The sequence below is a fragment of the Sphingopyxis sp. DBS4 genome (genome assembly GCF_024628865.1).
Lineage (GTDB): Bacteria > Pseudomonadota > Alphaproteobacteria > Sphingomonadales > Sphingomonadaceae > Sphingopyxis.
Genome location: NZ_CP102384.1, coordinates 4,081,709 through 4,312,394, shown reverse-complemented (window position 1 = coordinate 4,312,394; position 230,686 = coordinate 4,081,709). Strand labels below are relative to the sequence as shown.

At 62.6% G+C, this 230,686-nt stretch carries 199 protein-coding genes, 2 tRNA genes and 1 pseudogene (2 of these 202 cut by a window edge); 116 read left to right on the top strand and 86 right to left on the bottom strand.

Features of this window, described 5'->3' with window-relative positions; translation table 11 throughout:
• The 3 genes from NP825_RS20625 to NP825_RS20615 form a co-directional block, all read left to right on the top strand.
• Positions 1-455, top strand: partial view of an efflux RND transporter periplasmic adaptor subunit gene (locus NP825_RS20625; protein ID WP_257547235.1) — the 3' end only. It extends 823 nt beyond the left edge of the window; only the last 455 of its 1,278 coding nucleotides appear in the window; its start codon lies beyond the left edge, outside the window; the stop codon is at positions 453-455.
• Between the two features lie 163 nt (positions 456-618).
• Complete coding sequence (locus NP825_RS20620) at positions 619-3,801, top strand: efflux RND transporter permease subunit (RefSeq protein ID WP_257547233.1); 3,183 nt, start codon at positions 619-621, stop codon at positions 3,799-3,801.
• Positions 3,802-3,939: 138 nt separating this feature from the next.
• Entirely contained in the window at positions 3,940-5,346 is a 1,407-nt protein-coding gene (locus tag NP825_RS20615; RefSeq protein ID WP_257547231.1) for an efflux transporter outer membrane subunit, read from the top strand.
• Between the two features lie 11 nt (positions 5,347-5,357).
• Here the strand turns inward: NP825_RS20615 and NP825_RS20610 are convergent, their stop codons facing one another.
• Positions 5,358-6,227, bottom strand: a complete 870-nt coding sequence (locus NP825_RS20610) for a LysR substrate-binding domain-containing protein (RefSeq protein ID WP_257551577.1) — start codon at positions 6,225-6,227, stop codon at positions 5,358-5,360.
• A 250-nt stretch (positions 6,228-6,477) separates the two neighbouring features.
• Here NP825_RS20610 and NP825_RS20605 point away from each other — a divergent pair, with 250 nt between their 5' ends.
• The gene (locus NP825_RS20605) at positions 6,478-7,572 is read left to right on the top strand and encodes a YeiH family protein (protein ID WP_257547229.1); all 1,095 of its coding nucleotides are present in this window, start codon (positions 6,478-6,480) and stop codon (positions 7,570-7,572) included.
• A 713-nt stretch (positions 7,573-8,285) separates the two neighbouring features.
• The gene (locus NP825_RS20600; RefSeq protein WP_058455934.1) at positions 8,286-8,621 is read left to right on the top strand and encodes a hypothetical protein; all 336 of its coding nucleotides are present in this window, start codon (positions 8,286-8,288) and stop codon (positions 8,619-8,621) included.
• A 22-nt stretch (positions 8,622-8,643) separates the two neighbouring features.
• Here the strand turns inward: NP825_RS20600 and NP825_RS20595 are convergent, their stop codons facing one another.
• The gene (locus NP825_RS20595; RefSeq protein ID WP_252171210.1) at positions 8,644-9,003 is read right to left on the bottom strand and encodes a hypothetical protein; all 360 of its coding nucleotides are present in this window, start codon (positions 9,001-9,003) and stop codon (positions 8,644-8,646) included.
• Positions 9,004-9,154: 151 nt separating this feature from the next.
• Here NP825_RS20595 and NP825_RS20590 point away from each other — a divergent pair.
• A pseudogene (locus NP825_RS20590) lies at positions 9,155-9,565 on the top strand (recombinase family protein); the annotation flags it as partial.
• Positions 9,566-9,790: 225 nt separating this feature from the next.
• Here the strand turns inward: NP825_RS20590 and NP825_RS20585 are convergent.
• The 5 genes from NP825_RS20585 to NP825_RS20565 form a co-directional block, all read right to left on the bottom strand.
• Positions 9,791-10,339: a hypothetical protein gene (locus NP825_RS20585; protein WP_257547224.1), complete on the bottom strand. Its 549-nt coding sequence runs from the start codon at positions 10,337-10,339 to the stop codon at positions 9,791-9,793.
• A 66-nt stretch (positions 10,340-10,405) separates the two neighbouring features.
• Positions 10,406-10,573 (bottom strand): helix-turn-helix domain-containing protein, encoded by a 168-nt coding sequence (locus NP825_RS20580; RefSeq protein WP_058455958.1) that lies wholly within the window; start codon positions 10,571-10,573, stop codon positions 10,406-10,408.
• 177 nt (positions 10,574-10,750) lie between these two features.
• Positions 10,751-11,602, bottom strand: a complete 852-nt coding sequence (locus NP825_RS20575) for a hypothetical protein (RefSeq protein WP_257547218.1) — start codon at positions 11,600-11,602, stop codon at positions 10,751-10,753.
• Positions 11,603-11,611: 9 nt separating this feature from the next.
• Positions 11,612-12,820, bottom strand: coding sequence for an integrase arm-type DNA-binding domain-containing protein (locus NP825_RS20570; RefSeq protein WP_257547216.1), 1,209 nt, complete (start codon positions 12,818-12,820; stop codon positions 11,612-11,614).
• Positions 12,821-12,985: 165 nt separating this feature from the next.
• Positions 12,986-13,059, bottom strand: a tRNA-Gly gene (locus tag NP825_RS20565).
• Positions 13,060-13,192: 133 nt separating this feature from the next.
• On the opposite strand from NP825_RS20565, the gene NP825_RS20560 reads away from it, so the two are divergent.
• Entirely contained in the window at positions 13,193-14,347 is a 1,155-nt protein-coding gene (locus NP825_RS20560) for an acyl-CoA dehydrogenase family protein (RefSeq protein WP_257547214.1), read from the top strand.
• Complete coding sequence (locus NP825_RS20555; RefSeq protein WP_257547212.1) at positions 14,347-15,294, top strand: acyl-CoA dehydrogenase; 948 nt, start codon at positions 14,347-14,349, stop codon at positions 15,292-15,294. Before NP825_RS20560 ends, NP825_RS20555 begins: the two co-directional genes overlap by 1 nt.
• 112 nt (positions 15,295-15,406) lie before the next feature.
• Here NP825_RS20555 and NP825_RS20550 read toward each other — a convergent pair whose 3' ends face one another.
• Positions 15,407-15,877, bottom strand: coding sequence for an Lrp/AsnC family transcriptional regulator (locus NP825_RS20550; protein ID WP_257547210.1), 471 nt, complete (start codon positions 15,875-15,877; stop codon positions 15,407-15,409).
• A gap of 98 nt (positions 15,878-15,975) precedes the next feature.
• On the opposite strand from NP825_RS20550, the gene putA reads away from it, so the two are divergent.
• Entirely contained in the window at positions 15,976-19,068 is a 3,093-nt protein-coding gene (gene putA / locus NP825_RS20545) for a bifunctional proline dehydrogenase/L-glutamate gamma-semialdehyde dehydrogenase PutA (RefSeq protein WP_257547207.1), read from the top strand.
• Between the two features lie 330 nt (positions 19,069-19,398).
• Here putA and NP825_RS20540 read toward each other — a convergent pair whose 3' ends face one another.
• The gene (locus NP825_RS20540; RefSeq protein WP_257547205.1) at positions 19,399-20,337 is read right to left on the bottom strand and encodes a tetratricopeptide repeat protein; all 939 of its coding nucleotides are present in this window, start codon (positions 20,335-20,337) and stop codon (positions 19,399-19,401) included.
• Between the two features lie 170 nt (positions 20,338-20,507).
• Here NP825_RS20540 and gdhA point away from each other — a divergent pair, with 170 nt between their 5' ends.
• The 5 genes from gdhA to NP825_RS20515 are packed head-to-tail and all read left to right on the top strand — an operon-like array spanning position 20,508 to position 31,592.
• The gene (gene gdhA / locus NP825_RS20535) at positions 20,508-21,863 is read left to right on the top strand and encodes an NADP-specific glutamate dehydrogenase (RefSeq protein ID WP_257547203.1); all 1,356 of its coding nucleotides are present in this window, start codon (positions 20,508-20,510) and stop codon (positions 21,861-21,863) included.
• A 48-nt stretch (positions 21,864-21,911) separates the two neighbouring features.
• Entirely contained in the window at positions 21,912-23,348 is a 1,437-nt protein-coding gene (locus NP825_RS20530; RefSeq protein WP_257547201.1) for a cytochrome c family protein, read from the top strand.
• Between the two features lie 6 nt (positions 23,349-23,354).
• Positions 23,355-25,343, top strand: a complete 1,989-nt coding sequence (locus NP825_RS20525; RefSeq protein WP_257547199.1) for a heme-binding protein — start codon at positions 23,355-23,357, stop codon at positions 25,341-25,343.
• Positions 25,344-27,284: a hypothetical protein gene (locus tag NP825_RS20520; protein WP_257547197.1), complete on the top strand. Its 1,941-nt coding sequence runs from the start codon at positions 25,344-25,346 to the stop codon at positions 27,282-27,284. It abuts the gene before it with no gap.
• A 3-nt stretch (positions 27,285-27,287) separates the two neighbouring features.
• Positions 27,288-31,592 (top strand): hypothetical protein, encoded by a 4,305-nt coding sequence (locus NP825_RS20515; RefSeq protein WP_257547195.1) that lies wholly within the window; start codon positions 27,288-27,290, stop codon positions 31,590-31,592.
• Positions 31,593-31,835: 243 nt separating this feature from the next.
• On the opposite strand, the gene NP825_RS20510 is transcribed toward NP825_RS20515, so the two are convergent.
• Both NP825_RS20510 and NP825_RS20505 read right to left on the bottom strand, forming a co-directional pair.
• The gene (locus tag NP825_RS20510; protein ID WP_257547193.1) at positions 31,836-33,929 is read right to left on the bottom strand and encodes a bifunctional (p)ppGpp synthetase/guanosine-3',5'-bis(diphosphate) 3'-pyrophosphohydrolase; all 2,094 of its coding nucleotides are present in this window, start codon (positions 33,927-33,929) and stop codon (positions 31,836-31,838) included.
• A gap of 201 nt (positions 33,930-34,130) precedes the next feature.
• Positions 34,131-34,439 carry a hypothetical protein gene (locus NP825_RS20505; protein ID WP_257547191.1) on the bottom strand — a complete coding sequence of 103 codons (309 nt, stop codon included), beginning with the start codon at positions 34,437-34,439 and terminating at the stop codon, positions 34,131-34,133.
• 128 nt (positions 34,440-34,567) lie between these two features.
• Between NP825_RS20505 and NP825_RS20500 the strand changes: the two genes are divergently transcribed.
• The 3 genes from NP825_RS20500 to NP825_RS20490 all read left to right on the top strand — a co-directional run bounded on the left by NP825_RS20500 (position 34,568) and on the right by NP825_RS20490 (position 37,087).
• Positions 34,568-35,077: a helix-turn-helix domain-containing protein gene (locus tag NP825_RS20500; protein ID WP_257547189.1), complete on the top strand. Its 510-nt coding sequence runs from the start codon at positions 34,568-34,570 to the stop codon at positions 35,075-35,077.
• Between the two features lie 82 nt (positions 35,078-35,159).
• Positions 35,160-36,284, top strand: a complete 1,125-nt coding sequence (locus NP825_RS20495) for a sensor histidine kinase (protein WP_257551575.1) — start codon at positions 35,160-35,162, stop codon at positions 36,282-36,284.
• Entirely contained in the window at positions 36,281-37,087 is an 807-nt protein-coding gene (locus NP825_RS20490) for a LytTR family DNA-binding domain-containing protein (RefSeq protein ID WP_257547186.1), read from the top strand. Before NP825_RS20495 ends, NP825_RS20490 begins: the two co-directional genes overlap by 4 nt.
• A 187-nt stretch (positions 37,088-37,274) precedes the next feature.
• On the opposite strand, the gene ribA is transcribed toward NP825_RS20490, so the two are convergent.
• The 4 genes from ribA to NP825_RS20470 all read right to left on the bottom strand — a co-directional run bounded on the left by ribA (position 37,275) and on the right by NP825_RS20470 (position 42,784).
• Positions 37,275-38,321 carry a GTP cyclohydrolase II gene (ribA, locus tag NP825_RS20485; protein WP_257551573.1) on the bottom strand — a complete coding sequence of 349 codons (1,047 nt, stop codon included), beginning with the start codon at positions 38,319-38,321 and terminating at the stop codon, positions 37,275-37,277.
• 17 nt (positions 38,322-38,338) lie between these two features.
• Positions 38,339-39,127: an exodeoxyribonuclease III gene (locus NP825_RS20480; RefSeq protein ID WP_257547184.1), complete on the bottom strand. Its 789-nt coding sequence runs from the start codon at positions 39,125-39,127 to the stop codon at positions 38,339-38,341.
• Positions 39,128-39,646: 519 nt separating this feature from the next.
• The gene (locus NP825_RS20475) at positions 39,647-40,288 is read right to left on the bottom strand and encodes an outer membrane lipoprotein carrier protein LolA (RefSeq protein WP_257547182.1); all 642 of its coding nucleotides are present in this window, start codon (positions 40,286-40,288) and stop codon (positions 39,647-39,649) included.
• A 183-nt stretch (positions 40,289-40,471) separates the two neighbouring features.
• A complete protein-coding gene (locus NP825_RS20470; RefSeq protein ID WP_257547180.1) occupies positions 40,472-42,784 on the bottom strand; it encodes a DNA translocase FtsK 4TM domain-containing protein in 2,313 nt (770 codons plus the stop codon).
• A gap of 543 nt (positions 42,785-43,327) precedes the next feature.
• Between NP825_RS20470 and NP825_RS20465 the strand changes: the two genes are divergently transcribed.
• Positions 43,328-44,557 (top strand): UbiH/UbiF/VisC/COQ6 family ubiquinone biosynthesis hydroxylase, encoded by a 1,230-nt coding sequence (locus tag NP825_RS20465; RefSeq protein ID WP_257547178.1) that lies wholly within the window; start codon positions 43,328-43,330, stop codon positions 44,555-44,557.
• Positions 44,558-44,692: 135 nt separating this feature from the next.
• Positions 44,693-45,400 carry a sigma factor gene (locus NP825_RS20460; RefSeq protein ID WP_257547176.1) on the top strand — a complete coding sequence of 236 codons (708 nt, stop codon included), beginning with the start codon at positions 44,693-44,695 and terminating at the stop codon, positions 45,398-45,400.
• Positions 45,401-45,414: 14 nt separating this feature from the next.
• Here NP825_RS20460 and NP825_RS20455 read toward each other — a convergent pair whose 3' ends face one another.
• The gene (locus NP825_RS20455; protein WP_257547174.1) at positions 45,415-46,065 is read right to left on the bottom strand and encodes an LON peptidase substrate-binding domain-containing protein; all 651 of its coding nucleotides are present in this window, start codon (positions 46,063-46,065) and stop codon (positions 45,415-45,417) included.
• A 6-nt stretch (positions 46,066-46,071) separates the two neighbouring features.
• Positions 46,072-46,983, bottom strand: a complete 912-nt coding sequence (locus NP825_RS20450) for a tetratricopeptide repeat protein (protein WP_257547172.1) — start codon at positions 46,981-46,983, stop codon at positions 46,072-46,074.
• Between the two features lie 202 nt (positions 46,984-47,185).
• Between NP825_RS20450 and NP825_RS20445 the strand changes: the two genes are divergently transcribed.
• The 11 genes from NP825_RS20445 to NP825_RS20395 all read left to right on the top strand — a co-directional run bounded on the left by NP825_RS20445 (position 47,186) and on the right by NP825_RS20395 (position 60,611).
• Positions 47,186-47,260, top strand: a tRNA-Gly gene (locus tag NP825_RS20445).
• Positions 47,261-47,436: 176 nt separating this feature from the next.
• Positions 47,437-48,312, top strand: a complete 876-nt coding sequence (locus NP825_RS20440) for a hypothetical protein (protein ID WP_257547170.1) — start codon at positions 47,437-47,439, stop codon at positions 48,310-48,312.
• Between the two features lie 170 nt (positions 48,313-48,482).
• On the top strand, positions 48,483-48,650 hold the full coding sequence (locus NP825_RS20435; protein WP_257547168.1) for a helix-turn-helix domain-containing protein: 168 nt from the start codon (positions 48,483-48,485) through the stop codon (positions 48,648-48,650).
• 73 nt (positions 48,651-48,723) lie between these two features.
• Positions 48,724-49,272 carry a hypothetical protein gene (locus tag NP825_RS20430; protein ID WP_257547166.1) on the top strand — a complete coding sequence of 183 codons (549 nt, stop codon included), beginning with the start codon at positions 48,724-48,726 and terminating at the stop codon, positions 49,270-49,272.
• 207 nt (positions 49,273-49,479) lie between these two features.
• Complete coding sequence (locus NP825_RS20425) at positions 49,480-49,848, top strand: hypothetical protein (RefSeq protein ID WP_257547164.1); 369 nt, start codon at positions 49,480-49,482, stop codon at positions 49,846-49,848.
• A complete protein-coding gene (locus NP825_RS20420) occupies positions 49,845-51,728 on the top strand; it encodes a type IV secretion system DNA-binding domain-containing protein (protein WP_257547162.1) in 1,884 nt (627 codons plus the stop codon). Before NP825_RS20425 ends, NP825_RS20420 begins: the two co-directional genes overlap by 4 nt.
• The gene (gene mobF, locus NP825_RS20415; RefSeq protein ID WP_257547160.1) at positions 51,728-54,511 is read left to right on the top strand and encodes a MobF family relaxase; all 2,784 of its coding nucleotides are present in this window, start codon (positions 51,728-51,730) and stop codon (positions 54,509-54,511) included. Before NP825_RS20420 ends, mobF begins: the two co-directional genes overlap by 1 nt.
• A 41-nt stretch (positions 54,512-54,552) precedes the next feature.
• Positions 54,553-55,473, top strand: coding sequence for a nucleotidyltransferase and HEPN domain-containing protein (locus NP825_RS20410; RefSeq protein WP_257547158.1), 921 nt, complete (start codon positions 54,553-54,555; stop codon positions 55,471-55,473).
• 262 nt (positions 55,474-55,735) lie between these two features.
• Complete coding sequence (locus NP825_RS20405; protein WP_257547156.1) at positions 55,736-56,185, top strand: hypothetical protein; 450 nt, start codon at positions 55,736-55,738, stop codon at positions 56,183-56,185.
• Entirely contained in the window at positions 56,182-56,691 is a 510-nt protein-coding gene (locus NP825_RS20400) for an RNA polymerase sigma factor (RefSeq protein WP_257547154.1), read from the top strand. The genes NP825_RS20405 and NP825_RS20400 overlap by 4 nt, the downstream gene beginning before the upstream one ends.
• 194 nt (positions 56,692-56,885) lie before the next feature.
• Positions 56,886-60,611: an SIR2 family protein gene (locus NP825_RS20395; protein WP_257547152.1), complete on the top strand. Its 3,726-nt coding sequence runs from the start codon at positions 56,886-56,888 to the stop codon at positions 60,609-60,611.
• 186 nt (positions 60,612-60,797) lie between these two features.
• Here NP825_RS20395 and NP825_RS20390 read toward each other — a convergent pair whose 3' ends face one another.
• The 5 genes from NP825_RS20390 to NP825_RS20370 form a co-directional block, all read right to left on the bottom strand.
• Positions 60,798-61,409: a plasmid pRiA4b ORF-3 family protein gene (locus tag NP825_RS20390; protein ID WP_037513771.1), complete on the bottom strand. Its 612-nt coding sequence runs from the start codon at positions 61,407-61,409 to the stop codon at positions 60,798-60,800.
• Positions 61,406-62,947: an IS66 family transposase gene (locus tag NP825_RS20385; protein WP_257547146.1), complete on the bottom strand. Its 1,542-nt coding sequence runs from the start codon at positions 62,945-62,947 to the stop codon at positions 61,406-61,408. Before NP825_RS20385 ends, NP825_RS20390 begins: the two co-directional genes overlap by 4 nt.
• A gap of 53 nt (positions 62,948-63,000) precedes the next feature.
• Positions 63,001-63,348: an IS66 family insertion sequence element accessory protein TnpB gene (gene tnpB / locus NP825_RS20380; RefSeq protein ID WP_006963110.1), complete on the bottom strand. Its 348-nt coding sequence runs from the start codon at positions 63,346-63,348 to the stop codon at positions 63,001-63,003.
• Entirely contained in the window at positions 63,345-63,764 is a 420-nt protein-coding gene (locus tag NP825_RS20375) for a transposase (protein ID WP_037555256.1), read from the bottom strand. Before NP825_RS20375 ends, tnpB begins: the two co-directional genes overlap by 4 nt.
• Before the next feature lie 123 nt (positions 63,765-63,887).
• Positions 63,888-64,661: a hypothetical protein gene (locus tag NP825_RS20370; RefSeq protein WP_257547137.1), complete on the bottom strand. Its 774-nt coding sequence runs from the start codon at positions 64,659-64,661 to the stop codon at positions 63,888-63,890.
• Positions 64,662-64,997: 336 nt separating this feature from the next.
• Here NP825_RS20370 and NP825_RS20365 point away from each other — a divergent pair, with 336 nt between their 5' ends.
• The 3 genes from NP825_RS20365 to mauJ all read left to right on the top strand — a co-directional run bounded on the left by NP825_RS20365 (position 64,998) and on the right by mauJ (position 69,821).
• Positions 64,998-65,870 carry a hypothetical protein gene (locus NP825_RS20365; RefSeq protein WP_257547135.1) on the top strand — a complete coding sequence of 291 codons (873 nt, stop codon included), beginning with the start codon at positions 64,998-65,000 and terminating at the stop codon, positions 65,868-65,870.
• Positions 65,867-68,305: a hypothetical protein gene (locus tag NP825_RS20360; protein ID WP_257547133.1), complete on the top strand. Its 2,439-nt coding sequence runs from the start codon at positions 65,867-65,869 to the stop codon at positions 68,303-68,305. Before NP825_RS20365 ends, NP825_RS20360 begins: the two co-directional genes overlap by 4 nt.
• 202 nt (positions 68,306-68,507) lie before the next feature.
• Complete coding sequence (gene mauJ, locus NP825_RS20355; protein ID WP_257547131.1) at positions 68,508-69,821, top strand: methylamine utilization protein MauJ; 1,314 nt, start codon at positions 68,508-68,510, stop codon at positions 69,819-69,821.
• Between the two features lie 57 nt (positions 69,822-69,878).
• Here the strand turns inward: mauJ and NP825_RS20350 are convergent, their stop codons facing one another.
• The gene (locus NP825_RS20350) at positions 69,879-70,313 is read right to left on the bottom strand and encodes a hypothetical protein (RefSeq protein WP_257547129.1); all 435 of its coding nucleotides are present in this window, start codon (positions 70,311-70,313) and stop codon (positions 69,879-69,881) included.
• A gap of 21 nt (positions 70,314-70,334) precedes the next feature.
• Here NP825_RS20350 and NP825_RS20345 point away from each other — a divergent pair, with 21 nt between their 5' ends.
• Positions 70,335-70,886, top strand: a complete 552-nt coding sequence (locus NP825_RS20345) for a hypothetical protein (RefSeq protein WP_257547126.1) — start codon at positions 70,335-70,337, stop codon at positions 70,884-70,886.
• 297 nt (positions 70,887-71,183) lie between these two features.
• On the opposite strand, the gene NP825_RS20340 is transcribed toward NP825_RS20345, so the two are convergent.
• From NP825_RS20340 to NP825_RS20320, 5 genes are all read right to left on the bottom strand, one after another.
• Positions 71,184-72,473, bottom strand: a complete 1,290-nt coding sequence (locus tag NP825_RS20340) for an acyl-CoA dehydrogenase family protein (RefSeq protein ID WP_257547124.1) — start codon at positions 72,471-72,473, stop codon at positions 71,184-71,186.
• 214 nt (positions 72,474-72,687) lie between these two features.
• Complete coding sequence (locus NP825_RS20335; RefSeq protein ID WP_257547122.1) at positions 72,688-73,821, bottom strand: hypothetical protein; 1,134 nt, start codon at positions 73,819-73,821, stop codon at positions 72,688-72,690.
• Between the two features lie 15 nt (positions 73,822-73,836).
• Positions 73,837-74,817 carry a phosphotransferase family protein gene (locus NP825_RS20330; protein ID WP_257547120.1) on the bottom strand — a complete coding sequence of 327 codons (981 nt, stop codon included), beginning with the start codon at positions 74,815-74,817 and terminating at the stop codon, positions 73,837-73,839.
• A 19-nt stretch (positions 74,818-74,836) separates the two neighbouring features.
• Positions 74,837-77,029 (bottom strand): FAD-dependent oxidoreductase, encoded by a 2,193-nt coding sequence (locus NP825_RS20325; RefSeq protein WP_257547118.1) that lies wholly within the window; start codon positions 77,027-77,029, stop codon positions 74,837-74,839.
• A gap of 106 nt (positions 77,030-77,135) precedes the next feature.
• Positions 77,136-77,768: a TetR/AcrR family transcriptional regulator gene (locus NP825_RS20320; protein WP_257547115.1), complete on the bottom strand. Its 633-nt coding sequence runs from the start codon at positions 77,766-77,768 to the stop codon at positions 77,136-77,138.
• 137 nt (positions 77,769-77,905) lie between these two features.
• Here NP825_RS20320 and NP825_RS20315 point away from each other — a divergent pair, with 137 nt between their 5' ends.
• The 8 genes from NP825_RS20315 to NP825_RS20280 all read left to right on the top strand — a co-directional run bounded on the left by NP825_RS20315 (position 77,906) and on the right by NP825_RS20280 (position 87,276).
• Positions 77,906-79,486, top strand: coding sequence for an AMP-binding protein (locus NP825_RS20315; protein ID WP_257547113.1), 1,581 nt, complete (start codon positions 77,906-77,908; stop codon positions 79,484-79,486).
• The gene (locus NP825_RS20310; protein WP_257547111.1) at positions 79,483-79,929 is read left to right on the top strand and encodes a Zn-ribbon domain-containing OB-fold protein; all 447 of its coding nucleotides are present in this window, start codon (positions 79,483-79,485) and stop codon (positions 79,927-79,929) included. The genes NP825_RS20315 and NP825_RS20310 overlap by 4 nt, the downstream gene beginning before the upstream one ends.
• Complete coding sequence (locus NP825_RS20305; RefSeq protein ID WP_257547109.1) at positions 79,926-81,086, top strand: thiolase family protein; 1,161 nt, start codon at positions 79,926-79,928, stop codon at positions 81,084-81,086. Before NP825_RS20310 ends, NP825_RS20305 begins: the two co-directional genes overlap by 4 nt.
• Before the next feature lie 19 nt (positions 81,087-81,105).
• On the top strand, positions 81,106-82,275 hold the full coding sequence (locus tag NP825_RS20300) for an acyl-CoA dehydrogenase family protein (protein WP_257547107.1): 1,170 nt from the start codon (positions 81,106-81,108) through the stop codon (positions 82,273-82,275).
• Positions 82,276-82,388: 113 nt separating this feature from the next.
• The gene (locus tag NP825_RS20295; protein ID WP_257547105.1) at positions 82,389-84,710 is read left to right on the top strand and encodes a TonB-dependent receptor; all 2,322 of its coding nucleotides are present in this window, start codon (positions 82,389-82,391) and stop codon (positions 84,708-84,710) included.
• Positions 84,711-84,890: 180 nt separating this feature from the next.
• The gene (locus tag NP825_RS20290) at positions 84,891-85,727 is read left to right on the top strand and encodes an enoyl-CoA hydratase-related protein (RefSeq protein WP_257547103.1); all 837 of its coding nucleotides are present in this window, start codon (positions 84,891-84,893) and stop codon (positions 85,725-85,727) included.
• A gap of 73 nt (positions 85,728-85,800) precedes the next feature.
• A complete protein-coding gene (locus tag NP825_RS20285; protein WP_257547101.1) occupies positions 85,801-86,190 on the top strand; it encodes a nuclear transport factor 2 family protein in 390 nt (129 codons plus the stop codon).
• Positions 86,191-86,223: 33 nt separating this feature from the next.
• Entirely contained in the window at positions 86,224-87,276 is a 1,053-nt protein-coding gene (locus tag NP825_RS20280; protein WP_257547099.1) for a phosphotransferase family protein, read from the top strand.
• A gap of 621 nt (positions 87,277-87,897) precedes the next feature.
• Here the strand turns inward: NP825_RS20280 and NP825_RS20275 are convergent.
• Positions 87,898-88,950 (bottom strand): zinc-binding dehydrogenase, encoded by a 1,053-nt coding sequence (locus NP825_RS20275; protein ID WP_257547096.1) that lies wholly within the window; start codon positions 88,948-88,950, stop codon positions 87,898-87,900.
• Between the two features lie 233 nt (positions 88,951-89,183).
• Between NP825_RS20275 and NP825_RS20270 the strand changes: the two genes are divergently transcribed.
• Positions 89,184-89,978: a GntR family transcriptional regulator gene (locus NP825_RS20270; RefSeq protein ID WP_257547094.1), complete on the top strand. Its 795-nt coding sequence runs from the start codon at positions 89,184-89,186 to the stop codon at positions 89,976-89,978.
• 16 nt (positions 89,979-89,994) lie between these two features.
• Here the strand turns inward: NP825_RS20270 and NP825_RS20265 are convergent, their stop codons facing one another.
• Positions 89,995-91,305 carry an acyl-CoA dehydrogenase family protein gene (locus tag NP825_RS20265; RefSeq protein WP_257547091.1) on the bottom strand — a complete coding sequence of 437 codons (1,311 nt, stop codon included), beginning with the start codon at positions 91,303-91,305 and terminating at the stop codon, positions 89,995-89,997.
• Between the two features lie 21 nt (positions 91,306-91,326).
• On the bottom strand, positions 91,327-92,127 hold the full coding sequence (locus tag NP825_RS20260; protein ID WP_257547089.1) for an SDR family NAD(P)-dependent oxidoreductase: 801 nt from the start codon (positions 92,125-92,127) through the stop codon (positions 91,327-91,329).
• A gap of 544 nt (positions 92,128-92,671) precedes the next feature.
• On the opposite strand from NP825_RS20260, the gene NP825_RS20255 reads away from it, so the two are divergent.
• The 3 genes from NP825_RS20255 (at position 92,672) to NP825_RS20245 (ending at position 96,026) form a co-directional block, all read left to right on the top strand.
• On the top strand, positions 92,672-95,068 hold the full coding sequence (locus NP825_RS20255) for a TonB-dependent receptor (protein ID WP_257547087.1): 2,397 nt from the start codon (positions 92,672-92,674) through the stop codon (positions 95,066-95,068).
• A gap of 95 nt (positions 95,069-95,163) precedes the next feature.
• The gene (locus NP825_RS20250) at positions 95,164-95,559 is read left to right on the top strand and encodes a limonene-1,2-epoxide hydrolase family protein (protein ID WP_257547085.1); all 396 of its coding nucleotides are present in this window, start codon (positions 95,164-95,166) and stop codon (positions 95,557-95,559) included.
• A gap of 74 nt (positions 95,560-95,633) precedes the next feature.
• Entirely contained in the window at positions 95,634-96,026 is a 393-nt protein-coding gene (locus NP825_RS20245; RefSeq protein WP_257547083.1) for a limonene-1,2-epoxide hydrolase family protein, read from the top strand.
• Between the two features lie 244 nt (positions 96,027-96,270).
• On the opposite strand, the gene bioB is transcribed toward NP825_RS20245, so the two are convergent.
• The 11 genes from bioB to NP825_RS20190 form a co-directional block, all read right to left on the bottom strand.
• Entirely contained in the window at positions 96,271-97,272 is a 1,002-nt protein-coding gene (gene bioB / locus NP825_RS20240; RefSeq protein WP_257547081.1) for a biotin synthase BioB, read from the bottom strand.
• A 19-nt stretch (positions 97,273-97,291) separates the two neighbouring features.
• A complete protein-coding gene (locus NP825_RS20235; protein ID WP_257547079.1) occupies positions 97,292-98,488 on the bottom strand; it encodes a thiolase family protein in 1,197 nt (398 codons plus the stop codon).
• Positions 98,485-99,939 carry a pyruvate carboxylase gene (locus tag NP825_RS20230; protein WP_257547077.1) on the bottom strand — a complete coding sequence of 485 codons (1,455 nt, stop codon included), beginning with the start codon at positions 99,937-99,939 and terminating at the stop codon, positions 98,485-98,487. The genes NP825_RS20235 and NP825_RS20230 overlap by 4 nt, the downstream gene beginning before the upstream one ends.
• A gap of 2 nt (positions 99,940-99,941) precedes the next feature.
• Positions 99,942-101,327, bottom strand: coding sequence for an acetyl/propionyl/methylcrotonyl-CoA carboxylase subunit alpha (locus tag NP825_RS20225; protein ID WP_257547075.1), 1,386 nt, complete (start codon positions 101,325-101,327; stop codon positions 99,942-99,944).
• Positions 101,320-101,838 (bottom strand): biotin/lipoyl-containing protein, encoded by a 519-nt coding sequence (locus NP825_RS20220; RefSeq protein ID WP_257547073.1) that lies wholly within the window; start codon positions 101,836-101,838, stop codon positions 101,320-101,322. The genes NP825_RS20225 and NP825_RS20220 overlap by 8 nt, the downstream gene beginning before the upstream one ends.
• A gap of 3 nt (positions 101,839-101,841) precedes the next feature.
• On the bottom strand, positions 101,842-103,686 hold the full coding sequence (locus NP825_RS20215; RefSeq protein WP_257547071.1) for a pyruvate, phosphate dikinase: 1,845 nt from the start codon (positions 103,684-103,686) through the stop codon (positions 101,842-101,844).
• Positions 103,590-104,189: a hypothetical protein gene (locus NP825_RS20210; protein WP_257547069.1), complete on the bottom strand. Its 600-nt coding sequence runs from the start codon at positions 104,187-104,189 to the stop codon at positions 103,590-103,592. Before NP825_RS20210 ends, NP825_RS20215 begins: the two co-directional genes overlap by 97 nt.
• The gene (locus NP825_RS20205; protein WP_257547066.1) at positions 104,186-105,664 is read right to left on the bottom strand and encodes an AMP-binding protein; all 1,479 of its coding nucleotides are present in this window, start codon (positions 105,662-105,664) and stop codon (positions 104,186-104,188) included. Before NP825_RS20205 ends, NP825_RS20210 begins: the two co-directional genes overlap by 4 nt.
• Positions 105,664-107,199: a hypothetical protein gene (locus tag NP825_RS20200; RefSeq protein ID WP_257547064.1), complete on the bottom strand. Its 1,536-nt coding sequence runs from the start codon at positions 107,197-107,199 to the stop codon at positions 105,664-105,666. The genes NP825_RS20205 and NP825_RS20200 overlap by 1 nt, the downstream gene beginning before the upstream one ends.
• On the bottom strand, positions 107,196-107,930 hold the full coding sequence (locus NP825_RS20195) for a PEP-utilizing enzyme (protein WP_257547062.1): 735 nt from the start codon (positions 107,928-107,930) through the stop codon (positions 107,196-107,198). The genes NP825_RS20200 and NP825_RS20195 overlap by 4 nt, the downstream gene beginning before the upstream one ends.
• Positions 107,931-108,053: 123 nt before the next feature.
• The gene (locus tag NP825_RS20190) at positions 108,054-108,911 is read right to left on the bottom strand and encodes a 3-hydroxyacyl-CoA dehydrogenase family protein (RefSeq protein ID WP_257547060.1); all 858 of its coding nucleotides are present in this window, start codon (positions 108,909-108,911) and stop codon (positions 108,054-108,056) included.
• A gap of 88 nt (positions 108,912-108,999) precedes the next feature.
• Here NP825_RS20190 and NP825_RS20185 point away from each other — a divergent pair, with 88 nt between their 5' ends.
• Positions 109,000-109,788: an enoyl-CoA hydratase-related protein gene (locus NP825_RS20185; protein WP_257547057.1), complete on the top strand. Its 789-nt coding sequence runs from the start codon at positions 109,000-109,002 to the stop codon at positions 109,786-109,788.
• Between the two features lie 144 nt (positions 109,789-109,932).
• Here NP825_RS20185 and NP825_RS20180 read toward each other — a convergent pair whose 3' ends face one another.
• From NP825_RS20180 to NP825_RS20160, 5 genes are all read right to left on the bottom strand, one after another.
• Positions 109,933-111,105, bottom strand: coding sequence for an acetyl-CoA C-acyltransferase (locus tag NP825_RS20180; RefSeq protein WP_257547055.1), 1,173 nt, complete (start codon positions 111,103-111,105; stop codon positions 109,933-109,935).
• A 51-nt stretch (positions 111,106-111,156) separates the two neighbouring features.
• Entirely contained in the window at positions 111,157-112,155 is a 999-nt protein-coding gene (locus tag NP825_RS20175; RefSeq protein WP_257547053.1) for an alpha/beta hydrolase, read from the bottom strand.
• A 115-nt stretch (positions 112,156-112,270) separates the two neighbouring features.
• Entirely contained in the window at positions 112,271-112,651 is a 381-nt protein-coding gene (locus tag NP825_RS20170) for a nuclear transport factor 2 family protein (protein WP_257547051.1), read from the bottom strand.
• Positions 112,652-112,703: 52 nt separating this feature from the next.
• Complete coding sequence (locus tag NP825_RS20165) at positions 112,704-114,371, bottom strand: class I adenylate-forming enzyme family protein (protein ID WP_257547049.1); 1,668 nt, start codon at positions 114,369-114,371, stop codon at positions 112,704-112,706.
• 280 nt (positions 114,372-114,651) lie between these two features.
• On the bottom strand, positions 114,652-115,329 hold the full coding sequence (locus NP825_RS20160; protein WP_257547047.1) for a TetR/AcrR family transcriptional regulator: 678 nt from the start codon (positions 115,327-115,329) through the stop codon (positions 114,652-114,654).
• 403 nt (positions 115,330-115,732) lie between these two features.
• Between NP825_RS20160 and NP825_RS20155 the strand changes: the two genes are divergently transcribed.
• The 9 genes from NP825_RS20155 (at position 115,733) to NP825_RS20115 (ending at position 128,922) form a co-directional block, all read left to right on the top strand.
• Positions 115,733-117,556: an NAD(P)/FAD-dependent oxidoreductase gene (locus tag NP825_RS20155; protein ID WP_257547044.1), complete on the top strand. Its 1,824-nt coding sequence runs from the start codon at positions 115,733-115,735 to the stop codon at positions 117,554-117,556.
• Positions 117,557-117,836: 280 nt separating this feature from the next.
• The gene (locus tag NP825_RS20150; protein ID WP_257547042.1) at positions 117,837-118,829 is read left to right on the top strand and encodes a phytanoyl-CoA dioxygenase family protein; all 993 of its coding nucleotides are present in this window, start codon (positions 117,837-117,839) and stop codon (positions 118,827-118,829) included.
• 377 nt (positions 118,830-119,206) lie between these two features.
• Entirely contained in the window at positions 119,207-121,615 is a 2,409-nt protein-coding gene (locus tag NP825_RS20145) for a TonB-dependent receptor (protein ID WP_257547040.1), read from the top strand.
• A gap of 291 nt (positions 121,616-121,906) precedes the next feature.
• On the top strand, positions 121,907-123,100 hold the full coding sequence (locus NP825_RS20140; RefSeq protein WP_257547038.1) for an acyl-CoA dehydrogenase family protein: 1,194 nt from the start codon (positions 121,907-121,909) through the stop codon (positions 123,098-123,100).
• Positions 123,097-124,167, top strand: a complete 1,071-nt coding sequence (locus tag NP825_RS20135) for a phosphotransferase (protein WP_257547036.1) — start codon at positions 123,097-123,099, stop codon at positions 124,165-124,167. Before NP825_RS20140 ends, NP825_RS20135 begins: the two co-directional genes overlap by 4 nt.
• A 621-nt stretch (positions 124,168-124,788) precedes the next feature.
• A complete protein-coding gene (locus tag NP825_RS20130) occupies positions 124,789-125,751 on the top strand; it encodes an ArdC family protein (RefSeq protein WP_257547034.1) in 963 nt (320 codons plus the stop codon).
• Between the two features lie 125 nt (positions 125,752-125,876).
• On the top strand, positions 125,877-127,610 hold the full coding sequence (locus NP825_RS20125) for a ParB/RepB/Spo0J family partition protein (RefSeq protein WP_257547031.1): 1,734 nt from the start codon (positions 125,877-125,879) through the stop codon (positions 127,608-127,610).
• A 157-nt stretch (positions 127,611-127,767) separates the two neighbouring features.
• On the top strand, positions 127,768-128,232 hold the full coding sequence (locus tag NP825_RS20120; protein ID WP_257547029.1) for a MucR family transcriptional regulator: 465 nt from the start codon (positions 127,768-127,770) through the stop codon (positions 128,230-128,232).
• Positions 128,233-128,595: 363 nt separating this feature from the next.
• Positions 128,596-128,922 (top strand): DUF736 domain-containing protein, encoded by a 327-nt coding sequence (locus NP825_RS20115; RefSeq protein WP_257551571.1) that lies wholly within the window; start codon positions 128,596-128,598, stop codon positions 128,920-128,922.
• Between the two features lie 49 nt (positions 128,923-128,971).
• Here the strand turns inward: NP825_RS20115 and NP825_RS20110 are convergent, their stop codons facing one another.
• Positions 128,972-130,282, bottom strand: coding sequence for a tyrosine-type recombinase/integrase (locus tag NP825_RS20110; RefSeq protein ID WP_257547027.1), 1,311 nt, complete (start codon positions 130,280-130,282; stop codon positions 128,972-128,974).
• 551 nt (positions 130,283-130,833) lie between these two features.
• On the opposite strand from NP825_RS20110, the gene NP825_RS20105 reads away from it, so the two are divergent.
• The gene (locus NP825_RS20105; RefSeq protein WP_257547025.1) at positions 130,834-132,591 is read left to right on the top strand and encodes a competence protein CoiA; all 1,758 of its coding nucleotides are present in this window, start codon (positions 130,834-130,836) and stop codon (positions 132,589-132,591) included.
• A gap of 9 nt (positions 132,592-132,600) precedes the next feature.
• Here the strand turns inward: NP825_RS20105 and NP825_RS20100 are convergent, their stop codons facing one another.
• Complete coding sequence (locus NP825_RS20100) at positions 132,601-132,912, bottom strand: hypothetical protein (RefSeq protein ID WP_257547023.1); 312 nt, start codon at positions 132,910-132,912, stop codon at positions 132,601-132,603.
• A gap of 436 nt (positions 132,913-133,348) precedes the next feature.
• Between NP825_RS20100 and NP825_RS20095 the strand changes: the two genes are divergently transcribed.
• The 13 genes from NP825_RS20095 (at position 133,349) to NP825_RS20035 (ending at position 147,752) form a co-directional block, all read left to right on the top strand.
• Positions 133,349-134,506: a DUF932 domain-containing protein gene (locus NP825_RS20095; protein WP_257551569.1), complete on the top strand. Its 1,158-nt coding sequence runs from the start codon at positions 133,349-133,351 to the stop codon at positions 134,504-134,506.
• A 121-nt stretch (positions 134,507-134,627) separates the two neighbouring features.
• Positions 134,628-136,739, top strand: a complete 2,112-nt coding sequence (locus NP825_RS20090) for a ParB/RepB/Spo0J family partition protein (RefSeq protein ID WP_257547020.1) — start codon at positions 134,628-134,630, stop codon at positions 136,737-136,739.
• 191 nt (positions 136,740-136,930) lie between these two features.
• Positions 136,931-137,965: a toprim domain-containing protein gene (locus tag NP825_RS20085; protein WP_257547018.1), complete on the top strand. Its 1,035-nt coding sequence runs from the start codon at positions 136,931-136,933 to the stop codon at positions 137,963-137,965.
• A gap of 314 nt (positions 137,966-138,279) precedes the next feature.
• A complete protein-coding gene (locus tag NP825_RS20080; protein ID WP_257547016.1) occupies positions 138,280-139,212 on the top strand; it encodes a DUF2493 domain-containing protein in 933 nt (310 codons plus the stop codon).
• Positions 139,213-139,390: 178 nt separating this feature from the next.
• On the top strand, positions 139,391-141,694 hold the full coding sequence (locus tag NP825_RS20075) for a hypothetical protein (RefSeq protein WP_257547014.1): 2,304 nt from the start codon (positions 139,391-139,393) through the stop codon (positions 141,692-141,694).
• A 319-nt stretch (positions 141,695-142,013) separates the two neighbouring features.
• Positions 142,014-142,700, top strand: a complete 687-nt coding sequence (locus NP825_RS20070) for a LuxR family transcriptional regulator (RefSeq protein ID WP_257547012.1) — start codon at positions 142,014-142,016, stop codon at positions 142,698-142,700.
• 90 nt (positions 142,701-142,790) lie between these two features.
• The gene (locus tag NP825_RS20065) at positions 142,791-143,405 is read left to right on the top strand and encodes an acyl-homoserine-lactone synthase (RefSeq protein ID WP_257547010.1); all 615 of its coding nucleotides are present in this window, start codon (positions 142,791-142,793) and stop codon (positions 143,403-143,405) included.
• A 13-nt stretch (positions 143,406-143,418) separates the two neighbouring features.
• Positions 143,419-144,324 carry a phytanoyl-CoA dioxygenase family protein gene (locus NP825_RS20060; RefSeq protein ID WP_257551567.1) on the top strand — a complete coding sequence of 302 codons (906 nt, stop codon included), beginning with the start codon at positions 143,419-143,421 and terminating at the stop codon, positions 144,322-144,324.
• A gap of 14 nt (positions 144,325-144,338) precedes the next feature.
• Positions 144,339-144,944 (top strand): GntR family transcriptional regulator, encoded by a 606-nt coding sequence (locus NP825_RS20055; RefSeq protein ID WP_257547008.1) that lies wholly within the window; start codon positions 144,339-144,341, stop codon positions 144,942-144,944.
• Positions 144,945-145,042: 98 nt separating this feature from the next.
• On the top strand, positions 145,043-145,162 hold the full coding sequence (locus NP825_RS20050; RefSeq protein WP_257547006.1) for a benenodin family lasso peptide: 120 nt from the start codon (positions 145,043-145,045) through the stop codon (positions 145,160-145,162).
• Positions 145,163-145,239: 77 nt separating this feature from the next.
• On the top strand, positions 145,240-145,362 hold the full coding sequence (locus NP825_RS20045; protein WP_257547004.1) for a hypothetical protein: 123 nt from the start codon (positions 145,240-145,242) through the stop codon (positions 145,360-145,362).
• Positions 145,363-145,413: 51 nt separating this feature from the next.
• Entirely contained in the window at positions 145,414-146,064 is a 651-nt protein-coding gene (locus NP825_RS20040; protein ID WP_257547002.1) for a lasso peptide biosynthesis B2 protein, read from the top strand.
• Positions 146,061-147,752, top strand: coding sequence for an asparagine synthetase B family protein (locus NP825_RS20035; RefSeq protein WP_257546999.1), 1,692 nt, complete (start codon positions 146,061-146,063; stop codon positions 147,750-147,752). Before NP825_RS20040 ends, NP825_RS20035 begins: the two co-directional genes overlap by 4 nt.
• On the opposite strand, the gene NP825_RS20030 is transcribed toward NP825_RS20035, so the two are convergent.
• From NP825_RS20030 to NP825_RS20010, 5 genes are all read right to left on the bottom strand, one after another.
• Entirely contained in the window at positions 147,659-149,632 is a 1,974-nt protein-coding gene (locus NP825_RS20030; RefSeq protein ID WP_257546997.1) for an Atxe2 family lasso peptide isopeptidase, read from the bottom strand. The genes NP825_RS20035 and NP825_RS20030 overlap by 94 nt on opposite strands.
• Entirely contained in the window at positions 149,626-152,577 is a 2,952-nt protein-coding gene (locus NP825_RS20025) for a TonB-dependent receptor (RefSeq protein ID WP_257546995.1), read from the bottom strand. Before NP825_RS20025 ends, NP825_RS20030 begins: the two co-directional genes overlap by 7 nt.
• A gap of 63 nt (positions 152,578-152,640) precedes the next feature.
• Positions 152,641-153,597, bottom strand: coding sequence for a FecR domain-containing protein (locus tag NP825_RS20020; protein ID WP_257546993.1), 957 nt, complete (start codon positions 153,595-153,597; stop codon positions 152,641-152,643).
• Positions 153,594-154,175 carry an RNA polymerase sigma factor gene (locus tag NP825_RS20015; RefSeq protein WP_257546991.1) on the bottom strand — a complete coding sequence of 194 codons (582 nt, stop codon included), beginning with the start codon at positions 154,173-154,175 and terminating at the stop codon, positions 153,594-153,596. Before NP825_RS20015 ends, NP825_RS20020 begins: the two co-directional genes overlap by 4 nt.
• Positions 154,176-154,455: 280 nt before the next feature.
• A complete protein-coding gene (locus tag NP825_RS20010) occupies positions 154,456-155,223 on the bottom strand; it encodes a hypothetical protein (RefSeq protein ID WP_257546989.1) in 768 nt (255 codons plus the stop codon).
• A 357-nt stretch (positions 155,224-155,580) separates the two neighbouring features.
• Between NP825_RS20010 and NP825_RS20005 the strand changes: the two genes are divergently transcribed.
• The 4 genes from NP825_RS20005 (at position 155,581) to NP825_RS19990 (ending at position 160,849) form a co-directional block, all read left to right on the top strand.
• Entirely contained in the window at positions 155,581-155,904 is a 324-nt protein-coding gene (locus tag NP825_RS20005) for a DUF736 family protein (RefSeq protein WP_257546987.1), read from the top strand.
• Positions 155,905-155,981: 77 nt separating this feature from the next.
• Positions 155,982-156,911, top strand: a complete 930-nt coding sequence (locus NP825_RS20000) for a HEPN domain-containing protein (protein WP_257546985.1) — start codon at positions 155,982-155,984, stop codon at positions 156,909-156,911.
• A gap of 2 nt (positions 156,912-156,913) precedes the next feature.
• Positions 156,914-157,453 (top strand): hypothetical protein, encoded by a 540-nt coding sequence (locus tag NP825_RS19995; RefSeq protein ID WP_257546983.1) that lies wholly within the window; start codon positions 156,914-156,916, stop codon positions 157,451-157,453.
• A gap of 39 nt (positions 157,454-157,492) precedes the next feature.
• Positions 157,493-160,849: a nuclease-related domain-containing protein gene (locus NP825_RS19990; RefSeq protein WP_257546981.1), complete on the top strand. Its 3,357-nt coding sequence runs from the start codon at positions 157,493-157,495 to the stop codon at positions 160,847-160,849.
• 2 nt (positions 160,850-160,851) lie between these two features.
• Here the strand turns inward: NP825_RS19990 and NP825_RS19985 are convergent, their stop codons facing one another.
• Complete coding sequence (locus NP825_RS19985; protein WP_257546979.1) at positions 160,852-161,118, bottom strand: type II toxin-antitoxin system RelB/DinJ family antitoxin; 267 nt, start codon at positions 161,116-161,118, stop codon at positions 160,852-160,854.
• Positions 161,119-161,493: 375 nt separating this feature from the next.
• Here NP825_RS19985 and NP825_RS19980 point away from each other — a divergent pair, with 375 nt between their 5' ends.
• Together NP825_RS19980 and NP825_RS19975 are read left to right on the top strand one after the other, a co-directional pair.
• A complete protein-coding gene (locus NP825_RS19980; RefSeq protein WP_257546977.1) occupies positions 161,494-162,102 on the top strand; it encodes a hypothetical protein in 609 nt (202 codons plus the stop codon).
• A complete protein-coding gene (locus NP825_RS19975) occupies positions 162,102-162,371 on the top strand; it encodes a type II toxin-antitoxin system YafQ family toxin (RefSeq protein ID WP_257546975.1) in 270 nt (89 codons plus the stop codon). Before NP825_RS19980 ends, NP825_RS19975 begins: the two co-directional genes overlap by 1 nt.
• A gap of 17 nt (positions 162,372-162,388) precedes the next feature.
• Here the strand turns inward: NP825_RS19975 and NP825_RS19970 are convergent, their stop codons facing one another.
• The 3 genes from NP825_RS19970 to NP825_RS19960 all read right to left on the bottom strand — a co-directional run bounded on the left by NP825_RS19970 (position 162,389) and on the right by NP825_RS19960 (position 164,749).
• Complete coding sequence (locus tag NP825_RS19970; RefSeq protein ID WP_257546973.1) at positions 162,389-163,267, bottom strand: hypothetical protein; 879 nt, start codon at positions 163,265-163,267, stop codon at positions 162,389-162,391.
• Between the two features lie 413 nt (positions 163,268-163,680).
• Positions 163,681-164,364 (bottom strand): RES family NAD+ phosphorylase, encoded by a 684-nt coding sequence (locus NP825_RS19965; protein WP_257546971.1) that lies wholly within the window; start codon positions 164,362-164,364, stop codon positions 163,681-163,683.
• Positions 164,365-164,368: 4 nt separating this feature from the next.
• Entirely contained in the window at positions 164,369-164,749 is a 381-nt protein-coding gene (locus NP825_RS19960; protein ID WP_257546969.1) for an MbcA/ParS/Xre antitoxin family protein, read from the bottom strand.
• An 86-nt stretch (positions 164,750-164,835) separates the two neighbouring features.
• On the opposite strand from NP825_RS19960, the gene NP825_RS19955 reads away from it, so the two are divergent.
• Positions 164,836-165,285: a hypothetical protein gene (locus NP825_RS19955; protein WP_257546967.1), complete on the top strand. Its 450-nt coding sequence runs from the start codon at positions 164,836-164,838 to the stop codon at positions 165,283-165,285.
• A 20-nt stretch (positions 165,286-165,305) separates the two neighbouring features.
• Here the strand turns inward: NP825_RS19955 and NP825_RS19950 are convergent, their stop codons facing one another.
• The 3 genes from NP825_RS19950 to NP825_RS19940 all read right to left on the bottom strand — a co-directional run bounded on the left by NP825_RS19950 (position 165,306) and on the right by NP825_RS19940 (position 167,381).
• Positions 165,306-166,199 carry an endonuclease gene (locus NP825_RS19950; protein WP_257546965.1) on the bottom strand — a complete coding sequence of 298 codons (894 nt, stop codon included), beginning with the start codon at positions 166,197-166,199 and terminating at the stop codon, positions 165,306-165,308.
• A 79-nt stretch (positions 166,200-166,278) separates the two neighbouring features.
• Positions 166,279-166,872, bottom strand: coding sequence for an alpha-ketoglutarate-dependent dioxygenase AlkB (locus NP825_RS19945; protein ID WP_257546963.1), 594 nt, complete (start codon positions 166,870-166,872; stop codon positions 166,279-166,281).
• Entirely contained in the window at positions 166,869-167,381 is a 513-nt protein-coding gene (locus NP825_RS19940; protein WP_257546960.1) for an SOS response-associated peptidase family protein, read from the bottom strand. Before NP825_RS19940 ends, NP825_RS19945 begins: the two co-directional genes overlap by 4 nt.
• 55 nt (positions 167,382-167,436) lie before the next feature.
• On the opposite strand from NP825_RS19940, the gene NP825_RS19935 reads away from it, so the two are divergent.
• Together NP825_RS19935 and NP825_RS19930 are read left to right on the top strand one after the other, a co-directional pair.
• Complete coding sequence (locus tag NP825_RS19935; RefSeq protein ID WP_257546958.1) at positions 167,437-168,054, top strand: SOS response-associated peptidase family protein; 618 nt, start codon at positions 167,437-167,439, stop codon at positions 168,052-168,054.
• Entirely contained in the window at positions 168,051-168,470 is a 420-nt protein-coding gene (locus NP825_RS19930; protein WP_257546956.1) for a DUF1810 domain-containing protein, read from the top strand. Before NP825_RS19935 ends, NP825_RS19930 begins: the two co-directional genes overlap by 4 nt.
• A gap of 51 nt (positions 168,471-168,521) precedes the next feature.
• On the opposite strand, the gene NP825_RS23605 is transcribed toward NP825_RS19930, so the two are convergent.
• Complete coding sequence (locus NP825_RS23605) at positions 168,522-168,938, bottom strand: hypothetical protein (protein WP_306997846.1); 417 nt, start codon at positions 168,936-168,938, stop codon at positions 168,522-168,524.
• A gap of 22 nt (positions 168,939-168,960) precedes the next feature.
• On the opposite strand from NP825_RS23605, the gene NP825_RS19920 reads away from it, so the two are divergent.
• The 3 genes from NP825_RS19920 (at position 168,961) to NP825_RS19910 (ending at position 172,057) form a co-directional block, all read left to right on the top strand.
• Entirely contained in the window at positions 168,961-170,775 is a 1,815-nt protein-coding gene (locus NP825_RS19920) for an OB-fold nucleic acid binding domain-containing protein (protein ID WP_257546954.1), read from the top strand.
• 40 nt (positions 170,776-170,815) lie between these two features.
• Complete coding sequence (locus NP825_RS19915; protein ID WP_257546951.1) at positions 170,816-171,505, top strand: hypothetical protein; 690 nt, start codon at positions 170,816-170,818, stop codon at positions 171,503-171,505.
• A gap of 234 nt (positions 171,506-171,739) precedes the next feature.
• Positions 171,740-172,057, top strand: coding sequence for a DUF736 family protein (locus NP825_RS19910; protein WP_257546949.1), 318 nt, complete (start codon positions 171,740-171,742; stop codon positions 172,055-172,057).
• Between the two features lie 51 nt (positions 172,058-172,108).
• On the opposite strand, the gene NP825_RS19905 is transcribed toward NP825_RS19910, so the two are convergent.
• A complete protein-coding gene (locus NP825_RS19905; protein ID WP_257546947.1) occupies positions 172,109-172,846 on the bottom strand; it encodes a hypothetical protein in 738 nt (245 codons plus the stop codon).
• Positions 172,847-173,025: 179 nt separating this feature from the next.
• On the opposite strand from NP825_RS19905, the gene NP825_RS19900 reads away from it, so the two are divergent.
• The 15 genes from NP825_RS19900 (at position 173,026) to NP825_RS19835 (ending at position 184,822) form a co-directional block, all read left to right on the top strand.
• Positions 173,026-174,312 carry an LOG family protein gene (locus NP825_RS19900; RefSeq protein WP_257546945.1) on the top strand — a complete coding sequence of 429 codons (1,287 nt, stop codon included), beginning with the start codon at positions 173,026-173,028 and terminating at the stop codon, positions 174,310-174,312.
• The gene (locus NP825_RS19895; RefSeq protein WP_257546943.1) at positions 174,309-175,331 is read left to right on the top strand and encodes a hypothetical protein; all 1,023 of its coding nucleotides are present in this window, start codon (positions 174,309-174,311) and stop codon (positions 175,329-175,331) included. Before NP825_RS19900 ends, NP825_RS19895 begins: the two co-directional genes overlap by 4 nt.
• Before the next feature lie 233 nt (positions 175,332-175,564).
• Positions 175,565-175,729 (top strand): hypothetical protein, encoded by a 165-nt coding sequence (locus NP825_RS19890; protein WP_257546941.1) that lies wholly within the window; start codon positions 175,565-175,567, stop codon positions 175,727-175,729.
• A gap of 126 nt (positions 175,730-175,855) precedes the next feature.
• Positions 175,856-176,293, top strand: coding sequence for a hypothetical protein (locus tag NP825_RS19885; RefSeq protein ID WP_257546939.1), 438 nt, complete (start codon positions 175,856-175,858; stop codon positions 176,291-176,293).
• 322 nt (positions 176,294-176,615) lie between these two features.
• On the top strand, positions 176,616-176,933 hold the full coding sequence (locus tag NP825_RS19880; RefSeq protein ID WP_257546937.1) for a DUF736 domain-containing protein: 318 nt from the start codon (positions 176,616-176,618) through the stop codon (positions 176,931-176,933).
• Positions 176,934-177,119: 186 nt separating this feature from the next.
• Positions 177,120-177,323 carry a transcriptional regulator domain-containing protein gene (locus NP825_RS23680; RefSeq protein ID WP_374046512.1) on the top strand — a complete coding sequence of 68 codons (204 nt, stop codon included), beginning with the start codon at positions 177,120-177,122 and terminating at the stop codon, positions 177,321-177,323.
• A gap of 7 nt (positions 177,324-177,330) precedes the next feature.
• Positions 177,331-177,897 carry a DUF2285 domain-containing protein gene (locus NP825_RS19875; RefSeq protein ID WP_257546934.1) on the top strand — a complete coding sequence of 189 codons (567 nt, stop codon included), beginning with the start codon at positions 177,331-177,333 and terminating at the stop codon, positions 177,895-177,897.
• A 118-nt stretch (positions 177,898-178,015) separates the two neighbouring features.
• Positions 178,016-178,267, top strand: a complete 252-nt coding sequence (locus tag NP825_RS19870) for an AlpA family transcriptional regulator (protein ID WP_257546932.1) — start codon at positions 178,016-178,018, stop codon at positions 178,265-178,267.
• Positions 178,267-178,809, top strand: coding sequence for a DUF2840 domain-containing protein (locus tag NP825_RS19865; protein ID WP_257546930.1), 543 nt, complete (start codon positions 178,267-178,269; stop codon positions 178,807-178,809). The genes NP825_RS19870 and NP825_RS19865 overlap by 1 nt, the downstream gene beginning before the upstream one ends.
• On the top strand, positions 178,806-179,396 hold the full coding sequence (locus tag NP825_RS19860; protein WP_257546928.1) for a S26 family signal peptidase: 591 nt from the start codon (positions 178,806-178,808) through the stop codon (positions 179,394-179,396). Before NP825_RS19865 ends, NP825_RS19860 begins: the two co-directional genes overlap by 4 nt.
• Entirely contained in the window at positions 179,393-179,725 is a 333-nt protein-coding gene (locus NP825_RS19855) for a DUF736 domain-containing protein (RefSeq protein ID WP_257546926.1), read from the top strand. The genes NP825_RS19860 and NP825_RS19855 overlap by 4 nt, the downstream gene beginning before the upstream one ends.
• 84 nt (positions 179,726-179,809) lie before the next feature.
• Positions 179,810-180,454, top strand: coding sequence for a lytic transglycosylase domain-containing protein (locus tag NP825_RS19850; RefSeq protein WP_257551565.1), 645 nt, complete (start codon positions 179,810-179,812; stop codon positions 180,452-180,454).
• Between the two features lie 223 nt (positions 180,455-180,677).
• On the top strand, positions 180,678-182,420 hold the full coding sequence (locus tag NP825_RS19845) for a DUF3363 domain-containing protein (RefSeq protein ID WP_257546924.1): 1,743 nt from the start codon (positions 180,678-180,680) through the stop codon (positions 182,418-182,420).
• A 15-nt stretch (positions 182,421-182,435) separates the two neighbouring features.
• Positions 182,436-184,409, top strand: coding sequence for a conjugal transfer protein TraG (locus NP825_RS19840; protein WP_257546922.1), 1,974 nt, complete (start codon positions 182,436-182,438; stop codon positions 184,407-184,409).
• A complete protein-coding gene (locus tag NP825_RS19835) occupies positions 184,406-184,822 on the top strand; it encodes a ribbon-helix-helix protein, CopG family (RefSeq protein WP_257546920.1) in 417 nt (138 codons plus the stop codon). The genes NP825_RS19840 and NP825_RS19835 overlap by 4 nt, the downstream gene beginning before the upstream one ends.
• Here NP825_RS19835 and NP825_RS19830 read toward each other — a convergent pair whose 3' ends face one another.
• The 5 genes from NP825_RS19830 to NP825_RS19810 all read right to left on the bottom strand — a co-directional run bounded on the left by NP825_RS19830 (position 184,823) and on the right by NP825_RS19810 (position 188,540).
• Positions 184,823-186,100 (bottom strand): hypothetical protein, encoded by a 1,278-nt coding sequence (locus NP825_RS19830; RefSeq protein WP_257546889.1) that lies wholly within the window; start codon positions 186,098-186,100, stop codon positions 184,823-184,825.
• 76 nt (positions 186,101-186,176) lie between these two features.
• Positions 186,177-187,163, bottom strand: a complete 987-nt coding sequence (locus tag NP825_RS19825; protein WP_257546887.1) for a RadC family protein — start codon at positions 187,161-187,163, stop codon at positions 186,177-186,179.
• Entirely contained in the window at positions 187,115-187,588 is a 474-nt protein-coding gene (locus NP825_RS19820) for a hypothetical protein (protein ID WP_257546885.1), read from the bottom strand. The genes NP825_RS19825 and NP825_RS19820 overlap by 49 nt, the downstream gene beginning before the upstream one ends.
• Positions 187,589-187,629: 41 nt before the next feature.
• Positions 187,630-187,962 (bottom strand): hypothetical protein, encoded by a 333-nt coding sequence (locus tag NP825_RS19815; protein WP_257546882.1) that lies wholly within the window; start codon positions 187,960-187,962, stop codon positions 187,630-187,632.
• Positions 187,963-188,021: 59 nt separating this feature from the next.
• The gene (locus NP825_RS19810) at positions 188,022-188,540 is read right to left on the bottom strand and encodes a helix-turn-helix transcriptional regulator (protein WP_257546880.1); all 519 of its coding nucleotides are present in this window, start codon (positions 188,538-188,540) and stop codon (positions 188,022-188,024) included.
• 220 nt (positions 188,541-188,760) lie between these two features.
• On the opposite strand from NP825_RS19810, the gene trbB reads away from it, so the two are divergent.
• The 12 genes from trbB (at position 188,761) to NP825_RS19750 (ending at position 200,651) form a co-directional block, all read left to right on the top strand.
• Positions 188,761-189,744 (top strand): P-type conjugative transfer ATPase TrbB, encoded by a 984-nt coding sequence (gene trbB / locus NP825_RS19805; RefSeq protein WP_257546877.1) that lies wholly within the window; start codon positions 188,761-188,763, stop codon positions 189,742-189,744.
• Positions 189,741-190,073 (top strand): TrbC/VirB2 family protein, encoded by a 333-nt coding sequence (locus tag NP825_RS19800; RefSeq protein ID WP_257546875.1) that lies wholly within the window; start codon positions 189,741-189,743, stop codon positions 190,071-190,073. Before trbB ends, NP825_RS19800 begins: the two co-directional genes overlap by 4 nt.
• Entirely contained in the window at positions 190,073-190,333 is a 261-nt protein-coding gene (locus NP825_RS19795; RefSeq protein ID WP_257546873.1) for a VirB3 family type IV secretion system protein, read from the top strand. The genes NP825_RS19800 and NP825_RS19795 overlap by 1 nt, the downstream gene beginning before the upstream one ends.
• Positions 190,330-192,771 (top strand): conjugal transfer protein TrbE, encoded by a 2,442-nt coding sequence (gene trbE / locus NP825_RS19790; RefSeq protein ID WP_257546870.1) that lies wholly within the window; start codon positions 190,330-190,332, stop codon positions 192,769-192,771. Before NP825_RS19795 ends, trbE begins: the two co-directional genes overlap by 4 nt.
• Complete coding sequence (gene trbJ / locus NP825_RS19785) at positions 192,768-193,484, top strand: P-type conjugative transfer protein TrbJ (protein WP_257546868.1); 717 nt, start codon at positions 192,768-192,770, stop codon at positions 193,482-193,484. The genes trbE and trbJ overlap by 4 nt, the downstream gene beginning before the upstream one ends.
• Before the next feature lie 25 nt (positions 193,485-193,509).
• Complete coding sequence (trbK-alt, locus tag NP825_RS19780; protein ID WP_257546866.1) at positions 193,510-193,737, top strand: putative entry exclusion protein TrbK-alt; 228 nt, start codon at positions 193,510-193,512, stop codon at positions 193,735-193,737.
• Positions 193,734-195,011, top strand: a complete 1,278-nt coding sequence (gene trbL, locus NP825_RS19775) for a P-type conjugative transfer protein TrbL (RefSeq protein WP_257546864.1) — start codon at positions 193,734-193,736, stop codon at positions 195,009-195,011. The genes trbK-alt and trbL overlap by 4 nt, the downstream gene beginning before the upstream one ends.
• Before the next feature lie 4 nt (positions 195,012-195,015).
• Positions 195,016-195,699, top strand: a complete 684-nt coding sequence (gene trbF, locus NP825_RS19770) for a conjugal transfer protein TrbF (protein ID WP_257546862.1) — start codon at positions 195,016-195,018, stop codon at positions 195,697-195,699.
• Between the two features lie 35 nt (positions 195,700-195,734).
• The gene (gene trbG, locus NP825_RS19765) at positions 195,735-196,550 is read left to right on the top strand and encodes a P-type conjugative transfer protein TrbG (protein ID WP_257551563.1); all 816 of its coding nucleotides are present in this window, start codon (positions 195,735-195,737) and stop codon (positions 196,548-196,550) included.
• The gene (locus NP825_RS19760) at positions 196,547-197,764 is read left to right on the top strand and encodes a TrbI/VirB10 family protein (RefSeq protein ID WP_257546860.1); all 1,218 of its coding nucleotides are present in this window, start codon (positions 196,547-196,549) and stop codon (positions 197,762-197,764) included. Before trbG ends, NP825_RS19760 begins: the two co-directional genes overlap by 4 nt.
• Positions 197,761-197,982 carry a DUF2274 domain-containing protein gene (locus tag NP825_RS19755; protein WP_257546858.1) on the top strand — a complete coding sequence of 74 codons (222 nt, stop codon included), beginning with the start codon at positions 197,761-197,763 and terminating at the stop codon, positions 197,980-197,982. Before NP825_RS19760 ends, NP825_RS19755 begins: the two co-directional genes overlap by 4 nt.
• Positions 197,983-198,182: 200 nt before the next feature.
• The gene (locus tag NP825_RS19750) at positions 198,183-200,651 is read left to right on the top strand and encodes a CoA transferase (RefSeq protein WP_257546856.1); all 2,469 of its coding nucleotides are present in this window, start codon (positions 198,183-198,185) and stop codon (positions 200,649-200,651) included.
• A gap of 129 nt (positions 200,652-200,780) precedes the next feature.
• On the opposite strand, the gene NP825_RS19745 is transcribed toward NP825_RS19750, so the two are convergent.
• From NP825_RS19745 to NP825_RS19685, 13 genes are all read right to left on the bottom strand, one after another.
• Positions 200,781-201,551: an SDR family NAD(P)-dependent oxidoreductase gene (locus tag NP825_RS19745; protein ID WP_257546853.1), complete on the bottom strand. Its 771-nt coding sequence runs from the start codon at positions 201,549-201,551 to the stop codon at positions 200,781-200,783.
• A gap of 16 nt (positions 201,552-201,567) precedes the next feature.
• Positions 201,568-202,536 carry a methylmalonyl Co-A mutase-associated GTPase MeaB gene (gene meaB / locus NP825_RS19740; RefSeq protein WP_257546851.1) on the bottom strand — a complete coding sequence of 323 codons (969 nt, stop codon included), beginning with the start codon at positions 202,534-202,536 and terminating at the stop codon, positions 201,568-201,570.
• Positions 202,533-202,949: a cobalamin-dependent protein gene (locus NP825_RS19735; RefSeq protein ID WP_257546849.1), complete on the bottom strand. Its 417-nt coding sequence runs from the start codon at positions 202,947-202,949 to the stop codon at positions 202,533-202,535. Before NP825_RS19735 ends, meaB begins: the two co-directional genes overlap by 4 nt.
• A 12-nt stretch (positions 202,950-202,961) precedes the next feature.
• The gene (locus NP825_RS19730; protein ID WP_257546847.1) at positions 202,962-204,638 is read right to left on the bottom strand and encodes an acyl-CoA mutase large subunit family protein; all 1,677 of its coding nucleotides are present in this window, start codon (positions 204,636-204,638) and stop codon (positions 202,962-202,964) included.
• Between the two features lie 63 nt (positions 204,639-204,701).
• Complete coding sequence (locus tag NP825_RS19725; RefSeq protein WP_257546845.1) at positions 204,702-205,103, bottom strand: nuclear transport factor 2 family protein; 402 nt, start codon at positions 205,101-205,103, stop codon at positions 204,702-204,704.
• A gap of 38 nt (positions 205,104-205,141) precedes the next feature.
• Positions 205,142-206,926: an acyclic terpene utilization AtuA family protein gene (locus NP825_RS19720; RefSeq protein WP_257546843.1), complete on the bottom strand. Its 1,785-nt coding sequence runs from the start codon at positions 206,924-206,926 to the stop codon at positions 205,142-205,144.
• Positions 206,923-208,866 (bottom strand): biotin carboxylase N-terminal domain-containing protein, encoded by a 1,944-nt coding sequence (locus NP825_RS19715; RefSeq protein ID WP_257546841.1) that lies wholly within the window; start codon positions 208,864-208,866, stop codon positions 206,923-206,925. Before NP825_RS19715 ends, NP825_RS19720 begins: the two co-directional genes overlap by 4 nt.
• Positions 208,863-209,666, bottom strand: a complete 804-nt coding sequence (locus tag NP825_RS19710) for an enoyl-CoA hydratase/isomerase family protein (RefSeq protein ID WP_257546839.1) — start codon at positions 209,664-209,666, stop codon at positions 208,863-208,865. Before NP825_RS19710 ends, NP825_RS19715 begins: the two co-directional genes overlap by 4 nt.
• Positions 209,667-209,674: 8 nt before the next feature.
• Positions 209,675-211,291 carry an acyl-CoA carboxylase subunit beta gene (locus NP825_RS19705; RefSeq protein WP_374046511.1) on the bottom strand — a complete coding sequence of 539 codons (1,617 nt, stop codon included), beginning with the start codon at positions 211,289-211,291 and terminating at the stop codon, positions 209,675-209,677.
• Positions 211,288-212,808, bottom strand: a complete 1,521-nt coding sequence (locus tag NP825_RS19700) for a class I adenylate-forming enzyme family protein (RefSeq protein ID WP_257546834.1) — start codon at positions 212,806-212,808, stop codon at positions 211,288-211,290. The genes NP825_RS19705 and NP825_RS19700 overlap by 4 nt, the downstream gene beginning before the upstream one ends.
• 497 nt (positions 212,809-213,305) lie before the next feature.
• Positions 213,306-214,457 carry an acyl-CoA dehydrogenase family protein gene (locus NP825_RS19695; protein WP_257546832.1) on the bottom strand — a complete coding sequence of 384 codons (1,152 nt, stop codon included), beginning with the start codon at positions 214,455-214,457 and terminating at the stop codon, positions 213,306-213,308.
• 57 nt (positions 214,458-214,514) lie between these two features.
• A complete protein-coding gene (locus NP825_RS19690) occupies positions 214,515-215,861 on the bottom strand; it encodes an acyl-CoA dehydrogenase family protein (protein ID WP_257546830.1) in 1,347 nt (448 codons plus the stop codon).
• A gap of 12 nt (positions 215,862-215,873) precedes the next feature.
• Positions 215,874-216,947 (bottom strand): phosphotransferase, encoded by a 1,074-nt coding sequence (locus tag NP825_RS19685; RefSeq protein WP_374046572.1) that lies wholly within the window; start codon positions 216,945-216,947, stop codon positions 215,874-215,876.
• Between the two features lie 398 nt (positions 216,948-217,345).
• Here NP825_RS19685 and NP825_RS19680 point away from each other — a divergent pair, with 398 nt between their 5' ends.
• On the top strand, positions 217,346-218,056 hold the full coding sequence (locus NP825_RS19680) for a TetR/AcrR family transcriptional regulator (RefSeq protein WP_257546828.1): 711 nt from the start codon (positions 217,346-217,348) through the stop codon (positions 218,054-218,056).
• 10 nt (positions 218,057-218,066) lie between these two features.
• Here the strand turns inward: NP825_RS19680 and NP825_RS19675 are convergent, their stop codons facing one another.
• Positions 218,067-219,569 (bottom strand): NAD(P)/FAD-dependent oxidoreductase, encoded by a 1,503-nt coding sequence (locus NP825_RS19675; RefSeq protein WP_257546826.1) that lies wholly within the window; start codon positions 219,567-219,569, stop codon positions 218,067-218,069.
• A 77-nt stretch (positions 219,570-219,646) separates the two neighbouring features.
• On the opposite strand from NP825_RS19675, the gene NP825_RS19670 reads away from it, so the two are divergent.
• The 5 genes from NP825_RS19670 to NP825_RS19650 all read left to right on the top strand — a co-directional run bounded on the left by NP825_RS19670 (position 219,647) and on the right by NP825_RS19650 (position 225,747).
• Positions 219,647-220,420: an SDR family oxidoreductase gene (locus tag NP825_RS19670; RefSeq protein ID WP_257546824.1), complete on the top strand. Its 774-nt coding sequence runs from the start codon at positions 219,647-219,649 to the stop codon at positions 220,418-220,420.
• 279 nt (positions 220,421-220,699) lie between these two features.
• Positions 220,700-223,102, top strand: coding sequence for a TonB-dependent receptor (locus tag NP825_RS19665; protein WP_257546821.1), 2,403 nt, complete (start codon positions 220,700-220,702; stop codon positions 223,100-223,102).
• A gap of 156 nt (positions 223,103-223,258) precedes the next feature.
• Complete coding sequence (locus tag NP825_RS19660; RefSeq protein ID WP_257546819.1) at positions 223,259-224,026, top strand: SDR family NAD(P)-dependent oxidoreductase; 768 nt, start codon at positions 223,259-223,261, stop codon at positions 224,024-224,026.
• 54 nt (positions 224,027-224,080) lie between these two features.
• The gene (locus NP825_RS19655) at positions 224,081-224,440 is read left to right on the top strand and encodes an EthD domain-containing protein (RefSeq protein WP_257546817.1); all 360 of its coding nucleotides are present in this window, start codon (positions 224,081-224,083) and stop codon (positions 224,438-224,440) included.
• A gap of 135 nt (positions 224,441-224,575) precedes the next feature.
• Positions 224,576-225,747 (top strand): IS3 family transposase gene (locus NP825_RS19650; protein ID WP_257543877.1). Its coding sequence is split into 2 segments (ribosomal slippage): positions 224,576-224,828 and positions 224,828-225,747, totalling 1,173 coding nucleotides; the frame shifts between segments, so codons are not numbered across the junction.
• A gap of 147 nt (positions 225,748-225,894) precedes the next feature.
• Here the strand turns inward: NP825_RS19650 and NP825_RS19645 are convergent.
• The 3 genes from NP825_RS19645 to NP825_RS19635 form a co-directional block, all read right to left on the bottom strand.
• Positions 225,895-226,683, bottom strand: a complete 789-nt coding sequence (locus NP825_RS19645) for an EthD domain-containing protein (protein ID WP_257551559.1) — start codon at positions 226,681-226,683, stop codon at positions 225,895-225,897.
• A gap of 45 nt (positions 226,684-226,728) precedes the next feature.
• On the bottom strand, positions 226,729-227,622 hold the full coding sequence (locus tag NP825_RS19640; protein WP_257551557.1) for an alpha/beta hydrolase: 894 nt from the start codon (positions 227,620-227,622) through the stop codon (positions 226,729-226,731).
• Between the two features lie 339 nt (positions 227,623-227,961).
• On the bottom strand, positions 227,962-229,230 hold the full coding sequence (locus NP825_RS19635) for a site-specific integrase (protein WP_257546815.1): 1,269 nt from the start codon (positions 229,228-229,230) through the stop codon (positions 227,962-227,964).
• A gap of 405 nt (positions 229,231-229,635) precedes the next feature.
• Between NP825_RS19635 and NP825_RS19630 the strand changes: the two genes are divergently transcribed.
• Positions 229,636-230,379, top strand: coding sequence for a hypothetical protein (locus NP825_RS19630; protein ID WP_257546813.1), 744 nt, complete (start codon positions 229,636-229,638; stop codon positions 230,377-230,379).
• A 23-nt stretch (positions 230,380-230,402) separates the two neighbouring features.
• Here the strand turns inward: NP825_RS19630 and NP825_RS19625 are convergent, their stop codons facing one another.
• Positions 230,403-230,686, bottom strand: the final stretch of a protein-coding gene (locus NP825_RS19625; RefSeq protein ID WP_257546811.1) for a DMP19 family protein. The gene runs 373 nt beyond the window's last position; the window shows 284 of its 657 coding nt (coding positions 374-657); the start codon falls outside the window, past its right edge; its stop codon occupies positions 230,403-230,405.

The window sequence follows — 230,686 nt, the reverse complement described above, 5'->3', positions numbered from 1 at the left end:
AGGCCGACTACAGCCGCACCGGAAAGCTCGACTTCACCGATAACGGCATCGACCCGCGATCGGGGACGATCCGCGGCCGCGCGGTGATCGCCAATCCCGACCTGTTCCTGTCGCCGGGGATGTTCGGCAACATGCGGCTGGCGAGCGGCGCCAGCGAGCGCGCGCTGCTCGTCCCCGACGCGGCCGTGCAGACCGACCAGGCGCGCAAGACTTTGCTGGTGGTCGGCAAGGACGGTCAGGTCGCGACGCGCGAGGTCCGGCTCGGTCCGGTCGTCGATGGCCTCCGCGTCGTGCGCGGCGGCATCGCACCGACCGACCGCATCGTGATCACCGGCACCCAGCTCGCGCAACCAGGCACGAAGGTGCAGACGCGCGCGGGCAAGATTTCGCCGGTTGCCGAAACCGCCCCGCCGCCGAGTGAGGCGCTGGTCGGCGAAGCCACCTTCGCACGGTAACGCCTTGAAGCCCCTCCCTTCGGGGAGGGGTTTGGGGAGGGCCTGTCACCGCCCTCCCCGCTGCGAGTAGCGAACAAGTTCGCAACTCTCGCTGCCCCTCCCGCAAGCGGGAGGGGATGAAACAAGATCAAATTTTTCGATCCTCCAGTCCGGGGAGCCGGTCATGCGTCTTTCGCGCTTCTTCATCATCCGCCCGATCTTCGCCGCGGTCATCGCGGTGATCATCACTCTCGTCGGCGCGATCGCTTACTGGTCGCTGCCCGTCTCGCAATATCCCGACATCGTCCCGCCGACGGTCACGGTCACCGCCAGCTATCCCGGCGCGTCGGCCGAGACCGTCGCCGAGACGGTGGCGACGCCGATCGAGCAGGAGATCAACGGCGTCGACAACATGCTCTATCAGTCGAGCCAGTCGACCGGCGACGGCAATGTGACGATCACCGTCACCTTCAAGATCGGCACCGACCTCGACGCCGCGCAGGTGCTGGTGCAGAACCGCGTCGCGATCGCGGTGCCGCGCCTGCCCGAAGCGGTGCAGCGGCTCGGCGTCGTGACGCGCAAGACCTCGCCCGACTTTCTGATGGTCGTGAACCTCGTCTCGCCCGACAAGTCGCTCGATCGTTCCTATCTTTCCAACTATGCGCTGACCCAGCTCAAAGACCGCCTCAGCCGCATCGACGGCGTCGGCGATGTCCGCCTGTTCGGCGCGCGCGACTATGCGATGCGCGTGTGGATCGACCCGACGCGCGCCGCTTCGCTGAACTTGACGGCAGGCGAAATCGTCGCGGCGCTGCGCGCGCAGAATGTGCAGGTCGCGGCGGGATCGCTCGGCCAGCCGCCCTATGCGAACGGCAACGCCTATCAGCTCAATGTCGAGACGCAGGGCCGCCTCGCCGACGCGCAGCAGTTTGCCGACGTCGTGATCCGCACCGATGCCGACGGGCGGCAGGTGCGCGTCGCCGACGTCGCCCGCGTCGAGCTCGGCGCGTCGGATTATAACAGCAACACCTATCTGTCGGGCGATCCGACAGTGATCCTCGCGGCCTTCCAGCGTCCGGGCTCGAACGCGCTCGAAGCCGCAAAGGCGATCGAGACCGAGATGGCGGCGGCATCGAAGAGCTTTCCCAAGGGCCTCGAATATCGCGTCATCTATAACCCCACCAAGTTCATCGAGCAGTCGATCGACGCGGTGAAGGACACTTTGCTCGAAGCGATGGTGCTTGTCGTCATCGTGATCCTGGTCTTCCTGCAGAAATGGCGCGCCGCGGTGATCCCGATCGTCGCGATTCCGATCTCGCTCGTCGGTACCTTCGCGGTGCTCGCGGGGCTCGGCTACAGCCTCAACAGCCTGTCGCTTTTCGGACTCGTGCTGGCGATCGGCATCGTCGTCGACGATGCGATCGTCGTGGTCGAGAATGTCGAGCGAAACCTCGAGCGCGGGCTGTCGGCGCTGAAAGCCGCGCAGACATCGATGGACGAGGTGTCGGGCGCGCTCGTCGCGATCGTCCTCGTGCTGTGCGCGGTGTTCGTCCCCACCCTGTTCCTGACCGGGTTGTCGGGCGCCTTCTATCGGCAGTTCGCGGTAACGATCTCGACCGCGACGATCATCTCGCTGATCGTCTCGCTCACCCTGTCGCCCGCGCTGGCCGCCATCCTGCTGAAGCCGCACGCCGAACCCGAACAGCCCTCACGCCTCCGCGAACTCGCGGCCCGTGCCGGTGACGCCTTCAACGAAGCGTTCGAGAAGATGAGCACGGCTTATGCATCGCTCACCGCGCGGCTGGTCCGCCAGCCGAAGCGGATGATGATCACCTATGGCGGGCTGATCGCTGCGACCATGGGCCTGTTCTGGGCAACCCCGACCGGCTTCATCCCCGCACAGGACCAGGGCTATTTCCTCGCAGTCGTGCAATTGCCGCCGGGGGCCTCGGTCGAGCGCACCGACGCGGCGCTCCGCAAGGTTGCTGCGCGTATCCTGCCGAACAAGGGCATTCTCGGATCGGTGATGCTCGCGGGCTTCGACGGGCCGTCGCAGACGCTCGCCCCGAATGCTGCCGCCGCTTACTTTCCGCTCAAGAGCTTCGAGGAGCGCAAGAAGCTCGGCGTCAGTTTCGACGAGATCATGAACGAAGCGCGCGCCGACGTCGCCGACATCACCGAAGCGCGCGTGATCGTGATTCCGCCGCCGCTGATTCAGGGCATCGGCTCGGCCGGCGGGTATCGGATGATAGTGCAGGATCGCGGCGGCCATGGATACCAGAAGCTGGCCGAGGAATCGGGCAAGCTGATCGGCAAGGCCAATGAAGCGCCGGGTCTGGCGCAGGTCTTCACCTTCTTCGATACCGGGTCCCCGCGCGTCTATGCCGACATCGACCGGGCGAAGGCGAACCTGCTCGGCGTCCCGCCCGAGCGCGTGTTCGAGACGCTGCAGGTCTATCTGGGGTCGGCGTTCGTCAACGATTTCAACCTGCTCGGTCGCACCTACCGCGTCACCGCGCAGGCCGATGCGCCCTTCCGCCAGTCGGTCGCCGATATCGCCAACCTCCAGACGCGCTCGAACACGGGGGAGATGGTGCCGATCGGGTCGGTCGCGACCTTCAAGGACAAGACCGGTCCGTACCGCGTCGTCCGCTATAACCTCTATCCTGCGGTCGAGGTCGATGGCGACACCGCGCCGGGCTATTCGTCGGGCGCGTCGCTGACGACGATGGAGAAGCTCGCCGCCGACACCCTGCCCGCAGGATATGCCACCGAGTGGACCGGCATCGCCTTCCAGCAGAAGGCGGCGGGCAGCACGGCGGCGCTCGTCTTCGCGCTGGCGGTGGTGTTCGTCTTCCTCGTCCTCGCCGCGCAATATGAGAGCCTGACGCTGCCGCTGTCGATCATCCTGATCGTGCCGATGTGCCTGTTCGCGGCGATGGTCGGCGTGAATCTGCGCGGAATGGACAATAATGTCCTGACGCAGATCGGGCTCGTCGTCCTCATCGCGCTCGCGGCGAAGAATGCGATCCTGATCGTCGAATTCGCCAGGCAGGCCGAAGAACAGGACGGGCTGTCGCCGGTCGAGGCCGCGGTGCGCGCCGCGCGCGATCGCCTGCGCCCGATCCTGATGACCAGCTTCGCCTTCATCCTCGGCGCGGTGCCGCTGCTGATCGCGAGCGGCGCCGGGGCGGAACTGCGGCAGGCCCTCGGCACCGCGGTCTTCTTCGGGATGATCGGGGTCACCGCCTTCGGCCTGCTCTTCACCCCCACCTTCTATGTCGTCTGCCGCGCGCTCGGCGATTGGCTGGCACAGCGGCGGCGTAGGGGCGAGCATGGCGCGGCAGCTCCGGTGCCCGCGGAATAATGCCTGCCCCAATTTCCGTGTGTCCCCGCGCAGGCGGGGACCCATCTCCGGTCGGTTCCCGTTTGCACCGTCCGATGATGGGCCCCCGCATTCGCGGGGGAACACGGAGATCTTGAAAGCAAAGTCTGGAGATTTTCGATGATCCTTCGCCCCTTGCTCACCACCCTATCCGCGCTCACGCTGGCCGCGTGCGCGGTCGGGCCGGACTACGCCCGCCCCGCTCCCCCTGCGGCGTCGTCCGGCCCCTTCCTCTCGACCCAAGCCGGCGTGACCAGCCCCCTACCCGCCGATGCCGAATGGTGGCGGCTTTACAAGGATCCGGTGCTCGACGGGCTGATCGCCGACGCGCTCGCCGCGAACACCGACGTCCGCGTTGCCGTCGCCCGCATCGCCAAGGCCCGGGCAGCCTTACGCGAAGTGCGCGGCGACCGCCTGCCGTCGACCGACTTCAGCGCCGGGGCGACCTATGGACGCGTCAGCGAAGGGCAGGTGCCGCCGGGGGCCGACCGCACCGGCTGGCAGGTCGATGGCGGCCTTACCGTCGGCTACGAGGTCGACCTGTTCGGCCGCGTCTCGCGAGGGGTCGAGGCCGCGCGCGGTGACCTCGGCGCCGCCGAGGCCGATGCCGATGCGGTGCGCGTTACCGTCGCCGCCGAAACCGCGCGCGCCTATGCCGACGCCGCCTCGGCCGCCGAGCGGCTGGGCGTCGCGACGCGCATCGTCGCCTTGCTCGACCAGTCGGTGGCGCTCACCGCGCGCCGCGCCGAGGTCGGGCTGACGACCAGGCTCGATACCGCGCGAATCGCGGCGCTGCGCGATCAGCGCCGCGCCGACATTCCCGCGATCGCCGCCGAACGCGACGCCGCGCTGTTCCGTCTCGCGACGCTGACCGGCCGCGCCCCCGCCGACCTGCCGCCGGTCGCCGCCGCACGCACGACGACGTTGCGGCTCGACCAGCCGATCCCGGTCGGCGACGGTGCCGCGCTGCTCGCGCGACGTCCCGACGTTGCTGCCGCCGAGCGCCGTCTTGCGGCGTCGACCGCGCGCATCGGCGTCGCGACGGCCGACCTCTATCCGAAGATCACGCTCGGCGGGTCGGTCGGCCAGACGAGCAGCGGCCTCGGCGATCTGTTCGGCGGCGGGCCGCTGCGCTGGCTGCTCGGCCCGCTGATCAACTGGAATTTCCTCAACCAGGAAGGCGCGCGGGCGCGGATCGCGGGGGCGGAGGCCGACACGCAGGCATCGCTCGCCCAGTTCGACGGCACGGTGCTGCGCGCGCTTGAGGAAGCCGAAACCGCACTCTCCGCCTATGCGCACCAGCTCGACCGGCGAACGGCGCTGCAGGCGGCGCGCGATCAGGCCGCGACGGCGGTGAAGATCACGCGCGCGCAGCAGCGCGAAGGCGCGATCGACGGACTCGCCGCGCTCGACGCCGAACGCAGCTTCGCCGAAACCGAAGCCTCGCTGGCGCTCGCCGACGCGCGCATCGCCGATGCGCAGGTCGACCTGTTCCGGGCGCTTGGCGGACGGTGGACGAAAAGCTGAGCCGGTTGCCGCTATCCGCGCTCGATCATCGCGAGCAGCGCGTCGCCCGCCTTGCCGCGATAGCGTTCCTTGTGGCGCAGACCATAGAAGGGGCGCGGTTCGAGGTCGAAAGCGGTGCGCTGGATTCGTCCGGCGCGCAGCAAGGGCTCGACGACCAACGTCGAGATCAGCGTATGGCCCGCCCCCGCGCTGACCGCCGAGCGGACCGCCTCGTTCGACGGCAGGGTGAGGATCACGTCGAGGTCGGCGAGCGTCAGGCCGAGCGGGGCGAGCGCAGCCTCGAAGGTCGAACGCGTGCCCGACCCTTCCTCGCGCAGCACCCAGGGGACCGAAACCAGCCAATCCCTGTCGGCGCCGCCCGGCGCGGCTTCGGAGCCGACCAGCGCAAGATCGTCGTGGCCGACCGTCCAGCGCGCCAGCGCCGGATCGTCGATCAACCCCTCGACAAAGCCAAGCTCGGCGCTGCCCTCGCGCACCCGATCCGCCGCCTGCTCGCTGTTGCCGATCGACAGCGTGACGGCGATTCCGGGGTAGCGTCGGCGAAACCGCGCGAGGAACGGGGGCAGCCAATAGCCGGCGATCGTCTGGCTGGCGACGAGCGTCAGCGTGCCGCGCTCCAACCCGCCGAACTCGGCCAGCGTGCGCTCGGCGCTCGCGGCGCGGCCGAGCACAGCGCGCGCCTCGACCAGGAACAGCCGGCCCGCGTCGGTCAGTTCGATCCGCCGCCCGATGCGGTGGAACAGCGGGACATTGTGCCGCTCCTCCAGCGTCTTGATCGCCGCGCTGACCGCCGACTGGGTGATGTGGAGCGCCTCCGCCGCGCGCGTCATATGCTCGCGCTCCGCGACCCCGACGAAGATGCGGAGCTGCTCGAGCGTCATGGGATCGGTGCCATCGAGGCGCGCATGATCGTCTCCTTTGCACGCAGGATGCGCCGCGCCATTCAATCTGTCCAAGCGAATATATCGGTCGTTCCAACAATTAAAATCGATTGATTAGCGTGAACGCGATCAACAAGCGCAGGCGATTGAAACGAGCAGCAACTTGCGTTGGAGGCGACCGGAAAAGCGGCCGATAGCGAAGGCATCGAGGGCGACCTACCGCCTACCCGCCTTTCAGAAAGAAGCCGTCATGGCGACCGTCCCCCTTTCCGCCGCCGCAATCCGCAGGCCCCGCACCGCCAGGATCGAACGGATCGTTCCCGGGCTGGCGCTCTGCCTCGGCGTCACCGGCGTCGCGTTCGCGCTGGCCGGCATCGAGCAGCGATTGTTCGGCGAGGTCTGGCTGGAAGCGCTGGTGCTGGCGATCCTGATCGGCACTGCGATCCGCTCCATCTGGACGCCGCCGGCTCGCTGGCTTCCGGGAATCGATTTCAGCGCCAAATTGCTGCTCGAAATCGCCGTGGTTCTGCTCGGCGCATCGGTCAGCGCCGCAACGATCCTCGCCGCGGGTCCGGCGCTGCTGATCGGCATCGCCGCCACCGTCTTCCTTGCGATCGGCGCGAGCTTCGCGATCGGGCGGCTGCTTGGCCTGCCCAGGCGAATGGCGACGCTGGTCGCGTGCGGCAATTCGATCTGCGGCAATTCGGCGATCGCAGCGGTCGCTCCGGTGATCGGCGCCGACAGCGACGACGTCGCGGCGGCGATCGCCTTTACGGCGGTGCTCGGCGTCGGGGTCGTACTGGGTCTGCCGCTGCTCGGGCTGGCGCTACGCCTTAGCGAACTCCAATATGGCGCGTTCGCCGGGCTCACCGTCTATGCAGTGCCCCAGGTCATCGCCGCCGCCACGCCGATGGGCGCGACGGCAATCCAGATGGGCACGCTGGTCAAGCTGGTCCGCGTGCTGATGCTCGGTCCGGTCTGCCTGACCCTTTCGATTCTCGCCCCGCGTCTTTGCGAGGATGGCACCGAGCTCGCCCGGCTCGCATCCGCCGAACGCCGGAAAGCCAACCGCCTGCCGATCCATCATCTTGTGCCGTGGTTCATCCTCGGCTTTCTGGGCATGATCGCCGCACGCTCGTTCGGGCTGATCCCGCAAGCGGCTCTGGCGCCGATCGCCGGCGCCGCGACGCTGCTGACCGTGGTGTCGATGGCGGCGCTTGGCCTCGGCGTCGATGTCCGCACCGTCGCCAAGGCGGGCGGGCGCGTGACGGCAGCGGTGGTGCTGTCGCTGCTGGTGCTCGGGGCGATCAGCTTTGCGCTGGTCACGATGCTCCATCTCGGCTGATCGGGCCGATAACCACGCGGTACGCGCCGATCCAGCATGACAACAACGCAGTCACCACAGGCCGGGGCCTTTTTAGCTTTCGTCGATTTCTGAATGACTGGAGGGTGAAGGGAATCGAATAATCGCAAGAACCGAAGGGAAGCCTAGTCATTCAGTCCGATGCTAATTTGGAGGCCCCCTGAAAAGCCCCCGTAAGTACTGTACTTAAAAGTCCGGAGGTTCGATTCCGACCGTGGAGCTTGTTGAGCATGTTCGGCCGACGACTCCTCCTCTAATCGAAAAGATAACCCAGCGCTCTGAGAAGGCCAACGACAAAGGAACCGCCCACTACACAGGTCGCGATCCAAAATTCGATCGCGAGCGCCCTGTCCCGCCATTTCCTCGCTTGCTTTGCCATATGCCGACAATGACACGACCGAATATAGTAGGAAACCCGCGTTCTTGTTCTGACGTACGAAATAGGAATTGGTGCCCGGCCCAGTCCCGAAAGGGATAGGGAGCCCAGAACCGGGCACCCCTCGCGCTAGCCTGACGGCTTGCGGCGAATTCCATCATTTGGCTTCTGATTCAATATCGCGCGGAGGCATGCGTTGGTTGCAGGGGCTAACTTGGCGAACGACCGGATCGAATGGTGGCGCAAAATGGCGCTCCCATTTTTTTTCGGGCTGCGCTAATTTCTAACCACAGAACATCTGCAAACGGGGAGTCGCAGGATGCTTATCGCTTCAATTCTTTTGGCTGCAATGGCGCCAGCACCGGCCGGCAATGTCGACGCGACGCGAGCCGCCTTCACGAAATGCCTCCGCGAGCATCTCAAGAAGCAGCTTGAGGCCAAGGTGACGGAGGCGGAGTTTGAACTTTCCGTGAAGTCGGCGTGCGACACAGAACAATCGGCATTTAAGGCAGCGGTTACGGCGACCAACCGGGCGGGCGGCGATTCGCAAGCCGATGCCGAGGAAAATGCGCAGATGCAGATCGACGACTATCACGCGAACTTCACGGACAAGTTCAAGGACTACGCTTCGACCAATACCATGCCGGGCGAATGATAGTTTCGGAGGAGGCAGCGCGTCAGTGACGTATTGGCGGCGCGCCTCCTTCGTCCATCAACAGTAAGAGCTCGCGAAGCTTAAAGCGCAAGCTGGCGAGCTCGAGCCCAACAGTAGCTTCGCGCCGCCCGGCGGCGATGAGCAGGTGACGCAGAAGTTCGTCCGAATGTCGCATCAGTGCGAGTAGGTGCGATCCACTAGGAGCGTGAGTTCCAGCGAGCCAATGCTTCACACATCGCTCGCTGGCGCCCGTCCATCGCATCAGCGTTTTGACCCCTCGATGGGTCTCTCCGACTTCCTCCGTGAGCGCGGCTGAAACCAGTTCCGCGAAGGTGATGTCGGCCTGTCGTTGCGGTAAACTCTTGCCCGTTTTCGGCAACATCTTACCTCTCCTCGCCGTCTATACTCACCCCGCGTTGCGTCATCGACTCGTGGGGATCGCATACGGCCGGACCCTGCGAGCCATCCTCTTTAGATTTGGGGCTGGTGAAGTGGCAGAATGGTCCGATCAGTTCCGAAAAGAAGGCGAAGCGCTGTCGCCGACGGTTCGCGCTGCCGAATATGTGCGGATGTCGACCGATCACCAGCGTTACTCCACCGAGAATCAAGGTGAGGCAATCCGCCGGTACGCTGAGACTCGCGGAATTGAGATCGTCAGAACCTATGCCGACGCCGGAAAAAGCGGATTGAGTATCGACGGCCGGGACGCTCTTAAAAAATTGATCGAGGATGTTCAGGCCGGGACAACCGATTTCACGATGGTTTTGGTCTATGATGTCAGTCGCTGGGGCCGGTTCCAGGACGCCGACGAGAGCGCCTACTACGAATATATCTGTAAGCGGGCAGGGATCGCCGTCGAATATTGCGCGGAGCAGTTCGACAATGACGGCAGCCCGGTCTCGACGATCGTAAAGGGCGTCAAGCGCGCCATGGCTGGCGAGTATATACTGAACCGCCTTCATCGCACCGATCCCGCGAGAGTACGGGGAGCACTCTCGTGAACGCGCGGAAATCTGCGGCCTCGATGCAGGCTGCACTCCCTGTAGTCGAACCGTACTCGCGAAAAGTGGCGGAAAAGCTGGATGCACCCGTGCGTGAGGTGTGTATCCAAATTACGGGTCCGATGCGTAGCATCGCGGCCCTGCAACCTTGCCGCAGAAGCAATCGTCTCAGACATGATCCGAGCCCTCCTTGCGGGCAGCCGCGACCATGCGATCCTGATCGAAGATGTCGCCCCTTGCCGCGATCATCGTCTTAGCCTTGCGATCGGCAGCCTCGCGATCAAACGCGACCGGCGTCATCGGACATTCTCGCAGACCGTTATCGGCAACCCACGCTTGTATCGCCCGCTCGATCGCCGCCCGCATTTGAAAATGAAGATCGCTCGCCTGATAAGGATCGAGGTGGGCGGTGACACCGGAGCTGAGAATGAGACCGCCCAGCGGGAAAACATGGTTGCCCGCCCACTGGTACGGACCATCTATGCGGCAGAAACTGGTTTCGCCGTCATAGAGAGCGATAGGCGGGCGCTCTGCCCGGTTCCAGGCAGCGAGCGCGGACCGATAGGTATCTCCGTCTTCACCGTCAGCGATCAGCTTCTCTATGAGCGGAACGACACAGGGTGCGTTGTATCGGTCGACGGCGAAACGCAGGATGACCTTGTGGTCAAAGCGGAAGAAATTGGCGAGCCGGTCGACGGTTTTGCTCAGAATGGACATACGGTGTCCTTTCAATAAAATGGGATGTGTCGGTGGGATGGTGGGCGACGTGTCGCCCTCGGGGGATCAGGCCTGAGTCTGGGTCAGCCGTCTGATCGACGCGGTGGTGATCAGCGTCCGCGTTCCGATCTTGAGGGCATCGACCTGTCCGGTCTTGATGAGCTTGTAGATCGTGCTGCGGCCGACGCCGAGCGCCTTGGCCGTGCGGTTAATCGAGTATGCGAGTTCATCCATTGTCGCCTCCGTTGGAGTGCCGCGATGCGGCGGGCGACAGGATCATTTGCAGCTAAGCGCTGACAGTTCCAACAGCATGTGGATGCAGTGGAAATCTGCCGTTCGTGGCTACTCCCCGGTAATTGCCTATCTCGGGAACCACGCAAATGCGTGGTTCCCCGATAATTCAGAATAGGATTAAGACGAACGATTTTTCGCGATCGTCTCCAGAATTTGATTTGCGTAAGGCGCAAGCTGGGACTGGCTGGGCACCTTCAGACGCCTGCCTTCATACCAATCCTCCAGCAGCTCGATTATTTCCTTCTGATTGCCGCGCTGCTTCGAGATGTCGAGCGCCCGCACCTTGGGGTGATCAATCAGCGCGATGATTGCATTGGTATGATCGTACTGCTTCGGTGCCCCCTTGCGACTCGGTTTGGCCTTGGCGTCAGCGATCAGTTTGTCGACGTCCGCTTCAAGGAACAGTTCGCGGTCGAACCAGAGACCCGCAGGGCCGAAGAGCGCGTTGCGGATCGTGCTGCCCTTGGCCACATGGGCGGCGCGAAGCTTTCCGAAGAAATAGCGATGGTCAACGTAGCGGCGCGCGCCATTTCGGGTGAGGTAAAAGGCGCGCGGGGACGTTTCGAGTTGAAGGATGGCGAACAGTCGTTCCAGATTGCGGACAGCAGAGTCTCCCGGGTCCGCATAGACAGGATTCTGCGGTGTAGATGCCTGCATCCCGCCGTATTGAAACACGCGCCAGGATGCGCCAACCGCGATCATCAATCCAGAACAGCCCAATCCAATCAGCCTGACTGCATCGGCGGCGGGCGCCTCATTGAAAGTGAGGATGAGCCCAGGAAGAAGTGTAACGGTTGTCGCGAAAGCAGTCGCCGCAAATGAGGTGGACCAGAGCCAGTATCGTTTCTGGATGGCGCGCGAGGCATCCGCCGTGATGCGGTCAAGCTCGGCAAGGCCAGTCTGCTCATCGGTGTTGATGAAGCGGGCTGCAACCCTGCGGAGCGGCAATACTTCCTTTCGGTCCTCCACCATCTTCTCCTAGCGAGGGATGGCTACATTGCCTCCATCACAGAGCTGACACAAATAATCACTCCACCACTGCGCCATCTCGACGCGTTCAGCCCAATAAGCCGACTGATTGTATATGCGGCGAATGCTGCCCGCGACCATGTGGGCAAGGGCACGTTCGATGGCATCGGGGTTCCACTTGCCAGACTCGTTAAGCAGCGAAGAGGCCGAGGTCCGGAACCCGTGGGCCGTCATTTGCTCCTTGGAATAGCCCAGACGACGAAGCGCTGCGTTGATCGTGTTGTCGCTGATCGGTCGCGCCCGTGTTCGTACCGATGGAAACACGTATCTGCCGTTGCCCGAGAGCCCACGCATACTTTCCAAAATCGCGAGCGCTTGGCGCGATAGAGGCACCGCATGCGGTTGGCGCATCTTCATCTTCGCTGCGGGTAGCGTCCAAACTGCCTTCGCGAAGTCGATTTCTGTCCATTCCATTTGACGCAGTTCGCCGGGCCTCTGGAAGACATGCGGGGTTAGCTTTAACGCATACATCACTGCTGGGTCACCGACATATCCCTCAATCGCACGGAGTAGAGCGCCAAACTCAATTGGGTCGGTGATTGCCGCGAAATGTTTGACGGTCGGTTGAATTAGCGCGCCAAGCAACATCTGTGCGGGATCGCGTTCGGCCCGCGCCGTGGCGGCGGCGTAGCGGAAAACGCGGCTCGCGAACGACCGGACCTGCTTGGCGGTCTCCAAACGCCCGCGCCGTTCCTGCTTTTTCAGTTCGTGGAGTAACTCCGCAGGCGTGATGTCGGCCACCGGCCGCCGCCCGAACTCCGCGCCTAGCAGCCGCAGAAGCCAGCGATGCTTTTCGAGTGTCGCGGCTGCGACTCCTTCCTTCTCTCGCTTCGCTATCAGCTCTTCAGCGACCGCCGAGAAACTATTGCCCGCGCTGATGCTCGCAGCGATTCGAGCCTGCCGCTTGGCAGTATTGGGATCGACTGCATGGGCGAGCTGCTTCTTTGCATCTTCTCTAGCCGCTCGCGCTTCCGCGAGCGTAATTGCGGGATAAGCGCCGAGGGCCAGTTTGCGCTCCACTCCATGCAGGCGATATTTAACGCGCCAGAGTTTGCTGCCGGTAGGATTGACCAAAAGATAAAGGCCGCCCGAATCTGATATCTTATATGGCTTATCTTTTGGCTTCGCTTTGCGGATCGCGGTGTCGGTGAGCGCCATTTGGGGGCCTCGCAAATCAGGGGCTTTGGAAAGGCCCCCGGATATGCCCCCGAATCGTTCAGCTACACGCGATCATGGGCAATCACCGGAAGCCAGTGAATGCTCAAAAACTAGCGGATTTTCAGGGTTTTTTCAACCATCAGCGACTGCGCGTGGGCAGCAAGATGGAGCGGGTGAAGGGAATCGAACCCTCGTCGTAAGCTTGGGAAGCTTCTGCTCTGCCATTGAGCTACACCCGCGCGCTGTCCGGCCTTTGCCGTTTCGCGCGCCGCCGGTCAATCCTTCGCCGTACCGCTCGCACAAAAAGCAGCTTGTCGCGGCGCGCGCGGCGCAATAGCGGCAAGGAGACAAGACATAGGGAGAGAGAAGCCGGTGTTCGATACGCTCAGCCTCGCCAGCCTGCCGGCCGCCGATGAAGCGATCCGGCCGGCGATTCGCGCGCTTGCGGCTGAAGCCGCCTCGTCGGCCGGTGCCGATCGCCGCGTCCGCTCGTGGCAGGGCTATGATCCCGCCTTCAGCCGTCGCCTCGGCGAGGCGGGCTTTCTCGGCCTCACGCTCCCCAAGCGCTATGGCGGGCACGAGCGCGGGCCGTTCGCGCGCTTCGTCGTCGTCGAGGAATTGCTTGGCGTCGGGGCGCCGGTCGCGGCGCACTGGATCGCCGACCGGCAGAGCGCGCCGCTGATCCTCAATTTCGGCAACGAAGCGCAGCGCGAATATTATCTGCCGCGGATCGCGCGCGGCGAAATCTTCTTCTGCATCGGAATGAGCGAGCCGGGGTCGGGCTCCGACCTTGCCAGTGTGCGTACCCGCGCGGCGCGCACCGAAACCGGCTGGCGCGTCAACGGGCAGAAGATCTGGACGTCGGGCGCGCCGCATTGCGACTATATGATCGCGCTGCTCCGCACCTCGGGCGGCCCCGAAGACCGCCACGCCGGGCTGTCGCAGCTCATCATCGACCTCAAGGCGCCCGGCGTCACCATCCGCCCGATCCGCGACCTTGCGGGCGACGAACATTTCGCCGAAGTCTTCTTCGAGGATGTCGATCTGCCCGCCGACGCGCTGATCGGCGAAGAGGGCGAGGGATGGAAACAGGTCACCGCCGAACTCGCCTTCGAGCGCAGCGGGCCCGAGCGCATCTATTCGAGCGTCGTGCTGCTCGACGCGTGGATCGCGCATTTACAGCGCACGGGGCGCCGCGACGATCCGGCGACCCTCGCGCTCGTCGGCGATTTCACCGCGCGGCTCGGCGTGCTGCGCGCGATGTCGATCGCCTGCACCGCACGGCTCGCGGCGGGCGAAAGTCCGGTGACCGAGGCGTCGCTGGTCAAGGACCTCGGCACCGCGTTCGAGCAGCAACTGCCGGCGGCCATCGGCGACGATCTGGCCGCGCATCCCGATGAGGCGGTCGATGCGGAGCTCTATCGCGCCCTGCTCTACGTCACCCATGTCGCGCCGAGCTTTTCGCTGCGCGGCGGGACGCGCGAGATATTGCGCGGGATCATCGCGCGCGGGATGGGGTTACGGTGATGAGCGAATTTCTCCTGCCCTTCGAACGGATGCTGGAAAATCTCTCGCCGCCCGCAGTGGTCCGCGCGGTCGAGGCGGGCGCCAGCGCCGACGCGCTGTGGGACGGCCTCGCCGAATCGGGTTTCCTCGATGCGCTGGTTCCCGAGGAGCGCGGCGGCGCGGGCCTGCCGCTCGCCGAGGTCGGCGCGCTGTGGCAGGCACTCGGCCGCCACGCCGTGCCGCTCCCGGTCGGCGAGACGATGCTCGCGCGCGCGTTGCTCGCCGACGCTCCCGACGGCCCGATCGCGCTCGCGACCGCGAAGCCGGGGGTCGGGATCGTCGTGCCCTTCGGCCGCGTCGCGCGCCATGTCCTGCTCGAAATCGACGGAACGCTTTATCTGGTCGATGCGGCGGGCGAGCCGACCGGCGTGCCGGGCAGTCTCGCCGCGCGGATGTGCTGGGATGCGGTTCCTTCGGCCAACGTCGGCACCGCTCCCGCAGGCGGCCTTCGCGCGATCGCCGCGATTCTCCGTGCCGCGCTGATCGCGGGTGCCGCCGACCGGTTGACGGCGATGACCGCCGCCTATGCCGGCGAGCGCGTCCAGTTCGGCAAGCCGATCGGCAAGCAGCAGGCGCTCCAGCAGCAGATGGCGGTGATGGCCGAGGATATGGTCGCGTGCCGCATCGCGGCCGCGCTCGGCTGCGCGGGCGGCCTGCCGCCAAGCCTCGCCGCCGCGGCGACCGCCAAGTCGGTGACGAGCGCCGCCGCCGTCCGCCTCGCCGCGACCGCGCACGCGGTCCACGGCGCGATCGGGATCAGCGAGGAATATGACCTCCAACTCTACACTCGCCGCCTGCACGAAGGACGATTGGCCGACGGGTCGGAAAGCTATTGGAACCGCCTGCTCGGCGCCGCACGTCTCGGCGACGCGCGCGGGTCGGTCGATTATGTGCGGGAACTCCTCTAACCCCCGTTTCCGTCATCCCGGCGAAGGCCGGGATCTCCCCCTATCGCCATGACGTACCGGCGAGATCCCGGCCTTCGCCGGGATGACGAGGTAAGAGCCTTCTTACCGCGGTTCAGCGCGCCGACTCCAGGATCGTCTCCATCGCGACGAAGGTCGAGGTGCTCGCGACATGCGGCAGGCTCGAAATCTTCTCGCCGAGCACGATGCGATAGCGACGGATGTCGGGGGTGCGGACCTTGAGCAGATAGTCGAAGCTGCTTGCGATCATATGGCATTCCTCGACCTCGGCGATCTGTCGCACCGCCGCGTTGAACTGCCGTAACGCTTCCTCACGGGTATCGGACAATTTCACTTCGGCGAAGGCGACATGGTCGAGCCCGACCTTTGCAGGATCGACGATCGCGCGAAAGCCGGTGATCAGGCCGCTCGCGACCAGCCGCTTGACCCGCTGCTGGCACGGTGTCTTCGATAGCCCGACGCGCTGCGCGAGGTCGGTGTAGGTGATCCGCCCGTCGCGCCCCAATATGCTCAATATCTTGCGGTCGAACTCATCCAGTTCGACTACGGATCGATCAATTTTCATATAATCAGACTAAGATAGATAAATAATTTGGTCAAAATATAAATCTGAAAACATATATGAAGTCAGATCGACTGTACCGGATATGCTATGGCAGTGGCATGACCCAGCCCTCCGACCGCGCCGCGCTCCGCGCCCTCGCCCGCCGCTCCGAAACCGACATCGTCGCCGATCTGCGCGCCGATCTCGCGCGTTCGCCTGCCACAGTCGCCGCGACCACCGCGCGCGGGCTCGCGCTGATCCGCAAGGCGAAGGCCGAGGGCGACCGCGAGACGCTCGTCGCGCAGCTCATGAACCGCTACCGCCTGTCGACCGAGGAAGGCGTCGTGCTGATGTGCCTCGCCGAGGCGCTGCTCCGCGTCCCCGACAGCGCGACCGCCAACGCGCTGATCCGCGACAAGATCGCCGGGCGCCACTGGAAAGAAGGCGAGGATGAGGACAGCCCGCTGATCGTCGCGCTCTCGGCGCGGGGACTGTCGCTGGGGTCGGCGACGCTGATGCTCGATGCGCTCGGCAGCAAGGCGAATCCGCTGACCCTGCTCAAGGCGATGATCCGCCGCTCGGGCGAGCCGGTGATCCGCCAGGCGGCGCTCGCGGCGATGAAGATGCTCGGCCAGCAGTTCGTGATGGGCGAGACCATCGACGCCGCGGTCAAGCGCGCCGACAAGGACAAATCGGAACTGGCAAGCTTCGACATGCTCGGCGAGGCGGCGCGCACGGCTGAGGACGCGGCGCGCTATTACGACAGCTATGCGAATGCGATCGCGCGCATCGGCCGCAAGGCAAAGGCGGGCGACCCCTTCGCCAACCACGGCATCTCGATCAAGCTGTCGGCGCTCCACCCGCGCTACGAGTATCTGCAAGGGCAGCGCGTCCGCGAGGAGCTGATCCCGCGCGTGATCGAGCTCGCCCGCGCCGCGCGTGACGTCAACATCCCGCTGATGATCGATGCCGAGGAAAGCGACCGGCTCGAACCGCATATGGACGTCTATGGCGCGCTGATCGACGCCGGGATCGCCGACGGCTGGACCGGGCTCGGCATCGTCATCCAGGCCTATCAGAAGCGCGCGCCGGAGGTGATCCGCTGGGTCGCCGATCGCGCGCGCCAGCGCGGCGTCAAGCTGTCGATGCGGCTCGTCAAGGGCGCCTATTGGGATACCGAAATCAAGCGCGCGCAAACGCTCGGCCTCGGCGATTTTCCGGTGTTCACCGCGAAAAACCATACCGATCTCAACTACATGCAGTGCGCGCAGATATTGCGCGAGGCGCAGGATTGCATCTTCCCCGCCTTCGCCAGCCACAATGCGATGACGCTCGCCTTCGTCGCCGAACTGTTCGCGGGCGCCGATTACGAGCTGCAGCGGCTCCACGGCATGGGCGAAGGCGCGCATGACGCGATCACCCTGCTGTCGCCGCCGCCGCGCCCGGTGCGCGTCTATGCCCCGGTCGGCACGCACCGCGACCTGCTCGCCTATCTCGTTCGCCGCCTGCTCGAAAACGGCGCGAACAGCAGCTTCGTCCATCAATTCTCCGACCCCGACGTGACTGCCGAGGAACTGGCGGTCGATCCGCGCAGCATCGCGAGCTCATCGTCGAAAATTCCCACCGGCCTTCAGCTTTTCGATCCCGCTCGGCGCAACTCGCGCGGCTATGACCTAGGCGATCCTGGTGTGCCCGAGGGTCTGGTTGCCGCCATCGCCAAGGCGCGACGCGGCGATCTGGTCGCGGCGCCGATCGTCGGCGGCGCGGTACTGGGCGGCCAGCACGAGCCGGTCCGCAATCCCGCGACCGGCGCCATCGTCGGGCAGGTGATCGAGGCCGATGCGAAGGCGGTCGATGCCGCCGTTGCAGCGGCGCGCAAGGCGCAGAGCGACTGGAGCCTCGCCGGGGGCGCCTTCCGCGCCGAACGGCTCGAACGCGCCGCCGACCTGCTTGAAGAGTGCGACGCCTTCTTCCTCGGGCTCGCGATCGACGAAGCCGGCAAGACGCTCGTCGACGCCATCGCCGAGGTGCGCGAGGCGGCCGACTTCCTGCGCTATTACGCCGCGCAGGCGCGCGCCGACTTCACTTACCCCATCGCGCTTCCCGGCCCAACGGGCGAACGCAACGAACTGATCCTCGAAGGCAAGGGCGTCTTCGTCGCCATCAGCCCGTGGAACTTCCCGCTCGCCATCTTCCTCGGCCAGGTGTCGGCGGCGCTTGCGGCGGGCAACGCGGTGCTCGCCAAGCCCGCCGAGCAGACCCCGCTCATCGCGCACGCCGCGATCGAGCTGCTGCTCGAAGCAGGCGTTCCTGGCGACGTGCTCCACTATCTGCCAGGTCGCGGCGAGACCGTGGGCGCGGCGCTGACGAGCCATGACGCCATCATCGGCGTCGCCTTCACCGGCTCGACCGAAGTCGCGCGCGCGATCAACCGCAGCCTCGCCGGGCGCGACGGCCCGATCGCGACGCTGATCGCCGAGACCGGCGGTGCCAACGCGATGATCGTCGATTCGACCGCACTCCCCGAACAGGTCGCGCGCGACGCGGTCGCCTCGGCCTTCCAGTCGGCGGGCCAGCGCTGTTCGGCGCTCCGTCTCCTCTGCGTGCAGGAAGATGTCGCCGACACGATGATCGCGATGGTCGCGGGCGCGATGGCCGAGCTGAACGTGGGCGATCCCGCGCTCCTCGCGACCGATGTCGGCCCGATCATCGACGCGGAAGCACGCGCCAATATCGCCGCCTATGTCGCCGAGGCGCGCGCGGCGGGCCGGGTGATCGCCGAGGCGGGACGAACGAACCTCCCAGCGGACGGTCATTTCGTGCCGCCGGTGATGATCCGCCTCGACCATGTCACCGATCTGAAGCGCGAAATCTTCGGCCCGGTGCTGCATGTCGCGACGTGGAAGGGCGGCGAACTCGACGCGCTGATCGATGCGATCAACGCCTCGGGCTATGGCCTGACGCTCGGCGTTCATACGCGCATCGACGGGGTTGCAGCGCATATCGCGGCGCGGGCTGAGGTCGGCAACGTCTATGTCAACCGCAACCAGATCGGCGCGATCGTCGGCTCGCAGCCGTTCGGCGGTCGCGGCCTGTCGGGAACGGGGCCGAAGGCGGGCGGCCCGCATTACCTCCACCGCTTCGCCGAGGAAAAGTCGATCTCGACCGACATCACCGCCGCGGGCGGCAATGCGGCGCTGATGGCGGGTTAGGGTGTGATCGACTTCAATTGAAAAAGCCCCGTGCGCCCGCGAAGGCGGGAGCCCATCTCCGTTCGGTGCCAGTTTGAACCGGTCGGAGATGGATCCCCGCCTTCGCGGGGACACATTTGTGTTTGGCTCAAGGTTCAATCACGCGCCGGTCGAAAATCCGCCGATGGAGCGGTAGGATTTTCCAAAGACCGCGAGGCCCGATACAGAGTGGACGGCTGTCCCAGGCGATACGCCCGAAGCGTCTCGCGGCGTGTGCCACGGCGACCTCTTATATGGTTCCCCCAGCAGCGCGGTGGTTATAACCGTTTTGGAGTTATTCGCCAACGGCAATCATGCCCCCGGGACTCCCAGCATCTGCGCCTGCGCCTTCAGCCGCGTGGCGGCGTCCGGATTGGCAGCGATGCCGTCCTTCAGCGCCTGCGCGGCCTTCGCGGTTTCGCCCAGCGTCATGCGGCTGCGCATCAGCATGATCCAGCGGTCGACATTCGCCGGATCGGCCTTCAGCTTGGCTTCCAATCCGCTCACCATGCCTTCGATCATCGCGTCCTGCTGGCCCTTGGGAAGCTGCGAGGCGGCTTCCATGTCGGCGCGGCTCGGGCCGGGGATGGCGCGTGCCGCGACCGGCATCTCCTCGGGCTTCAGCGGCCGCGCCTGCGTGTTCATCAGCCGCGCGCCGACGTCGATCTTGTGGATCGCCGCGACCTGTTCGATCGTGCGGCGGAGATCCGCTTCCCACGGCGCGCCCTGCGGCGTGTCGGCGAGCAACGCGAACCAGTCCTCGATCGCGCCCTTGTGGTCGCCGCCGATGTCCTTCTTGACCGCGAGGAAATAGCGCGCACGCGGATCCTTCGCATCGAGCGCGATCGCCTTGTCGAAGGCTTCGAGCGCCGCTGCGGGCATCGGATCGCGCGCGCTTGCCATCACGCGCGCTTCGCCGAGCGCCGACCACAGTCCCGCCGACTCGGGCGAAAGCGCCGTCGCCTTCTCGTAAGCGGCGGCAGCGCCGGGATAATCACTCATGTCGAACCGGGCCGCGCCGAGCGCCGTCCACGCCGCGGCGCTGTTCGGTTCGCGCGTCGTGCGCGCTTCGAGCGCGGCGAGCTGGTCGTCGGGGGATGCGGTGGCGCCGACCGGCGCCGGCGGCGTGGAAGCGGCGGAATCGCGCCAGATTGCATAGCCTACCGCCCCCGCCAGCAACAGGAAGGCGGCGATCAATATCGCCCGATTGACCCCGCCGAGCCCTCCCGCCATCTTCTTGCTCTCGTTCATCTTTGTCCCCGTCCTTGCCCACCCGGCGGCGCGCCGAAAAACATCGCCGCCCTGCGCTCGCGTCTTGCCTTTGCTTCGCGATGGTGTAGCCTTTCACCCGCGAGGTCGGTCAACGATAAAATCGTCAGTGGGGTCGCGCCGATTTTCCCAGGCAATAGGGGGAGGGGTGCATGGCAGTTTCGGATCATGTCGACTTTTCGACGTTCATGGAAGGCGTGAAGCGGCGCAACCCGGGGCAACCCGAGTTCGTTCAGGCGGTTCAGGAAGTGTCCGAGGACATTTTCGATTTCATCGCCGACAAGGAAGAATATCACGCGCAGCAGATATTGCGGCGCATCGCCGAACCCGACCGGGTCGTCTCCTTCCGCGTCTGTTGGGAGGATGATAACGGCAATATCCGCGTCCAGCGCGGCTGGCGCGTCCAGAACAACAATGCCATCGGCCCCTATAAGGGCGGCATCCGCTTTCACCCGTCGGTGACCGAAAGCGTCCTCAAATTCCTGGCGTTCGAACAGACGTTCAAGAATGCGCTCACCGGCCTGCCGATGGGCGGCGGCAAGGGCGGGTCGAACTTCAACCCCAAGGGCAAGAGCGTGCGCGAGATCATGCGCTTCTGCCAGAGTTTCATGACCGAGCTTTATCGCCACATCGGCGCCGACATCGACGTTCCCGCGGGCGACATCGGCGTCGGCGGGCGCGAGATCGGCTATATGTTCGGTCAGTACAAGCGCATCACCAACGAATTCACCGGGGTGCTGACCGGCAAGGGCCTCGAATGGGGCGGCTCGCTGATCCGCACCGAGGCGACGGGCTATGGCGCGGTCTATTTCCTCGCCAACATGCTCGCCGCCAAGGGGCAGGATCTCGTCGGCAAGAGCGCGGTCATCTCGGGCTCGGGCAATGTCGCGACCCACGCCGCCGAAAAGATCGTCCAATTGGGCGGCAAGGTGCTCACCCTGTCCGATTCGGGGGGCTTCATCCACGATCCCGACGGCATCACCCAGGACAAGATCGACTGGGTGAAGGCGCACAAGACGCACCGCCGCGGCCGGATCGAGGATTATTGCGCCGAGTTCAAGAGCGCGAGCTTCACCGCCGGCAAGACGCCGTGGGGCGTCCCGTGCGACGTCGCGCTGCCGTGCGCGACGCAGAACGAGCTGCTCGGCGCGGATGCCAAGACGCTCGTCGCCAACGGCTGCATCGCGGTCAGCGAGGGCGCCAACATGCCGACCAACCTCGAAGGCGCGCATCACTTCCGCGACGCGAAGATCATGTTTGCGCCGGGCAAGGCCGCCAATGCCGGCGGCGTCGCGGTGTCGGGCCTCGAAATGAGCCAGAACAGCGGCCGCCGCGCGTGGAGCGAGGGCGAGCTGCAGCAGATGCTCAAGGACATCATGGACGGCATCCACAAGAGCTGTCTGACCTATGGCGATCGCGGCGACGGCTATATCGATTATGTGAAGGGCGCGAATATCGCGGGTTTCAAGAAGGTTGCCGACGCGATGCTCGCTTTCGGGGTTGTGTGATCAGAGTCTAGGCGCAAAAGCGTCAGGCGGGAAAAGGGGACACAGGGCATGACGACCGACGCGATAGCGAGGCGCGGCGAGCGACCATGGGCGGCCATGGGTGCGCTCGCGCTTCTTTTGCTCGCGTTGATCGTCGCGGCGCTCGTCTCCGCCCCGCCTGCGCGTTCGCAAGGCGAGGGCGGCGCGCGCTATGTCGGGGTGGCCTCCTGCGCCGGATCGACCTGCCACGGCCGGATGGAAGGCGACGGCACTGTCGTCCGCCAGGACGAGTTGATGAAATGGCAGGAGCCCTCAACTCCCGGCGGCGCGCATAGCCGTGCCTGGGCGGTGCTGCAGGGCAGCCGCAGCCAGTTCATCGCGCGCAATCTCGGCATCGGCGATCCGGCAAGGGCGCCGATGTGCCTCGGCTGCCACAGCACCGCGGGGACGGCGCGCGCGGTGCCGGCCGAGGACGGCGTCGGCTGCGAATCGTGCCACGGCCCGGCGGGCGGCTGGATCGCCAGCCATTATGCCGGGATCGCCGCCACCGCCGACCCCGACCGCGAAATGCGCGAAAAGCATCTCGCCAACCTGCGCGCGGGGCTTCGCAAGCTCGAGGATCCGGTGGTGCGCGCGGGCGTCTGCGTCGATTGCCACTTCGGCGCGGCGGGCGAGGGGCAGTTCGTCACCCACCGCATCATGGCGGCGGGCCATCCGCGCATCTCGTTCGAGCTCGATCTCTTTTCTTCGCTCCAGGCGCATCATCACGAAGACAGTGATTATGGCTGGCGCAAGTTCGGCGCCGCCAATGCGCGCACCGACCATGTCCAGATGTGGGCGGTGGGACAGGCGACCGCGCTCGAACGCAGCCTGTCGCTCTTCCAGTCGCGGCGCGGGACCGAGGGGATGTTCCCCGAATTCTATTTCCTCGACTGCCATAGCTGCCACCGTCGCATCTACGACCAGGCGAAGCCGGTGAAGACCAGCGTCGACAATCCCGGCCGTGCCGCGCTTCCCGAAGGCATGCCGCCCTATAATGACGAGAATCTGATCATGCTGGCGGCCGCCGCGCGCGTCGCCGCGCCCGCGCTTGCCGAGCAGCTTGCGGCGCGCACCGCGGCGTTCCACAAGGCGATGACCATCGACCGCGCGAGTGCGGTCGCCGCCGCGGCCGAACTCGGCCAGACCGTGTCGGCGCTCAAGAGCGCCTTCGCATCGCGCGGTTTCTCGGGCGCCGACGCCTTCACGCTGGTCGATGCGATCGCGGCAAAGGCGTCCGCCGACCGCTTCACCGACTATACGGGATCGCAGCAGGCGGTGATGGGGATCGACACCTTGCTCAACGCGATGGTCTCATCGGGCCGGGTCACGGTCGGCGCCGCAGCCGGAATCCGGGCCGACATCGACCGCGCCTATACGTCGGTCAAGGACCCCAACCTCTATAAACCCACCGATTTCCAGACCTCGTTCGGCAGCGCGGTCGGCGCGATCCGGGCGCTGCGGTAAAGCGATATGCAAAGCAAATCCCATCTCTTCCGTTCGGCGGCCTTTGCCGCGATCGGCTCGCTTCTTCTTGCCTCGTGCGGTGGAGGCGGAGGCGGCGGCACGCCGACCCCCACGCCGACGCCCACCCCGACCCCCACGCCCACCCCCACGGGCGGGCTCTATACGCCGCCCGCCGCCGAATCGCTGAGCGTCGCCGAGGTGCAGACGGTGCTCGCCAACGCGATTTCGGAAGCGCAGGCGCGCGGTCTGCCGTCGGTGATCGCGGTGACCGACCGCGTCGGCAACGTCCTTGGCGTTTTCCGCATGACCGGCGCGCGCGCGACCGCGACGACCGCGCCGGCGCCGAACGGCGTCAATATGGACGCGCAGAACGTCACCTTCCCCGCCGAGGGCGGCGCGATCGCCAAGGCGATCACCGGCGCTTACCTGTCGAGCGGCGGCAACGCCTTTTCGACCCGTACCGCGAGCCAGATCGTCCAGCAGCATTTCCCGCCCGCGCCGACCACCGTCGGCCTCGAAAGCGGGCCCTTGTTCGGCGTGCAGTTCAGCCAGCTTCCGTGCAGCGATTTCTCGTCGCGCTTCGGCGCGGCCGGTGCGGCGGCGATGATCGGGCCGAAACGCTCGCCACTCGGCCTCGCCGCCGATCCCGGCGGGCTGCCGCTCTACAAGAATGGCGTGCTCGTTGGCGCGGTCGGGGTGATGGGCGACGGGGTCTATGGCCTCGACACCAATATCCTCGACGTCGATGACGATGCCGAGGAATTTATCGCGCTCGCGGGCACGCGCGGGTTCGAAGCGCCGGCGGCGATCACCGCCGACAAGATCAGCGTCGACGGAACCAGCCTGCGCTTTTCCGACGCGACCGCCGCGGGGCTGAAATCGAGCGGCGGCGCGAGCTTCGCGTCGCTGAACGGCACCGCGGGCAATCTCGTCGCGGTCCCCGGCTATGCCAATGCCGCGATCAGCGCTGGGGCCGCCTATGGCAGCGAGGCGTCGGGCGTCCGCGCCTCGACCACCGCCGAATTCGCGAACCGCGACGCTTTCGTCTTCACCGACGGCAGCGGCGCAAACCGCTACCCGATCCGCGCCGGCACCGACGGCGCCGCGAACAGCGCCCCGCTCACCGCCGCCGAGGTGCGCGCGCTGCTCGAGGAAGCGTTCACGGTGATGAGCCGCGCGCGCGCGCAGATCCGCAAGCCGCTCGACAGCCGCGCGCAGGTGACGATCAGCGTCGTTGATACCTTCGGCACCCCGCTCGGTATCGTTCGCGCGCCCGATGCGCCGATCTTCGGCTCCGACGTGTCCTTGCAGAAGGCGCGCACGGCCGCTTTCTTCTCGAACGCGCAGGCGGGAGCGGAGCTCAGCGCCAATGCGAGCGCCGACATCCGCCAGTTCGTCACCGCGGTGCGCAGTTTCCTGAACGACCAGACGGTGCTGACCGGCACGCTCGCCTTTCCCGACCGCGCGGGCGGCAATCTGTCGCGGCCCTATTTCCCCGATGGCGAGGTCGGCCGTCCGAACGGTCCCTTCTCGCGCCCGATCGCGCAGTTCAATCCCTTTTCGACCGGGCTGCAATCGGCGCTGATCATCGGCAACATCGGCCAGCATGTCGGCTTCTTGCAGAACAAGAACGCCGACACGCCGGCGCGCTGCACGACCCTGCCCGACGCCCGGCCGGGGCAGAACCGGCTGCAGAACGGCATCCAGATCTTCCCCGGATCGGTGCCCATCTATCGCGGCAATCAGCTCGTCGGCGGGATCGGCGTGTCGGGTGACGGCATCGATCAGGACGACATGATCAGCTTCCTCGGCGCGCACAATGGCGGCGCGCGTTTCAGCGGCCCCGGCGCCATCGGCAATGCGCCGAAGGATATCCGCACCGATACGGTCGTCGTGACGCTGGCGGACAATACAAAGGTGCGCCTGCGCTATGTCAGTTGCCCCTTCGCGCCGTTCCTCGACACGTCGAAGCAAAATGTCTGCGACGGGCTGTAGATGAGCATCGAAGTCAGCCTTTGGCCGATTATCGCGACGCTCGCGGCGCAGGGCGCGCCCGCGGCTGAAGTGCCGCCGCCGCCGCCCGCCGCCGATCCGCCCGCGACCGACCAAGGCGCCGCTACTGCGCCTGCCGACCAGCCGCCGGCCGAGGAACTGACCCCGCCCCCGCCGCCGGTCGACTGGCAGCTGATGGTCAATGACGATCTCGTCACCCAGATCATCGAGGGCCGCCGCCGCCCCGGCTATACCCCCGACCTTCCCGACCAGTTGACGCAGGACAATGTCGGCGCGCTGCGTCCACCGCCGCCGCAGGCCTTTCCGGGAATCGAGGACCAGCTTCCGATCCCCGACCGCTGGCGCCTGATCGAAAGCCTGGGGGTGGTCAAGGAACGCTGGTTCGATCCCTATCACCAGAATACGCTGAAGGGCGACCGGCCGATCGATCGCAGCAAGGTCAAATGGCTGCCGATCAACGGCGACGACTGGTTCTTCGTCCTCAACGCGATCTCGGACACGGTGTTCGAACCGCGCACCTTCCCGATTCCGGTCGGCGTCCAGACGACGTCACGGCCGGGCAGCCTCGACGTCTTCGGCAAGAATCGCAGCTTCGTGCTGTCGCAGACGTTCATCGGCGGGGTCGCGCTGATCAAGGGCAACACTGCCTACAAGCCGCCCGATGTCGAATATCGCCTGACGCTTGCCTATAACGCCAATTATGTCGACGTGCCCGAACGGCGCGTCCTCGACGTGCGCCCTTCGAAGAAGAGCCATCGCTTCGATCATTTCATCGGCGTGCAGGAAGCCTTCATCGACAAGCATCTCGGCAACGACAGCGACCGCTATGACTTCCACTCGATCCGTATCGGCATTCAGCCGTTCCAGAGCGACTTCCGCGGTTTCCTGTTCAACGACAGCCAGCTCGGCGTCCGCCTGTTCGGGAACCGCGACAACAACCGCTTCCAATATAATGTCGCGGCCTTCTGGCGGCTGGAAAAGGACACCAACAGCGGCCTCAACGACATCACCCAGACGCCGCGCGACGATTTCATCTTCACCGCCAACCTCTATCGCCAGGATTTCCCGTTCGTCGGGCTGACCAGCCAGGTCAGCGTGACCTATAATATGAACCGCGAAAAGAATGACGTGCAGATCGACCACAACGGCTTTCCGGTGCGGCCGGCCTTGCTGGGGACGCTGCGCGGGCGCGAATATGACGTCACTTATCTGGGCTACAGCGCCGACGGGCGGATCGGGCGGATCAACGTCACCGCCAGTCTCTACGCCGCGCTGGGCGAGGACCGGAACAGCTTCTTTACCGACAAACCTGCGAAGATCCGTGCCGGCTTCGCCGCCGCCGAACTCAGTTACGATCACGACTGGATGCGCTTCCGCCTCTCGGGTCTCTACGCCAGCGGCGACCGTGATCCCTATAATAATACCGAGGGCGGCTTCGACGCGATCTTCGAGAATCCAATCTTCGGCGGCGCCGACACCAGCTACTGGATCAGGCAGACGATCCCCTTCGCGGGCGGCGGACGCGTCATCTCGATCAACGGCCGCAACGGCATATTGAACTCGCTGCGCTCGTCGAAGGAAGAGGGGCAGTCGAACTTCAACAACCCCGGCACCGTCTTCGTCGGGGCGGGCGGCGATTTCGACCTGTCGCCGCAGATGCGCGTCAGCGTCAACGCCAACCACCTCTGGTTCGACAATACGAAGGTGCTCCAGAATCTGCGCGTCGAGGGCTCGATTCCCAAGGATATCGGCTGGGACCTCTCGATCGCCAGCATCTGGCGGCCGAAGGCGACGCAGAATATCGTCGGCCGCCTCAGCGCCGCGGTTCTTCTGCCCGGCAAGGGGTTCAAGGATTTGTTCGACAACAAGGAACGCGACAAGGCCTATGTCTCGATCCTCGCCAACCTGATCGTGAGTTTTTAGACCATGGCGCGCAAGCTCTTCGCCCTTCTTGCCTTCGTGCTGATGATGGCGGCGGTCGGCGCGCAAGGCGTCCGCGCCTCCGAAGAGGAAAAGCCGGTCCAGGTGACCTATCGCTTCACTCCGCCCGCGCCCAAGGAGCAGAGCGAGGCGGACATGCAGACGAAGTCGGAGGGCTGCTATAGCTGCCACGTCCGCACCGACCTGCCGACGATGCACAAATCCCCGGCGGTGCGGCTCGGCTGCACCGATTGCCACGGCGGCGATTCGACCTCGCCCGCCGCGTTCGGCAAGCCCGAACTCGGTTACGACAGCCCCTATAATCTCGCGGCCAAGAAGGTCGCGCATCCGCAGCCGACGCTGCCCGGCGCATGGGGCGACAGTCCGGCGAACCCCAAGCGAAGCTATACCTTGCTCAACAAGGAAGCCCCCGAGTTCATCCGCTTCGTCAACCCGAGCGACTATCGCGTCGCGCGCGAGGCGTGCGGGTCCTGCCACCTCGAGGTGATCGAGGCGGCCGAGCGCTCGCTGATGTCGACCGCGGCGATGTTCTGGGCGGGCGGCGCCTATAACAACGGCATTGTCCCGTTCAAGAATTCGATCTTCGGCGAGGCTTATACGCGCGACGGCAAGGCGGCGTGCCTGCTCTCACCCTCGTCGCGGCTGACCGCCGAACAATATAAGCAGGCGTGCGATCCGGCCTTCGGCTTCGACAAGATATTGACCGATGCCGAAAAGAAGCGCGGCGCGCTCGCCAAAGTCTATCCGCTGCCGCGCTGGAACGTCACCCCGCCGAGCGACGTCTTCCGCGTCTTCGAGCGCGGCGGGCGCAACATCGGCACCCAATTCTCCGAAATCGGCCTGCCCAACCCGACCGGCAGCATCCAGCGGCTCGAGGAACCGGGACGCCCCGACCTCAAGCAGTCGAACCGCGGTCCCGGCACCGGGCTGCGCGTCGCGATCGCGATCCTCAACCTCCACAAGACCCGCCTCAACGACCCCTATATGTGGTTCATGGGCACCAACGACCAGCCGGGCGACTATCGCCATTCGGGCTGCGCCGGGTGCCATGTCATCTACGCCAACGACCGCGAGCCGCGGCACAGCCTGATCTATGCGCAATATGGCCGCGACGGCGAGACCGCGACGGTCGATCCGACGATCGCGGAGCGCAAGTGGAAGCCCGATGCGGACGGACACGGCGGCGGCCACGACGCCGCCGGAAGTCACGCGCCCGACGCCAGCGAGCATGGCGCGCTCGTCGATCCCGCCGCCGCGGCGGCCGGACCGCAGGTGAAGCCGGTCAGGGAAAGGCTCGAATCGGGGCATCCGATCGGCCACGCCTTCACCCGCGCGATCCCGACCTCCCAGTGCATGACCTGCCACATGCACCAGCCGAACATCTTCCTGAACTCCTACCTCGGCTACACGATGTGGGATTATGAATCCGACGCGCCGCAGATGTGGCCGGGACCGAACAACACAGCGCCGCGCCCGCCGGGGATGAGCGACGAGGAGTATCAGAAGACCTACAAGCAGCAGCATTATCCGACCGCGGCCGAGGTTCACCAGGCGCTCGAACGCAATCCCGAGGGCGCGAATCCGCGCGGCCTGTGGTCGAACGTCGAGTTCCTGCGCGACGTCTACGACATCAACGACACCAACCAGAACACCCAGTTTGCCGACTATCACGGCCACGGCTGGAACTTTCGCGGCATCTTCAAGCGCGATCGGAACGGCAATCTGCTCGACGCCGACGGCAATATGTCGACCTACGGCACCGACACCGCGCATATCGTCGATCCCAAGGATCCCGAGAAATGGCGCAAGAGCTGCGACCATTATGAGGGCGCGAAGGAGCGCGAACTTTGCCTGTCGAGCGCCGATCCCGGCAAGCCGGGGGTCGAGGGCAAGTTCGTGCCCCCCGGCCTCAACCCCGGCAAGACCGTCCATATGATGGACATCCATGCCGAAAAGGGGATGCAGTGCGCCGACTGCCACTTCGCGCAGGACGCGCACGGCAACGGCTATATCCAGGGCGAGGTCGCGAACGCGATCGAGATCAGCTGCAAGGACTGCCACGGCACCGCCGATGCCTATCCGAATCTGCTCACCTCGAACGTCGCGGCGCGGCCGCAGGGCACCAATCTGGCGCTGCTGCGCAACATGGACGGCCGTCGGCGCTTCGAATTCCAGTATAATGACGATGGCGAGGTCACCGGGCTGATCCAGCGCTCGATCGTCGATCCGAAGCTCGAATGGCAGGTCAGTCTCGTCAAGCAGTCGGTGACGCCGGGGCCGCATTTCAACGCCAAGGCGGCGCGCGCCAAGCTGATGTCGCGGTCGGGCGCCGACGACGGCAGCTTCGCCTGGGGGCCGGGAGTTCCGAAGGAGGATCGCGCGCACGGCGACGACCGCATGACCTGCTTCACCTGCCACCTGTCGTGGACGACGAGTTGCGGCGGTTGCCATTTGCCGATCGAGGCGAACTGGAAGACCAAGATGCATCATTTCGAGGGCGAGGAGACGCGCAACTTCGCGACCTACAATCCGCAAGTGGCGCGCGACGAGATGTTCCAGCTCGGCCGGCACATGCTCACCAAGCCTGGCGAACCCGACGCGGACGGCAATCCGCGCGGCATCATCACCCCGGTCCGATCCTCCTCGGCGCTGATATTGTCCTCGACCAACATCAACCGCGAACGCATCTATGTGCAGCAACCGCCGATCTCGGCCGCGGGCTTCTCGAGCCAGGCGTTCGCGCCGCATTTCCCGCACACGGTGCGCCGCCAGGAAACCAAGCAGTGCACCGACTGCCATCTGTCGGCGGCCGACGACAATAATGCGATCATGTCGCAGCTCATGTTGATGGGCACCAATTTCGTCAATTTCGTCGGCCTCAACGTCTGGTCGGGGCAGGAGGACAGCTTCCAGGCGACCCGCGTCACCGAATGGGAAGAGCCGCAGGCGGTGATCGGCAGTTATCTGCAGAAATATGCCTATCCCGACTATTGGAACCTGCACGTCAACCAGAACGGGCGCGAGCTCAAGAATTGGGTGCGCGGCAAGACGTTCGACAAGAAAGTGTCGGGCGAAAGCAAGTCGCTCGAGGAATTCCGCAACATCGTTCAGGGGACGAGCGGCCGGGTGAACTGCCTCCAGCAGCGCGGCGAATATATGTTCGTGGCGGAGGGCAAGGGTGGCTTCCGCGTCTATGACGTCGCCTCGGTCGGCAACAAGGGCTTCTCCGAACGCATCGTCCGCGCGCCCTTCTCGCCGCTCGGCCACGACACGCACGTCAAGACCACGAACGCGACCTGCATGGCGATCGGCACCAACCAGCCGATCAGCATGGAACGCAACGACAATATCCGGAAGAATTTCCCCGAGAATCACGAGCAGGCGCTGCACCCGCTCTATCGCTACGCGGTGATCACCGACAGCGTCGAAGGTCTGATCCTCGTCGACATCGACACGATGGCCGACGGCGAATTCCGCAACAACCGGCTGACGCGGGCGCTGACCTGGAACCCCGACAATGTCCTTGCCGGGGCGCGGCACGTCACGCTCGCGGGCGATTATGCCTATATCACCACCGACGCCGGGCTCGTCGTCGTCGACCTCTCGACCCCGCTGGAGCCCAAGGTCACGGCGCAATTGCCGCTGAGCGACGCGCGCGCCAGCGCGGTGCAGTTCCGCTACCTCTGGGTCACCGATGCCGAGGGCGTCAGCCTGTTCGACATCACCCATATGGACCGGCCGGTGCCGGTGCCGAGCGGGGCGGTGCGGCTTGCCGATGCGCGGAAAATCTATGTCGCGCGCACCTATATGTATGTCGCGGCGAAGCAGGACGGGCTCGTCATCGTCGACGTGACGCGCCCCGCGGCGCCGATCGTCTGGCCGGGACTGACCTTTGGCGGCGCGATGAACGATGCCGAGGATGTGATCGTCGGATCGACCAACGCCTCGCTCTTCGCCTATGTCGCCGACGGGCGGAACGGCATCAAGGTGCTCCAGCTCACCAGTCCCGACAATCCGGGCCTCTACGGCTTCTCGCCGAAACCGACCCCCGAGCTGATCGCCTGGGCGAAGACCCCGTCGCCGGCGCTCGCGCTGTCGAAGGGCCTCGACCGCGACCGCGCGGTCGACGAGACCGGCGGCCAGATCGCGATCTTCGGCCGCGTCGGCTCGCGCCCCTTCACGCGCAGCGAGATGGAGAAATTCTTCCTGAACAGCAAGGGGCTGGTCTACAAGGTCAGCGATGCGGTCGACCAGAGCGCGTGGCGCCCGCCGCTGGCTTATCCGAACTGAAGGTGACGGCAGCTAACGGGCTGAAGTCGGCCTATCTTACATCGTTATCCCGGAATTGATCCGGGATAACGGGGGTCTGCAATCGACCGATAGACGACATTCGATAATATAACTTCGTCATTCCCGCGAAAGCGGGAACCCAGTGTGGGATCAGCCTACGCACGCTCTGGGTTCCCGCTTTCGCGGGAATGACGAAGGTGGGGAGTGTCCGCTCCCCACCTCAAAACCGACCGCTTTGACCGCCTAAAGCCGCTCCGCCTGCACCACGCTGTCCGACGCGCGCAGTGCCGACAGGATGCGCATCACATGCTGGACGTCGCGCACCTCGACGACGACGTCATAGGTGTGGAAATCGCCTTCGCGGTTCGACAGCCGCAAATTGGTGATGTTCGCCGAATTGGCGGCGAGGATGCCCGACATTTCGGCGAGCGTTCCGGGCTCGTTGAGGATGACGACGCAAAGGCGCGCGTTGCCGCCTTCGCTATCCTCCTGCCAGCGAAGGTCGATCCAGTCGGCATCGACTCCGTCGGCAAGGCTCGGGCAGTCGATGACATGCACCTCGATCCCCTCGCCGGGGCGCGACAGGCCGACGATGCGGTCGCCGGGCACCGGGTGGCAGCAGTCAGCGAGTTGATAGGCGACCCCCGGCGTCAGCCCCGCGATCGACACCGCGGCGCCCTGGACGAGCTTGCCGGGCTTGCTCTTCATGTCGGCGGTGATGCCGGGGACCAGCGCCTCGAGCAGCGCATTGTCCGACACGCGCTGCTTGGCGATCGCGACATAGAGCGCGCTGTCGTCTTCGATCTTCAGCCGCGTCAGCGCCGCGGCGCGCGCCTTGTCGCCGACCTTGTTCGGCAGGCGGCGGGCGATCTCGTCGTACATCTTGCGCCCGAGCGCGGCGAGTTCGACCTTCTCCTTCGAACGGACGTGGCGGCGGATCGCGGCGCGGGCCTTGCCGGTGACCGCGAAGCCCAGCCAGGCAGGCTGCGGCGTCTGCTTGTCGGAGGACAATATCTCGACCGTGTCGCCGTTCGCAAGCTGGGTGCGCAGCGGCACCAGCCGGCCGTTGACTTTGGCCCCGACGGTGCGGTCGCCCAGCCCGGTATGGACGGCATAAGCGAAATCGACCGGCGTTGCGCCCTTGGGGAGCTGATGCAGACTTCCCTTCGGGGTGAAGGCGAAGATGCGGTCCTGATACATCGCGATGCGCGTATTCTCGAGGAACTCGTCGGGATCGTGCGTCTGTTCGAGGATTTCGAGCAGGTCGCGAATCCACCCCGCCTGTCCGTCGGGCGCCGCGCCGCCCTGTTTATAGGCCCAATGCGCCGCCAGCCCGAACTCGGACTGCTGGTGCATGTCCAGGCTGCGGATCTGGATCTCGATCCGCATATTCTGCTGGTGCATGATCGTCGTGTGCAGCGACTTGTAGCCGTTGCGCTTGGGGGTCGAGATATAATCCTTGAAGCGCCCCGGCACCATCTTCCACTTGCCGTGGATCAGCCCCAGCGCGGCATAGCAGTCGGCGGTCGTCGGGGTGACGATGCGAAAGGCGATGATGTCGGTCACCTGCTCGAAGCTGACGTGGCGTTCCTGCATCTTGCGCCAGATCGAATAGGGATGCTTCTCGCGCCCCGACACCTCGGCCTCGATCCCGTGTTTCGCGAGCAATTCCTTGAAATCGCGGCTGATCGCGGCGACCTGATCCTTGCCCCCCGCGGTCAGCTTGGCGAGGCGGCCGGTGATCGTCGCATAGGCCTCGGGCTCGAGCTCGCGAAAGGCGAGGAGCTGCATCTCGCGCATATATTCATACATGCCGATCCGTTCGGCGAGCGGGGCATAGATGTCCATCGTCTCCCTGGCGATGCGGCGGCGCTTGTCGGGATTCTTGATGAAATGCAGCGTCCGCATATTGTGCAGCCGGTCGGCGAGCTTGACCAGCAGCACGCGGATGTCGTCGGACATGGCGAGCAGGAATTTGCGCAGATTCTCGGCCGCGCGCTCGTTTTCGGTCTGCGCCTCGATCTTGCTCAATTTGGTGACGCCGTCGACGAGGCGGCCGACGTCGCTGCCGAACAGCCGCTCGATCTCCTCGGGCGTCGTCAGCGTGTCTTCCAGCGTGTCGTGGAGCAGCGCGGTGACGATCGTCTCGCTGTCGAGGTGAAGATCGGTCAAAATGCCCGCGACCTCGACCGGATGGCTGAAATAGGGGTCGCCCGAGGCGCGTTTCTGGCTGCCGTGCTTCTGCACGGTGAAGACATAGGCGCGATTGAGTAGCCCCTCGTCGACGTCGGGATCATAAGCGCGCACGCGCTCGACAAGTTCATATTGCCTCAGCATCGCTATCAATGTCGTTCATGCGGACTTAATTGCAATGCGAAATTTGCTGTCGCGTCTTCGCGAACCCCCGCAATTTTGACAAAGCCTGCTAGAAGCATCGTTCGTGGTCGCCTGCATCGAAAAGGCCGCCGACTCCAGGGAGCGGGCGGCCTTCCAATGGTCCGGGCGAGAGAAAGAGGGGAGAAGCGCCCGACCGGACGGCTATTTGCCGTTGCAGCGCGCGAGGTCTTCGGCCGTGATCGCCGCGCCGTCGACCGTGAAGCTCTTCACTTCGCCGGCTGCGCGGGCGAGGCTCGCGCACATGATCAGCGGGCGGCTCGTCCCGCGGCCGGCAACGCAACTGGCGCCCTCGCAGGCCCATACGACATCGCGCGCGACGAATTTGGCCTTCGGTGCCGGATTGGCGAGTTCGGCGCGATAATAGGCGCTGCTCGCCGCGCCGGCGGCAACCGGCGCAAAAGCGGCAGCGAGAAAGGGCAGCGCAAACGCCGCTGTTGAAAGCTTCGACATGGGGAGTCCTCCTGTTTTCCTGGGCAGCGCAAAGCGTTGCACGATGCGATGTAGGACATGAGTTGCAAATTGCAACGGACGCCATATATTTTTTGTGCGGGGGGCGATTTTACGTTAGTGCTAGGCTCATGGGAAAATTACGCGAACCGTTGAACGACATTTACGGCAATAATTGCGCGCTGCCGCTCGCGCTCGAGGCGATGGGCGAGCGCTGGTCGTTCATGATCCTTCGCGCCGCCTTCAACGGCGTCCATCATTTCGAGGAGTTCCAGCAGGAGCTCAGCATCGCGCGCAACATATTGTCGAACCGGCTGTCGAAACTCGTCGACCATGGCATCATGGAGCGCGAGGTGATGGCCGAGGATCGTCGCAAGGTGCTTTATCAGCTTACGCAGAAGGGCGTCGAACTGCTGCCCGCGATGATCGCGCTGCGCCAGTGGGGCGAAAAATGGGGCGCCGGCGTGGCATCGACCCCGGTGCTCGTCGACACGACCGACGAGCAGCCGATCGGCCCGGTGACGATCACCGCGCACGACGGCCGGCCGCTCGGCTATGGCGAGCTGGTGTGGAAGCATCGCTCGGAGCTGCAGCCGCTCGGACAGGCGCGCGTACGGATGGCTCCGGTCGCGGCCGAATGACCCCCGGCGCCGCGCGCACGCTTCGCATTTCAATCCCCGGAGGCTGACGATGGCGAGCCAGCCAGCATCGCGGCCGGCGTCGATGCCGCTGTTCGGATTTTCCTCGCCCGGCCCCTTTTTCGGCAACAAGGTGCGGGCGTTCTGGAACCTCCAGTTCCTGGGCTGGGCCGCTTGGCTCGGCCTGCGCGGGGTGTCGGGACTCGCCAACGGCCAATCCCTCACCTTTCTCATCCCGCAGGTGATTTCGGCGATCACCGGCTTTTCGCTGACGCTGATCCTGTCGGTCTGCTATCGTGCCCTGATCAGTCGGCGTCCGATCCTGATGTGGGGCGTCAGCTTCGGCCTCGCGGGGCTGGCGACGATGCTCTGGGCGTTCATCGACGCGTGGGTCTCGCAGATCCAGAATCCGGCGAGCGAAGCGGGCTTCACCAGCCTGCTGCTCGGCGCGATCTATATCGACGCGACCTCGCTCGGCGCCTGGTCGGCGCTCTATTTCGCGATCAACTATTTCCTCCAGCTCGAGGAGCAGAACGACCGGATGCTGCGGCTCGAGGCGCAGGCCGCCTCGGCGCAGCTCGCGATGCTGCGCTATCAGCTCAATCCGCATTTCCTGTTCAACACGCTGAACAGCATCTCGACGCTGGTATTGCTCAAACAGTCCGAACCCGCGAACGCGATGCTCTCACGCCTGTCGGCTTTCCTGCGCTACACGCTCGCCAACGAGCCGACCGCGCAGGTGACGCTGGCGCAGGAGGTCGAGACGCTGAAGCTCTACCTCGATATCGAGAAGATGCGCTTCGAGGACCGGCTGCGCCCGCACTTCAACATCGATCCCGCCGCGCAGCGCGCGCGGCTGCCGTCGCTGCTGCTCCAGCCGCTGATCGAGAATGCGATCAAATATGCCGTCACTCCGCAGGAGGAGGGCGCCGATATCACGCTCTCGGCTCAGCTTGCCGGTGAAAAGGTTCGGATTACCGTGTCCGACACGGGGTCGGGATTGTCAGAGGGGGCGGTCGATCCCACCACGGGCGCTGCAACGGAATCGACCGGTGTGGGTTTAGCCAATATCAGGGACCGGCTGGCGCAGGCTTATGGCGATCAGCAACGGTTCGAGGTGCAGTCGGGCGCCGATGGCGGCTTCACGGTTATTATCGAGATTCCGTTCCAGCCCGACGGACAAGTGACGATTGGAACCGAACGCACATGACGATCAGAACCATCCTGGTGGATGATGAAAAATTGGCGACCCAGGGCCTGCAACTGCGGCTCGAAGCGCACGGAGATGTCGAAATCGTCGACACCGCCCAGAACGGCCGCGAGGCCATCCGAAAGATCAAGACCCACAAACCCGACCTCGTCTTCCTCGACATCCAGATGCCGGGGTTCGACGGCTTTTCGGTCATCCAGGGATTGATGGAGGTCGAGCCGCCGCTCGTCGTCTTCGTCACCGCTTATTCGGACCACGCGATCCGCGCCTTCGAGGCGCAGGCGGTCGACTATCTGGTCAAGCCGGTCGAACCCGAACGGCTCGCCGACGCGCTCGACCGCGTACGCCAGCGACTGGCCGAAAAGCGCGGCGTTGCCGAGGTCGAGCGATTGAAGACCGTGCTCGCCGAGGTCGCCCCCGACGCGGTCGAGGAATATGACGCCGAAACCGCCGCCGAAGCCCCCGCCGCCGACCGCTATGAGAAGATGATCAACATCAAGGATCGCGGCCAGATTTTCCGCGTCGACGTCGACAGCATCGAGCGGATCGACGCCGCGGGCGACTATATGTGCATCTATACCGCCGACAACAGTCTGATCCTGCGCGAGACGATGAAGGATCTGGAAAAGCGGCTCGACCCGCGCAACTTCCAGCGCGTCCACCGCTCGACGATCGTCAACCTGTCACAGGTCAAGCAGGTCAAGCCGCACACCAACGGCGAATGCTTTCTCGTTTTGGGTTCGGGCGCGCAGGTGAAGGTCAGCCGCAGCTATCGGGATGTGGTCGCGCGCTTCGTGCATTGATTGGACTCGCACGAAGCCACGAAGCCACAAAGAATTCCAAACACCGTTCGCCCTGAGCCTGTCGAAGGGCCGTTCTTTCATTCGATGGTGAAAAAGAGCAGTGCTTCGACAAGCTCAGCACGAACGGGATGAGAGGGCCTCTTTGTGGCTTCGTGGCTTTGTGCGAGCCAAAATCGCAACTTCGCGATTAAAGCTGGTGCCCCGTCCGGTCGCGCTTCGTGGCGAGATAGTGCTCGTTATGCGGGTTCGTCGGCAGCGCGAGCGGGATGCGTTCGATCACCGCGACGCCTTCCTTCTCCAGCCGCGCGACCTTTTCGGGATTGTTCGTCATCAGCCGGATGCGCGGGATGCCCAGCAATTCCAGCATTCGTCCGGCGATCGCGAAATCGCGCGCCTCGACCGGAAAGCCGAGCCGCAGATTGGCGTCGACCGTGTCATATCCCTGATCCTGCAGCGCATAGGCGCGCAGCTTGTTGACCAGCCCGATCCCGCGCCCCTCCTGCCGCAAATAAAGCAGCACCCCCCACGGCGCGTCGGCCATCGCGTGGAGCGCGGCGTGGAGCTGCGGTCCGCAATCGCATTTGAGGCTGCCGAGTACATCGCCGGTCAGGCATTCGCTGTGCAGCCGCACGACCGGCGGCTGGCCGTCGCGCTTGCCGATGATCAGCGCGACATGGTCCGAGGCTTCCTCGGGGCTGCGAAAGGCGACGATCTCGGCGCTTTCGCTCGCCTCGACGGGCAAGCGCGCCCGCGCCGCGATTTCGAGCCGTGCCGGGTCGAGCAGCGCGGCGACGTCGTCGGCGCTGGCTTCGGTTTCGGCCTCGCCTGACGCTGCGCGCACGAAGAAGGCGGGGAGCAGCCCCGCGTGCCGCGCCATCGTCATCGCGGCCGCTGCGGCGGTCTCGCCGCCGGTAGGCACGGTGCGGAACGGGCCTTTCAGCGGATGTGCAAGATCGAGCGCGGGGTCGGCGATGGCGAGTGCTGCGGCGACGCTATCGGCGGCATCGGAAAGCCGCACCGGCCCCGGCGTCGCCGCTGCGCGCTGGTTGGTGAGCTTCAGCGTCACCGCGCGCTCGCCCGAGATCAGCACGTCATGGCTGTCGAACGCCGCCAGCGCTGGATCGCGCGCGCTTTCGACCGCGATCAGGTCGAGCGCGCCTTCGGTCGCGATCACGCGGAACGGCCAGCCCCGGCGCAGCGCATCGATCGCGCGCGCGGCTCTCCGGGCGCCCATGTCCTTTAGCGCATCGCTCAAATGGCAAACTCCGTCACTAGCGGAATATGGTCCGACGGCCGCTCCCAGCTCCGCGCCGGCTGCACCACCCGGTGCGAAACCGCTTTCGGGGCCAGGTCGGGGGTCGCCCACATATGATCGAGCCGGCGGCCACGGTTCGACGCTTCCCAATCCTTCGCGCGGTAGCTCCACCAGGTATAGAGCGGCGTCGGCGCCGCAACGAAATGGCGGCCGAGGTCGACCCAGTCCGACGCCGCCTGCAATCGTGCGAGCGTTTCGACCTCGATCGGCGTGTGGCTGACGACGTCGAGCAGCGCCTTGTGGTTCCAGACGTCGCTTTCGAGCGGGGCGACGTTGAAGTCGCCGGTCAGGATGGTCGGCGTATCGACGAGCGCGCGCGACCAGTCGGTCATGCGGCCGAAGAAATCGAGCTTCTGGCCGAATTTGGGGTTGAGGGTGCGGTCGGGGATGTCGCCGCCCGCGGGGATATAGACATTGTCGAGCCGGACCCCCGACGGCAGCGTGACGCCGATATGCCGCGCCTCGCCGTTCGCCTGCCAGTCATATTTGCGGACGTCGGTCAGCGGCAGCCTGCTGACGATCGCGACGCCATGGTGCATCCGCTGACCGTTGGTGACGATATGGGTATAGCCGAGCTGCTCGAACATGCCCTTGGGGAACAGGCCGCATTCGACCTTCGTCTCCTGCAGGCAGAGGATGTCGGGGGCTTCTTCGCGCAGGAATTTTTCGACGATGCCGATTCGTGCGCGGACGCTGTTGATGTTCCAGGACGCGATGCTTGTCATGCCGTCGGCTCTATCGAGGCCGGATGCGGTTCGCAATGGCGCCGCCGCGCAAATGCGAGGTCGCACCGGCGGCTAGCGAGCGGTTGCGGACGCCCGGCCTCTCCTAACTTTGTCATCCCCGCGAAAGCGGGGACCCAGAGCGTGCGTCGGCTAACCCCACACTGGGTTCCCGCTTTCGCGGGAATGACGAAGATGGGGAATGGCCGCTCCCCACCCCAAAGGCGACACCTGCCCTCGGGTTGCATATTCATGCACCGGGATGCTCGGCTTGTCGGTGCGGGAATCATAAACCCCCGTTCCAGGGGCGGTGGAACGGGGGTTCAAGGTCAGCGTTCGTCACGCTCTTGAATGAAGACACCGGGCGATCCGGATGGGGCAACAGGGGGAAACCCAAAAACCGGAGACCCGTTGGCGCCTTCGAGAGTTGAAATAGCCGCCTTTCCCTGTCGCCAAGCTGAACAAGCGCCGCTTCGCCGTCGTTCGTCGGTCAGGGAAGGCCGTTCGTCGATGGCCCGGCGATCACTTGCGCTTGCGTGGGCGCGGGTCGGTCCATTTGAACGCCGAATCGGCGACCGCGACGTTGAACTTCTGGTTGCTGAGGTCGATGCGCGTGCGGTTGTTCTGCGAATCGAGCGCCACCCAGCCGCGCAGGCGAAGCCCCGCCGGCGACGCCCCGTCGCGGACGAACACCATGGTGATCGTGCCATATTCGGGGCGTTTCGGGTCCTTGACCTCGACGCTCAGCACGTCGCCGCTGCCGGTGGGCAGCACCTTGGCATATTTCGACAGGTCGCGGTCGGGGTCGAGCAGCGCGCCGAGCGGCGAATTCTTGACCGGCCAGCTCTGCACCTGCTTCACCTGATAATCGATCATCGTCAGGCGGCTGCCGTCGCCGACGATCAGCAGCGGCACATCTTTCTGATACTGGAAGCGGATCTTGCCGGGGCGCTTCAGCGTCAGCTTGCCGGTCAGCCGCTGGCCGTTGCGGTCGGTCTGGACGAAATCGGCGGTCATCGAACTCGTCGACTTGAGATGCGCCTGCACCGACGCCAGCGCGTTCGCCGACTGGGCAATGGCGGGGGCGGCGACCGCGAGGCCTGCCGCAGCGAGCGGCGTCAGCGTCCAGGCGGCGGCGCGGGTTGAAAGTGTCTTGAAGATCATACTGCTCTCATCTTGTTTATCTGACCAAGTCTTGGGGTCTTGGCATTGAACGCGCCCTGAATTGCCGTTTCATCTCCCCGTCATCCCGGCGAAGGCCGGGATCTCACCATATCGTCATGACGCATCGGCGAGATCCCGGCCTGCGCCGGGATGACGATACGAGGAAGGCGATATTCAATCCCCCTATCGCGGCTGGCCATATTGGTCAGTCAGCACGTCGCGGCGGCCGACATGGTTGGGCGGGCTCACCAGCCCCTCCTCCTCCATCCGCTCGATCAGGCGCGCGGCGCTGTTGTAGCCGATGCGGAGCTGCCGCTGCAGCCAGCTCGTCGAGGCCTTCTGGCTTTCGGCGACGATCTGGCAGGCCTTGGCATACATACGGTCCTCGGCGCTGTCGCCGCCTGCGGGGGCGCCTTCCATCGCGAAACCGCCGTCCTCGGGGTCCTCGGTGACGCTCTCGACATAGTCGGGGCGGCCCTGGCCGCGCCAGTGATCGGCGACCGCGCGCACTTCGTCGTCCGACACGAACGGGCCGTGAATACGCGTGATCTGCTTGCCGCCGGGGACGTAGAGCATGTCGCCCTTGCCGAGCAGTTGCTCGGCGCCCGCCTCGCCCAGGATCGTGCGGCTGTCGATCTTCGAGGTGACGTTGAAGCTGATGCGCGTCGGCAGATTCGCCTTGATGACGCCGGTGATGACGTCGACCGACGGGCGCTGCGTCGCGAGGATCAGGTGGATCCCCGCCGCGCGCGCCTTTTGCGCGAGGCGCTGGATCAGGAATTCGACCTCCTTGCCCGCGGTCATCATCAGGTCGGCGAGCTCGTCGACGACGACGACGATCTGCGGCAGCGGCTGATAGTCGAGCGCTTCCTCCTCATAGACCGGCTGCCCGGTGTCGGGGTCGTAGCCGGTCTGGACACGCCGCCCCAGCGATTTGCCCTTGGCGAGCGCGCCGCGCACCTTGTCGTTGTAGGAGGCGAGGTTGCGCACCGACAGCGACGACATCATCCGGTAGCGGTCCTCCATCTGCTCGACCGCCCATTTGAGCGCCCGGATCGCCTTCTTGGGCTCGGTCACCACCGGGGCGAGCAAGTGAGGAATGTCGTCATAGACACTGAGCTCCAGCATCTTCGGATCGATCATGATCATCTTCACCTGGTCGGGGCCGAGGCGATAGAGGAGCGAGAGGATCATCGCGTTGAGCCCGACCGACTTGCCCGATCCGGTGGTGCCCGCGATCAGCAGGTGCGGCATCGGGGCGAGGTCGGCGATCATCGCGTCGCCGCTGATATTCTTGCCGAGGATGATGGGAAGCGCGCCGTTCTGGTCCTGGAACAGCGCGCTGCCGATGATCTCGTGCAGCACCACCGCCTCGCGATTTGCGTTGGGGAGTTCGATACCGATCACCGTGCGGCCGGGAATCGGCGCGATGCGCGCCGAGAGCGCCGACATGTTGCGCGCAATGTCGTCGGCGAGGTTCGAGACGCGGCTCGCCTTGGTGCCCGGCGCGGGTTCGAGCTCGTACATGGTGACGACGGGGCCGGGGCGCACCGCCGTGACGACGCCCTTGACCTGGAAATCCTCGAGCACCGATTCAAGCAGCCGTGCGTTGCGTTCGAGCGCCGCCTTGTCGATCTGTCCGCTCCGCCCCTCAGGTGCAGGAGTGAGCAGGTCGATCGAGGGAAGCTGGTAATTGGTGAACAGCTCGGTCTGCGGCTTGGCCCTGGGCTTCGACGGCGCGGTGCGCTCGACCGGATCGGCGATCTCGGGCGGGGCGCGGTCGCTCGGCTCGGCGCGCGGGCGCGGGCGGATCACGCGCTCCATCAGATTGGGGGCCTTGGTCCCGACCTCGACCGCCTTCGCCGGTTCGACGACGCGGCTGCCTGCCGCCGCGGGTAGCTTGAGCCGCGACGCCCAACCCTTTTCGAGCCGCAGCGAGCGAAAGGCGAGCCACAGGCCGAGGATCACCAGGAACAGGATCGCGGCGACGCGCGCGAGCGCCGCGCCGGGTTCACCGGCGAGCGCGAAGAGCGGGGTGATCGCGCCGCCGACGACGAGCGCAATGATCCCGCCCCAACCCGCGGGCATCGGCGAGCCGCTCGCGGGAGCCCAGAGTTCGGCGCCCAGTCCGACGAAGAGGATTCCGGCAAAGCAATAGGTGAGCTGGCGCAGCCAATAGGGTTGCGGCTCGCCGCTCCATAGCCGCCATGCCATGACGCCGAGCAGGGGCAGCAACAGGATGATCGGCGCGCCGCCGATCGACAGGCCGAGGTCGGCGAACCAGGCGCCTGGGCCGCCCATCCAGTTCGCGGCGTTGCCGTTTGCCGCGGTGTTGAGCGCCGCGTCGGTGCTGTCGTAGGTGAGGAAGGCGAGCGTCAGGAACAGGGTGAAGGCGGCGAGCGCCACCGCCGCCGCGATCACGAGCGACCGGGCGATGCTCTGGCGGAAAATCGTGCGCCAATCGGCCTTTGCGGCGATGGGCTTGCGGCTGGCCATGCTGGAAACGGTCCTCAACTATTAACCACGGCGATATGCACACGGGGCGGACTCGCCGTCAAGCAGCCCCTCGGCGAGGCGTGCAAGCGTGCACGATATTATTCCGAAGTTCAGGAAAGTTCAGCCCAATGCGCGCGTCGGTTCGGGTCTTGCGGCGTGCTGGACGCGCCGCGCGATGGCTGCACCGCAAACCGGCTAGCGACCGTTTTTGTTCACCAAATAAAAGAGCCGGATGAAGGCTGACACAGCTGGATAATGTAGGAAAGGCCTATTTGAAGCCGATGTCGGCTTCGGGGTGGGGAGCGGACGTTGAAGGATGGCGCTCCTTTCCCCTCCCGCAAGCGGGAGGGGCAGCGAGACTTACGAACTTTGTTCGTTAGTCGCAGCGGGGTGGGCCATTGCACCGTCGCTGCCCACCCCCGACCCCTCCCGCCTGCGGGAGGGGAGAGGAGCGGCCGCTTCCGGTCGTTTTCAGACGTTCCTCTCTCTTTCGGTCAAACGCCGTCCTTTTCATCCTGCCCCAAAACGCGCTAGGGCGGGTGCATGACCGAACCTCTGCGCAGCGATGTTCTGATCTCCGGCGGCGGCCTCGTCGGACAGGCGCTGGCCCTCGCCCTCGCTCGCCACGGCCTGTCGAGTCAGATCGTCGATCCCGCCGATCCGGTGGCGACGACCGCGCCGGGCTTCGACGGCCGCGCCTCGGCGATCGCGAGCGCGGTGTGGCGGATGTTCGAGGTCATCGGCATCGCCGACCGGCTGGCCGATCACGGCTGCCCGATCCGCGCGATCAAGGTCAGCGACGGCGGGCAGGCTGGCGAGCTCGATTTCGTCACTGCCGAGGATGCCCCGGCCCTGGGGACAATGGTCGAGAATCGTCGCCTTCGTCTCGCGCTCGCGGCGGGGATCGCAGAAGCGCCGCTCGTGCGGCTCTTCGCGCCCGCGAAGGTCGTGGCGCGCGACGTCGGGCCGCATGGCGTGACGCTGACGCTCGCCGACGGGACGCAGCTCGCGGCGCCGTTGCTGATCGTCGCCGAGGGTCGGCGCTCGCCGACGCGCGACGCGGCGGGGTTCAGCATCGCGAACTGGTCCTATCATCATCACGCGATGATCGGCGCGGTCGCGCACGCCAGGCCGCACGATCACGTCGCGCACGAAATCTTCTTCCCCTCGGGGCCTTTCGCGCTGCTCCCGCTCGTCGACGACGAGCAGGGGCGGCATCGCTCGGCGTTCGTGTGGACCGTGTCCGAAAAGGACGGGCCGGGCTTCGCCAAGCTCGGCGACCGCGGCTTCACCGCCGAGCTCGAAAAGCGCGCGAGCGGGCTGCTCGGCGCGATGGAGCTCGTCGCGCCGCGCATGACCTATCCGCTCGGTTTCCATCACAGCGCGAAGATCGTCGCCGACCGCATCGCGCTCGTCGGCGACGCCGCGCACGGTATCCACCCGATCGCGGGGCAGGGGCTCAACCTGGGTCTGCGCGACGTCGCGGCGCTGACCGAGGTGCTCGTCGAGGGCGCGCGAATCGGGCTCGATCTCGGCGACGCGGCCTTGCTCGCGCGCTATCAGCGCTGGCGCGGGCTCGACAATCTGATGGTCAGCCTCGCGACCGACGGCCTCACCCGCCTGTTCGGGATTCCGGGCAAGACCGCCTCCGCCGTCCGCCGCGCCGGGCTCGGCGCGGTGCAGCGCATGCCGATGCTCAAGCGCTTCTTCATGGACGAGGCGCGCGGCGAGGCGGGCGACCTGCCGCGCCTGCTGGCGGGCGCCGAAATCTGACCCGATCGTCGGTCCCGTCCGCGCAGGGGCGACGGATATGTATTTATACCTAGCCGCCCGGCACGTCGCCGCTAACCATCGCAGCCTATCCCCTGTCCTGCGGGCAACTGGGCCCGCGCAGGATGGGGAACGACCATGTCGGCCAAAAGCGACGCCCTCGAAGATGCTGTCACCGAATTGATCCAGACGCGCACCGCGCTCGAAGCAGCACCGGGAGCGCGCGCGCGAGCGCGCGTCGACCGTGCTTTCCAGCATCTTTTCGCGCAGGTCGCGCCGCGCATCCGTTATTTCACCCGGACCTACGGCCTCGCCGACGCCGCTGACGATGCGGCGCAGGCGTGCGCGATCGCGCTCCACCGCGCCGCCGAACGCTACGATCCGTCACGGGCGCTTTTCACCACCTATGTCAATTGGCAGATCCGCGCCGAATTGCAGGCGCTGCGCCTGCGACTCCATGGCGATCAGCGCTGCGCCGGCCGGCGCGCGGTGGGTGCGACGCTGTCGCTCGACGCGCTGGCGGACGAGGGTGTCGATGACGGGCTTGTCGATCCCCGCGCTGAAGCGGCAACCGAGCAGGCGGCTGCCGACGGTCTGGCAAATCTTGTCGCTGATCGACTCGTTGCCGGCTGGGCGATGCGGCGCGAAAAGGCGCTCATGCGCACCCCGCGCGGCGCGGCGGCGCCCGCACGGGTAGCGGCGAAAGTAAGCGAAGAAGGCGCGCTGGTACGCCGCCAACTCACTCACACCGAAGCGCTGATCGAACGGCTCGGCGAAGCCGATCGCCATATCGTGCGCCGGGCCTTCGCCGACATGGCCCGCATGGTGGGCGCCAAGCCGCATTGAGCCGGTACAGAGGGCTACTGCAGCGTCGCGCGCCCATCGTCGCCGTCGAAACGGCCGAAGAATTGCATCATCTGCACGACCAGCTCGGCGCGCGCGTCGATCGGGCTTGTCTCGAGGAGTGCCTGCTTCGCCGCCGCGTCGAACGGCGCGACCTGCGCGATGCCGTTGACCAAAGTCGCGTCGTCGAGCTGGCCGACCGAATCCCAGTCGACGACATAGCCCTGCCGCGCCGCGAAGCGCTTCGCCTCGCGTTCGAGGCTCGCGCGCTCGATGCTCGACAGCACGGCATCCTCTTCGGCCTCGACCTCGATCTCGGCTTCGACCTGCCGGAACGGCGTCGTGACGTCGAGCTCGCGGCGGACGCGGAAGCGCGCGACGCCTTCGAGCACCAGATTGAAGCGACCTTCATCGAGCGCCTCGACGTCGACGATGCGCCCGACACAGCCGACATCGTAAAGCGCGGGAGGTTCGCGGGCTTCCTCGCCGGGGATCTGGCGCGGCTGGATCATTCCGATCTGGCGGTCGCGCGCGAGCACCTCCTGCACCATCGCCTTGTAGCGCGGTTCGAAGATGTGGAGTGGCAGGTGCAGCCCCGGAAACAGCACCGCGCCGGGCAGCGGAAAGATCGCGATCCGCTGGATGGTGAGGGGTGCGGCTTCGGTCATGGCGCGTCAGCCGAACAGGATCAGCGACAGGCGGCGGCGCTGCGCCGCGACCCACGGGTCTTCGAGGCCCACGGCTTCGAACAGCGACAGCAGTTTGGCGCGCGCGGCGCCGTCGTTCCATTCGCGGTCGGCGGCGACGATGTGGAGCAGATTGTCGGCGGCGGCATCGCGCTGCCCGGCGCCGATCTGCGCCGCGGCAAGGTCGAAGCGCGCCTGATGGTCGTCGGGGTCCGCCGCGACCGCGGCCTCGAACCCCGCAAGCTCGCCCGCATCGGGAGCGTCGGCAGCGAGCGCAAGCGCGCTTTTCGCCTGCGCGATCGCAGGGTCGGCGGCGATCTCGGCAGGCACCGCATCAAGCGCCGCCTGGGCGGCTTCGGTGTCGCCCGCCAGCAGCAGCGCGCGGATCAGCCCGCCGTGCGCCGCGGCATTGTCGGGCGCCATCTCGACGATCTGCGAAAAAATGCCCGCGGCGCGCGGCCCGTCGCCCTCGGCCAGCACGCCCTCGCCCATCTCGATCACCGGCGCGATCTCGACCGCGCGGGCGCTCGCCTCGCTCTCGATCGGAAGCTGCGCGAGCAACTGGTCGAGTAGCGCCTTGAGCTGGCTTTCGGTCCGCGCATTGGTCAGGTTGGCGACCGGTTGGCCCTGAAAGATCGCATAGACGGTCGGGATCGACTGGACCTGGAACTGGCTGGCGATGAAGCCGTTCGCATCGACATCGACCTTCACCAGGACGACGCCCTTGTCGGCATAATCCGCGGCGACCTTTTCGAGCACCGGCGCAAGCTGCTTGCACGGCCCGCACCATTCGGCCCAGAAATCGAGGATGACGAGGCTTTTCATCGACGGATCGACGACGTCGCGGCGGAAGGCTTCGACGGCTTCCTTCTCTTGCGGGTTCAGACCGAGCGTGGCCACGGTGATGATGCTCCTTAGTATATACGCATGAGCCCGGCGCGCTTCCGCATGGGCGAAAAAGACTCTTCACGCGCTTATGTGGGATTTGGCGCGCCAATGCCAATCCTTCGCGGAAAAAGCGCAAACAGGGCTTGCCGACTCCGAAAGCCGGTGCTAATCGCGCGCCTCACCCGCTGGGAGCGACCCGTTTCCAGCCGCCAGAGCGGGCGTAGCTCAGGGGTAGAGCACAACCTTGCCAAGGTTGGGGTCGAGGGTTCGAATCCCTTCGCCCGCTCCAGTTTTTCCTACAAATTCAGCCATTTAAGCGGCGCGGCGTTTGGCGCCGCGCGATGCGTATTTCGCTGGGCTACCACCGGGCTACCACGCTGCGAGCCGTCTATCTTTGTCGGGCGCCGTGTTTTGGTAACCGAGCAAGTGTTTGTAATTGGCTCTCCTTCGCCGCTGTATTATCTCTTGCCCGAGGAGAAGCCGGTGGATGACCGAACAGAAGTATTGCCGCTTCGCAGAGTTGCGGCCCGCTTCATCAACACGAATGGGCAGACTGGCCTTGCTGAGCTCGATCGCATCGCGGCGGATGCCTCACGCGTCATTCAAAAGAGATACTGGCTCTTATCCACCACATCTGCGGCCGCCGCTTTCGCGACTGTTATTATCTTGCTTCCTTGGCTCGCTCTCACTCTGAATCAGGCGCCCGGAGCCGATGCCATCGGGCTGACCGGTTTGGGTTGTTTTGGTTTAATGATGGCGGCTGGCGCCTCGTGGCGCGTTTTTCAGTATGGCGGTATGAAGGCTGCCACGCCCCAGAAGCCGGTTTATGCGGACCCCGAAGACCCGGCCGTCCGAAATTTGGAGCACCTGTTCGCCATCCTCCAACTCGAATCGTCACCGCGCGCCTTTTACTTCGCTCGAAACGGCGCGCGCCGCTATGTCGATCATCGCTACTTCTTCGGCAAACTTCGTGCTGCGCATGTGGCCAACGACAGCACGATCCGCAACGCCCTCTTCGGGCCTGTCGGTTTCTGGTTCGCCCGGGAATTGTTCCTTGAGGCGGACGTCGACAAACTGATCGCTGACGCCAAGGCCAAACCCAAGCGGTCTGGCGTGCCCAAGAAGTATGATTACACCGGCGCGATCATCTCGCTGATAGACCATCCCAAGGTGCGCGCGCTCGACATCACTAAAAAGAGCGGAAATCAGAAGGTGATCATAGGCCTACTAGTGCATTGGTATATCGGCAGGCGGCTTGATGTCCCTAGCGACACCCAGCTTGCAGGTTACGCAAACGATATTCTGGGAGCGATCAAAAAAAATCGCTCTTCTGATTCCTAGCCTGAATTACCAAGGAATAACGCTTTTGCGTAGTTTCTGGTCGAAACCAATTGCCGGGAAACTCCCCAACCGGCTGAAATAGGCGCTTCTGCACACCGTTGGGAATGTGGGCGCTTGCGTGCAAATGAACCTGTCGCCCGCCGCATCGCGGCACTCGAACGGAGGCGACAATGGATGAACTCGCATATTCGATTAACCGTACAGCGAAGGCGCTCGGCGTCGGTCGCAGCACGATCTACAAGCTCATCAAGGCCGGACAGGTCGATGCCCTCAAGATCGGGACGCGGACGCTGATCACCACCGAGTCGATCAGACGGCTGACCCAAGCTCAGGCTTAGGCCTTATCCCCTGGAGGGCGACACATCGCCCACCATCCCACCGACACATCCCATTTTATTGAAAGGACACCGCATGTCCATTCTGCGCAAAGCCGCCGACCAGCTCTCCAATTTTTTCCGCTTTGACCACAAGGTCACCCTGCGTTTCGCCGTCGATCGATACAACGCACCTTGCGTAGTTCCGCTGATCGAGAAGCTGATCGCTGACGGTGAAGACGGAGATACCTACCGGTCCGCGCTGGCTGCGTGGAACCGGGCAGAGCGCCCGCCTCTCGCTCTCTATGACGGCGAAACGAGCTTTTGCCGAATCGATGGGCCGTACCAGTGGGCAGGCAATCATGTTTTCCCGCTGGGTGGCCTCGTTCTCAGCTCCGGCGTTACTGCTCACCTCGATCCTTATCAGGCGAGCGATCTTCATTTTCAAATGCGGGCGGCGATCGAGCGGGCGATTCAAGCGTGGATTGCGGATAATGGTTTGCGCGAGTGCCCGATGACGCCGGTAGCCTTTGATCGCGAGGCTGCCGATCGCAAGGCCAAGACGATGATCGCGGCAAGGGGCGACATCTTCGATCAGGATCGCATGGTTGCAGCCCCCCGCAAGGAGGGCTCGGATCATGTCTGAGACGACTGCTTTTGAGGCGATGTCGCTGGGCCGCGATGCTACGCATCGGACCCGTAATTTGGATACACACCTCACGCACGGGTGCATCCAGCTTTTTCGCCACTTTTCGAGAGTACGATTAGACTACAGGGAGTTCCGCCTGCGTCAAAGCGGCGGTTTCCCAGGCGTTTTCGAGACTGCTACCCGCACTCTCGCGGGGATGGCGCGATGAGGACGACCCAATACACCGTCCGCGTGCCGACCGCCGTCGACAAGGCCATGCAGAAGCTCGCTGCCCAGCAAAATGTCACCCCCTACGAAATGCTCCAGCGTTGCGTGAAGGCCGGTGTCGCCGCCGAGACGAAACCGCCAGTTGCCGATGACGGGTCGCGTGAACTTGTCGCCGAGGTCGCATCGATCAGCACCCGTCTCGCCGATGTCGAGCGCATGCTCGACCGCACCTTGTTCACAGCGTGCGCAGCTTATTGCTATGCGCGCAGCGCGGCGATGGGCGACGAAAAGACCGACGAGGTCATCAGCGCCGAGACCAACCGGGCCTATGACCGGCAGCGCGCCGCGATGGCGGAACGGCCATGAGCGAGCTTCATGATCGCCGGCTCCATGCCGAGACGCTGCGGCGTCATCTTCGCTACAGCCAGACGCGGCGGTTCAAACGGCAAATTGCGATCATGCTTTCGTCAATCGCGCTCGGCGGTCTGGCCGCCCCCTATCTGATGCTCGATCCGCGCATCGTTCAGGACACCGGCACTCATTATCATGCCAAGATGCTCGCTTGGTTTGCGGCCGGCTCGGGCGGCGATCCCGGGATGGTGATCCATTACGAGGGGGCGGACTATTTGACGCCCGCCCGCACAGTCGCGACCGATCCCTATTGGGTTCGCCGGGCAAGCATCACCAAGTCATTTGTCATGCGCGGCAGCTTGCTCGGATTTGCCGCATGGCTGTCGGGCCTGTTCCTGCTTCGCGGTGTCGCGGCACGGCGACGCGAACGCGCGCTCCGGGATCGCGTCATCGGCGGCACCAAGGTGACCACCGAGAAGGAACTCGCGAAGCTCGCACGACCCGAATCCGGCACGCATCCGCTGGCGATCGGCCCCGTCCCCTTTCCCCGCCGCCTAGAAACCCGGCACATGGCGATGGTCGGAACCACCGGCAGCGGCAAGACGACGGTGCTGCGCCAAATGCTCGACGGGATTGCGGCGCGCGGCGAAGCGGCGCTGGTCTACGACACGAGCGGCGAGTTCATCGCCCATTATTACCGGCCCGAGTGCGGTGACATCATCCTCAATCCGTTCGATGCCCGCTGCGTCTATTGGTCGCCCTTCGCCGAGATCGCGCATCCGGCCGACGCTGATCGTATTGCGCAGCAGCTCATTCCCGATACCGGCGACAAGGACAACGACGTATGGCTGGAGACGAGCCGTATCCTCGTCGCCAACATGCTCCGGGAATTGTGGAAGGAGAAGAAATGCACGCTGCCGGACCTGCTTGAAGCGCTGCAGAAGTGGGACAAGGACAAGCTCAAGACCTGGCTGAAGGACACATCGTCGGCCCGCACATTCTCCGACGATGCCGACCGGGCCACCGGCAGTGTGCTCTTCATGCTCGCGAAAGCCGCGAACCTGATACAGTTCCTTCGGATGCCCGAGGAAGGCGAGAAAGCCTTCGCCTTCCGCGATTTCATAACCCGCCTCGACGAACGGAAGGGCGCGAAGCCGTGGATCTTCGTACCGCGCAAGGAGGAGCATTTCGCAGCGTCGAAGCCGCTGCTCGCCTGCTGGCTTGAATGCGCCGCAAGCGCCGTTCTCGGGCTTTCACCGTCGTCCGAGCGGCGCATCTGGTTCCTCCTCGACGAGCTCGCCGACCTCCCTCGCGTCGACAACCTTGCACGTCTGCTGCCTGAGGGCCGCAAGTTCGGCGCGGCGGTCGTTATCACCTTCCAGGCAATAGGCTTGATGCGGCATCGCTACGGCAAGGATCTGGCCGAATCCATGCTCGGCTGCTGCAACACCAAGCTCTTCCTCCAGATGACCGAAGGCGAGTCACGCCAATGGGCGAGCGACACGATCGGCACCTGCGAAGTGGAGGTCCATACGATGAGCGGCGGGTTCGGCGATGGGGACGACAAGCCCAGGATAACGCTCGGTCGGCAGCGCAAGGACCGCCCCGCCGTGTTCGAAAGCGAACTTCGCCTCCCGCGCCACGAAGGCTATTTGCTTTTCCCCGACGGGTTCCCGGTCGCCCGCATCTCGCTCACCGCCGATCATATTGCGCGACGTGGCGAGCCGAGACAACCTGCTTTCGTCGAAGCGGACCCTGAGACAAGCCTGTGGCATCGATCATTGGCACCTCAACCGGAAACGCCGAATGATCCGGCGCAAGCAGCGACCGAGAAGCCGAAGGCAAAGAAGAAACCGGCGGCTCCCCCGGCCGATCGGGATGATGGGCCGATCTGATGGTCGCATCCGTTTCGGCGCTGACCAGCTCGGCGCAGGCCAGCAGCTACTATGAGGCCGACGACTATTATGCCGAGGGCGGACTGTCGCCATCGGAATGGCATGGCAAGGGCGCCGAGGAGCTTGGGCTGTCGGGCGATGTCGAGCGCGAGCGCTTCCGCGAACTGCTCAACGGAAAGGTCGGCGACCAGCAGCTCGGCACGGTCCGCGACGGACAGCTTGAGCATCGTCCCGGCTGGGACGTGACCCTCAGTGCCCCCAAGTCGGTGTCGATCATGGCGGAGGTTGCGGGCGACCGACGGTTGATCGAGGCGCATGGCGAAGCGGTGAAGGCAGCGCTCGCGCATGTCGAAACCCATATGGCCGCGACGCGGGTTCGGCACGGCGGTGCGGTGAATCGCGAGGCGACCGGCAATCTTATCGTCGCGAGCTTCCAGCATGGGACCAGCCGGGCACAAGATCCGCAGCTCCATACCCATAATGTCATCATGAACGCGACGCGGGGTGACGACGGATCATGGCGCAGCCTTGAACCGCGCGCCGTCTATCAGCTCCAGAAGCAGATCGGCGCGATCTACCGGCAAGAGCTGGCACTCAAGGTTCGCGAACTCGGCTATGAGATCGAGGCCGGCAAGGAGTCGATGTTTGAGATCAAGGGTGTCTCTACCGAGGTCATGGCCGCGTTCAGCACCCGCAGCGCCGAGATCGAAGCCGCGCTGGGCGAGCGCGGCACCTCGCGCGAAGAAGCCAGTGCGGCCGAGAAGCAGGTCGCGGCGCTCGACACGCGGCAGGCGAAGGTCGCGGCCGATCAGGCTTCCTTGGTCGCGGAGTGGCGCGAGACCGCCGACCGGGCGGGGTTCGATGCCAGCGCGCGTCTTGCACTCATTCGAAACGCACAGGCCACCGCCACGCGTGGGGCGGGAATTTTGGAGCGGACCGACACAGTCGAACGCGTCGTCGCCCATGCCGCCGACAAACTCGGCGAGCGGCAGTCGGTCTTCTCGGTAGCGGCCCTGCACGAGGAAGCGGGACGTGTCGGCCTCGGAAAGGTCGGCTATGCGCGGATCGGGCAGGCGATCGAGGCGGCAATCGCGCGGGGCGACCTAATTGATCGCACCTTTCTGGATCGGCGCGGTGCAGAGTTCGCCGGGCTCACCACGCGGCAGAACATCGAAGCGGAAACTCGGTTGCTTCGCATTGAGGCAGCCGGGCGCGGAGCCTTTGCACCAATCGCGTCACCGCTCGCGGCGGCGAAGGCAGTCGCCACCGCCTCACGACAGGCCGAGCGCAACGGCTTCGCCTGGAATGCCGATCAGCGCGCGGCCACCGAGCAGCTTCTGACCAGCCGCAACCGGATCACCGCGGTGCAGGGCTATGCCGGCACAGCGAAGACCACGACCGTGCTGGCGACCTTCGCCCGCGAAGCGGCGGCGCGCGGGGTATCTGTCGTCGCGCTTGCCCCAACGGCATCGGCGGCGATGGTACTCGGCGAGGCGCTGGGAACGCGCGGCGATACGGTCGCGCGCCATATGCTGTCGCCGGGACATTCCGCGTCCGATCAACCCGCAGCGTGGATTGTTGACGAGGCTTCGCTGCTTTCTGCCCGAGATACGGCGCGGCTGTTCTCTCTGGCCCAAAAGCACGATGCCCGCATCGTCCTCGTCGGCGACGTGAAGCAACTTGGATCCGTCGAGGCTGGCGCGGCATTCGCGCAACTTCAGACCGCTGGCATGGAAACCGCCAAGCTTGGCGAGATCGTCCGTCAGACCAATGCGGCTACGAAGGGCGCTGTGTTGGCGTCGATCGAGGGCGATGTGAAGAAGGCCCTGGCCGCTCTCGATCGCGGTGGGGGCGCGATCATCGAGGGTGCGGACCGCACCGAACGCTTTGCCGCCATCGCCGAGCGCTATGTCGGACTCGACAAGACCAGCCGCGGTCGCACGCTCGTCATCGAACCTTCGCGCGAAGGCCGCGACGCATTGACCGCCGATATTCGTAAGGCGCTCGGCCGATCGGGCGCGCTTAGGGGACCGGCTGTGGCCGTCGAAAGCCTCGTCAACAAAGGACTGACCCGCGCCGAAGCGGGCGACCCGCTGAGCTATGATAAAGGTGACGTGGTCCGCTTTACCCGAGATTATGCCGACAAGGGCGTCGCGCGTGGCGAGGCGTTCCGGGTGGAAGGCTTCGATCCGGCCAAGGCGTCGGTCGCATTGCGATCGGAGGACGGGCGCGAGGTAGATTGGCGTTTGCGGCAATGGGGTGCCGGCAACGTGCAGGTGTTCGAAGCGCAGCGTCTTGAGCTGAGGGCCGGGGACATCATCCGGTTCACGCGCAACGATCGCGAGGTCGGCAGGGTGAACGGCGCGCGCGCGGAGGTGACGGCGGTCGATGCAGAGGCAAAGACGGTCACTGTGCGGGGTACGCGGGGTCAGGTTCAGACGCTAGAAGTCGATGCCGCCCGCGATCGGCATATCGCGCATGGCTATGTCGACACCGCCTTTGCCGCTCAAGGTCGCACTGCCGATCATGTCATCATTCATGCGGACAGCCGCGCTACCAATCTCGTCGACCAGAAAAGCTTCTATGTTTGTATATCCCGCGCGAAGCAGTCGGCCACGATTTTCACCAACGACCGCGCAAAGCTGGTGTCGGCGATCAACGAACGCGCCGGGACGGTCCAGACCGCGATCGCACACACTGCCCTTCCGCAGCCGGTTGCCGCGAAGACAAGCGCGTCCGGATTGGCGCAAACTCTGGCTTCAAAATTCGGGGCCGGGCTTTAGTCCTTGCCAAACCGTATGATCTTGCCGAAGATTCTTGAGACATGCGCACCGATCTTGATCATCTTCCTGCCGCCAAGCAGCGCGAGCTTGAACGCGTTGTCGAGATGATCTTCGACGAGTTTCGTGGGAGCACGGAGAATGCCACCGGTCCGCGCAAGGGCGCGCGCATTCTCAAGATCATACTGTTCGGCAGCCACGCGCGGGGCGATTGGGTCGATGCACCCTTGTCGGCGAACCAATATAAATCCGATTACGATATCCTCATCATCGTCAGCCAGAAGGAGCTGACGGATCGCGCTGCCTATTGGGCGAAGGCCGAGGAACGGCTGATCCGGGCCTATACGATCGAGAAGACGCTCCACACGCCGGTCAACTTCATCGTCCACAGCCTGCATGAGGTGAATGACGGGCTGTCGCACGGGCGCGTCTTCTTCATGGAGGTCGTGAAAGACGGCATCGCGCTATACGACGCCGACGACCGAGAATTGGCTGCGCCGAAGCCTAAAACTGCTCAGCAAGCGGTCGAGGCTGCTCGAGAGTATTTTGAAGAATGGATGCCGAGCGCGGCCGGCTTTCTCGATACGTCGAAGTATGCCCTCAGCCGCGGCAGGCTGAAGGAATCGGCCTTTCAGCTACATCAGGCAACCGAGCGGCTCTACGGATGCTTGTTGCTGACGCTAACCTTCTACACTCCGTACAACCACAATATCGCATTCCTCCGGTCGCTCGCCGAGGGGTTGGATCGCCGTCTCTACGGCATCTGGCCGGACGACACGCATCGCGATCGATCGATGTTCCAGAAGCTGAAGGAAGCCTACACCAAGGCCCGTTATTCGAAGCACTACAAGATCAGCGAAGATGAACTGACTTGGCTGGGCGAGCGCGTCGAGGAACTTGGCCGCGTCGTGCATCAGGTCTGCTCCGACAAGATCGCCGAGCTTGAGGCGGCGGCACGCAAGTAGACGCCCCCCTCGTGACTTGCCGGGACTCCCGGATTCTGGCATAATCCGCCTCACGGAATGGAACGACTGGCGGCCATTCCGGGGATAATCCTGCCAGGCATCATGTAGGTCCGGCTGCGTGTCGGACGGTTGCTGATAGCCGCACCAGCGGCCCGACAGCGAACACCGCTTGCCTATCCGCGCACAAATGCGCGGACCGCCGCGGTGCGAGCTGCAAATGACTACCCCACATTCGAACGACGTTTATGCACGCGAGGTCGTGATGGCGCGTGTCGGCCATCTCATTCGGCGCAAGCAACGAGAGATTGAGCGAATCACCCGCATATTGCGAGGCCTTTTCGACCCGTCGCAGGTTCAGCCACCCGAACCGGGACGGATCAGACGGATCATCTTGATCGGTCCCTATGCGCGGCGATCCTGGTACGAAGACAGCCGGACCATCGAATTTTCCGATTACGAATTCTGGGTCGTCGTCAATCATCCCCTCTTCACGGATGAACGGTGCTGGCGGCGCGCACGAACGACTATCGATCGGGAACTCGGCAGTCGCTGCGCCGTCGATGTCGATATCTATTCCAAGTCCGATATCCGCACGGCCAAAGCTGAACGCGATACTTTCATTCTCGACCGGATTGAAGCCGGTATCACCCTCTACCGCGCGTCGCGAGATGCGCCGCTGCCTGCGCACGGCCCTCGGGAGGAACGGTCATGATCCCCGCCGGCCCTTACCAAACTTTTGATGCATTTTATCGGGCGCAGCATGAACGACTGTTTCATTTCTTCCGGCGGAAAGTCGGGCGCGAAGAGGCGCCAGACCTTGTGCAGGAGGCATTTACCTGCGTGTTGCGAAGCGGGGCATTCGAACGGTTGGAAAATCCGCAAGGTTACCTAACGCGGACAGCCCAAAATCTTCTGATCAACCGAGCGCGGACTTGGCGTCGGAAGAAGTGCATGCTCTATCCGCTAGACGAAGCGCGCGATGCTCCAATCCACCCGCGCCAGGAATGGGGGATCGAAGCGCGGGAACTTCGAGCAGCCTACCGTCGGGCGCTCCTTGCCTTGCCGTTGAGAACCCGACGCATATTTCTCATGCATCGCCTAAAGGGCATGTCCTATCGGGAAATCGCGGAGCAACTTGGCGTCGGCGAGAAGGGCGTAGAGTACCATATGATGCGAGCATTGGCCCGATGTCGGCGGGCCGCCGTACGACCGGAATAAGCAGTCGGCTTGCTGACCGCTGTGCGCCTGAAATTGGACGCCCAAATCGATGGGTAGCAATCCCGAAAGCTGCCCTTAATTATTCGAGGGGCCGCCGCAAGCGCCTCTCGCGTAGGTTCAGAAAAAGGGCGCGATAGTCAGTCAATTGTCGTTGCGCTATGCGACGCACTGCGTTGCATGGGAGGGGAACTGTTGTGGTCGGCGAAGCCCAATTTGTGGATGATCCGCATATTGCCAGGATCGCCGAGGCACTCTGGTCTCGAGAGCCTTATGGAACCGCCGCCCTTCTCGTGGGGGCAGGCTTTAGCCGCAACGCCGTCCCCAGAGGACCGGGCGCCGGAACAATGCCCGGCTGGAACGACATCTACACGACGATGATCCACCAGCTTTATCCGGCAAGCGAGAGCGCGGGCAAAGATGCGGACAACCGCACCTGGCTACTCGGCCTGACCGGAGCGACTAGTGCTTATCTGCGGGTGGCTGAGGAGTTCGAAGCGCAATTCGGGCGCGACGCGCTGGACAAATTGATCCTTCGGCACGTCCCTGACAACGAGTTCACGCCGGGCAAACTTCACCGCATGCTGGTGGAACTGCCGTGGGCGGATATTTTGACTACGAACTGGGATACGTTGCTGGAGCGCGCCGCTGAAAAGGCCGAAGAGCGTGTCTATGAGGTTCTGCGCACGGTTGAGGAAATTCCCGAGGCGCACGCGCCCCGCATCGTGAAACTACACGGCAGTTTCCCCTCGCATCGGCCCTTCATTTTCACTGAAGAGGATTTCCGGACCTATCCTGCGCGCGCTGGCGCGTTCGTAAACCTTGCGCAACAGCTCGCCATGGAGAAAACGCTCGTTCTGCTCGGGTTTTCCGGCGACGATCCAAACTTCCTCTTCTGGTCAGGCTGGGTTCGCGACAGGCTCGGACCGAGGGCTCCTCTTATCTATCTTGTGGGCGTCCTTGACCTGACGCCGGCGAAACGAAAGATGCTTGAGAGCCGCCATATCCAGCCTATCGATCTCGCGGCGCTGCCGATGATCGGGAAATGGCCCGCCTCGCGGCAGATCGAGAGCGCGAACCAGTGGTTCCTAGAACGATTGAGGGCGGCTGAGCCCTATCCCTCGCGCCGCTGGCCCCGACCAATTGCTGGTTTCGTGCCACCGCTTGAGTTGGTTTCTGCTGCGCCCGATCCCCTGGCGCCCAAAGCTGCCCCCGCCATTGGCGGTAATCAACCTCCCATCGAGGTGGTCCGTGAACTGGTGCAGCACTGGGCGCAATTGCGCTCGGTCTATCCGGGGTGGGTTGTCCCTCCCTTCGATGCCGCCGAGCGGATATGGGCGAGTATCGATCAAAACCTGCACGAAATAGTCGTCGGTCTGCGCGCGATGGAAGAGCAGGAGCGACTGACCGCCTTGTTCGAACTCAACTGGCAGCAGGAATGCGCGCTGGCCCCGCTCGATCTGACCGTCGATGACATCGTGAGCGAGCTTCTCAGCTCGATGGCAGCGAAATATTCTTCACTGTCTCAGCAGATGGCTGGCCAATTTCGCGCGTTGGTGCTCGCGTTGATCCGTCATGCGCGCGAGGTTCGCGATTCTGCGCTGTTCGAACAATGGTCGGACTGGCTCGATGGCCGGGTGATGGACGACAGCGAGGCGCGCGACCGGCTGATCTATGAGCGTTGCTTGAAGCTCCGCGCCGATCTCGATGTCGACCGGTTGGAAGCGCTTGTGCGCTCGTGGATGGTCGAGAGCGATACATTCTGGAACGTGCGTAAGGCAGCGCTACTCTCGGAGTTGGGGCTGAACAAAGAGGCGTCCGAGATTTCAGGAACGGCACTGGCGGCGATACGCGAGCAGACATCGCGGAACGCAAAAGATATTGCCTCCTGGTCGCGCGAGAGCTTCGCGATGCTTGTTCGCAGTTCCGATCTCAACGCCAATTTCGGGCGCTGGCTGGAAACAAAGCCCGTGCGCGATCGCTTCGATCTCAGGCAGGAGGAACTCCACGCTCGGGGGTGTCCTGGGAAGAAGGATTTCTTCGAACTGGTGCAACGTCTCGCGCAAGAGCCTCCGCCATTCAAGAAGCCTTTCGAGGTCACATCCCGGTTCGACATGGGGTCAAAATACAAGACGCACCATATGGGGCGCATCGACCACCGCGAACGGCGTCTCGTAGCCTTCCAAGCCCTTCGGTTCGTCGAGGAGGCAGGCTTGCCCATCCGGATATCTTCCAGTGGCTTCGCGCTCCAAATCTATTCTGATGCTGCCCGGTGGCTAATAGACGTCGCCCCCGGCCGAGCGCTCGATGCCTTCATCATCGCCGCGCCTTCGGTGTCGAACAAGCAAATTGACGGCTTTCTCACGCGCAGCGCAGTTGCGAAGGTCGAAGCCCACGAAGCGGACAGTCAGCTCGAGCGCGCGATGAGCCTGATCGCGGCGGCCAAGGCCCGGATCGAGCGGAACGGTGACGATCGAAATCATTGGGTCGAATGCCTGAAAGCCATCTTGGAAGTGGCGTCGCGTCTGGTCCTCCGCGCCCCCGGCCGCGCTCGACAACTAACGGGCATTGCGCTCGACATTAATGGCTCGAACCTGACTACCGGCAAAATCGGTTTCGGCAGCGAGGTCAGGCATCTCGTGCGCCGTTCGATCGAGGCTGCCGAACCCGGTGATCGAGACGCGATCATCTTGTCACTTTTCGAAAGCGACGTTCCGGTCGAGAAGCCGGATGTCTATTTGGAAACCCCGGATCTCGCGAGCGAGCTGTCAGCGGACATCAGGGTAGGCGCTCCGGCGGAACGTTGGACCGACATCATTACGGCCTTGCTGGCTTCGCTGATCGACCCTCTCCGGAGAAAAGCCGCATCGAACCGTCTTCACTGGCTACTTGCCGCCAAAATTCCTTCAGATGCGCAGCGCTTGCAATGCGCCGAGGCGCTTTGGCATCCGGAATTTCTCGCGGACGGTCTTCCGGGTGGAACTGTATTTTTCCCACACGCGTTCCTTTCGTTGCCGCATCCCGACGGGGTCGATGTCCTCCCCTTGGTCGCGGCTCAGCTCTTCACGACCGCTCCGCTTACGGACGACGAAATGGCGAGCGGAGAGTTTGCGTTTGCGCTCGATCGCACGTCGTTGGCCCTCGGGAAGGATGACCTTCGCATTCAGATCGAACGGCTCCATAAATTCATTGTCGACCATGGTCCTGAGCCACGGCATCCTGAAATTTTTCGCGACAATCGTTCCGATCTCGTGGACTGTACGGCCCGCGCAGCCGCCGCCCTAGCACGTCGCGGGATTGGAATCGAAGATCTGAAAGCACCGGTGGCAGACCTCGCGGCGTTGGAAAATTATCCCTTTCGACGGGAACCGATGATCCCGGTCTTAGTCGCGGAGGGGCTAATGGACGTCGACACAGCTATTGGGCATGTGCGCCGGTTACTCGCGCAATCCGGGGAAGACGATATCGTCACCGTCGGCGTCTTCGCCGATCAACTCGTGCTATTCGGGGAATGCGAAGCGCGGCTTGAGAAAACTATTTGGACCGAATTTACGCAATCAGTGGTCGTTCGCAGGCTTGGCTCGTTGGCACGGATTTTACGCCTCATGGGCCATGTGATGCGTGTCGCACCCGAGCGGATCCCCAACAGTCTGGACGACATGCTAAGTCTTGGGTTGATGCTTATCTTGTCAGAGACAGATAGAGCCGCCCCGACAACCCATCCGGAATATGACCCTTTCATGGTCCGATTCTACGCGGCGTTTCTCGTTACGATCATGCAGGAGCGGGGACGTGGCGACGCGCCGATGCACACAGCTTGGTCCGATGCGATCAACTGCGATCCGCTGCCCGACACACGTCGCGCACGTGAAATTGCGCTTCGTATTTTGTCCGACGAGAAAGGCGCAGAGGAGGACTTTTAGGCCATCACGACCCAACGGACTGCGAAAGTTCGCGTCTTGGGATATTATCTGAAAGCTGCTGGTTCAATGCTGGCCAAATAATGTCCGAAGCGTCTTCGGGCTCCATTTCGTTGCGGCATTTTCCTGCGCTCCGAAAGGAGGCTGCGCCATACCCGTGGGTAAGCGTGGTCAGGAAACCGCCATCGATTAGCTGTCGCGGGATTTAGCGTCGGCGTAGGCGGCTTTTCCCTGCGCCCTTCGCTTGGCGAGCTTTGCCATGCGTGCGCTGATCTCGTCGGGGCTGATATCGGCGGGGTCGAAGGGTCGGCCATACCATTCGATCATGGATTTGCGTTCGGGATGACGCGGCTTGGACATGGCCTCAAGGAACTCTTCGAACCCTGGTGTGCCACCGACATCTTCGGGCGGGGCTCGCCGTTCGCCATCGACGAAGCGGGGGTAATTGGTGCCGGGAATGGTGGATGAGATCTCTTCGATCTCGATACGATGTCGCCAGTTGTCGCCGAAATCATAGGTGTAGGTGAAGCTGGTTATGCCGCGCTCGACGAGCTTGTTGATGCGCATATGGGCGGCGTCGCGGGTGCGGACCATGAAAGCATCGTCATCATCGAAGCGGATGCCATAGGCGGCATCGCCAATGTCGAACTGGAACAGATGGTAGTTCTCGAAGAGCATGCAGGCCTGGATCGCGAGGTGCAGGGTCTTGAGGCTGTTGGTAACGGGAAGTTCGACACGGCGCCAGATGGCGGGCTTCATGTCTTCGAGCGTTATGCGAATCCGGGCGATCTGATCGGTCATGCCGCCATGCATACGGACGCGGTCTGTGCTGTCCAGTTCCACGGCATGAGCTCGTCCCAGCGGGAGGCGGGCCAGCCTGAGGCGATCTTCTCGATGACATCGGCGATATAGGCCTGCGGCTCGACGCCGTTGAGCTTGGCGGTCTCGATGACGGAGTAGATGGCGGCGGCGCGTTCGCCGCCGGCCTTCGATCCGGCGAACAGCCAGTTCTTGCGCCCGATCGCGATCGATCGGATGGCGCGCTCGGCGATATTGTTGTCGATCTCCGCCATGCCCTCGCCCGTGTAGCGGGTCAGCGCATCCCAGCGCTTGCGGCCATAGGCGAGCGCCTTTGCCATCGCCGACTTGGGCGACAGGCGGCGCAGGGCGTCGTCGATCGCGCCGCGAAGCGCGTCGATCTGCGGCCTGGCCTGCTCTTGTCGATGTCGGCGCCGGACATCGGGCGGCTGGCCGCGCACCTCCTCTTCGATCCGGTAAAGCCCGGCGATACGATCGAGCAGGTCGGTGGTGAGTGGCGTCGGACTCGTCTGGTGGCACTCGAAGATCTTGCGGCGGAAGTGCGCCCAGCAGGCGACCTCCTGGATGCGACCTCCCTCGTACAGCTTCTCATATCCGGCATAGCCGTCGGCTTGGAGGAGGCCGGTGAACGGCCCCAGCTCGCTCTGTGGATGGATGCCGCTGCGATCGGGAGTGAACCGATACCAGGCGAGCGCCGGGGTGGCGGCGCCCGATGCGCGGTCATCGACGACATAGGCCCAGAGCCGCGCCTGCGCGGTGCGGCCCTTGCCCGGCACGAGCATCGGCACCGGCGTGTCGTCGGTGTGGAGCTTGGCGGCCTTCAGCCCTTCCTCGCGGATCCGGCTGACGATGGGGTCGAGCAGGTGCGCGGCCTGGCCCGCCCAGCCGGCGAGGGTTGAACGATCGATGTCGATGCCCTGCGCCGCCATCATCTCTGCCTGGCGATAGAGGGGGAGATGGTGATCGAACTTGTGGACGACGACATGGGCGAGCGTCGCGAAGCTGGCCTTGCCACGTGCTATGGCCTTCACCGGCGCCGGTGCCTGGACAATCCTGTCGCAGGCGCGGCAGCTATACTTGGGCCGCACGGTGCGGATGACGCGCCACTGGACCGGGGCAATATCGAGCTGCTCATCACTGTCGTCGCCAAGCGGGCGCAGCGCGCCGCCGCAATCGGGACAGGTGCAGCTGCCGGCCTCGGGCTCGATCCGCCGTTCCGCGCGCGGCAGATGATCGGGCAATGCGCGCACCGGCGATACCCGTTCGGCGGGTGCCCGCTCACTCGTCCGGCTGTCGGCGACCTCAGCCTCGCCTTCGAGTTCTTCGAGGGCCAGCTCGAGCTGCTCGATCTGGAGCGCGAGCTTCTCCGAGGACTGGCCGAAGGTCATGCGGCGAAGCTGCGCGAGCTGGTGGCGGAGGGTGTCGATCAGCGTATCGCGCGCCGCCAAAGCGGCTTCGAGCTCGGCGATCCGGGCGTCCTTGTCGATGCTGGAAGAGGCTGGTTCCGACACGCGGAACATCTAGCAAAAGTGGCTCCGCGATGCCAGTAAAACCCTCACTAATCCGCCACTTTTTACCCTGCGAGCAAGGGCGCCGCGGTGCGTTCGGGACGCCGCCAGTCAATGCCTTCGAGCAGCATCGAAAGCTGCGCCGCGGTGAGGCTGACCTTGCCCGCCTTGGTGATCGGCCAGACGAACCGGCCACGGTCCATGCGCTTCGAGAAGAGGCACAGGCCCTGGCCATCATACCAGAGCAGCTTGACCAGATCGCCGCGCTTGCCGCGGAACGCGAACAGCGCGCCCGAGTGCGGACTCTTCTCCAGCACCTGCTGCACTAGCACCGCGAGGCCGTCGAACCCCTTGCGCATATCGGTGGCGCCGCAGGCCAGATATATCCGTGTCGTCGGCGGTAACGGGATCATCGGGCAAGGACGGACATCACCCGTGCCAGCGCATCGGCATCGACCGCCGCGTCGACGGTGAGCCGCACGCCTGACGGCAGCTCGATCCCGATCTGGCCGCTGCCTGCCGTTGCCGGGGCCGGAACGGACACCTCCACCTCGGCGAACGAGGGTGCCGGCGTGCGCTTCGCTCCCGTCAGATCGCCAGCCAGGGCCTGTCGGCGCCACGTATAGAGCAGCCCGCTGCCGACCGCGTGCCGCTGGCATGTCGCCGAGACCGAGCCGTCGGGGCCAAATGCCTCGCGCAGGATCGACAGCTTCTGATCCACCGACCAACGGCGACGGCCGCCAACGACCGCGATCCGACTGCTCATACGATCACTCATATGACCAGTCACAAGAGCACTCGCTCCCGCCGCTCCGATATCCTCGCTCATCACCGCTCCTCGCAAAGAGCGGCTATCAGCACCCCGGAACGCCGTCCCGCAAGGCGGCCTTCACACCACGGTTACACCCGTGGACACCCGGGCGGCGACACAAATTGCCCACAAACGTCTGGGCTATTTTCTCTCCGGTAACACCTGATGCCGTGGAGCATTCTGGACGAACTCGACTTTCAAATCATCATGGTTACGCTTGTCTTGCCAGCTCATCGATACCCAGCTCTCGGAAGCCGGATGCCTGATTTCAATTCGGCTTGGCCGATACTTGGCTGTCGCGAGGAGCGGATATTTCTCGGTATCGAGTTTTTCGAGCAGGAGCAGAAACATGAAGCCCAGGATGCCGACCTGTAGAGCGACAATTTCTTCCGCTTCATTTAACCATGGCACGAGCTGAAACCGTGAATGATTCACTATCATGTCGCCTTCGCTCATGAGGCAATAAAGGCCGGCTCCGTCGGGCCATGCCGCCGGATCATCGAGCATGGTCACCAGCATGCGATCCTGTGTGAAGACACCTGATAATTTTTCGTTGCCCCGGGCGAGATTGCCGGACACTGCAAGCGCTTTCGCTGTCTTCAGCAGCCAAACCTCTATGTCGTGTCCCGAAACTAAGGCCATGCGGGGTTCTCCAGCGTCCACCTCAAGATAATTCTTTAGCGAAGCGAAGAAGTGACGCGCCGCACTGTCGATCGGACTGAGGGCGCTATTATGTTTCGTGCACAGACAATTGGCTCTGAGGCTCTGCGCACCCAGTATCTTTTCTTCACCCTTGTCGAGCCAAGGCACGCCCGAGATCGAAAAACCGCCGTCTCCCTGCAAGACCTCGATTACGGATTCCGAGATGAGATGCTCGCCAGATATTGGCCCGATGCAGGACCCCAGTTCCTTCATATAACAACGCTCGACCGTTGAGGCTGCTGGCAGCATGCGAAGCCCGAGGACGCATGCCGGCCGATGCCATCGGCGACCGTCAAAACAGCAGTCGCGGCCAGCATTTGCCGATCCGCAGGGGCAAGGCCGGCCCACCACGATTTCGCGCTTCCGCCTCGCTTCTCCCATAGCGATATCCCTCAAACGATCGACCCGTGCTGCGATCCTGCGACGGCGTTCGATTATTCTTGAGCTCGAATATTGGAGCGCGAGACGAACTACCAGAGTTAAACGAGCTGGACCGGCTGACTATAGCTGTGAGTTGTGGAAGCCCGTCCGCCAGACTAGACCATACCCATGGCAGGGGGCATTTTTAATTTTTACCGCAATTGCGCGCGGCGCGCCTTCACCGGCTGGTTCAAACGGGTGGAGGGCTGGGCGAGCACCGTAGCCCTGCTCGTTGCCATCATCCTGCTTTTTGTCACGCTGCCGGCCTCGATTGAAGCCGCGCTGAAAGATGCGCCCACATGGTTCTTTCTCGCTGTGTTTGTGGGCCTCGTCGTCTTCCGTCTCATCCTTGCGCCTTATCAGCTTTTCAGCGACGAGCACGCCGCTCGTGAAGCGATCGAACGGGCGAGGCGACCTTTGCTCGAGTTGGCCTTGCCGGACCCGCCACTGATTCAGTCGGTCCATCTCCAAGGAAATACGTCTGAATCTCTCGGCGGCACGCGTCAAACGACAGTCACGGGCTGGGAACTCGATGTCGCCGCGCTGACCTGCTTCAACGCTGGCGAGCAGGTCGCTGAAGAATGCCGCGCGCGATTGATGTCGGTAATGAAAATCGCCATCGCGGGCGAGGAGCATCTTCGCGTGATTACGCCGGTACTGCTCCCGTGGGAAAAAGAAGACCCCGAAACACATCTGGTAACTGACATCGCCCCCAGCGAAACGCGGCGCATCTGGATCGGAGGCGTTCGCGGAAGCGGTCATATCTGGCTTTTCCGCTCTGCGAAAAGCTTGCCGCTCGAACATCAGCAATTACTCGGAGAACCCGGTACCTATCGTCTGCTCATTCAGGTCGATGGCAAGAATATTCCGCCGCAACAGATCGAACTCGAGATCATTGCCGAGGCAGGGGAGCGTCCTGCGAATGGCATTCAGCGAGGCAAGGCCGAGGTTTCGGTTCGCGGGCGCGGAGCTCCGAGAATCGGAGAGTCAGTAGCGGCATGACGAATATGCATGTCGATACCCGGCTTCGTCCGACCCGCTTCGGCTTTCTGGTCGTGCCGAGTGACAGGGCGGCGCTTGCAACGATTTTTGAGATATCTACCTGTTTATGGGGCGGGAAATATAATCCAATCATTCCTGTCTTTGCGAGCCGCCCCGTCTGGTGGGACCGAGGTGGGCCGCGGATCGAAAATGCCGAGCAGATCATCAACGGATATCTCGACTATTTCGAGCCCGATATCCTCGTCGAAACTCGCCCGGGGCAAGCGGAAGGGATGGGTTATGCCAGCGAACGTGTCATCACGTTGCAGGATGTGGCGCCCCCGTCGAAACAGGCAAGAAACGCTTGGATTGAAACATCCGGCCTCGATGTCGGTCCGCTATACCGTCACCTCTATGAACGCGAGTTTCAGTTTGCGAGGAACCGTCCCGTAAAAGTGGTGAGGATTTCGCCGGAGCAGCCCTCTCTTGCCAATTTAGTTGGCTGCCTGTTCGGCGCTTTTCCGCAGGACGGCGCCTTCAACGAGCTTGAGCACGCTTTCGATGAAGTATTTGCACCCGATCACATTATCCTCTCTGGCGATACCGCGGCCGACCTCATCGCCAACAATTGGCTGAATCCGCTACGCATCACGCATGACGGGCTCGAGGTGGAATATTGTCATCGCATCGATCCCCGTGTGTTCGTGTTCGATGGCACCCATTCAGGGGATCTCATCGACTATTGGAATCTCCGTGCAGGCGTCCAGCCCGTCGTACCCATACCTATCCAGTACGCATCCGAACTCGGGTCGTTCGTCCGTGAGTTTGTCAAACTCAACTACCGGCCGCTTCCGGGAAATTCCAATGGAGTGATGATCCACCCAACGGTCATGTTCGGGCGCTCGATCGCAACCGAGGCGATCGAGCCATTGTTCGAGAAACATTTCAGAGTCGACATCGAGGGAGCGAATTGCGTCCAGCCTTGGTACCCGGCCTTCTGGAGACCGACGTCGGATATCATGGTCAGTCCAACCCGACCTAAGCTTACGGCAGCCGAAGCAAGCCACAGCCTTCCGCTTGACGAAGAATCGCCAGCGTTGCAGTTCGACATGCTGAAGCATCCCTTTGCGGACAGGTTTGGCGGTCAGGCGCGCTGGGCCAACGTCGTGAAGTTATCCGACTGGTCACGTGACGGGCGCGTGGCAACGACCTATCCCGAGGAGTATCGTGAATCCCGGCGCCCCAATTTCGGCGGCGGGCTAGGCAAGATTCGTTCGACGAGCGAAGGCTTTGTGGAACTCGCGGATTATGTCCTCAGCCGGCATTACTGGCAACTTGAGTCCAACGCATCTGCGATTACCACTTGGCTCGCTGATCGGAATATCAAGACGGTTCTTTCAGATTCAGGCCGCGCCACCCAACAGATCGTCCAGACGCTTGGAGGACTTCATCGCGTCTCCTCGATCGCAAATCCGGCAATCGTGCAGTTCCTCGAAAAAATCAGCCGAAGGCCGATTTCGAAAAGCATGGAACATAATCAGTTTCGTAATCGCATCGCCCAAGCGGTTAAAGGCAATCTTTGGAACCGCGATGCCGTGCGGACACTGATCGAGCAGAATGCGGTCGAACTCGGGCTGGAGGTCCGCTGTGATAAGTGCGGAAGCTGGAGTTGGTACCAACTGTCGGGATTAGACACGGCATTGAAATGCGGCCTCTGCCTCAAGACATTCGCATTTCCAGCGATCGATCCCACCGGGAGTGATCGGGCCCGTTGGGCGTATCGGCTCATTGGACCATTCGCGCAGCCGAACTACGCGCAGGGCGGATATGCCGCGGCGCTTTCGATTCGTCTTTTCGCGGAACTCCTCGAAAGTGGTCCCAACCAGAGCCTGACATGGTGCGCGGGGCAGGAGATGAGTTTTCCCAACGGTCCGAAGATCGAGGCAGATTTCATCCTCTGGTATCGGCGCCGCGAGATTTTTGGAAATACTCCGCGCACTCAACTCGTGTTTGGCGAAGCCAAAAGCTTCGGCAAGGAATGTTTCGGGGCGGACGATGTGGCGCGAATGAAAGCCCTCTCGCTTGCGTTTCCGGGAGCGATTCTGGTTTTTGCGACGATGAAGCCGGCGAGTGAGCTGTCGCGCGACGAGATCAAGCGTTTGTCATCGCTCGCGCTTTGGGGGCGTCATTATGAGCGCCAACGGCGCCAGTCGCGCGCGCCGGTTATCATTCTGACGGGAACCGAACTATTCTCGGATTATGCGGTCAGCAAAAGCTGGGAAAAGTTTGGCGGCCGCCATGCCGAATTCGTGAAGCCCGCCTATGTCCGACTGGCCAATCTACGCGTTCTCGCCGATTTGACGCAACAACTCTATCTTGGGCTCGAGCCGTATCACAACACTGAGCGGCGAAAGTGGGCGCGCCGGTCGCGGGAAAAAGGGGGCTCCCAAGCTTAAGGGCTGGGTGCGCACGGGCGTGTGTGCTCGGTTTCTGTTCCCAAATGCGCGGAGAGGCGACAATCCGAGCTTCAGGCTCGCCGTTTAGATGAGAGTCTGCTTTTGCCAATTTGTGGATAAACGTCGGCAGTCAACTAGCGGCCAGAGTTCGTTCGCTGCCAAAGAGCGGGCGGACATCGGGCGAATCTGGTAGCAAGCCCCCATGATCAAACTGGAAATACCGACACTTGAAGATGCGTTGGTGGGCGCGATCGCCGAGCAGGCCGACTGGATTGTCGCCAATCTCGAAACTGCAATCAGCTGGCCGGTTTCCTATCAAATGCAGGAGTACGGCGGACGGACCTTCTTCATCATACCGCTGACGAAGGATCGCTGCCCGGCGGTGGCGTTGAAGCGCGGCGACGACTCCTTGCAGCAATGCCGTTCGGCGCTGCTGCGTTTTCTGAGCGCCATGTCGTGGAGCCAGAGTGCGGGGGCAATTGTCCTGTCGTTCGGCAACGACAGGCTACCGAGACCGCAGCGCCGGGGCGGCGATTTCGGGCTCAGCATCACCGCCGATCTCAATCTCACCTATCTTCCCGAGCCCGCCAATGAACGGCAGGCGCTCGGGCTCGCGCTTATGCGCGAGGGGCGCGGTCTCAATCATCCCGCTTACGCCTTTCTGTCCTTTTTCCGCGTTCTCGAAGTGGCGTTTCGGGAAGGCAAAGACCAAAAGAAATGGGTCGCCGACAATATCGCGCAGATCGCCGATCATAGCGGACAGCGCGCCCTGGCGAGGCTGGCGGAAGCGGGGATCGAAGATGTCGGGACCCATCTCTACAAATCGGGGCGAATGGCGATCGCCCATGCCCGTGCCGACCCGGTCATCAATCCCGACGATGCGTCGGCCTATGACCGCATCGCGAGTGAATTGCCGATCCTGCGCAGTCTGGCGGAGCTCGCGATCGAGCGAATCCTCGGGATCAAAACCCGGTCGACTATCTACAGCGAGCATCTGTACGAGCTCGCCGGTTTCAAACAGCGAATTGGTGCAGATCTGGTCGCCGCCATCATCGCCGACACGCTCCCCGAGGGCGGCGGGATCGATATCCCCAGAATTGACATCGAGATCCGGCGACGCGAGCCCTACGCCCCGCTGAAAGCGATGGTCCCGGTCGGCGCGTCGATCGAGGCGGGTATACTCGATCTTAATTTCCAGTCGCCCGACGGTCTCGTTACGATTCATATCGGCCTCGACTTCATCCAAGAGCGGCTTCGGTTCGCGTGGGATACCGGTATTAGTGGTATCGACGACGGCACATCCGCCGCCGCAGAAAATGGCGCCGAGGTTGTCCGCTTCATCCTCGAATATATCGGAAACGGCGAGCTCCATTTCTACGACAGCGATAGCCGCGACCTGCTGGGCCGCGTGGAGGCATTCCTTCCGGTCAACTATATGGCCAATCATGAGGGGCTCGAGGCCCGCATCGCGCACTGGAAGAGCGAATCTGCGCGGCGGCGCGAAGGCGAGTCATAGTCGGGCAAGGCGGGAGGTCCAACGCCTGGTAATGCGACGTCTGAACGCTTTGTCCGCTTACTTGCGCTTGACGATCTCGACCTCGGAGCCTTCGACACCGACGCGGTAGACCTGTCCGTCGGCTTCGATGTCGAAGACATGCCGGATGAAGGCGAGAAAGAGCGTATCGGTCGTGCCGCTCGGCGTATCGCCGATGTCGAAGGCCGCAAGATCGTCGGCCTCGCCCATATTGCCGATGCCATAGCCGAGCATTTTCAAGGTCGCCGGGGTATCGCCACGTTCCTTCATCACCTCTTCGACCGCGAGGATCGCAGCGCCGTTGCGGTTGAGGCGGATGCTGCGCTTTCTATAGCCGCTGAGCAGCTTTGCCTTCTCGACCCACCAGTTCCAGCTGTCTTCGAGATTCTTGCCCGCATAGAAGGTGGCGAGGGCAGCTGCGCCGATTGCTTCCGCATTATCGGCAAGAAATGTGATGAAGGCCGGGAGGCTCACGCTCGGGCCGACATCGCCCTCTTGGAAAGAGACACCATATTCGCGCTCAAGACCGAGGCGAAACTGCTCGCGTCGATCATCCCAGTTGTCGCCATCTTCGAAATAGGTTTCGTCGACCACGGCGATCTGGATGTCAGAATCGGATTCTGTTCTCTGCATGGGCAAGATGTAGGTCAGATATTCTGGCTGGCCAATGTCGGATGCATCCGGAAGGGCGCCATCATTCTGAAGAAGGGCCGCGGGCATCGGGGCGTACGGCCGCAGGTCGATCTCGCGCGCGCCATCGCTCGACGCGAATCTCACGCTGACACGGAGGTCTTCCTTGCTACCTATGGCCCAGCGGTTCTGGACACTCCGGTCAAAAATCCGGCTTGGCAATTCGGGCACGGCGCCGTCAGCTTGCTGCGCCTGAATGAACGAAAATTAGCCCTCGGAAATCAGATTTGGATTGCTCTTCGCGGGATATGGGTGGTTCGCCCGGATGTCGGCTTTCGCCGGTGCTGCTTCCAAAACCAGACAGCCTGCAGACGGCCATCAGCGATAAATCGCAGCATGGGATATGACGGCCACTGACCGATCCTCTCGAACCTGATCTTCAAGAGTGGCCCCATCGTTCTGGGCCGTTGAACGATGGAATTGAGTCATTGTAACCCGGCGGAGAAGTATTTGGATAATGGACCAATTGCCTGCTCGCCGGCAAACGCCCGAAATGGATAGCCTGGTTTGAAGCTGCCAGGTGGCGGCCGCGCGGGCGAGTGCGGCATCCTGTTCGAGGGTCCCGCCAGATACCGATGTCCACGTAGGCGCCATCGCGCATTTGTGCGATCTCCCATCAGGACGGGCCGTTGATCAAGGCACTTCAAAGAGAATCTACCGCGATACCCCGATGTCACCCGACGAAAAGCCAGGATCGGCATCGGCCGAATGCTTGGCGAATTCAATGCGGGCGATCGCGCGTTCGTGGACCTCGTCGGGACCATCGGCGAGCCGCAGCGTGCGCTGGCCGGCATACATTTCGGCGAGGCCGAAATCCTCCGACACGCCGGCGCCGCCATGCGCCTGGATCGCATCGTCGATGATCTTCAGCGCCATGTTCGGCGCCTGTACCTTGATCATCGCGATCTCGGCCGCGGCGGACTTGTTGCCGACCTTGTCCATCATGTCGGCCGCCTTCAGGCAGAGCAGGCGCGTCATTTCGATGTCGATGCGGGCGCGGGCGAGGCGATGTTCCCAGATACTGTATTCGGCGACCTTGCGGCCGAAGGCGACGCGCGACTGGAGGCGCTTCGCCATCTTGGCGATTGCTTCCTCGGCGACCCCGATGGTGCGCATGCAATGGTGGATGCGGCCCGGCCCGAGGCGGCCCTGCGCGATCTCGAAGCCGCGGCCTTCGCCGAGCAGCATCGCTTCCTCGGCGTTGACGCGGACGTCCTTCAGCTCGATTTCCATATGACCGTGCGGCGCATCGTCATAACCGAAGACGGGCAGGTGGCGCAGGATGTTCACGCCGGGGGCGTTCAGCGGCATCAGCACCATCGACTGCTGCGCGTGGCGCTTGGCGGCGAAATCGGTCTTGCCCATCACGATCGCGACTTCGCAGCGCGGATCGCCGGCGCCCGACGACCACCATTTGGTGCCGTTGATGACATAGTCGTCGCCGTCTCGCTCGATGCGCGTTTCGATGTTGGTCGCGTCGGACGAGGCGACGCGCGGCTCGGTCATCAGAAAGGCCGAACGGATCTGGCCGTTCATCAGCCGGCCGAGATATTTTTCCTTCTGCGCGCGCGTGCCGTAACGGTGGAACACTTCCATATTGCCGGTGTCGGGCGCCGAGCAGTTGAACACCTCGCTCGCAAAACCGACGCGGCCCATTTCCTCGGCGCACAGCGCATATTCGAGGTTGGAAAGGCCGGGTCCCTCGAACTCGAACGTCTCGTCGACATGATGATGCGCGGCCGACTTGGGCGGCATGAACAGGTTCCAGATGCCCGCGGCCTTGGCTTCGGCCTTCAGATCCTCGACGACCTGAATGACTTTCCAGCGATCGCCCGCGGCGTCCTGTTCCTTGTAAGTCGGGATAGCGGGTCGTATCTTGCGCTCGACGAACTCGCGTACACGGCCCTGCCAGTGCTGCTGCCGTTCGGTAAGGTCGAAATCCATCTCTGCATCTACCCTTTGATATTTTCCTGAACTGCAGGACGGTTTCGTCGGCAGTAGGCATTTGGAAATGGAGAATTCGCGGGAACACTCCTGACCGGCTCACTTTCAAGCCGCCAGGGCTGTACCGTTCAAAGCCCGATAAAGCCCTGTCAAAATCCATTTGAGCGACCCGATAGGCTCAGCGCCCGGATCCGCGTGAATGTTCGTGGATGGATCAAATGTCGGTGGGAAAATCGGACTCCGGCGAAACGCCATAGTCGGGCCAGTCGCCACGCAAGATCGATTCCTGGATTCCGTAGCCTACGGCGTCGCCTTCCCGCACGATGACAGGCTTGTCCCTGAACTGGCCAAGTTCGTGAAGTGCTTGCCGCGTATCCGGGATATATTCACCGTCGAGATGAAGCCCCCCGCGCCACGAGCCGTGTCGGCCGCCTTTCCACGAGCCATACTCGCCCGTTCGAAGGTGGAACGCGGTGTCGCCGAGAGGTTCGACCTCAACGACACGCTTTTGGCCATTGGCCATGTTGAGGGTGAAGGTGCCGCCCAGAAAGACGCGCGTGTCCCGGTCGAAACGAACATCCTCGTCAATGCTCATGATCGCTTCCTGCGTCCCGTCCGCATGGTTCACGAAACCCGAGTAGTAATCATAGTGGTCGGTCGACAGCAGGAAATGCTGGATTTCATAAAAGCTACCGTCGGGACGACGCATCAACCACGGACCCCAGAACATTTTCATGCGATTGTTGATAGCCAGGCCAGGCGTGATATCCGGCGGCGGCGCGCCGATGATGTCACCGCGCATACCCCAGCTATGGTCGCGGAACCCGTACCAGTCGTCACCAACCTCATGCCGTTCGCCGGCGATCTCGATCCAGCCGCTGACTCGCCCGCCCTGGTGATATCGGATCACATCCATGGCGACGCGGAAGCCGGCCCTGACACGGTTCCGCTTCTCGAAAAATGGCGGGAGATCGCCTTCGAATACCAGATCGAACGCTATCCCCTGATCATTCTGGTCGAGCTTGAAGCGGACCGACTTCAGAGGCTTGACGACCTCATAGTCGATCGGCCCGACGCCTGTCCGTTCGACGTCGGTGTCGAGAGCGCGGCTACCGCGGACGGTCCATTGTTCACGGCCGCGCGCGACGCCGGCAAAGGCGTCGAGCACGTTCCGGTTGATGTATTTCCCGAGGCCGAAATCGACCTGCATGCTTCCGTCCTTACGGGCGAGCGAGGCCCAGACCTTCTCGGTCCACCCGCGGTCCGATTCCTGGACCACGGTGAAGGTGTCGACGATTTGATGGTTCATATATTCGTCGGGCGACGTCAAAATGCCAATGTCTTCCATGGGGAAACAGCTCCTTCAATCTGCGAAAAGTGAGGTGGTCATCGCGCGGGAAAGGGAAACGGTGTAGGAAACATGCTCGCCCCATCCGCCCATCCGCTCGTCGGTGCTTTGACCGGAATCGTAGAGATATTTGCCATGCGACAGGATGGCGGCAATCTTGGTGATTGCAGCCGCCTCATGCCATGCGACCCCTGATGCGCTGCGGCCGGTGCCTTCTTCCCAGGCCGCCACAATGCGCTCGCGGTTCCATATCCCGGGAACGTCGCAGGAGGGGAAGGCGGGATGATCATCGCTGGCGAAGAAGAACAGCATATAGCCAAGGTCGCCCAGCGGCTCGCCATTATAGCCCATTTCCCAGTCCAGAAGGGCCGCCAGACGCGACCCGTCCCAAAGCGCGTTTCCTGGCTTGGGATCGCCATGAACAACCGAAGGTGGGCCGCTGACTGGTGCCGGCAGCTTCGAGAGCCGGTCCATAATTTCCAGAAGCTCGTGATTTCCCGCCCGCGCCGCGAGGCGGCGCCAGCGTTGCAGTTCCTCCAGAGGCGTCACCGGCGCGCCGAACGGCTCGATCGGGTCGACATTATGCACGTCGACAATCGCTCCAACATAGGCCGCGGACAGCGAGTCCCGAAAGGAGTCATCCGGCGTGGAAAGCCAGTCGGGAACTTCATAGTCGCCGAACATTTCGCCCTTGATGCGCTCCATCAGAAAGAAGGGCGTGCCGATCAGCGAGCCATTGTCTACATAGATGATCCGGGGCACCGGGGGCGGGTTGTCGGCCGCCGCCACGACGCGCATCGTTTCTGCCTGCGCCAGCACACCCAGACCTTCGAGAAGAGGTTCTGCACGCGGAGGAAGACGCAGTATCAGGTCGGCTCCCTCAAGCAGATAGGTTTCGTTCGAGTGGCCGGTGGACAAGGGGACGACCGCCGTCGTCGCTGCAGCCTCCGGCAGTAAACGCAGCGCTTCGCCGAGCGCGTGAAGATTACGATCCATGACGTTTCCTTCCGGGCGGTCAGAGCTGGCGGGCCAGATAGGCCGCCTCATGCACAGCGTTTCCATATGAGCGTGGAGACCGGGCATCGCCGATCACCTGAACGGGAACTCTCTGTCCCCGGAGACTCGCAACAAGCTCGTCATTGGGCTGGCGGCCGAGCGCGAATATGACCGTGTCGCAGGTGATGTTTTCGATTGCGCTGGCATCCTCGTCGCCAGCGTTGATCTCGGGAGCGAAATCCGCTTCGGTCGAGCCCGTTGTGGCCGCGAGAGCGCTGGCTTTTGCCTCTGCCTGCAGTTTGCGAATGGCGTCCGGCGTGATCTCCGTGGTCGTGAGCCGCTTGCCGCGCAGAAAGGGCTCGAGCTGCTCGGCCCGCGCGCCATGAATCACCTGCACGCCCTCGTGGGTAAATGCCCGAAGCACGCAGCTCGGCTCGACCGCTATGCCTGCAGCCGAAAGCCACGCGTTGACGGCTGCGGACCGCGAACCGATGTAAGGTGCGGGTACGAGGGTAGGAGCAAAATCGAGCAATCGGACATGTTTGCCCTGCCGCGCGAGATTCACGGCGAGCTCCATGCCTTCGCCTGCCCCATAGATAAGGATGCGGTCCCCGGTAAGCGGTGGTCGCGATCGATCCATCGCATCATCGATGGTCATCGCCCTGCCGGACTCCAGCGCCGCGTCTAGTCCCGGCGTAGAGGGCAGGCGGGCGCGGGCACCCGTGGCGATCACGACAGTATCGGGCGCTTCCGCCAGTATCTGTTCGATTGCCGGCTCGAATCCGAGGCGGACGTCAATCTTCAGCAATTCCATCTGTCGGGCGAGATATTCCGGTTCATACCGGATGCTCTCCATATTGGGCAGTTCCGGATAGTTTCCTGCCCAGTCCATCACACCGCCGAGCCTGTCCCGGCGTTCGAAAAGAACGACATCATGCCCGATCTTTTTGGCAACGCGGGCATATTCCATGCCCCCGGCACCCCCGCCGATAATCACAACCTTCTTCGCCCTGACGACAGGACGAATCCGATATTCGCGGTCGCGGCCGAATGCCGCATTCTGCGGCGATCCAGCCCAGCCTTTGCCGAAAATATTGCCCTGGAGCAGCGATGCGCCCGTATGGGTCGGCTTGCGAATTTCGTCTTCGCGACCTTCAAACATCTTGTTGGGAAAATCGGGATCGTCGAGCGAGAAACGGGAGACGCCGGCGAAATCGGCCGCTCCGTCCTCGACCATGGTGCGGACGCGATCGGGCGTGTCGACCTTGCAGCTGCCGACAAGCGGCATGTCGATGCCGCGTTCGGACAGCTTTCGCTTCAGCTCGCGAATATTGTCCAGATTGACCAGCGGTGGCGTGAAGAAGCCCCCGCCAATGAACTCGGTGCTATGGACATCCTTGCGACGGCTGGTGCCCGGGACCATCGATCCGAAGGTACAGTCAAAGGCTGCCACTCCGAGTGCTGCGAGGCGCGGTGCATAATGTTCGACAAAATAGTCGATATCATAGCCACCCTCCAGATTCTCGTCGCAGCACAATCGCGGCAAGAGCGGGAAGTCGGTGCCGCACAAATCCTGCGTGCGGCGAATAATCTCTTCGCAGAAGAGAAAGCGATCGGCATATTTGTCGTCGCGTCCGACGTTGCTCAACAGCGAAAGCGTCGTATGAGGCAGCGAGCCGTGGCAGAAATGGTATGAGACGAAGTCGAAGCCGGCTTCCTTCGCGCGCCGTGCGGCCTGCCCGAAATCCTCGGCCAGCTCTTCATAGCGCTCTGTGGTCAAGACGCCTGGAAAAGGGTTCCCGATCGGATATTCAGCGCTTGGACCATGTGAAACCGTGTTCGGGATCCAGCCTTTGCCGGGCTCCAGAGGCGTCGTCGAGCCCAATCCCGGAATCGTACCGCCATAGAATAGCTGGATGCCCGCCAGTGCCCCATTGTTGTGGATGGCTTCGACGACATCCCTAAAGCCGATGACATAGGTGTCGTCGTAGAGGCCGAGCATGCGTTCGTTGATGAGACCATCCCACCGGACACATGTGGCGCCGACGATGACGGCTGCCGCGCCGCCTGCCGCGATCGACTCATAGGCCCCGACGCATTTGTCATTCGGGTGGCCCATGGGGTCGGACATGTTCAGAGTTGTTGGAACATGCACTATCCGATTTTTAAACGTAAGCCCGCCAAGCGCGATGGGGTCAAAAACGTCGCTCACACCCTTCTCCCGATTCTCGATTCGGCCTTTTGCGGCCGCATTGTCGAGGCAATCCTAGAGCGAATGTATTGGCGGACGCAAGTTTTTTAGAACGCGACCTAGTTTTTTAATTCATGGCATCGCGAAGCTTGGCCGCGACTCTGGCGCGTGCCTTATCTGTCGCGGCGCCGCCCAGCACCAAGGCGAAGCTGAAGTTCAGCTGTCGCTCAAGTCCGGCCAGATCGATATCGTTACGGATCCAGTCGATGATCGCATGGCTGAAGATATGGATGCTGGTCACAGCCAGCATGTTGATGTCGATCTTCTCGTCGAGCCATCCCTCGCGAACGGCTTGGCGTGCCAGCCGCCGGAAGAAGATGACGCGGGGTTCGAGGAAGCCCGAGTGCAGATTCTCGGGATCATTGGCGAAGAGCAGGCCGAAAGAAGTGCGAAAAAACCGCTCTTCTCTCCCGTAAAGTGCACAGGCTACATGAATCGAAACGAAAAATCGATCGAGGGCGTCACGCGGCTCCGCCTCCTCGATCAGCTTCGCGAAATCAGCCAGATTGTTGTTGAAAAGTTGCAGGACGATTTCGTTTTTCGAGCCGAACAGATTGTAGAGAGTTGCAGCGCTTACGTTGCTGGCGACCGAAAGCGAACGCATCGACAGGCCGATATGGCCGGTCTCGCGAATAATGTCCCTTGCGGCATTCAGGATTTGTTGCCGCCGTTCTTCCTTTGCCTCTTCGCGTCGTGACATTGAGTCTACCCCTTGATTTCTGCGCTTGGTCTAACAGGGAAATTTTGCACGCGCTTCAAAAAAATTTCAGATCCCCGTTGACAATCACGACAATAAGATAAATTTAGAACGTGGTCTAAAAATATAGGGATTGAAGGATGGCTGAGGGAGAGCTTGCGCTGGAGCAAGCAGCAATGCCGTGCGTGCCTGCCGATCTTCTGCAGTCGGCATTCTCCGGGAATCGCAGTCGGGTGGGGCTGGTCCTGCCGGATGGGAATTCGCTGACGATCGGCGAACTGGAAGCCGAAGCCAGCCGCTATGCCCAGCTGTTATCCGCTTTCCCGCTGAATGCGCGAATCGGCGTCCTCTCTCGAAACCGGGCCGAGGTGGTGCATATTCTGAACGCCATCCCCTTCTCGGGTCTGTGCGCCGTTCCGCTTCACCCGTTCGGATCGGTCGAGGATTTCGCCTATGTCACGGAAGATGCGAGCCTCGACGCGCTCGCCTTCGATCCGGATCATTATTGTGACATTGCCGCCGAGCTTGCGGCACGATTCCCGGACCTGCAGCTTTTCTCGTTCGGCCCGGCGCAAATCGGCATCGATATCGGCGCTCTCGCGGCCGAGGTCGAGCCGCAGCCGCTATCGATACGCGACCGCGATCCCGAGGCGATCGAGCGTCTGGCCTATTCGGGCGGAACCACCGGCCGGCCCAAAGGAATCATGCTGAGCCGAAGGGCGCTGGCGACGACATATGCGATCCAGTTGTCGGAATGGGAGTGGCCCGCCGAAGTTCGCGCACTGCTTTGTGCGCCGCTGAGTCATTCGGGAAGTGCGCTTCTGGTACCGACCTTGCACCGAGGCGGAGCAATGTATGTTCTCGACGGGTTCGACCCTCTGGCGGTGATGCAGGCGATCGAAGCACGCCGCATCACTTGCACTTTGCTGGTGCCAACGATGATCTATGCGCTTCTCGACCATCCGCGCTTCGCCGAATTCGATCTTTCGAGCCTCGAATGCGTCTATTATGGCGCTTCCTCCATCATTCCGGCGCGTCTGAAGGAAGCCATCGCCCGCATCGGGCCCGTCTTTTTTCAGTTCTACGGGCAATCCGAGGCCCCGATGACCGTCACGGTCATGCGCAGGTCCGAACATGATGTCGACGACGAGCTCCGCCTCGCGTCCTGCGGTCGCCCGGTTCCCTGGGTACGTGTGTCGCTTCGCGACGACAGGGGCCGGGAGGTTGCCGACGGGAATCCCGGCGAGGTTTGCGTCCAAGGATCGCTGTTGATGAGCGGATATGTGAACCAGCCCGAGGAGACCGCCAAGGCGATCTTCGACGGCTGGCTGCGTACAGGCGACATAGCGGTTTGCGATCGGGAAGGCTTCCTCCGGATTGTCGATCGCAAGAAGGACATGATTATTTCAGGGGGCTTCAACGTTTTTGCACGTGAAGTCGAGGATGCCCTCAATGAGCATGACGGCGTGGCGGGCTGTGCTGTTGTGGGGGTGCCCGATGCGAAATGGGGTGAGGCCGTCGCGGCCGTCGTCGTCCGGCTGGCGGGCACAGATGTGAGCGAAGCCGACCTCATGGCCCATGTCCGCAAGCGCAAGGGAGCCGTGCAAACGCCCAAGCTCATCAAGTTCGTGGACACGATACCGTTGAGTGGACTTGGCAAGCCCGACAAGAACCAGGTGCGCGACATGTTCGCGGACCAAAGCTGCGGAATCGCGCAATGAGGCCGGACATCGATTCCCTCTGGAAAGATTGTGTCCCTGCCGTCGACTGCATCGGGCGCTCTCACGACGGCTTCCACCTGACCGGAAGCGAATGCCTGAGCTGTGGTGAACGCTTTCTCGGGCCGCAAATTGACTGTCTGAAATGTTACGCGCGCGGAGCCATGAAGCCGGTCGAGCTTGGTTCCACAGGACGCCTCTATAGCTATACGATCGTGCACCGCAGCTTTCCGGGCGTGGCGGTTCCCTTCGTCATGGCGGTCGTCAGGCTCGACGACGGGCCCGCTATTCGTGGAACCCTTACCGGCATTGCCCCGGCTCCGGAGGCGATCCGGTACGACATGCCCGTGCGCGTCGAATTCCTCGCTGCCGACGGGCAAAAGGATGCCGAGAACCGCCCCTATGTCGCCTACCAGTTTGCGGCGGCCTCGGGAGAGGCGCTGTGAAAGACATCTTCGTCGTCGGGACCGACATGATCAAATTCGGCCGCTTCCCCGAGAAGAGCGTGCCGGAGCTGGCCGCCGAGGCGACGCGCCTCGCGCTCGACGATTGCGGACTCGCAATTTCGGACATTCAGGCCCTCTACTGCGGGAATATATACGAATCCCATATGATGGTTGGCCAACGGCTTATGCGCGAGATCGGGATGACCGGTATCCCGGTCGTCAACGTCGCCAATGCATGCGCAACCGGCGCAACGGCCTTTCGCGAGGCTTTGCTGGCGATTGCGAGTGGCAGTTGCGATATCGCGCTTGCCGTTGGCGTGGAGCAGATGGGAAAAGGCCTTCTGGGCAGTGCGCAGGAATATGGCTTCCGATCGGAAGGAGTGATCGGATCCGATACGACCCCTGCCATGTTTGCGCTGGTCGGCAGCGAGCACCAGCGTCTCTATGGGACGACATTTGCGCAGTTCGCCAAGGTCGCCGTGAAGAATCACAAGCATGCGACGCTGAACCCGAAGGCCATGTATCGCCTGGAAACCCCTCTCGAGCAGGTCATGGCGGCAGAAATGATAGCCTATCCGAATACAAAGCTGATGTGCTCGGCGAATGTCGACGGCGCGGCGGCGGCCATCCTCGCATCGCGGTCGGCAGTGGAACGACTCGGTCTTGGGCGTCGTGCCGTTCGGGTCCGCGCGTCCGCGATGAGCAGCGATCCTTACGATACGCTCGATCTGGCCACGACAGATTTTAGCACAGTTACGCGCCTTGCCGCGGCGGCGGCCTATGAGCAGGCAGGACTTGGTCCGGGGGAGCTAGACCTTGTCGAACTCCACGACTGTTTCGCGACCGCGGAGCTCGTCCATTATGAAAATCTCGGGCTTTGCGGACCGGGCGAGGCGGGCAGTTTGATCGACCGGGGAGAGACGGCTCTTGGTGGTCGTCTCCCGGTCAATGTGTCCGGCGGCCTTCTGTCCAAGGGACATCCGCTCGGCGCAACCGGAATTGCCAATATCTGCGAGATAGCAGCCCATTTGCGAGGGGAGGCGGGCGCGCGCCAGGTGGCGCAGGCGCGGTTCGGCCTTACGCATGTTGTCGGGGGGGCTCAACAGGTCGGAAGCGCTTGTGCCATCCACATTCTTGAACGTCCCGAAAACCAATGATCAAGCAGGAGAGACTTTGATGTCACGCTTTCTCACCGAAGAGCAGAAGATGTTTCGCGAAACCGCCCGTCGCTTTGCCGAAACGGAGGTCGAACCGCGCGCGAACGAACTCGATGGGGCGGAAGAAGTGCCTGTCGATCTGATTGCCAAAGCTGCGGAGCTCGGATTTTACGCGCTGGCCATTCCGGAGGAATATGAAGGTCTGGGGCAAAATCTGACCACGGCTTGCGTGGTCCTCGAGGAAATTGCGAAGGCGAGTCCCGCCTTCGCCGGTCTCGTCAACGTCCAGATGCTCTTGTGCCCCGATGCTGTCCTGCAGACAGGCAATGACGAGCAGAAACGGCGATTGCTGCCGCCATCGGCAAAAGGCGAACGGCTGATGGCGTGGTCCATGACCGAACCGAGCGGCGCGGCCAATATGGGCGGACACCAGACACGGCTCGTGCGCGAAGGCGATGGGTACCGGCTGAACGGATTGAAGATCTATACGTCACAGGGGCCCGCCAAGAGCTTTCTCGTCATGGCCAAAACGGAACGCGGGGGCCAGCAGGGCTATGGCTGCGTGGTCGTCGATACGTCCGAGCCGGGTTTGAAGTCGATGCCCTTTGAGGAAAAGCTCGGATGGCGCGGCACAGGCACCGGGACAGTCGTCTACGACGATATCATGGTCGATCCGAAGAATGTTCTCGGCGATCTTCTCACAGGCAACGGCGACCTTTGGCCCGCCAATGCAAAAAGCTTCATCGGCCATTCCGCGACGTCGCTGGGAGCGCTGAAGGGGCTGTTCGCCAAGACCGTCGCGATGATCAAGGAGCGGACGATCTATGGCCGCCCGATGGACCAGACACAGCCGGTGAGCCACTGGATCGGCGAAGTCCAATGCAAGATCGAAGCCTGCGAAGCGATGGTATATTACACCGCGCGCTTCCTCGATGAAGGCGGCGACGCCGGGGTCCTGTCGTCTGCGTGCAAGGCCTGGGTCTGCGACACCGCCTTTGAGGGCATCAACAAGCTGATTCAGCTCTGGGGCGGTGCCGCCATGATGAACAGCACCGGCGTCAATCGCTATTTCCGTGATGCGCGGGTCAATATGATCGCCGAGGGATCGAGCGAGATCCACCTCGATTTCGTGTCGGCCGCCGCTCTCGACCGGCCGCCATTTCTCACCGTGCAGGGCCAAATTCCCTGAGTTTGCACACCCCGGTGAATTTGCTTGACAGCAAATAACTGGATCATGTTATAAATTGTTACGCGTTATAAAAATATTTTGGGAGAATTGGGATGCTGAGGTTTCCTGGCCGCTTGCTGGCCGCCGTTTCTTTGTCGTCAATCGCGTTGCTCCAGACGACGGCCTGGGCGCAGGAAGCCTCTGCATCTGCCGGGGAAGTCTCGTCGACCGCAGAGGATGCTCAGGATGCGCGCGGTGTCCAAGACATCGTCGTGACCGCGCAGAAACGCTCGGAATCGGTGAATGATGTTCCCATGTCGATCACCGCGATTGGCGGCGACGACCTCATTCGTCAGGGTGTCAGCAGCGCGGCCGATCTGGTGAAGGTCGTTCCTGGCTTCAACTACACGCCGTCCGCCTATAACGCGCCCGTATACACATTGCGGGGCATCGGCTTCCAGGAAGGTAGCCTTGCCGCCAGTCCCGCAGTCACCGTTTATGTCGATGAAGTTCCAATTCCCTTTCCGGCTATGACGCTCGGAGCGGCCTTCGATCTCGATCGCGTCGAGGTCCTCAAAGGACCGCAAGGCACCCTGTTCGGCCAGAACTCCACCGGCGGAGCGATCAACTATGTCGCCGCCAAACCCGCCGATACGTTCGAAGCCGGCGCCGACTTCAGCTACGGGCGCTTCAATCTTTTCGAAGGGAGCGGCTATGTCAGCGGCCCGCTCGCCGACACATTGCATGCTCGCTTGGCCGTGAAAACGATCCAGGGTGGCGAATGGCAGCGCAGCTACACGCGCGATGACAAGCTTGGTAACAAGGATCAACTCGTCGGTCGCTTTTTGCTCGACTGGGCACCGAGCGATCGGGTCAACTTCAGCCTCAACGTCAACGGGTGGCGCGACAAGTCCGATTCACAGGCGGTCCAGCTCATCGCCCCGCGTCCGCAGAATCCTGCCAGCCCCAATGCGGCGCCTATCAATGCCTACCCGTTGGCGCCTGAAAATGCGCGGGCCGCCGACTGGGATGCGGGTCGCGACTTCGTGCACGATGATTGGTATTATCAGGTCTCGCTGCGCGGCGATATCGAGCTTTCCGACGCGCTGACGCTGACGTCCCTCTCGGCCTACCAGAAGTTCCGGCAGAATGTTCTCCAGGATCGTGACGGTATGGATTTGCATTCGCTGGCCGTTCGCAGCCTTGGCAGCGCGAAGTCTTTCTCTCAGGAGTTGCGGCTCTCGGGCGACATGGACGGCATCAAATGGGTTGTCGGAGCGAACTATCAGGACGACCGGGTAAACGACAATTTCGCCCTCGATTATAGCGATTCGACAGTGAATCCGACACTTGGCATCCCGATTAATTCGAACATCAACTTCGCGGCTACGAAGATCAAGACCGCCGCCGTCTTTGCCAACTTCGAATGGGAGATCGCCGATCGTCTCAAGCTCAGCGGCGGTGTTCGATACACTGACGTGCGGCGACGCTTTGGCGGCTGTACGCTGGATAATGGCAATGGCGAAATGGCGGCCCTTTACACGCTGCTGTCGTCAACTTTCCGGGGTACGCCAACCCCTCCGATCGCTCCGGGCGAATGTGGAACGCTTGACTCTACGACGTTCCTTCCCGGGCTCGTGACGAGCCGCCTCAATGAAGATAATATCTCGTGGAAGGGCGGAATCAGCTACGAGCCGAACTCGGACCTGCTCTTTTACGCGAACGTCGGCCGCGGCTACAAGGCGGGAGGCTTTCCGACGCTATCGGCTACGGTTTCCAGCCAGTTCGCTCCCGTAACCCAGGAAAGTGTTACATCTTACGAAGCCGGCTTCAAGGCGACGGTCCTCGATCGCACCGCGCAGCTGAATGGCGCCGTTTTCTATTACGACTACAAGAACAAGCAAATCCGCGGCCAGGTTCCTGATGCCATCTTCGGAAACTTCGAGGCACTGGTGAACATTCCGAAATCTCGCATCTTCGGCGTCGAACTACAGGCGTCGATCGTTCCGGTGGAAGGCTTCAAGACCGACGTGGGCGTCAGCTACGTCGACAGCAAGATCACCGACAGTTTCATCAACTATACCCCCCTCGTTCAGCTCGGTGACTTCGAGGGGGAACCCTTCCCCTACACGCCAAAGTGGCAAATCTCGATCAACAGCGAGTATCGCTTCCCCGTTTCCAGCTCTCTCGAAGCATTTGTCGGGGGCGGGATCACCTACCAAAGCGAAACCAACGGCGGATTCGGACAACTGCGCATTGTGGATGTCGACAATTATGCGCTTCTCGATGCGCGCGCCGGCGTGGCGGCCGAGGATGGCAGGTGGACCTTCTCGATCTGGGGGCGAAACCTCACGAACAAATATTACTGGACCAACGCCTCGGTGCTCAACGACGCCGCGTTCCGCTTCGCCGGCATGCCGGTAACCTACGGCGCCAGCCTCTCGATACGCATCTAGCCGGGTGATTGATCGTGCACAGGGTTTCTTCAGGCAAAGAGTGGGACGGGGCATCTGCACCACTCCACCGACTACCCGGAGAAGCCGTGATGCTGTCCGCCGAGGACGTAATCCTTAGTCGTGAGCAGCGCGGGCAAGATTTGCGCCCCTCCCCGGTTTCCGTCCCGAAGGAATAGAATGATGTCGCACATAGCCTCCTCCCTTGTGGACGGCATATTGACGCTGACGCTCGACAGACCGGAGAAGCTCAATGCGTTTACTCCGCAGATGAACAATGAACTCGCGGACGCCTTCGACGCGGCGAGCGAGGACGACGATGTCCGTGTCATCGTGGTGACGGGACGCGGGCGGGCCTTTTGTGCCGGAGCCGATATTTCAAGGGGGGGCGACAGCTTTGGTGGTCAATCGGGTGAGATGTTCGGTGGCGAAGGAGGCCCGCGCGCTGCGGGCCGCTTCGTGGAATCCATCTTCCGGTGCAAAAAGCCTTCGATCGCCGCAATCAATGGCCCGGCGGTCGGCGTGGGTCTGACGATGACCTTGCCCATGGATATCCGGCTCGTTGCGGATGATGCCAAACTCGGGTTCGTATTCACCCGGCGCGGGCTTGCGCCGGAGGCCGCTGCGGCATGGTTTCTTCCCAAGCTCGTCGGCCTGCCTCACGCCCTTCGCTGGTGTCTGACTGGGGAGATGTTCGGTGCAGCAGAAGCGCTGGCCGCGGGGCTGGTCTCGGCAAGTCATCCAAAGGACGAACTGCTCGCCCACGCTTGTGAACTGGCGCGCGTGATCGCAGACAATACCGCGCCGGTCGCCACTGCCGTGACACGCGCTTTGCTTTGGCGCGGAGAACTGCTGGATGACCCGGGGCTATTGCTGGAAATCGATGGCGGTATCAACGCGGAACTCAGTGCTGGCCCCGATGTGGCAGAGGGCGTCAGCGCCTTCTTCGAGAAGCGCCACGCACAATTTCCCGGACGCGCGTCGGTCGATATGCCGGCGGTGTATCCTTGGTGGACTTAGCACCGCCGGTGGAGGTGCCGCGCATCGACGAGCTGATTCTGGAATCAAAAGGCGAATTGCCGAGGAGTGTTATGTGAACAGCGACCTGAGCCGCGCCAAACAGATGGCCCGTGAGTTTTTCGATCTGGCCAATAAGGATGGACTGGAGGCGGCGGTCGCCATCCTCCCCGACGATTGCATCTGGTGGAACGCCAAAACAGTCACCGACCGCAAGGGGATTCTTGAAGTCGCGCGATCGGTTACGCAGCAATTGGCGGAGCCGCTCTCTTTCACGATATCGACGATGACGGCCGAAGACGATCGCGTCGCTGTCGAGGCGCAATCGTCCGCTTTGCTCACAAACGGGTCGAGATATGCGAACCAGTATCATTTTCTGTTCTTTCTGAGAGGGGATGAGATCGCGCGGGTGAACGAGCATTGCGACACCGATCACGCCGTCTCGATCTTTGGCGCCCTGGCGTGAGCATCTCCTCGGGTCGCCTGTTGGAGCAATATCATGGCGATTGATCTGTCGGCGAATATCGGATCGGGCTCTGTTCGCGCTCCCCTCGACGAACGCAAGCTGCACGCTTGGATGTGCGACCATATCCCGGACTTCGGGGGACCGCTGCGCATCGAGCAGTTCAATGGTGGACAATCCAACCCCACCTACAGGCTGATCACGGATGAGCGATCCTATGTTCTCCGGCGCAAACCGCCGGGCGAACTGCTCTCCGGCGCCCACGACGTCATGCGCGAAGCTCGCGTGTTGATGGCGCTCGCTCCAAGCGAAGTTCCGGTGCCGCGTGTATTAGGCCGATGCGACGACCCGGGGATCATCGGGACAGATTTTTACATCATGGAACTGGTCGAAGGCCGGATATTCTGGGACGCTAGTTTCTCGGATGTCGGCCATGCCGACCGTGCGGCCTATTTCGACGCCATGAACCGCACGATCTCGGCGCTGCACAGCGTCGATCCGGCGACCGTTGGTCTTGCGGATTTTGGGCGGGCGGAAAATTATGTCCAGCGCCAGATTCGCCGCTGGACGCGCCAATATCTTGAGGACGAACTCGCGGGCCGCGATCCGAATATGGACCTTTTGATTGAATGGCTGCCTCAGGCGACCCCTTCGCAATCCGATGTGGTCATCGTCCACGGCGATTTCCGCGCCGATAATCTCATCTTTCACCCCTCCAAACCCGAAGTCTCGGCGGTCCTCGATTGGGAACTATCCACGCTTGGCGACCCGCTGGCAGATTTCGCCTATCATGCGCTCGTTTTCAGGATGCCGCCCGATATCATGGCGGGCCTTGAAGGATGTAATCTCGCTGATCTCGGCTTGCCGACCGAGGAAGCTTATGTGGAGGCTTATTGCGCCCGGACTGGCAGGGCAGAAATAGCCAATTGGCCCTTTTATCTCGCATTCAATCTCTTTCGTCTCGCGGCCATTATGCACGGAATCAAGGGACGAATTCTCCGCGGGACCGCGTCGTCTCCGCAGGCGGGACAACGGGTGGCAGGAATGGCGAGATTGGCGCTCCTCGCGCGTGAAACGATGGAGAGCTAGCCTTTAGTGCCGACACCGAATAGTCTGAGCCATGCCGTGATAAGGGTGACCCGTGACGCGATCAACAGTACTAGTCATGGACATCCGCATTCGCCTATTCGAACTAAAAGATCCATGATGAGTGAATAGCAGCTGGCGCTCTGACAGAGTGAGGACGCAATCCGAACTCTATGGAGACAACCATGCTTCGGAGGCGCTGCAAGATCGACTATCGGCGATGATATCCAGAACCCGATGGTCGATATGGCGCTGGATTGCGGCGAACTGTCGCGACGTGAACCCGCGGTGCGCTTCACCAACGAGAAGCGCCACTTCGTGTCGGGGCCCACGGTTTGCCGCCTCTTGAAGGCTGGCCGACGGGCGGGCGATCACGCCCTCCTCAATGAGGGACATGCGATAGGCCTCCGGATTAGTCAGCGTTACACGTCGGGGTGGCAGACCGGGATCTTGGGAGCGTGGAGCAAATTGAGCACGCGTCCCCGCCGGCGGGCACCTCCCCGTCTGTTGACCCCGGTCATAGTTATCGCGCTATCCGAAGTTAGTGATCCAATGGCCGATACGCAGAGGCCCCGCGGTTTCTATCTGCATACCGGCCATTCGAAGTCTTTTGCCGAACTGGCCTCAGGCTGTCGGTGAGATCATCACCTTCATCGATTCTTCTGCCTGGAGTTGTTTGGCGAACGCCGCAGGAGCATCCGCCAGTGCGAAGCGATGCGTCGCCAGCGGGCGCGGATCGATGGCGCCTGACGCGATCTTGTCGATGGTCGCTACGAAGTCTCCGCCCAGCGAGCCGATGATCGTCGGCATCTTGTGCACGATCTTCGTGGTGTCGATGGGTGCCGGAACTTCGGGTAGCCCGACAATACAGATCGTTCCGCCAGGCCGCACCATCTCCAGCGACTGCTGGATCGTCAACGGGATGCCGGCGGCCTCGAAGACCACGTCGGCATTGCCGCCGACATTGAAATGGTAGGGCGCCGCGCCGAGGCGATCGATCACCCATTGCAGTGCATCGCCATCGCGGGCATCGAATATATCATCGGCGCCGCACTCGCGCGCGAGCCTCAGTCGCAACGGCGATATGTCTACGGCGAGCACCTCCGATGCTCCGGCCGCCTTGGCAGCCTGGATGCAGGCATTGCCGATGATCCCGCAACCCAGCACGACCACCTTGTCGCCCTGTTTCACGTCGGCGGATGCGACCGCGGTGACGCCGATCGACATTGGCTCGATCATTGCCGCCGCTGTATCGTCGATGGAATCCGGGAGAAGATGGATGTTACCGCCCAATTCGGCATTCTCGATCTTGACAAAATCGGCGAATGCTCCCGGTCGGCCGTAGCCCGTGGAATTCTGAAACAGCGCGGCGCACAGGATGAACTGCTCCGCCTTGCATGCGTCGCACTCGCCACAAAATCCGGCTGAAAATCCGGTCACGCGGTCGCCCGTCGACAGGCCCGTGACTTGTGTCCCGATCTCGGCGACACGGCCGACAAATTCGTGCCCCATGACCTGGCCTGCCTCGACATATAAGCCCGTCTTGAAGCTGTGGATGTCCGACCCGCAGATACCGCAATTGGTTACCCGGATGAGCACATCCTTCGGGCCGATGTCCGGCCGCGCGACGTCTTCAACGACAATGACTCCCGCCGATTGCAGCACCGCCGCCCTCATCGATTTGGTCATGATAATCTCCTCTCCTGAGTTTCTGTCTGAACTGATAGTGCCGCGCCCGCCCTCTCTTCATTCGGATGATCGGTTGCGATCGAAATTGTCCTGTGAAATTGTTTGATTAAATGTTACATCCTTGTGCCTGATGATCGCCGCTCCGTTTGATGGAAGGAAAGGCATCGGGCGGAAAGGAAGATTGCCAAGCCGGTATTCTGGAATCCGCTTCGGGAGCCGCCATGAAATCGAGTGCGAGGCGAGAGGCTAACTCTCGTCGATCCGGCGGCAATCTTGTGGATCATTCTTTGACTAGGAAACCGACCTTGGCACCCGCTACCGCGCAAACGACCGAAGATTCCAAGAGCACCGAAAAGCCCAGTTCGCCCGACATGGTCGTAAATGCGATCTATCGGGGCATTCTCGCGGGCCGTTTCGTGCCCGGGCAGAAGCTGATCGAGGCCGATCTGGCGGCGAGCCTGAATGTGAGCCGCGGACCTATCCGTGAAGCCCTCAAGCGCCTTCATGCGGAAGGCGTTGTTGAAAATGCACGCAATCGCGGCGCTTATGTTCGCCTGCTCAGCCGAAGGGAGGCCATTGATTTTATCGAGATATTGTCCGAACTGACGGGCTTTATCGCCCAGAAGGCAGCGGAAGCTGTCTCGCGGGGCGACGACATGTTCCGTCGGCGTTTCGCGCCGGCGCTGGAAACGCTGGGCGATTTCCTCAAGTCGGAAGATTCGGACAAGCTTCAACTGGAAACCAACCGGCGCTTCTATGACGCGATGATGGAAGTCGGCGGCAATTCCCAGATTGCGAGCGTCATGCCGATGATGCGGATTCAGCTTTTCCGTATGCAGGGACAAATGACGATTGGCCCCGAAGCCCACAAGCAGCGCTTTACCGAATTCGCCGACATCGCCCGTCATGTGCTTGCCGGCGAACCGGATAAGGCGCGGCAAGCGATGTCGCGCCACATGCAGCTGACGCTCAAGCGGCTCGAGGAATTGCCCGACGAGGTTTTCGCTCGCGCCTGATGAGCGGGGCACGCGTCTAGTCCCAAAGATAACCGGGATTACCCGGCCGGAGATAGGCAAAGCGCCGTTCGACCTCTTCAAGTGGGAGGACGTTGCCGTGCCCGCCAGTCACGCGCGGGTCGGTCGCCGCATGACGCTTGAATTCAAGCCGGGCGAGCTGGTTGCGATGAACCTCGTCGGGGCCGTCCGCGAGCCTGAGAAGGCGGGCGGTCGCATAACAGGCGGACAGATAATGGTCCATGCTGGTGCCCCCGCCACCAAATGCCTGCATCGCCCAATCGATAATCCGGCAGGCTACCGACGGAGCGGCAATCTTGATCATCCCGATTTCTGCCAGGGCGGCCTTGTTGCCGACGGTGTCCATCATCCACGCAGCCTTCAGCGTCAGCAGGCGGATTTGCTCGATCATCACGCGTGCCTCCGCGATGCGCTCCATCGTGACGGACTGACGCGACAGTTCGCTTCCAAACGGAGTGCGTCCCTGGACGCGCCGGCACATACGCTCGAGGATGCGTTCGCACAGGCCGATGAGCCGCATGCAGTGATGAATGCGGCCAGGGCCGAGCCTGCCTTGAGCGATTTCGAATCCGCGTCCCTCGCCAAGCAGCATGTTGGATGCGGGCACCCGCACGTTCTGGAATACCACCTCCGCCGCGCGATCAGGAATGGCATAGGTTCCCATCACAGAAAGGGGTCGTACGACGCGGACGCCCGGCGTATCCTTGGGAACGAGGATCATCGATTGTTGTGAATGGCGATCTTCGTTCGTCGGGTCGCTTTTACCCATGAAGATCAAGATTTGGCAGCGGGGGTCGGTGGCCCCGGTGGTATACCATTTGCGGCCGTTGATGACATATTCATCGCCATCCCGACGGATATTGCTCTCGATATTTGTGGCATCCGAAGACGCGACTTCCGGTTCGGTCATGGCAAATGCGGACCGCATCTGACCGGCGAGCAAAGGCGTAAGCCACCGCGCCTTCTGCTCCTCCGTTCCATAGCGCCAGATTGTTTCCATATTGCCCGTATCGGGCGCCGAGCAGTTGAAAACCTCCGGCGCCAGATGAGAACGTCCCATGACTTCGCAAAGCGGCGCATATTCAAGGTTGGAAAGCCCGGCCCCCAATTCCTTGTCGGGCAGGAACAGGTTCCACAGACCCGCCGTCTTTGCGTGAACCTTGAGTTCCTCAACGACCGGTTGGAAGCTCCATGGGCCCAATTGCTCGGTCTGGGCATAGAACAGGTCTTCGTTCGGATAAATATGGTCGGCCATGAAGGCTTCGAGCCGCGTCTTATAGTCTGCCGCCTTCGGCGATAATTCGAACATCCGGAAATCCCTTTTCGAGGCCTATTGACGGGCCGTGGAGCCGCCATCGATCACCAGGACCGAGCCGTTGCAATATGATGCTTCATCCGACGCCAGATACAGGCAGCCATTGGCCATTTCTTCAGGGGTCCCCGGGCGCCCCATGGGAGTGATCGCCAGGGCCGCATCACGATCTTCGAAAACCGACAGCACCGATTCCACCATGGGAGTGGCGATGAAACCCGGAGCGATGCAGTTCGTGCGGATATTCTTTTCGGCATAGGCCGTCGCCATGGCCCGGGTCAGGTTGATGACGCCTGCCTTCGCTGCGCAATAGGCGTGCGCAACGGGCAATCCGACCATTCCCGATATGCTCGCAACGGCAACGATCGATCCGCCGCTGCTTGCGATCATATGCGGCAGCACGGCATGCGAGGCATGATAGAAGCCATCGAGGTTGATGCCGATGACTTCGCGCCACTTCTCTGGTGAGGTGGTGGCCACGTCATTCATCGAACCGGGGCTCTTCTCAGCCCAGCTGTACCCGACACCCGCCGCATGAACGAGGCAATCGATCCGGCCAAATTCCCGGACCACATCCGAAACCACGGCCTCGATCGGCGCGCTCTCGCTCAGGTCGGCCACATGGGCATAGGCTACGCCGCCTTTGGCCTTTACCAGGGAAGCGGTCTCTTCAATAGTGGCAGTCGTTCGTCCAACGCCAATGACGATAGCGCCTTCTTCTGCGAATCTCATCATGACCGCGCGTCCAACACCGCTTCCGGCGCCGGTGATGAGCGCGACTTTCCCGTCAACTCTTCCCACCATCAAATCCTCTGCCATAATTGTAGTACGATCTTGTACTAACATGATGGCTGAGGAGGCGCTAGTTTAATCTGCTCGGAGGTCGCCTCGCTCCGATCGCGTCAACTATGGGTTGCGGCATGATGATCGAGAGGACGTCAGGCCGTGGCTCTCTGGCAGCGATGGCCGTTTTCCCTTTGCTGGCGTCTGTACGATCTTTGCGGCCCGGATGTCGGCTGGCATTTGCAACACGACTCCTGATATGCGGAACGCTCTATGATTTCTCTCGGCCAAAAGAGAATATCCATAGGCCACTACTATCACACTGGAATTTATAATTTATCTGCCCTTCACGCAGCCTGGAGCCGCTGTTTGGGTACGGATATCGGGAAAGGAGTCTATTGACCGCATAAAATTTTGTCCTACAATAATGGCAGACATAATAGCAGACATGGTTGGAGAGGACATACCCGGTTGGGAAAGAGCGCACGACGTCGAAAGCGACAGTCGGTAAAGACGCGCCGAGCCAAAGCCAGCTGAGGGAAGCCTCTCAACCCAAAGATCTGAAATCGACAGACGGGTTATGGGAGATGATGATATGAATAGGAAGCTTCTGTCCAGATTGGTGGGTAGCGCGTCGTTGCTGGCGATTGCTCCCATAACCGCAGCCGCCGCCCAGACGAGCGTGACAGCTCCGCAAAGCTCCGAACCGGAGGCGGGAGCTGACGAAATCATCGTCACCGCGACCAAGCGCGCCGAGTCGCTAAGCGACGTCCCGATGTCGATCACCGCAGCCAGCGGGGAAGCGCTCACATCGGCCGGCGTCGTCGACACGACCCAGTTGATCAAGATCGTACCCGGCTTCACGGTCAACACGACGCAATATGGCGCTCCGTCATACAGTTTGCGCGGTGTTGGCTTCAACGAAGCTTCGCTAGGCGCATTGCCGTCGGTGAGCGTCTATAATGACGAAGCGTCGCTTCCCTTCGCTGTGATGACGGCCACGCCGATCTTCGATCTGCAACGCGTGGAAGTTCTCAAAGGTCCTCAAGGTACGCTCTTCGGCCAGAATGCGACGGGCGGCGCGATCAACTATGTCGCGAACACACCGACGAACAGCTTCGAAGCAGGGATTCGCGGCAGTTACAGCCGGTTCAACACGATCGAAGGTCAGGCTTTTGTCAGTGGACCGCTTAGTGACACGCTGGCCGCTCGCATCGCCATTTCGGGCGCGCGGTCGAATGCCTGGCAGTATAGCAGCACGCGCAATGACGAGATCGGCCGCCAGCGGAAACTCGCCGGACGCGCGATCCTCGACTGGACTCCGTCGAGCGACCTCAAAATCTCCCTCCGTGTCAGCGGGTCACTCGACAAATCAGATCCCCAGACTCCGCAATTTGTTCAGCCTTATCCGCAATTCGTCCTCGGCTATGTAGATCCCCGAGTGCTCACCTATCCCAATCCGCGTGATAGCAACCGTGCCACCGACTTCGATGCGGGCGTCGATTTTCGCCGCAACGATCGGATGTTCCAGTCCACCCTGCGCATCGACTATACGCTGGGCGACAACTTCACTCTGACGTCGCTGACCAACTTCGCTCATATGAAGTTCCTGAATTTCCGCGATATCGACGGCACCTATCTGCCGCTCGTTCACTATGACACGCGCGGACGCCTGCGGACCTTCGGGGAGGAGCTTCGCCTGTCGGGAGAGGTCGGCCGGTTTAACTTCATTGTCGGCGCCAATTATCAGGAAGATCGTGCGAAGGAGGCCGCCCGCGCCCTGTTCCCGAACTTTTCGTCGGCCTATGCTTTCGTCGATTCATTCGGGCCCACCGCCTATTTTGGCGCACTCACCAACAAGTCGACGCAGAGCTACCGCACGATCGCGGGCTTCGCGAACCTGGAATATCATCCGACCGACACCATCACGATCTCCGCCGGCTTGCGCTATTCGGACGTCAAGCACAGGCTGTGGGATGCCTGCTCGTCCGACGAAGGGGATGGAACCGCAGCAACGGCCTTCGGCCTGCTGAACGGAGCTGTCGGCGGACCCGGCCCATCGGCGTTTGCCCCGGGGCAATGTGTCACCGCCGGTCCGAATCTTGTACCCGGGCCGACCGAAGACTCGTTCAGCGAGAACAACCTCTCGTGGCGCGGCAGCCTGAACTGGAAGGCGACCGACGACTTGCTGCTGTACACGACGGTCAGTCGCGGCTTCAAATCGGGCAGTTATCTGAACGCATCGGTGCTCGATTACCGCGTCTATCTCTCGCCCGTGAAACAGGAGAAGCTCACCTCCTATGAAGCGGGCGCGAAGCTCTCGGTCGGGCAGCAGCTGCGCTTCAACGCGGCGGCCTATTATTATGACTTCCGCAACAAGCAGTTGCTCGGCACCACGAACAATCCGATCTTTGGACCTCTGCCCACCTTGGTGAACGTTCCGAAATCGCGCGTGATCGGTTTCGATCTCGATGCGGTCTGGAAGCCTACCGATCTCATTACCCTGACCGGCGCACTGAACCGCACCAGTTCCAAGATCAAGTCGAACTTCTTCCTGCCGCCGGCGACGGGTGGACGCATCGACGACCCGGCAACGGGCACCCAGGACATCCGGGGGCGGCCTTTCAATTTCGCGCCCAAGTGGAACGCTACCTTCGATGCCGAGTTCGGCTGGCACGCCTTTACCGGCATCAATGGCTTCTTCGGTGGCTCGATCATCTACAACAGCAAGACCGATGCGGAAATCACCGACAACAGCTCCGCGACCGGCAGATCGCTGACCTACATCAAATCCTATGCCACGCTGGATCTCAGGCTGGGATTGCGCAGCGACCGCGGCGACTGGGAGGCCAGTCTGTTCGGGCGCAACGTGACCAGCACCTATTATTGGCAGAATGTCGCGCACATCTCCGACACACTGGTTCGCTATACAGGCCTTCCGGCGAGTTACGGCATTTCCGTAAACTATAATTTCTGACGTCCCGCCACGGCGCGAGCGCCATCCTGTCATGCCTCCGGCCCGACAGGATGGAGCCGGCCCCAAATACGGGTCAATTTGAACAGGAGAAAGCAATGTCGATGGAGCAGTTGGTCAGGAAAATGTTTGACGAGCTTTTCGTCACCCCGGAAAAATTCTTCAATGAGGATTCGGAATTCTTCATGTGGGGTCCGGCATATCCGCCGCTGGTGGGTCCTCAGGCGATGCTGCAGGGCTTCACCGATCTCGCCGCCCGGCTCACCGACGTGTCGATCGACTATCTGGATTTCGCCGAGAAGGGCGACATCGTCTTCGTGGAACGAACCGACCACTTTACGATCGATGGCAAGCACAAGATTGACCTTCCTGTCGTCGGCAAGGGGAAGGTCGGGGCTGATGGCAAATTTATCTATTGGCGAGACTTTTGGGATGTGGAGCTTCTGACGAAAGCCAATCTCCATCCCGACGGTGCCGGAGTCCTGAAGCAATAGGCGGGCATGCGGCCTGCCTGTAGGGTTGGAATGTTCGCAGCGGTTGGCCGCATTCGTTCAATAAGGAGAAGATGATGTCGATGGAGCAACTGGTCAGGAGCATGTTTGACGAGCTTTTCGTCACCCCGGAAAAATTCTTCAATGAGGATTCGGAATTTTTCATGTGGGGTCCTGCATATCCGCCGCTGGTGGGTCCTCAGGCGATGCTTCAGGGCTTCACCGATCTCGCTGCCCGGCTCACCGACGTGTCGATCGACTATCTGGATTTCGCCGAGAAAGGCGACATTGTCTTCGTGGAACGAACCGACCATTTCACGATCGACGGCAAGCACAAGATCGACTTGCCGATTGTCGGCAAGGGAAAGGTCGGGGCTGACGGGAAATTTATCTATTGGCGGGACTTTTGGGATGTCGAGGTCCTGACCAAAGCCAACCTCCACCCCGACGGCGCCGGGGTCCGCAAATAGCCGCTGCGCTATCAGGCCTTTGCGGGCAGATCAGGAGCGTCCCGGCGACCATGAGCATCATGGTCACCGGGCAACACCCGACGTTGCGCGATGCTGTGCACTGAGATTTACCAGTGTCCCCGCCGTGCAAATCCCCCAATGCATACCAGCCATGCCGGTGACCTGGTCTCCAGAAGATGCCGGGACGAGGGATAGAGGCTACGGCAAATCGTCGCGGCTCAGGCGACCACGGCTTCCACCATGCCTATTCGGCCGCTATCGCCCGCAGACCCTCGGTATCGTTCAGTGAGCCTCTCAGTCCCAGCTTGGCGAACAATTTGCCGTCGGCGTCGCTGCCCTGGTTGCCCGTGGTCAAGAGCCGGTCGCCGGTAAAGATCGAGTTGGCGCCCGCCAGAAAACACAAGGCCTGCGTCGCTTCTCCCATGCTCTCGCGGCCGGCCGAGAGGCGGACGACCGAGGCCGGCATGGTGATCCGTGCGACCGCGACGGTTCGGACGAATTCGATATCGTCGATTTGAGCTTCGGGCAGCCCTGCGAGCATATCGCCGAGCGGCGTCCCCTTGATGGGCACCAGAGCGTTGATCGGGACAGAGGCTGGATGCTCGGGCAAGGTGGCGAGCGTGTGAAGGAAACCTACCCGATCGGAGCGGTCCTCACCCATGCCGACGATGCCGCCACAGCAGACATTGATGCCCGCCTGACGCACCCGCTCCAGAGTTTCGAGCCGGTCGCTGTAAGTGCGCGTGGTGACAACCTTGCCATAATATTCGGGCGAACTGTCGAGATTGTGATTATAATAGTCGAGTCCTGCTGCAGCGAGCCGTCCGGTCTGGTCGTCGCTGAGCATTCCCAGCGTCATGCACGTCTCGAGCCCCAATTCCTTGACGCCCTCGATCATGGCGACGATCGAATCCATGTCACGGTCCTTTGGAGACCGCCATGCAGCGCCCATGCAGAAGCGTTCCGAGCCCTTTGCCTTCGCCTCGCGCGCAGCGTCGAGGACCTCGTCCACCTCCATAAGCTTCGATGCCTTGAGTCCCGTCTCGTGGGAGGCCGACTGACTGCAATAGCCGCAGTTCTCGGCGCAGCCCCCGGTCTTGATCGACAGCAGGGTCGAGAGTTGAACGGCATTGGGATCGTGATGCTGCCGGTGCACCGACTGTGCCTGCCAGAGCAGGGTGTTGAACGGCAATTCGAACAGTGCCGCAATTTCCTCGCGGGTCCAGTCATGGCGGATCAGGGTCATCGTTTCGGTCCCTCTGCGCTTACAGGCGCTCAACGAGGGTGGCATTGGCCATGCCACCCGATTCACACATTGTGAGCAGACCATAGCGTCCGCCCGTGGTTTCCAGTGCGGCAAGGAGGTTGGACAGGAGCCGTCCGCCAGATGCCCCGACCGGATGGCCAAGCGCGATCGCGCCGCCATGGATGTTGACCCGCTCCTGTTCGACACCCAGTTCCTTCATCCAGGCAAGGGGCACAGAGGCGAAGGCCTCGTTCACCTCGAAGAGGTCAATCTCGTCGATCGCCTTGCCGGCGCGGGCAAGCAGTTTGCGGGTAGCCGGAATGATCGCGGTCAGCATCATCACCGGATCGTCGCCCGATACCGCGAAATGGGTGACCGCGGCGCGTGGTCTGAGGCCCAGTTTGCGTGCCAGCCCTTCTTCCATGATCAGCGCGGCGGCGGCGCCATCGGTCACCTGGCTCGAATTGCCCGCCGTGACACTCCACCCGATCTGCGGGAAGCGGGTGGCCATCACCGGATCCTCGAATGCCGTCCTGAGTGTCGACAGCCTTTCGAGGCTGGTGTCGCGCCGCAGCCCCTCGTCTCGCTCGACACGGCGTTCGCCGTCGGGACCCGGCACGGTGACCGGCAGGATCGCGCGAGCGGTGATCGCCGCATCCTCGGCGCGCGCAGCGAGTTGATGCGAGCGGAAGGAGAAATCATCCATCTCGGCGCGCGAAATGCCCCATTTCGCGGCGATCAGTTCGGCTGAAATGCCTTGGGAAACGAGGCCGTCAGGATAGCGGGCCTTCAAGCCGAGACCTTCGGAATCCTTGCCCATGCGGTTCGCGCGCATCGGCACCAGGCTCATCATCTCGATACCGCCCGCGATCACGGCGTCATAGGCGCCGGCGATCACACCTTGGGCCGCGAAGTCGACGGCCTGTTGCGCCGATCCGCATTTGCGGTCGAGCGTGACGGCCGCGACGCTTTCGGGAAACCCGGCGGCGAGTGCGGCCTGACGGCCGATATTCCCGGCCTGCTCGCCCACCTGGATCACGCACCCGGTGATGACATCCTCGACCAGTGACGGATCGATCCCGGCCCGCGCGACCAGACCGCGCAAAATCTGCGCATAAAGGTCGACGGGATGCAGCCCGTCCAGCGCGCCGCCGGGCCGGCCGCGCCCGAAGGGCGACCGGACGACGTCGACGATGACGGCGCGCCGTGAACTCATCGCCGCAGACTCACCGACATGTCAGCGGTCGCGAACTGGACGACCGGACTGTTGGCGAGCTTCATGAGCTTCGCGACCTGGTCGAGCTCCGGGGAGGAAAGCAGGGGATAGGTTCGCTTGAGCGGCCCGGCTTCGCGCATCTTCTTCAGGTCTGCTTCGGGCATCAGGGCGCGAAGGATCAGTTCATCGTCGTCGTCCGTGCCGTAACGCTTGCGCAGTTCCTGGATCGTCGGCTGCTCGGGCGGGTTGTCGAGCACCGTTTTGGCGTTGGCGCTATGCATGATCCGATCCAGCACATCGGGATCGATGGCGGAAACCGGCTGGCCATAATAGCCGGCGGCATATTCGACAATCTCGTCAGGGATGATCGCGTAGCGTTCGCCCTTGACGACGTTGAGGACGGACTGGATGCCGACAAGCTGACTGAACGGCGTCGCCATGCCCGGATAGCCCAGCTCGCGGCGGACGACCGCGACCTCGCGCAGCACGTCCTCGAAGCGATCCGACATGTTGTGCTGAGCCAATTGGGCCTTGAGCGTTCCGACCATGCCGCCCGGAATTTGATGGAGGGTGGACAGGACGTTATATTCATTGTGCTGATTGACCAGGAATCCGGCGGCCTTGCCCACCTTCTCGAAATGCTCGGCGACCGGCGCGAACATGCTCTTGTCGAGATCATGCGTGTGGCCGAGAAGCTCGAGATTGGCGGCGACGCTCTCGGTCGATGGCACCGACGGGCCGTTGGCCATCGGACGGCTGGCGGTGTGGAGAATAGTAACGCCGAGCGGGATTGCGTCGAGATAGGCCTTGCCGGACTGACCGAGTATGTTGTTCGAGTGGAACTCGATCGGCTTGCCGCGTGCCTTGGAAACGATCGCCGGCAGCAGCGTCGTCAGCCTTTCCTTCTCCAGCACGCCGGCGGTGTCGTAAAGCAGGATGGTGTCGATATCGTCCGAGGCGGCAAGCTTGTCGACCTTGTCGGCATAATAGGCGTCGTCATGGACAGGCGAGAGCGTGAACATGATCGCCCCGGCGACTTCCGAACCGAACTCCTTGGCCACCTTGGCGAGCCGCAACATCTTGTCGATGTTGAACAACACGTCGTAAATCCAGAAGCTGCGCGCGCCATGCACGTTCAGCTGACGCATCCAGGCGTCCATCAGCGCATCGGGAGTGGTGCGAAACGTCACCGAAGCGTTGGAGCGCATGCCCGAGCGCAGCGTCGTGCGCGGCATCGCCTCGACAAGCGCGTCCATCATCGCCCAGGGATTTTCGCGGCAATGACGGATCAGAACCTCGAAATGGTTCGAGCCTGTCAGGTCGATCACACGAAAGCCGGTGCGATCGAGCCAGCTGGCGGCTGGCAGCGCCATGCCTGCCTGCAGGCGCATCCCCCACAAGCTCTGTTGCCCGTCGCGGATAGTTTCGTCGAGGAATTGGACATGCGCCATATTCAGCGTCCCTGCTGCGCCCGGAACTGCGGAAGGAGAACCGTCTCCAGCCAGCGCGTGTTGATGGTGTTGGTGCGAAAATCGGGATGGGCAACGATCACTTTGAGGAGAGGGATATTGGTCGCGATCCCTTCGATCAGAAAGGTGTCGAGCGCCTTCGCCATCCGTTCGACCGCCTCTTCTCTGGTCGTGCCGTGCACGATCAGCTTGGCAATCATGCTGTCATAATAGGGCGGGACCATCGCCCCCGTCTCCATGGCGCTGTCGACGCGAACGCCTTCGCCGGCGGGCGGGTCCCAGCGCGTGATCCTGCCCGGACTCGGCATGAAGTCGCGGTCGGGATCTTCGGCGATGATGCGAGCCTCGATCGCATGGCCATGGGTGCCGATCGCCGACTGGTCGAAGCTATCGACCGATCCGGTCGCGAGCTTGAGCTGGGCCTGGATCAGGTCGGTGCCGGTTATGGCCTCGGAAACGGGGTGCTCCACCTGGATCCGGGCGTTCACCTCCATGAAGAAAAAATCTTCACTCGCCGCGTCATAGAGGAATTCTACCGTGCCGGCGTTGCGATAATCGATCGAGGCGAGCAAAGCGACAGCCGCCTTGTGAAGCCGCGCGCGCACCGGTGGGGAGAGAATGGCGGCGGGGGCCTCCTCGATCATCTTCTGATAGCGACGCTGGATCGAACAGTCGCGTTCGCCGAAATGCACCACGCCGCCTTTTCCGTCGCCGATCACCTGCACCTCGATGTGGCGCGCAACCTCGACATAGCGTTCGATGAACAGCGTGCCGTCGCCAAAGGCTTCGCGGGCGGTGGTCACCGCGCCGTCAAAGGCACTGGCCAGTTCCTCGGGTGTGTGGGCGACGACCATTCCGCGGCCGCCGCCACCCGCCGAGGCCTTGGTAATGACAGGGTAGCCGATGGTCGCGGCGATCCGCAAAGCGTGGTCGACGTCGTCGACCGCGTCGCTGCCGCTGGTCATCGGCACCTTGGCGCGCTTTGCCATCGCCCGCGCCGAAAGCTTGTCGCCGACCTGCCGGATCGAAGCGGGGGTCGGGCCAACGAATATGATGCCTTCTTCCTCACAAAGCTCGGCGAGCTCGGCGCGCTCCGACAGAAAGCCGTAGCCGGGATGCAACGCGGTACAGCCGGTCGCCTTGGCGGCGTGAACGATCAGGCCGGCATTGAGATAGGATAACTTCGCCTGTGCAGGTCCGAGCACCACCGCCCGGTCTGCGGTGCGAGCCCCCAAGCCATCGCGATCGGCCGCCGACACGCCTAGTACCGCCTCCATCCCCAACGCCTGGGCGGCCTCGATCGCGCGGAGCGCAATCTCTCCCCGGTTGGCAACGAACAGCCGTCCAGCCGCGGGCGGCGTATCATGCATCGGACGGCTCGATCAGGAACAGCGGCTGGTCGAACTCGACCAGCTCGCCATCCTGCGCATAAATCTCGCGAACGATGCCGGCGGTTTCGGTGCGGAGCGTGGTGAACAGCTTCATCACCTCGATCAGGCACAGCTCGGCGCCCGCGGCGACCCGGGCGCCAACTTCAGTGAACACGGGCGCGCCCGGTTTGGGAGCGCGATAGAAGGTGCCCAGGCTCGACGCTTTTACGACGATCCCCCCGGGAGGGACCGCGCCGGGCTGCGATACCTGCGCGGGCGCAACGGTCGGGGCCGGGGCGTCGGAGGACGCGGGGGGCGCGGCGGTGGGTGCCGCAGACTGCACCGCTGGAGCCGCGGCCGGGGCCGCGAAGGGTGAAGACCGCCCCTCCGAGTCCTTGTTCTTGCTCAGGAACAGCTCGAAGTTGCCAAGCTTGACGTGCAGTTCGCGCCAGTCGCTGCTGTCAAACTGCTTGATGAGCGATTCCACATCCTGTTTGGAAATGTCTTCCACCGGCTATTCCTTTTGATCAGGGGTCGACGCCTGGGCGGCTGCCAGCAGGGCCGGCAGCAAAGGCGACGTGACAATTTCTGCGGCACCCGCCGCAATCGCTTCGCGCACCGCGGTCTCGTCGTTTGCAAACAGCGCCCCCTTAACGGTTGCACCGTGCGGCAGAACGGCAAAGGCGCCCTGCTCTTCGCCCACGACATCGTCGAAGTCGACGATATGCGCGTCGGCACGGGCCTCGGCGACGACGGCGATCCTGGCAAGTTGACGCGACCAGTCGCTTAACAGGCGCAGGGTCTCATTCTCTTCTTCGCGCGGCATGACGACCGGCAGTTCGCCGGCATAGACCGTGCCGGTCTGCCCGACGACGGTGACGATCTGGCCTTCCAGGCCATGCAGGCTTCCGACGCCGCAGCCGACGACGCAGGGCCGGCCCAGCGCACGGCCGACCACAGCGGCATGGCTCGTGGAGCCGCCCTGTTCTGTAAGGATGGCGCGCGCCGCGATCATGCCGTGCAAGTCGTTCGGGCTGGTCGTCTCGCGGGCGAGGATTACGGACGTGCCTTCGCGCGCCGCCGCCTCCGCGTGATCGGAATCCATCACGATCAGTCCGACGCCCACACCCGGCGAGGCGGCCTCGCCCTGCGCCAGCACGCGGGCGCCCACCGCGGCGCCGTCGGCGAGCTGTGGACTAAGCAGAATGCGGATCTGTTCGGGTGATACCCGGCCGATTGCCTCCGCCTGGCTGATGATGCCTTCGCGCACCATGTCGACCGCGATGCGAACAGCTGCAAGCGGTGCGCGTTTGGCAGCGCGCGCCTGAAGCAGATAGAGCTTGCCGCGTTCGACCGTGAACTCGATGTCCTGGACATCGCCGTCCTCTTTCTCGAGCAGGGAGGCGGCGGCGAGCAACGCGTCATGCACGTCAGGCAATGCCTCGCGCAGCGCGTCGAGCGGCATCGGTGTATGCTTGCCGGAGACGATATCTTCACCCTGTGCACAGCCGAGATATTCGCCATAGGGTGCCGGATCGCCGGTCAGCGGATTGCGGCTGAACAATACGCCGGTCCCCGAGCGTTCCATATTGCCGAACACCATCGCCTGGACGGTTACCGCGGTTCCGATATCGTGGGCGATGTTGTTGTGCTCGCGATAGCGCCGCGCGCGGCGCGAATTCCACGATTCGAACACTGCGCGGACCGCGCCCGCGAGTTGCTCGCGCGCGCCGACAGGCACCGCGCTGCCCTGCGAGGCGATGGCGTCACGCCAAGCGGCGGGGGTCTCGTCGCGCGCCAGATCGATCTCGGTCTTCAGCACGATCTGGGCATAGAGGTCGAGAAAACGGCGATGGGTGTCCCGCGCAAAGGCCGCGTCGCCGCACTCGGTGCCCAAGGCGGCCTCGGTCTCCTCGTTGATGCCGAGATTGAGGACGGTATCCATCATGCCCGGCATCGAGACCGGTGCCCCCGACCGGACCGAGACAAGCAGCGGGCTCGGGCCGGCACCGAACAGACGGCCGGTCTGCTGCTCGAGCCATGCCACGCCTGCGTCAATCTCGGCGGCGAGCGATTCCGGCTCGCTGCCTTCTGCGAGATAATGGGCGCAGGCGCGGGTCGTGATCACGAAGGCGGGAGGGACGTGCAACCCCAAACCGCTCATGCGTGCGATCGACCAGGCCTTGCCGCCGATCAGGTTACGGTCGGGCAGAGCGCCGCCGCCGAGCGTCAGAAGCCATTGTGCGGTATCGATGCTCATGGTCATTCTTCCCGCGTCCGGCCGACGATGCGCAGCAAATCCTCGTGAAGTTCGAACCAGAGCGTGTGGTAGCTTTCGATCTTCGCGTCGCTGACCCACGCGATCGCGCCATCTTCCGCCTTTTCAAGGGCAGCCAGCAGATGCGTGCGATAATAGCTAAGGCGGGCGACCGCCTTGACGAGCCGCGCGAAGATTGCGTCGGCGCGCTCGTGGAGATCGCCGAGCCGGTCGATGATCTTTTCGTCATGCGATTTGTTGCTGTGGTCGTTGGCGACGCGCTGGCCCCCGACGTCCATCGTCTGCCACTCGGTGATCAGCGTCTTGAGCTGGACGTTGATCCGCTCGAACGCTTCATAGGCCGCCATGAATTCTGCATCGGTGCGCGCATCGGCATATTGTCGCGAATAGTCGCTCTCGAGCGCAATGCGGGCGAGCGGGCTAAGCAGATATTTCCCATTGGCCTCCACCGCGCGGCCGCTTGCGGCTGCCTCCTCGAGTTGGCGTGCCGCAGCATCGACCGGCATCCCGATCAGCCCGGCGATGTCACCCGCGTCGGCATGTTTCTTGATGGCCAGGCCATGGAGAACGAGGTGCATCGTCATCCGGCGTCTCCCTGGAGACGGGTTACGACGGTGTCGCGGACCTCGCGACGAAGGATCTTGTTGGCGCCGCTCTTTGGCAGTTCGGGCCAGATTTCGATCGACTTGGGTTGCTTGAAATTGGCGAGCTGGCTCTTGGCAAAGGCCAGCGCACCGTCGGCGTTGAGGTCGGGCCGTCCTGCGATCACGGCATGGATGCGATCGCCCCACTTTTCGTCGGGAATGCCAACGACCGCCGCTTCGACCACACCTTCATAGGCAAGCAGCACATCTTCAACCTCGCGCGGATAGACATTATATCCGCCCGAGATGAGCATGTCGTTCTTGCGGTCGAGGATGTAGAAAAAGCCGTCTTCGTCCATCCGGCCGATGTCGCCGGTGTGCAGCCAGCCGTTCCGGAACGCCTTGGCGGTCGCTTCGGGGTTGTCCCAATAATAGGCCATGAGTTGTGTGCCGCGGCACACGATCTCGCCAATCTCCCCGGCGGGCAGGAAATTGTCTTCATCGTCGACGATGCCCGCCTCGACGGTGGTGAACGGACGCCCGCATGATCCGACCCTGTCATGATCTTCCGGTTTCAGGCAGGTAATCACCATCGGGCTTTCGGCCTGGCCATAGGTCTGTGCGAAGACCTTGCCGAAGCGCGCCTCGGCGCGACGCAGCAAACTGTCGGCGATCGGCGAGGCGCCATAGGCGATCCTGCGCAGATTGAGTTTGGCTTCCGCACAGCCAGGCTGCTCGAGCACCATCGCGAGCATGGTCGGCACGAGGAAGGTCATCGACGCCTGCTCGGTTTCGGCCAGCTTGACGAATGTCGCCGGATCGAATTTTTTCATCACCAGCGACCGTACCCCGCGGACCAGCGCGGGCAGGAAGAAGGCGCCGGAGGCATGCGCGATCGGTGCAGCGTGAAGGAAGGTGTCGCCTTCCGCCATGTCCGGCATCAGATCGATCAGGAAGGCCGAGACTTCGGCCGTCTCGCCCCGCATCGTCAGGGTAACGCCCTTGGGGCGGCCCGTCGTGCCTCCGGTATAGCCGAGGCGATAGGGTGCCTCGATATCGCGGTCGACCATGCAGGGCTCGGGTGAACCGGTCCGGGTCATTTCGGCAATTGCGGCCGGGCGGAAGGTGAATTCCAGGCCATCGGGAATCACTTCCCCATCGCCGCAGATTACGCCGCGACAGCCGCTGTTCCCCAGCTTGTACGCATGATTGTCGGGCGTCTCACGGGTGTTGAGCGACACGCGCACCAGACCCGATTTCGCGAGCGCATAATAGGCGACCAGACAGTCGATACCATTCGGGAGCAATACGCCCACGCGATCGCCGGGCTCGAGGCCGGTGGCCAGCAGCGCGTTGCCGAGCCGGTCAGTCAGCTCGTCGAACTGGCGGAAGCTGACGATGCGCTCATCCTCGACCAGGCAAGGCGCGTCCTTATAATGCAGGGCAGCCCTGCGGATGATGGTTCCCACCTGCATCAATTGGCTCCCTTGCCGATGCCGCGGCCTTCGAGCGTGCGCGAGCCACGCTGTTCCAGCTTGTAGAGTTGATCAGCGAGTGGCGTGTGGGCGTTGTATTTGACCCACGTCTCGCAGAGATAGCGATATTGCTCGCTGCACGCTTCGGGCACATGCTCCCGCGACAGCCGGTTGTAATCGGCAAGTGAGAGCACGCCGCGGCTGGTGCGATAGCGGTCGACTTTGGCGTCGAGATGCGTGCCACCCTTCTGGGGCAGTCCTGCGCTCGGCACATAATCATCGTCGCGGGCGATCGACAGCGGGAGCGGGGTCAGCATCCGCTTGGGCGCGTCGCTATGTTGCATCATCGCGAACGGAGATATCTGCTGCCCCGGAAGCGTCAGGCTGCCGACCAGTTCACCGAGCGCCGAATTGCTGAACTCGTCATTGAGCAGCGGACGGAAGCGTTCGGCGCGCGGATCGATCTCGAGCCAGTCCTCTACCTCGAACACGCCGGCTACATGCGCGAGTTCCTTGATTGCGGCGAAGTAGAGCAGCGCACCGGCGTCCAGCAGCTGGTCGCGCGTCCATTCGGCCATACGGATCCACAGCTTGTTGGTGGCATCCTTGATGATGGCTGTGAGTTCGACGAATGTGGCGGTGAGCTCTTCGCGCGATCCCATGCCCAGCGGCACATGGCCTTCGCTCAGCGGGTCGGATGTGTAGAGACCAACGCCGGCCAGTCGGTCGGCGGTGAATTCGGGCGTCGATTCGAAGCTGCCCCACTCGTCAACGAGGTGGAAGTGGCAATCGCGCGCCGACATCACGACGGTGTAATTGTTATGCGGCACCGCGCTGGCGACGCCATCGAGCCAGGGAAGCGAGCATTCGCCCATGTCCATGAAGTCGCGAACCAGCATCTCGTGGCGATCGTCGATGCGATACGGCCCGGTGTTGGTGAGACTGACGCGGCTTTCGCAGGATACGAGAAAGCCATATTGCGAGGCGGTCGCCATGAAAGCGTGCGCCGCCTCGTGCAGCGCATCGCCAGGTTCGCAGGCGAACATGTCCGATTTGAAGACCTCAAGGCGCCGATCCGTCAGAGTCTGGGCGCGATGACCGAATTCACGGTTGGTGATATGACCGTCGTTGCGGTGCCAAGCGAGTTGGTAGCGCTTCCAGAAATCGAGCACATAGATCACATCCTCGGCCGCGTCCTGAGGACGCAGCATGCCCATCGAGATCAACCATTCGCGACCGAGCAGATAGAAGGCAGGCAGACACCAGCCGGTGTGCGAGTTCTGCATCTTCACGCCCATGTTGCGGCTGCGATCGGCCAGGTCCTCGGCCTTCATTCGCTCCTCGATCTTCCGAAGCAGGGTGGGATAGCGATAGAAAGCGTTGAGGTAGGAGAAGAGGATGTAAGCGGAGACGGGGAACAGTTTCGATCCCTGAACGGTGCGGGTGACGCACAGCCAGTAGGTCTCGTCGGCGACCGTCTGCATCAGGTTGTTCGTTTCGAGCAGCTGGATATAGCTCGGGCGCTCGCTGGTCATGCTACCCTCCACACACGGGCGGTCATGTTCTGACCGGTTAGATAGGATTCCGGGGTGCGAGCCGCGGCGGTTGTTTCGAGCTCGACGAGGTCACCTTCCCTGATGCCGCTGATCCGTGCGTTCATCAGGCAAGGGATGCCATATTCGCGGGTCAGGATGCCGAGGTGCGAGCGAACCGTGCCGCCCGCACATATGACTGCGGTGAAATGCTCAAGGATCGGGGCGGTCAATGTGCCGCCGCTGTCGTCGATGATCGCGACCGTCTCCGCCGGCACGCCGCTCTTCATCAGATCGATGACGCGCTCGCTGCTGCGGATATAGCGTGCAATGCCCCGAACATTCTGGTGGCGGCGCACAACATTGTCGCCGACGCCGCGCTGCTCGCGCCCTTCGGAATCGGCTGGCGCCGTAATAGCCTCGGGATGTTCGAAGCTGAAGTCGGGATCGTCGTCCAGCCCTTCGGCCGAAGCGTAGATTTCCGGCCGGTCGCGGGCCGAGAGCGCTGAGGACCAGGCGAAGCGGTAACCCGTCGCGAGGATGCGCTGCTCGATCGCCGCGATGTCCGCTGGCGTGATCAGCTTATCGGACGAGCCGAACACGAAGCTCGCCCAATTGTCGCGACTATCGTCCAGCCGCCGACGGACGAGATCCTTTACGGCGTTGTGCACCGCCTCGACCAATGGCGAGGCCGGCGGAGCGCCATAGCGATCATTGTCGATGTAGAGCTTCATCGTCTCTCCCGTCCCATGTGCCGCGGCTTTGCTGTTGGCGAACTGCGTCGCCCTCCCGCTGTGCAATATTACAACTAAAATAACAATACAAAATTGTAAGACAAAATATGATGCGCTTCTTCTTCAGGCGGGAGCGCTCCGCCAGCCGGCGCGCCCCTTGCCCCCGATCAGTCCGGCCGCGACCCGCTGCTTGAGGAGCGGCGGGGGACGGAAGCGTTCGCCATAGGCATCAAACATGATCTCTTGCGCCTGGAGGCACAGGCTGGATGTGACCGCATCCATCAACTGAAAGGGCCCGATCGGATGGCCGAGTCCGAGTTTGCAGGCGGTGTCGAGATCCTCGGCGCTGATGACGCCCTCCTCGACCAGCCGAATCGCCTCGATGATGAAGGTGTGGAGCACGCGGTTGACCGCGAAGCCGGTGACATCCTTCACGCGGATCGGCGTCTTGCCGGTGCCGACGGCCAGCGCAGTTGCTTCGGCGACCGTCGCCGCGTCGGTCTCGAAGGCCGGAATGACCTCGACCAGCTTCATGCGGCTGACCGGAGAGAAATAATGCATGCCAATGAAGCGGCTTCGGCGTTCTGGACGCACCGCGGAGGCGAGCGTCGAGATCGGGATGGTCGAGGTGTTGGTGACGAGCATCGCGTCCTTGCGCGCGATCGAATCGATCTGCTGCCAGAGTGCGGTCTTGACCTCGAGATCCTCAAATACGGCCTCGGTGATAATCGCGCATGGAGAAAGGTCGGCCATCTCTGTGCTGGTTTGGATGTTCGCGACATGTTGGGCCGCGCTGCTATTTCCATCCGCCGCATCGATTTTGTCGGCGATCTTGCGCAGCCGCGCCATGGCGCGGTCCAGCGCGGGCTGGTCGCGGTCCAGCAATATCACCCGATGGCCGGCGAGCGCTTGGATGAAGGCGATCTCGGCGCCCATCAATCCAGCGCCGACCACGCCATATACTCCCTCTTCACTTGCCATGAAATTTCTATCCATCTATTATTGTCCTACAAGAACGTATATCAACTTAATAGGACCATTGAAAGCTGATTCCAGGGAGAGAGTGCCGATGAGCGATAAAATCGAACAAGTGGTGACGGTGGAGCGGGCCAGCGAACATGTCGTGCTGGTGACGCTTCAGCGCCCCGACGCGCGCAATGCGATCAACGCGGCCGTGACGGCGCGAATGCGGGACATCGTGCGGGAAACCGAGGCGGATCCGTCGATATGGGCCGTTGTGCTGACTGGCGCTGGCGGCAAGGCATTTTGCGCCGGCGCCGACCTCAAGGAAGTATCGGAGGGCGGAATTGCCGGGCTGATCGATCCCGACGCCGGTTTTGCGTCCTTCGTTCACGCCAGCCGCTCCAAGCTTTGGATCGCCGCGGTCAATGGCTTCGCGATGGCCGGTGGGTGCGAGATTTCGCTGGCCTGCGATATGATTGTGGCTTCGCACGACGCGCAGTTCGCACTCCCGGAAGTGAAGCGCGGCCTGATCGCGGCGGCGGGCGGCCTGTTCCGCCTGCCGCGCCGTATCCCGCGTGCCATCGCCTTCGAGATGATCGCCACCGGGGATCCGATTACCGCCGAGCGGGCGCTGGCGCTGGGTCTTGTCAATTGCGTCGTGGCCAAGGACGACACGGTGACTGCCGCACTCGCCCTCGCCGAGAAGGTCTGTCAGAACGCGCCGATCGCGGTGCGGGAGAGTTTGGGCGTTGCCCGGCGGGCGATCGACGACACGGAAGAGGCGCTCGATAGCCTCAGCAATGCGGCGCAGGATCGTGTCATGCTCACCGCGGATTTCGCCGAAGGGCCCAAGGCCTTCGTGGAGAAGCGGCAGCCTAACTGGGTCGGCCGCTGATCTTCCCGGTGGACGGCTGCCCCGTACCTCGCGGTCAGCCCCTTTCCCGAAGGACGGGCAGCCATTTGCCGGACGCGCGTATAAGCGTGCGCCGCGCATGGCGTTCAGGGTGTCCGCTGTCGGGAAAGGGCGCCGGGCGTCCGTTTACAGAACCTCGAAAAGACCCGCCGCGCCCATACCACCGCCGACGCACATGGTGACGACGACATGGCGTGCGCCGCGGCGCTTGCCCTCGATCAGCGCATGGCCGGTCATGCGCGCGCCGGACATGCCATAAGGATGTCCCATTGCGATCGCGCCGCCGTTTACGTTGAGGCGCTCGTCGGGAATGCCGAGCTTGTCGCGGCAATAGAGAACCTGCACCGCGAAAGCCTCGTTCAACTCCCACAGGTCGATGTCGTCCATGCGCAGCCCGAAACGCTTGAGCAGCTTCGGAATCGCTACCACCGGCCCGATGCCCATCTCGTCCGGGCGCGTTCCCGCTACCGACATGCCGACATAGCGGCCGAGGGGGGCCAGATTGCGCCGGGCTGCGAGCCCCGCTTCCATCACAATGCAGGCAGAGGCGCCGTCGGAAAGCTGGCTTGCATTGCCGGCGGAGATGGTGCCACCTTCGCGCACCGGCTTGAGGGCGGCGAGCCCCGCCGCGGTGGTGTCGGGCCGGTTGCCTTCGTCCCGTGACAGCGTAACCGGTTGCTCATGGCTCTCGCCCGTTGCCTTGTCGATGACGCGCATCAGGGTGCTGACGGGGACGATTTCGTCGTCGAAACGCCCGGCTTCCTGCGCGGCTGCGATGCGCTGCTGCGATTGCAGCGCCAATGCGTCCTGGGGTTCACGGCCAATTCCGTAGCGCGCCGCGACAGTCTCGGCGGTATCGACCATCGACATATAGACATCGGGATGCATCGCCACGAGTTCGGGATCATAGCCGACGCGCATTTGCGGGGTCTGTACCAGCGAAATCGATTCAACGCCGCCTGCGACAATTACGTCCATCTGATCGTCGATCACTTGCTTGGCAGCGGTCGCAATTGCCATCAGGCCGGACGAGCATTGCCGGTCGATGGTCATGCCCGAGACACTGACGGGCAGACCCGCGCGCAACGCCGCGGTGCGGCCGATGGTGTGGTGGCTGCCTTGGGGCATGGCGCAGCCGAGGATACAATCGTCCACCTCCGCGGGATCGATCCGGGCCCGTTCGACCGCCGCCCTGATGGCGTGCGCGGCGAGCGTCGGCGCCTCGGTGAAATTGAAGGCGCCCCGGCCGGCGCGCCCGATCGGCGTGCGGGCGGTGGAAACGATGACGGGGTCGCGCATGATATTATCCTGAAGTTTGGGTGCGGGAAGAGAGCGGGGCTGGCATGGCGATCAACCGCGTGGCAGGCCCAGTCGCCGACTGAAAAACTCCGCCATCTGCTCGAGCGCAAGCTGCGCTTCCGGCATGTGGAATGCGAACCAATGACAGTGCGGCATCGCCTCGAATATCGCCAGTTCGGCATCGGCTCCGGCCGATCGCAGCGCGAGGTGCATTCTCGTCGTGGAGCTGAGCAGCAAGTCACGCGATCCCGACAGCAGCAGCGTCGGTGGAAACCCCGCAAGGTCAGCATAGACTGGCGATACCCGGGGGTCTTTCGGGTCGACGCCGCCAAGATAGGCACGGATTTCCGACAGCGGGTCGTCCACCGCGATGTGCAGGCCGCCCCAGATTCCATTCAGCGAATAGAGGCGTCCGGAGTCTCCGAAATCGCTCAAGTCCGAAGGTGGAGAAAAGGCGCCAATGGCCGCTGGTAGCGGCATCGCCAATTCCTTCAGTCGCAGAATCATCTGCAGCGTGATGGCTGCTCCGGCGGATGAGCCGTAGACGATGATCTTTTCCGGCGCATAGTCTTCCAGGAGACGCGCATATACCTTCACGGCATCATCGAGGCCGGCCGGGAAGGGGTGCTCTGGCGCGAGACGATAGTCCGGGACGACCACCGCCAATCCCGTGAGGCGCGCTATCGGTATCGCTTCGATGAGGGAGCCCGAACCCATCACGAACCCGCCGCCGTGAAGGTTAAGAAGGATATGTTCGCTGGAGCGTAGCGCGTCGCCTGGAGGTGATACAATGTGCACGCGAACGTCGTTGATGTCAGCTTCTTCCACGTCGACCGGCCAGACGTCACGCTGAAGGTCGGCCAACTGGGCAAATTGCCCGTCGATGGTCTTTCGATAGTCCCACATCGGGCCGATCGAAAAATCCACTGCCGGCGGCGTTAGCAAAAAGTCTCGCGCTTCCTGGCTAAGGCTCCCTGGAAGCGGCATGGGGCGTGCTGGCAGGCACAAGCCCGGATCGCATTCTCCGGTCGCATCGAGGAAGTCATTCATTTGCCGAGTTCCTATCGTGACACATCGCTGCGACACCCTCATTCGGACCGCCCGGAACCGGCGTCCGCCGCGCGGGTCGGCGAGTGCGATATCGCTTTTCGATCTTGGGCATCCTTCAGGTAAGGATGCCTTTCAAAGCTTCGTCGGCATGCTTGGTGTCATTATATTCCTTCACTTCTTTGATCTTGTCGCCTTCGAACGAGATCCTGAAGTGGTAGTGATTGTTGTAGGTGTTGCCGTTTTTGAGCTTGGCGAAGGATTCCGCCTCGACGGCGCATTTATTGCCCTCGACAAGGATGCTGTGGACTTTCATCTCCATCTTGCCGTCGATGTGCGGATCCAGCATCTCACCGAATTTCAATACCTCGGCCTGAATTTCGCCCATGCCCGCAGCCCACCACACAAAATCATCGGCGAGAAAAGGGGCGATGCCGGCGATGCCCTTCTGGTCGATGGCGTCGAAAAATTCCTGGGCCAGTTGCCTCTTGTCACTCATCGCGATTTTCCAATCTTCATTTCTGATCCCCGACCGGGGACCGCTCTTCTGATCAATCTGAATTGGGAAATAACTGGTCCACTATATCGCGTAGCGGACGTTTCAGGATTTTGCCGTTGGCATTGCGAGGCAGCGGTGTTGCACTGATCGTCCAGCTTTCCGGACGCTTGTAGTCGGCCAAATGAGACTTGATGAACGTATCGAGGTCCTCAGCCGAAACCTGCGACTCTTCTCTCGTCGTGACGAAAGCATGCACGCGCTCTCCCAGGACCGCACAATATTTCGGAACGATCGCGGCCTCGACGATATCGGGATGTGTCGACAGGGCCGATTCCACCTCGGCCGAAAATATCTTGTAGCCGCCGCGATTGATGAGATCCTTGGCGCGGTCCAGAACCCGGACGAAACCCTCGGCCGTTATGCTGCCGATATCGCCAGACTTCCAGAAACCCGCAGTGAAACCGTGATAGGTTGCCTCAGGGTTCTTCCAATAGCCTTTCGCGACGGTCGGCCCGCCGATCCACAGTTCACCTATCTCGCCCCGCGGAAGCTCGCGGCCATCGGAATCCATAACCAACAGGGTCGCCCCCGGAGAAGCAAGACCGACGCTGTCAGCATGGCTTTTCGCGAATTGAGGCGGCAGCATCGTCACGGCCGAAGCGGTTTCGGTCGACCCGTATAGATTCCACAATTCGAGATCCGGCAGCGCGTCCGCGACGCGCTCGATTGTCGCGGCCGGCATAGGGGCCCCGCCGTAGCCACCAATTCGCCAGCTCTTCAAATCCGCCTCTCTCAGGTCGGCTCGCAGCAGGATGAGATTATACATCGCCGGCACGAGGATGGTGTGCGTCATACGCTCCGACGAGGCGAAGGCGACGAAATCGGCAACGGCAAAATTCTCCATCACGAGCAACGTCGCCTTGGCGCAAATCGCGGTCGCAACCAGGCCGATCATACCGGTGACATGGGACATGGGGACCGCGACGAGCATGCGATCCTCGCCGGTCAGCCGGAGGCAGTTCGCATAATTCAAGGCCGCATGGATGATATTCGCGTGGGTGATCATTGCACCCTTGGGCCGGCCCGTGGTTCCCGATGTGTAGAAGATGAAGGCCAGCTCCTGTTCCGCGATATCAACGGGAACGGGCACGGCATCGGTCTTTGAAAAAAGCGGGCTGTCCTGATCCAGCCACAGTCGCACCCCGGGACAGGCCGAACGCCGCGGCAACTGGTCCAGCGATTCCGGCCCGAAGATGACCGCGACACACTCGCTGTCGTTCACAATATGGGCGATTTCTCCGCGCTGCTCACGGATGTTGATCGGTACGATCGTGGCACCGATGCGGAGCGCGGCAACCAGGGCGACGAGATAGGGGATGCCATTGCCCAGAAGCAATGCGACGCAGTCGCCTCGTTCCACGCCGTTTCGTTGCAGGCCATGCGCCAAGGAGTCGCTCCACTTGCCGAGCTGTGCCCAGCTGAGGCGCGCATCGCGGGTCGCAACGGCTTCTCGCTCACCACCAATCCGGATCGCCTCTTCGATGAGATCGGCGAAATTTGCAGGCCGCGTAGCGTAACAAGCAATCATTCGGTCGCCGTGGCTTGCCTCAAAGCGCAACGGGCCAACGCCCCAGGGGTCATTTGAAGTCGCAGGCTGAGCGCCGCTGGCATCGTGCAGGGGCGCCGGTGTTGTCTGCAGGGCACTAGCTGAGCGCGTCATCCCACCATCTCCGATCGATCAGCCGGCTGCTCTTCGGCAGCGCATCCGTGTTCTGGAATCGTCAGGAGAGGTGCATCGTGATGGTCGTGCTGTCAATTAAAAAATGGAACCGGTTCATATTTTGATAAATCGGTAGGAGGTTGTCTTACCCCGTTTGAAGTGGCTTTGCTCTCTAAGGCAGCGCAACGAGTCCCGGGAGCGAAATTATCCGCCGGGGGAATGGCTGGTTTGGGGAATATCGGTGATCGGGCTCAGGCCCTTCAGGGCTGCAGCCGGAAGTTTAATCCGACGCAGCGTGCGCAATTTGCTGCTCTAACGCCACGAGTCTTTCCTGACATTTATCGAGGAAGCTCCGCACGCGCTGAACATATGGCCTCGCCACCGCTCCTGCCAGAACCATGGCAAAACCATATTGGCTGCGTACCTCGAAGAGCTCATGATCGATATCTCCCGCAGAAACGCTAAAGCTGTTTGCGCTATAGATATTGTCCAATGTCATCAAAATGCACTCGATGTCGATCGAAGTTCGAAGATAGCCGTCCTCACTCGCCGTCGTCAGAACTCTTCGCCAAATATCGAGGTTTTCACTACGTACGATGCGGCGAACATGTTCGGATCCGCTCTGAAATAGGGAAAGGTTGACAGCATTCCAGTATGGAATGTTGATCTCGATGTTCGTCCTGATGAAGGGAATTATACCAAACAACGCATCTATCGGGTCGCGATAGTCTCCACGTTCAAACAGGTCTCCGGCATTCTTGATGTCTTCTACCAAAATCTGGAGTAAAACGGCCTGCCGCGATCCGATCAAATTATACAATGTCATCAAGCTTACGTCAGAACGCTCGGCCAGCGAGCGCATGGCAAGGCCGACATCGCCGGATTCCCGGATCATTTCGCGTGCGGCGGCGACAATGCGCGCAATTCGCGCTGCCTTATTCTTTTCGCGCTTACTCAAAACACTCTCCTCGGAGAATGGCGAAAGTCATAAGTAATGAAATCCGCTCCTGTCCAGTGCCCGTCCGGTGATAGCGTAGCGGTCCGCGAGAAACCACCCCGGCCAATGGCAAATCCGATTCCGACGTAAAAGGGCCTGTGCAACCGCCGGCGCCCCTTGCGGGCGACGCTGTGCGATGCCGGGTTGACAACAATTTTCCCGAGGCATAATAATTGAACCGGTTCTACATTTGAGTGACCACCTGGATAGAGTGGCGCGATGGGATGAGGAGGGTTCCGGCTCGGCATATTTGCTCTGCCCGTTGCCATGACCTGTGATCCCATTCCGCCTCTTCCAGGTCCCGAAACCGGATTGAAGAACGCGAAACGATCTTCGGCGCCTTGCCGAAAAACAGGAGTTTAACATGGACGCCATCAACCTTGCCGACGTTGAGGAAGCCGAAATGACCCTCGAGCAGGCGCGCGAGAAATACCGGCGGGAGCGCGACAAGCGGGTTCGCTCGGACGGAGAGAGCCAATATATCGAGCCATCGGGCGAATTTGCGCACTACGTCGAATCGGATCCCTATGCCGATCCCGATTTTCATCGGGACCCCGTCGACGAGCGGCCCGACGTGGCGATTATCGGCGGTGGCTTCAGCGGCATGCTGGCCGCGGCCCGGCTGAAAGAGCAAGGCATCGAGAACTTCCGCATCATCGAAGCGGGGGCGGATTTTGGCGGCACCTGGTATTGGAATCGCTATCCCGGCGCCCAGTGCGACGTGGAATCCTATTGCTATCTGCCACTTCTCGAAGAGCTGAATTATATTCCCAAGGAGAAGTATTCATACGTCACGGAGATATTCGAACATTCACAGCGGATCGGCCGATCCTACGGCCTTTACGATAAAACCCTGTTCCAGACGCGCGTTCGCGCCATTCGCTGGAATGAGGAGATTTCCCGCTGGGAAATCGAAACCAACCGCAATGATGTGATACAGGCGCGGTTCGTGATCATGGCGCTGGGTACGACGACCCGCGCGAAACTTCCCGGCATTCCCGGAATCGAAACGTTCGAGGGCAAGACCTTCCACACGACCCGGTGGGATTATGAATATACCGGGGGCGATACCAACGGGAACCTTCACAAGCTCGCTGACAAGCGGGTCGCGCTCATCGGAACAGGGGCCACGTCCGTTCAAGTCGTTCCCCATCTCGGTCGCGATGCGGCGCAGCTTTATGTGTTCCAGCGCACGCCGTCTTCTGTGGATCTGCGAGGCAACAAGGAAACCGATCCCGATTGGGCGGCAGGCCTGCAGCCCGGATGGCAAGATGCCCGGCGTGAAAATTTCGGCGGCATCATGGCCGGCAGCCCATTCGAGGAAGACCTGGTCTATGATCGCTGGACCGACGTCTTTCATCGACTGCAGGCTGCGCGCGAGCATCGCGGTGACAATCCGATCACACCCGAAGAACAGGCCCTCGAAGCCGAACTCGTCGATCTGGAAAAGATGAACGAGCTGCGCGCGCGGATCGACGAGACTGTTCAGGACCCGGAAACCGCTGAAAGGCTGAAGCCCTGGTATCGGCATTTTTGCAAACGGCCGTGCTTCAGCGACAATTATCTCCCGACATTCAATCGGCCGAACGTAACGTTGGTAGACACCAGCCAGTCGCAGGGGGTCGAGCGCATTACCAAAAATGGCGTTGTCGCCAATGGGAAAGAATATGAGGTCGATTGCATCATATATGCAACCGGATTCGAAATCAGTTCAAAGTTTCGTCGCCGGCTTGGGATAGAGATTTTCGGACGAAATGGAAAATCTCTCTACGATCATTGGGAAGACGGCTTCAGGACATTGCATGGTTTCTCGACGAACGGATTTCCCAACTGGTTCTACATCGGTTTTTCGCAAAATGCCCTTTCCTTCAATATGACCGCAATGTTCGACGGACACGCGCGCCATATCGCCTACATTATCAGTGAAGTGAAAAAACGCGGTGCAGACACGACGGAGCCGTCCGAAGAAGCTCAGGATGCCTGGGTCGCGGAGATTCGTCGGTTGGCCTTCCACAATGAAGAGTATCTGGCCGCCTGTACGCCCGGATATTATAACAACGAAGGAAAGCCGCGTGGCGGACTGAACGAGGAAACCTATTCTCCGGGCATAAATGCTTTCAACGCGTTGCTCGAGGAATGGCGCGATGAGGGCAATCTGGCGGGTTTGATCATCGCGAAGAAGGAATAATCATCAAGGAAGAGGGGCGCGCCTGGCGACTCCGCTGGGCCCCCTCCTGCGCCCGCTGGCATCTCAGGAGAAGGAAATAGGTGTCGTTCAACGGCTGCTTACCCGTTGACAGGGGGAAGAAGGCTATCTGCGGATACGACGATCATGGAGGCATGATGTCAACTTTTGCATCGCTCGATGTGCCTGGACGGAACGATAGAGCGCTCAATCATTGAACCATAAGTCCGGCAGAGCTGAATCGTCGAGAACGATCGGCGCGTGACGGGGAAGAGGAGAGCAAATGTCTGAGAAAATTAACCCCACAATCGCGGACTGGAATCTGGCTCGCAAGGCGCCCTCCGGATCGGAATCGTCCGACGGGTCGCAATCGGTGAGATTCGCTCCGACCTTCCTGCCCGATAGCGATGCCGTTGCGGAGGCCGAGGCCGCTGAAAGGCGTACAATGGACGAGATCAACGTCCTGGGTCTCCAGCGTTATGCCGAAGAGCTTGATGAGCAGGGCTTCACGGTTTTGCCGCCCGAAGAGGTCGCGTCGGTGGAATTTTCGGAAGCGCTCAGGAACTGCATCCTTGAAATATCTCAAGGGCGTAGCGGAAGGTCACCCGACCTTAAAACCGGGGCCAGTCACAGCAATCACGAAAGCCCGTTCGGCGCCGTTGAGTGGATGCCGACCCTTCTCGTTGAAAACCCGATTTTCGAACAGGCGCTGATGAACCGCAAGGTGATCGCGTTGATCACATATCTGCTGGGCGAATCCTGCATTCTCAACCATCTCTCGAGTATGGTGAAGGGCCCCGGCGGCGAGTATCTTCCGCTCCACACCGACCAGAACCAGACAGGCTGCGTCGAGCCGTTTCCGCCATATGCATCCGTCGCCAACGCGACGTGGGCGTTGACCGACTATAGCGAGGAAAATGGCGCGCTCTGCGTGGTGCCGGGAAGCCATCGCTGGTGCCGTCCGCCGAATGCCGCCGAGGCAACGGATTTGAGCAGCTTCAAACCCGTAGAGGCGCCCGCGGGATCGGTGATAATCTGGCATGGAAACACCTGGCACGGAGCCGTTCCCCGCCGCGCGCCGGGGCTGCGCGTCAGTCTCGTCGAATATTTCCAAAGATGGTATCATCCGCCGATCGAAGAGCTCGCACCGCATATTACCGAAGAAATACTTCAGCGAAACAGCGAGCGGTTTGCGGTGCTTACGGGCGTCAGAAAGCCCATGCACGATATCGACACGCCGACAGCGAAGGCTGCCAAGATCGGTCTTTTTGCGTGATTTGTTTTCCAGTGCGGTCGTGTCGGCGTGATGATCGTCGACCGACCGCACGGGTCAATAGCGCTTTGCGCGCCAATTTGGGGCCGTCGGCTACCGGCCAATGGTCCATTTAAGGTCCTGAACCACACTCTTTCCATTGCGCTCGTCGGTCAGCGTGCGGCGTGTCCTATGCCCGCGCGCTGCGTTGCGAAAAATGCCCAATTCATAAGGTTTTCGTGCCTTCCGCAAGATCGGTAGGCCATCTGCATCTTATTTTATCATATCAAATTGTACTACATTATTCTTGACGGACTTTAAGATAAATATATAACCGGTTCTAACAATAAGACTGAGTCGGCGAGCGAGCTGGCTTGGCATCATCCTGAGAGGGGAATGTTATGAGCTTGAGATCGCACCTCCTTCGGTCGTCTGCCTGGGTGGGGCTGGTGTGCTCCTCCGCCGCGGTCGCGCAATCGCCCGTGGCTACCTCGGAGCAGATCGCAGAACCGGCCAAGCCGGCGGCATCCGGACCGATCGAGGATATCGTCGTGACGGCGACGAAGCGCTCAGAGCAAATCAATGATGTCCCGCTCGCGATTTTGGCTCAGTCCGGTGAACAGCTGAAGACGGCGGGGGTCGACAGCACCGCCGAACTTTCGCGCGTCGTTCCGGGTTTTACTTCTGCGAAGACATATTTCGGAACGCCGACCTTCTCACTTCGCGGCGTTGGATTTCCGGAAGTTACGCTTGGCGCGCTTCCGTCGGTCAGCACCTATGTCGATGAAGCATCACTGCCTTTCGCGGTGATGACCCAAGGCACGACATTGGACCTTGAGCGCGTCGAGGTGCTGAAGGGCCCCCAGGGCCTGCTCTTCGGGCAGAACGCCACCGCCGGCGCGATAAACTTTGTCGCGGCAAAGCCGACGAGCACGTTCGAGGCTGGCATCAGAGCGAGCTACGGCAGGTTCAATACGGTCCAGGGAGAGGGCTTCATCAGCGGTCCTTTGACCAGCACGCTCAGCGCTCGCCTCGCTGTCAGCGGAACGCGGTCGGACGACTGGCAATATTCCTATACGCGGCATGATTCGATCGGCCAGCAAAAGAAGGCCGCGGCACGCGCCCAACTCCTCTGGGAGCCCTCGGACGGCGTCCGCTTCCTGTTGAACCTCAATGGCTGGATCGATAAATCGGATCCCCAAATGTCCCAGCTCGTCCAGGTTCGGCCCAATTTCCCGGGCCTGATCTCCCCGACGCTGACGAATTATCCGCTGCCGCCGAAGAGCAGCAATCGCGCGGCCGATTGGGATGCCAATCCGTCCCCGGCCACCTATTATCCTGACGGTCTCGATCATTTTTTCAACAATCATCGATTTGGCCAGGTGACCCTCAGAGGGGACGTCGACCTCTCGCCCGATATCACGCTGACGTCGCTGACCAACTATGTTTCAATGCGCTTCCGTAGCCATGTGGATCTCGACGGAACGGACAGGAACAACGCGTCCTACTTGGTGCAGGGCAATCTTTCAGGCTTTGGGCAGGAGCTCAGGCTGACCGGGAAGCTTGGCGACACCCTCGATTTCATCGTTGGCGCCAATTACCAGAAGGACAAGGCTCTCGAAGTGGACCCGGCGTGGTTTGATGACATCAGCTCGGTCAAGGTCGCTGGGCCCGACCTGGCATTTCACCGTATCATCAATCGCAGCTTCCAGAACTACGAGACGAAGGCGGCATTCGCCAACATTGACTTCCACCTCTCGGAGCAGCTCACCTTGTCCGGTGGTTTGCGCTATACGGACGTCAAGCACAAGTTGCGCGGGGCTTGCTCCGCCGACTATGGCGACGGTGGGTTCGCCACCTTTATCAAGACGCTGGTCAGTGATCCGGGACGCGCCGCTCTGGGGCTGGCGCCGGTCGACTTTCCCGTGGGCGGTTGTACGACGCTCGACGATAATTTTGCGCCCGTCACGACGAATGACGACTTCAGCGAAAACAACTTGTCCTGGCGTGCCAATCTAGCTTGGCGCCCGAATGACGATATGCTTCTCTACGCCAACGTCAGTCGAGGCTTTAAGTCGGGGAGCTACATCAACAACTCGATTACGGCCGCATCGCAGTACAAGGCGCCGATCAAGCAGGAGCAGCTGACGGCCTATGAGCTGGGCTATAAGGTAGGCCTGCTCAACGGACGCGCTCAAATCAATACGGCTCTCTTCTATTACGACTATAAGGACAAGCAGCTCCTCGGGATCAGGCTTGATCCCGTATTCGGTCGGCTCTTCGTTCTCGCCAACATACCGAAGTCACGGGTCCAGGGCTTCGATATGGAGGTGACGCTGGTTCCGGTTGACGGTCTCCGATTGAAGGGCGCCGTGAATTACTCGGACTCGAAGATCAAATCATCCTACCTCCTTCCTGACATCACCACGCAGCTGAATGACGTAAAAGGGAATCCGTTCAACTACGCACCGAAATGGAATTTCACCACCGATGTGGAATATGAGTGGGCCGTCAATGAAAGCCTGCAGGCATTCGTCGGTGGGAATACGCTGTACAATAGCGCGACGAACGCGAACCTCGCCCGCGGTTTGACCGCCGACATCAGCGCTCTCACGCGGATCAAAGCCTATATGACGCTCGATTTGCGTGCCGGGGTTCGCGATGCCGACGGACGTTGGGAGCTGAGTGCATGGGGCCGCAACGTCACGAGCACATATTATTGGAACAATGTCGTGCTTCCGGGCGACACGCTGAGCCGGTTTACGGGCGCTCCGGCCACATATGGAGTCACCGCCAACTATCGCTTCTGATCTGCGGACTACCTGGATGGCGCCGCAACGCATCGGTCCGTCCGTCCTGACGAACCGGGGCACCAATCTCCGCTGAGGGAGATCGGTGTCCGCCAAGCGACGTGGTGGTAACGAACCAGGCGGACGGCGCCCGTGCCGCTGAGGTCAAGCCGCGGTGGGAGTTTGTACAATTTTGGGGATGATCAACAAAATGGAGATCGATCATATTGCCGAGTGCCGCATTGGCCATTGCTGGGAATTCCGGCGGTGGCTCGCCAGCCGGTACGGCGCTCCTGCATCGAAGCTTCGCACATGAGCAGTGCCAATCCGACGGCCGGAGCCGGTCCTGCACTTACGGCCGAAATCGCGGCGCGCGTCGAGGCCTTCGTTCGTGAGGTTGTGATCCCATATGAGAGGGATCCGCGCCGCGACCACCACGATTGTCCGAGCGATGATCTCGTCGCCGAAATGAAACAAAAAGCTCGGACCGCCGGCGTGTTGACGCCCCATATCCTTGAAGATGGGCGCCATCTGTCGCAGCGCGAGACAGCGATCGTGCTGCAGGCTTCGGGTCTGTCCCCGCTTGGCCCGCTTGCGCTGAACACGGCGGCCCCTGACGAGGGTAATATGTATCTTCTGGGCAAGGTCGGTAGCCCGGAAGTCAGGGAGCGCTTTCTGCGTCCGCTCGTCGAGGGGCGCGCCCGCTCGGCATTCTTCATGACCGAACCCGCCGCGGAGGGCGGTGCCGGATCGGACCCGTCGATGATGCGGACGACGTGCCGGCTCGACGGAAATCACTGGGTAGTGAACGGCCGGAAGGCCTTCATCACGGGCGCCGATGGCGCCCAGGTCGGAATCCTCATGGCGAAGTCCGACGAAGGCGCCTGCATGTTTCTGGTCGATCTGCCTGATCCGTCTATCCGTATCGAACGCGTGCCGAACACGATTGATTCCTCGATGCCCGGGGGACATGCCGTGGTTGCGATCGACAATCTTCGTGTCCCCGCCGATCAGATGCTGGGTCAATCCGGAGAAGGCTTTCGCTATGCCCAGATGCGGCTCGCTCCTGCGCGGCTTTCGCATTGCATGCGCTGGCTGGGAGCGTGCGTTCGGGCGAACGAGATCGCGACAGACTATGCCTGCCGGAGGCAGGCTTTCGGAAAGACGCTGATAGACCATGAGGGGGTCGGCTTCATGCTGGCCGACAACCTCATTGACCTTCGTCAGGCCGAGCTCATGATTGACTGGTGCGCCGGCATTCTTGATGGCGGCGAGCCGGGCGGGGCGGAAAGCTCGATGACGAAGGTCGCGGTGTCCGAGGCGCTGATGCGGATTGCGGATCGCTGCGTGCAGGTAATGGGCGGAACCGGACTGAGCAGCGATACCATCGTCGAACAGGTGTTTCGCGAGGTGCGCGCGTTCCGAATCTACGACGGGCCGACGGAGGTCCACAAGTGGAGCCTCGCCAAAAAGATCAAGCGGGACTGGAAGGGACCGGAAGCGTGAGCGTCGACGTTGCCGCTAACGTCGGCACGACGCCGGTTCGCGAAGCGCATCGTTTCGACGAGCGGCGTCTGGCAAGGTGGATGGAAGAGCATGTCGCGGACTTCCGCGGACCGCTTACCGTCGAGCAGTTCAAAGGAGGGCAGTCGAACCCCACCTACAAGCTCATCACGCCGTCACGCTCTTACGTCTTGCGTCGCAAACCGACCGGTCAGCTCCTCAAAGGCGCCCATGCGATCGAGCGGGAGGCCCGCGTGCTGGCTGCGCTCGGTCCGGCCGGTTTTCCAGTCGCGCAGATTTACGGGCTCTGCACCGACAAGGATGTGATCGGAAGCTGGTTCTACGTCATGGAGATGATCGAGGGCCGCATTTTCTGGGATGCGACCTTCCCGGACGTCGGTGCGACCGAGCGGGCGGCCTATTTCGAAGCCATGAACGCGACCATTGCCGCGTTGCACCGGTTCGAGCCCGCGGCGATCGGCCTCCAGGACTATGGCCGCCCCGGCAACTATTTCGAGCGGCAAATCGCGCGTTGGTCGAAGCAGTATCTCGAGGATGCCGAGGCCGGCCGGGATCCGGACATGGACAGGCTCGTCGAGTGGTTGCCCGCCCATATCCCCTCAGGCGAAGAGACAAGGATCGTGCACGGCGACTTTCGCTGTGACAATTTGATATTCCACCCCACGGAACCACGCGTGCTTGCCGTGTTGGACTGGGAACTCTCGACCCTTGGCCATCCACTGGCGGACTTTGCCTATCATGCGATGATGTTTCGAATGCAGCCTGACATTGTGGCCGGGCTGGGCGGCGCCGATCTGACGGCGCTCGGGATTCCCTCGGAGGCAACCTATCTCGCCGACTATTGTCGGCGCGTGAACCGTCCTCTTGTTCCGGAAGCGGAATATGCATTCTACACAACATTCAATTTCTTCCGCCTTGCCGCGATCTTTCACGGCATCAAGGGACGGGTGGCGAGAGGAACGGCGGCATCGGCGCATGCGAAGGAGCGAGCGACCGGCTTTCCCAAGCTTGCGAGGCTCGCTCGGTCGAGCATGGAGGCTTGCCTCTAAGCCGTTGCTTCAATCCCTGCTGTGCCGAGATGAGTCCGGCGATTTCTTTCCATCGGCTGACCCAAAGGACGCGTGGGGGAAAGCCTTCCCCTGACGGCCAGCCTCTGGTCTGGCCGCACCCCTTCCGCGGGAGGCTTGTCGCCCCCGCGACGCCCCCGAATAAAGGAGCGCGGATGCTGATGGGCGCTCGCTGGCGGCGACAGGCGCCGTCAGGGATCGCGGTCCGGTCTGGCCGCGCTGCGCCCTCGTCGCGCCTGTCTTGGCGAGGCGACGGCTAAGCACATTTGCGCACGCACGCCGCCCCGCCGGCGGCCGCGCCAAGAGGGCGTTTCTTTTGGGGATCCGCCGGGAAGCGGATCGAGAGTTCCTGCGGACAGGAATGGCGGACGCTGCGCTTCGCGCCGCGGCGTTGTCGGGGCCTCCCGTCGATCGCGGGAGTGGGCGGCTCTCCCTTCTGGGCGCGCCCCGGCGTCCCGCAAGCCGGCGGTGCCGGCTCTTCCTCTTCGTTCCAGCCCTTCGGGTGCGGACCGCCTTCTGGCCGCGCCCGGCAGGTCGCCAGTCGCCGCCCACCCCCGCTCCGCCGGGGGCTGCTGGTTTTGGGGCGGGGATGGAGATCGAGTAATGCGCCAGAAGATCAACGGCACCGAGATGCCGAGGCCTCGCCAACCGCGCGGCGGCGAGCCCCGTGCGTCACTGTTCGACAGCGTCACGAGCCGGATCATCGCCGAACTGGAGGAAGGGCGGCTGCCTTGGGTGCAGCCTTGGGGCCGCAGCGGCGGCGCTTCGGCGGCCCTGCCCCACAATGCCTATTCGGGCCGGGCCTATTCGGGCATTAACATCCTGATTCTGTGGGGAGCGGTGATCGAGGCCGGATGGCCGAGCCAAGGCTGGATTACCTTCCGTCAGGCGCTTGAGGCGGGCGGCAATGTCCGCAAGGGAGAGCGCGGTACGACCGTTGTCTATGCCGACCGCTTTATTCCCAAGGGCGAGGCCGACCGTGCTGCCCGCGAGGGCGGCGATGCACGCGCGGTGGCGTTCCTCAAAAGCTTTACCGTGTTCAATGTCGCGCAATGCGAAGGCTTGCGCGAAGGGATCGCTTCCGACCCTGCCCCGCTGCCTCAGCGCGAGATCGTGCCCGTCGCCGAAGCGGTGATTGCCGCGAGCGGGGTCGATTTCCGGATTGGCAGCGACAGGGCCTTTTACGTGCCCGCACAGGATTATGTGCAGGTGCCGCCGCAGCCCGCCTTCTTCGATCAGGTCAATTATTACCGCACCGCGCTGCACGAACTCACCCACGCGACCGGCCACGCCTCCCGGCTCGACCGCAAGCTGATCAACGCTTTCGGCAGCAAGGATTATGCGCGCGAGGAGCTGGTCGCCGAGATGGGGAGCGCCTTTCTGTGCGCCGCACTCGGCATCGAACCGAGCGTGCGCCATGCCGATTATGTCGGGTCGTGGCTGGAGGTTTTGCGCGAGGACAATCGCGCGATCTTTCGCGCCGCTAGCCTCGCGAGCAAGGCCGCCGATTGGCTGCTTGCCCGCCATGCCGAGGCAGCGGCGAACGACGGCAGAGCAGCGGCATGACAATCGAGCTTCCGAAGCCCGCAACGGGCCAAGGCTGACGCAGGCGGCGCGTTTCGCCGTCATCCATAGTCGGTCCCGCCACGCTTCAAGACACAACGGGACCGACGCTCACGAGGAGCAAGACCATGAGACTCGACTTTATCGACCTTGGCAAGCTGTCAATCAGCAAGACCAACATGCGTTACGCCAAAAAGGCGCCCGACGTGTCGGACATTTTGCCGACCGTTCGCGCGCGCGGCGTGCTTGTGCCGCTGATCGTGCGGCCTAATTGCGCCGAAGGCGCCTTCGAAATCGTGGCGGGCGCGCGGCGCTTCACAGCCGCGTGTGTGGTCGCGGTTGAGAAAGGCGAGGCCGACCCGTTGCCCTGCGCCATTCTCGAAGAGGGCGACGATGCCGCCGCGCTCGAAGCCTCGCTGATCGAGAATGTCGCGCGGCGCGATGCCGACGAGGTGACCCAATGGGAAACCTATACGCGGTTAGTGAAGGAAGGCCGGAGCGTTGCCGACCTTGCCGACACATTCGGAATGCCCGAGCCGATGGTCAAGCGCATCCTTGCACTGGGCAATCTGCTCCCGCGCATCCGGTCGCTCTACGCCAAGGAGAAGATCAGTTCGGGCACGGTGCGGCATCTGACGATGGCATCGAAAGGCCAACAGCGCGCATGGCTGGCGCTGTTCGACGATCCGCAGACCTATTGTCCGCAGGGAAACCAGCTCAAAGGCTGGCTGTTCGGCGGCGGTGCAATCCGCACGGGTCATGCACTGTTCGATGTGGAGGCGAGCGGACTGGCAATCATCGCCGATCTCTTCGGCGACGATCGCTATTTTGCCGACAGTGAGGCCTTCTGGACCGCGCAGCTTGCTGCGATTGAAGAACGCCGTGCACGCTTTTTGGACGAGGGGTGGAGCGACGTCGTTATCCTGCCCAAGGGCGAATATTTCCGCAGCTGGGAATTTCGCCAAGCACCCAAGCGCAAGGGCGGACGCATCTATATCGAAGTGCGCGACACCGGCGAGATCGATATTCACTCCGGCTATGTCACCGCCAAGGAAGCGGCGCGGCTCGACAAGGGCGAAAAGGTCGAGGCTGCGCCCAAGACGGTCCGCCCCGAACTGACCGCACGGACGCAGACTTATGTCGATCTTCATCGTCATGCCGCCGTGCGTGCGGCGCTGACCCGTCATCCTGCCGTCGCACTGCGCTTGATGGTCGCCCATGTCATTGCAGGTTCGCCGCTGTGGAATGTCCGGGTCGAGCCGCAGACTGCAAAGGATGATGACGTGCGCGAGAGCGTCGAGGTTTGCCGCGCCGAGACGGTATTCGACGAGAAGCGGCGCGCGGTGTTGGCGCTGCTTGGGTTCGACGCCGAGGAGCCGAGCGTGACCGGCGGCAATCCGATGCCGCTCGCGGCGCTGTTCCAGCGTCTGCTCGACCTTCCCGACCGCGCCGTCATGGACGTGATCGCTATCGTCATCGGGGAAACCTTGTTCGCGGGAAGCGCCGCCATCGAGGCGGTCGGCCTTCATATCGGCCTCGACATGGCGAAATGGTGGAGCGCCGACGACGCTTTCTTTGAGGGCCTTCGCGACCGCGAGGTGCTGACCGCGCTGGTCGCCGAGGTCGGCGGAGCCGAGGTTGCCGCCGCCAATGCCAAGGAGAAGGGCGCGACCTTGAAGGCCATCGTCCGCGATCATCTGGACGGTGCCAACGGCCGAACCAAGGTTGACGGCTGGATCCCGAAATGGATGGCCTTCCCGCCCGCTGCCTACACGGCGCGCGGCGGGGTAGGGACCGTGACGGCGCATGGTGAACTGACCATGTCGGAGGCCGAGGACTGGCCGCAGCGCGAAGCCGCGTGATGGTCGAGGGCGGCGGCGCGTGCCGTCGCCCATTCCATCCGGCAAAAAATCGCGCGCCGCGCGCCCTTGGGCGCACGGCGCGATACCCTATCGGCCAAATAGTCGTGGCCGGACGGTAAAGCAGGCGATAGGGCGTGGGTTGAAGAGGAGATGACCGATGGCCGAAGACACTCAGGATATGCTGCTCACGCTCACCGCCGATATTGTCGCGGCGCATGTCTCGAACAATGCCGTCGGCCTCGCCGATCTTCCCGACCTGATCGCGCGCGTTCATGGCGCGCTGGCGGGACTGGGTTCTCCGGTTGTGGAGCCGGTCGAGGAGCAGAAACCGGCGGTCTCCATCCGAGCCTCGATCAAGCCCGACTATATCGTCTGCCTCGAGGACGGCAAAAAGCTGAAAATGATGCGCCGTCATTTGATGACGGCCTATGGCATGACGCCCGACGACTATCGCGCGAAGTGGAATCTCCCGAAAGACTATCCGATGGTCGCGCCGAACTATGCCGAGACGCGGCGGGTGCTCGCCAAGTCGATCGGCCTTGGCACCAAAGGACGCGGCGGTGGCCGCAAGCCGGCAGCGAAGGCTCCGGCTCCTCGCGGGCGCGCAAAATCCGGCGCCTGACGGCACCCTTGCCTTAGGAGCCGGTGAGCCGGTCGGCCTCCAATTCTCCCGACGTTCTGCTCAAAGCCGAACGCGCTAGCCAGTCTCCTTTGCGCCTCGCGAGACCATGCCCTTCACGGCCTCTTCGAAAGGCTTGATGACCGAAACCGGCTGCGCCTCTGCCGCTCGGGGCCGCAACGGCAGGTCCGCACTTTTTTCCCCTCACGGCTTCGCCGTCATTCCTCGCGAAACAAAAAAGGGCGCCCCTTGCCGTCCTCCAGCTTCGCTTGCGGGCCTTCGGCTGCGGCCGCGGCAGCCCCGGTCATGTCCCAAGCCATCGAGGCCATGAAGGGCATGGTCTCGAAGCAAGGAAAGGACATCGACATGGCTACCATCGGCACTTTCAAGAAGACTGCCAACAGCGAATTCGTCGGCGATATCGTGACACTCAGCGTTCAGGCCAAAGGGGTTCGCATCGTCCCCGATCAGAATCCGTCCAGCGAGAATGCACCCACGCACCGCGTTTACATCGGCAACGCCGAAGTCGGCGCAGCATGGGCCAAGCAATCGGGCGAGGGCCGCGCTTACCTCGGGCTGAAGCTCGACGATCCGAGCTTCATCGCTCCGATTTACGCCAATCTCTTCGACGACGAAGGTAGTGCGACCTATAGCCTGATCTGGTCGCGGTCCAATCGCCGTACCGGCGACTGATCGACCAGTGAAAGCCCGCTCGGTGCGCCGGGCGGGCATTTTCTCGAAATCAGGCTGGGACTGTTTCCATCGACTGCGTTGGTACGGGGCGGCCCAGTGCTTCAGCAAGAGGGCCGGTTACCCGATCGGCCGCCAGCCGTGCCGGATCATGGGAGATATGAGCGTAGATCGCGGTCGAACGCGCATTCGCATGTCCGAGAAGCGATCCGACCATCAGCAGGGCCTCGCCTGCAGACGCGGCCGCGCTGCCGAGAGTATGGCGGAGAACGTGAGGCGTCACGCCGGGAAGCGCCGCCTTCTTGATTGCAGCCTGCCACACCGTCTTCGTGCCTTGGTAGAACCCGTCGCCACGCTCCGCCGGGAAGACATAGCCTTCGGCCTCTTCGGGTTTCAAAGCTTCGAGTAGCGCTATGGCCGCAGCGCCGAGCGGCCGGACGCTTCTTCCGGTTTTGGTGTCATCGAAGACGAGCAAGCCGCGATCAAAATCGACTTCCGACCATTTCAGGCCGGCGATTTCGTTTCGGCGGCAGCCAGATAACGCCCAGAGCCGGGCGATATTCACTGCCTTGGTGTTTACGCCTTGGGCCTCCAACGCATTGAGAGCTTCGCCTAGCCGCTTCACCTCTTCTATCGAGAGAAAGCGCGTGCGCTTGTTGTCCGTCTTTCGGACGCTTGCGTCTTCGACCGGATTGTGGGTGACCCGTGTCTTCCTCTTATGCGTCTTGAGAAAGGAATAAACCGCGGAGAGGTCGCGCACGACCTTCCGCGCGGCGCCTTCTCCGCCGCGAACGATAACGCGCTTACGCTTGCCCGTTTCGGGATCGACGATCCACTCATCACGCGCGGTCTTTCCGGCGCTCACATCGCGCACAAAAGTGGTGATGTCGCCTTCGTCGATTTCGGTGATACGCCTTTTGCCCAGCAGCCGAACGACGTGATGGCGCAGGCGGGCGAGAGTATAGTCCTTCGTCATCGGTTTCATCGGTTCGCCCTGCCGAATGCCGCGCTGGACGAAGCAGCCTTCCTGCTCGTAAAAATCGATGGCCTGCGCCACCGTCATTTCGGCGCGCTTCTCAATGCGCTCGCCGCTGGGATCTTCGCCTAGGCGCACACGCGCCAGAGCAATTTCCGCAGCCCTACGTGCGTCTGCAGCAGGCGTCTCGGGATAGGTGCCGATCGTATACCAGCGCACCGCAGCGGTCCGGCCGCCTTCGCCCACGCGATACTTCACTGCCCACGATTTCGCGCCAGCGGGGGTCACCCGCAGGGCGAACCCGGTAAGCTCGGAATCCCAGATAGCATACCGCGCGGGTTTCGGCTCGGCGATGTCTGCGACAGTCTTAGAAAGCTTGGTCTTCATGACCGAACTTATAGCATGATTTTGCCTTCTGGGCTACCACCGGGCTACCACCGAGCGAATATTCGTCGCTGTCTGCCACCGATCATTTTTACAATAAATGGCGGAATACCAAGATATTTGAAGCCGGAGGCAATCAACGGCAATCAGCCAAAAACGCATTTTTGCAACCTTGCCAAGGTTGGGGTCGAGGGTTCGAATCCCTTCGCCCGCTCCAGTTTCTCCATAAAAATCAGTAGTTTAACGATGTGCGTATGGCATCGTTTGTGGTGACACGAGCACCGATTTCGGGTTTTGTCTCCATATAGTCTCCAGCTTTGGAGCAGGAATCGAAAAGCCTAGGAGACATTGGAACACTCTGGCCGCTGGGCGTGTCGTTCGTTTTCCCTGGCAAAGGCCTTCTTGCGACTACTGACCTGGCCTATGGTGCGTTGGTGGACCAACAGGATGAGCCATTCTGGCCTGGGCCTATTCCTAGGCCCTGCTCTGTGGGCGCGACCCGCGCCGATACCTCTGGGCTGCGCGTACCTTTTGCCGCCTGCGGAGACGGGGTGGTGCGGCATGTCGAGCAGATTGCCTCCAGCCGGCAAGGCCCCTTCACCTGCATAGGGTGCGAGGAACGGTTGACCTTCAAGCGCCCCGTGAAGAAGCGGCAGCACTTCGCTCACAAGGCCGATAGCCGCTGTTCGGGCGAATCCGCGCTGCATCAATATGCAAAGCTGCTGCTTGCCGCCGCTCGGCGCATAACGCTTCCAACGCTCGCGTTGCGGGAGGGAGGGATCGAGGAGATCGTCTATCGCGGCGGCGAGGTCGCACTGGATAGTGTGCGGCTCGAATCTCCAGAGCGAGATTTCCAGCCTGACGCGATGGCAATCGTCGACGGGCAGCGCCGCGCCATCGAGTTTAAGGTCTCTCATGCTGTCGATGAAGCGAAACAGGAAAAGGTTGTGCGTGCAGCATGTCCGATGGTCGAGATCGATCTGTCCGGCCTCAAGTGGCGGAAGCTCGACGGCGAAGAACTCGACCGGCAGATTCTGCACGATGCACCCCGCCACTGGGTTCATCATCCCGAGAGTGCCGAGGCGCAAATCCGGCTCGACACACGTGTCGTTGCAGAACGGAAGAAGCGAGGCGGGCGCCTGCGCTGGCACATTCTCGAGCGCCCGCAGGAGCCGAAGATTGATTATGCGTGGGTGGAAGAGGTCAAAGCGGATCTGGAGAGCGCCAAGCTTGACGGCTTCGTCGGAAGGTCATCGGAGTTCGGACACTGGTTCACCGTTCCGCCCATCCTCTGGCAGTCAGCGCTCCTCCACGAACACCTGTACAAGACCTGCATACTCTCAACGCCGGGCGGGATATTGAAGCTTTCGGGTAAATGGTCGGCCGACCGACGCCTGTCGAGCGTGATTCCGAACTGGATGATGCGCGACGACTTAAGCAACTACAAAAGGGAACAGCTCGAGGCGGCGGGCCTGACGTACGAGAGCTATGCAACCGCGGAGTGGGCCGTAATTGAATATTTCTGGCGCCTGACCTCCGATGAGCAGCTCTTCATCTTTCACAAGGAGGATCAGAGTTTCCAGGTCGCGCCCGACGTCCACAGCCGCATTTTTAATCGGCACGAACTTGAATGGTGGGTGCGCAGAATATTGGAGACGGCCTCCGACCCCGATCCCGATGCGAATGCCCGGAAATGGATGCGGCGGCATCTGATCGAAGGGCGAAATCCATGGGGGATAGCGGGCGAAGGCGGCGACGATTTCAAGCTGCTTCGCAAGCGAGTCGAGGCACTGCTCGCAATGACGAGGACATATGCAGAGGCGCCTATCGCGGACGATCTTTGCGGGCTGCCAATCCAAACTTGGCGTGAGGAGCTGATTTCTCAGCGCGAAGAACGGGACCGGAAGGCGAGAGAGAAGCTGGAGGACGCGAAAGCGAGCCGCAGGAAAAGGCTTGTCGAGGCGGCGACGCGGGCGCTTCAGAACGAAGCCGCTCCCTGGCTCGAAACAGCGCTGATCGACGGCGTCCCTCTGCTTGATTGGGCAAGTGAAAGCGATGACCGTTACTGGAGAGGCTGCGCAAGAATTGATCGGGCAGAAGGTGCCCGGAAGCAGCGCGTGCTTGCTGCCGAAGCGGCAGAGGATCTCCGGAAGCGGTTGACCTCTGCAGCCAACAAAGCGTTTCGTGACCCGGCGCGTGCCCAATTATTTCTCAACAGTGCCCATCCGAAGCTAGCGGGACGCCGGCCCATCGAGGCATGTGAGACCGACAACGATCTGCGCGTTGCGTTGACACTTCTCCCCAAGACTTAGTCGCCGGGTCTATCCGAGCTCAGGTGCGGCGATCCAGTCGAGACGGACAATGCCGCGTGCGACTTCGCTGCCGTCACTCGTCAGGCTAATAACCCGGATACTCTCGACACGGGTCGAGGAGGTTAGACCGGCGTTGTCGAGTCGGTCGAAGAGTTCGGCGAGGTCGCGCCGCGAAATGGCGAGTCCCAGATTAGCGAGCCACCGATAAAAAGTCTGGTCGTTCCCGGTCCGATACTCTTCAAGCACGTCCAAAATCGCGCGGAACTGATGCGCTTGGCGGATCGCGACGAGCGGATCAGGGCGATTTGTCGGTGCGTGCATGGCTCCCTTTATGGGCGTCCGGCGGACTCCTTGCTACGGTGAGTTTCGCGGTCTGCGACTCATAATGTGGGTTTCCTGGGAAAGGCTCTCGATTGTCCCCGTTGTGATTGGCGTTGCGTCAATCCTCGAAGTGATCCCACGCGGACAATGCCGCCATTGCTCAGGTGCCTTTCCGGCCTGGCGCCAGCCGGAAAGTGGTTCGGGGTGGTTCGGATGGTCCCCGCGCAATCCTGGATCGGTGAGCCAATATTGTCGGCCTTCGCGCCGGCCTGCGGCAGGCGCAGAGGAAGAGGAATTTCGGTTCTTTGTGGCGGGCTCGAGAGTTGCGAGAGAGACTTGCGGCGGCCCGCCATGGAGATGGCAGATGGCAACAACCCCAATCAGCGGCCCCCTCGGTTCGTCGGCGACGGCTTTCGACGCGCCGTCCGCAGGCAACATGGCCGGGTACAAGGTCGATATATCGCGCGGGCAGCGTATCGGCCGCGTATCATCGGAATGGTTCTCCCGCCCCGATGATGAGCGCTATCTTTCGCTGAGTGAGCTTTATGAGGCGGTGCGAGCGCGCGCCGATGTCGCTACCGCCCGTACGGTCCAAACCCGCGCAATCCGGGTCGAGGCCGCGAGCGACAATCCCGAGCGTCTGAGCCTCCTTCTCCCCGATCGCCGCGATCCGGTGGCGCCGACCCACTGGTCCTTTGGGCAGCTTTGCAGCCTCGTGGGCGCGCCCTCCAGCTATCTGCGCCAGCTGCCTGCGGCGCTGGCGGGCATCAACATGCAGCATGGGTTGCTGGCGCATCGTGGCGAGCTCGTGAAGACCCTTGAGACCGGCGACGGCCGCACCGAACTGCGGGCGGTCACCGGCCCGGATTATGGTCGCATTTGGGACCATGAGCTCGTGTCCGCCGTGATGAAGATCGCCGGCAACGGCACGGGCGACACGCGCTGGAAGGTACCGGGAACCCTCGACTGGTCATCGATGCGGCACAATCCGTTCGTCGAAGTCACCAAGGATACGACGACGCTCTACGCGAGCGACCGCGACGTGTTTCTATTCCTCGTCGACGACGCGAACCCTATCGAAGCGGGGCGGTTGCCGAACGGCGATCCCGATCTCTTCTTTCGCGGCTTCTACTGCTGGAACAGCGAGGTCGGCGCCAAAACACTCGGCATGGCGACATTCTTTCTGCGTGCCGTGTGCATGAACCGAAACATCTGGGGCGCCGAGGGCTTCGAAGAGATCAGCATTCGGCACAGCAAATTCGCCGCCGGACGTTTCGCTCAGGAGGCCGCCCCCGCGCTGGAGCGCTTCGCTTCTTCGTCGACCGGATCCTTCCTGGGCGGGATCAAGGCTTCCCGCGCCGCCATCGTCGCGCACGACGCCGACGAAAGGCAGACCTTCCTGCGCAAACGCGGCTTTTCGAAAGGTGAAACCGACAAGATCATCGCGACGGTCCTGCAGGAAGAAGGCCATCCGCCCTCTTCGATCTTCGACTTCGTGCAAGGGATCACCGCGGTTGCGCGCGATCGCCCGCATCAGGACGCGCGCCTTGAGCTCGAAGGAAAGGCTGCGAAACTGCTCGCCTCGGTGCACTGAACTCCTGTCGGCTCACCGATCCGGCGTGGTCCTGTTCCCAAGAGGAAGAGGGCTGCGCCGGAGCCATGACGGGCCAGAGGCCGAGAGAGAGTCTCGCGGCCGCCCGTCATGGAGATGAGTCATGACGAAACATGTGAAAATCAGCCTCAGCGGTGCGCGCGATATCCCGTTCAGCGCGCTCGTCCTAAGCCAGGCGAACGTCCGCCGCGTGAAAGCAGGCGTGTCGATCGACAGCCTCGCCGCCGATATCGAACGGCGCGGCCTCCTCGCAAGCCTGACCGTCCGCGCCCAGCGTGACGACGAGGGCAATGAAACGGGCAAGTTCGAAGTGCCCGCCGGTGGTCGCCGCTACCGCGCCCTGCAGAAGCTGGTCAAACAACGCCGCTTGGCCAAGACCGAGCCGGTCCCGTGCATCGTTCGCGACGACGACATGGTGTCGGCCGAAGAGGACTCGCTCGCCGAAAATGTCCACCGCGAGCCACTGCACCCGCTCGATCAGTTCCGTGCGATGCAGAAGCTCGTCGAACAGGGCAGCGACGTCGAGACCATCGCCGCGACCTTCATGGTGACGCCGGCCGTGGTGAAGCAGCGGCTCAAGCTCGCCGACGTCTCGCCGAAGCTGCACGATGTCTATGCCGACGATGGCATGACGCTCGAGCAACTGATGGCCTTCTCGGTCGCCACCGATCATGCGCGGCAGGAGCAGGTCTGGGAGATGCTCCAGACGAGCCACAACCAGCAGCCCTGGTTCATTCGGGCCCGCCTCACCGAAGACAAGGTCCGCGCGTCGGACAAGCGCGTGCGCTTCGTCACGCTCGATGCCTATCTCGCTGCGGGCGGTCATGTCCTGCGCGACCTGTTCGAATCCGATGACGGCGGCTGGCTCGAGGATATCGCGCTGCTCGACCGCCTCCAGTCCGAGAAGCTCGAAATCGAAGTCGCGGCGATCGCGGCCGAGGGCTGGAAGTGGATCGAGACGGCGGTCGACTTCCCCTATGGTCACACCTACGGGCTGCGGCCGATCGATGGCGACGAACCGCCCGCGAGCGAGGAGGATGAAGCCCGCCTCGAAGCGCTTCGCGAAGAGGCCGACCGGCTCGAAGACCAATGGGCCGGCGCGGACGAAATCCCCGACGAAGTCGCTGCGCGCATTCAGGCGATCGACGAGGAGATCGCGCCCCTGGCTTCGAAGCCGCTTGTCTATGATCCCGCCGAGGTCGCGATTGCCGGCACCTTCGTCAGCATCGATGTCGATGGCTCGCTGCATATCGAGCGCGGCTATGTCCGGCCCGAGGACGAACCCGCCGAGCCGGTCGACGAGACTGCGGACGAGGCGGGTGGCGACGAAGGCGCTGGCGAGCGGCCTGATGACGCGATCGTGCCGGGCAGCGAAAGCGCGCCTGCCGAAAGCGCAGAGGAGGAGGATCCGGACGACCTGCTTCGCCCGCTTCCCGATAAGCTTGTCACCGACCTCACGGCGCATCGCACCCTTGCGCTCCGTGACGCGGTCGCATCGAGCCCTATGGTCGCCTTCGCCGCCATGCTGCACGCGCTCGTTCTCGAGACCTTCTATACCTATTCGATGTCGGCGAGCTGCGTGGGCATCTCGATGCGCAGCAACCGGTTGGCCGGCTATGGGACCGGTCTCAACGATACCGCGTCGGCGAAGGCGATCGCCGACCGCCACGAAAGCTGGTCGGCGCGGCTGCCCGACGCGACCGATGCGTTGTGGGAGACGCTCGCCGCGTTCGATGCCGACGAACAGGCGGCGATCTTCGCCCATTGCGTCTCCTTCGGTGTTGATGCGACTTGGGAACCCGCCACCCAATATAATCAGGGCCGGGTGTCGGCGCGCGCGGTCGCGGCACGCATCGAGCATTCGCACATCCTCGCACGGGCGGCTGGCCTCGACATGGTCCGCGCCGGCTGGACGGCGACGGTCGCAAACTATTTCGGCCGCGTCACGAAGCCGCAGATTCTCGCCGCGGTCGAAGAAGCCTGCGGTGCGGATGTCGCGGGTCGGCTCGGGGCGATGAAGAAGCCCGAGATGGCGAGCGCGGCCGAAAAGCTGCTTCAGGGCAAGGGCTGGCTCGCCAAGCCGCTCCGTACCCCCGAGCAGATCGCAGCGACCGACTTGCAGGCCGCGAACGACGACGAGGCGCCTGAAACCGGTAGCGATGACAGCGGTGCGGGCCGCGGTGACGATGCGATCGACGCGGTGGCGGCCGAATAGGTCCTGCGGCGCGAGTCATGTGGGAAGTCCGGCCTTGCGCCGGGCTTCCCCTTTTTCTGCCCCAACCTTGAAATCGAGGATGCGGCGTCGAACATTGAATGTTCGTCGCTGGCAGGGGCTGCCGGTTCGGTTTGCATGGCGCCGCTCGATCAGGAGCGAGTGCGCGCGCCGCGAAGAAGAGGAGCCCCTTTATGTCCGGTCCCGCCGCCGAAATCGCTCGTCGCCTGAGCGAGAATGCCGAGGCCGTGTGCCGCCGCTATCTCTCGAAAGGGCGCCGCGAGGGCCATTATTGGTTGGTCGGCAATATTCGCAATGCCCCCGGCCGAAGTCTCTATGTCCGTCTCGCAAGCAGCGCCGACGGGCGCGGCGCTCCTGGCAAATGGACCGACGCGGCGAGCGGCGAGCATGGCGACCTGCTCGACATCATCGCGACATCCTGCGGCCATACTATATTTCGCGAAACGCTGGAGGAGGCCCGTCGCTTTCTGAGCCTCCCCCCGCCGCCAATCGGCGCGCGGAACCGGTCGCCGCGGAAGGCACCCAGCGGAACGCCCGAGGCGGCGCGCAGGCTGTGGGCTGCGACAAAGCCGTTCATGGCAAGCCTCGCCGCCACCTATCTCGCAGGGCGGTCGATCCTGACGTTGGCGCCGGGCGACCCGCTGCGGTTTCATCCTCACTGCTTTTACCGGCCGTCCGAGGAGGATGCGCCGGACACAAGGCCTGCCTGGCCGGCCATGATCGCGGCGGTGACCGACCTCGATGGCGCGATCACCGGCGTTCACCGCACTTGGCTCGACCCCGCAACCGCGGACAAGGCGCCGGTCGCCTACCCGCGCCGCGCCATGGGCCACCTCCTTGGCCATGGTGTCCGCTTCGGCCGGGCTGCTCGCGTTATGGTTGCAGGCGAGGGCCTCGAGACGATCCTGTCGCTACGCCAAGTCCTGCCGTCGCTGTCGATGATCGCCGGGACATCTGCCGCGCATCTCGCGGCCATCGCATTCCCGGCGGAACTCAAGCGCCTCTACTTCGCCCGTGACGACGATCCCGCTGGCGCAATTGCCTTGGCGACGATCAGTGATCGGGCAGCAGCGGGGGGCATCGAAGTCGTGCCCCTCGAACCCGAGCGCGATGATTTCAACGGCGACCTCATGAGCCTCGGACCGCGCCGCCTCGAAGCATCGCTTCGCAAGCAGTTCCTGCCGTGCGACCGTCTCCAGCACTTCTGACGATCAAGGTGTAGCCGGAACGGGGGGCGCCGGGGTCAGGCGATCGCAGCAGGTTCTCCTCTTCGGTGCGCGCCTTGGCCTTCGCGAGAGGGCGACTGCGCCCGGCAAGCCGGGAGCGCAATGGCGGCCGTTCGGCTATTTTCCGCCGGGGCCGCGCGGCCCCTTTGCATCGCGAGGCAAAATTGCCTCCGCCCGCCATCCTCCGCTTTGCTCCGGTCGCGGCGGTCCCGCCGCGATGCGAACCCGTCCTGCCCGTCGCGGGCCGTCGCCACGAAGGCCGCGCGAGGCGCGGCTCAGGCAGACGGAGACCCTCGATGCGCGACATTACCGATCCTGACGGCGCCCTCGCTACGGAGCCCGGCACCACGGCTTATCTGCTCCAGGAGATGCAGCTGTTCGGTCACCGGCCCTATGAAGACGAGCCCGACCCACGCCCGCTACCCGACGCGCGGCTTGCCGGTGGCGCGGTCGCTGACATGTTCGACGCACTTGCGGGCTGCCTCGCCGAAACCCGCATCGAGCCCGACCTCGAAGACCTGCTCTGGAACCTCGTGAACCTCTTCCACCGCGCGGGCGAACGCGTTGAACGCGCGCTCGACGACAATGAACAGCTCCAGCGCCGGCTGCAGCGCGAGCAGGACGGCAGCGAAATCCGCTCGGTCGAGCTTGAACGTGCAACTTGTGAAGGTATCTCACTGATCGAACGCCGCGATGCGATGGAGTTCTTCCGCGAGGCGGCCGCTGAGCAGTTTCGTCGCCAGCTTCGCAAGGCCTGGGCACCGCGGACCGGCTCGCGCGTCGGTTATCGCACAATGACGGCCTCGTTGATCGACAGCCGCGATTTCCTCGATGCCCGGTTGCGCGCGAAGGTTGCGGCATTGCTCCCGGCCGGAACGCGTATCGCGTTCACCGGGGGTGCCGATTGCGATCCTGCGGCGATCTGGGACGCGCTCGACAAGGCAAAGACGCGGCATCCCGACATGATCTTGCTCCACGGAGCGACGCCGACCGGCGCCGAGCGCGCCGCTGCATGCTGGGCCGACAGCCGCGGTGTGGCGCAGGTTGCTTTCCGACCCGACTGGAGCCGTCACGGCAAGTCGGCACCCTTTAAGCGTAACGATCGGATGCTCGAGGCGCTCCCGGTGGGCATTATCGTGTTCGCCGGGACCGGCATTCAGGACAATCTGGCCGACAAGGCGAAGAAGATGCGAATTCCGCTCTGGGATTTTCGCAAGCGCCCCAGGTGACAAACGGCGATAATCGCTGACCGGTTCGTTGGTCGCTCTGGATCAATCAGTCGATTGGCAGAATGATAGGCAGCGGATACGCAGGGCCGATGGATCTGAAAGATTGCTCGTTGAGACTTCTGCCCCGTTGGTTGGCTTGCTTTTCCTGCGCCCCGAAGGTCATCCAAGGGGCAAGGCCATGAGCACAACCTCCTTTAACCTCCGATATCGTCCAGTAAGAATTGGTTGGTGCGTCGAACCTGGTGACCTGGAAGGATTACGGAAGGCGGTTCGCTGGAATTTCACACTGTGGGGCGGTCGCTTTAACCCGATTATCCCCATCGGCGATGCGGAGCATGCCGCGCGATTAATTCGCCTTTTCCGCGTTGATACCCTTTACGCGGCGACGGAATCGCCCGCGGTTAGGGCATTTATCGATACGCAAAGGCAGATTCCGAATTTCGAACTCCACGGCCGCTTGGTGATCGAACGCGGCCACATGGGCAAGGCTTCGACTGTCGCGGACCTCCTGCACCCAATCGGCAGGCTGTATAAGGACACATATCGCAACAACCCGCAGGCCGATCCATCCATTCGCCTACATCGATGGGCAGAAGACGATCCGCTCGCGGACCTTTTTCTAACAAATCTCGGTGGCCTACCTCCAGCGGACGAAATGGCCGAAGACTATCCTGGCTTGATGCAGCTTCACCTGCGCGCCGAGCAGGTCACGATTGGTGGAGGAGTTCCACCTTCGCTCCCGCCCGCATCGATGATGTCATTGTCCGCCTTCAGTCGGATTGACATCAGACGGCATTATGTAGTGAGCAACAATTGGACCTATCCCGGCTTTTACGTCGGTAGTGCAGCTCAATTCGAAGATCTCGTCGAGTTCTGGAATCTGAGAGCAACAGACATCCCGCTCATTTTCTTCGATCCGGCCCATGCTGAGCGGCTCGAGCAATGGAAAAATGATTGGATTGCGCGGCTTCCAGAATTCCAGAATCCCCATCGACCGCATGTCCGCCCTGCAATTTGGCATCGTGAAGAAGTCGAAATTGGGGACCCAGCAATTTTCGGCGAAGGGATTACCGACTGCACCGTTCGGCCCGAGCTTTGGAATGGGCTAAATGTTCGTGCGCCCTATATGATGTTTGGGGAGGCCACGACCCTGGCCTCCGTCGACAAGACAATCGAGCCCCCGGCTATCACGATCCCGGTACCCGACAATCCACTTGCCGGCGCTGAACCCTATCATGGTCAGAAATTCGTCATCTCGGTCGATCCCGGGATCGGCCTTTCTTATGATGAGCGGTATACGCTCAATCTCCCATATCTTCCCGCACTGAACGAGTTTTACGGCCGTAATGCGCATTGGCGATGGAACTACGCTCGCGCAGAACCTGGTTCGCTTGGTCTGATTTCGGATGCGGGAACGAAGCATCTCACGCTTCGCGCGATAAGCTCTACCGACCTGGTAGAAGCGATATTCCGTTCCGTCGGCATAGTGGCGAAACCCAGCGCTGCCGGTCTCCTCGGCAGTCGACTGGTTCGCCAAATGGGCGGCATCGACAAATGCCGGGTATTTCGGATCGGCGGCGTGCGCGATCTGATTGAGCGCTACGCCCCGGATCAGAGTTTTACTCGAAGCGAAGCAAAGCGGCTGATCTTTGCGGAAGGCAAACCACATGCCCTTGCCAACTATCAAGACCTCTACATCGAGCAGCGCGCCCCGCGTGAGGCGCTGACCAATGATGCGATCTTTGCCCATTTGCTGACAAACGAGATTTTTCGTCCCGGTCTCAAACTCGAATGCCCGAGCTGCAAGCTCGACTTCTGGCGCTCGGTCGATGATGTTCGGACACGCAACGAGTGCGAATATTGTGGCCAAGTTTTTAATTTGGGGCCGCAACTCCGAGATCGGGACTGGGCGTTCCGGCGCTCTGGTCTATTTGGGCGCCGCGATAACCAAGAAGGGGCTATCCCGGTTACGCTGACGCTCCAGCAGTTGACGAACATGCATGATCTCAGGCCCCACATAGCCACGATGGCAATGACGTTGCGCTCCGATGGAGCCAACATCGCCGATTGCGAGAGCGACTTCATCCTCTTGGCCCCGAATGAGAGAGGCGAGCGGATTCAAATACTCATTGGTGAATGCAAGACCAGGGGGCCAATTAGCGAACAGGATGTTGCCAACCTACGGCGCGTCGCCGACGCCTTTCCGGCAGAAACATACGACGTATATATCGTCTTCGCTAAGCTGGCGGAATTCGGCGCCGACGAAATCCGACACATCCGCGCGTTAAACGACGACGACCGCAGGCGCGCTATCATGCTAACAACGCGCGAGCTTGAGCCTTGGTATATTTATGAGCGAACCGAGAAGATATTCGACATCACGATGCATGCCGTGACTTTCCAGGAGATGGCTGACAACACGCATGATATCTTCATTGAGCCCCGCCTTCTGCCGGTTGACGCAGCACCCCAAGGGGAATGAAATTGAAGCGCGAGCGGGGATGACAACGCGATTGCTAGGCTGAACCGAGTCCGCAGGGGCAGAATTGCCCTCAATCTGGTTCTATCGTCCGAATATATTTGAAATATATGGGGCTGGCCCGCATTTTCAGATTCTCCCAGGATCGCCTTGACCAGCGGCGATCGGCCGTCGTCGGTAGGTCAACCTTGTAAGAGGGTATGGCTGCCGGCACTGACGAGGGGCGAGCAGACCGCACCGGTCGGAAACGACGGTCGGCGCGCCATAGGTCGCAATGCCAACGATCGACGCAGCGCACGCTTTTGCGCTCGACGTCTCTCGCGTGACGGACAAGGCAGGTCTCGCTGACCTGCTGCGCGAAGCCTGCAACGCCATGGGCTGCTCCTGGTTCGCGCTCAGCCATCATATCGACTTTCTCGCGGCGCCGGAGCGCGGCGTCCGAGTCCACAACTATCCGGAGGAATGGGCGCATTGGTTCGACGAGCAACGGCTCGGCGTCACCGATCCCGTCCACCGAGAAAGCCAGCGCAGCATGGCGGGATTCCTTTGGCACAATATGAAAGCCGAGCGACCCGAAGACGAAGTAATCCTCGCCGCGGCACGTCGGCACGGTATCGGCGACGGCCTCACCGTGCCCGCGCATCTTCCCGGTCATGCCCATGGTTCCGTTTCCTTCGCTTGGAAGCCGGGAGCCATAGCCAACGCCGACGCACTGCAATTCGCGCGGATGATCGGTGGAGCGGCGTTCGACGCAGCGCGCCTGATCGCCGATCCCGATCTCGCGCACGTCGGACCTCGGCTAACTCGCCGGCAGCGCGAGGTGCTGATCTGGTCGGCAAAGGGCGAGTCCATTCGGAGAATCGGGCTGAGGCTTGGTCTCAGTCCAGACACGGTGCGCGAGCATCTGCGCAATGCGCGGCAGCGCTACGAGGCGAACGGCGGCATCACATTGACTGTGCGTGCGCTTTACGATGGCGACATCAGCTTCGAGGACATTGCCAAGCGGTGAGAAAAATCGGCGACACCCCCCTATCGTGCTATGGTGCGGGCGCAAAAAGCCCTTCAATTGGAACGCCTCTTTTCAAACGGAGGCATTTCCATGTTGCTACTTGTCGATTCCACCAACCGGGCGCTCGAGCATAAGGCGCTCCGCTCGATGTTCGAGGCGCGCAAGCGCGTCTTCATCGATCTTCTCAAATGGGACATCCCAGCACTCGCCGATCGCTTCGAACTCGACCAGTTCGACGATGCCGATGCGACCTATCTGATCGTGACCGATACGGACGGCGAGCATCTCGCGTCGGCGCGGCTGCTCCTCACCACGCGTCCGGCTCTCCTCGACAGCCTCTTCCCGGGATTGGTGGCCGGTGACGTGCCGCAGGGGCCCGACGTTCTCGAAATCACTCGCTTCTGCCTGGCGCCCGGTATCGGGGCGCGGCAGCGGCGCATCGCGCGAGATGCGCTGCTCGTCGGGCTCGCCGAATTTGCCTTGGCGAACGAAATCCGCACATACACGGGCGTCGCCGAGCTTCCCTGGTTCCGGCAAATCCAGACCTTCGGCTGGGATTGCCGTTCGCTCGGTGAGCCGGTCCTGTGTCGCGGACAGGCGCTCGTCGGTCTTCGGATCGACATCGACGCTTCGACTGTCGCAAAGCTCGCCGGCGCGGGCATCGTCAGCAACGCAGCCGCGGCCTCGTCCGCCTGTGCAGCCTGAGGAGGGGGTGATGATGATCAATCCCGCCGCGCTTGATGCGGCCGCCCCCCGCTCCGCCGCCGGCTGCGAACTCATGGATCGGGGCTTCACGATCCTCAGGGGCGCAGCGCCCGCGTCACTCGTCGCGCGTGTCACCGAGGATCTTGCGCCGCGCTATGCCGCGACCCCCTTTTGCGAAGGGGGCTTCTACGGCGAGCGGACGAAGCGTTTCGGGCGGCTGCTTATCCGGTCGGCGCACATGGCCGATCTCGTCATGAACAGCGCGATTCTCGACCTTGCCGAACTGGCACTTGGCAATTGGTGCGAGCGGATTCAGCTCAATCTCGCCCAGGCAATCGAGCTGCACCCCGGCGCGCTCGCGCAATTCCCCCACCGGGATCAAGATATGTGGCAGGGCGCGCTCGGCGAGGTCGAATATCTCGTCAACGTGATGTGGCCCCTCACGTCCTTTACCGAGGCGAATGGCGCAACGCTGATCTGGCCGCATAGCCACGGGGTCGAAGCTTTCGTCGAGGAGCCGAAGGAAGCGCCGATCGTCACGGCAGCCGAGCCCGGCGACGCGATCGTGTTTCTCGGGTCCACTCTGCACGGGGCTGGCCAGAACCGGAGCGCGGAAGTCCGCCGCGGGATCATCGTCAGCTACTGCCTCGGCTGGCTCAAACCCTATGAAAACCAGTGGCTCGCCTATCCCCCCGAGATCGCAAAGGACTTCCCGCCGGACCTAGCGGCGCTCGCTGGTTATGCCCAGCACCGTCCCAATCTCGGCAATTTCGAGGGCCAATGCCCGTCGGTGTTGTTCGGCGGCTATCCCGAGGAACCTCTGGCAGCGATCGACGCGTTGCGGCCCGATCAGGCGACGCTGCTTGCAGACCATGTGGCCGGCCAGCGACGAAGCGGCGAGGGGGCGCTCGCGGCATGAGCCCGGGAGCGACGATGGAGCGGGTCTATCTGGACCTGAAGGCGCGCATCCTGTCGGGGGCTTACGCCCCTGGCACCCGCCTCGATCCGGCGCAGCTCGCAAAATCGCTCGCTGCGAGCGCGACACCGGTTCGCGACGCCCTTTATCGCCTCTCGGGGGAGCGGATCGTCGAGAGCTGGCACCAGGAAGGGTTTCGCCAACCGCTTCTTGCTGAGGCTGATCTCTATCATCTTTACGGCTGGACCGGCGCGCTGCTCGCCTTGGCGCTGAAAGGGCGCACGCCGCGGCCCGAACTTCCCGGTGGCCTGATCGAGCTTGCGAATCATGATGGCTATCCGGATGCGATCGATAGCCTGTTCCGGACTATCGCGATCGGTAGTGCCAACCGCGAATTATGCGATGCGATCGTCAATAGTGTGGAACGATGCATGACAATTCGCGCGGCGGAGGCTCGCGTCGATGAGGCCGCATTCCCTGCCTTGGCGGCGATGGCCGACGACTATCGCTTCGGGCGGTGGAGCGCTTTACGCAGCAAAATCACACGTTTCCATCGTCGTCGAGCCGCCTTTGCCGGCCGGGTTGCCGCCGAGATTCGACCGCGCTCCGAGCCGCTCAGATAATATTCGGACGATATGAGTCGTATAAAATTCCTATCTGATGCGCCGGTCGTAGCTTTGAAGGTGCCGCAATTCCGCGGCAATCTGAAAAGGATGCGAAAATGGAACGCACCAATGACCTCGTCGAGCTCGGCAGCGTCAGCGCCGACACCGCCGGCCAGAAGGGCCTGCCCTTCGAAACGGGCGGCCTGCAGAATATTCCCGGCCTGAGCCAGGAATAATCGGCGGAGCCGGGGGCCGCCTCACGCCGGCTCCCGGCATCTCCTCCACTCGTCACTCCGAACGAAAGGGAGCGATCATGGAACGCGAAACCGAAAATCTCGTCGAACTCGGCAGCGTCACGGACGACACTGCCGGCGACTGGGGCATGGCCTTCGAAGTCGGCGGACGTGTCCACGTCCCCGGTCTCGCCCAGGACTGAGCCGGCGCGCGGGAGTCGCGCTTCGCGTGGCTCCCGCATCCGGGAACTATGATGAGCTGGATGCTGGCGCCGGGAATAGGCTATTGCGAGGTGGGCGGCGAGCTCGTCTTCCTCGATCTCGCACGCGACCGCTATTTCGCGTTGCGCGGCGACGATCGTGCAGCATTCGAGCGCCTGCGGTCGGGCGCGTTCAACGACAGCGATGCAATGACCGGTTTGGTGCGCACAGGTCTTCTCGCGCACTCGGACGGCCGAGGGGGTCTCGACCCCGCGAGCGTCGCAATTCCGACGAGCGATTTGTCGGCGCGTGACGATGGCTTCAGCATGGCCGGAGGCGTCACAGCTGCGCGCAGCCTCTATTGGGCACGCCGCGCGATGCGCCCCAACAGGATCGGCGCCACGGTCGCCAGTCTTGCCGTGGCCAAGCAGCGCATCGGAGGCGCGAAACGAGAAGGGGAAATTGTAGCGGTTGCCGCACGCTATGCGGCGAGCCGCTGGATCGTCCCGATCTCGCCTCGCTGCCTGGTCGACGCTCTGGCGCTGGACCGGATCCTGCTGGGGCGCGGATTGGCGGCCACCCTCGTTTTCGGTGTTCGCACAAATCCCTTCGCAGCCCATAGCTGGTTGCAGTCTTCCGATACGGTCCTCACCGGCACAGCGGCTGAAGCGCGCAACTTCACACCGATCCTGACAGTCGGATGAGGCAGGGCGTCCTCGCCTTCGCCGGCATGGGCGCGACCGGGCTTGCTGACGCGGGGTCCCACGAGGGCTTGCATCGCATCGACACATTTCCGGGCCTCGAGCTGTGGGCTGGGGAAGACGTCCAGCAAAGCCGTCTTGCGGACGGCTCGATCATAATTGGGGACATTTTCCCGCATTCCGGGAAGCCGCTACGCGCGCCGGGCGATGGTTGGGGCGACTTTCTCGCCTTTTACCGGGGCGCGTCACTTAGCGGCGCCGAGCGCGCGCCGCTCACGGGGCGGCCGCTCTATTGGGTGCCGCATCAGGCCGGCGTGTTGCTCGCATCGCATCTGAAATTGCTAATGGGGCTTTGTCGTGCGATCCAGATTGACTGGGGTTTCGTCGCACACGGGCTCGCATACCGGAATCTTCGCACCGAACGGACAGGTCTCGTCGGCGTCTCGGAGCTGCTGCCCGGATCGCGCCTGCTTTGGGATGGCGCTTCGGCCCGGGTCGAGCAGACATGGTCGCCATGGCCCTTCGTCGCCGATCGCGATCCGTTGCCGGTTGCCGAGTTGGCGCCGGTCCTTCAGCACACCCTCCAGGCGGCGGTTGCCGCCTGGGTCGGGGCGCGACCGGATATCATGATCGAGCTTTCGGGCGGTCTTGATTCCTCGATCGTTGCGGCAGCGCTATCGGCGGCTGACGCCAATAGCGCTGCGGTCACTTTCGCGACGCCGGACGCCGATGGCGACGAGCGGCACTATGCCCGCGCCGTGGCGGAGCGCTGCTCGATCGAACTGATCGAGGCCGAACATGACGACCGCACGGTCGACCTGGTGAGACCGCCAGCGCATCTCCACTTCAGGCCCGGCGCCTATGCCGTCCTCGGCGGGATCGACCGGGCCTTCGAAGTTGCGGTTGGCGATCGCGAGGTCTCGGTGTTTGGCGGGATCGGTGGCGACAATGTCTTCGCCTTCGACAGCACGGTCGCTCCGATCCTCGATGCGGCATCGCACTTCGGATTGGGCGGGCGAATGTTCAGAACCATGCGCGACGTGGCCCGCGCGTCCAATGCGTCGCTCTGGGATGCGGCCCGGCTATCGTGGCGCGCGTGGCGCAAGGGACCGAGGCGTCGCTGGGAACGCGATACGACTTTCCTCGCGGTCGACGCCGTGCCGGCAATCCCTTTCGCCCATCCTTGGGACGTGGGCCCGACCGCCGTATCGCAAGCCAAGCGCAACCATGTCGAGGCCATCCGGCGCATTCTCGATTTCCTGGATCGGCCCGAGCGCTGGTATGATCGCGACGCCATCGCGCCATTACTGTCACAGCCGGTCGTCGAATTTTGCCTGCGGATCCCGAGCTGGACCTGGGTCGCAGGCGGCCGTGATCGCGCCGTGGCGCGCGCCGCCTTTGCGCCGCACCTGCCGCCCGAGATCGTCTGGCGGCGCGGGAAGGGTCGGATCGAATCCCTCTGCGTCGCCGCCTTTCTGGCGCAGCGGCCCGCGCTCCGCGATCTCATATTGGGCGGGCGCCTCGCCGAGCAGGGATTGCTCGATCGCGCTTCGATTGAGGCTTATTTCGCCCGCGACAATCTCGACGGCAATTTCGATTATTTCCGGTTGCTCGAAATCGCCGACGCCGAACGCTGGGTGCGGTCGATTGAAGCCCTGCCTTCCGGTCGGCCGAGCTTCGACCAGCGCTGATATTGGTCGGCCTTGGCCGGGTCCGGATCGATCTGGCCGGTGAGCCAGTAGCGGAACCAGTCGAGATTGCGCTGATAGGCCGCGAGCTTCTGACGTGGTTCGACCTTGATATGGGGCGCGAGCGGAAAGATGTGCATCTCGCCCATGCGGGCGCTGGCGAGCCTGCTTTGTAGCTCGACCGCTTGTCGCGCTTCATGCTCGGGAAGCTGCATCAGGACCGGCGCATGGATATGATCGATGTTGAGGGCGGTCGACAGACTGCGCCACGCTGCAGGGTTTTCGTCGGGGCGCCCGAGCTTCCAATAGGCGCGTAGATTGTCGGCGAACATCTCGCGTCCGGGCCGGGCGTTGAACCAGTAATAGGCAGGCTCCATCTGGACCGACGCGATCGAGACGGCCTTCAGGAGATCGCTGTACCGCGCCGTCCACATCGTCACTTCGCTGCCGAAGCTGAGGCCGCCCATGCCGACTCGATCCGGATCGATGTCACCGCGCTTCGACAGCATGGCGATCGCGCCCTTCACCGCATCCAGCGCGAGGTCGTAGCTCTCACGCGCGGACTTCCTTGAAGCCACCGTGTTGATGCAGAGCGCGGCGATGCCGTTCGCCGCGAGCGCGCGGAGCGGCCATTCGTCGCCGAGGCCCCCTCGAAGCCAGCCCGGACAGCGATAATAAGTGACGAAGAGCGGCAGCCGCCCGGGGATCTTCGGGCGGATGAATACGCCCGACGCACGGCTGCCGCTCACCTGCCATGCGATCGTTTCGGCAAGGAGCCCATCGCGGTCAGGATCTGGATTGGGGGAGTCGATGACGGTCTTGGTGCCGTCGAAGGCGATGCGGACGAGACGGGGCGGAATGTCCGCGGCGGCCTCGACGCAGAAAAGGGCGACTGGCGTTGCGGCACAGGGGCTGGATTCGTCGCGACCACCCGACAGCAGGCCCGTCGAGGAGGCCAGTGGGGCTATGGCGCTCGCCTTCGGCGACCAGATCATCAGCCTTTCCCGGAACGCACGGTCGCGCAGGGTGAGAGCGATGCGACCGTCGGTGAGCGTAGTTTGGGCAGCCAAGCGCCATTCGAGGCCGGGGCATCCGACGGGATTGCTGCATGCGTCGAAGTCCCGCAGGAGCCCGTCGAGCTCGGACGAGGGCTCCGGTTCGGGCGGCACTTCGAGCAATTTTCCTTCGTCGGCCGACGCGCGCTCCTCCGTTCCCGTTTGCAAGTCGCGCCGGGTGATGGTGCGAGGGGCATCGGACAGGAGCGGCACGCGGTCGAACCAAGCGCCGGAGAAGCGCTGGGTGCTAGTGCGCCCATTGATCATCGCGCCGCGGAACAGCGGCTGCGCGAGATCGGTCTTTCCATCGACGAGGATACCAGTCTCGCGCTCGCGATCCTCAGCACGGGCAATTGCGTCGCGCGCCGGGCCTTCGCTGAAGATCAGCGCGCCGTCGGGCGCGATGGCGAAATGCTCGATGTCGCCCTCGCGCTCGACAAGCGGTGCAAAGCCCGACCCGTCGATACCGCTGCGCCACAGCGCAACGCGGCCGTCGATCAGCGCCCGGACGATCAGCGCCCGGCTGTCCGGCATCCAGAGGGCCTCGCCGGGGAGAACCGTGCCGACGTCATTCCATAGGGCTGTTCCGAGGCGTCCGAGCGCGCGCGGGGGCGTGCCGCCGTCGCTGGCGACAATATACCATTCCACGTCGATCCGGTTGGTCGCCACCGACGGACGTTCGATCCGGTAGGAGAGCCAGCGGCCGTCGGGCGAAGCCGACAGCCCCGAAATGTCGGCGGTCTCGGCAATGTCTCTCGGCGTCATCTGGCTGGCCGCGGGCGATGCCGCGGCCAGCAGAACGATTACCAATGCGGCGCGTGCTACCATCGCACGGTCGCCTGGAGCGAGATCATCCGCCCCAGCGGGTTTGCCTTCTCCGGGTCGTACCCGAGCGCAGACGTGTTGCTGCGGTTGGTGATATAGGGCGGGTCGCGATCGAACAGGTTCACGATGCTGAGCGCGAGATTGAGCCCGCGCCCCCCTTCGTTGCCGCCGATCCGCTGCGATAGCGTGAGGTCGACCGTCGTCCACGACGATACCTGCTCGACCGGCACCACCACCTGGTTGGTGTAGCCATCGATATAGTTGACGAAGGCGTTGGCCGAAAAGCCGCCGTCCGACGACCAGCCGAGCCTTCCCCGCAGACGCCATTTCGCCGGGCTGCCATAATTGCCGACGACGTCGGTCGCGGGCGCACCCGGCGTCAGCTGCCGATCGATCGAGAAGATATGGCTTCCCGCGATGCCGAGATCGAGAATGCCGCCTGCGAACTCGGGCGCATAGCCGACATCGAAATCGAGCCCGCGCTGGCGCACCGCCGACAGGTTGCGGATCTGTCCGTCGAGGATCGCGACGATATCGGTTGGGGCGAGCCCGAACGGGTTACTGAACGTCGGCGCGCTGAAATAGCTCTGCACGAGCGCCAGCGACGGATTGTCGATGATGACGCCGCCGAATACGTCGCGATTGGAGAGGAAGCGCAGGAAATCCTCGCTCGCCGTGCCGATGCGGTTCTTATAGTCGACATCATAATAGGTGAGCGACGCCTTCACGCCCGGCAGCGACGGCGGAGCGATATCGAAGCCCGCGGTCCATGTGGTGGCTTCTTCCGGCCCGATCCCCGGCGCATAGCCGAAGAGTGCGAGCACGTTGGAGGTGCCGGTCGGCGATGCCGGGTCGGGCGACACGAACGTCGTGTAGAGTGACACAGCGGGACCGATCAGCTCGTCGAAGGCGGGAGCACGAAACGAGGTGCCGTAGGAGCCGCGCAGCGCGATGCCATCGAACACTTCCCACCGGACGCCGAGCTTCGGATTTGTGGTTCGCCCGAACTGATTATAATCCTCGATCCGTCCCGCGAGCGAGAGATCGAGCTTGCGGATGCCGAGGACGCCATTGTCCGCCCCGAAGATCGGAACCAGTAGCTCGGCATAGGCCGATTTGACGTGGCGCGGGCCGGGGAGGCCGGCGAGTGGCTCGGTCAGCGGCGTCGCAAAGCTGATATCGTTCGTCGTCTCATAGCTGTAGCGTTCGCGGCGATACTCGGCGCCGATCGCGAGCCGGACCTCGCCACCCGGAAGGCGGAAGAGCGGGCCGTCGCCGCGCAGCGCCGCCGACCAGCTTTCGAAATCGTCAAGCGTCGAATAGCTTCCACGAATGGCGGCGATCGTCGCTGGGTTGTTCGCGCTCCCGTTGCCGAAGATATTGAAGGCGGTCGCCGGGTTGGTGTCGGCGAGCGCGGCACGCAGCCGCGCGCGATTGGTCGCGTTGATCGTGTCGGCCTTGCCCTTCTGCCGCCCATAGGTGCCGCCGAACTGGACGCGCCACGCGCCGAACGCCTGTTCGAGGCCGGCGTTGGCGGTGATCCCGCGCACGCGTCCGACGTCGAGCTGCGGCCCGAGGTCGTTAACGAAGCTGTATGCGACCGTCACCGGCTGGTTGGTGCCGATGGGATCGACATAAAAGGGATTGGTGACCGGGACGGTGGCCGACTGGAGGAAGTCGCCGATCCCGACCTTGCGATAGCGCCGCTCGGCCAGGAGGACATTGGCGCGGAAGGTCAGGCTGTCGCTGAGGTCGAATTCTCCCGCGGCATAAAGGCTATGCGTGCGCTGGCGCGGCAGCAACCCGCTTTCCGCGCGTGCGTCGCGGCGGTTCTGGACGCCGGGAAGGAGGTCAGCCGCATCGAGATTGCGCCCATCCTGTCCCGCGGGAATTCCGAACACTTGGCCGTTGGCCGCGGTGATCGTTCCCGGCACGGCAAAGGTCGAACGGAAATCGGGGCCACCGAAGGGACGGAGATCCTCGCGCGCGAAATCGCGTTTGGCGGCGTGGAGGGCCCCGCGCTGCGAGAACTGATAGGCCAGCGTCAGATGTGCGCCGCCCCAGCTTTTCCCGAAGAGCTGGCCGAACTGGACCTCGGTCATGTCGCCGTCTGCTGTACCGGCGCGTAGGATGGTCTCGGCACCTTCGAAGCGATTGCGGAGGCGGACGTTCACGACGCCGCCGACCGCGTCGGCACCGTAGATGGCCGATGCGCCATCGGTCAGCACCTCGATACGCTCGACTGCGCTCATCGGAATGAGCGAAATGTCGGCAAAGACCCCGCCGATGCCGCCGAGCGCCGGTCGCGCGCCATCGATCAGGACAAGGGTCGACGAGGCACCGAGTCCGCGGAGGTTGATGCTGCTGCCGTAGGTCGCATCGCTTCCCGCGCCATTTCGAGTGGTCGCGCCAAGCGTTGTCTCGGTCGGCCCGCCGCCGAAATTCTGCGGCAGCGACTGGAGCAACTGTTGGACGGTGCCATAGCCGCTTTTTTCGATTGCCTCGCGGTCGAGGGTCAGAACGGGCGAACCAACCGGGCCAGCACCGCGAATACGCGAGCCTGTGACAACGATGGCGTCTCCAGCGGCGGTTTCCGGCGTCTCGTCAGTCGAGCTGAGGTCCTCCGCCGCATCGCCGTTTCCCGCGCGGAGCACCAGCGTGCCATCGACGAGCTCGACGTTGAGGCCGCTGCCAGCAAGCAGACGCGTCAGCGCGGCGTCGCTCGACATCCGCCCGCGAACGGCCTTCGAGCGCTTCCCCTGGACGAGGTCGGCCGAATAAAGAATGTGGCGGCCCGAGACGTCGCTATATTTGCGCAGCGCATCGCCGAGCGGCTGCGCGGCGATTTCGAAGCTTCGCTGTTCGACTTGTGCATGTGCGGGTGCCGAAGCGAGCGCCGCGATGGCGCAGCCCGATGCCAATATTGCGGCGAGTAACGTCTTTTGCATATTTCCCTCCCAGCGGCCTGCATGGCCGTCTGAGGGGGCAAGACGTTGAGGCTGGAAATTCCCCTAGTTTTTTATTTTCGGCTTCAGAATGTAGGTGCTGCCGCGTTCTTCTACGTCCAGGTCGAGCGCGACGCCAAGCTTGCGCGCAAGCGAGCCCGCATCGGCGACCTCGAACTTTCCACTCACGAGACGTGTGCCGCTGGCAGGGTCCGCCAGTTCGATCCTGGCGGGATTGACCCGGTTCGCGCGGTCGATAACCGCGCCGAGCGGCAGATTGTCGGCGATCAGCAGACTGGCATTGTCCGTCGCGCCGATCGGGCTAACGAGGGCCACCGGCTCGCTCGTCGCGGCTATCTCGACCAGCTTCGGTCCGTCGACCGTGACCGCGGCTCGCTGACCGGGACGGAGGCGGAGCGGCGCGCGCTGCTTTGTCGTCGCTCTGATCTCGACCGACCCTTCGACCAGATGGATGAGCGGCTCGCCGCCGGTGAGGTCGATCTCGAAAATCGTGCCTAGCGCGGTCGTCTCGCTCCCTGCGGCCTCGACCCGGAAGGGGCGGGCCTCATCATGCGCGACGGTGAAACGGGCCCGACCACCGGTCAGAATGACGCGCCGCTCGGCGGGGCTGAACTTGGGATCGATCTTCGCGCCATCCATCAGGGCGACGCGCGTTCCATCTTCGAGCACCACTTCGCCGGTCGCATTCTCGGCGACGATCGGCTCGCTGCTGCGATTGCCGAGGAATATCCATGCGAAGCCGAGCGAGAGCGCGAGGACCAGCGCCGCGGCAAGCGCCCATTGGGCGGATGAGCGCGCAGGCTTGGCTGATGCTGCGCGGTGTGCGGCGAGATGCTCGGGCGCGACGCCGCCGACCAGCAGCCAATTGTCTTCGGCTCGGGCATATTCGGCGGCATTTTCGGGGTCGGCGAGCCAGGCGTCAAATTCCGCCTTGTCGGCGTCGGCGTCGGGCGCGCGCATACGCGCGAACCAGTACGCGGCCTCGGTGTCGCGGTCGCTCACTTATGGTCGGCCCGTGCCTTGCGGATCGCGATCATCGCCTGCGCGATATGCCATTCGACGCCCTTCACCGTGATTCCTTTCGCTTCAGCGATCTCGTCATAGCTCAGGCCGTCGAAGCGATGCATTATGAAGATGGAACCAGTTTGGGGCTTTAATCGGGCAATCGCCCGCTCGACGCGGCGCAGGGCTTCGCGGGCTTCGAGCGCGGCATGGGGGTCGGGGCCGGCGATGTCGTCATCCTCGAAGCTGTGATGATGCGCCTGCAGCCGCACATCGTCGGTGCGCGCGCGATCGGTGAGAAGATTGCGCGCGGTGCGCACGAGATAGGCGCCCGGCTGCGCGATCAGGGCGCGGGCGAAGCTGTCCTTGTCGGCGAGCCGGCGAAAGCATTCCTGGACGAGATCGCCGACATCCTGGCGGGGTGCGCGACGGCGGAGATAGCGGGTGAGCTCGCCCCGATGCTCGGCATAGAGCGCCTCCATTCCGCTGGCGCCGCCAAAGCCCGTCCAGTCGGCCGGAGGCACAGCCTCGCCGCTGCCGAGACCCTGCCCGCGTTGCTGCTCGTCGTCGAAATCCATCCCCGATCGCCTTCCGGTCGGGCGGAGGCGGCGTGCCAAAGCCGGGCGGTAAGAACATATTCGGAAATATGTGCCGCCGCCTTTGGCCCGAGGGCTTGGACATACGCAACGGCCACCCGGCAAGGATGGGAATTTCACAAGGCTTTCCGAACGAGCTTCTTACAACTCGGCATCGCGCGCCTGTCAGCCCGATGCCTCACCAGCATAGTCCGACGTTACGGCAGGGCAAGCCTGCCGACGCGAGATACATCCAGATTGAGTCAGTCTATTGCGGTCGATCCTAGGTTGCTGGCTTTGGGACTGCCGTCGTGTAATCCGTATCCTCCAACTCACCGGAGCTCATCCGTGTGCGCATGTGATCAGCAGCTCCGCGGCTGGCGCAGAACTTGTCAGCATCAAATTCGTATTGGGGCAGCGAACGTCCAAGAGCCGCATCGGTCGAAGCGGCATCATTCAGCCGCGTCTCCACGTCGTCGAGGAGTTTCTGTAGCTTTGCTTCTATCTGCGCCAGGCGAGCAACAATGAGCGCTTCCATTCTGGCCCCCAAGCCGACTTTGTGGAGCGCGCGCGTTGTGTAGACCCCGTAGCGATACTGATTGCGATTGAAGCTACGCACAACTGCGTCGCGGACAATCGGTCCGTCCTCGGTTTCCTCGCCTCGCCCATAGTGCGCGAACACGGAATTCCGCAGCGTCTTGACCTCATCATGAGTGGCCTTGTCGTCTGCTGAAAGGCCCTCCTCGCCCAGCAACGCGGGACGAGCGCCGCTTGTGAACGTGGCCCGGGCATATAATATGATTGCGTTGGTGAAGAGCGCGCCAAAAATCGTCGCGTCATCGTCATTGCCGCCAACGATCTCCGGCCGATCGCTTTCGGCCTCTTGCATTTGCCTGATGATTCTTAGTGAAGCTGCAGCGTTGCGGAGATCATCGCGGATCGATCCGATGGCCGCTGCCCGGTCGACTGACGCCACGAGAGGCTTGTGCCCGCCGGCGGCCCTGAGGTCCGCTGCAAGAGGGACGAGGTCGAGATGGTGCTCTAACGACAATGGCTGCTCTCAGCCTCGCCAGCGATCGTATCGGCGAACCACCCGAAAAACGTCTGCCATCGCCCTCTCCATGATATCGCGAGCCAGAACTTGCTTTTAGCCGATCGCGCGCGCCGATTTTCACATCTGGGTGTCGAACCGTCGCTTCGCAACCTCGGCCGCACCAATCTTCGTCGCGAACATAACTCGAAGACAGCGCGGCAATTCGCCTTGCCTTGGTCTTGGCACGACGCGGCGGGCGCGCAATGGGCTTCGCCCATCCTCCGCTCTGCTTCGGCCCATGGGTGCGCACCAGCCTGGAGCGTCATGCCCCGACGTGCGGCGCGGGAATTGCCCCGCCAGTTCTGGAGATGAATCATGGGAGCAATCGGTCTTGTCAGCGGAACGGTGGAAAAGGGCTATGTCGGCCAGCTCACGACGATCACCATCCGCGTTCCCATCGAAATCCGCCGCAACCCCTCGAAGAACGGCGATGTGCAGCCGGACTATCGCGTCTGGTCTGACGGGGTTGAATGTGGCGCCGGCTGGCTTCGGCGGAGCGAAGCATCGGGCAAGCTCTACGTCTCGCTCACCCTCGAGGCGCCCGAGTTCGGGCCGCGGCGCATCTACGCGAACCTCGGCCGCGCGGCGGGACAGGACAATCCGGATGTCTATGCCCTGTTATGGAATCCCGCCGATTGACCGAGATGGCGGGGTCCTTTGCCCCCGGTTCATTCTCCGGGTGCAAGGGACTCCGCACCTTGATAGGGTGACACGCAATGCGCAGCAGCTTCGATCATCTTCCACCCCACAAGCAGCGTGAACTCGAGCGGATCGTCCAGATCATATTCGAAGAGTTCGAGGACGCGCTCGCGCTCGCCACGCAGGACTGGAAGCGCAAGGGACGGATTTCGAAAATCATTCTCTACGGCAGCTATGCGCGTGGTGGCTGGGTCGACGAGCCGCATACCGCGAAGGGCTACCAGTCGGACTTCGACCTTCTGATCATCGTCAACGACGACAGGCTGACCGATCGCGTCGAATATTGGGCGAAGCTTGACGACCGGTTGATCCGTGAGCTGTCGGTGACGAAGACGTTGCGCACACCGGTGAACTTCATTGTGCACAGCGTTAGCGAGGTGAATGCCGGGCTATCGCAGGGGCGCTACTTCTTCATGGACGTGGCGCGCGATGGGATCGCGATCTACCAGGCTGTCGACGACGAGCTGCCCGAGCCGCAGCCGAAGACGCCGCATGCGGCGCTCGAGATGGCGAGGGAATATTTCGAGGAATGGTTTCCGAGCGGAGGCGAGTTTTTCGACAATTTCCGTTTCAATCTTGAAAGGGGACGATTGAACAACGCCGCTTTTCAACTTCATCAGGCGACAGAGCGCTACTACAACTGCGCGTTGCTGGTCTGCTCGTTCTATTCCCCGCATGTCCACAATCTCGCGTTCCTAAGGACTAATGCCGAACGAATTGATGACCGCCTTGTCGATGTGTGGCCCCGCGACAGTAAGTCGGACCGGTCACACTTTGAGAAACTGAAGGAGGCATACATCAAGGCTCGATATTCGAAGCACTATCGCGTTTCTGACGAAGAACTCGAGTGGCTTGGTGCACGCGTCGAAGTGCTGGCCGAAATTGTAAAGACGCTCTGCAGTGAGCGCATCTCTCAACTTGAGGGCACCGCTCGGGACGCGGGGTAGCTATGCCAATACTCAAGGTTGGCGACGCGTACGCCGATTTAGAATTTGATCTTCTGTCAAGGCATTTGATGGTCCTGGATGTCGAGCTGATACGGCTGAACTCGGCCATAGCAGCATCGTCCGATGCAGAATCGTCCGGTCATTTTGACGCCGCCGAGTATTTTATTGGCCACGGCTTGGTGGCGATTCAGCGCTACCTGACGGCAGCCCGGTCTGGTCTCGGTTTCGGCATGGTCGATGCCCTCGACGTTCCCCCGATGCTACGGGACGGGTTGTCATTCGTGGCTGCGATCAATGCAGGGGCGAACTATTGGAAGCATATGGAGGAATGGGTCGAGGTTATTAATAGGTCGGATGGTTCTGTTTTGAAGGGGGCCGCCTTGAGGACCCTTCAGCAGATTGAATCTTTCACACCGTGGGAGGATTATACATGCTCGAATTTGCTCGCAGTCCTGCTTGAAGGGCAGCCGCTTGAGCTTTCGCGCCTCCTTCCTTGTATTGAGCAATGGCGCGCCAATCTTTTCGGCATTCGAAGGAGCTAGAGCTAGCCGTCATGTTGAAGTTGTCTTTCCCGTATTGCGGTGACCACCTATGCTAGCCCAATGGGAGAGGCTGGAACGCGCATCGGAGTATATTTGGGAAGTCCGATCGAAGATCCGACTGAGCGAAAGTTTCTGGCACGCTTGCGGCGAGAGTTCGAGCTGACCCAAACACCGGTCGTGGTGCTTGCCAATTTTCATGTCGGGTCTCGTCGTCGCCAGATCGACTTCGTCGTCGTGACCGCTGATCATGCTGTGGTAGTGGAGCTTAAGGGTTATAGGTTGCCCGTTCAGGGCAAACCGAACGGACCTTGGTTCAGCACGCAAGCGGATGGTTCGCTACGTCAGCTGGGCAGTCGCTCACCCTATGATCAGACAGTCAACAACCGTTTCGCAGTCACCGATGCGCTGGCGACCTTTCTGGCGGATGGGGCCGATGCTCGCACGGCCGCTTCCGGCATGCTGTGTATATTTCCCGAGCCGCCCCATGGCTCGCGTATTCCTGCGTCCGACCACAAAGCGTCGATTGGCGGATGGAGCGTATTCGAACGGCTGATCGCTTCGCGCTGTTCTCGAACTCTTCCGCTAGACCGCTGGCGTGAGTTTGCCGAGGAGCTTGGGTTGCGACCAGAAAGTGAAGTGTCGCCTAGCAGCTCTTCCACCCTGATCGCTGATTATCAAGCTCGATTGATTGAGCTGTCTGCGGCGATCGACGGCCCATTTCATCCGCCGACGTTCGAAGTCGACCACGAGGAAGATCAGCCCGAAATTGAGGTTTTAATCAAGGATGGTCGCCAGCCCCTGCTCATGGGGCCCTCAGGGGTAGGGAAGACGCGCTTGTTCGCCAAGCTTGCTGCATCGGCTGCAAACGCTGGTCGCGTCCCAGTGACTATCCGGGCTCGCGAATTCGAAGGCGATCTTGCGCCTTTGCTGCGTAAGTCCGTTGCGGTCGGGACGCCCGTCTCTCCCGGCTCACTCTTTTCAGCGGCCCGGGCGGCCGGCGCGGACATTGTCCTACTCGTCGACGCCCTCAACGAATGCAGCCCGGCTCTCCTGCCGCGGCTAGTTTCCGTACTCCAAGCATTCCGGCTACGATATGACGCACTCGTCTTGCTGTCGGGGCAGTCGGACGTAGAACTCCCGCCGCTTCTGGACGGACCTCGCCTGAAACTACTCGTGCCAGACCGCGAGCGCGCCGAAGCGCTGGTCGCGGCTCATCTTGGTCGCCCGCTCGACGCTGCCGAAAGAGAGGCTCTCGATCTCGTGGCCACTTCGCAGGATGCAGCGGTCCTTGCCGGCATATTGTCGGAGACGGGGTATGCTGACGGTCGTTATCGGCTCTATGACCTCTTCACGCGCAACCTCCTTCCGAGGGAGAAGCAAGCGGCCCTCCACGCTGGGTTGGCGGCACTGGCGACCGCGATCCGCGCCGAACTTCGGCCGATGATAGCGACCGCCTCTGCGCGTCGAATCTTGAGGCAGGCATGTCACGACTGCGACCATGACGTCGTTGAAGCGGTGCTGACTGACGGGAAGCTTCTCTCAACCGAAGGCGGCCAGACTCGATTCCGCCACGACCTGTTCACCGACTTTTTCGCTGCGGCCGACCTTATCCATAGTGCAACGAGCGAAGACGCTTTGATTACTGAGGTACTTCGGCCCTACCACGCCGAATTGCGCGAATTCGTCCTTGGCGGTGCTGGGCGCGCCGTACAGGCAGCGCTACTCTCGTCAGAGGCTGCCCCGCGGCTACTGCCCGGTGCATTGCGAGGCCGGGGCGGTAGAGAGCTTCGGCGCCAGACACTTGTGCGGTGCCAGGAATTGCTGGATCGAGTCGCGACCCATATTCGATCGCTCGTTTTCTCACTGCCAGAGCAACCTGAAACTGAGCGATATCAGTACCTCAAGGCGGAGTTCGACGGCGAGTTGGGGCTCGCAGATCATGAGAATAGGCTTTGGCACGCACTTCCCGTTGCTGCGGAGGAAGGGTTGTTGAACGCAATCTTGGAATTCGCTCAGGCGGTCGATCATCAAATCGGGAACGAAGTAGCGCGGCTGCGATTAGAATATCCCGATATTCGATACTTCAATCATCTTGCTTACCTGACGATCCATGGGGCGTGGTGCTCTGCGTCGGAACTTTCTCTGGTGAGATCGCTCGTCACAGGTTGCCAAAATCGATTTGGCGACTTGGAGCCGGTCGATCTTCCGGGGCATCTGGCCGACGAACTTGATAGCTTCGAAGGGAAAGGGCCTACTCAGCTTCTCATCCTTCTCGCGATGATGCGAGGGTGCTGGCGCCAAATGCCCAAGCTTCCGACACGAATGGTAGAGTTGCTAAGTCATTGTTGGGAGAGCCGGGTTTACCATTTGCGCCTGCTCACGACCGATATGGTCTATTTTAACGGGCGCCATTTCGAACCCGACCTCAAGGCAGAAGTCGCCGAGCTTCTGCACAGCTACCTCGGTGAAAACGCGCTCCAGAATACTTTCGTGTTCGATGCGCTTAAGGCCATCGATGCGGTCGATTTCGGCCTCGACGTGGATGCGATCGTCGAGGAATACGTTTGGATTGCCGAGCAGCCAATCAATGACGCCATCAGCAAAAGGGCAATGTCGGCCTATTACAGTACTTGGGATCATCCTGACCCTGAGCCCTATTGCGAGGCCTTCTACGAACGGCTGACCGACGAAGTTCGGGGGGCGGTCCTGATCCGCGCGCTTTCCAGCGCCGATCATGACACGATGTCGCTCGATTTCGCTATGAGGGAACTTCCCGAGCCTCTTGCGGAAGCTTGGATACCAATTGTCGAGCGATATGTGGTTGCGCCAGTTACGCCGTCGATCTCGGTTCAGTCTTCTGTGGCTCTTTTCGCCGCAGCCTGTGCGAAGTTGGCACGTTCCAATCTACCGCTTCCTCCGACTGCATCTCCGGAGGCAATAACGATTTCGGAGCTTGCCTGGAGGCGCATAGGGCCAATCATTTATGCCTTGAACCAAGAACCCGCGAGATCGCGAGAGGAGCTAGAAAAGCTCTGGGCAGCCTTTGCATCTACTGGTGGCGGCGCGGCAGTCGATCCGGTATTCCGCACAATCTCAGATGTCCCAATGTTTCGAACCCGGGCGAAGGTCGACTTCATCGATTATTTCCCATCGCAAATGCGGAGTTTAGCACTCGAAGCACTGCAAGCGGAGTATCGGCCCGAGAGCTACTTTCACATCTATAATGAGAAGGGAGCCGAGGAAACGCTACGCGACCATCGTAGATTTGCTCTCTCCTTGCTCGGTTCGGTTGGCAAATCGACCGACATATCGTTGCTAAGATTGTGGATGGACGATGCGCAGCTCGGCGAAGCAGCCCTTGCTAGCGCTCGCAGGCTCGAGACGCGGACCATCTGACGCTATTCAGTATCTTTTTTGGCAGCTGCCAAGGCAGCCGTCACGGAGGTGAACCGCTCGACTTTTCCGGCTCGAGCTTCTCGCAACGCCGCCTCGGTCTCTGCGTTGGGCGTGCGAATCTCGAACGGTAAGGCTTCGTCTGCAACGATTCGGACGAGCATCAGGCGAATAGCATCCGACACTGTCAGGCCCATATCTTCAAGAACAAGGGTGGCCCTGTTCTTCAGCGTCGCGTCAATTCGCGCGCGTACGATCTCACTGGCTGGCACTTGCAAAATCCTGCTGGGGCTACATTGTAGCTACAACTTTAGATGTGACCTTATTGCCAGACCGTCAATGGATGCACCCCTCTCGCGCTCTCCCAGCAGCACAGGTGAGCACAAGCAGGACAGGGCAGAACAGGAGCACATATGAGAACAGCAATAAAACTTGTATATATTTGAAATAAGGCGAAAAAATATGGATTGCTTGCAACAGATGTTGCATCTTAGTTGCTAAGATGCATTGTATGAGGCATATTCTATCGGTCTAATTGCAACGACTCGGAAACTTACATCTTACCCTGATTTACCTAAATCGTTGAAAAATAGGCATATTATTTGCGATAACGGCGCTGGCAAAGAGATGCAGCGACGGAGTAGTTTATGGCGACGACGAGAGAAGCAGGGGCAATCGCGAAGAAGCAGCTGGCGCTTCGCGAGCTCCATTGGCCAGACAAGGAAAGCTGGCTCTGGCATCGAACACGGCACAAGGGGTTTACTACAATCCCCAAGACCATGCCGCTCATCCTGAAAATCATGGACGAGATGACGAAGGGAGCGCCAGTCTCTTCTACGTACCTGACCCTATGGTGTCACACTTGGGATAATAGTTTTGCGGTGCTCAACCAGCCCGCGGAGCTGGCGCACGCGTCAGGATTTGGTGGGCAACGTGGCGAACACACATGGGCGACGCGCATGAAGAAGCTACAAGAGCTCAAGTTCATTGATCTTAAGCCGGGCAAGTCTGGACCGATGGGCAACGCCATCATTTGGAATCCGCACTTCATCTTGCGCTGGCATCATGCGATCCGCACCCCGGGTCTAACGCAGGGAAGCTATGCAGCGCTGGTCGAAACCGCGCTAGAGCTCGGCGTCAACGACATGCTTGTCGAGTGGAACCCGTGTCCGCCCGACTATGTGCCGCCGATTGTTACTGTCCCGCCTCCGCCTCCGCCTACATCCGGCGCTCAGACTGGAACGGGAGATGCGTGATGCGCGCGATCGCCATTACTGGCCGGTTCAAGCGCGACTACAAGCGCGTGCTGAAGGCCGACCCTGCTATTGACGGGATCCTCTCGGCGGTCGTTGAGCAACTCGCAAGCGGCGCGCCCCTCTCGTCGAACCATCATGATCATGCTTTGTCTGGAAACTGGAAGGGCTTTCGAGACTGCCACCTACGGCCGGACCTATTGCTGATCTACCGTAGAACAACCGACGAACTCACCCTTGTTCGTATCGGTTCGCATAGCGACTTATTTTAGGGCGATGGATTAAGTGCTTACGTGGATGGCTTGCCTTCAAGGTGTCGGGCAAGCTCATAGACATAGCTCTCCATGTAGTCCTCGGGCATTCGCGCTCCGACCTGGCTCAAAATCCCGCGCGCTGTATGATGGATCGCTCCTGCTTCATCATCCATGGTCATAAGGCCATTGTAGTACGTAGCGTATGTGGCAAATATCACGTCCACAGCGTCGTTTCGTGCAAGCCTTGCCTTCCGAGTTACCGCCCCCCGTTGGATCAGCCTTAGCATGTAAACGAGGTAGGTTAGGGTATGGCGATACAGGAAATGGTTGACGATGTGCTTGTCGTGCGGCCACCTCGGCCTGTCCGGATGAGCACCGAAAGAGTTCGCGGTCAAATATTCGACGAGATCAAGAAATTTTGCACCTGTCTCCGGTTTCCATGCTTCATTCGTTCGCATGCGTTTCAACTCAGCTTGCGTGAAGAACGCGCTGAATTCCGATATCGAGATATTCATATCGCTCGCTTTTGCCAGCATGGATTTCATGTGATCATCCGCCCACTGGCCTCTCTGCAGTAGCTGTTTTTGGACCGACAGGTTGCCGGCGGCTGCCAGGTCCAAGAGCCGGCTGAAGTCCGCTATCGATTTCGTCTCGGTTCGCGACACAAACCTTTTTCCGATTCCTGGAGCCCGAGGATCTACAAGTCCAGCAGCCCTGGTTCCCTTCAAAGCTAGTACTTGGTGCGGAAAATCTCGGATGACTGACCAAGACGCCTGTATTGATACAAGACTATTGCCTTGAAACGCCTCCATCGCTGCATAATCCGTGAGAACGGCCTGATTGTCAGGTGAAAGAGAGAGAAATGCTCTCAGTTCGTCGCTTTGCATTCTGTTGCTGTCGATGACAATTCTCATGAGGCCAACCTAGCGTGACGCGCTCAAATTATCGATGGCGACATTGTTGTGAGCGATCAGGCACTTGATGGAGCGCGGCATTTGATGAGCGCGCACTGACCTCGCAGGCTCGGTCAGGGGTCGCGCTGATGTGGGGCCGCGCGGCACACTCGGCTCGCTGTCCTGGCGGGGCGGCGGCTAGGCACTGGCGCGCATCGCACGCCGCCCCGCTGCGGGATCGCCAAGAGTGCGTTTGTTCGGGCCCTTCGGGCCGGCGACTTCGATGTGCAGGAAGTGGATGTGGTAAGCCCCGCTACATCGCTGCAGCGGGGCTTCCCTAGATTGCACCCGAAGATGCGATCAAATTCTGCCATTCTTTCGTCTGGACAGGTAAGTGATACGTCCGGGATCGCGGATTGGTTGCGTGCTGTTGCTCAGCCTTCGAAATTTTTCTTCTCATAGATCGTGCCGATCGTCTCGCCGTCCCAGACATAGCAAAGGTGCCGCTCCTGGCGGCAGTTGGCGAGAAGGCGAGGCCGGAAGGCGGCGGCGCATTCGCCGCCTTGGTGGCGGACGCTCCGGTAGAGGATGCCATCGGACCCGGCCTCGCGCAGCTCGGTCGCGAGTCCCTGCGAATGGACATAGGTGTCCGGATCGTAGAGATGCGCGTGGCTTTCCGCATGGCCGCGGATGTCGTGGAGGTTCGCCGTCAAGTCGGCGGCATAGACGCGCATGTCGATCTCCTGCGCCGGCTCGTCGGTCGCGGCGAGGAATTTGATGCGGTGATGCTTGGTCTCGTCGATCGCGGTCTCGATCGTGAGGCCCGCATAAAAGACGCCGAAGCTGCCATCCGAAAAGCGGCTCCCTTGCGTGTTGAGATGTGTGAAGGCCGCCATGATTGGCGTCGTGCCGGGTCCCGATACCCGGTCCTCGGGCGGCACGAGCGCGAGGTCGCCCGCCTCGTCGCGGAGACGATCGTTGGTCATCGCCTCGATCAGGAAGACCGCCTCGAGGTCGGCCGGATCGGCCACCTTGTCGAACAGGCCGACAGGCGGGAAGCGGCTCGGGATGATGCGATAGCAGGGCGCCCAGCTCGTGGGGGTAACGGGAATGTCCAAGGGATCAGCCGCGCTGGCCGTCGATATATTGGCGCACCACATAAAGATCGGCGACATTGCCCGAGGCCATGCGATCGATCGCGGGCTTGCCGCCGAACAGGCCAGCTGCGTTGGGCTTTCGCACCCATTCGTCGGCGGTCTTCGGGACGAGAATCTGGAGGCCTTTGTAGATGCCCATGACATAGGATATGCGTTCGAGCGCATCCTTGCTGAGCGCCGCGACCTCGCCTCGCTTCCAGTTGTGGAAGGTCGAGCGGCTGTCGAGTCCGAGCAGCTTCATCTGTTCGACTTCGCTGAGGTCCCAAGCCTCGGCGATATTGAAGAAGGTGCGAAGCGCGGGACCCGTGAGTTCCTTGCGATCGATAGCTTTTGCGACGGTAGCCATATAGCCTCCAATGATGACTATATGTTTCTAATAGGAACATTTGTCAAGAAATGTATCTAAATGGAATTTGCAGTACGGAGAATTGTGTGAATCAGGACGAGATAGAGGCCATCGTCAACGCTGCCGTCGCGACGCTATACGAACAGGACGCGCAAGCCATCCAGTTTGACGTCGCAGAGCGCATGTTGAGTGCTCGCTTGGCGGCTCTGCTCTCGCCGGCCTTCCCAGACCACAGCGTCCATGCGGAGTATAATCGTCACGGGGTCGAGCCAAAGGGTATTGAGATGCCCGATGCCCAGGGAAAACCGACCTTGAAGTTCGTCTATCCCGATATTATTGTTCACCGTCCCGGGACGGACGATGATAACCTTCTCGTGATCGAGATGAAGAAGTCGACCAACGGTATGAAGGATGAGCAGGATCTCGAAAAGCTGGACCGGATAAAATATCAGCTAGGCTACTCGCACGCACTCTTCCTTCGCCTATCCACGGGCGAGGGGGCGAGTGTCGAGAATGCCTATCACATCTGGCGCTGAGAACTTCGCTCGCCCGGTGATCAATGCCTGAGCGTGACCGCGACAGGGCAGTGATCTGAATAATGTTTCTCGCCCGGCGCGTAGAGTGCTTCGGAGAAGCCGATCAGCGCGGCGGATGCGCGCCGGTCGAGCACGATATGGTCGATGAAGCTGTCGTAGCGCGGATCGCAAGCCGGTGCCTTGCCCTCATCCGCGAGATGGAGGTCGGCGTTGGCGGGCTCGGCATCGTCGATGTCCCGCCAAACCGCGTCGCCCGCTAGCCCCAATCGCCGGTTCCAGTCGCCGAGCACGGCAAACCGGTCGGGCCCGTTGGCCGCCGTATCTATCCACGCCTCAAGCGCCGGTATCTGATCCAGCAGCACCGGGCAGGCTTTCGCTTCGCTCCCCGCGAAGCATCCCGACTTGAGATGTACGCCAAGCAGCCGGATCGCCGCATTGCCTTTCGGACGGAGCGTGATGTCGACGCCCGAGCGAAGCTGGGCGTTGCCGCGCATCAGCGACGCGACGTCGGGATGACGATCAAAGGCAATATCCTTGCGGATCGCGAAGCCGACCGCCTGCCGGATTACCTGTTGCTCGGGATATTTACCGCCGCAGGTGCCGCTCGGCGCACCGGCTCGCTCTTCCATGACGATGGTGTAGCGTGCCGGATCGAAGACCCGGCTGGCGGCCGCCACGGTCTCGGCTTCCTGGAAGGCGATAATATCGGCATCGAGGCCGTCGACGATCCGGCGCATCGCGGCATAATCTTGCTCGCTGCGGGGTTCGCAGCCGACACCGTCCTTCTCGGCTAGGAACTCGAGGTTCCAGCTCGCGATCTTGAGCGGGCGCTCCGGCGCTGTCTGAACCGACGCAGCTTGCGGCACACAAGCGGCGAGGAGGAGGGCGAGCGGTGCGGCAAGTCGATGGAGCATCGGTGCCTTGTGCGAGGATCGTCCCGCGACTTCAATTGCCGTGCGCGATTTGCGGCGGGCCGATGCGTCCATTCGGGTATCAGCGGAGGCTGCGAAAGGTGATCGACCAACGCGGCTCCGGCATCGGCGCTATGCTATGCTCCCAGTCGTCGCGAACCTCGCCGCGCATATGATAGATCGACCGCGGCGCGAGCGCGGCGGTTGCCCGTTCGAAGCCGGTTTCGGTCCGGCGCCGGAACCGCATCGTCGCAGGGGTGCCGAGCGATAGCCCGATGACATGCTCGAAGACCGGCCGGTCCTTGTGCCAGCCGATTCCCGCACCGAGCCCATATTCGATCAGGAGCGTCTGCTCGAGCGCGTCCGGCTCGATACCGGCGAAGGCGGCGGCGCGGGCACGCACTGGATCGAGCCAGGACGGCATCGGGTCGCCCGGCGCGAAGCGCCCGGTCTGGAAATCATAGGTCCAGCCGAACGAGCGCGTCAGCCTCTTCCCTTCCCATTGCTGAAACTGGAACGGCGTCAGCTTCGCGCCTTCGATCTGCGCAATCAGCTCTGCCTCTTCGCCTGCCGTGATGATCGCCTCGCCATAAGCGAGCCCGGGAAGGAGGGCGGGACCGAAGAGGTCTGGTTGGGGCGCGGGCCGCGGTGCCCGATCTGCGGCGTGCTGCGTCACAGCGGAAGTTTGGCCTGCTTGCGCAGCGGCTCGACGAAGAGCGTGTGCCGTGGAGGCTCGGCGAACAGTTCCTCATTGGGCAATGTGCCGTCGAGCCAGTGCTGGACGTCGCGGCGCTGGATGATGACGCCGTGGCGCGACTGATAGGGAATAACGTCGGCGCCCGCCGGGATGGTCAGAATACGGTAGGACAGCGGCCAGTCGGCGAGCGGCGAATCCCAGACTGCGGCGAGATAGAAGAAATTGCCGCTGTCGAGCGTCACCCGGTAGCGGTGATCGCCGGTTCCCATCCGGAACTCGGACGCGGGGATCAGGCAGCGCCGCGCCGGGAAGGCACGGCCCTCGGTGCGCACGAAACGATAGTTGATCCCGTCGCTGAACCGCGGGTCGGAGCCCCAAACCGCTTTGACCATTTCGATCTCGGCCATATTGTCGGGATTGCGCCGCACGAGCGCTTCTACGCCTCCGCTCGGGGCGTCGGGATCGAAAGGGGTTGGCGCGATACCCATATGTGGAACATAATGGGAACGAAGATGAGTCGCAAGGGCCAGGGGACCACCGCGCATGTGCAATGACTATCGGCTCGAAATCGACATCGCTTCGATCGCCGAGGATTTCGACAACCTCCAGATCAAGATCGACATGCCCGAAGGCGCGCCGAACGTGCCGGCGCGCGAGGATGTGCGGATCACCGACACCGCGCCGATCGTGAAGAGCAGTGACGGAGCCGCGACCGGTTCGCTTGTCAACCGGCGTTGGAGCTGGCCGGGGCAAGGGGGCAAGCCGGTCTACAATGTCCGTTCGGAACGCCGCGACCTTGGCATGCAGCGCTGCCTCGTCCTGTGCGACGGCTTCTACGAGTTTACCGATCCCACCGACACGACGCAGAAGCGTTTGGACAAATGGCTTTTCACGATGAAGGACCATCGCTGGTTCTGCATGGCTGGCGTCTGGCGCGACAGCCATGTCGGCGAGGCCTTCAGTCTGCTGACGATGGAAGCCGGTCCCGATATCGCGCCCTATCATCACCGCCAGATCATTCCGCTCGCCCGCGACCAGTGGGCGGCTTGGCTCGATCCACGCGTTCCGGCCGAAGACATCCTCAAATGGCTTCCCGAAGGCAGTCTCGAGGTGACCCAGGTCTATGGGAAGCCGCCGGCGCAGGGCGCGCTCGCGCTGTGAACGAAACCGACGGACTCGAGCGGTTTGTGGCTGCGCAGGATCAGGTCTATCCGCGCGCCATTGGCGAAATTCGGCGCGGGGCGAAGCGATCGCACTGGATGTGGTATATTTTCCCGCAGCTCGCGGGCCTCGGGCGCAGCGCGATGGCCCAGCGCTTTGCGATAGCCGGCCTTGCGGAGGCTGAAGCCTATCTCGCACATCCGTTACTCGGACCGCGTTACGCCGAATGCGTGAGCGCGCTTCAGGACTTGCCGAGCAGCGATCCCGTTGCCGTGTTCGGCAATGTCGACGCCTTGAAGCTTTGCTCGTCGCTCACGCTCTTCGAGTCGGCGAGCGGAAACGCGCTTTTCGGCGCGGCGCTCGATCGCTGGTTTGGCGGACAGCGCGATTCCCGGACCCTCGATCGCCTCGAATAGGCCCGCATTTCAGCGGTTTCCGGCGACTCGCTTGACGAATGGCCGGACTCGTCAGAACATAAGGGGAACATTGAGTGATGTTGCCCCATGCAAATGACGCCCTCTTCTTCTGTCCGGCCATCGGCCGCCGAGCTTGACGCGCTGCGCGAAGCGATCGCGCGCGTGCGCGAAACGCGCGGTCCGGCGCTGCCCTTCGGCGTCGCGCCGCTTGACCATTTGCTGAGCGGCAATGGCCTCGACAGCGCGGGCCTCCACGAGGTCGCGGGCGCTTCGGCGAGCTGGAGTGACGATGCTGCGGCCACGCTGTTCGCTGCCGGGATCGCCGCGCGCTTTGCGGCGGCGCCGGGGGTTTCGGCGCTCTGGGCGCTCACCCGTTTCGATCTTTATGCTCCGGGACTCGAGCAGGCTGGCCTTGGTCCCGAGCGGGTCCTCTATCCCCGAAGAGCGGATTGCCGAGCTAAATCTCAATGCCGACGATTACCGCCTACGCTTGACGCTCGACCTTGCACGACAGCTGATCGGGATTCCGCGTCACCTCTCGCAGCATCCCGGCGGGTTCGTGCTGACCGAGGAGCGATTGGACGATCTTGTGCCGATCGAGCCCGCGCGCATGGAAGACCGGCAGATCATCGAATGGGACAAGGACGATATCGACGTCCTGAAATTCATGAAGGTCGACGTGCTTGGTCTCGGCATGCTCGGTTGCATGAACCGCGCCTTCAATCTGCTGCGCGAGCATAAGGGCGTCGATGTCGGCATGGCCGACCTGCAGGATGATGATCCCGCCGTTTTCGGCATGATCCAGAAGGCCGACACGTTGGGTGTCTTCCAGATCGAGAGCCGCGCGCAAATGTCGATGCTGCCGCGGATCAAGCCCAAATGTTTCTACGATCTTGTGATCGAGGTCGCGATCGTGCGCCCCGGGCCGATCCAGGGCGATATGGTCCATCCCTATCTTCGCCGCCGCGAGGGCAAGGAAAAGCCCGAATATCCCAAGCCCGAGCTCCGCGCCGTGCTCGAAAAGACATTAGGCGTTCCGCTGTTCCAAGAACAGGCGATGAAGGTCGCGATCGTCGGCGCGGGCTTCACGCCCGCCGAGGCTGATCAGCTGCGCCGCGCCATGGCGACCTTCAAGCTCACCGGCGGCGTTTCGCATTTCTACGACAAGCTTGTCGGCGGCATGGTTGAGCGCGGCTATCCCAAGGATTTCGCCGAGCGCACCTTCAAGCAGATCGAGGGCTTCGGCTCCTATGGCTTTCCCGAGAGCCACGCGGCGAGCTTTGCCAAGATCGCCTATGCGAGCTGTTGGATGAAGCATCATCATCCCGACGTCTTCTGCGCGGCGCTCCTCAACGCGCAGCCGATGGGCTTTTACGCGCCCGCGCAGATCGTGCGCGATGCGCAGAAGCATGGCGTCGAGGTGCGCCCCGTCTCGATTAACGACAGCCATTGGGACTGCACGCTGGAGGAGGCCGATGGCGGCTATCTCGCGGTGCGCCTTGGCTTTCGCCAGGTTCGCTCGCTTGCCAATATTCATGGCGCCGCGATCGTCGGGGCGAGAGGTGACGTGCCTTATGATTGCGTTGAGGATGTCTGGCGCCGCGCCGGCGTGCCACGCGCTGCGATCGAGCGGATCGCTGAGGCGGACGGCTTTGCCTGCCTGTCCGAGGACCGGCGGCAAGGCCTTTGGAAGGTTCGCGGCCTCGGTGAAGCGCCGCTGCCGCTGTTCGCAGCCGCCGACGCGCGCGAGGCGGGTTTCTCGCCTGAGGGGCTCGAACCGGAGACGGCGCTGCGGTCGATGACCGAGGGACGCGAAGTAGTGGAGGATTATCGCACGCTGCAGCTGTCGCTGCGCGCGCATCCGCTGAGTTTTTTGCGGGATGAGCTCGATGGGATGGGGATCGTTCGCTGCGCGGACCTCCCGCATATTCGCGATGGACGGAATATCGAGGTCGCTGGTGTGATCCTTGTCCGGCAACGGCCCGGTTCGGCGAAAGGCGTGCTCTTCGTCACGATCGAGGACGAGACCGGGATCGCCAACGGCATTCTCTGGCCCGACCGGTTCGACATTTACAGGCGCCCCGTGATGTCGGCGTCGATGATCGCGATGCGCGGACGGCTCCAGAAGGAAGGCGAGGTCATTCACATCATTTGCGACCGGATCATCGATCATGATGCGATGCTGCGCTCTATTGGACGCAGTGACTTCTCGGTGGCGCCCGGGCGCGGAGACGGAGCGCGAAATGGCGGCGGACCGGATTCGCGTGACGCTCCGCTGCGCATCCGCAGCCATGATTTTCACTAAGCCATCGAGTAACAAATACAGACATGCCGAGGAGGATCAGGTGTCGCATTTCGAATTCGACTTCAACGAAGACGGCAGCATTCATGCCATTTACAAGGATGGAAAGCCCTATGAGGGCGGCGTCAGCCTTGAATCCCCAAATTCGGTGGCGCGAACCTATTTCGAGATTGCGATCCGCGAACTGGCCGCAATGAAGGCGGAGGATGATCCGGACTTCTATAGCTCCGACAACCGCAGCCACGGTCTGCAGGCCTTCCTCATGAGCCTCGTCGGAACCGAAGCCTTTCTCAATGTCTATTTTCATGTTGCGGGATTGCAGATCGGGTCCGAGGCGGCAGTCGATCTCGCGACGAACGAGAAGACGATCGAGCATAAGCTGGCGCATCTCCCGAGACTGATATGGGGCGAGCCTCTGCCGGGCTCGAAGAAGCTCTGCGCCAAGATCCGTGAACTCTACAATCTACGTTCCAATCTCGTGCACCCGAAATACGCACCATCCTCCATCGCGATGCAGGGCATGATAATCGCAGGCGTCTTCGATAATCCGCAGAAGCTGTTCGAGGATCGCGAATTCTGCCGCGAGGCACTTCGCTGGTGCCTCCTCATCGTGGCGCGAATAGGCGTCCGCGGGAGCCCGACGGACAGCCGCTTCGTCGAATTCTGGACCGGCATTTCCGACACCAACGAAACGCTTTCTGCTGCCTTGGGCGTTCCGCCCGACGATCTCTGAGATCCGGAACCTGCCCACTGCACCGGTGCGGCCGGTCAGCCTTGGGATCTGCTGATGGCCAGGCTGCTGCCTGCTGGGGACCTCCCCTCCTGTCGCTTTCTGCGGGTCTCGGATCACCTTTGCCGTCAACCCCCTGCGGGGGTTCGCCCTCGCGTACCGCTCGGTGACGGCGGTGACCGGCCCCTCCTTCTGGCGCCATCGGGGATGGTTCCCGAGCATCCAAGGAGACTTCAAATGGCAAGCATCGCAAATCTCACCGTCAGGGACGACGGCAGCCTCGAAGGCAATCTCGCAACCCTGATGGTCACCGCGCCGATCGCGATCGTCCCGAACGGCCGCAAGACGAAGGACAGCGAACCCGACTATCGCGTCATCAGCCGCAAGAACGGCTTCGAACTCGGCGCTGGCTGGGTGAAGACGTCGCAGGCCGGCGCCGAATATATCTCGGTCTCGCTGTCGGCCCCCGAACTCGGCCAGATCTTCTGCAACGTCGCAAACGCGCCGGGCGACGATCCGTCGAAGAAGGTGCTGATATGGAATCCGCCGAGCTAATCAGCGGCACGCCGACCTCTCTCCGGAGAGGTCGGCAACTGCATAGAGCGCCTAGTTTGCCGGCCGGCTCCCGCGGCCGGAATACGCAGCGATTAAGGGGAGCAAAGTCGTTGCAGGAATGACGCGATTACCGGACTGCGGACCGGCCTGAAGAACGTCAAAAAGCGCATGAATGACGGCTTCTTCGTCGGGAATCGGCATGGCGAGATTGCGCCCGAACGGGGTGCGAATACGGGCGCCAGGCTGGACCTGTCGCACAACAACCTGAATTTCATGGCGTGGCGGCATTTGTCCGAGCGCGTTGAAACCGCACTGCTCGGCCTCATCGCCGATGAGCGAGCGTAGCCTATGAGAACGTTGAGGATGCTTCTCGAACCACGCGGCATCGTCCTCCTTCCAAAAGGTCTCCTCACGATAGATCCCGGCGGGTGCGCCCTTGATTCCGCCCCGCTTGGACAAAGCTCCAATCTCTTCGTCGCGTTGGCTGAAGAAGCCTTGCATTGCGGTGACGGCGCCTTCGACGTCGGCTGGAGGGTGACTCTTTCCAGTCGGTTTCCCCCAAGGTTGATCACCCGCATCTCGCGTTACAAAGACGCCCATGAGGATGATCTCGTGCATCTTCACCTTGCAGCATTCACCCACCAGTCGCGGTGTGCCGTCCTTGGTTACGCCACCAAAGGTTCGCGTGTTATGCTGCAGCGGCGCGCGGCAGAGCGAGCAATGATCACCATCAGCTTGCATGATCGTTCGGACGGCCTGCTCGACACGGCGCTTGGCTGACGGCTTCATAAATTCCTCTTCTTCCCCGGCACTGGCATCTGTCGATCCCTTCTACGAATATCACCCGAGCGCGGGCGGGTCCATTCGAGGCACTTGCCTTTGGAACGAGATCGATCCCAATTCGGGTGCGAAAGGACTCCGGATTCTGCGCGAGGTCGGATAGCCTGAGCGATGGGGAGGACGAGGGCATGATATTCATAGACAGCATCGAGGACGCCAAGATCTGGCTCCGCGGCGGCGCGACGGAACCGGCAACCTTGCAGAGTGTCGACCTGACGGCGCTGGACGCCGAGTTCGCCAAAGTCTCAGTCGCGGGCTCCGCCTTCATGGGGTGCGGCATCGGGCCAGTCCTGTATGCAAAGATAGGTGCCGAAAATGCCGCGTTGGTGACGGAACTGCCCGCGCTCCCGTCCAAGCTGCCTGCCTTTGCGCCGGGAATTTATACCGTCGCCGATCTCTACGACGGGATGGAGGATGACGGATCCAAATGGGACCCGGTTCCGGGACAAAACGGGCAGCCCGGTTGGGATGGAACGCCAGACTGGCAGGGCTTTGATTTCTTCAACAAGAAGAAGAATGTTCCCAGAACCCTGACCCCCGTTCAGGTAATGGCGGCTCGGATGCACGACACAGTGCAAGAGCAAGCGCTGCTCAAATATTTGCAAGGCAAGAAAGTCGTTGCGATCATGGGAGGGCACGACTTCAGACGCGAGCAAAGCAGTGCAGACGTCGAGGCGGCGAAGCAGGACGTCTATTGGGAGTGTGTAGAGATCGCGAAACGGCTGACCGAGGCGGGGTTTCTAATCCTGACCGGCGGGGGCCCAGGCGTGATGGAAGCCGGCAATCTTGGCGCTCTCCTTGCCGGTGAAGACGCGAAGGTAGTTGCGGCGGTCAAAGCCATGCTGACGCACCAGGATTTTGAGAGCAAGGAATGGCGCTCCACGGCGATGGCGGTCCGAGCCAAAATCCTGGGGAGCTGGACGGACGACCCACCCGCGTCCAAGTTCAGCCTTGGCATACCAACTTGGCTATACGGGCATGAACCGCCCAATTTGTTTGCGGGCTATCACGCGAAGATGTTCTTCAACAGCCTTCGCGAAGACGGCCTCGTGACGCTAGCGAACAAGGGCATCATCTTCTTCGAAGGAAATGGGGGGACCGTTCAGGAGATATTCCAAGACGCGACGCAAAATTACTATCTCGGTGAGGGGCAGTCTCCGACGCCCATGGTCTTCTATAATGCAGGCGGATACTGGGACCGCCCCTGCGGCGATCAATATTGGCCGACCGACGTGCCAGTAGACAAGCGAAAGCCTTTGATGCCGCTGATGAAGCAACTGGCCACGGAGAAGAAATTTCAAACGTCGGTGTTCGTCACGCGGTCGCCGAAAGCGGCCGTGACATTCCTCGTCGATGCCGCAGCCAAGCCGAACGTCACGAAGGCCGACGTGCATCTAGGAAACACGACAACTTGACCATGGCGAACCCGGTAACATCGGAATGGCCCGCGCCCGACGCGCCGATCCTCAAGATCAATGGAGTGCCGGGACGATTCTCCGACGGACTGCAAGGTGAATGTTTCTTCCAAGAGCCCATGGGCGGTTGGCGTCCGGCGGTCGATGACGGCCTATATGCAATCGAAGAACAATGTGTTCGGCTTCATGACGACCTTGCCGACCGAATATTCGGCGGCCTCGAGACCTATTATGCGCGGCTGCCGTTCGTGCCCAGTTTCCTGGCTCAGGCGGGCTTGAATTCCGAAGCCAAAGTAAGTCGCGACGATTTCGAGCAATTCCTGACGATGTTCGCCGACATGCCCGACCTCTACAAGTTCCTCTATCTTTACGACACGCGAATGCTTGTTTCGGCGATCCAGGAATGTACGAAAGAGGTCAGTCAGCTGACCGGAGAGTTCTATCGCATCCTCAACCTCGAACCCTTCTTCACGCCCGGGATCGAGCAGGAAGATGGGGTGCGCTGGAGCACGTCTCCCCAAGTCACGATGCTGAACTCGACACTCGGCTTCCTCTTCATCAGACTGCATAGCCTCCTCGACTATCTCGCCAAATTAGCTCGCGAGGTCGAAGAGCTGCACTCGGAGTTCAAATCCTATCCGAAACTGCGATGCACCAATTTCCTTTTCGGCGATCGCAAACGGCTGAGGCTGGACAAGGCGGGGACGCTGTTCGAGGCGTGCGATGAAGTGTCGGAGATCGAACTTATCCGAAATCTACTCATCCATGATGGCCTGTTGGACGACATGCCCAAGGCCTATGAAATCATAAAGGACGGGAAAGCCATCGAGCGCTTCCTCCTGATGCCCGACCGGATAAATGGACAATTCGAGCGCTTCAAGAACCGCAAGCTCTTTTACGGCGGCGAAGACAAGATCAACGAGCGCCTCGCCGGCCTCGTGCGATCCTTCATGGCGCGCCAGGTGACTACGCTCGTCCAAATTCGATCGAAGCTTGTGCCATCACTAAAGACTGTTTGAGGCGGCTCCTGCAAAGGCGAGCTGGAGAGCGCTAGCCAGCCTATCCAACGCGGGTCGGCCCGCTCTCGATTGCCGCTATTCCCTTGGCCGAGGCCCGGCCTCCTACAGTCAACCCCTATGGGGTCCCTGCGCGAGCTTGGGCCGCGGCTGCGCCGCGGTGACTGCGGCCTGTCCCCGTCCGTCGGGGCGACTGTCGAGCGGGAATGGACCCGCTCCAGGACAGGAGCCTCGATATGCCGCTTTCCACCGCCCAATCGCTCGGCTGGAGCCTCGCCCGCACGATGATGGTCATCATCGTCCTGATCGAAACCTCACAGGGCTTCGCGGTCATGCCTCTCGACGAATTCGACGGCGACCCCGCCTGTATCGTTTGCGAATATGACCCGTTCAATCGCTGATCCGCTGCGAGATTTCGCCCCAAGGTGGTTCCACTTCCGGTTCCGCCTTCGGGGCCTTTTTGCTATGTCTGCGGAGCAGATTGCGCTGTGGTGGTGGTGGAGAGCGCGTCCGACCGGAGGACGCTTGTGACCTTTATGATCATCCTCGGGACCGCGGCCGGTCTCTATCTCATCATCCTCATGTTCCGGCTCGCCTCGATCGCGCTGCCGCTCTACGCCGGCATCGGCGCCGGCTTGTGGATGCTGGGTCTGGGCTATGGCCATATCACCGCGATCGTCGCGGGGCTGCTTCTGGCTATTTTCATCCTCGTGACGGGACGCTTACTCTGCGCGATGCTCCCGCCATTCTATCGCGGCCTCGTCGTGCTCGCCTTTGCCCTTCCGGCAGGCTTTGCCGGATATCAGGCTGCAAAAGGCCTCGGCGGTCTTGCCCTTGCCGATAGCCCCGCGCTCGAGTGGCTCGGTTTTCTCGGGGCTCTGACAGCCGCGGTCGCCGCATGGCGGAGTCTCGGAACGCCGAACGACGATTGCCCGGCGCCCGATGCGATCAGGGCCGTATCATAAGCACGAGGTCATGGCTTCATCGCCCGTTTCCAGAAGCCGCCGTTCGCAATTGATCTTCCTTCCCGCAGCGCCGCACCAGCCCGGCCTCTTCAATTTGCGCGATCTGCCGGCAAGCCGCTGACGCTGGATCGCTAGCCGCAACGGCGGCGATCGCGACTTTCTTCCCCCGGCGTGCCGCCGTTCCTCGCGAGACAAGAAACTCTTGCCGCCGCCGTCCTCCGCTTTGCTCCGGGCCCAAGGGCTGCCGCGCGATCCCTTGCCGGCTGCCGATGCGCATCGAGGCCGCGCTGGTGCGGCCCGAGATGCAGAAAAGGATATCGTCATGAGCAAGATCGGCAGCTTCAAACTGGTTTCGGGAGAGTATCGCGGCCAGATCATCACCCTTTCGGTGCAGGCCAAATCGGTCCGCATCGTCCCCGAGACAAACGCCAGCGGCAATGCGCCGAGCCACCGCGTCCTCGTCGGCGACGCCGAGGTCGGTGCGGCCTGGCAGAAGACGAGCCAGGACAAACGCTCCTATCTTTCGGTCAAGCTCGACGACCCGAGCTTCGTCGCCCCGATCTTCGCCCAGCTCTTCTCGGGCGAAGAGGGCGAATATGACCTGGTCTGGACCCGTCAGCCCCGCCGCGGCGACAATTGATCCCGCATCCCATCGCCCGGCTCCGGCCGGGCGATGTTACATCCAGATTGAGCGCGATAGCGTGCGGGATCGATGCGGTTTTGCGGTAAGCAACGTCCCTTGTGCGCTGGTAACCATGTCGCCGCTCGAACATGAAACCGGCTGAAATTCCGCGGTTTATTCTCCTCAAACGGGTCGGAGGCGCGAATGGATCAGGCAGCTGGATGGCAGTCGCCATATTTTCCGAAGATATTCGAACTATATGATCGCGCGGATTTCGCGCAGGAGTTCCTGCGCCGAAGTCCCCGCTATCGTGCAGCCTATGCGGAAGCGAAATCGCTTCCCCGCCGCAGTCGGGGAGGCCGGCTCGCAGAGCTTGCCGACCGCTGGGGGTTGGTCTTTCGCCCCTGACCCCGACTTGCCCGCAGACGCCGCGCCCGCCTTGTGGCGGCCGCAGGCGTGCGCGCTTGTCGCGATAGCCGAACCCGCCGCCGCCGGCTTTGCCGCGGCGCGGCTCGCCGATCTTGTCGATGCCGCGGACGTCGCCGCGGAGCTGCTGGCGCCCGACGATTGGCATCTTGTCCTCCTCGGCGGCGGTCGGCGCTACCGTCTCTGGGTCCGGCGCTGCATCGCCAATGAGCCGCTCGCCTATGCGAGCCCGGCGGATCGGCACATAGACCTGCGCCTCGCTCTCGCCTCGGCGGTGCAGCGCGCGCTCGCCGGACGGTCTCGCCACCGTCCCGGCGGCGCCGGCCGTCCCGGCGCGACCGAACATTGGCGCCTCGTCCAATGGCTTCGCCTTCTCGACGCGATGGCCGAAGGCGCCGCCCCGCGCGACATCGCGGCGACGCTGATCTTCGAGGGCGCCCGAACCTTCTCCGCTGCCGAATGGGACGGGTCGAGCGAGCGTCGGCGAATCGCTCGCTGGCAGCGCGCCGCGATCGCGATGCGCGACGGCGGCTACAGGGCGCTCCTCGGCAGCTGATCGGGACATTCCGAGCATCGGCGCTTTGTCCGTTCCGAAACGGGTCCCTGCTTTTCCATTCTCGTCTCCTCGCTGCCGCAGCCCGCCACGGTCTTCGGCACATGCCAGGAGCCTTCCCTTGTCCTATAATGCCGCACCCATTGTCCCGCGCTATCTCAAGACGCCCGAAGCCGCCGTTCATCTCGGCCTCTCGCCGACCACCCTCGAAAAGCATCGTTGCTACGGAACGGGGCCCCGCTATCACAAGCTCGGCGGCCGCATCGTCTATGCGATTGCCGATCTCGACGCTTGGGCCGATCTCGGCCGCAAGACTTCGACATCGGACCCGGGCAATGGCTTCATCCATCCGGCACGCCCGGTGCGCCGCTGATGCGCGCGTTCGCTGCTTCGCAGCCGCGCTATCGGGATACGCCTGACAGCGCCGTGGCGGTCGGCGCGCCGTCGGCGGCCAGCGGCTTGACCGACGTTGAGCTGACCTGGATCGAGCGTCGCCTCGAGCAGTGGATTCGCTTTGGCCGCGTCGCCGCCGACCAGGTCGTCGATCGCCGAACCCGCATTTCTTCCTTCCGGCCCGGTGCGATATTCGCCTTCGTCCGCTGGACGTCGAACGACTTCGGCACGATCCATTCGAGCATTGCCATCGTCGCGGCGGTCGAGCCGGGGTCGCCTTACGCTACTTACCCCTTTGTACGTCCGGGCGGCGAACTGCTGCTGCGGGTCGACGGCTGGCCGAAGGTCGAGCAGGTTCTGAAAGCGATCGATGCGATTGAAGCCAGCGGCGTCGATCCGTGCGATGTCGCGCCCGATCATTGGCGCCACATCGGCAGCCAGCTTGCCGCGGGCTTGCCGTTTCGGGCCTATGGCCGCGACCGGCACGACGCATGGCTACGCCGCAAAGCGATCGAGTCATGACGCGGCGCTGGCTTCACGCGACGCTTGTCTCAGGCGCGCTGTTCGCCGGGCTGTTCGGCGCGGTCGCTGCGCTCGCGCCGCAGCCCAGGCTCGTCTGGAATGCGAGCGCGAGCATGCCGCTTGGCTTCTACCGCGTCGATGTCGGCCGCCACCCGGTGGCCGGCGACATCGTGCTTGCCGAGCCGCCCAAAGATGTCGCTTCGCTGCTCGCGGCCCGCGGCTATCTGCCGCGCGGCGTGCCCTTGCTGAAGCGCGTTGCCGCAGCCGAGGGCGCGCTTGTCTGCCGCAGCGGCGACTTCCTGACGATCGACGGCGCCGGCGTGGCACGCGCGCGCGATCGCGACCGGCTGGGCCGGCCGCTGCCGCGCTGGCTCGGCTGTCGCCGGCTCCAGGGCGGCGAGCTCTTTCTTCTCGGTACCGCGCCCGACAGTTTCGACGGTCGCTATTTTGGTCCGCTGCCCGCCGCCTCGGTGATCGGCACCGCGCATCCGCTGCTCACACGCGATGCACCGGGCGCGCCGCTGCGCTGGCGCCCGACCTCCCTCTCTTCCGCTTCCACCCCCGACGAAAAGGAACCCACGTCATGATCATCGGCAACTTCCAATCCGCAGACGACGGCTTTGCGGGCCAAATTCGCACGCTCCTCCTCGATGCCATGATCGCGATCGTCCCGGCGCAGCCATCCGCCGCCGAGAACGCGCCCGCGTGGCGCGTCCTGCTCGTCGAAGCCGACACCGGGATCGAGATCGGAGCGGGCTGGGAGCGGCGCGGCGAGCGCGCCGGCTCCTATATCGCGCTGCAGATCGACGACCCGGCGCTCGGCGCGCCGATAAGCGCGAACCTGCTGCGCTCGACGCAGAATGAGGACGAATATCATCTCCTCTGGTCGCGGCCGGTGCCGCGCGACAAGGCCTGAGCCGTGACGCGTCCGGCTCGCTCGGCGCGCGTCCGCGCCGCGCGCATCGCCGCCGCTTTGGTCTTCCTTGCGCCGCTTTGCTTCGTGGTCGGGGATGCGCGCGCGGCGCCGGCTGCGCCAGGCGCGGCGCATCCATATGCGACCCATGTCGCGGAAGCCTCGCTACGCTTCGGCATTCCGGAAGTCTGGATCTGGCGCGTGATGCATGTTGAAAGCCGCGGCAACGCCCGCGCTGTGTCGCATGCCGGAGCGATGGGCGTAATGCAGATCATGCCCGCGACCTGGGCCATGCTCACCGCGCGCCACCGTCTCGGCAACAATCCCTTCGACGCGCGTGCGAACATTCTGGGCGGCGCGGCCTATCTGCGCGCGATGTGGGACCGCTATGGCGACGTCCGCCTGATGCTCGCTGCCTATAACGCGGGACCCGGGCGTGCCGATTCCTATGCAGCGGGACGGCGCGGCCTCCCCGCCGAAACGATCGCCTATGTTGCAGCCATCGCGCCGACGATCGGCGCATCGAGCATCGCTCCCCTCGCTTCCGCGCCGCATCGCGAGCGCGCTGGCTGGCGCAGTTCTGCGCTTTTCGCGGGACAGGCCGACAGTGGCGATCCGGACAGCTTCGCTGCACCGGCGTTGCAGGGCGAGCCCGTCGCGGCGGCAGCTTCGCCGCCGACTGAACGTTCCCTCTCGCCTCTCTTCGTCCCGCGTTCCGGCAGCGACCGATGAGGCTCTTGTCCGAATTTGAGGCCCATGCCGCTCGATCTTGTTTCGGGCGCAGCTGGTGCGGCTGGAGGAGAAGGGAGCGAGGGCAAGATAAAAGACCTGCCAGCTCGCTGGCGGTATGTGGTTGGTTTGATGTCGCTTTTCCATATGGCACCGGCCGGGTGCGGCCATATGCTCAGCAGCTTTATCTCATAGTCTCAATGGCTTGCAATCTGGCAATGCCGTCATGAGCAACGACGACCAGGATTTTCGCGTTCGGCCGGGACGGGGGCGCGACGCCGGGGCGGGTTCGGGCCAGCGGGGCAAGCGGCTCGCCGCGCAGGTCAAGCGCGCCGCCGCGCGCTCGGGCTTTACCCGCTCACGCCCGGGCCTCGCGCGGCGTGGCGGCACCGGGCGCTATGGCCGCGGCCGGCATGCACTCGCGGCCATGCGACGCGGCCCGGCGCAGCGGCGGGTGACAGTGATGGCGCGGATCGTCCGGCACAAGGGCGCGCAGTTTCGTTCGGCGCCGCTAGGACGCCACATCGCCTATCTCGAGCGCGATGGTGTGACCCGCGACGGCCGCGACGCATCGATGTTCGACGCGGACGGCGACGCGGCTGATCGGAACGCCTTCGCCGAGCGCTGCGGCGACGACCGGCACCACTTCCGGCTCATCGTCAGCCCCGAAGATGCCGCCGAGCTGGAGGACCTCAGGCGCTTCACGCGCGATCTGATGAAGCAGATGGCGCGCGATCTCGATTCATCGCTCGACTGGGTCGCGGTCGATCATTGGAACACCGACAATCCCCACATCCATATCCTCGTGCGCGGGGTCACCGACGACGGCTCCGACCTTGTCATCGATCGGACCTATGTCGCCGAAGGCATCCGCGGACGCGCGGCGGAGATCGTCACGCTCGAGCTTGGTCCGCGCACCGAGCAGCAGATCGAAAAGGCTCAGGGGCGCGAGGTCGATGCCGAGCGCTGGACCGGCCTCGACGTCGAACTGGTCGCGCGCGGACGCGAGACCGGGGTCGTCGACCTCAGGCCTGACGGTGCGGCGGCGAATGCAGATCGACATTTGCGCGGCCGCGCGGCGCGGCTCGAGACGATGGGGCTTGCGACGAAGCTGGGACCCGGCCTCTTCCTTATCGATCCCGGCGCCGAAGCGACGCTTCGCCAGATCGGCGAACGCGGCGACATCATCAAGACAATGCATCGCGAGATGCGGGCCCAAGGATTGGCATTTGATGCCTCTGCGCTCGCGATCCACGATGGTCAGGGCGTTACCCCGATCGTGGGGCGGCTCGTGGCGCGGGGTCTCGATGACGAACTTGCGGGCTCGGCCTTCGCTATCGTCGACGGAACCGATGGTCGCACGCATCATCTGCGCTTCGCCGATCTCGAATGGACAGGCGATGCCGCGCCCGGTGCAATCGTCGAGCTGCGGCACTGGGACGGTCGCGATGGTGCGCAGCGGCTGTCGCTCGCGCTTCGCTCGGATCTTCCGCTTGCCGACCAGGTGACGGCGCGCGGGGCGACATGGCTCGACCGGCAATTGCTCGCGCGCGATCCAGTGGCGAACGCAGGCTTCGGCCGCGAGCTCCAGGATGCGCTGACCGAGCGTGCAGCCTTTCTCGAAGGGCAAGGGCTCGCACGACGGCAAGGCGGGCGACTGAGTCTCGAGTCCGGACTGATCGAGACCCTCCGTCGCCGTGATCTGGAGAGCGCGAGCGAGGCGATCGCAGCGCGGACCGGGCTCACGCACCAGCCATCGGCGCCCGGCGAGCGGATGAGGGGCATCTACCGCGAGCGGGTTACGCTCGCCTCGGGGCGCTTCGCGATGATCGACGATGGCCTCGGCTTTCAGCTCGTGCCTTGGCGCCCCGCCCTCGAGCGTCACCTCGGCAAGCAAGTCACCGGCACCATGACGGGGGCGGGCGGGATCGACTGGGCGCTGGGGCTTGGCCGCGGGATCGGCATCTGAGGAAGGAAGCAAGCAATGAACGACCGGATACTCTGGGGGCAGATCGTCATCGTCCTCACCATCGTCACCGCCGCGGTGTGGACCGCGACGCAATGGACGGCGGGAGCGCTCGGCTTCCAGCCGGCGCTCGGCGCGCCATGGTTCCGGATCGACGGCTATCCCGTCTATCCGCCGCCCGCCTTCTTCTGGTGGTGGTTCGCCTATGATGCTTATGCCCCGCCGATCTTTTACCGCGGCGCGGCAATCGCCGCATCGGGCGGCTTCCTGTCGATTATCGTCGCGATCGCAATGTCGGTCTGGCGGGCCCGCGAGCGTCGCCGCGCCGAGACCTATGGCTCGGCGCGCTGGGCGAATGAGCGGGAGATCAGAAGCGCCGGGATGCTCGGTCCCGACGGCGTGATCCTCGGCCGCTTCGCGCGCCAGTATCTGCGGCATGATGGCGCCGAGCATGTCCTCTGCTTCGCGCCCACACGTTCGGGCAAGGGGGTGGGGCTGGTCGTGCCGACGTTACTGACCTGGCCGGGGAGTTGCATCGTCCACGACATCAAGGGCGAGAATTGGCAGCTGACCGCCGGTTTTCGCGCTCTCCACGGCCGCGTCCTGCTCTTCGATCCGACCAACGCCAAGTCGGCTGCCTATAATCCCCTACTCGAAGTGCGGCGCGGCGAGTGGGAAGTGCGCGACGTGCAAAATGTCGCGGACGTGCTCGTCGACCCCGAAGGGAGCCTCGAGAAGCGCAACCATTGGGAAAAGACCAGCCACGCGTTGCTCGTCGGCGCGATCCTGCACGTCCTCTATGCTGAGGAGGACAAGACGCTCTCCGGTGTGGCGGCCTTCCTGTCCGATCCGCGCCGCCCGATCGAAGCCACCCTCTACCGGATGAAGCAGGCGAAGCATCTCGGCGACCGGGTGCATCCCGTCGTGGCCGCGGCGGCGCAGGAGCTCTTGAACAAGAGCGAGAATGAACGGTCGGGCGTGCTCTCGACCGCCATGTCCTTCCTCGGCCTCTATCGCGATCCGGTGATCGCGAAGGTCACGGGGAGCTCGCAGTGGCGGATCGCCGACCTGATGGAGGGCGGCGCACCCGTGTCGCTCTACCTCGTCGTCCCGCCCGGCGACATCAGCCGGACCAAGCCGCTGATGCGCTTGATCTTGAACCAGATCGGTCGTCGCCTCACCGAAGAGCTCAATCCCGCAGCACGGCCGCGCCGCCTGCTTCTCATGCTCGACGAGTTTCCGGCGCTCGGGCGGCTCGATTTTTTCGAGAGCGCGCTCGCCTTTATGGCAGGCTATGGGATCAAGGCCTTTCTGATTGCCCAGTCGCTCAACCAGATCGAGAAGGCCTATGGCCTCAACAATGCCATTCTCGACAATTGCCATGTGCGGGTGAGTTTCGCGACGAACGACGAGCGTACGGCCAAGCGCATTTCCGACGCGCTCGGCACGGCGACCGAGCAGCGGGCGATGAAGAATTACGCGGGTCACCGCCTGTCACCTTGGCTTGGCCATTTGATGGTTTCGCGCACCGAGACCGCCCGTGCGCTGCTCACGCCCGGCGAGGTCATGCAGCTCCCGCCCGGCGACGAGATCGTGATGGCCTCGGGGCTGCCACCCATCCGCGGGCAAAAGGCGCGCTATTATGCCGACCCCCGTCTCGCGCGGCGGATATTGCCACCGCCAAAGCCGGATTATGGCGGGGTGGTTCGGGCCGACGACTGGACAGCGATGCAGGCATCGGGTGAGAAAGGCGAGCCAGCGGCAGTTGCCGATCCGGAAGAGGATTCGGCCAATGGCGGGATCCGGCAGGAACCCGAACTTCCGCTGCATGAGGATATCGCGCCGCCACCCCCGCCGGCGCTTGGCGAATTCGATTTCGGCGAAGACGACACCCAGGGCGACGCCGCCCGCCTGCGCGCGGCAGCGGATCGGCGCATGGCCCGCAACGCGCGAACCGCTTCGCTCGATCCGGGTGACGGAATCGACCTGTGAAGCACGGCCATGTCAAACAGACCTTCCGGCTCGACGCCGAGCTCGTCCGCCTCGTTGCCGAGCGCGCCCAGCAACGGCGGCTGACGCGGACCGAGATCGTCGAGGCGGCGCTGGCGTCGCTTCTGACCCCCGACCATGACGAGCGCCTTGAGGCAATGGTGACGAGGCGGCTCGACCGGATGGGCCGCCAGCTCGATCGGATCGAATGGCAGGGCGAGCTGGTCGGCGAGACATTGGCATTGCTCGTTCGCCACTGGCTTACCAACAGCGCCCCATTGCCGGATGATGCTCTTGGGGCTGCTCAGGCGACGGGGAAGCGGCGGTGGGAGGCTTTTGTCACCGCGCTTGCGCGCCGGATGGAATGCGGGCCTAGACTCCGGGGCGAATTGTCGGAGGATGTCAAAAGCGAGTGACTATTTGCTCTTGTTTGGCTTCTGACTGTCGATGAAGGCGATCCGTCGATCGATCAGGGCTTTCTGCTCGACGAGCTTGCTGCGCTGGGCGGGCAGTTTGAGGTAGGCAAGCAACGCAGCGTGATTTGCGAGATCGCCCCCCTGAAATATCCAGTGATTTAAGTGCCGGCTGAGGAGCAAGCGGAGAAACTGGCAGAGATGGTGGAGGTCGTCGCCGGGCCCGCCGGCATGCACATAGTCGTTTCGCAAGCGGGCGATATGTTCGAGCTTCCATTTTGATAGGGCTGCGTCCGGCTCAGCGAAGAGAACACGTTCAAGGACTTTTTCGTTCGATCGACCCTTGGCATCTGCCTCGACGTACAGCTGTTCCAAGGACGACCAATAGCGGAGCAGCCTGTGGCTGCTATCGCGCGAGGAGAACCCATCCTGCATCAGCATGATTGACCGGGTAAGGACGTCCCGAAACGGATGATTGGAAAGAGCTTTGAGCGCATGCCGAACATAAGGCACGACTTCGAGAATTCGGGACATGGCAGGCGGGTAGCGCTTCCACGCATCCTCATCATAGTCCGGATTGTACCAGATGCGGTCATCGCCCCGGAAGGATCGCCGCTCGAACAAGAATTGGTTTGGCCCGAGCCAGAGGCTCCCTTCGGTCCAGTTTCTCCCACCCCACCAAGTCATGCGTCCATATGTCTCGCGGAGATTTATGAGTCCCTGGACGAGTTGCAGTGCGTCCATCATCCGGTCGACGGCCCTGTCTTCGTCCCGCTCGTCGCAAGAGAGGATGATGTAACCGAAATTCCGCGGCTCCCACGGATTGATGCGTCCCACACCATTCAAAAGATAATCGTCGAGGCGAAGCCACGCCGGCAATTGGGTGGCAGTGCGAATGGTTATGCCCTGCCAAGTGAGCCGAAATCCTGGCCTGCCGGCCATATCCTTCGCCCGAAACTTCGTCCACATCGTGAACTTCCGCTCGCGGACCGCCAAGTTCTCGCGGTGGATGTGGTTCGCGCGCTCGACCATCGCTTCTGCGGTCAGAGGCCCCAGGTGGCGGCATTGTCGCAGCGCTTTTCCGAATAACGAGATGGCCTCGGAGCGGCTAATCGCGGGTGTTACCGAAAAGGCGTCGGGGAGGATTTCAAACAACTCATCGAAGTCCAGTCTCGTGTAGCTGAGGCCGCCCTCTGTAAGCTCGGTGTTTTCTTCGATCTCGCGAAAGAGCGCGCGCAAAGCCTCGTCCGAGACATATTTCTTCGAGCGGGTAATTGGCATGCTCCATAACCCCAAGCCTGCTGGCCGATCTGCCTATCATTTGTTGAGGGCCGTATCGGTATCTCCAAGCCGTAGCCTATTCCACGCCTTGGGAAAAATAGGCGAGGAGCCGGTGGGAAATGACCGGCTCCAATTTGATGATGCTGCGCCGCCCGTCGATAGGATCGGCGATGCGTCGCAAGATTCCCGCGTCGCAGAGCTTTTGCGCCAGGCGTAGCGCGCTGCTCATTGGGATGCTGACCGCTACGCAAAGTGAACTGATCGAGAGATCCTTGCCCTTGCACTCGTGAATAAAGAGATCGACGAGCATCTCCCAGGCGGGATCGCCGAAAAGTTCCGGTGCGCCGACGAGTTGTTGCCGCAGGAAGCGGCGGCGAACGAGCGCCTCAGCGTTCGCGAGCGCGAGGTCCGTGTCCCCGGTGCCTTGCGGAGGTTCCGGGGATCGGAGTGTGTAGGACATCGAGGTGGGCACCTGTCCCGCCATGGCATCGCGGCTGATGATGTGATGCGCATAGGCCGAGGTCACGATGATATGATCGACGATCTCGATGTCGAGCGACCGGGAAATTTGGTCGAGGCGCCGGGTCACTAGAATATCGTCCTCGCTCGGCGTGGGGTCGCCGCTTGGATGGTTGTGGGCAAGGATAAGTCCCGCCGCATTATGCTCGAGAGCGCGGCGGAATATCGTCCTCGGGTGGACCGCCACTTGGCTCAGGCCGCCATTCTGCAGTCGCTCGTCCGCTATCAGCCGCCGGGAACTGTCGAGGAAAAGCACCCGTAGCGTTTCGTCGGCAAGCGAACCCATCGACGCGATGAGATAGCGCCGAAGTTCGAGGCTAAACGGGTCGATCGCGATTCCGCGCAGGTCGCCGGCCATGGTCTCGAGCGCGGCATCCCGCGCACCGATGATCAACGATATGACCGGCGAGGCATCCCCAAGTACGCGGCGAAGCGCTTCAGGCGCCGCAGACCAGATGCGGCCTATGCTCTGGAATTCCTCGAGAAGCGTTGCGGCTATCCGCTCGCAATTTTCCGGTTCGACGGCACTGACGAGCCGCGCCAAGACCGATCGCTGCCGTTCCGTTTGACCCGAAGTTGATGCCGCCAGGTTGCGGCGATGAGCAGTGGAGGGACCAGCCAAGAGGTGGTCACCTGCATGATCAGATATGCAGCAGGATGAAGTGCAAAGTCGAAGGTGCGACTGAGATGGGCAAGTAGAGGGAGAATATGGAGGGCCGCCGCAATCATCGGCCAGAACCGATAGGCTATCAACGCGAGGAACATCGTGGAACTCGCCCCGAAGAGATCTATCGCGAGATGGCCGACGTCCAGGCTCGCATATTCTGGCGGTATGAGCAGGTGGAGCGCTTGGTCTGACGCGATCATCATCGCCGCGATCAACGCCATCGCCCGTTCCGGTCCGCCACCCCTTCGCAGGGCGTAGACGATTGCCACGAGCATGAAGATCAGGAATGCCGCAATGCGCATCCTCATCCTTTTCCATGCTCATGGCTCTCGGTCAAACGAGCTCAGGCGGCCGCGGTAAGCGGTACGACATTCGAGCGGCCGGTCTTCGGGCATTCGTGAAGGTCATAGCCCGCGGTTTCCCGGCCGATGTCGACGAGATCGCCATGGACGCGGTGGATGTCGCCGCTGAGGTCCACGAGCGCGAGCTGAGCCGTCGCCAGCCGGCGGATGGTGGCATGACCCTTGACGACCGGAACGCCCGGTGTGTCGCGCCGAGCGGCAACGACGCTGCTCATGAGAGTGGAAATCGTGATTAGCGTATCGTCAACGCTGGTTTCAGCTGCGGTTACATCTTGCTGAAGACGTACGGCGGTGGGTGCGAGTTCGTTGGACATGACTTCTCCTGTTCCGGAGGCGGCATCCGCTCCGGCCTGTTCAGCGACAATGGAAGGGGTCAGCGAGTAAGCAGCTCGGTAAGCGTCTGCCCGATAGACAGTCCGCCAAGCCCTATCAGGACGATGACGCCGACCACCGTCAACGTGATCCCGATACGTGCAGCCGAACTATGGTCGGGCCTCAACAAATCCCCGAACGGAGAGCGATTGCTCGATAGCCTGCCCCGCATTTCGGAACTGTCGTGCAATTCCATCAGGTTGGGCGGGCTTCCGTCTGGGAATTCGGATCGCACCAATGCCGGCGCCAAGGGAACACCCACCGCGTCGTATGTCATTCGGTCGTATGTTTGCTTCAGCCGGCGATAGATCACAGCAGTCTCGTTTCGATCAGCCGCGCCGAGGACATCGCGCGCCGTGGTGAGCCGCTGGTCGACGGTGTGCTTCGAAATATCGAGCAACCGGGCAATCTCTTTCGAGGTCTTGTGTTCGATGAGCAGGTCGAGGCAGGCGCGCTGCTTCTCGGTCAGGCGGCTCCAGCGATCTTCCTCGTCAATTGGGTGCGACCCCGAATCATCCATGGTCCCACTCTTGTCACAAAGCCGCCGAGTGCAAGTCACAACGGGGTGAGTCGCGGCGAGTTCGTTCCGAATTGAAGAGAAGCGGCTTTCCTAACGCCTGTCTTTCTTTCCTGTTGTTTGACGCACGCAAATCCCTGTTGAAACGGGACCTTTTCTGCGTCTCTTACTCATCCCCGTCGAGCCGGGCGCAGGTGCCCCGGACAGAAGAACGGGGACATTTATGGGCGCAGAACCGATCCGGCTGGCAGCACAGGGCCGCGGCGCCCGGATGCTGCGCACCGCGCTCGGCGGCGCCATCGCCGAGTGGCTCGCGGACCCCCGCGTCATCGAGGTCATGCTCAATCCCGACGGTCGCCTTTGGGTCGACCGCCTCGGCCACGGCATCGCCGACAGCGGCATTTCGCTGTCCGCCGCCGACGGCGAACGGATCATCCGGCTCGTCGCCCATCATGTCGGCGCCGAGGTGCATGCCGGCGCGCCACGCGTCTCGGCCGAGCTTCCCGAAAGCGGCGAACGCTTCGAGGGCCTGCTGCCTCCCGTGGTTGCCGCCCCGACCTTTGCGATCCGCAAGCCCGCCGTCGCCGTCTTCTCTCTCGGCGATTATGTCGCGGCCGGGATCATGGCCGCGGATGCGGCCGAGGTCCTTCGCCGCGGGGTCGCCGACCGGCTGAACATCCTCGTCGCCGGCGGCACCGGGACGGGCAAGACCACGCTTACCAACGCCCTGCTGGCCGAGGTCGCCAAGACGACGGACCGCGTCGTCCTGATCGAAGATACCCGCGAGCTGCAATGCGCGGCGCCGAACCTCGTCGCGATGCGGACCAAGGATGGCGTCGCTTCGCTCTCGGACCTGGTGCGCTCGTCTCTGCGGCTGCGCCCCGACCGCATTCCGATCGGCGAAGTCCGCGGCGCCGAGGCGCTCGACCTGCTCAAGGCCTGGGGTACGGGCCATCCGGGCGGCATCGGTACGATCCATGCCGGCAGCGCGGTCGGCGCGCTCCGCCGCATGGAGCAGCTGATCCAGGAAGCGGTGATCTCGGTCCCGCGTGCGCTCCTCGCCGAGACCATCGATCTCATCGCCGTGCTGGTCCGCGACGGCACCGGCCGCCGGCTTGCCCAACTCGCGCGCGTCGAGGGGCTCGACCCCGCAACCGGCGACTATCGCGTTGCCCAGCTCATCACCCCCGAAGGAGAAACCCGATGATCCATGCCTGCCGGCATGTCGCGCACCGCGCCATGCTTTGTTCGACCGCGCTTTTCGTCGCGCTCGCCGTCTCCGCGCCCGCGCGCGCCGGCGGCTCGTCGATGCCATGGGAAGCGCCGCTGCAATCGATCCTCGAGAGTATCGAGGGGCCGGTAGCCAAGATCGTGGCGGTGATCATCATCATCGTCACCGGGCTCAGCCTCGCGTTCGGCGACACCTCGGGCGGCTTCCGGCGCCTCGTGCAGATCGTGTTCGGCCTGTCGATCGCCTTCGCGGCGTCGAGCTTTTTCCTGTCCTTCTTCTCCTTCGGCGGCGGGGCGCTGGTCTGATGGAGGAGGTCCCGGGCTTCTTCGCGCCGGTGCATCGCGCGCTCGCCGAGCCGATCCTGCTCGGCGGAGCGCCGCGATCGCTTGCCATCGTCAATGGCACGCTCGCCGGCGCGATCGGCCTCGGGCTTCGCCTGTGGATCGCGGGCCTCGCGATCTGGGCGATCGGCCATGCGCTCTCGGTCTGGGCCGCGCGCCGCGATCCCCAGTTTGTCGACGTCGCCCGGCGCCACCTCAAATATCCTGTCTGGATGCGGCCATGATGAACCTTGCCGAATATCGCTCGAAATCTGCCCGCCTCGCCGATTTTCTCCCTTGGGTCGCGCTCGTGGGCGAGGGCGTGGTGCTGAACAAGGATGGCTCGCTGCAGCGCACGGCGCGCTTTCGCGGCCCCGACCTCGACAGCGCCACGCCCGCCGAACTGGTCGCCGTCACCGCGCGGCTCAACAATGCGCTGCGGCGCCTGGGGTCGGGGTGGGCGGTGTTCGTCGAAGCGCAGCGCGTGCCCGCGAGCGACTATCCGCAATCGGAGTTTCCCGATCCGGCCTCGGCGCTGGTCGATATGGAGCGCCGCGAGCAGTTCCGGGAGGAAGGGGCGCATTTCGAGAGCCGCTATTATCTGACCCTTCTGTGGATGCCGCCGGCGGAGGATGCCTCGCGCGCGGAAGGCTGGCTTTATGAGGGCATGGCGCGTTCGGGCGTCGATTCGCGCGAACATGTCGCGAGTTTCACCGACCGGACGAACCGCCTGCTCCATCTCGTCGAAGGCTTCATGCCTGAAGCCGAATGGCTGGATGATGCCGGAACGCTCACCTATCTGCACGCCACCGTCTCGACCAAGCGGCAGCGGGTGCGTGTTCCCGAAACCCCCGTCTATCTCGATGCCCTGCTGACCGACGAGCCGCTCGCCGGCGGGCTTGAGCCGCGGCTCGGCCGCCAGCATCTGCGAACGCTGACGATCACCGGCTTTCCCTCCTCGACGTGGCCGGGGCTGCTCGACGATCTCAACCGGCTCGCCTTCGCCTACCGCTGGTCGACGCGCGCGATCATGCTCGACAAGACCGACGCGACCAAGCTGCTGACCAGGATCCGGCGGCAATGGTTCGCCAAGCGCAAGTCGATCGCGGCGATCCTGAAGGAGGTGATGACCAACGAGCAGTCGGTGCTGATGGACAGTGACGCCTCGAACAAGGCGGCCGACGCCGACGTCGCGCTTCAGGAACTCGGCGCCGATCATGCGGGGATCGCCTATGTGACCGCGACGGTCACGGTCTGGGATGCCGACCCGGCGCTCGCGGCGGAGAAGCTCCGGCTCGTTGAGAAGGTGATCCAGGGTCGCGACTTCACCTGCACGATCGAGGGCATGAACGCGATCGAGGCGTGGCTCGGAAGCCTTCCCGGCCATGTCTATGCCAATGTCCGCCAGCCCCCCATTTCCACCCTCAATCTCGCCCACCTGATCCCCCTCTCGGCGGTGTGGGCGGGGGCGGAACGGGACGAGCATTTCGGTGACGCCCCCTTGCTGTACGGCAAGACCGAAGGCTCGACCCCGTTCCGTCTTTCGCTGCATGTCGGTGACGTTGGACATTGCCTCGTCGTCGGCCCGACCGGCGCCGGAAAGTCGGTGCTGCTCGCCGCCATGGCGATGCAATTCCGGCGCTACGCCGGCGCGCAAATCTTCGCTTTCGATTTCGGCGGCTCGATCCGGGCCGCGGCGCTCGCCATGGGCGGCGACTGGCAGGACCTCGGCGGCGCCTTGCACGACGGCGAAGGCGGGGTGGCGCTCCAGCCGCTCGCGCGGATCGACGAGGCGGCCGAACGCAGCTGGGCCGCCGAATGGCTCGCCGCGATGCTTGTGGGCGAAGGGGTCGATATCGATCCGGCCGCGAAAGAGCATATCTGGTCGGCGCTGACGTCGCTCGCGACGGCGCCGGTCGGTGAGCGCACGCTCACCGGGCTGGCTGTGCTGCTGCAGTCGATCGAACTCAAGCAGGCGCTTGCGCCTTATCTGGTTGGCGGCCCATGGGGCCGGCTGCTCGACGCCGACGAGGAAAGGCTCGGCGAGGCACGCGTGCAGGTCTTCGAAACCGAAGGGCTTGTCGGCGCGGCCTCGGCAGGCGCGGTCCTCTCCTATCTGTTTCACCGCATCGCGGGGCGGCTCGACGGCGCGCCGACGCTCATCATCATCGACGAGGGCTGGCTCGTCCTCGACAGTCCCGCTTTTGCGGCGCAGCTGCGCGAATGGCTGAAGACGCTGCGCAAGAAGAATGCGAGCGTGATCTTCGCAACCCAGAGCCTCGCGGACATCGAAACCTCCAGCATCGCGCCCGCGATTATCGAAAGCTGCCCGACGCGCATCTTCCTGCCCAACGAGCGTGCGCTCGAACCGCAGATCGCGCGCATCTACGAGCGCTTCGGCCTCAATGACCGGCAGGTCGAGATTTTGAGCCGGGCGACCCCGAAGCGCGACTATTATTGCCAGTCGCGACGCGGGAACCGCCTTTTCGACCTCGGGCTCGGCGAAGTCGCTCTCGCCTTCACCGCCGCCTCATCGAAGACCGATCAGACGCGCATCGGCGAGCTGTTCGCTGCGCACGGCCGCGCCGGCTTCGCCGCAGCCTGGCTCTCCCACCGCAAGCTCGAATGGGCGGCCGAGCTGCTCCCCACCATCGCCGTCCCCAATCAGGAGTCCCCCCAATGAAGAAGAATCTCGTCCGCTTCGCCCTCGCTTCGGCGCTCGTTCTGCCGGTCGCGGCCGGGCCGATGCTGACGTCCCCCGCCAGCGCGCAGCTTGGCGGCATCGTCCACGATCCGCGCAATTATTCGCAGAATATCCTGACCGCCGCGCGCACGCTCGAGCAGATCAACAACCAGATCAAGCAGCTGCAGAACCAGGCGACGTCCCTGCTCAACGAGGCGCGCAATCTCCAGAGCCTGCCGGTCTCGACGCTTAGCGAGCTGCAGGCGCAGGTCGACCAGACCCGTCAACTGCTCAAGGAAGCCGAGGGCATTGCCTATGACGTGACCGACATCCGCAAAGGCTTCGAGCAGCGCTACAAGGGCACTGCCTTCTCGGGGCCGGCCGCCGATATGGTCGCCAATGCCGAGGCGCGCTGGAAGGACAGCGTTGGCGCCTTCGAGGACGCGATGAAGGTGCAGGCCGGCATCGTCTCGAACATGGGCGGCACCCGCACGTCGATCGCGACGATCGTCGGCGCAAGCCAGTCGGCGACCGGCGCACTGCAGGCGGCGCAGGCGGGTAATCAGCTGCTCGCGATCCAGTCGCAACAGATCACCGACCTCGCCGCGGTGATGAGCGCGCAGGGCCGCGCCGAAATGCTTGCAGCGGCGCGCGCGGCTGCCGCCGAAGCCGAAGGGCGCGAACGCTTCCGCCGCTTCCGCAAGGGCAATTGAGATGGGCCGGGCGGGCGGGCTCGTGATGGCGGCAATCGTCCTGGGCCTTGCGCTGGCCCTTGCCCTCATCGCCGCGCAGGATCCGCCCGCGCCCCGTGCGTCCGCTCCCCCGATCTCCGGAGCGGACGCACCCCCCGACTTCGGCGACACGCTCCGTCGCTGCCGCATCGTCACCGAACCCGACGCGACATGCGAGGCGGCCTGGGAGGCGAAGCGGCGCCATTTCTTTCGTTCCGGAAGGCCTGAGCAATGAACGACACTGGCGTCATCGACAATTTCCTTTCGGTCTTCTCGACCTACATCGACAGCGGCTTCGGGCTGCTCGGCGGCGAGGTCGGCTTTCTGTCCTCGACCTTGATCGTGATCGATGTGACGATCGCCGCGCTCTTCTGGGCCTGGGGGACCGACGAGGATGTCCTCCAGCGCCTCGTCAAGAAGACGCTCTACATCGGCGTCTTCGCCTTCATCATCGGCAATTTCCAGGCGCTCAGCGTCATCCTGCTCGAAAGCTTCGCAGGGCTTGGGCTGAAGGCGAGCGGCGGCGGACTCGCGATCGGCGACTTCATGCGCCCCGGCATGATCGCCGCGACCGGTCTCGACGCCGCCGAGCCCTTGCTCGATGCGACCGCCGACCTTGTCGGCCCGGTCGGGCTCTTCACCAACTTCGTCCAGATCCTCATCCTGCTGATCGCCTGGGTGATCGTCGTGCTCGCCTTCTTCATTCTCGCAGTGCAGGTCTTCGTCACCATTTTGGAATTCAAATTGGTGACGCTCGCAGGCTTCGTCCTGCTGCCCTTCGCTTTCTTCAATCGCACCGCCTTCATGGCCGAGCGGGTACTCGGCCATGTCATCTCCTCGGGCATCAAATTGCTCGTCCTTGCTATGATCACCGGGATCGGCGTCACCCTTTTCGAGCGCTTCATGCAGGGCGGACTCGGCACCGAGCCCGATATCCGCGAAGTGATGGCAATCGCACTCGGGGCGCTGACCCTGCTCGGACTTGGCATCTTTGGACCGAGTGTTGCCAATGGCATCGTCGCTGGCGGTCCGCAGCTGGGAGCAGGCGCCGCTGCCGGCACCACGCTCGCCGCCGGTGCGACGATTGCCGCAGGCGCGGCGGGGGCGACGCTCGCGACAGGTGCCGCTGCGTCGATGGCCGGGAAGGGAGCAGCGGGAGCCTCGCGGGCCGCCGGATCGGCCTCGGCCTCCTATGCGCGCGGCGCGGCCGGAAAAAGCGGAATGCGCGCTTTCGGAGCGGGCATGGCCAATGTGGCACGCGACGCGGCAAGCGGAGCTGGATCGCCGCTGCGCCAGGCCGCAGCGCGCCTCCGCCAGAACTTTGCCGCGGGACAGGCCGGGAAGGCGACGCCTGCTCCCGGCGCCGACGCTTCGGCACCGCCGACATGGGCCGCGGCGATGAAGCGGCGGCAGGCGATTACCTCCGGCGCCACGATCGGCGCGCAGACACTGAAGCAAGGCGACAGCCATGGCGCCGGCTCATCCCCCGACATCAGCCAGAAGGATTGAGACCATGTTCCGACGACCGCACCAACATTATGGCAAGAGCCCCGAACCGGTGACCCCTTATCAGCGCGCCGCGCAGGTCTGGGACGACCGCATCGGATCGGCGCGCGTCCAGGCGAAAAACTGGCGGCTCGCCTTCTTCGGGTGTCTGGTCGTGTCGGGCGGTCTCGCCGCCGGGCTCGTCTGGCAGGCTTCGCGCGGAACGATCACGCCCTGGGTGGTGGAAGTCGACCGGCTTGGCGAAGCCCGCGCCGTCGCCCCCGCCGATGGCGACTATCGGCCGGCCGATCCGCAGATCGCTTTCCACCTCGCGCGCTTCATCGAACATGTCCGATCGATCCCCGCCGATCCGGTGGTTCTGCGCGCCGACTGGCTCAGCGCCTATGACTTTGCGAGCGCCAGTGGCGCGCAGGCGCTCAACGATTATGCGCGCACCAACGATCCCTTTGCCGAGGTCGGCAAGGTCCAGGTCGCGGTCGATGTCTCGAGCGTCATCCGCGCGTCCAAGGACAGCTTCCGCATCGCATGGAGCGAGCGCCGCTATCAGGACGGCAGTCTGATCGAGCGCTCGCGCTGGTCGGCGATCGTCACCGTCACGATCCAGCCGCCACGCACCCCAGACGCCCTGCGCAAGAACCCGCTCGGGCTTTTTGTCACCGCTATCAACTGGTCGAAGGAACTCAGCCAATGACGCTATATCAGCCGCTCCCGCTCGCCCTCGGAGCCATGCTCTTCCTGCTCGCCGCGCCTGCCGCCGCGGGCGATTCCGGCGACCCGCGCCAGCGCGTCGGCCGCGCCAATGCCGAGGCCCGCGTTCAGCCCGACCGCCAAGGCTATCGCAACGCGATCCAGCAATATGCATGGTCCGAAGGGGCGCTGTTCCAGGTCTATGCCGCGCCGGGGCAAGTCACCGACATCGTCCTGCAAGAAGGCGAACAGCTCGTCGGTCCGGGGCCGGTCGCTTCGGGCGATACCGTGCGCTGGATCATCGGCGACACGGTGAGCGGTGCCGGCGCGCGGCGGCGCGTGCATATCCTCGTGAAGCCCACCCGGTCGGACATCATGACCAACATGGTCATCAACACCGATCGTAGAACCTATCATGTCGAGCTGCGCGCGACCGCCGCGGCTTATATGGCCTCGGTATCCTGGACCTATCCGGCCGATGAGCTGATCGCGCTGCAGGCGGCGGAGGCCGAGGCGGCGCGCCTCGCACCCGTCGCAGGGGCGATCGATCTTGCGGCGCTCAACTTTCGGTACCGGATCGGCGGTGACAAGACGGCGTGGCGGCCTGTGCGCGCCTTCGACGACGGGCGTCAGCTCTTCATCGAGTTTGGCGAGGATATCGCCACCGGCGACATGCCGCCGCTGTTCGTGCTCGGCGCCAAGGACGAAGCCGAGTTGGTCAACTACCGCGTACAGGGGCGCTACATAATCGTCGATCGCCTGTTCGAGCGCGGCGAGCTTCGGCTCGGCGCCGGCAAGCAGGCGCGCGTCGTCCGGATCGAGCGCGAAATCGCGCGCCGCCGGGGGCGGTCGTGACGGTCCCCGCCGATCGGACGGCCCTGGAGGCCGAAGCGCCGGGCGATGACGAGGGTTTGACCCCCGGCCATGATGCCGATGCCTTCCGGCTGCGCGGCGAGCCGCCGCGCGTCATGCGCCTGTCGCGCAAGACGATGGCCATCATCGGCGCCGTTGGATGCACCGCAATCGGCGGGGCGCTGCTCATCGCTTTGCAGCCAAGGGCAGCGAAGACGCCTGAGAATCTTTATTCGGTCGATGGGGCCAACAAGGCCGAGGTCGTGACGGGCGCGCCCGCCGATTATGGCAAGATCCCGAAACTCGGGCCGCCGCTTCCCGGCGATCTCGGGCGCCCGATCGTCGCCGCGCAGCAGAATGGCGAGGCCATCCCCGTGCCACCGATGGGTCCTCCGCCGCCCGGCGGTCGATCTCCCGTCGACGAGGCGCGCGAGCGGGCGCGGCAGGAGCGCCAAGCCGCGACAGCGAGCCAGCTCTTTCTGGGTCGCGGCGCCGCGACCAGTCCAGCCGCCGAGGCGCTCGGCGCGCTCGACCTGCCCGCTCCCGCGGGCGAAACGGCTCTACAGACCCCGGCAGCGGCGCGGCGCGCCTTTCTGGATGGCGGGCCAGCGGCGCCGTTCGAAAGCGCCGAGCGCCTCCGCGAGGCTTCCTCGCCCTATGTGCTTCAGGCCGGCAGTCTCATCCCTGCGGCGCTGATCACCGGAATCCGGTCCGACCTTCCCGGGCAGGTGACCGCACAGGTCACCCAGAATGTCTATGACAGCCCGACCGGGCGCATCCTGCTCATTCCGCAAGGTGCGCGCCTTGTCGGCGAATATGACAGCGAGATCGCCGCAGGGCAGGAGCGCGTGCTGCTCGCTTGGGACCGGCTGATCCTGCCGGGAGGGCGATCGATCAGGCTCGACCGCCAGCCGGGCGTCGATGCGCGGGGCATGGCCGGCCTCGCCGACCGTACCGATCATCATTGGGGATCGGTCCTGGGTGGCGCGCTGATCTCCACCTTGCTCGGCATCGGCGCCGAACTAGGCTCGGACGGCGATGACGCGCTTCTACGGGCACTTCGCGACGGGTCGCAGGATACGGCCAACCAAGCGGGTCGGCGGCTCGTCGAGCGCCAGATGAACCTCCCCCCGACTCTCACCATTCGTCCCGGTTACGCGCTCCGCGTCCTCGTTACCCGCGATCTGATCATCGACCCCGAGGGAGGCGCGCGATGAGTAAACTCAGACTAGGACCTATCGCCGACGACAAGCCCGTGAAGCTCGCGATCGAATTGCCGGGTGCCCTGCACCGCGAGCTGGTCGCCTATGCCGAAGTGCATGCGAAGGCAACAGGCCTCGCCAAGCCCATGTCGCCCGAGAAGATAGCCGTTCCTATGATCGAGCGTTTTATAGCGACCGACCGCGGCTTCGCGACCGAACGTCGCCGGCGCTAAAGCATGGGGCAACACCTGCCGGGCCAGACGGGTTGGAGCCGACAACCGATAGTTGCGACTGCATCGCCCTATATGCCCGATCTGAAAACTGGTAATGGCTTGTCGCAAGCAAGTATTGACCTTCAGGCAGGCGTCGCCGTATATCGTTTCTGTCAAACGACGCAGGGCCACTGTGATACCTGCGCAAGGAGTGGATGCGGATGAGCGACGGCCCGAGCGGCTTCCTTTCGCCCTATCGGGTTTTGGATGTTACCAATCACAGGGGTCTCCTGGCTGGGCATATGCTGGCGCAGCTTGGCGCCGATGTCGTTCAAATGGAACCAATCGGAGGCAGCGATGGCCGGCGTCAGCCCCCTTTCGCTTCCGATTGGAGCGCAGAAGACAGCTCCTTCTACTGGGCAGCCTATGCCTCGGGGAAGCGTTCGATCCTCTGCGATCCGGAGACTGATCCGGACATGTGGGCGCGGCTTCTGGGATCGGCCGACATTCTGCTGGAGTCCGCTGCTCCCTGCGATGGTCGCCCGGACTGGCTCGATCCCGCTGCGGTCGCCGCGCTCAATCCAAGATTGGTTCATGTATCGATAACGCCATATGGCTTGACGGGTCCCAAAAGGGACTGGCTGGATAGCGAACTGACGCTCTGGGCAGCGGGCGGGCCGTTGCTCCTCACCCGCGACAACGAAGGACGGCCGCTGCGGATTAGCGCACCCCAAGCGTATCTCCACGGCGCAGCAACCGCAGCCGGGGCCGCTTTGGTGGGCCAGGCCGAGCGACTCCGAAGCGGGACAGGTCAGCACATCGATCTGGCCATCCTCCAGACTCTTCCGCAGTGTACGTTGGGCGCTGTTATCGCCGCGTCGATCGGCCACGAGAATTTCGTACCCCGACCGGGATCCACATTATCGGGCGGCAAAGGCGGGCCAATGGATCTTAGCGGGAGCGGCTCGCTGACCCGGCGATCGAAGTGGCCGATTGCCGACGGGCTTGCGGAAATGCATCTGGCGATGGGACCCGCGACTGGTCCGTCGACCAACAAATTGTTTGCATGGATGATCGAGGAAGCCGCACTTCCGGAGATCTTTCACGACTGGGACTGGACGACGCTACACGGACGGCTCGAAAGCGACATCAGCTGGGAAATGCTCGAGGAGGCTCGCCGCCATGTGTCGGCCTTCCTCGCGCGATTCCGCAAGAGGGACCTCATGCAGATCGCGCTCGACCGTGGCATCCGCATCGCGCCGATCGAAACCATCGCCGATCTTCTGGCAAGCGAACAGTTTGCGGCGCGAGGCTATCTCGCGACGGTCGCGGGTCCCGAAGGAGCCTATTCGCTGCCATGGGGCTTTGGCGGCGATTGCCCTGGCGGGTTCGCGCGGCCCACTGCCGCGCCGAGACTGAATGCCGACCGAGATCAGATCCTCGACCAATGGTCGGCGGTTCGTCGTCCGGCTGAAAGCGCGACCGAGCCATCACTTCAACCCCTCGCCGGCCTCAAGGTGCTCGACCTGGCCTGGGTCGTGGCTGGGCCGCTTATCGGCCGCAACCTCGCCGACTATGGCGCGACGGTTATCCGGATTGAGTCAGCGAAGCGTGTCGAGACGGCGCGATTGATGGGTCCGTTTCCAGCGGGCGAATATGATGTGCAGCGGTCCGCACTTTATGAGACCTGCAACGCCGGAAAACTCGGGCTGTCGCTCGATCTGTCCAAACCGGAAGCACGCGACATCGTGCGATCACTGGCGCGCTGGGCCGATGTTCTGGTCGAATCCTTCACGCCGGGGCAGATGGCGCGCTGGGGCCTGTCTTATGAAGCGCTGGCGAAGGATAATCCGGGTCTGGTCATGGTCAGTACGTCACTGACCGGCCAATCAGGACCGTTCGCCAGCTACTCGGGCTACGGCAACCATGGCGCAGCGATCGCTGGCTTCCAGAATCTCGTGGGGATGGAAGGGGCGACTCCGGTCGGACCCTATGGCCCTTACACGGATTTCGTCGCGCCGCGCTTCGGTATCCCCGCCACGTTAGCCGCGCTGGACTATCGTCGACGTACCGGTAGGGGATGCTGGCTAGACGTGTCGCAGACCGAAGCTGGCGTCCAGTTCCTTGCTGCCCAAATCGCAGAAACATCGGTTACGGGCAAGGTACAGGGGCCGATGGGCAATCGCGACCTCGCCATGGCACCGCACGGCGTTTTCCGGACCGACGCCGACGATAGTTGGATCGCAATCGCTGTGCAGTCAGATGTGCAATGGGAACGGCTTGCCGCGATCTTGCAAATCGACGAGCCCGGCTGGAAAACATTTCAGGGAAGGAAAGCCGACGAGGACGCTCTGGAACGTCGGCTCGAGCAGTGGACTGCGAGGCAGGAGGTCGCGGCGATCGAGTTGCTGTTGCAGGAAAACGGCATCCCTGCGCATCGTCTGGTTTCGATCGAAGAATTTGCCTCAGATCCGCAGATCGTGGCGCGTGAGCATCTGGTGCACCTCCCGCATTCGCTCTCGGGCACCGCTGTCGTCGAGGCGTCGCCTTTCAATCTCGCACGCACGCCGGCCGAATATGCGCGATCCGCGCCCTGTTATGGCCGCGACAACCATCTTGTCCTGACGGAAATCTTGGGGCTTGATGCGGCGAAGATAGAGGCGCTCCACGAGGCGGGGATTCTGACCTGATCACGAATTGTTCGGTGCGAGCTATGGCGCAATGGCTGGACTCGCCTTGCCGACATGGCCGGCGGCGCTGTGATGAAGCGGTCTTCAAGCCGCTCGCGCAGGAGATCGAGGTCCAACGCGCTCCTGTATTCAGGCAATCAGTGCGTTCAGCGCACCGTCGACCGCGATGACGGAGCCATTGATAAAAGAGCCCGCATCGCTCGCCAGCATAACGACGGGGCCGACCAGCTCTTCAATCTTGCCGAGGCGGCGCGCCGGCATCTGCGCGATGCGTTCGATGCCGGTCGGGCTGTCAAAGAACTCCTCGTTGAGCTCGGTCTTGAACCAGCCGGGAGCCAAGGCATTGACGCGAATATTATGCTTGGTCAGGTCAATCGCCATCGAACGGGTAAGTTGGATGACGGCACCCTTCGAGGCACAGTAGCTTGCCAGGCCGGGTTGGACGCCGAGCCCCAGAACGGATGCCACATTGATGATCGAGCCGCCCGCCTTGGCGGCGACCAGTCTGCGAGCGGCGGCCTGACCCACGTTCCAGACGCCGCGAAGATTGGTGTCAAAGACGGCGTCGCGCGCCGCGGCATCGATCTTCAGGAAATTACGCGCGTCGGTGACGCCGGCATTGCTCACGATGACGTTGACAATTCCGTAGGCATTCTCCGCAGCATCGAACGCCCGTTCGATGCTCTCGGCATCGGTCACGTCCGCCTGCGCGGCCAGCGCGCTTCCTCCCGATTGCTCGATTTCACGCACGAGGCCGTCGAGCCGATCCGCTCTGCGCGCAACCGCAACGACGCGCGCGCCCGCCGCGGCCAGCCCCAGCGCGAGCCCCCGGCCGATGCCGCTCGACGCGCCCGTGACAAGGGCAACACGCCCGGAAAGCGAAAACAGGTCAGTGGTCACGTAAAGATCCTTGCTTCTAAAGGGCGTCGAGATCGGCGAGCAATTCGAGGGCGGCGGCGGCGCCCTCGCGCCGCGACAATTTGCCGGCCGTCATGTCTTCCAGGATCGCGGCGATACGAGAATCGTCGGAACCGCTCACCAGCGCTGCAGCGGCATCGGCCACATCCCGCGCAAGCATCGACCGCGAGATCGCGCGGCCCACGGCGGGATTTGGCGGTTCAGAAAGAAGCCCCGCGAACTTGGCCTCAACCGCGTCGCCGAGCGCTTTGAGGCCATCCTGGCTCAGCGTCGAAACCGAGAGCACGGACCGGCGGTCATCAGGGCCCGAATGGTGGAGCATCGCTTTCAGATGCGCGGTCGTTCGCGCGGCGTCCGGAAGGTCCGCCTTGTTGACGACCAGCAGGTCGGCAATCTCCAATACGCCCGCCTTGATGGCCTGCATCTCATCGCCAAGGCCGGGCGCAGAGACCACGATTTTCACATCGGTCAGCTCGGCCACTTCGACTTCGGACTGCCCCGTGCCGACCGTTTCGACGATCACGAGATCCATTTCTGCCGCCGCCAGCAGATCCATGACTGAGCGTGTGGTTCGCGTCACACCGCCGAGATGGCCGCGTGCGGCAAGCGACCTGATGAACACGTCCGGGTTCGCACTATGCGCAGCCATGCGAACGCGGTCGCCCAGGACCGCGCCGCCGCTGATCGGGCTCGAGGGATCGACCGTCAGGATCGCGACGCGGCGATATCTCGGCAGCAATTCGGGCAGCAGCGCGTTGATGAGCGAGGATTTGCCTGCGCCCGGCGGACCCGTCACCCCGAGGCTTCGGCACGAATTGGCGCGGCCGCGCACCGCGACCGCCAGTTCCGTTCCCAAAGCCGAGCGGTTTTCGATCGCCGTAATCGCGCGCGCAATGGCCAGCGAATCGCGGCCGCGGACCGCCGTCAGCAGCGACGCCGCGTCAGGGCCTGCGCGCGTGGCGGTCAAACGCGACTCCGATAGGCGCGCGCGAGCCGATCGAAGGTCGCGACGACATCCGCAAGCGGGGCGCCGCCGCGGAAAATCTCTTTCACACCGACCTCCTCCAGCGGCGCGACGTCGAACGGGCGAATTACGCCGCCCACCACCACCGGCAAGTCGGGGACATCGCGGCGCTGTAATTCGGCGACGATCTTTTGCGTCGTCTCGACCTGGCCGCCGGACATGAAGCTCAGTCCGATGATGTCCACATCCTCCTGAAGCGCGACTGTGACCACATCCTCGGGCTGTTCATAGTCGATCAGCACCACTTCCATCGCGGCGTCGCGCAAGGCGAGCGCGATCGTCGCGATGGCGCGATCGTGGCTGTCGATGAAGCTCTTGGTCAGGAGGACGCGCGGCTTTGGCGCAGTATCTGGCATGTCGATCAGTTCCTATTTGTTGCGCCCGAAGACCTGGTGAAGAATGGCCTGCATCTCGCCGAGCGTCGCGTCGGCTTCTGCCGCGGCGACAAGGTTCGCCATCACCGATCCGATCGCGCGGCCCTCATTGACCTCGACCGCCGCACGGCGGAGACTATCCAGCGCCGCCGCGCAGCGAGCGGCATCGCGCTCGAGGCGATGCCGCTCGACATCGGCAATCGCCAGCCGCGCGGCTTCGGGATCGGGCTGGAACACCGCGAATTGCTCGGGTTCGTCGGTGGTATATTTGTTGACGCCCACCATCGTTCGCGCGCCGCTTTCGATCTCCTGGCGCCACTGGTATGCGGCGGCGGAAACCTGCTGCTTGATCCAGCCTGACTCGATGCAGGCGATCAGTCCGCCCCGGTCGTCGATGTCGGCGATGATTTCGAATACCCGCCGTTCGATCTCGTCGGTCAGCGATTCCACATAATAGGAACCGCCAAACGGATCCGACACATGGACGGCGCCGGTTTCCTCGGCAATGATCTGGCTGGTTCGAAGCGATAGCGTCACCGCTTCTTCAGTCGGCAGACCAAGCGCCTCGTCATAAGCGTTGATCGTCATACCGTTGGCGCCCGACAGGACCGCCGCAAGCGCGCCATAAGCATTGCGGACGAGATTGTTCAGCGGCTGCTGGGCGGTCAGCAGCGAGCCCGCGGTCTGGGCATGAATGCGCGCCTGGAGCGAAGCGTTCTTCTTGCAGCCGAAGCGCTCGCGGTTCACCTTCGCATACACCCGCCGCAAAGCGCGGGTCTTCGCCACCTCTTCGAAGAAATTCTCGCCGTAGCGGACGTGGAACCCGAAACGCGGCACGACGGCGTCGGGATCGATGCCAAGTTTGACGCACTCTTCGTTGACCGCGATGATCGCGGCAATCGAATAGGCGACGGCCTGGACGTTCGTAGCGCCAGCTTCGCAAATATTATGCTCGCTGATGGTGAGCGGATTCCAGAGCGGCACATGCTCGGCGCAATAGGACGCGATATCGGCGATCAGCCGGTAGCTGCCGCGCGGCGAGAAGTTCGTCCCGCCGCTATGACCAAAGAAATCCCAGATGTAGTTGGTGAGATTACCGCCAAGCTTGTCGAACGCGAAACCGCGGCGCTTGGCCGCCGCGAGATAAAGCCCGAGCATGGCCGGCGACCCGGCGTTGAGGACCATCGATACGGTTGTCTTCGCCAGATCCTTGCCAGCCAGCAGGACTTCGTAATCGCGCGCCTTGCAGACCGAAATGCCGCAGTCGCCGATGCTGCCGCGAACCCCGGGGTGGTCGGGGTCATAGCCCATCGACGTCGGCATATCGAAAATGAAATTATAGGCCTCGCGATCAAAATAGCCTTTCGACCCGCCCTGCTCGAGCAGCAGATCCATCCGCTCGCGGGTCTGTGAGGGCAGGCCGAAGCCAATGATCTGGAGGTCCATCCAGGGTTGGAACTGATAATGAATCGGGTAGATGCCGCGCGTATAGGGATATTGCCCGGGCATCTCGGCGTCTTTGCCGTGCCTGTCTAGGCCACCATAAACGGGATCGACCTCGACGCCTGACCGGTTGCGCGCGACGAAGGAGCGATCCTTGTAACGCGCCGACACCGTCTGTTGCCAAAGGGCATAGGGGCTGTCTTCTGGCTTTGTGTCGGCGCTAGTCATCGGACTGAAGGCTCCCTTTCAGGCTTCTGATCTGCGACGACCGCGTCGCAGGCGTGCAAGGCATCACGCTGCAAAAATTGTCTTCAGATGAAGCGTGTCGTTATATTCTTTGACGGCCGCGATGCGGCCATCCCTGATCGTGAACAGAAAGTGATATTCATTGTTGTAGATGCGCCCGTTGGTGATCTCGCCATGCGCTTCGACCTCGGCAGCGACCTTGTCGCCTTCGCCGATCATGCCGCGAATGCGCATGTCGATCCCGCCGGGGATTTTAGCGCCGATACCGCGCAGGACGGCACTGATGCCCTCCTTGGTCTTCATTCCGGCCTGTGGAAGCTGATCGGGCTTGCCGCCGATCCACCAGGTCGCGTCGTCGGTCAGGCTGTCGATCAGGCCGTCGGCATCGCCGCCCGCGAACTTGGCAAGGAACTGCCGCACAAGCGCTTTGTTTTCTTCGATGGACATGGCTTACTCCAGTAAGATGGTGACGTAGTTCTGGTGGCTCAGGGGCGAAGGAGATCGCTCGGCACGGCAATTTCCACGCCAAGCAGGATTTGCGCATATCCCTTGCCCTGCGGGTCGTTGCGCAGCGAGGCGATGCCGCCCCCGCCGAGGACGTCGTAGAGCATGAAATTGAGGGCATGAATGCCGGGCAGGTCGAAGCGCCGGACTTCGGCGGGCGCATAATGTTTGAAGAGGTCGGCCACGATGGCGGGCTGCAGCGCTTGGCGAATGTAAGGGAGAAATTCAGGCCGCCGCGCGATGATGCCAATGTTGGCGTGATTGCCCTTGTCGCCGCTGCGCCCCCACGCGATGTCGATCAGGGGAACTTTGGTCGATCCCGGCTCGGCAACCGGCGCCGATAATGTGGACTCGTCGCTCTCGGTGGGTGCGTCCGCCGCTGGCGGCCGCGCGCTTTCCGCTATGGCGATCGGCTGCCCATCGACTTCGACCTTGATCTGGGCATCGACCATCGCCTTGTCCGCTGCGATGGAGAAGAGGCGGACAAGCGGCATCACCTTCGGGCGGTTGCCGCCCATGCCGGTGAAGCCGGGCGCCATGGACGTGCCAGCGGACGTGAATTCGCGGACCAGCAATTCAAGCGCCTTGGGATCGGCGTGCTTCGCGGCGATCTTGAGAACCACCTCGCGCGCGCCTCTCGCCCGACTGTTCGCACCATAGCTCGATTCGGCACCAATGATCTCGATCGACGTCTCGCTAAACGGCGCTGACCCGGCATCGGACAGGAGCGACGAAACGCGCGATACAACCGCCTCGCCCACCTTGGCCGCCTTCCCGGCAGCGGATTCGCCAATGATTGTCCAAGTGGCGCCCACGCGGTAGCCGTCCTGCCAAGTCGCACTCGCCTTGTAGGTTTCGGTAGGTGCGTGGCCCCGAGCGCCGGTGACTCGCACCCGGCCATCATCGATTTCCTGGATATCGACCGACCTCCAGTCACAGCTGACGTCAGGAAGCAGATAGGCAGCGGGATCGCCAATCTCATAGACCAGCTGCTCGCACACCGTGCCCCGCGAGACCAAGCCACCGGTTCCTTGCGGCTTGATGACATCGAACGCCCCATCCGCATCGATTACCGCGATCGGATAGCCGATATTCGCCCAGTCGCCGACATCCTGCCAATCCGTGAAGAGGCCGCCGGTTGCCTGCGCTCCGCATTCGATGATGTGCCCGGCGAGCGATCCGCCCGACAGGCGGTCGAAATCGGACAATGACCAGCCGAACTCGTGGATACAGGCACCGAGCACGGTCGCGCTGTCGACGCAGCGACCCGTCACGACGATGTCGGCACCAGCGCCGAGCGCCGCCGCGATGGGAGCAGCTCCCAAATAGGCATTCAGGCTCATCAGCCGCGCCGGCATGGCCGCTCCCGAAAACATCTCGCTGCAGCTTTGAAGCTGGGGCTGCATCGCGATCAGATCGTCGCCCGTCACCACGCCCACCCGCAGGTGCAAACCTGCGGCGGCGATCTTTTCGCGGAGGGCGTCGGCACAGGCGGCCGGGTTGACGCCCCCGGCATTGGCAATGAGCTTCACCTTGCGTTCGGCGATCCGCGGCAGGTGTCGCGCGATCAAGCTGACGAAATCGGTCGCATATCCCAGCGACGGATCTTTCGCGCGGGCACGGGCCAGGATCGACATCGTGACTTCGGCCAGATAGTCGAACGAGATATAATCGAGTCCGTCGTGCTCCAGCAGCTGCGGCAGGGCGATCGAACTGTCGCCCCAAAATCCGGACGCGCCGCCGATGCTGATACTTTTGTGCGTCATGCCTGCTCTGCCTCGATGACGAACAATATGTCGCGCGCTGAAACTTGCTGGCTTGGCGCAACGGCAACAGTGGTCAGCTTGCCTGCGATCGGCGCAATGATCTGCTGTTCCATCTTCATCGCCTCAAGCACGGCGAGCACGTCGCCGCGTGCGACGATCTGATCCTGGGCGACGCGTACCGACGTAATCGTGCCGGTCATCGGTGCGCGCATGACGCCGTCGCCGCCTGCGTCGGACCTCGACGGGGCGCGATAGCTTATGTCCTCGAACCGATAGACCCGCCCGTCGAGATCGATCGCGATATCGTTCCCCTCGCACAGATATACGGCACGCCGTATCAGCCCATCGACTTCGAACCGGACACGCGTATCGCCGCGTTCGATGATGGCGATCGACACCGCATCATCGTCACTTTGCGCCGTCCAGCGCTGTCCCGCCCGCGCCACGCGCACGCTGGTTTCGCTGTCACCGGCCCCAAGCTTGATCTGATGGGCCTGCGCCGCGTTCGATGACCAACCCTGCCCGGACTTGTCCGCAGCAAGGATGGCGGCAAGCAGCACGGCTACGGGATCGCCTTCGGCGGGCCGGAAGCCATTGGCATAATGTTTGCCGATAAAGGCGGTCGTCGCGTCGCCCTTGCGAAATTCGTCGATCGACAGCGCGTCGAGCAAGAACTCCCGGTTGGTCGCGACCCCGAGCAGATGTGTACCGCGAACGGCCTGGATGAGCCGGCGTACCGCTTCGTCGCGGTTGGACCCTGTGGCGATGATCTTCGCGATCATCGGGTCATAGAATGGACTGATGACCTGACCCGTCACCAGGCCGTGATCAATGCGCACGCCATCGCCGGTTGCGGGCTGCCAAATCGACGCAACGCCTGTTTGGGGCAGAAACTCCTGGCGCGGGTCTTCGGCATAGAGCCGCACCTCGATCGCATGGCCGGAGATCGAAATATCGTCCTGCGCGAATGGCAAGGGCAGACCGGCAGCCACGTCGATCTGAAGATCGACCAGATCGACCCCGGTAACGCATTCGGTCACGGGGTGCTCGACCTGAAGCCGGGTGTTCATCTCAAGAAAGTAGAACGCGCCGTCCTTGCCAAGCAGGAATTCGACGGTTCCCGCCCCGACATAGTCGATTGCGGCGGCGGCGCGCACCGCCGCGTCGCCCATTCGAGCCCGGAGATCCGCATCGACGGCGGGCGATGGCGCTTCCTCGATGACCTTTTGGTGCCGGCGCTGGACCGAGCAGTCGCGCTCTCCCAGGTGGACGACGGACCCAAAGCTATCGCCGAATACCTGGATTTCGACATGACGCGCATCGACGACGGCCCGCTCAAGGAGCAGCCGATCATCGCCAAAGGCATTTTTGGCTTCCGACCGCGCCGAAACGATCGCAGCCGGCAGATCGCTGGGATCGTGGACGAGGCGCATACCGCGTCCGCCGCCCCCCGCCGACGCCTTGACCATCACGGGATAGCCGATCCGTTCGGCCTCGCGCACGAACAGCGCATCGTCCTGATCATCGCCCTCATAGCCAGGCACACAAGGCACACCCGCTTCGATCATCCGCCGCTTCGAGCGCGCCTTGTCGCCCATGACGCGAACGGAATCGGGCATCGGACCGATGAAGGTGACCCCCGCCTCCGCGCATTGCTCGGCGAAGTCGGCATTCTCGGAGAAGAAGCCATATCCCGGATGGAGAGCGTCGGCACCGGTCGCGCGCGCCGCCGCCAGGACCCGTTCGGCAGAAAGATAGGATTCCTGCAGCGGCCCGCCGCCCAGCCGAAAGGCCTCATCGGCTTCCAGAACGTGCCGCGCGCCAGCGTCGGCGTCGCTGTATACAGCGACTGTCGCATAGCCCTTTGCCTTGGCGCTGCGGATCACGCGGCACGCGATTTCGCCGCGATTGGCGATCAGGATCTTCGAAAACGGCTTCATGTCGTGGCCCATGCCGGCGATCTCTTTTCCTTGAAGGCTGCGATGCCCTCTGCCCCCTCGCCAAGCACCGCGTCGGCGAACACTTCGGCCGCGGTCCGGGAAAAGGCGGCGACGTCGAATTCCGGCAAGCCGTTGAGCAGCGCTTTCGTCGCCGCCAAGGCACCGGGGGCGCAGGCTTGAATCTCGGCAAGAATGGCGTCCAGCCGCGCATCTATCGCCGCTCGATCCGCCAGCAATTCATCTATAAAGCCGAAGCTCGCCGCTTGGGCGGCATCGAACCTGCTGCCGGTCAAGGCGAGACGGCGCGTGATCGCCGGGCCGAGGCGGGCGACCACAAAGGGTGCAATCTGCGCTGCGACAAGGCCGAGGCGGGCCTCGGACAAGGCGAAGCTGGCGCCCGGTCCTGCAAGAACGATATCGGCGCATGCGGCCAGTCCCATGCCGCCGCCCATGGCTGCCCCCTCGACCACGGCAATCACGGGCTTCGGAAACGCGTGGAGGCCGCCGAAAACGCGCGCGCCGCGGATCGACAGCTCGACCATCTCGCCATGCGGATCGGTACTCGATCCGCCGAGCGTCTTCCCGCTCAAATCGGCGCCGGCGCAGAAGATGCGGCCATTGCCTTGCAGTACGAGGGCGCGAACCGCCGGGTCGGTGCGATAATGCGAGAACAGCAGGTCGAAATCGGCCAGCAGCGGGTCGGAGATCGCATTGCGCGTCGCCGGGTCGTCTATTGTCGCGACAAGCGCGCCGCCTCGGCGCTCCAGCCGCAGCACCGACATCTGCGGGGCATCGGTCATGTCCACGGTCACAGCCGCGCAATCCCGAAATTGTTTCGCGCCGGAACGCGGGCGTCGCCCTCGACGCAGGTGTCGAGGCACAAGGCGACGACGCGCCGCGTGTCGCGGGGATCGATGATTCCATCGTCCCAAAGTCGTGCGGTTGCAAACAGTGCCTCGCCTTCGCGCTCATATTGCGCGATCAATCGCTCCGACATTGCCGCCAACCCCGCATGGTCGGGCTCGACTCCGCGCGCCGCGGCACCGTCTTCGGCAACGATGGTCAGGACCTTTGCCGCCTGTTCCCCGCCCATCACCGACAATCGGTTGTTCGGCCATGAGAAGATGAAGCGCGGACCGAACGACCGTCCACACATGGCATAGGCACCCGCCCCGAAACTTGCGCCAATCTGGATGGTGATCTTCGGCACCGACGCATTTGTCACCGCCTGGATCAGCTTCGATCCATGCTTCACGATGCCCGATGTTTCTGCCTCGACGCCGACCATGAAGCCGGTCGTATTCTGGAGGAACAGCAGCGGGGTTTTCGATTGGCAGCAGAGCTGGATGAACTGTGCCGCCTTGGTCGCGCCCCGGGAGTCGATCGGTCCATTGTTCCCAATGATGCCGAGCTCGCGTCCTTCGATCCGGGCGTGCCCGCAAACAGTATGGAAGCCATATTCCGCCTTGAATTCTGTGAAGTCGCTGTCGTCGACAATGCGGGCGATGACCTCATGGACATCATAGGGTTTGCGATAGTCGGGCGAGACGATCCCGAGCAATTCTTCGCTGTCGTAGCGGGGGCCGGGTCCGGCCAGTGCCGGCACGCTTCGATCCCATCGCAACTTCGCGAGAACCTCGCGCGCCTGGCGCAGCCCGTCGGCGTCGCTTTCGGCCAGATAATCGCCGACCCCGGTGACCTGCGTGTGTAGCTCGGCACCGCCGAGGTCTTCGTCGCGGGCGATTTCGCCGGTGGCGGCCTTGAGCAGCGGTGGACCGGCAAGAAACACTTTCGAGCGCCCGCGGATCATGATGACATAATCGGAGAGACCGACCTGATACGCACCGCCGGCCGTCGATGATCCGTGGACCACCGTGATCGTTGGCAGGCCGAGGGCGGACATGCGCGAGAGGTTTGCGAAGGTGCGGCCGCCCTCGACGAACATTTCGGCCTGCAGGTTGAGATTTGCCCCTGCGCTTTCGACCAACTGAATATAGGGCAGCTTGTTTTCAATCGCGATGTCCTGAACGCGCAGCTGCTTCTTGATGCCCATCGGATGCGCGGCGCCGCCCTTGATGCCGGCGTCGCTTGCGAACACCATCGCGCGAATACCCGAGACGAAGCCGATGCCGGCAATGGCACCGCCCCCATAGACATTCTCGAGCCCATCGTCGTCGTGCATGCCGATCCCGGCCAGAGTCGACAGCTCGAGAAATGGAGCGTCGCGGTCGAGCAGCAACGCGACACGATCGCGCGGCAACAGCTGTCCACGCTTGGCGAACTTCGGACCGGCACGAGCGGACGCAGCCAGTACCTTGGCTTCGAGCGCGCGGAAGGTTCCGATCAAGTCGAGATGCGCCGCGCGGTTGCGCCTGAACGCCTCGCTCTCGGGAATGGCCATGCTTTCGATGATCGCCACGATCAATCTCCGAACAAATTGATGAAGCGGTTGCGCAGCTCGACCTTGCGCAGCTTCGACGTCGCGGTGAGAGGGAGGTCGTCGACGAACTCGAAAGCCTTCGGGACTTCGTGTGGTGCAAGCATCTCGCGGCAATACATATGAATATGCCAGGATTCGGCGCTTTCGCCGGGCTTCAACATGATCACCGCCACGACGGCTTCCTCCCAGCGAGGATGCGGCACGCCGATCACGGCCGCATTGGCGATCAAATGGCATTGCAGCAGAACCTGCTCGACCTTGACCGACGAAACATTTTCGCCGCCGCTCTTGATGATGTCTTTCAGGCGATCGACGAACAGCAATTGGCCGTCTTCATCGATGACGCCGAGATCGCCGGTGTGATGCCAGCCGAAGCGACGCGATTCAGCGGTTGCAGCGTCATCTTTGTAATAGCCGAGCATGACGTTCGGCCCGCGATGCACGATCTCGCCAACCTCGCCCCGCGGCAGCAGCGTGCCATCCTCTGCCATGATCGCGACATCGTTGACGATCGATGGCTCGCCCCAATAATTGCCTTCTTTCAGCAATTGCTGCTCGGGGCGCAGCATCATCGTGCTCGGATACATCTCGGTTTGTCCCGAGGACAGAACGAAGGTCGGGCAGAACTCGGTCAGAAGGCGGCGCAGAAGCGGTCCGGGCATCGGGGCCATCGCGTAAATGCAGTAGCGCAGCGAGGTGACGTCCACTTCGCTCCGGACCGGATGGTCCATCATCGCGGCATACATCATCGGCAGGCCTACGAAGAAGCTGACCTTATGCTGGTCGATCGCCTTCAATACCTGACCAGGGTCAAACCCGTTATGGAGAATCACCGTCGAGCCGGCGGCCAGGAAGGTCATCAGGAGGCAGTGTGCCGACACATGGAACAGCGGCAACACGATCAGAATGCGATCGTCGCGCGTGACCATCCACTCGCCGATGTTGCACATAATGGTCGAATGGACCGCCAGATTGCAGTGCATCACGCCCTTGGGTCGTGATGTCGTCCCGCTGGTATACATGATCATCGTCAGATCACGCTCGTGAATGGGAAGGTCGGGTTCGACGTCGGATGCCGTCGAAAGCCCCGCATCGAAGCCAGGTCCAAGCGTCAGCACCGTGGGGGCACCGCCAGCTTCATTCGCGAGCAGATGACCAAGCTTCTCATCGGCAATGACAATCACGGCCTCGGTATGGTTCAGGATATAGCCACGGTCATCCGACGACAGGGCTGGATTGATCGGCACCCAGACCAGGCCGGCTCGGTGAATGCCAAAGATAACGGCAATGAAGTCGATGCTGTTCGCACAGATGGTTGCAACCCGGTCGCCGGGCTTCGCGCCCTTTTCGAACAAGAAATTTGCACAGCGATTTGCTTTTTCGTCGAGTTGGCCAAAGGAGATGGCGCTTGTCGGCGTCACCACCGCAGTCTTGTTCTGGAACCGCCGTGCCGAGCGCCGAAGCAGATCACCTAGCGCGATGCGCCCGATTCCTTCGGTCACGGCCGGAGAGGGTTGAAGTCCTAGGCTGATGGGCGAATTCGCGGTGGCATCGGCAGATGCGGACCCCGATGCAGTCGGTTCGGCGAGCGGGCTCAAAGCCCGAACCTTACGTTTGCGTTGAGGCGACGCGACTTCGTCCCAACGATCGCCGCATCGTTCCGTCCAAATGTCGGTCGTGGCAGTTTATGACATGCGCCAAACATCGGCATCCTCTTCTTACTCGCTTCTGCTCTTTGAGAGCGCGACTCTTATCCCCTCGGCAATAGCTGGCGCGTATCCTCTGGTCAAGACTTGCTTGCCGCAAGCTAGTCTTGAGCAACACCAGAGCTGCTCGACGACGGTGCTCCGTTTCTCGACGAAGACGAGGGGTGGAAACGAGAAAACGCGAAGCGTCCGGCGCGACGAACTGCAGGATGTGACGGGGTCGCAAAGGCGGACACTTGCCAGCCGGTCCCGGGCTAAAATGCAGCGACGCTGCGCTGCTAGCGTGAGACGCGTCAGGCTTCGCCGATGAGTTCCCGGCCGATCAACATGCGCCGGATTTCGTTTGTGCCTCCGCCGATGCCGAGGAGCTTTGCGTCACGATAGAAACGCTCGACCGGCCAGTCCTTCGTGTAGCCTGCACCGCCAAGCGCCTGGACGGCTTCACCCGCCACACGCACCGTATTGTCGGCGGCCAGCAACAACGCGGAAGCGGCGTCAAATCGGGTCGTGCGGCCCGCATCGCAGCTTTTCGCCACCGCATAGACATAGGCTCGCGACGAATTGAGCGCGACGTACATGTCGGCAATTTTCGCCTGCATCAGCTGGAACTCGCCGATCGCCTTGCCGAACTGCTTGCGCTCCCGGACATAAGGCAAAACAACGTCGAGACAGGCTTGCATGATACCCAAGGGGATACCGGCCAGAACCGCGCGTTCGTAGTCAAGCCCGCTCATCAGCACGCCGACACCGCCGTTCACTGGCCCGAGAACATTTTCTTCCGGCACTTCGCAATTGTCAAAGACCAGTTCCGCGGTCGGCGAACCACGCATGCCCATCTTGTCGATCTTTTGGCCGATCGAAAATCCCGGCATATTCTTCTCGATGATAAAAGCCGTGATACCGCCGCTGCCCTCGCCGGTCTTGGCGTAAACGACGAGCGTATCAGCATAGGTCGCGTTGGTTATCCAGAATTTCGTGCCGTTCAGGACGAATCCGCCTTGCACCGCCTCTGCTTTCAGTTTCATCGAGACGACGTCGGAACCGGCCCCGGCCTCCGACATCGCCAGGCTACCAAGATGTTCGCCGGAAATGAGCTGCGGCAAATATTTCGTCTTCTGTTCGGGCGACCCCCAGCGAGCGATCTGGTTGATACAAAGATTGGTGTGCGCGCCATAGCTCAGTCCGATTGCGCCCGATGCCCGCGAGATTTCTTCGCAAGCGATCACATGTTCAAGATAACCAAGACCCAGCCCGCCATATTCTTCGGCGACGGTGATGCCGTGCAGCCCGAGTTCGCCCATGCTCGCCCAGAGTTCGTCGCGCGGAAACCAGTCGTCTGCGTCGATCCGTTTTGCGAGGGGCGCGATTTTGTCGGCGGCGTAGCGTCGGGTGGTTTCACGGATCATGTCGGCCGATTCACCGAGATCGAAGTCAAACATCTGCATAAATCGCTCCCATCACATTTGTCATTTCAGGATTCACAGTCCAACCTCGTCGGGTGGCTAGGCCGAAACGGGTTCGGCAGCGTCGCACAGCGGGCGGATTGCGCTTGGCGGCGCCGGCCACAGGCTGGCCGCCGCTACAGCATCGGCTTCGGCGAGGGTGAGACCCTGCCCGGTCGAGCCTTCCGCGGCGCCGTCGCGAGCGGCATGGCGGCGCAGTTCGAGCTTCGCGATCTGGTTGCGATGAACCTCGTCGGGACCGTCGGCCAGTCGCAGCAGCCGCGCTGTCGCAAAGGCTGCGGCAAGGAAGTGGTCGTTATTCGTTCCGCCGCCGCCGAAGAGCTGGATCGCCCAATCGACCACCTGCTGCGCCATTGCGGGCGCGGCAACCTTGATCATCGCGATCTCCTGACGCGCGGCCTTGTTGCCGACGGTATCCATCATCCAGGCAGCGCGCATCGTCAGCAGTCGCGCCTGATCGATAAGGATTCTCGATTGCGCGATCCGTTCGAGCGTCACGCTCTGCTCGGATAGGGGACTCCCGAACGCCACTCTCTCGGTTGCGCGGCGGCACATGCGCTCCACTATTCGCTCGCTCAGTCCGATGAGCCGCATGCAGTGATGGATGCGGCCGGGCCCGAGCCGGCCCTGTGCAATCTCGAAGCCGCGGCCCTCGCCCAGCAGCATGTTCGCTACGGGCACGCGCACATTGTCGAACAATACTTCCGCAGAGCGATCGGGAACACCGTAAAACCCCAGCACGGGCAAAGCGCGAATGACCCGCACACCGGCGGCATGCCGCGGGACAAGGATCATGGACTGCGCCTTGTGCCGATCAGTTGCCGCATCGCCCGTGCGACCCATGAAGATGAAAAAGTCGCAGCGCGGGTCGGTCGCCCCGGTCGTGTACCATTTCCTGCCGCTGATGACATAATCGCTGCCATCGCGGGAAATTTCCGAGGCGATATTGGTCGCATCGGACGAGGCCACCGCCGGCTCGGTCATCGCGAACGCCGATCGCGTTTCCCCTGCGAGGAGCGGCTCGAGATAGCGTGCCTTTTGTTCGTCCGTGCCGAACAGCAGCAGCGTTTCCATATTGCCGGTGTCCGGCGCCGAGCAGTTAAAGATCTCGGGCGCAAAAAGCGAGCGACCCATCATCGCACACAGTGGGGCATAGTCGACGTTGCTTAACCCGTTTGCATCATGAGCAGCCGGGAGGAAGAGATTCCAAAGGCCTTCGGCCCGGGCGCGAGCCTTGAGATCTTCGATATGCGGGTAGATGGCCCATGGGCCGAGGCGCTCGGCGGCCAGATACAACTCGCGTTCGATCGGATAGAGATGCTCTGCCAGGAATTTTTCGAGCCGACGTTGCAGAGCCAGACTCCGGGCGCTTTGGGTGATGTCCACGCTATATCCTCTTCATGCGGGTGCACCGGCGCCGCGCGCCTGTTCCCAAGCGAGTTCGGCCAACTCGGGAAAGGCGCTTACGCGGTCGGCCGCTTCCGCCGACGCCGCCGTTCCCCTCGCTAAACGGCCTTTGATGCCATGGATAATTGCGGCCAGCCGGAAGAAGGAAAAGGCCAGAAAGAAGTCATAATCGGAGGTATCCGCAATCCCGGCGGTCGCCGCGTACATCGCGAGATACTCCTTCTCACTTGGCACATTCAGCATCGCGAGATCGGCCCCCGCCAGTCCGGCAACGATGTGACTCGGCATGCGGAACATCATCGCGTGATAGGCGAAATCGGCGAGCGGATGCCCGAGCGTTGCCAGTTCCCAATCGAGCACGGCGACGATCCGCGGCTCGGTTGGGTGGAAAATGAGATTGTCGCAGCGGAAGTCGCCATGGACGATTGCCACCCGCTCCTGATTTTGCGGCCTGGCAGTTTCGAGCCACGCAATCAAACGGTCCATGTTCGGGTCACGCCCCGCCGCCGTATCGGCCAGATACTGCTCGGAAAGCCGCTTGATCTGGCGTTCGACATAGCCCGTCGGGCGGCCGAACCCGCCGAGCCCGATGCGCGCGGGGTCCAGCGTGTGGAGATTCGCGATCGCCGCATTCATAGCCCGGAAATATTCGGGCCGTTCACCGGTTTCGACGTCGGGAAAGGTGGCGTCCCAGAATATCCGCCCTTCGACCAGTTCCATCAGGTAGAACATCGTACCGATGATATCGGTATCGACGCAGGTGCCGTAGATCCGGGCCACGGGCACACGTGTTCCGCAGAGCGCGGACTGCACCATAGCTTCGCGGTCGACGGCGTGGGCCCCCTTCAGAAGCACCCCCGATGGCTGCCGCCGAAGGACATAAGACCGTGAGGGGGTGGCGACCAGATAGGTCGGGTTCGACTGCCCGCCGCGAAATTGCCGCACGCTGATCGGACCCTCATAGCCTTCCACGTTCGCGCTCATCCAGCGCGAGAGGCTGACTTCATCAAATTGATGGCCCTCGCGAACGGGCATGGCCCCTGTGGTTTCGGCTATATCGGCGATTTCGGCCACTTGCGGAGATCCTCTCAACCACGACGCTCCCGGTCGATGTCTTGGCATTTAGCTTGCTAGGCGCAAGCAAGCAAGTGAGCATTTCTCTCACGCTTGCGCCCTTTGGCGTGTTGGCGCCTCGGCCCGTGGCGGCCAACTCTACCGCTTGTCCATGCCGTATATTTTGCCGGGACGATTGCGTAGACTGGAAATCCGTTCGAGCAAATCTGACGGGTCAAAGATCGATCGGACAAGGATCGTCAGCCGGCAGTCTCGATTGCGCTGAATGAGCATCCTTGCTCGCCTGCCGAAGCCGCGCCGATCGTCTGAACTCCCGGAGCGCCGCAGAAGGCTCGCCCAGTTTACGGGCATCACATAGCTTGCTCGAAACAAGCGAGTAGACTAGGAATATGGCAAATCTTCCAGCAAAGGACAGAAAATTGGTACAAATGCGAAGGCTGAAGCCAGCCAGCAGAGCAAGCAACAAGGCGCCGCGGCTTACTCAGGCGGAGCGCACGGCCATCTCCGACGGGCGTATGCTCGAGGCGGCGATGGCGCTGGTCCTGGAACGCGGGACCCATAACACGACGCTTCGCGAGGTTGGTGAACTCGCCGGCTACAGCCGCGGTTTGGCGAGCAATCGCTTCGGTTCGAAGGACGAGCTGTTCGCCGAGCTGATCGACGTTTTCAACGAGCGCTGGAAGAAGGAAAGCAGTGCCCTTGTCGGCAGCAAGACAGGGCTTGAGGCCTTCGACGCGGCAAACGACAGCATCATCGATTTTATGAACGACAACTCGGATTATATCCGCGCCATGTTCATTCTATACTATGAGACCGTGGGAAGCAGCACCGTGATGCGCGAACGCCTCGCCGAACAGCATGCCGCCTATCGCCGGGCGATCGCTCGCTATATCAGTCAGGGCATCGCCGAGCAGACCATCAAGCAGACCGTCGATCCAAGCCGTGTCGCCCTCCAATACACATCCTTCTTTTTCGGCCTGGTCTATCAATGGCTCGCGAACCCGGATTCGATCGAGTTCGAGAGCGCCTTGCATGATTTTCGCGATGCCATGATCCAGGTTATCGGCGAACCGGACATAGCAGTTCGACGATCCGCCTGATCGCCTGCGATCAAGCGGCGAGGTTGAATTCGTCGTAATTGGGATCGCGAAGGACGTCGCGATACTCGTCGGGTGTTCCGGTCCAGTTTTCAGGCAGTCCCTTTTCGTCCAGATACCAATTCTTGCAGCCCGTGCTCCAGATCGTCTTCGGCACGGCCGAAAGCACGCGTTCGCGGAACTGGGCCATCGCCTCGGGACGCGCCTCGATCGAATGAAAGCCGTTGTCCGCACAATAGCGGATGACCTTCACGATATGGTCGACGATCGCTTCCGAATAAGCGATCGCGCTGAAATTCCCGCGCGGAGAATGGGGCCCACCGATCAGCATGAAGTTTGGAAAACCGGGGACGTGAACCGACAGATGGGCGCCCGTTTCCACCTTCCAGGCTTCGGTCAATGACCCGCCTTGGGCGTTGGTAACCTCGATCGGCCGATGATAAGCGCGCGCGTTGAAACCGGTTGCGAAGATGATGACATCGAGCTCGTGCAACCGTCCCGACGCGTCGAGCAGGCCCTTTTCGTTTGCACCCACGATACCGTCGCGCACGATTTCGACATTGGGGCGCGCGACGGCGGGATAAAATAAGGTGGACATCACCATCCGCTTGCACAGCGGCTCGTCGGTCGGGGTCAGTTTCGACCGAAGAACAGGGTCTTTTACCCGGCCCAGATGCCATTTGCACATGGCGGACAGAAATTTGCGCTGCCAACCCTCCTTGATGACCGCCTCGGCGAAGACGCGTTCGAAAAACCAGCCATAGAAGTTGCCCGCCATCCGCCCGATGAAGGGAAAGGCACGAACGACAGCGCGTTCGATCTTGCCGAAGCGGCGGTTCGGCAGCGGGAAGACCCATTGCGGCGTGCGGATGAAGGCTTTCAGGTTGACGCCCTGGTTCGCAAGCGCGGAAATGACCTGCGTTCCGGTCGAGCCGCTGCCAATCACGCCGACGCGCTTGTCCGACAGATCGATGCCGTCAAGCCATTCCGCTGTGTGGAATTTGATACCCTTGAAGTCGTCAATGCCTGCGATATCGGGGAAGGCAGGAACATGCAGTGGCCCCGTTGCCGCGATCAGAAAGTCGACCGTATCGCGCTGACCGTTCGACGTTTCGAGATGCCAACGCTGACCGTCGAACTCGGCCTTCGTCACTTTGGCGCCGAACACAATGTCGCGGCGAAGATCATATTTGTCGGCGATCTTGACCATGTAAGACTGGATTTCCGGCCCCAGCGCGAGCCGGTGGCTCCAGCCGGGATTATGCTCGAACGAGTAATTATAGTGGTGCGCCGGCACGTCGCAGGCGATGCCGGGATACCGGTTTTCACGCCAGGTGCCGCCGACCTCGTTCGCTTTTTCGTAGATCACGATGTCGTCAAGACCAGCTTCGCGCAGCTTGATCGCCTGCATCATCCCCGCTGCACCGGCTCCGATGATCGCAGTACGGGGCCGATAGGGGAATTTCTGGGTCCGCGACGCATTCGCCGCCGGGCCTTGGGCCGTCTGATTTTGCATTGCTCTCTCCACTTGCTTGTCACACACTAGTATCGCATTGTCGTCATGACAAGCATTGGAATCGGGAGGGAGAGTTTATGGAGCGCGTCCGCGGCAAAAAGGCGCTTGTCACCGGGGCAGCACAGGGCTTGGGCGCCGCTACCGCCCAAATGCTTGCGCGGCATGGCGCCCGGGTTTTGCTGACGGATATCAACGAAGCGGGTGCGCAGGAGGTCGCCGACTCGATCAATCTCGAACATGGCAGCGAAGTGGCTTGGGGCTTCCGGCACGACGCAACCATCGCCGCCGATTGGGAAGCGGCGATCGACCGAGCGGGCCGCCTCATGGATGGCCTGTCCGTGCTCGTCAACAATGCCGGGATGGTGCGAACCGGATCCATCGAGGACCTCGATCTCGACCAATGGCATCATGTCATGCAGGTCAATACCGACAGCGTTTTTCTGGGCTGCAAACTGGCGCTGCCGCTCCTTCGCGAAAGCCAGCCTGCGTCGATCATCAACCTGTCCTCGATCGCCGGATTGATGGCCTCTCCCAACCTTGCCGCTTATAATGCCTCGAAGGCGGCCGTCTGGCTGCTTACGAAATCGGTCGCGCTGCTTGCGGCCAAAAAAGGGTGGGACATCCGTTGCAACTCGGTCCACCCGACATTCATTCGAACGCCCATGCTCGATGACCTGCGCGGCGATCGTGACGAAGCCGAGGCGCTCGCACGACTGGCCAAGCAGGTGCCCTTGGGCCGCCTCGGCGATCCCGACGATGTTGCCTACGCTGTCCTTTATCTCGCGTCCGATGAGAGCCGGTTCGTCACCGCATCGGAATTCAAGATCGACGGCGGCATCTCTGCCGTCTAGAAACTTGCTTGCGCCTAGCTAGCGTACTATATATGGCGAATCATCTTCAGCGTAGATTGAAGTGGGAGAGGAAGAATGAGCGCTCGGCTGCCTTATCAATGCACAGGCCCATCGACTGCTTGGCAATGCGCCGGCGCGGGTCTGGCGTCACTTGTCCCACCATCGCTGACAAATTCCGTTGGGCCCGGGCGTCTGGGTCAAACCGCCCGCGGGAGAACCACCTGCCCGTAAGGTTCGCGGGACCAGTTTTACAAAAAGAATATTGAGGGAGAGCTTGAAATGCACCATATCCATCGCGCACTTTTGGGTGCGAGCATCGCCGCCATCGCTTTTGCCGGGCAAGCGCACGCCCAAGCCGTCACGCCGTCGGCGGATGCTTCCGCCCAGCAGCCGGTCGAGGCCGAAGATGCATCCCAGGCGGCCGACTCAAACGACATTGTCGTCACTGCCAATAAGCGCGAGCAGCGTTTGAACGATGTCGGTATCACCGTCGCGGTGGTTTCAGGAAATGACCTGCAGAATCGGCAGATCAACTCGCTCGCGGATCTTGCCAATGCGACGCCGAGCCTCTCCTTTACCAACAGCGCCAACGGCACCCCGGTTTACACGCTGCGCGGCGTCGGCTTCTACGAAACGTCGCTCGGTGCCTATCCAACGGTCAGCACTTATGTTGACGAAGCCCCGCTGGCATTTCCGATTCTCTCGTCGCACGCGGCATTCGACCTGGAACGTGTCGAAATTCTGAAGGGTCCGCAAGGCACTCTGTTCGGTCAGAACGCGACCGGCGGCGCGATCAATTACATTGCGGCCAAACCGACCGACGAACTGAGTGCAGGCGGCAGTATCTCTTATGGTCGTTTCAATGAGGTCGTTGCGGATGCCTTTATCAGCGGGCCGATTTCTCCGACTCTGCGTGCGCGTCTCGCCGGCCGGCTCGAACGCGCCGACGGCTGGCAGATCAGCAACTCGCGCCCGGGCGACCGTAACGGCAAGGTGGAAAACTACATGGGCCGCCTCTTGGTTGACTTCGAACCGACCGAGCGGCTGCGATTCAAATTGAACATCAATGGCTGGAAGGACAACAGCGATACGCAAGCGCCCCAGTATATCGCCCTGTTCCCGCAAGCGCCGGCGTTCCTGACACCCCAACTGGCAGCGTCGCAATTTTCGCCGGAGCGGCCGCAAGCAGCGGACTGGACGCCCGGAGTTCCGCGGCGCAGCAACAGGCTGGGACAAGTCGCTTTTCGTGCCGAATTTGACGCAACGGACGACATCACACTGACATCGCTGACGTCTTACGTCGACTATAAGCAGCGCCAAGGCGATGAAGGCGACGGCTTGCCGCTTTCAACGCTCGACCTTGTGAACAACGAAGGTCGTATCAAGAGCTTCAGCCAAGAAGTCAGACTTTCAAACAACAGCGGTTCGAATTTCCGTTGGGTGGTAGGCGGCAACTACGAACGCAGCACAGTCAACGAACTGATTGATTTATCGTTTCCTGACGTTTCGGTCCGGGGCCTTTACGGCACCTTTGGCTACCCCTTCTTTTCGCTCTCCTACTCGAACGATCAAAAGATGGAAAACTACGCAGGCTTCGCCAATATCGAATATGATATCGGCCAGCTGACAGTGAAGCTGGGCGGCCGCTACACCAAGTCGCGGATCGACGCCAGCGAGTGCGGTTTCGACGACAGCGGCAGCCCCATCAACACCGGTCCGCTGTTTTACGACGTCCTGTTCGGAGGAGCGCTCGGGCCATATGCCGGTCAATGCTACCAGATCAACAATACGCCGAATACGTATAACGGAGTCGCACCCGGTGCGTCGGGTCGCTTCACTGACACGTTAAAGGAGGATAATTTCTCTTGGCGCGTCGGTCTGGATTATAAGCCGGTTGACGACGTCCTTCTCTACGCGAACGTCGCGAAAGGCTATAAGGCTGGCAGCTATCCGACGCTCTCGGCATCGCTGTTCAGCCAGTATCTTCCAGTCGTCCAGGAGTCGGTGCAGTCATACGAGGCAGGGTTCAAAGCAACGTTGCTTGATCGGACCCTTCAACTGAATGGTGCCGTATTCTACTACGACTACACCAACAAACAGCTTCGCTCGAAGTTCATCGATCCGAATTTCGGCATTCTGGACGTGCTTCAGAATATCCCGAAATCGGACGTCAAGGGTTTCGAGATCGAGATGAGCATCCGGCCGACACAGGGCCTCGTGATCAACAACACCTTCACCTATCTCGACGCGACCATCAAGGAATTCACCGGCATCAACTCGGGCGGCATTACGGCTGATTTCGCCGGCGCGAATGTGCCCTACACGCCGAAGTATCAGTTCGGAAGTAACATCGATTATGAATTCCCGGTTTCCGACTCTCTGAACGCCTTCCTGGGCACGAGTCTGAATTTCCGATCGAAAACGGTCGCGACGATCGGTGGCGAAACCAATCCTGCGGGAGTTACTTCGCCCGTAACGACCGTGTTCGGCATCGATGATTATGTTCTTATCGACCTCCGGGCTGGGGTGGCAGCGGCTGACGACAGCTGGCGAGTGTCTGTATGGGGCAAGAACGTAGGCAACGAATATTACTGGAATAATGTGGTGGCCGCGTTTGATACCATCCAGCGCTATGCCGGCAAGCCCGCGACCTACGGCGTTAGCGTCAGCTTCAAATACTGACTAAGTCTCCGAAACCGGCGTTGGACAGGCGACTGAGCAGATTGACACGTTAGACCGATCTCGCTCACGCCTGTCCAACGACCATCACGATTCACCTGCCGGCGGGCGGACAAAGTCTGGGCGCTGACGATCATTATTTATGCAAGGAAGCATCTCATGCCGAACCGTCTGCCGAACAAGGTCGCCGTCATTTCTGGAGGCGCATCGGGAATCGGCGCCGCTACAGCGCGATTGTTTGCCGCTGAAGGCGCTTGCGTCATTGTCGCCGACGTTCAGGAACCCCTGGATCCCCAACTGGCCAGTCTGATCGACGCGAGTTCCGATCGAATCCGCTTCATCAAGTGCGACGTTTCTATCGAGGATGATGTCGCTGCCGCGATCGAGGCGGCGGTGACGGCATTTGGCAAGCTCGACACGGTCGTCGCGTGCGCGGGCGTCGCTGGCATGGGCGCGGCCGGAGATATTACAGCGGAGCATTGGGATAGAACGTTCGCGATCAATGCGCGCGGCGTGTTTCTGTTCACCAAATACGCCATCCCCCACATGATCACGGCGGGTGGCGGCTCGATCATCAACATCTCTTCTGCGTTCGGCATCGTGGCCGGACCTCATTTCGCAGCATACGCGGCCTCAAAGGGCGCGGTGCGCAACTTCTCCAAGTCAACCGCGCTCGATTATATAGGCCAAGGCATCCGATCGAATTCGATCCACCCAGGATACATCGACACCCCGATTGTCCAGAACATCATCAACAATGCGGCGGATACCGATACCGCGCAGGCAATGTTCAACGCGCTTCAGCCGGGCGGTCGAGGGGGCGTTCCGGAAGACATCGCCTGGGGCTGCGTCTATCTGGCTTCCGATGAATCCCGGTTTGTGACGGGAGCGGAACTTGTGATCGATGGCGGGCTGCTGGCGCGATAATTCGGCTTCGATAGATAGCTCAAAAACAACATCGGTCCCGTCAGAGAACGCAATATGATCACGGTTCTGGTAGCAGCGAAGAAGCTTCCACATTTATCGCAGGCAGAATTCACAAGATATTGGCTGGATGAGCACGCACCTCTTGTAAAAAGTGTTCCCGAATTCATGCAGTATGTGAAACGATACGTGATCTATCCCAATCTGCAGGACTCAGGCCCTGACGCCCCGGTGCTGGGACAGGTTCCCGAGCATCATGGTATTGGCGAATTGCGTTTCAAGAATGTCGCGGCCATGGAAGCGGCCTTCCTGGAGCCAAGATATTTGGAGCTGATCAGGCCCGACGAGGACAAGTTTTTGGACAGGGCAAACTGCGTCACATTCATCACTGAGGAACATGTTCAGTTCGGAGATTGAGCGTGATCTTCCGGTGAATCGCCAGATTCGATCGGGGCTGTAGCGATCGGGAGGCCACCACTCGGCTAACATTGACGTGACCCCCTGATTTTCCTCCACGAACGATTAGAGTCTGGCCTGAAGGAAGGACAGACGATGAAGCGTGCAAGGTTTTCAGAAGAGCAGATCATTGGGGTGCTGAAGGAGGCAGAAGCGGGCGCGAAGACCGCTGATCTCGCCCGGCGGCACGGTGTGTCTGAAGCGACGATCTATAACTGGAAGGCCAAGTATGGCGGCCTAGAGGTATCCGAGGCCCGGCGCCTGCGAGAGCTCGAGAGCGAGAACGCCAGGCTCAAGCGGCTTCTGGCCGATGCAATGCTGGACCAGGCTGCGTTGAAGGATCTTCTGGCAAAAAAGTTTTGACGCCCGCCGCGAAGCGGGAAGCTGTCGCTCATCTGCAGGCGTGCCACGGGATGAGCGAACGGCGGGCGTGCCGTGTCATCGATGCCGATCGCAAGAGCGTGCGCTATCGTTCCACCCGGGACGATGACACTGCTCTGCGCGAGAAGCTGCGCGGGCTGGCCAACCAGCGTCGACGGTTCGGCTATCGCCGTTTGCATATCCTGCTGCGCCGGGAAGGCGTGATGATCAACCGGAAGAAGACCCAGCGGCTCTACAAGGAAGAAGGTCTGGCGGTGAGGCGGCGACGCAGCCGCAAGCGTGCTGTCGGCACGAGGGCACCTGCTCCGGTGCTGGCACTGGCGAACCAGCGCTGGAGCCTCGACTTCGTTCATGACCAGATGGCGTCGGGCAGGCGATTCCGCGTTCTCAACGTGGTCGATGACGTGACCCGGGAGTGCCTGGCAGCGGTGCCCGACACCTCGATCTCGGGGCGCCGTGTCGTGCGCGAGCTGACCGAGCTGATCGCACAGCGCGGCAAGCCGGGGATGATCGTCAGCGATAATGGCACCGAGCTCACCAGCAATGCCGTGCTCGCATGGTGCGGCCAGAGCGGCGTGGAGTGGCATTACATCGCCCCGGGCAAGCCGATGCAGAACGGCTACGTGGAAAGCTTTAACGGTCGCATGCGCGACGAGCTGCTGAATGAGACCCTGTTCATGAGTCTTGCCCATGCTCGGGTCGAGATCGCTGCCTGGGTCGAGGATTACAACCGGGAGAGACCACACTCGTCCCTTGGCTACGCAACCCCGGCGGCGTTCGCCGCTGAACTGAATAAGCAATGGCCTGCTTCGCTACGCCCTCCGGGCTCCGCTACGCAGCCCATTGCTTCAACCGCGCTGATGCGCAAAACAACCGCCCGGCTCTAATCTCAGCTGGAGGAAAGCTGGGGGTCACGTCAACATTTCTCGCGGCGTAACTGGCGCAGAGTTATGAAGCTTCGTGCCACTCGCCGAACGCGCGGTTGGTTTTTCGAACTGACGTGCCTAGTCGGGAAGACCGTTGGCATTCTACCTTCACGGATCTCGCGTCGAGGGCACTGCTCCGACATAATCGAAAATGGTGTGCTCCTTCGCTACGAAAGCGCGGGTCAGCGCAGGATCGGCAAAGACGACCTCATCCAGTGAGATCGCCGTCAGGGACGAGAGGGCTTCGGGCGAGGCCAAAGCTGACCGCATCGCCTCAATGTCAGGCCACCACATTTCCGTGACCCCGTTCGGGGCTGGTTGCCACCCTCGCAGTTCGGCAAAATCGAATTTCGCAGCCGGATCGCGATGGTTCTGAACATATTTGCAAATGCCCAGTGCTGCCGCGTGCTGCCGAACGAGATCTCCGTGCTGGCCCCGCCAGCGTGCGCTGAATTCCGCTGTGCTAAGGTCCGGCCGCTTCCAGATATCGATGACCATCTTGACGGCGGTGCCGAACCCGGGCGGCGATCCATCGGAGAGGTCCAGCACAATCTCTTCCTGTGCGACAAACCCGCTGACATTGCTCGTGTCTGTGAATTCCTGCTCATCCGCTTCCAGGATGGCGCTGGCCTTGCCACCCTCGGGCGAGGCGAGCGCGCTTTCCATGCTTTCCCAGCTTTCCCACCACAGTTCCGACTGACCGTCTAACGGGGTACGCCAGGGTTGACCCGCGCTGAAATTGTCGATTTCGGGCAAGGCGATCCGATGTGCCTGAACGTAGCGCAAGAAGCCCATCGCCCGTGCGTGGTTTCGAACAAGGCTGCCATGCCCCTGGAGATAGCGCGGGTAGAATTCGTGCTCGCTCATGCCCAGCTTGCGGGGCACCTGACATAACATCTTGATCAAGCTAGTCTCCTTAAGGCCCAGACCAACCGTTTGCGGCTAAATGTCCAGATGCTTATCGAAAAACGCGCCTGCCTCCTCGAGTGCGGCCTGACCTTCGTCCAGCATGCCCGTAAACAACTGCCAGACATGGGGAAGTCCCTGATAAACCCGCAGGTGCACCTGAACATCCACAAGGATCGCGGCTCGCAAAAGCCTTAGGGAATCGTCGAGAAGAACCTCATGACTGCTGACCTGGATCAGGATCGGCGGCAATCCCGCTAGGTCGCCATAGATCGGTGACGCTTCTGGTGATGTGGCATCCGCGCCTGCAAGATAGGTTTCCGCCATGCCGGGGGCCACGCCTTCGGTGACCACAAAATCACGATCCCGGTTATCGACAATCGACTGTCCGGTCGTGCCCATGTCGGCGAATGGCGAGAACAGAACAGCTGCACGGGGAAGAGGAATATTGCGCGCCTTGCATCGGAGCATTGTAGCGACGACAAGGCCGCCCCCCGCAGAGTCGCCAGCGAAGAAAATGCGCTCTGACGGCGTGCCGCTGTCGAGAAGCCACTGATATGCAGTGACTGCATCCTCGATAGCCGCTGGAAAGGGGTGTTCAGGTGCCAAGCGGTAATCAACTGCCATCGTGCGCATCGATGCGGCCTGACCTAGTCTCGCAAGAAGGCCGCGATGCGACGTGAAAGACCCGATCACATATCCGCCACCGTGCAGATAAAATACCGTGGCGTCGGTTCTGGATCCCGGCGCGACACCGATTTCACAAGCCACTCCATTGGCATCGACAAGCTCGAATTTGATTGAGGGATCGAATGGCGTAAAATCGCCAAACCCGTCGAACGCCACGCGCAATTCCGGTACCGGAAGCGATCCGAGATCAGGGCCTGAGCGGATCATCTCATTGACTTGTTGCAGTTGGTCTTGGGACATGATCGTCAACTCCGCTCTATCACTTTGCCGGGTGGGCTCGAATGAAATAATCTATCTTTTCGGTTCGAAGGGGCCTGTGGCAGCTTGCATATCCGGACTGGAAGCGAATGATATCAAGGTTCGCCGACCTTAAAGGCCGGGGTCCTGACGCGTGTCCGCAAAGGCGTCACTGCTGGGCAGCAAGATGGTGTTTGGGTAGCGCGCAGGTCACGCATTGTTGCAGCCTCTCCATATTATCAGGGCTTTGTTAGCGCGATAGCTTGCCGCAAGCAAGTATAAGCAAATGTGGCGCATGGGGCGCGATCGCGTAGATTGGCGGGGCAAAGTGTTGGAGCGCAGCTATGCTGCCAACTTTAACGCGCCCGCCTTGGCAGCGCCAATCGCCAGGTGCAGGGCGATCTCATCGGCCGTTCGAGTCACCGCCAGCTTCACGGCCTCGTCGATATGAACATAATCCTGCGTCACATTCTGCGAAGCATGGCCGAGCATGGCTCGGATTGTCAGTTCCGAGAAGCCCAGCTCACCCGCAATACTGCCAAAGGTGTGGCGGAGCGTATGCGGGGTCGCACCGGAAATTCCTGCGAGGGCGCAAACTCGCCGCAGGCAATCGGCAACGGCGGTAAAGGGGCCGTCGCCAATCGTCGCCGGGAAGAAATGTGGATTGCCTACTAGCGCTTTCTGGCTTTCAAGAATTCGAATGGCCGCTGGACTGATCGCCCGAATCTGCGCGCCGCCCTTCGTGTCGGGAAAGGCGACATAGCTGCGCTCGGAATGAAGCCAGCTTCGGTGCATGGCCTGGGCTTCTTCGCGTCGATAGCCCGTGAGAAGCAAGGTTCGCAGCACGCCAAGGGAGACCGGGTTCTCACCTGTGGCCTCGGCATAAGCGATCGCCTTCCCGAGCATTTCGATTTCCGCGACGCTTAGCCGTCTCGTCTTCTTTCTGCTCGCAAGCTTCTTCGCCCCCATCGTGGGATGCGTCGCCAGGCGGCCCTTATGCTTTGCGTGGCCGATGATCGCTTGAAGTGTGCCGACGCAGCGGCCCGCCACGCCGGGTCCGCCCGTTGCCTTTCCGCCGCGGTTGCCCGTCCGAGGTTTTGCGGTCTTTCCGTTCTTCACGTCAGTCTGCATTTGCTCGACGTCTGCGATCGTCAGCTGCTTGACGATCCGCCGGCCAAGCAGCGGGACGATGTGTGTCCGGATCCGGCTCTCGTCCATTTTGAGCGACGAGGCTTTGATCGGAAGGTTCTTTCGGCCAAGGATATTCCCGGCTCGGGCCTCGGTCAGATACCAATCGCACATCTCGGCGACAGTCATCCCCTTGCGGGCCTCGCGCACCTTGTCAGCCGGATCTTCGCCTCCGATGACTTCGGCAAGCTTCACAATCGCCTGGCCTCGCGCCTTCTCGACGGTCAGCGGGCCGAACCGGCCAAGATTGAGACGGCGCTTGATTGCATCGATGGTGCGATACTGAACCACGAACGTCTTCAGACCGGACGGTAATACCCGCACCCCGAAGCCCTTGAGTTCGGTGTCCCAGTAGATGACCTGCCTCACGGCGGGGATCGCAAAGCCCTCGATCGTCCGCTTGGTGAGTTTGGCTGTGGGCATGTTATCACTCCTGCTGGAGACAAAACTTTTCGGCAGCGTTTTGTCTCCAAATAGTCTCCAGAATCGGGAAAACTGGAGACAATAACAGGATGCAGCGGGAAAGGCGGTTTGTCAATAAAGAGAGCAATAATAGAAGCTTAGGAAAGAAAAAGAAGCTCTAGAAAAGAGCCAAAATCAAGTTGCCAAGGTTGGGGTCGAGGGTTCGAATCCCTTCGCCCGCTCCAGTTTTCTCTCTATAATTCATATGCTTGTGCGGCCGTAGCAGCAAGACGGCTGCTTACAGTCGGCCCTAAAGCGCGCGCTGTAAGCATCGTGTAAGCGCGCCGGGGCGTTTGTATCCTGGGATGAACTGTCGCCCTCAAACGAAACTTCGAAAATGAAGGTTGGGCCGCTGCCGCCAGGTCCATGACGATGAACCGGTACGCGGGAACTGTTGCGGGATGTCCGGCCAGCCAACAGGATGATGAATTCCATCAAGGCATTGATCACCGGCTCATGTTTCGCATGCAACACGACCTGACCGGCCCGACGCGGCCGAGGGGCTATGTAGCTCAGACCGTCGTCGTGGCGGTGGCGCTGTTTGGCTTCCTGCAGGCATGTCACTTGGACCCATCAAAGGCGCTCCGCCCTATCGAAGTGAAGGCGAATCCGGCAGCACATCGCGGCAAGGCTTTGGAGTTCCGCTTTTCCGGCCTACCCGGAGCGGTTCGACTGTCCGGTGCAGAGCTCCATTTCGAGATCCAGAATCGCGAATGCGTCCCTATGGATTATGGGCGAGCTTGGGGGGGCGTGCGTCTGCCTCCCCAGTACGGCCTGCCAACCCCTGTCTCGCTCGCCTCAGACGGGGCGCTGATTGTGGACGTGCCGAAGGATGCGTTGATTGACGAGGACTATTTCGGCCTCGGCCCATGTCACTGGGCGCTCCAAAGCGTGTCGCTGCCATTTGCTTCCCAGCGAGCGCGCTTCGTTGCAAGCGTTTCGGCCGACGAGATTCTCACCGGTAAAGACCTAGTATTGCAGTATCTCGTCACCGACTACACATCCGGGGCCGAGCACCTTCCAGTCATCTTCGGCGAGCGCGCCGGTTTCTATCCTGACGGCAAAGCGCAGTTTTCACTCAAGGTCATTGTTAGAGCTGGTGAAGATTGACGAAATCTCGGCTGACACCTGCGCTACCAGCCCATCATCGTGAACCGGGCAGCAAGATGACGGGCGATACGATCCGGTCGCCAAGACGGTCGCGAGCAGGCGCGTATGACCGTTTCGGTCGCCGCCACTGCTTCCTTGCGCGGCAGTATCCGCGTTCCCGGGTATCCGACCAGCCACGCACCGGCGGCCAGACTATACTTGTTGCGCGAGCGAAAGCTGGTTCGCGTGGTCGCATTCTCGATCCATGCTCGCACGCATTCGGATTGGCATGCGACGTACGCGGAATAGCCCGGAACATCGAACTCCA

Excerpts from the sequence above, each read along its gene's own strand:
- NP825_RS19905 (WP_257546947.1), bottom strand. The coding sequence starts at position 172,846 with ATGAAGCCGTCAGCCAAGCGCCGTGTCGAGCAGGCCGTCCGAACGATC.
- NP825_RS20290 (WP_257547103.1), top strand. The coding sequence starts at position 84,891 with ATGTCGCACATAGCCTCCTCCCTTGTGGACGGCATATTGACGCTGACG.
- NP825_RS20025 (WP_257546995.1), bottom strand. The coding sequence starts at position 152,577 with ATGCAAAAGACGTTACTCGCCGCAATATTGGCATCGGGCTGCGCCATC.
- NP825_RS20155 (WP_257547044.1), top strand. The coding sequence starts at position 115,733 with ATGGACGCCATCAACCTTGCCGACGTTGAGGAAGCCGAAATGACCCTC.
- NP825_RS20120 (WP_257547029.1), top strand. The coding sequence starts at position 127,768 with ATGGCCGAAGACACTCAGGATATGCTGCTCACGCTCACCGCCGATATT.
- trbK-alt (WP_257546866.1), top strand. The coding sequence starts at position 193,510 with ATGGCGGCAATCGTCCTGGGCCTTGCGCTGGCCCTTGCCCTCATCGCC.
- NP825_RS20055 (WP_257547008.1), top strand. The coding sequence starts at position 144,339 with ATGGAGCGGGTCTATCTGGACCTGAAGGCGCGCATCCTGTCGGGGGCT.
- NP825_RS19660 (WP_257546819.1), top strand. The coding sequence starts at position 223,259 with ATGCCGAACCGTCTGCCGAACAAGGTCGCCGTCATTTCTGGAGGCGCA.
- NP825_RS20460 (WP_257547176.1), top strand. The coding sequence starts at position 44,693 with ATGTCGGCCAAAAGCGACGCCCTCGAAGATGCTGTCACCGAATTGATC.
- ribA (WP_257551573.1), bottom strand. The coding sequence starts at position 38,321 with ATGGGCGCCCGGAGAGCCGCGCGCGCGATCGATGCGCTGCGCCGGGGC.
- NP825_RS20265 (WP_257547091.1), bottom strand. The coding sequence starts at position 91,305 with ATGTTCGAATTATCGCCGAAGGCGGCAGACTATAAGACGCGGCTCGAA.
- NP825_RS20255 (WP_257547087.1), top strand. The coding sequence starts at position 92,672 with ATGGGAGATGATGATATGAATAGGAAGCTTCTGTCCAGATTGGTGGGT.
- NP825_RS19680 (WP_257546828.1), top strand. The coding sequence starts at position 217,346 with ATGGCAAATCTTCCAGCAAAGGACAGAAAATTGGTACAAATGCGAAGG.
- NP825_RS20420 (WP_257547162.1), top strand. The coding sequence starts at position 49,845 with ATGAGCGAGCTTCATGATCGCCGGCTCCATGCCGAGACGCTGCGGCGT.
- NP825_RS20405 (WP_257547156.1), top strand. The coding sequence starts at position 55,736 with ATGGCGCGTGTCGGCCATCTCATTCGGCGCAAGCAACGAGAGATTGAG.
- NP825_RS20525 (WP_257547199.1), top strand. The coding sequence starts at position 23,355 with ATGCAAAGCAAATCCCATCTCTTCCGTTCGGCGGCCTTTGCCGCGATC.
- NP825_RS20165 (WP_257547049.1), bottom strand. The coding sequence starts at position 114,371 with ATGACGCGCTCAGCTAGTGCCCTGCAGACAACACCGGCGCCCCTGCAC.
- NP825_RS20435 (WP_257547168.1), top strand. The coding sequence starts at position 48,483 with ATGGATGAACTCGCATATTCGATTAACCGTACAGCGAAGGCGCTCGGC.
- NP825_RS20480 (WP_257547184.1), bottom strand. The coding sequence starts at position 39,127 with ATGACAAGCATCGCGTCCTGGAACATCAACAGCGTCCGCGCACGAATC.
- NP825_RS20200 (WP_257547064.1), bottom strand. The coding sequence starts at position 107,199 with ATGACCAGCGAGCGCCCGAGCTATATCCAGCTGCTCGAAACGAACAAC.
- NP825_RS20605 (WP_257547229.1), top strand. The coding sequence starts at position 6,478 with ATGGCGACCGTCCCCCTTTCCGCCGCCGCAATCCGCAGGCCCCGCACC.
- NP825_RS20185 (WP_257547057.1), top strand. The coding sequence starts at position 109,000 with ATGAGCGATAAAATCGAACAAGTGGTGACGGTGGAGCGGGCCAGCGAA.
- NP825_RS19755 (WP_257546858.1), top strand. The coding sequence starts at position 197,761 with ATGAGTAAACTCAGACTAGGACCTATCGCCGACGACAAGCCCGTGAAG.
- NP825_RS20515 (WP_257547195.1), top strand. The coding sequence starts at position 27,288 with ATGGCGCGCAAGCTCTTCGCCCTTCTTGCCTTCGTGCTGATGATGGCG.
- NP825_RS20500 (WP_257547189.1), top strand. The coding sequence starts at position 34,568 with ATGGGAAAATTACGCGAACCGTTGAACGACATTTACGGCAATAATTGC.
- NP825_RS20125 (WP_257547031.1), top strand. The coding sequence starts at position 125,877 with ATGAGACTCGACTTTATCGACCTTGGCAAGCTGTCAATCAGCAAGACC.
- trbE (WP_257546870.1), top strand. The coding sequence starts at position 190,330 with ATGATGAACCTTGCCGAATATCGCTCGAAATCTGCCCGCCTCGCCGAT.
- NP825_RS19710 (WP_257546839.1), bottom strand. The coding sequence starts at position 209,666 with ATGACCGATGCCCCGCAGATGTCGGTGCTGCGGCTGGAGCGCCGAGGC.
- NP825_RS20495 (WP_257551575.1), top strand. The coding sequence starts at position 35,160 with ATGCCGCTGTTCGGATTTTCCTCGCCCGGCCCCTTTTTCGGCAACAAG.
- NP825_RS19675 (WP_257546826.1), bottom strand. The coding sequence starts at position 219,569 with ATGCAAAATCAGACGGCCCAAGGCCCGGCGGCGAATGCGTCGCGGACC.
- NP825_RS19800 (WP_257546875.1), top strand. The coding sequence starts at position 189,741 with ATGATCCATGCCTGCCGGCATGTCGCGCACCGCGCCATGCTTTGTTCG.
- NP825_RS20595 (WP_252171210.1), bottom strand. The coding sequence starts at position 9,003 with ATGTTGCCGAAAACGGGCAAGAGTTTACCGCAACGACAGGCCGACATC.
- NP825_RS20130 (WP_257547034.1), top strand. The coding sequence starts at position 124,789 with ATGCGCCAGAAGATCAACGGCACCGAGATGCCGAGGCCTCGCCAACCG.
- NP825_RS19980 (WP_257546977.1), top strand. The coding sequence starts at position 161,494 with ATGGCGACGACGAGAGAAGCAGGGGCAATCGCGAAGAAGCAGCTGGCG.
- NP825_RS20235 (WP_257547079.1), bottom strand. The coding sequence starts at position 98,488 with ATGAGTTCACGGCGCGCCGTCATCGTCGACGTCGTCCGGTCGCCCTTC.
- NP825_RS19795 (WP_257546873.1), top strand. The coding sequence starts at position 190,073 with ATGGAGGAGGTCCCGGGCTTCTTCGCGCCGGTGCATCGCGCGCTCGCC.
- NP825_RS19935 (WP_257546958.1), top strand. The coding sequence starts at position 167,437 with ATGTGCAATGACTATCGGCTCGAAATCGACATCGCTTCGATCGCCGAG.
- NP825_RS20505 (WP_257547191.1), bottom strand. The coding sequence starts at position 34,439 with ATGTCGAAGCTTTCAACAGCGGCGTTTGCGCTGCCCTTTCTCGCTGCC.
- NP825_RS20225 (WP_257547075.1), bottom strand. The coding sequence starts at position 101,327 with ATGCATGATACGCCGCCCGCGGCTGGACGGCTGTTCGTTGCCAACCGG.
- NP825_RS20370 (WP_257547137.1), bottom strand. The coding sequence starts at position 64,661 with ATGAAGGAACTGGGGTCCTGCATCGGGCCAATATCTGGCGAGCATCTC.
- NP825_RS19995 (WP_257546983.1), top strand. The coding sequence starts at position 156,914 with ATGCCAATACTCAAGGTTGGCGACGCGTACGCCGATTTAGAATTTGAT.
- NP825_RS20310 (WP_257547111.1), top strand. The coding sequence starts at position 79,483 with ATGAGGCCGGACATCGATTCCCTCTGGAAAGATTGTGTCCCTGCCGTC.
- NP825_RS20085 (WP_257547018.1), top strand. The coding sequence starts at position 136,931 with ATGTCCGGTCCCGCCGCCGAAATCGCTCGTCGCCTGAGCGAGAATGCC.
- NP825_RS20210 (WP_257547069.1), bottom strand. The coding sequence starts at position 104,189 with ATGACGATGCACCTCGTTCTCCATGGCCTGGCCATCAAGAAACATGCC.
- NP825_RS20140 (WP_257547038.1), top strand. The coding sequence starts at position 121,907 with ATGAGCAGTGCCAATCCGACGGCCGGAGCCGGTCCTGCACTTACGGCC.
- NP825_RS19900 (WP_257546945.1), top strand. The coding sequence starts at position 173,026 with ATGATATTCATAGACAGCATCGAGGACGCCAAGATCTGGCTCCGCGGC.
- NP825_RS20050 (WP_257547006.1), top strand. The coding sequence starts at position 145,043 with ATGGAACGCACCAATGACCTCGTCGAGCTCGGCAGCGTCAGCGCCGAC.
- NP825_RS19960 (WP_257546969.1), bottom strand. The coding sequence starts at position 164,749 with ATGGCTACCGTCGCAAAAGCTATCGATCGCAAGGAACTCACGGGTCCC.
- NP825_RS20115 (WP_257551571.1), top strand. The coding sequence starts at position 128,596 with ATGGCTACCATCGGCACTTTCAAGAAGACTGCCAACAGCGAATTCGTC.
- NP825_RS20470 (WP_257547180.1), bottom strand. The coding sequence starts at position 42,784 with ATGGCCAGCCGCAAGCCCATCGCCGCAAAGGCCGATTGGCGCACGATT.
- NP825_RS19950 (WP_257546965.1), bottom strand. The coding sequence starts at position 166,199 with ATGCTCCATCGACTTGCCGCACCGCTCGCCCTCCTCCTCGCCGCTTGT.
- NP825_RS20180 (WP_257547055.1), bottom strand. The coding sequence starts at position 111,105 with ATGCGCGACCCCGTCATCGTTTCCACCGCCCGCACGCCGATCGGGCGC.
- NP825_RS20270 (WP_257547094.1), top strand. The coding sequence starts at position 89,184 with ATGAAATCGAGTGCGAGGCGAGAGGCTAACTCTCGTCGATCCGGCGGC.
- mauJ (WP_257547131.1), top strand. The coding sequence starts at position 68,508 with ATGATCAAACTGGAAATACCGACACTTGAAGATGCGTTGGTGGGCGCG.
- NP825_RS20110 (WP_257547027.1), bottom strand. The coding sequence starts at position 130,282 with ATGAAGACCAAGCTTTCTAAGACTGTCGCAGACATCGCCGAGCCGAAA.
- NP825_RS20060 (WP_257551567.1), top strand. The coding sequence starts at position 143,419 with ATGATCAATCCCGCCGCGCTTGATGCGGCCGCCCCCCGCTCCGCCGCC.
- NP825_RS19630 (WP_257546813.1), top strand. The coding sequence starts at position 229,636 with ATGACGATGAACCGGTACGCGGGAACTGTTGCGGGATGTCCGGCCAGC.
- trbB (WP_257546877.1), top strand. The coding sequence starts at position 188,761 with ATGGGCGCAGAACCGATCCGGCTGGCAGCACAGGGCCGCGGCGCCCGG.
- tnpB (WP_006963110.1), bottom strand. The coding sequence starts at position 63,348 with ATGATCCCGTTACCGCCGACGACACGGATATATCTGGCCTGCGGCGCC.
- NP825_RS19720 (WP_257546843.1), bottom strand. The coding sequence starts at position 206,926 with ATGACGCACAAAAGTATCAGCATCGGCGGCGCGTCCGGATTTTGGGGC.
- NP825_RS19810 (WP_257546880.1), bottom strand. The coding sequence starts at position 188,540 with ATGGATGATTCGGGGTCGCACCCAATTGACGAGGAAGATCGCTGGAGC.
- NP825_RS20035 (WP_257546999.1), top strand. The coding sequence starts at position 146,061 with ATGAGGCAGGGCGTCCTCGCCTTCGCCGGCATGGGCGCGACCGGGCTT.
- NP825_RS20260 (WP_257547089.1), bottom strand. The coding sequence starts at position 92,127 with ATGGCAGAGGATTTGATGGTGGGAAGAGTTGACGGGAAAGTCGCGCTC.
- NP825_RS20045 (WP_257547004.1), top strand. The coding sequence starts at position 145,240 with ATGGAACGCGAAACCGAAAATCTCGTCGAACTCGGCAGCGTCACGGAC.
- NP825_RS20360 (WP_257547133.1), top strand. The coding sequence starts at position 65,867 with ATGACGAATATGCATGTCGATACCCGGCTTCGTCCGACCCGCTTCGGC.
- trbG (WP_257551563.1), top strand. The coding sequence starts at position 195,735 with ATGCTCTTCCTGCTCGCCGCGCCTGCCGCCGCGGGCGATTCCGGCGAC.
- NP825_RS19750 (WP_257546856.1), top strand. The coding sequence starts at position 198,183 with ATGAGCGACGGCCCGAGCGGCTTCCTTTCGCCCTATCGGGTTTTGGAT.
- NP825_RS20490 (WP_257547186.1), top strand. The coding sequence starts at position 36,281 with ATGACGATCAGAACCATCCTGGTGGATGATGAAAAATTGGCGACCCAG.
- trbJ (WP_257546868.1), top strand. The coding sequence starts at position 192,768 with ATGAAGAAGAATCTCGTCCGCTTCGCCCTCGCTTCGGCGCTCGTTCTG.
- NP825_RS20150 (WP_257547042.1), top strand. The coding sequence starts at position 117,837 with ATGTCTGAGAAAATTAACCCCACAATCGCGGACTGGAATCTGGCTCGC.
- NP825_RS19725 (WP_257546845.1), bottom strand. The coding sequence starts at position 205,103 with ATGTCCATCGAAGAAAACAAAGCGCTTGTGCGGCAGTTCCTTGCCAAG.
- NP825_RS20100 (WP_257547023.1), bottom strand. The coding sequence starts at position 132,912 with ATGCACGCACCGACAAATCGCCCTGATCCGCTCGTCGCGATCCGCCAA.
- NP825_RS20475 (WP_257547182.1), bottom strand. The coding sequence starts at position 40,288 with ATGATCTTCAAGACACTTTCAACCCGCGCCGCCGCCTGGACGCTGACG.
- NP825_RS19730 (WP_257546847.1), bottom strand. The coding sequence starts at position 204,638 with ATGACTAGCGCCGACACAAAGCCAGAAGACAGCCCCTATGCCCTTTGG.
- NP825_RS19635 (WP_257546815.1), bottom strand. The coding sequence starts at position 229,230 with ATGCCCACAGCCAAACTCACCAAGCGGACGATCGAGGGCTTTGCGATC.
- NP825_RS19890 (WP_257546941.1), top strand. The coding sequence starts at position 175,565 with ATGCCGCTTTCCACCGCCCAATCGCTCGGCTGGAGCCTCGCCCGCACG.
- NP825_RS20250 (WP_257547085.1), top strand. The coding sequence starts at position 95,164 with ATGTCGATGGAGCAGTTGGTCAGGAAAATGTTTGACGAGCTTTTCGTC.
- NP825_RS19855 (WP_257546926.1), top strand. The coding sequence starts at position 179,393 with ATGATCATCGGCAACTTCCAATCCGCAGACGACGGCTTTGCGGGCCAA.
- NP825_RS20580 (WP_058455958.1), bottom strand. The coding sequence starts at position 10,573 with ATGGATGAACTCGCATACTCGATTAACCGCACGGCCAAGGCGCTCGGC.
- NP825_RS20205 (WP_257547066.1), bottom strand. The coding sequence starts at position 105,664 with ATGCAGGTGGGAACCATCATCCGCAGGGCTGCCCTGCATTATAAGGAC.
- NP825_RS20385 (WP_257547146.1), bottom strand. The coding sequence starts at position 62,947 with ATGTTCCGCGTGTCGGAACCAGCCTCTTCCAGCATCGACAAGGACGCC.
- NP825_RS20190 (WP_257547060.1), bottom strand. The coding sequence starts at position 108,911 with ATGGCAAGTGAAGAGGGAGTATATGGCGTGGTCGGCGCTGGATTGATG.
- NP825_RS20080 (WP_257547016.1), top strand. The coding sequence starts at position 138,280 with ATGCGCGACATTACCGATCCTGACGGCGCCCTCGCTACGGAGCCCGGC.
- NP825_RS20170 (WP_257547051.1), bottom strand. The coding sequence starts at position 112,651 with ATGAGTGACAAGAGGCAACTGGCCCAGGAATTTTTCGACGCCATCGAC.
- NP825_RS20300 (WP_257547107.1), top strand. The coding sequence starts at position 81,106 with ATGTCACGCTTTCTCACCGAAGAGCAGAAGATGTTTCGCGAAACCGCC.
- NP825_RS20095 (WP_257551569.1), top strand. The coding sequence starts at position 133,349 with ATGGCCGGGTACAAGGTCGATATATCGCGCGGGCAGCGTATCGGCCGC.
- NP825_RS20455 (WP_257547174.1), bottom strand. The coding sequence starts at position 46,065 with ATGACCGAAGCCGCACCCCTCACCATCCAGCGGATCGCGATCTTTCCG.
- NP825_RS20375 (WP_037555256.1), bottom strand. The coding sequence starts at position 63,764 with ATGAGCGAGGATATCGGAGCGGCGGGAGCGAGTGCTCTTGTGACTGGT.
- bioB (WP_257547081.1), bottom strand. The coding sequence starts at position 97,272 with ATGACCCTGATCCGCCATGACTGGACCCGCGAGGAAATTGCGGCACTG.
- NP825_RS19715 (WP_257546841.1), bottom strand. The coding sequence starts at position 208,866 with ATGAAGCCGTTTTCGAAGATCCTGATCGCCAATCGCGGCGAAATCGCG.
- NP825_RS19975 (WP_257546975.1), top strand. The coding sequence starts at position 162,102 with ATGCGCGCGATCGCCATTACTGGCCGGTTCAAGCGCGACTACAAGCGC.
- gdhA (WP_257547203.1), top strand. The coding sequence starts at position 20,508 with ATGGCAGTTTCGGATCATGTCGACTTTTCGACGTTCATGGAAGGCGTG.
- NP825_RS20195 (WP_257547062.1), bottom strand. The coding sequence starts at position 107,930 with ATGAAGCTCTACATCGACAATGATCGCTATGGCGCTCCGCCGGCCTCG.
- NP825_RS19695 (WP_257546832.1), bottom strand. The coding sequence starts at position 214,457 with ATGCAGATGTTTGACTTCGATCTCGGTGAATCGGCCGACATGATCCGT.
- NP825_RS20410 (WP_257547158.1), top strand. The coding sequence starts at position 54,553 with ATGCGCACCGATCTTGATCATCTTCCTGCCGCCAAGCAGCGCGAGCTT.
- NP825_RS20280 (WP_257547099.1), top strand. The coding sequence starts at position 86,224 with ATGGCGATTGATCTGTCGGCGAATATCGGATCGGGCTCTGTTCGCGCT.
- NP825_RS20585 (WP_257547224.1), bottom strand. The coding sequence starts at position 10,339 with ATGTCCATTCTGAGCAAAACCGTCGACCGGCTCGCCAATTTCTTCCGC.
- NP825_RS23680 (WP_374046512.1), top strand. The coding sequence starts at position 177,120 with ATGGATCAGGCAGCTGGATGGCAGTCGCCATATTTTCCGAAGATATTC.
- NP825_RS20390 (WP_037513771.1), bottom strand. The coding sequence starts at position 61,409 with ATGACCGATCAGATCGCCCGGATTCGCATAACGCTCGAAGACATGAAG.
- NP825_RS20365 (WP_257547135.1), top strand. The coding sequence starts at position 64,998 with ATGGCAGGGGGCATTTTTAATTTTTACCGCAATTGCGCGCGGCGCGCC.
- NP825_RS20510 (WP_257547193.1), bottom strand. The coding sequence starts at position 33,929 with ATGCTGAGGCAATATGAACTTGTCGAGCGCGTGCGCGCTTATGATCCC.
- NP825_RS20000 (WP_257546985.1), top strand. The coding sequence starts at position 155,982 with ATGCGCAGCAGCTTCGATCATCTTCCACCCCACAAGCAGCGTGAACTC.
- NP825_RS19845 (WP_257546924.1), top strand. The coding sequence starts at position 180,678 with ATGAGCAACGACGACCAGGATTTTCGCGTTCGGCCGGGACGGGGGCGC.
- NP825_RS20570 (WP_257547216.1), bottom strand. The coding sequence starts at position 12,820 with ATGGCGCTCACCGACACCGCGATCCGCAAAGCGAAGCCAAAAGATAAG.
- NP825_RS20320 (WP_257547115.1), bottom strand. The coding sequence starts at position 77,768 with ATGTCACGACGCGAAGAGGCAAAGGAAGAACGGCGGCAACAAATCCTG.
- NP825_RS19880 (WP_257546937.1), top strand. The coding sequence starts at position 176,616 with ATGAGCAAGATCGGCAGCTTCAAACTGGTTTCGGGAGAGTATCGCGGC.
- NP825_RS20400 (WP_257547154.1), top strand. The coding sequence starts at position 56,182 with ATGATCCCCGCCGGCCCTTACCAAACTTTTGATGCATTTTATCGGGCG.
- NP825_RS20425 (WP_257547164.1), top strand. The coding sequence starts at position 49,480 with ATGAGGACGACCCAATACACCGTCCGCGTGCCGACCGCCGTCGACAAG.
- NP825_RS19830 (WP_257546889.1), bottom strand. The coding sequence starts at position 186,100 with ATGCCAATTACCCGCTCGAAGAAATATGTCTCGGACGAGGCTTTGCGC.
- NP825_RS19840 (WP_257546922.1), top strand. The coding sequence starts at position 182,436 with ATGAACGACCGGATACTCTGGGGGCAGATCGTCATCGTCCTCACCATC.
- NP825_RS20175 (WP_257547053.1), bottom strand. The coding sequence starts at position 112,155 with ATGAATGACTTCCTCGATGCGACCGGAGAATGCGATCCGGGCTTGTGC.
- NP825_RS20005 (WP_257546987.1), top strand. The coding sequence starts at position 155,581 with ATGGGAGCAATCGGTCTTGTCAGCGGAACGGTGGAAAAGGGCTATGTC.
- NP825_RS19735 (WP_257546849.1), bottom strand. The coding sequence starts at position 202,949 with ATGCCAGATACTGCGCCAAAGCCGCGCGTCCTCCTGACCAAGAGCTTC.
- NP825_RS19970 (WP_257546973.1), bottom strand. The coding sequence starts at position 163,267 with ATGAGAATTGTCATCGACAGCAACAGAATGCAAAGCGACGAACTGAGA.
- putA (WP_257547207.1), top strand. The coding sequence starts at position 15,976 with ATGACCCAGCCCTCCGACCGCGCCGCGCTCCGCGCCCTCGCCCGCCGC.
- NP825_RS20540 (WP_257547205.1), bottom strand. The coding sequence starts at position 20,337 with ATGAACGAGAGCAAGAAGATGGCGGGAGGGCTCGGCGGGGTCAATCGG.
- mobF (WP_257547160.1), top strand. The coding sequence starts at position 51,728 with ATGGTCGCATCCGTTTCGGCGCTGACCAGCTCGGCGCAGGCCAGCAGC.
- NP825_RS19640 (WP_257551557.1), bottom strand. The coding sequence starts at position 227,622 with ATGTCCCAAGACCAACTGCAACAAGTCAATGAGATGATCCGCTCAGGC.
- NP825_RS19940 (WP_257546960.1), bottom strand. The coding sequence starts at position 167,381 with ATGGGTATCGCGCCAACCCCTTTCGATCCCGACGCCCCGAGCGGAGGC.
- NP825_RS20230 (WP_257547077.1), bottom strand. The coding sequence starts at position 99,939 with ATGGCGCATGTCCAATTCCTCGACGAAACTATCCGCGACGGGCAACAG.
- NP825_RS20530 (WP_257547201.1), top strand. The coding sequence starts at position 21,912 with ATGACGACCGACGCGATAGCGAGGCGCGGCGAGCGACCATGGGCGGCC.
- trbL (WP_257546864.1), top strand. The coding sequence starts at position 193,734 with ATGAACGACACTGGCGTCATCGACAATTTCCTTTCGGTCTTCTCGACC.
- NP825_RS19815 (WP_257546882.1), bottom strand. The coding sequence starts at position 187,962 with ATGTCCAACGAACTCGCACCCACCGCCGTACGTCTTCAGCAAGATGTA.
- NP825_RS20610 (WP_257551577.1), bottom strand. The coding sequence starts at position 6,227 with ATGACGCTCGAGCAGCTCCGCATCTTCGTCGGGGTCGCGGAGCGCGAG.
- NP825_RS19820 (WP_257546885.1), bottom strand. The coding sequence starts at position 187,588 with ATGCGCATTGCGGCATTCCTGATCTTCATGCTCGTGGCAATCGTCTAC.
- NP825_RS20315 (WP_257547113.1), top strand. The coding sequence starts at position 77,906 with ATGGCTGAGGGAGAGCTTGCGCTGGAGCAAGCAGCAATGCCGTGCGTG.
- NP825_RS19910 (WP_257546949.1), top strand. The coding sequence starts at position 171,740 with ATGGCAAGCATCGCAAATCTCACCGTCAGGGACGACGGCAGCCTCGAA.
- NP825_RS19655 (WP_257546817.1), top strand. The coding sequence starts at position 224,081 with ATGATCACGGTTCTGGTAGCAGCGAAGAAGCTTCCACATTTATCGCAG.
- NP825_RS19665 (WP_257546821.1), top strand. The coding sequence starts at position 220,700 with ATGCACCATATCCATCGCGCACTTTTGGGTGCGAGCATCGCCGCCATC.
- NP825_RS20145 (WP_257547040.1), top strand. The coding sequence starts at position 119,207 with ATGAGCTTGAGATCGCACCTCCTTCGGTCGTCTGCCTGGGTGGGGCTG.
- NP825_RS20030 (WP_257546997.1), bottom strand. The coding sequence starts at position 149,632 with ATGGTAGCACGCGCCGCATTGGTAATCGTTCTGCTGGCCGCGGCATCG.
- NP825_RS19645 (WP_257551559.1), bottom strand. The coding sequence starts at position 226,683 with ATGTTATGTCAGGTGCCCCGCAAGCTGGGCATGAGCGAGCACGAATTC.
- NP825_RS20090 (WP_257547020.1), top strand. The coding sequence starts at position 134,628 with ATGACGAAACATGTGAAAATCAGCCTCAGCGGTGCGCGCGATATCCCG.
- NP825_RS19670 (WP_257546824.1), top strand. The coding sequence starts at position 219,647 with ATGGAGCGCGTCCGCGGCAAAAAGGCGCTTGTCACCGGGGCAGCACAG.
- NP825_RS20075 (WP_257547014.1), top strand. The coding sequence starts at position 139,391 with ATGAGCACAACCTCCTTTAACCTCCGATATCGTCCAGTAAGAATTGGT.
- NP825_RS20465 (WP_257547178.1), top strand. The coding sequence starts at position 43,328 with ATGACCGAACCTCTGCGCAGCGATGTTCTGATCTCCGGCGGCGGCCTC.
- trbF (WP_257546862.1), top strand. The coding sequence starts at position 195,016 with ATGTTCCGACGACCGCACCAACATTATGGCAAGAGCCCCGAACCGGTG.
- NP825_RS20330 (WP_257547120.1), bottom strand. The coding sequence starts at position 74,817 with ATGGATCGTAATCTTCACGCGCTCGGCGAAGCGCTGCGTTTACTGCCG.
- NP825_RS20550 (WP_257547210.1), bottom strand. The coding sequence starts at position 15,877 with ATGAAAATTGATCGATCCGTAGTCGAACTGGATGAGTTCGACCGCAAG.
- NP825_RS20430 (WP_257547166.1), top strand. The coding sequence starts at position 48,724 with ATGTCCATTCTGCGCAAAGCCGCCGACCAGCTCTCCAATTTTTTCCGC.
- NP825_RS20040 (WP_257547002.1), top strand. The coding sequence starts at position 145,414 with ATGAGCTGGATGCTGGCGCCGGGAATAGGCTATTGCGAGGTGGGCGGC.
- NP825_RS19860 (WP_257546928.1), top strand. The coding sequence starts at position 178,806 with ATGACGCGGCGCTGGCTTCACGCGACGCTTGTCTCAGGCGCGCTGTTC.
- NP825_RS20275 (WP_257547096.1), bottom strand. The coding sequence starts at position 88,950 with ATGAGGGCGGCGGTGCTGCAATCGGCGGGAGTCATTGTCGTTGAAGAC.
- NP825_RS20615 (WP_257547231.1), top strand. The coding sequence starts at position 3,940 with ATGATCCTTCGCCCCTTGCTCACCACCCTATCCGCGCTCACGCTGGCC.
- NP825_RS19865 (WP_257546930.1), top strand. The coding sequence starts at position 178,267 with ATGCGCGCGTTCGCTGCTTCGCAGCCGCGCTATCGGGATACGCCTGAC.
- NP825_RS20555 (WP_257547212.1), top strand. The coding sequence starts at position 14,347 with ATGAGCGAATTTCTCCTGCCCTTCGAACGGATGCTGGAAAATCTCTCG.
- NP825_RS20015 (WP_257546991.1), bottom strand. The coding sequence starts at position 154,175 with ATGGATTTCGACGACGAGCAGCAACGCGGGCAGGGTCTCGGCAGCGGC.
- NP825_RS20245 (WP_257547083.1), top strand. The coding sequence starts at position 95,634 with ATGTCGATGGAGCAACTGGTCAGGAGCATGTTTGACGAGCTTTTCGTC.
- NP825_RS20620 (WP_257547233.1), top strand. The coding sequence starts at position 619 with ATGCGTCTTTCGCGCTTCTTCATCATCCGCCCGATCTTCGCCGCGGTC.
- NP825_RS20335 (WP_257547122.1), bottom strand. The coding sequence starts at position 73,821 with ATGGAAGACATTGGCATTTTGACGTCGCCCGACGAATATATGAACCAT.
- NP825_RS20520 (WP_257547197.1), top strand. The coding sequence starts at position 25,344 with ATGAGCATCGAAGTCAGCCTTTGGCCGATTATCGCGACGCTCGCGGCG.
- NP825_RS20340 (WP_257547124.1), bottom strand. The coding sequence starts at position 72,473 with ATGGATTTCGACCTTACCGAACGGCAGCAGCACTGGCAGGGCCGTGTA.
- NP825_RS20600 (WP_058455934.1), top strand. The coding sequence starts at position 8,286 with ATGCTTATCGCTTCAATTCTTTTGGCTGCAATGGCGCCAGCACCGGCC.
- NP825_RS20065 (WP_257547010.1), top strand. The coding sequence starts at position 142,791 with ATGTTGCTACTTGTCGATTCCACCAACCGGGCGCTCGAGCATAAGGCG.